Here is a 230686-nt window from a genome sequence, read left to right on the forward strand (position 1 = left end):
AAACCCAGCACCCGTCATGGGGTGTTACCGGCAGCTGAATACATAGGCTGTCGGAGGGAACGTGGGGAAGTGAAACATCTCAGTACCCACAGGAAGAGAAAACAACCGTGATTCCGTGAGTAGTGGCGAGCGAAAGCGGATGAGGCTAAACCTATGCTGTGTCAAGCCGGCAGGCGTTGCAGTGTGGGTGTTGTGGGACGTGGTCGTGTGGATCCTGCCGGGTCTGCGAGGTCGTGGTGTGGTGTTAGCGGAAGACTTCTGGAAAGGGTCGCCGGAGTGGGTGAGAGCCCCGTACGTGAAAACACTGCATGCGGTTTGGACTGTGCTCCCGAGTAGCAGCGAGCTCGTGGAATTTGCTGTGAATCTGCCGGGACCACCCGGTAAGCCTAAATACTCCCTGATGACCGATAGCGGACTAGTACCGTGAGGGAAAGATGAAAAGTACCCCGGGAGGGGAGTGAAATAGTACCTGAAACCGTGTGCCTACAAGCCGTCAGAGCTCTTCGTGGGTGATGGCGTGCCTTTTGAAGAATGAGCCTGCGAGTTATGCTTCGTGGCGAGGTTAACCCGTGTGGGGTAGCCGTAGCGAAAGCGAGTCCGAATAGGGCGTTTGAGTCGCGGGGTATAGACCCGAAGCGGAGTGATCTACCCATGGCCAGGGTGAAGCGACGGTAAGACGTCGTGGAGGCCCGAACCCACCAGGGTTGAAAACCTGGGGGATGAGCTGTGGGTAGGGGTGAAAGGCCAATCAAACTCCGTGATAGCTGGTTCTCCCCGAAATGCATTTAGGTGCAGCGTCGTGTGGTGGATGCCGGAGGTAGAGCACTGGATGGGCTAGGGGGACCAAAATCTTACTGAACTCAACCAAACTCCGAATGCCGGTATTTCTAGCGCGGCAGTGAGACTGCGGGGGATAAGCTTCGTAGTCGAGAGGGAAACAGCCCAGATCACCGGCTAAGGCCCCTAAGCGTGCGCTAAGTGGGAAAGGATGTGGGATCGCCCAGACAACCAGGAGGTTGGCTTAGAAGCAGCCACCCTTTAAAGAGTGCGTAATAGCTCACTGGTCAAGTGGTCCTGCGCCGACAATGTAGCGGGGCTCAAGCGCACCGCCGAAGCCGTGGCAATGCCACATGAGATCCGCCTTGTTCTTCGGGATGGGGTGTAGTCGTGGTGTTGGGTAGGGGAGCGTCGTGCATCCGGTGAAGCGGCCGAGTGATCGAGTCGTGGAGGGTGTGCGAGTGAGAATGCAGGCATGAGTAGCGAATGCAGAGTGAGAACCTCTGCCGCCGAATGACCAAGGGTTCCTGGGCCAGGTTAATCCGCCCAGGGTGAGCCGGGACCTAAGGCGAGGCCGACAGGCGTAGTCGATGGACAACGGGTTGATATTCCCGTGCCCGTGACAGTGCGTCCGTGCTGAGGCCGGTGATGCTAACCATCCGAACCCGCTTACTGGCCTTCGGGTTGGTTTGTTGGGGGAGCGTGGGGCCCGATCCGGTAGTAGGCAAGCGATGGGGTGACGCAGGAGGGTAGTCCCGCCAGTGAATGGTAGTACTGGTGTAAGCCTGTAGCCCGACATCTAGGCAAATCCGGATGTCGTGAAGGGTGAGAGGTGACGCGTAGCCGATTGAGGCGAAGTAGGATGATCCCATGCTGCCGAGAAAAGCCTCTAGCGAGTGCTGTTGTGGCCCGTACCCTAAACCGACACAGGTGGTCAGGTAGAGAATACCAAGGCGATCGAGTGAACTGTGGTTAAGGAACTCGGCAAAATACCTCCGTAACTTCGGGAGAAGGAGGGCCGTCTGGTTTGAAGCCCTTCGCGGGCTAGGGCTGGGCGGCCGCAGAGACCAGGCCCAAGCGACTGTTTACTAAAAACACAGGTCCGTGCGAAGTCGCAAGACGATGTATACGGACTGACGCCTGCCCGGTGCTGGAACGTTAAGAGGACCTGTTAGTCCCTTTGGGGGCGAAGCGGAGAATTTAAGCGCCAGTAAACGGCGGTGGTAACTATAACCATCCTAAGGTAGCGAAATTCCTTGTCGGGTAAGTTCCGACCTGCACGAATGGCGTAACGACTTGGGCGCTGTCTCGACCACAGACTCGGCGAAATTGCACTACGAGTAAAGATGCTCGTTACGCGCGGCAGGACGGAAAGACCCCGGGACCTTTACTATAGCTTGGTATTGGTGCTCGGTTCGGCTTGTGTAGGATAGGTGGGAGACTGTGAAGCGGCCACGCCAGTGGTTGTGGAGTCGTTGTTGAAATACCACTCTGGTCGAATTGGGTGTCTCAACCTCGGGCCATGATCTGGTTCAGGGACAGTGCCTGGTGGGTAGTTTAACTGGGGCGGTTGCCTCCCAAAATGTAACGGAGGCGCCCAAAGGTTCCCTCAGCCTGGTTGGCAATCAGGTGTTGAGTGTAAGTGCACAAGGGAGCTTGACTGCGAGACTGACAGGTCGAGCAGGGACGAAAGTCGGGACTAGTGATCCGGCACCACCTGGTGGAAGGGGTGTCGCTCAACGGATAAAAGGTACCCCGGGGATAACAGGCTGATCTTGCCCAAGAGTCCATATCGACGGCATGGTTTGGCACCTCGATGTCGGCTCGTCGCATCCTGGGGCTGGAGTAGGTCCCAAGGGTTGGGCTGTTCGCCCATTAAAGCGGTACGCGAGCTGGGTTTAGAACGTCGTGAGACAGTTCGGTCCCTATCCGCCGCGCGCGCAGGAGACTTGAGGAAGGCTGTCCCTAGTACGAGAGGACCGGGACGGACGAACCTCTGGTGTGCCAGTTGTCCCGCCAGGGGCACGGCTGGTTGGCTATGTTCGGAAGGGATAACCGCTGAAGGCATCTAAGCGGGAAGCTCGTTCCAAGATGAGGTCTCCCACCACCTTGCGTGGTTAAGGCCCCCAGCAGACCACTGGGTTGATAGGCCAGAGATGGAAGCCCTGTGAGGGGTGGAGTTGACTGGTACTAATAGGCCGAGGGCTTGTTCATGACGAGTTGTTTGCATCCACTGTGCGACCCTGAACACACAAACACATTGTGTGGTCGGGGTGCGTGATTGTCGCATCCACTATGTTTGGCCATAATTTGATAGTGTTGTCGGTGGTTTTGGCGGAGGGGAAACGCCCGGTCCCATCCCGAACCCGGAAGCTAAGCCCTCCAGCGCCGATGGTACTGCACTCGTTAGGGTGTGGGAGAGTAGGTCGCCGCCGACATCAAACTGTTTGTGGGCCCCCGCCGTCTGGCGGGGGCCCACTTTTTTGTGCATTTCCGGGTGGCCTACATGCCACTGCACTCCGACAGTCTCCGCGTATCGGTGCGGCTGGACACGAACTTGTCCACCTCGCACCGGGGTTGTCCACACATCCGCCGGCCATCTGGTCCGGTGCCGCGCATCGGCGCACGCTCGTTCTCGCGAGGATCACCGGCGAGCGAGGAGAGCGCGATGCACGAGACCTACACCACCGTCGTGGGCAACGTGGCCACCCGGGTCGATCTCCGGAGCCTTCCCGACGGGACGCCGCTGGCCAGCTTCAGAGTGGCGACCAATGAGCGCCGGCGTGATCGCGCCACGGGGTCCTGGCGCGACGGCGACTCGCTCTTCGTGAACGTCACCTGCTGGCGGGCGCTGGGGGAGAACGTGCACGCGTCGCTCGGGGTCGGTGATCCGATCATCGTCCGCGGGAGGCTGTTCACCAGCAGCTGGGAGAAGGACGGCAGGCGCCAGAGCGCGGTCGAGATGGAGGGCTACGCCGTGGGGCCGGACCTGGCCCGCTCCACGGCCGCCGTCCGGCGTACCCACCGTCCCGAGCGCCCCGAAGCGGGTGCCGAGGAGGTTCCTCCCGAGGATCTGCCCGCCTGCGAGTCCGACGACGACGGTGCAGTGGGCGTCTCATGGAACGACCAGGTGGTTCAGGATCAGCAGGCCGGGGCGCCGCACAGCGGTGATTTTCCGGCCTCCGCCGGTGACGTGGGCGCGGGAAAGACGAGGCCTGCAGAGGCGGGCGTCGGTGCGTGAGCCGGACGGAACTACCATCGTTGTCGTGGCGGAGTTCATCTACAGCATGCAGAAGGTCCGGAAGGCCCACGGCGACAAGGTCATCCTCGACAACGTGACGTTGAACTTCCTGCCGGGAGCGAAGATCGGTGTCGTGGGGCCGAACGGTGCGGGCAAGTCGACCGTACTGAAAATCATGGCCGGCCTCGAACAGGCCAACAACGGCGACGCCATGCTGGCGCCCGGTGCCACGGTCGGCATCCTCCAGCAGGAGCCGCCGCTGAACGAGGAGAAGACGGTCCTCGGCAACGTCGAGGAAGGGCTCGGTGAGATCAAGCAGCAGCTCGATCGCTACAACGAGATCGCCGAGCTGATGGCCACCGACTACTCCGACGAGCTCATGGAGGAGATGGGCACGCTCCAGGAGATCCTCGACCACAACGACGCCTGGGAGCTCGACTCCCAGCTCGAGCAGGCGATGGACGCCCTGCGGTGCCCGCCGCCGGACGCGTCGGTCAGCCAACTGTCCGGTGGTGAGCGGCGGCGGGTCGCGCTGTGCAAGCTGCTGCTCAGCAAGCCCGACCTGCTGCTGCTCGACGAGCCCACCAACCACCTCGACGCGGAGAGCGTCCTGTGGCTGGAGCAGCACCTCGCCGGCTACGCCGGTGCCGTCCTGGCGGTCACCCACGACCGGTACTTCCTCGACAACGTCGCGGAGTGGATCCTGGAGATCGACCGAGGGCGGACCTACCCGTACGAGGGCAACTACTCCACCTACCTGGAGAAGAAGGCCGAACGCCTCGCGGTCCAGGGCCGCAAGGACGTGAAGCTGCAGAAGCGCCTCGTGGAGGAGCTCGCGTGGGTGCGCTCCGGGGCGAAGGCCCGGCAGGCGAAGAGCCGAGCGCGTCTGCAGCGCTACGAGGAGATGGCGGCCGAGGCCGAGCAGCACCGCAAGCTCGACTTCGAGGAGATCCAGATCCCGGCGGGCCCGCGCCTGGGCAACATCGTGGTCGAGGTCAACAACCTCGACAAGGGCTTCGACGGCCGGGTGCTGATCAAGGATCTCTCCTTCTCCTTGCCGCGCAACGGCATCGTCGGCGTGATCGGGCCCAACGGCGTCGGCAAGACCACGCTGTTCAAGACGATCGTCGGACTGGAGGAGCCCGACTCCGGCACCGTCCGGGTCGGCGACACCGTGCGGCTGTCGTACGTCGACCAGAACCGCGCAGGCATCGACCCGAAGAAGAACGTCTGGGAGGTGGTCTCCGACGGGCTCGACCACATCAAGGTCGGGCAGTCCGAGATGCCCTCACGCGCCTACGTCGCCGCGTTCGGTTTCAAGGGTCCCGACCAGCAGAAGCCCGCGGGTGTCCTGTCCGGTGGTGAGCGCAACCGGCTGAACCTGGCCATGACCCTCAAGCAGGGGGGTAACACGATCCTCCTGGACGAGCCCACCAACGACCTCGATGTGGAGACGTTGTCGTCGCTGGAGAACGCGCTCGAGCAGTTCCCCGGCTGTGCCGTGGTCATCTCCCACGACCGGTGGTTCCTGGACAGGGTCGTCACCCACATCCTCGCGTGGGAGGGCACGGACGAGAACCCGGCGTCCTGGTTCTGGTTCGAGGGCAACTTCGAGGCCTACGAGAAGAACAAGATCGAACGACTCGGGGCCGATGCCGCGCGTCCTCATCGGGTGACCCACCGTAAGCTCACACGCGACTGAGCGCTCACGCTCACCCGGCTGGCGGATCACGATCGGCTGAGGTGGTACGTCAGGAGGTCACGTGGGGTTGACGGGCGGAATCGAGAAATCCGGAAAGCCCGACCTCCTCGCGGCGGCCGCATCGCTGCGATGGGTGCGGCCGGATCTCACCTCGGCGCTCGCCGATCACGTCCTCGAGTGGGCCTTGTCGGCCGGTGAGCAAGACATCTGGCTCGCGGCTGCAGGCTGGGCCCTGCACGGACGGCAGGCCATCGGGGACGGGCGCGACACGGCTTCCGACATCGTCGAGGCGCTGCCCCGGTGGGGGGCAGCGCCGTTGGCCGACCCCGTGGCCCACCGGCTACGGGTGGAGTTGGCGCTCGTCGCCGGTCGGGTGGGCGAACGGGGCACCGCCCGGGCCATTGTCGCCCCGGTCACCGGGGACGGCGTAGCGCCGGAGCTTCGGGCCGAGGCGTTCTGCGTGCTCGCGCGGTGCGCCGTCGACGACGCCCCGGACCAGGTGGTCGACGCGTTGCGCGATGCCGATGCCGCGTGGTCGAAGGTGGACGCGCCGTGCCGTGAGATCGGTGCGGCGTCCGTGGCGCTCGTGCGGGCGGCAGCGGAGCGGCAGGCAGGTCGGCCCGGTGCCGCGGTCGACCACGCCGCCGAGGGGCTCACCCGGCTGGAACGCGGTCGGGAGTCGGGGACGTCCGGCACCCCGTCGGCACATCTTGCGGCGGCCCTCGCCGCGGAGTGGATCTCGGCCCTGCTCGACGCGGGTCGCGTTGCCGAGGCCCGCGAGGGGTGCGTCCCGCTGATGCCCCGCCTCACGGCGCCGAGTCGGGCGAGCCGGCACCTCGCCCGCCTGCGGCTGACGGTCGCCAGGACTGTCGCCACCGTCGAGGCCGCGGCCACCACGGTGGAGACGCTGGAGCAGGCCGCGAGCGATGCCTCGGCCAGCGACGTCCCCGACCTCGAGGCCGTGTGCCATGCGGCGTTGGGTGCGGTCCACGAGAAGGCCGGCAGGTCGGATCGGATGCGTGAGTCGATGCGCGCCGCCGACGCCGCCGAGCGCCGTGACGACAACCGGTCCCGCAGGCTCCGGGCTGCGCTCGCCACACTTGAGCTGGAGGCGCCGGCAGGCCTCCCGGCCCTGCGGGAGCGCCGCCCCGCGGCAGGGCCGACGGCGCCGCCCGAGACGCGCGATGTTTCGACGGCCCCGCCGGGCGATGAGCCTGCCGGCGAGTGGGCCGTCCCGTGGGACGAGCTCTCCGGCGAATCACCCATCGGTGACCTGCTGGTCAGGAGCCTGCGACCCGGGGGCCGCAGTCACGAGCGGTCGGGTGACGACCTGGGGGACGGTTCCGTCGACGAGGACCGGCTCGGAGTTGCCGGGGGGCTGTCGGGGAGCGAGCCGGCGGGCGCCGCCTCGAGCCGGCTGGATGACAGCTGGCTGGGCGACGACTGGCTGAAGGGGGGTGCGCGGGACCCCTTGCGTGATGACTTCTTCAAGGGTGGCCGTCTGGACGACGACCTGATGAGCAGCCTGCGCGACGACGTGCTGGGCGGCCGCCGTCGGCGCAGCAGCGAGCAGCCGGACGCCGGCCGTCCGAGCGCCGCCGGCTGGCTTCCCGGCCTGAACGCCGACGCGGTGGGCGCCAGGCGCACCGGCCGTAGCCGGGCGAGTGACCGGCGGACGGACGACGGCGGGCTGAGTGCCGCGGACTGGCTTGCCGGAGGCGTCGGCGGCGAGGTGGTGAGCATCGGCGGTCGTGGCCGGCGGGATGACAAGCACCAGGACGACACCGCGGCGGGCGCTACGACGGCGAACCGCTTCGATGAGGACGCGGCGGGCGGCGGACTTCGGACCGACGACGCCGGGTCGGACCGCCGCCGGTTGAGCGCCGCGGACTGGCTGGCCGGCGGCGTCGGGTCCGGGCGGGACGGAGCACCGCGTCGTCCCGTCGGGAAGGACGGGGCGGACCGTGACGACGAGCGCTCCCGCCGGCAGGGGAGAGCACAGGCGCCGCGCCGTGCGTCGCGACGTGAGGGCGGCCGGTCAGGCGCTCACCGGCCATTGCGGGCGCTCGAGGATCTGTCCGGCGACGGCGAGGGTGGTGGCCGGCGCGGCGAGGACCGCGCGGCGCCGGCCGGACGTCGTGACGAGCCGGGCCGTGGACACACCGACCCGCCCCCGAACGGACGCCGCAAGCACCGGCTCGACGATCCCTGGGCCACGGGGCAGTGGTCGGTGGTGCCCCGCGCAGACCGGCCCACGGAGCGTGTCCGGGATGCGGCGGCGCTCCCGGTGCGGGAGCCCGCCGTCTCGACTGCCGAGGCCTGGCTGAACGCCGCACTCATCGATCTGGACCGCGTGCGTAAGCGCTCGAAGCCCACCGGCTCGGCACCGGTTGCGGAGGCCGCCGGAACCGATGTCGAGGGGACCGCGGTCGCGATCGACCTCGTGAGGGAGGGACAGCGCTTCACCGGTGGGAGCGCGGGCCCCGTGGTGCGGGCGCTGGCCGAGCGGCTGACCGATCGGCTGCCGCCGGGTGCCCGTCTCCGGTTCGACGATGCGGACGCGCTCTCCGTGGTGATGCCGGGCCGGGAGCGTGCCGAGGCCGCGGAGTGGATGCACCGCACGCTGCCCGGTCTCCTCGAGGGCTTCGAGGTGGACGGCGATCTGCCGGGCACGCACCTGCGGGCCGCGGTGCACGGCGCCGAAGGTCCGGTCGGGGCACAGATCCTGCAGCGGCTCGACAGTGGTGACAGCAGGCGCGGGAAGGCCATGACGACCACCGGGAAGCGGGACGAGGAAGCTCGCGCCGACAACGGGCGCGTCCCCCGCGAGCGCTGGGGTGATCTCGGAGCCGCCATCCGCTCTGCCGGGAAGCCCGATGCGGCCCCCTCCGGCTCGCGCCGGCGCCGTGCCCGGGAGGGCGGCATCGACCCGGACCAGGGCAGTGAGTGGGACGCGATGCGGAACGCCGGGCCGTTCGGCAGCGCATCGTCGGACAGCGATCCCGACGTGTTGTGGGGCGGGGCCGACCCCCTGACACCGTCGCGTCGGGCCGGCTCGCGCTGGGACCGGTGGCGGGCCGCGGCCGCTGCGCAACCGGACGGTGCTGGGGGTACTGCCGCGCACGGCCGGGATGCAGATCGGGACACGGACACGGACGAGGACCGCGTGCGCGGTGCCGGTGGTGGGAAGGCGGAGGGTCGAGCCGCAACGGGTGACACGACCGGCTACTCCCTGGGCAACGGTTCTGCCGGCAACGGTTCCGCGGCCAGTGGCTCGGCAGGAAACGGCTCCGCGCGCCACGGGTCGGCAGGCAACGGCTCTGTGGGGAACGGTTCCGCCGGGAACGGTTCCGCCGGGAATGGTTCAGCGCGGCACGGGTCAGTGGGGAACGGGTCGGCAGGCAACGGGCCGGCGGGCGGCGGCTCGGCGGTGCACCGCTCGACGGGGAACGGGTCGGCTCGGCACGGTTCGGCCGGGAGCGGGTCCGCGGAAAGCGGGTCGGCGCGGCACGGTTCGGCCGGCAACGGCAACGGTTCGGCACGGCACGGTTCGGCCGGGAATGGTTCGGCTGGGAACGAGTCGGCTGGGGAGGGATCGGCCCGGAACGGGTCCGCGGCAAGCGGTTCGGCGTGGCAGGGGTCCGCGGGGAACGGGTCGGCGGGCCGTGATTCGGCAGGCAGCGGGTCTGTGAGCAACGGTTCTGCCGGGAACGGTTCTGCAGGCAGCGGGTCCGCGGGCAACGGTTCTGCAGAGCACGGTTCTGCAAGCAACACGTCGGCGACCAACGGGCGTGGTGACGGCGGGTCGACACGGAGCACCGGTACTGCCGGCAACGGCACCGTGAGGGACGGCGACACAACGGCCGGCGTCATGAAGAGCAGCCCGTCGGCGAACGGCACCCCCGCGAAGGGAACCGCCACGAACGGCACCGCCACGAACGGCACCGGGAGCACCGCCACCGTCCCTTCCGCGAGGGAGGGGTCGGTTCAGGCAGGTGCGGCCGGGGAGGACCCAGAGGGTGGGCGTTCCGCGATCGAGGGCACAGCAGGCGGTGCTTCTCGCGGGGCAGGCGATGACGACGCCGCGGGCGGGCGTTCCGTGACCGCTCGTTCGGCGGGCTCGGCGGGCGAAGGTTCCCCGGGCGACAGCTCCGGAACGGGGAGTGGGAGCACCGCGGAGAACGGCACCGGGACGGGCGGGCGGCACGACGCGGCGGGCCGGGCGCCGTTCCAGGTCGCGGGCGACGAGGACGGGTCGGGCAACGGCGGCAGGCGCAACCGGCACAGCACGGAGAGCGCGGCGAAGCCCGAGTCGACCGAAGGGCTCGGGATCGCCGACCTCCTCGCCGGCGCGCTCGCCGCGTACCGGGGCATCTGAGCAGGGCGTCCGGAGGGCATCCGAGGGGCACCGACCTGGCAGATGGCCAGGGCTAGGGTGGCCGGGTCGCCGACGAGAACCGTCCATGGTGACCGGCCCGAATGACCTGGCCGCCGTCTATCCCCGGAGTTGCACTGTGACGAGCCGGACCCGTGAGCGGGATGAGACTCCCGCGCCGGACCCCGAGCTGACCGACCTGGGCGCGCTCTACGCCCGCCACGCCCCCGACCTCGAGAGGGTCACGGGCGACCACCTCCCGATGCTGAAGGCCGCAGCCCGCGACCACCTGAAGCTCGCTCACCTGCGAGCCAGGGGGGAGCCGCTGATCCAGGTGCGCGACCCAGAACCCGCCTCGGCGGAGGGCGACGCCGGCGGCCAGCTGGGGCCGGTGGTGGAGATCGTCACCGACGACATGCCCTTCCTCGTGGAGTCGCTGCTCGCCGGAGTGGGCCGGGCGGGGGGTGACGTCGCGCGGCTCATCCACCCCATCGTCGTCGTGCGCCGGTCCGACACGGGCGAGCTGACGGAGGTCCTCACCTCGGCCGACCCGGCCGGCCCGCCTCCGGACGCGCTCGTGGAGTCGTGGATCCGGCTCGACCTCACCCCGGCCCCCGTCGACGTCGCCGAACTGGAGCGCGAGCTCGGCCGGGTGCTGCGCGACGTGCGCGAGGTCGTGGAGGACGCCGAGCCGATGGTCGCCAAGGCGAGGGAGGTGGCCGACACCCTCCCCTCGCAGCCCGTCGTGCCCGGCAGCACCCGGCCCGCGGACGTCGCGGAGCTCCTGCGCTGGCTCGCGGAGGACCACTTCACGTTCCTCGGCTACCGCTGCTACACGGCGCCGGAGGAGGGCGGCGAACTGCGCGCCGAGTCCGGCTCGGGGCTGGGTGTGCTGCGTGGCAAGAACGGCGTCACCGCCGCGTTCGCGCCGCAGGTCGACGCGGCGGATCGGCCGTCGGACCTGCTGGTCCTCACCCGCGCCAACGCGCTCAGCCCGCTGCGTCCCGTGCACCCGTACTACCTGGCCGTGCGGACCGTCGACGCCGAGGGGCGGCTCGTCGGCGAGCACCGGTTCCTCGGCACGCTGACGGTGGCCGCGCTGCACGAGAACGTCCTCGACATCCCGGTGATCGAACGGCGGGTGCGCAACGCGATCCGCCGGGCCGGCTTCCCGCTGGATTCCTACTCCGGCCAGCAGATGCTCGAGGTGATCTCCGAGCTGCCGCGGGAAGAGCTGTTCAGCGCGAGCGAACAGCGCCTGCACGACACGGCGGTGGGTGTGCTCGCCGTCGCCGGCCGGCGAGCGGTGCGGCTGTTCCTGCGCCCCGACCCCTACCGCCGGTTCATCTCCTGCCTGGTCTACCTGCCCCGCGACCGCTACACCACCGCATCGCGCCTGCGGATGGCCGACGTGCTGCAGCGCGGGCTGGGCGGGCGGAGCGTCGACCACACCGCGCGCGTCTCGGAGTCGAACCTCGCCCTCGTGCACTTCACGGTGCACACCGATGCGGCCGCGTCCGGGTTCGGTGACGTCGACGTGGTCGCGCTGCAGGACGAGCTGACCGAGGCCGCCCGCACCTGGGACGACCGGTTGCTGACCCAGCCCGACCGCGCCGGGTTCACGACGTTGCTGCCCGGCGTGCCCGAGGCGTACAAGGCGGCCGTTGCGCCCCAGCATGCCGTCGAGGACCTGCGCCGGATCGCGGCACTGGCCGGTCCGGGTGCGTTCGACGTGCGGCTCTACCCGGCGGTGATCCCGGGGGCGGGGCCCGACGAGCGGCGGTTCAGCCTCTATCTCGCGGGGGCGCCCGCGACGCTGACCTCGGTGCTGCCGCTGCTGCAGCAGCTCGGTGTGGAGGTGCTCGACGAGCGGCCCTCGGAGTTCGTCCGCGGTGACGGGCTGCGCTGCTGGCTCTACGACTTCGGCATCCGGGTGGACGACGCCACACTGGCCGAGCGCAGCGACGATGCCGTCGAGCGGGGTTTCTGCGCGGCGTTCAGCGCCGCCTGGCGCGGGGACGTCGAGACCGACCGGTTCTCCGCGCTCGTGCTGCGGGCCGGGCTGCCCTGGCGGGAGGTCGCGGTGCTGCGCGCGTACGCCCGCTACGCCCGCCAGCTCGGCGCGCCGTACGGGGCGCAGTACATGGCCAACACGCTGCTCGCGCACCCCGCGGCCGCGCGCGCTCTCGTCGCGTTGTTCCGGGCCCGGTTCGACCCGGCCGTCGAGGACCGCGAGCAGGAGATGCAGGCGGCGCTGGTGGCGGTGCGGCAGCTGATCGACGCGGTCACGGGCCTGGACGCCGACCGCATCCTCCGCGCGTACCTGGGGATGATCACCGCCACCCTGCGCACCAACTGGTTCCGCGAGCGTCCCTTCTTGTCCTTCAAGATCGACCCGGCCGTGGTGCCCGACATGCCGGCGCCACGTCCGAAGTTCGAGATCTTCGTGTACTCGCCCCGGGTGGAGGGCGTGCACCTCCGGTTCGGGCCCGTCGCGCGGGGTGGCCTGCGTTTCTCCGACCGGCCGCAGGACTACCGCACCGAGATCCTCGGGCTGGTCAAGGCGCAGGCGGTCAAGAACGCGGTGATCGTGCCGGTCGGGGCCAAGGGCGGCTTCATCGTGCGCCGCGACGACGCCGGTCCCGACGAGGTCGAGTACTGCTACCGGACGTTCATCTCGGGCCTGCTCGACCTCACCGACAACCTGGTCGCCCAGGAGGGCGGCCCGAGCGTCACGGTGCCGCCGCCAGGAGTGGTCCGCCACGACGGGGACGACTCCTACCTGGTGGTGGCGGCGGACAAGGGCACAGCGCGGTTCTCCGACACCGCCAACGAGGTGGCCGCGTCCTACGACTTCTGGCTGGGCGACGCGTTCGCATCCGGCGGCTCCGTCGGCTACGACCACAAGGCGATGGGCATTACGGCGAAGGGAGCGTGGGAGAGCGTCAAGCGCCACTTCCGTGAGCTGGGGATCGACACGCAGAGCCAGGAGTTCACGGTCGTCGGCATCGGCGACATGTCCGGCGACGTGTTCGGCAACGGGATGTTGCTGTCGCCCCACATCCGGCTGCTCGCGGCGTTCGACCACCGGCACGTCTTCGTCGACCCGGCGCCCGACGCCGCGCGCAGCTTCGCCGAGCGGGAGCGGATGTTCGCGCTGCCGCGCTCGTCGTGGGACGACTACGACCGTTCGGTGATCAGCCCGGGCGGCGGCGTGTGGCCCCGCACGGCGAAGTCCGTGCCGGTCGGGCCGGAGATCCGGGCCGCTCTGGGGATCGACGGCGACGTCACGAAGCTCAGCCCGCCGGAGCTGATCGCGGCGATCCTGCGCGCCCCGGCCGACCTCCTGTGGAACGGCGGGATCGGCACCTACGTCAAGGCGTCGGACGAGTCCCAGGCCGACGCGGGGGACAAGGCGAACGACGTGGTGCGGGCGGACGGCTCCGAGCTGCGGGTGAAGGTGGTGGGTGAGGGCGGCAACCTCGGCCTGACCCAGCGTGGGCGTATCGAGTTCGCCCGCCGCGGCGGGAAGATCAACACCGACGCGATCGACAACTCGGCGGGTGTCGACTGCTCCGACCACGAGGTCAACATCAAGATCCTGCTCGACCGGCTCGTGGCTGCCGGCGAGCTGGACCGCACCGGACGCAACGCGCTGCTCGTCGAGATGACCGACGAGGTGTCCGACCTCGTGCTGGACGACAACCGCGACCAGAACGTGGTGCTGGGCATCGCCCGGGCGCACGCGGCGTCGATGGTGAACGTGCACGGCAGGCTCACCACCGACCTCGTCGCGCGCCACGGGCTGGACCGGAAGCTCGAGGTGCTGCCCGACAAGAAGGGCTTCGCCGCCCTCGAGGCCGCGGGGGCGGGCCTGACCAGCCCGGAGCTCGCCACGCTCCTGGCGCACACCAAGCTCGACCTCACCACCCAGGTGCTGGCCACCGACCTGCCCGACAGCTCCACCTTCACCGCTCGGTTGCCGGAGTACTTCCCCCGGCCGCTGCGCGAACGCTTCCCCGCGGCGATCGCCGGGCACCCGCTGCGCCGGGAGATCGTCACCACCCAGCTGGTCAACGAGATGGTGGACGGCGCCGGGATGACGTACGCGTTCCGGTTGGGGGAGGAGCTCTCCGCGGGGCCGGCCGACGCGGCGCGGGCCTACGCCGTGACCACCGCGGTGTTCGACCTGCCCCAGCTGTGGGAGGACGTGCGCGACCCGCGGATCCCCACGGCGGTGTCCGACCAGATCGTGCTGGAGACGCGGCGGCTGCTCGACCGCGTGTCACGCTGGTTCCTCACCAACCGGCCGCAGCCACTGGCCGTCGGCGCCGAGACCGCGCGCTTCGCCGCCACGGTCCGCGAGCTGCGTGCCGAGCTGCCGACGCTGCTGCGCGGCCGCGAGCTCGCCACCGTCGAGAAGCTGTCGGCGGAGCTGCGGTCCTCCGGGGTGGACGAGGGCTGCGCCATGCGGGCCGGGGCGCTGATGTACGGGTTCGGGCTGCTGGACGTCGTCGAGCTGACCGAGCTGTCCGAGCGCGACCGCGAGCCGCGTGAGCCACGCGAGGTGGCGGCGCTGTACTACGGCCTGTCCGAGCACCTGGGCATCGACGTGGCCCTGACGTCGGTCAGTGCGCTGGAACGCGGCGACCGCTGGCACGCGCTGGCCCGCCTGGCGCTGCGCGACGACCTGTACGGGTCGCTGCGGGCGATCACCCTCGACGCCCTGCGGGAGGCCGCGCCGGGCACCCCGGTGGACGCGGCCATCGTGCAGTGGGAGAAGGCGAACGCCTCCCGGCTGGTGCGGGCCCGGGCCGCACTGCACGAGGTGGGTACGGCGGGCCAGCTCGACCTCGCCACCCTGTCGGTGATCTCGCGGCAGCTCCGGGGGCTCGCGCGCTGACGTGCCGGATGGCCGGGCACCCTCGGTGCCCGGCCACCGGCCCGGTGCTGAGAGGGTGGGCGATGTGGCTCGCTTCGTCACGCAGGTGCCCCTGCGCTGGACCGATCAGGACTCCTACCGGCATCTCAACCACGCCCGCGCGGTGACGTTGCTGGAGGAGGCCCGGATCGACCTGTTCTTCGACACCGCCGCGGCCGAGGGGCTCCACGGCTTCACCCACGGGCTGCTCGTCGCGGGGCTGAACGTCGACTACCGGCGGCAGATCCCGTACCGGCCGCACCCGTTGCGCGTGGGGATGTGGGTGGACGAGGTGCGCGCGGCGTCGTTCCGGATCTGCTACGAGATGCACGACGGGCCGGCGGAGGACGACCCGGTGGCCGTCGTGGCCTGGACGCGCATGGCCACCTACGACCTCGACGCGCAGCGGCCGCGACGGCTGGGCGACGACGAGCGTGGCTTCCTGGAGAGGTGGTCGGCATGACCGCGCTCACGGTGCCCGACGCCGACGAGCGGGGCGACCTCGGCGCCTTCGTGGCGCGGGTGGTGCGGCTCGACCAGATGGCCACGGTGCGGCTGCGCGCGAGCCGGGGCACCGTCACGGCCTGGGCGTCCACCCCGTTCGACGTGCTGGCCTCGCGGACGGTGCACGGCGTGCTCGAACCAGCCGACGTCACGGTGCCCGCCGCCGGGTTGCTCACGGCGCTGACGGTGGAACGCGCCGAGACGGTCGACCCGGGCGCGGGTGGGCTCTGGCAGGGCGAGCTGCCCCCGGACGAGGGCTGGACCACCGTCGACGACGTTCCGGCCGCTGAGCTCGAAGGCCTCACCGAGCGCGGGCTCGTGCTGGCGAGGGAGAACGCCGGGCCGCTGGGGCCGCCGGCGTCGCTGCTGGACCAGACCGTCCTCACCGTCACCGCCGGGTCGGGGCCGCCGGTCCGCATCCCGTTGCGCTGCCTGTTCGCGCTCTCCGGGATGGGGTTCCTCGGCGACACGGGTGGGGACGAGGCGGGTAGCGCGGTGCGGGTGTCGGCGACCGGCAGCTGGATGCGGCTCGACGCCCGCTACGGCGCCGTGGTCCGCCGCCGCGTCACGGCCCTCCCGCTGCTGCTCGCCTGACCACGGTCACTGGCTGTCGAGGGCGAGCCGCAGGCCGAGCCCGATGAGCACGACGCCCGACAGCTGGGTCAGGCGCCGCCGTACCGACGAGCGCGCGAAGATCTCCTTCGACCGGCCGATGAACCAGATGACCAGCGTGAACCAGATGGCGTCGACCACCCCCCACAGCACGGCCAGCAGGGGGAGGGTGGCGGGCACCGAGAAGCCGGCGGGAACGAACTGGGGGAGGAAGGACAGGGCGAAGACCGCCGCCTTCGGGTTGGTGAGGTTGGCGATCACACCGGTGCGGTAGGACTGCCACCCCGACGGTCCGGTGCCGGCGGTGGCCTCGGGCTGCTCGAACGTGGACCCACCGCGCCACGACGTGCGCAGCGCCTGGGCCCCGAGCACGATCAGCACCACGGCGCCGACCACCCGCAGCACGCTGTACGCGACCTCGGACGCCGTGATCAGCGCGGTGAGGCCGGCGGTGGCGGCCAGGCCCCAGAGCACGAGCGCCGTCTCGTTGCCCAGCATCGTCATGAACGCGGACCGGCGGCCGTCGCGCATCGCCTGGCGCAGGATCACCGCTGCTCCCGGACCGGGAACCATCGCGAGGAGCAGGCAGGTGCCGAGGAACACCGCCAGTTCGTGGAGCACGTCCGGATGGTAGGTCGGTGCCGGCGCCGGAATGCGACAGCTGTCGCGGGCATCACGCCGATCAGGACCCGGTCAGGTCAGCCAGGCCGCCGTGTCCGGCGGCAGCAGGTTGCCCTGGAGCTGCCCGCTGGCCAGCAGCACGTCGCCCGGCGGGAGCGGCACGGCCTCGGCGGAGGCGTTGAGCGCGCACACGAGGGTGGAACCGGCGCGCCGGAACGCGAGGCAGCCCGCGGGCGCCCCGAACCACTCGACACTGCTGCCGCGGAAGCCGGGGTGGGTCTTGCGCAGCTCCACCGCCCGCCGGATCAGGGACAGCGTGGACGCGGTGTCCTCCAGCTGGTCGGCGGCGGTGAGCTCGCCGTACTCGGGCGGCATCGGCAGCCACGGCTCGCCGCTGGTGAACCCGAAACCGGGCGCGCCACCCTCCCAGGGCATCGGCACCCGGCAGGCGTCGCGCCCGCGCTCGGTGCGGCCCGAGTGTTCCCAGACCGGGTCCTGCAGCACGGCGTCGGGCAGCTCCACGTCGGGCAGGCCGAGCTCCTCGCCGTTGTACAGGCACACCGCGCCCGGCAGCGCGAGCTCGACCAGCGCCATCGCCCGCGCCCTCGCACATCCGACCGGACCACCTCCGTAGCGGGTGACCGGGCGGGGCACGTCATGGGTGGACAGCGTCCACGTCGGCGGTGCGCCCACCTTCTCGACGGCGGCCAGCGAGCTCTCGATCGCCACCCGCACGGCGTCGGCGTCGAACGGGGCGTGCATGAGCCGGACGTCGACGCCGAGGTGCAGCTCATCGGGGCGCAGGTAGTGGGCGAACCGCTCGACGTCGCGCAGGCGGACCTCGCCGGCCACCACCCGCCCCGGGTAGTGGTCGAGCACCGCACGGATCATGCGGTGGACGTCGTGCACGCCGTCGTGGTCGAACCGGGGGTCGTCGTCGAGGGCCGCCGGCGACACGTCGGCGCCGGGCAGGTCCTCGGTGCTGTCCGGCAGCCCGTCCGGCTTGCTCATGCCGAGCGCGGTGTCGATGTGGAAGCCGTCGACACCGCGGTCCAGCCAGAAGCGCAGCGTCTTCTCCGTGTCGGCCCACACCTCGGGGTTGGTCCAGTTGAGATCGGGCTGGTCGGGGGCGCGGAGATGCAGGTACCACTCCCCGGGACCCCACTCGCCGTCGTCGTCGATGTCCTGCACCCGCGTCCACGCGGGGGCGCCGAAGACGCTGGTCCAGTTGTTCGGCGGCTCTTCGCCGTGCGGTCCGCGGCCGGGCCGGAAGTGGTAGCGCGCCCGCTCGGGACTGCCCGGGGCGGAGTCGAGCGCCGCGCGGAACCACTCGTGCTCGCTGGACGTGTGGTTGGGCACCAGGTCGATCGTGACGCGCAGCCCGTGCTCGTGGGCGTCGGTGACGAGCCCGTCGAAGGTGTCCAGGCCGCCGAAGACGTGATCGACGTTCCTGGGGTCGGCCACGTCGTAGCCGTGGTCGACCATGGGCGAGGTGTAGAACGGCGTGAGCCGGAGGGCGTCGACCCCGAGCAGCTCCAGATAGCCCAGCCGCGACCGGACGCCCTCGAGGTCGCCCACGCCATCGCCGTCCGAGTCGGAGAACGACCGGACGTAGATCTGGTACACCACGGCGTCCCGCCACCACTGCACGGGGAGATCTTGCCAAACCCCGGACGACAAGGGGACGAATCGCCGCCTGTCCTTCGATCAGAAGTCGCTGTTCACCATGCTCGCGGCGGCGTATGTCAGGTACTGCCACAGCTGCGCGCGGTGCGCGTCGTCCAGTCCCGCCTCGTCGACGGCCACCCGCATGCAGCGCAGCCACGCGTCCCGCTCGATCGGCCCGACCTTGAACGGCGCGTGCCGCATCCGCAGCCGCGGATGCCCGCGCTGGTCGGAGTAGGTGCGCGGCCCGCCCCAGTACTGCTCGAGGAACATCCGCAGCCGGACCTCGGCCGGGCCGAGGTCCTCCTCCGGGTAGAGCGGGCGGAGCACCTCGTCCTCGCGGACCTGCTCGTAGAAGCGAGACACGATCTTGTCGAAGACCGGTGCTCCGCCGACTTCGGCGTAGAAGTTCTGGGGATCGGTCACAGTGCCCATCATTCCCTGCCGCGCGGGCAACGGCTCAGGGCACCGTCGGGCGCGGGATCGGCGCGGGCAGCAGACCGGGGCGGGGTACGCCGGCGTCGTCGAGCGCATCGGCGATGGCCGCGTTGAGGGCGCGCTGCACGGCGAACTGCTGGCCCGGCTTGACCTTCACCGTCATACGCAGCGTGACGCCCTCCGGCCCCACCCGCTCGATGCCCAGCACCTCCGGTGCCTCCAGCACGGCGTCGGCCACGTCCGTGCTCGCCACCCGTTCCCTGGCGGTGTCGGCGACGACCTCGGTGGCCTCGGCGATGTCGGCGCTGTGGGCGAGCGGGAGGTCGATGACGGCGACCGCGTAGCCCTGGCTCTTGTTCCCGACCCGCAGGATCTCGCCGTTGCGCACGTACCAGACCGTGCCGTTGACGTCGCGGACCGTCGTGATGCGCAGCCCCACCGACTCGACCACACCGCTGGCCTCGCCCAGGTCGACGATGTCGCCGACGCCGTACTGGTCCTCCAGCAGCATGAACACTCCCGACAGGAAGTCGCGGACCAGGTTCTGCGCGCCGAAGCCGACCGCCACGCCCACGATGCCGGCCGAGGCCAGGATCGGTCCCAGCGCCACCCCGAACTCGGCCAGCACCATGATCGAGCCGATCAGCAGCACCACCGCGGAGCTGAGCGAGCGCAGCACCGACCCGATCGTGCGGGCGCGCTGCGCCCGCCGCTGCGACACCGGGCCGCCGTTGTCGCCCGTCCGCAGCCGCCGCGGCGCCCTCCCGACGAGCCGGGTGATCCGGGAGTTGGTGGCGCCGTCGACGACCTGGTTGATGGCCCGGTGGAGCAGGAACCGGGCGGTGCACGCCAGCACGATGATCAGCGCGACGTGCAGCGTCGCGGTGACCACCGTGTCGGCGGACCGGGAGAGGAAGTCGTTGTTGGTGAGCCGGTAGATCGCCGCGCACCAGGAGCCGGCGTCGTCGGCGCAGGCCGGGCGCACGGGCAGCAGGTTCTCCCCGAAGATGCCGTCGGGGATCGTCGCGAGCACGGTCACGAAAGCTCCAGTCCGGTGTGCGCGGCAAGGAAGGCGAGTTGGTCGGTGGCGAGCGCCACGGTGCGCGAGACGGACCGCGCGCCGTGCCCGACGTCGGTCTCCCGGCGGATCAGGACCGGGCGGGTCTGCGGGTCGCCCACGGTGTCGTGCTGCAGCGCGGCACACATCTTCCGCGCATGCAGCGGGTCGACCCGGGTGTCGGACTCGAACACCGTGAACAGCACCGCCGGGTAGTCGACGCCCGGCCGCACGTGGTGGTAGGGCGAGTAGGACAGCAGCCAGCCCAGCTCCTGCGGGTCGGCGGCGGTGCCGTACTCGTCGTTCCAGGTGCGGCCGAGCGAGAACTCCTCGTACCGCACCATGTCGAGCAGCGGGGCGGAGCAGACCACGGCCCGGTAGAGCTCGGGACGCTGGGTGAGGGCGGCCCCGACGAGCAGACCGCCGTTCGAGCCACCCATGATCGCCAGCGAGGCGGCCGTGGTGTCGCCCGCGTCGACCAGTGCGGAGGCGGCGGCGTGCAGGTCGTCGAACACGTTCTGCTTGTTCGCCCGGTTGCCGGCGAGGTGCCAGTCCTCGCCCTCCTCGCCGCCCCCGCGCAACGAGACGAGCGCGTACACCCCACCGGCCGCCACCCAGGCCAGCGCCTGTGCGCTGTAGGCGGGCTCGCGGCTGATCCCGAACCCGCCGTAGCCCGTGACCAGCGCGGGCCGGGAGCGGGCGGGTCCCTCCGGGGTGATCACGAACATCCGCACGGTCTGGCCGTCCGCCGAGGTGAACGTGCGGTGCTCGGTGCGCACCGCAGGCACGGTGACCGCACCGGGGGCGGCGGTCTCGAGGACGCTCTCGCCGGTGGCGAGGTCGAAGCGGTGCACCTGCGGCGGGGTGACCAGGTCCGTCCAGCCGAACCAGATGCGTCCCGCCTGCTCGGGCGTGTCGCGGTCGGCGACGGAGAGGCCGGTGAGCGAACCGGTGCCGGGCAGCGGCACGGTGCTCAGCGGTGCTCCGTCGGCGGTGTGCAGCGCCAGTTCGGCCACGGCGTGCCGGGCCCGGGCCAGCACCAGCAGCGGATCGCCCCCAGCAAGGCCCGGCTCCAGCCGCCGCACCGCCTGCAGTACGGACTGCGAGTCCTCACCGACCAGCTCGCGCCAATGCTCCCGGCCGGGCGTGCGCGGGTCGGTGACGGCCAGCCGCCAGCGTGGCGCCCCGTCGGTGGTGTGCACGTACAGCAGCCCGTCGCGGTCGACCCAGGCGTGGCACTGCACGTCGTCGTGCTGCGTCAGCACCGGCGTCAGGGGGCCGGTCTTCTCGCCGAGCTCCGCGATCCAGACGCTGTCGCGCCGCGCCGTCCCGACGTTGCCGGTGACGACGAGCCACGTCCCGTCCCGGGAGACGCGCACGCCGTAGTAGGTGTGCTCCTCGTAGAGCCCGGGACCGTCGACGAGCTCGTCGGACTCCGTGGGCGTGCCCACCCGGTGGCGCCATACGCGCCGGTGGAAGGCCTGCTCACCGTCGGGCGCCTCGTCCTCGTCGACCATCCGGACGAAGACGAACTCGTCGCCCCCGGGCAGCCACGCCACGTCGGAGTAGCGGCAGCGGTCGATCGGCGGCTCGACGTCCTCGCCGGTGTCGACGTCGAGCACGTGCAGCACCGAGTGCTCGTCACCACCGCTGGAGAGCTGGTAGGCCAGCTGCCTGCCCTCGAGGTCGGGCACCCAGCTGTCGAGGGTGGTGAGGCCGGTCGGGTCGAGCGCCGTCGGGTCGAGCAGCACCCGCTCGGTGCCGTCCGCCTCCCGGACGTGGAGCACCGCGTGCTCCTGACCGGGCTCGCGGCGGGTGGAGAACGACCGGCCGGCCCGCCACAGCGGCGCCGACACGGATCCTGCGGAGAGGAGGTCGGTCAGGGTCGAGGCGAGGGCGTCGCGGCCGGGGAGGGCCTCGAGATGGTGCTCGGTCAGGGCGTCCTGGGCGGCTGACCAGGTCTGCGTCCGGGGGTCCTCGGGGTCTTCCAGCCAGCGGTACGGGTCGGCGACTCGGTGCCCGTGCAGGTCCTCGACGAGGTCCAGCCGCTCGGCGTCGGGATAGGGGCGGGGAGCGTCCACGCGGGCCGAGGTTACGTCACCGGGATCAGTGTCCCCCGCCCCCTCCGGACCGCAGCCGGGCGCCGATCGAACGACCGGCGTCAGGGGCGCCGCGGGAGTCGGGCGACTCGCGCACGGGAACCGGGCGACTCGCGCACCGGAACCGGGCGACTCGCGGGGCCCCCCGCGAGTCGCCCGTTGTGCGAGGGCGAGTCGCCCGCCTTCTCAATTGCCTCGGGGCCCTCGGCGGGCCCCGACGTGCTCCGGTGCCGGTGCGCCGACCGGGAGCGTCGGGCACGGTTCGGGTGCTCCGAAGACCGTGCGCACCGGCAGCACGCCCGCCCACCGGCCGCCCGTGGCGATGTCCTCCTCGTCGTCGCCGGGCGGCCCGGTGCGCACCTTGACGCTGGCTTCGGTGAGGTCGATGCCGAACACCGCGGTGGCGGCCAGCTCGCGGGGCGTCGGCTGCCGGGCGTGCTCCCAGGAACCAGGGGAGAGCTGCTCGACGATCGCGCGCAGCGCGGCGAGCCGTTCGGCGGGATCGGTGACGGCCCGGGCGGTGCCGTGCACCACCGCGCTGCGGTAGTTCATCGAGTGGTGGAACACTGAACGGGCGTAGACGACGCCGTCGAGATGGGTCACCGTCAGGCAGATCGGGGCGCCGTCGGCGATGCGCAGGTAGCCGGCCCCGGTCGATCCGTGCACGTAGACCGTGTCGTCGATCCGCCCGTAGCCGGTGGGCAGCACCACCGGTGCGCCGTCGCGGACCAGACCGAGGTGGCACACCAGCCCGGCGTCGAGCACCGCGTACAGGTCGCCCTGCGCGCTGCGTGCCCGCTCACGAAGTCGTGTGATGGTGCTGCGGGGGGTGGGGGAGAGGCTCACATCCCCTATCGTGGGACGGCCAGTGGCATCGTGGCAGGGCCAATCCCGCCCGAGTTCGGAAGGCCACTCATGGAGCTGCCGCCGCTTCACCTCGACCGGAACGCCGACCGGCCGCTCGCGGTGCAGCTCGCCGACGCGTTGCGGGCCGTCACCGCCGGGGGCACCCTGCGGGCGGGGGACCGCCTGCCCTCCACCCGCGAGCTGGCCGCCACCCTCGGCGTGAGCCGCACGGTCACCGCGGCGGCCTACGACCAACTGCTCGCCGAGGGCTGGGCGGTCGGACGGCGCGGGGCCGGCACGTTCGTCGTCGGCGCACCTGCCGGACCTCCGGCCCACCCGCGCCCGGCCACGCCGCCTCCCCCGGCCGGGAGACGCCGGTCCGGGGTGGTCTCGCTGCGGCCGGGCACCCCGTGTCTCGAAGCTCTCGACCGGGCTGCGTGGCGCCGGGCCTGGCGGGCCGCCGCCGACCCGGCGCCGGACGTGGGGCCCGACCCCATCGGGCTTCCGGCGTTCCGGGCGGCCGTGGTGGAGCACCTGCTCCGGCACCGCGGACTGGCCGCCGATCCCGCGCAGGTGCTCGCCACCGGGGGCAGCACCGCCGCCGTCGCCGAACTGGCGCGCACCCTGCCCGCCGGAGCGCGCGTGGCCGTGGAGGAGCCGGGGTACCAGCGGGCGGTCGCCGCGTTGCAGGCCGCCGGGCTCACCGTGCTGCCCGTCCCGGTGGACGCGGCCGGCCTCGTGGTGGAGGCCCTCCCGCCCGAGCTCGCGGCGGTGTACTGCACCCCGGCGCACCAGTACCCGCTGGGCGCCCGGCTCTCGGCGGCACGCCGACTGGCGCTGGTGGAGCGCGCCCGCGCGGACGGGTTCCTCGTGATCGAGGACGACTACGACGGCGAGCTGCGCTACGACGTCGCCCCGCTGCCCCTGCTCGCCGCGCTGGGCCCGGACGTCGTGGCGCACCTGGGGACCACGAGCAAGCTGCTCACGCCGACCCTCGGGGCGGGGTGGCTGGTGGCTCCCCCTGCTGTGCGTGCCGCGGTACTCGGCCTGCGCGACCGCACCGGCATGCGCCCCGTCCGGGCCGGTCAGCGGGTGTTCGTGGCCTTCGCCGCGCACGGTGACCTGGCCCGGCACCTGCGCCGGCTGCGTCGTGAGCTGGCCGAGCGACGGGCGGCGGTGGCCGCTGCGGTGCACGCAGCAGGCCACCTCCTGGAGGGTGACGCCGCGGGGGCCCACGTGCTCGTCCCGCTGCCGGACGCCGCTGCCGAGCGGACCGTCATCGACGCCGCGGCGGCCCGTGGCGTCGACCTGGACGGTCTGGCCCGTCACCATGCAGGCCGGCCCGGACGGTCGGGGCTGGTCCTCGGATACGCGAAGCCACCGCGGGCCGAGCTGGAGCGCGGCCTCGCGGTGGCCCGTGACGTCCTGGCGCTAGGAGCGCGCTGAGCCGGCGCCCACCTCGGGCGCGGCGGCGGTGTCGCCGAGGTGCAGATCGACCCTCGACCGCTCTCCCGCGGGCAGCTGCACCCGCATCGCGCTCTGCATCGTGGCCACCACCGTGTAATGGCCGGGCTCCAGACCGGAGATCTCGAACGTCCCGTCCGGTCCGGTCGTGGCGGCGGCCACCGCCTCGCCGTCGGCTCCGCTCACGGCGACCGTGGCGGACGCCTGCGGCGCGCCGTCGGCTCCGGTCACCCTGCCGGTGACACCCGCGATCGTGGACTGCAGCAGGACCTCGACCATCGTGGGCACGTCCGCGGCGACCTGCACCGCCGCCGCGCCGGGGAGGTGCCCGGGAAGGTTCGCCGTCACGGTGGTGCGGCCGGCGGGCACTCCGGCGAGCGTGAACGTGCCGTCCTCGCCGGTGCGAGTGCTCCCGACGACGCGGCCGGACCCGTCGGTGGCCAGCGCCATGGCGCCGGCGAGCGGGACGCCGGTGCGGGCCGCTCGCACGGTGCCGGTGACGGTGCCGTCGCCGCGCAGGGCGAAGTGGTGCACGGTGCCCGCCCCGTTGAGGACGATCGACGTCACGTCCGGACGGAAGCCGGGGGAGGTGGCCACGGCCATGTACGAGCCGGGCGGCAGCCCCCGCAGGGAGAACCGGCCGTCCTGGTCGACGGCGGCGCGCGCCACCTGGCGCCCGTTCGCGTCGGTCACGGTGACGACCCCGTCGGGGACCGCGCTGCCCGCGGCTGTGCGGACCTCACCGAGGATCTCGCCTGCGGCCGGCGCCGGTACCCGCGGTGCCGGGGCCCCCGTCGGCGCCGATGTGACGGGCTCGGGCTCGAAGGAAATGTCCTCGACGAGCTCGCTCGGGCCGGACCCCGCCTCGCCCCCGACCGCGGCGAGCTCCGCGCCCACCGAGGACGCCCGGTCCGTCGCGTTGCGCCCTCCGGTGAGCCATGAGGCGAGTGCGGCGAGGAGGCTCGCGCCGACCGCGAACCAGAAGGCGACAGCAAGACCTTCCGCGAACGGCCCGGAGATGAGATCCGGGAAGAAGCTGCGACCGGTCAGGAAGGCGGCCTGGTCGGGCGGCAACGTGGTCAGCACCCCGCCGAGCAGCTGCTGAACCGGGTTGTAGCCGAGGAAGGCGGCGAACAGCACGGCCACCGGCGGCAGCGCGGCGATCCGGCTCGCGTCGGCCGCGGGCACCCCGTGCTGCAGCAGCCCCGCCTGCAGCACGGACGGGAGGTGCTCCGAGAGCCCCAGGATCATCAGGCCGAAGAACAGGCCGATGGACAGCACGATGGCCGAGTTCTGGAAGGTCGCGGTCATCCCGGCGCCCGCGCCCCGCGATCCGGCGGGGAGGCTGTTCATGACGTCGGCCCGGTTGGGCGAGGTGAACAGGCCCATGCCCACCCCGTTGACCAGCAGGATCGCGGCGAAGGCGGGGTAGGGGAAGTTGATCGGCAGGATCAGCAGCAGCACGAAGCTCAGCGCTGAGATGACCATGCCGACGGTGGCCAGCCCGCGCCCGCCCCACCGGTCGGCCAGCACTCCCGACACCGGCGCGGAGAGGAGGAAGCCGACCGTCAGGGGCAGCATGTAGATGCCTGCCCACAGCGGCGTCTGCTCGAAGCTGTAGCCGTGCTGCGGCAGCCAGATGCCCTGCAGCCAGATGATCAGGACGAACTGCAGCCCACCCCGGCCCAGCGACGCCAGGAGGTTGGCGGCGTTGCCGTACGTGAAGCGCCGGATCCTGAACAGCGACAGGGTGAACAGCGGGCTCGCCACCCGCTTCTCGATGATCCCGAACAGCACCAGCACGACGATCCCGCCGATGATGCAGGTGAGCACGAGGGGGCTGGTCCAGCCCATGACGTGGGTGCCGTAGGGCTGGATGCCGTACGTGATGCCCACCAGCAGCGCGACCAGGCCGACCGCGAAGGTGATGTTGCCCCACCAGTCCATCTTCGCCGGCGTGCGGACGCTGGTGTCGCGGAGCTTGGCGTAGGCCCAGAACGTGCCGAAGACGCCGAACGGCACCGACACGAGGAACACCAGGTGCCAGTTCACCGGTGCGAGCACGCCGCCGAGGACCAGGCCGATGAACGAGCCGGCGATGGCCGCGACACCGTTGATGCCGAGCGCGAGGCCGCGCTGGTGCACGGGGAACGCATCGGTGAGGATCGCGCTCGAGTTGGCGAACAGGAACGCGCCGCCGATGCCCTGCACGACGCGCCAGCCGATGAGCCAGAGCGCGCCCGCGCCGCCGCTCTGCCACGTGATCGCGAGGAACACCGAGGCGATCGTGAAGATCGCGAACCCGATGTTGTACATCCGCACGCGGCCGTACATGTCCCCGAGCCGGCCGAAGCCCACGACCAGCACCGCCGTGACGACCAGGAAGCCCATGATCATCCACAGCAGGTAGCTGGTGTTGCCGGGGGCCAGCGGGTCGAGGCCGATGCCGCGGAAGATGTCGGGCAGTGCGATCAGCACGATCGACGAGTTGATCGTGGCCATGAGCAGGCCGAGGGTCGTGTTGGACATGGCGATCCACTTGTAGCCGGAGTCCGGCTCCGCGTCCGACGGCCTTCCCGCCGGTCCGCGCTCCTCGACTGCCGCTTCCACGTCACCACTCCCGCCAGGGCACATGAGCAATTACTTGTCCCATGCTAAACACATTGGCGGGCGGCCATGTTCCAGCGGGGTAAAACGGGTGTCAGCCCTGGTGCGGGTACCCCGTGGTCGTCGGCGGGACGAACGTCTCCTTGATGGTGCGCGGGCTCACCCAGCGCAACAGGTTGTAGATCGACCCCGCCTTGTCGTTCGTGCCCGACGCGCGCCCGCCGCCGAAGGGCTGCTGGCCGACGACGGCACCGGTCGGTTTGTCGTTGACGTAGAAGTTGCCCGCCGCGAACCGGAGTGCCTCTGTGGCGCGCACGACTGCGGCGCGGTCCCGGGCGATCACCGAGCCGGTGAGGCCGTACGGCGCCCCGTTGTCGACGTGGGTCAGCACCTGCTCGAAGTCGCCGTCGTCATAGACGTGCACCGCGAGCAGCGGGCCGAAGTACTCGGTGCGGAACACCTCGTGGTCGTGGTCGGAGCCGACCACGACCGTCGGCCGGACGAAGTACCCGGTCGAGTCGTCGGCCGTGCCCCCGGCGACGACCTCGAGCGACGGGTCGGAGTGTGCCGCCTGCAGCGCCGCCGACACCTTGTCGAAGGCCCGCCGGTCGATCACGGCCCCGAGGAAGTTGCGGAAGTCGGTGACGTCACCCATCGGCAGCGCCTCCACCTCGTCGACGAGGTCGTCGCGCAGCCGGGCCCAGACCGAGCGCGGGACGAATGCGCGCGACGCCGCGGAGCACTTCTGCCCCTGGTACTCGAACGCCCCGCGGACGAGGGCGGTGCGCAGCACGTCGACGTCGGCCGACGGGTGGGCGACGACGAAGTCCTTGCCGCCGGTCTCACCGACCAGTCGCGGGTAGGTGGCGTAGGCGCCGATGTTGGCGCCGACCTGCTGCCACAGGTGCTGGAACGTGGCGGACGAGCCGGTGAAGTGGATGCCGGCGAGCGCGCGGTCGGCGAGCAGCACCTCGGAGATGTCGCGCCCGTCCCCGGTGAGGAGGTTGATCACACCCGGTGGCATCCCGGCCTCCTCCAGCAGCCGCATCGTCAGGTGCGCGGCGAGACCCTGGGTCGGCGAGGGCTTCCAGATCACCGTGTTGCCCATCAGCGCGGGCGCGGTGGGCAGGTTGCCGGCGATCGCGGTGAAGTTGAACGGGGTGATCGCGTAGACGAAGCCCTCCAGCGGGCGGTAGTCCATGCGGTTCCACGCGCCCGCCCCGCTGTTCGGCTGGTTCTCGTGGATCTGGCGTGCGAAGTGGACGTTGAAGCGCCAGAAGTCGGCCAGCTCGCAGGCGGAGTCGACCTCCGCCTGGATCGCGGTCTTCGACTGGCCGAGCATCGTGGCGGCGTTGAGCCGGTCGCGCCACGGGCCCGAGAGCAGGTCGGCGGCCCGCAGCAGCACCGCGGCACGGTCGTCGAACGGCATCGCGCGCCACGCGGGAGCGGCCCGGAGCGCGGCCTCGGCGGCCGCCTTGGCGTCCTCGTGGCCCGCGTTGGCGTACGCGCCGAGGACGTGGCCGTGGTCGTGCGGGGCGACCACGTCGACGCGTGGACCGCCCGGCATGTGCTGCCGGCCGTCGATCGTGACCGTCAGGTCGTGGTGCTGTGCGCCCAGCTCGGCCAGCGCCGCCTGCAGGCTCGCCCGCTCCGGCGAGCCCGGGGCGTAGTCGCGCACGGTCTCGTTGCGCGGCGGCGGCGTGCTGGTGATCGCGTCCATGGCGGAGCCTCCCCGGGTCAGGTGCCCAGAACCCTAGGAAGGTGCACGCCCGCGCGGGTCGTTCAACCGGATGACGATGGCGCCCGGCTCTTGTCCGATCCGACAGGGTCGGGCCGCTGGACGACGTCGGAGCGGACGGCGGCGAGCAAGTGCAGGTGGTGCATGAGCCGCGCGCGGGGGTCGTCCAGGCGCAGCGCACCCACGGCGACCGCGCGCCGTACCCGGTACCGCAGCGTGTTCGGGTGCACGGTGAGCCGGTGCGCCGCCAGCCGCACGTCCCCCATCGCGTCGAGCCAGGCGAGCACGGATCCGACGAGGTCGGTGCCGTGGTCGCGGTCGTAGCCGACCAGCAGCGCGACCGCGGGATCATGGAGGTCCGGGCTCGCCTGCAGCAGATCGAGCGCCTGGTTGAGCAGCACCTCGGCCCGCAGGTCGGAGAACGCGGCCACCGTCGGGTCGTCGGGACCGTCCGGCATCGCGTCGAGCACCCGGTCGGCCTCCCGCCGCGACGCCGCCGCTCCGGCGAGCCCCGCCACCGCCGACCCGACCCCGGCCTGCACGCGCACGCCGGTGCGCCGCAGCGTCATCGCCGCCACCTCGGTGCACATGGCGAGCAGTGCCGGCTCCGTCACGTCCAGCGGGACGTCGGGCAGCACGGCGTAGACCCGGGCGCCGTGCGAGGCGGTGAGCGCGGCCCGGCGGTAGGTGGCGGCATGCACCGAGACCACGTCGGTGAGCTCGGCGAGGCTCAGCTCGTGCGTCGCCCGGTCGACGGCCCGGTCACCTGCCGGCAGCGGACCGCGATCGCGGACGGCGAAGGCCGCCACGAGCGCGGGCCGCTGCTCGTCGAGGCCGAACACGCCGGCGACCAGGCCCGCGTTGGTGCGCCCGTCGAGCAGTCCGGCGACCAGGTCCCGGCTCCAGCGCGCGCCCGGCGCCTCCCGGCTGCGCCGCCGGACCAGGTGACCCGCTGCCACGCGCGCCGCCCCGAGCAGGACGTCGGCCGCCCGTTCGGCGAACGGCGACGCGCCCTCCTGCACCCAGATCGTCCCGAGCTGGCGTTGCCCGGCGTGGATGCCGACGGCGAGCCTGCGGCGCACGCCCAGGTCGGCGTGCTCGTCGACCTCCACGACCTCCTCGCCCCCGCGCAACCGGTCGAACACCCCCCAGTCGCGCAGCATGCGCAGGTAGTCCGGCGGCCCCTGCCAGCCCAGGATGGACAGCCGCCGCAGCTCGTCGACCTGTGCCGCGTCGCTGTCGGAGCGGGAGTAGGCGAGCACCCGGCTCGCCGTGTCCTCGATGCTGACGATGCCGTTGGTGAGCAGCGAGACCGTCTGCGCCAGGGAGAACAGGTCGCCCGGGCCGTCCTCCGTGGTGCCTCCGCCCCCGTCGAGCACGTCCCTGGCCAGCGACTCCAGCCGTTCCCACCGGACGTCGTGGCGCACCACCAGCAGCGGGACCCCCGCGGCGGCCGCCGCGGCCCGGAGCTCGTCGACGGCGTCACCGGCCTTCACGGCTACGGCGGCGGCCCGGCCCCGGGCCAGGCTGCGGACGATCGGCACCGCGTCGCGTCCGCGCGCCCCGATCACCAGGACGAGCTGCCCCGCGTACTGGTCGGGCCCGTCGTCCGGGTCGACGATCGTGAGACCCGTGACGGGCACGTCGAGCCCCGCGGGTGACTCCACCACGTCGACCAGGGGCTCGCCGACCGCGGCCAGGACCTGCCGGAGGGTGGTCTCCACGGGCGCCTCATCGTCGGCTCGGACGAGCGGAGTGGCAGAACCTTAGCTGATCGGACAAGACTCGGGGGTGGAAACGCCACCTACCGTCCTGCGCATGATTCGGAACGTCCTGCTCGCCGCAGCCCGGTCCCGGGCCGTCCGCGCCGCTGTGGAAGCCGGACCGTTCGACCCGCTGGTCAACCGCTTCGTGGCCGGTACGACCGTGGACGACGCCCTCGCGGCGATCCGCGCGATCACCACCGACCGGCTCGTGACGGTGGACCACCTCGGTGAGGACACCACCGACCGCGCCAGGGCCGAGGCGACGGTGGACGCCTACCGCTTGCTGCTGCAGCGCTTGGCCGACGGCGGTCTCGCCGACCGGGTGGAGGTGTCGGTCAAGCTCTCCGCGCTGGGCCAGGCACTGCCGGTGGACGCCGACAAGATCGCGCTCGAGTCGGCGCGCCAGATCTGCGAGGCCGCAGCCGCGGCCGGCACGACCGTCACCGTCGACATGGAGGACCACACCACCACCGACTCCACCCTGGGCATCGTGCGTGACCTGCGCGTCGACCACCCGTGGGTCGGCGCCGTGCTCCAGGCCCAGCTGCGCCGGACCGAGGCGGACTGCCGCGACCTCGCCGGACCGGGCTCCCGGGTGCGGCTGTGCAAGGGCGCCTACGACGAGCCCGCCGCGGTCGCGTTCACGAGCCGTTCCGAGGTGGACCGTTCGTACGTGCGGTGCCTGAAGGTGCTGATGGCGGGGGAGGGCCTGCCGATGGTGGCCACCCACGACCCGCGTCTGATCGACATCGCCCGCTTCCTGGCCGGCCACCACGGCCGCTCGGCGGCGCGCTACGAGCTCCAGATGCTGTACGGGGTGCGCCCGCGCGCGCAGTCGGAGCTCGCGGCCGAGGGGCTGCGGGTGCGCGTCTACCTGCCCTACGGCACCGAGTGGTTCGGTTACTTCATGCGCAGGCTCGGCGAGCGCCCGGCGAACCTGGCGTTCTTCGCGCGTTCACTGCTGACCCGCGGCTGAACGCCCCGCACCCTTGGGGTGCGCGTGGCTCGCCAGAGGGCCGGCCAGGTTCCAGTTGGGCGCGACCATCTCCCGGGTGATGTGGCTCTCGTCGGCCGGCTCGCCGCAGGTCTCGCAGACCATCGCGATCGCCAGTGGGTGGTCGCCGTGGATCTTGCGCATGGCGGGCTCGGTGACGACCCACTTGTCGCCCCAGTCCATCAGGGCCAGTATCGCCGGGCCCAGCGCCCGGCCGGCCTCGGTCAGGTGATAGCCGTGGTGACGGGAGCCGTCGGCGCCGGGGCGCTGTTCGAGGATCCCCGCCTCGACGAGGGACTTCAGGCGTGCGGCGATGCGGTCGCGAGGGGCGCCGGTGTTGCGGGCGATCTGGTTGAACTGGTGGTTGCCGAAGAACACCTCGCGCATCGCCAGCAGGGCCCACCGGTCGCCGACCAGTTCCAGCGCTGCCGCGAGCGCGCAGGGACGGCCGGGCAGGGAGGTCGGATCGATGTGCTCAGCGGCCATGCACCGAGCGTACGGGGAGAGTGGTTTGTAAATCAAACCGTGCGGTGATAGCGTTCCGCGCTGCCGGCGATGGTTTGAAATTCAAACCGATTGCCCCGCGTCGGCCTCAGAAGCTCGGAAGCGAAACGGGATCGGGATCATGACCACGAATGCAGTGAAGACCGCCGTCGTCACGGGAGCCTCCTCGCCGTTCGGCGGCGCCTACGCCCTCAGGCTCGCCGAGCGGGGGTACGTCCCCGTCCTCGTCGGCCGCGCCGAGGGCAGGCTCGAGGACATCGCCGCCAGCATCGCGCGGCAGACCGGTGTGACCGCCGAGGTCCTGGTCGCGGACCTGACGTCCTCGCAGGACGTGGAGCGTCTCGAAGGGTGGCTCCGTACGGACGAGTCGGTCGAGTTCCTCGTCAACGCGGCCGGTGCGGCGATGTTCGCGCCGAGCCCGGGCTTCGACACAGCCGCCACCGAGCAGATGATCGCGCTCAACGTCATCGCCGCGACCAGGCTGACCACCGCCGCGCTGGCCGGTCTCACCGCTCGCGGGCGCGGCACGGTCGTGAACGTCTCCTCCGCGATGGCGTTCTGGCACCAGCCCGTCAGCTCGGTCTACAGCGCCACCAAGAGCTACGTGCTGACCTTCAGCCAGGCGCTCCAGCAGGAGCTGGCCGGCAGCGGCGTCACGGTCCAGGTCGTGGTTCCCGGCGCCATGCGCACCGAGTTCTGGGACGGCTCCGGGATCGACATCTCCGTGTTCTCCGACGAGTACCTCATGTCTCCCGAGGTGGCCGTGGATGCCGCACTGGCCGGGCTCGACGCCGGCGAGGTCGTGACCATCCCCTCGCTCGCCGACATCGGCAGCTGGGAGGACTACGAGAAGGCTCGCGGCGTCCTCGCGCCCATCCTCTCGCGCGACGTCCCCGCGGAGCGCTACCGCCGCTGACAGCCCGCCCCGCCCCGCCCCGCGAGTCGCCCGTTTACCGTCCGCGAGTCGCCCGTCTCCCGTCGGCGAGTCGCCCGGTCCGCGGGATGGCGGGTCAGGGGCGTGCGGACGCGTCGCGGACCTCGAAGACGGCTACGCGCTCGGCCGCCGCGGCGAACTGGTCGGGGTCGGCCCGTTCGACCAGCCCGATGCGGACGAAGAAGTCCACGCCGTGCGGCACCTCGGTGGGGAAGGCGCGCATGACCGCGCGGCGGAGGTCGGGGTCGGCCACCTCCCGCAGCGTGACGTCGCGGCGCCGTCTGCCGCGCACGAGCTCGCCGCGGCCGGCTGTCCGCGCGTTGCGCGCCCAGTCGGACTGCGGCAGTCCGGCCACGACGTACCGGTGCCCGTCCACGGTGAGCGGCGAGACGGGCGTGGTCCGGGGCTGTCCCGTGCGGCGGCCGGGGACGGTCAGGAGGTGGATGGTGCCGAGTGGCAGCCCGATCCGGTGCAACGTCCGCACGATGCGGTTGGCCACCGGGAGCCACGACGGCAGCTGCTGTGCCTGCACGGAAATCCCTTCGATCGTCGAAGTAATGGGGTCAGGGTAAACTCCTTCGAGTGCCGAAGCAATCTGCTGTCGAGCGGGCTGCCCGTGCCGCCGAGCAGTTCGGCAGCGCGGCCGACGCCGTGGACGCGGCCGCGGCCGACCTGTTCGGCGTCAACCGCACCGACCTGCGCATCCTCGGCGCGGTGGTGGAGCGTCCGCTCACCGCCGGGCAGGTGGCCGAGGCCGTCGGGCTGAGCCCGGCCGCAGCCACCACGGCGATCCAGCGGCTCGTGGCCCGGGGCCACCTCACCCGGGATCCCGACCCCGACGACCGCCGGCGCGCCGTCGTGGAGCTGACGCCGTCGGCGCGGGAGCAGGCGATGCGGATCTACGAGCCCGTCGGTGCCGCGGGCGTGCGTGAGCTGCAGCGCCGGACGGTGGCCGAGCTGGAGGTGATCGCCGACTTCCTCGAGCGCGGCCGGGCGCTGCAGCTCGAGCAGGCCGAGCGGATCCGGGGGATGGCCCGGGAGTCGGGTCAGGCGTTGCCGTAGACGCGCTGCGGCTCGATCAGCACCGCCACCCGGCGCTCCTCGCGCATCACACGGTCGTAGGCGTCCCAGTCGTCATGGGTGCCGCCCGCGCCGGCGAACACGGCCCGCAGCAGCAGCCGCAGGCCCTCGGCGTCGATTCCGTCGGCGGGGTCGTCGGGACCGATCAGCTCGCTGGTGCCGTCGACGCCCGCCCACTGCCAGCCGGCCCGCCACAACACGGACGTCGCCGGCCGTGCGCGCAGGTTGCGCAGCTTCACCGGGCCGTAGGTGACGTAGCCGACGACGGGGCGTCCCGTGATCGGATGGTCGAGCACCCCCGCGTTGACCAGCGAGGAGTGTGGTGTGCCATCGGCCCGCACGACGCTCACGCTCGCGAGCCCGCTCTCCCGGGGCACGATGCGGTGGACGGGGGCGAGGTCGGGTGCGGCGTCGGGTCCAGCCATGGGCCCAGTCTGGCACCCCGCGGGCTCCCTCACCCGAGCCTGCGCACGCCTCCGCTGGTGCTGAGGAACACGCCGCGCAGTGCCATCCCGGCCTGCTCGCAGGTGAGCGCCAGTGCCGTAGCCCACTCGCGGTCGGCCGGGAGCACCGTGTCGACGCCGACACGTTCGAGCGTGAGGATCACCGAGCCCGGGCCCAGATCGGTGTCCAGCTCCCCGCGCAGCCCGGCCAGGATCCGGGAGAGACCCTCGAGCGGGCCGTCCTGCGGGCGTCGGGGCATGTCGGCGATGGGCACGACGACCGGCGCCTGCCGGCCGTCCCCGTCGACGAACATCAGCCAGAGCTGCCGGACGGCGGCGGCCGCCCCGACGAGGTCGGTGACGCGCTGCAGCACGTCGGCGTCGGTGAGCAGGAGCGGGGCGTCCGCGGCGTTCGGGATCGACATGCCCATGAGGGTGGGCGACCGGCTCCCTCCGGCGGGGCCGTCTCGTCGAACCTGTGGACAACTCCGCCGGGGGGACGCTGCGTGGGCGACTCGCTGACGCGGAACGGGCGACTCGCGGGCACGGAACGGGCGACTCGCGGGCACGGAACGGGCGACTCGCGGGTATGTCTGGGTACGACTCGGCGGAAGGATCGACGGTGAGCAGGTTGTTGCGGGGGCCGAGTGCGCCCCGGGCCCGGCTGCGGGAGCTGCTGGAGGACGGCTCGGGCCCGGTGCTCGCGCCGGGCGCGTACGACGGTCTCTCGGCCCGGCTCGTCGAGCAGGCCGGGTTCGACGTCGTGTACATGACCGGTTTCGGCACCACGGCCTCCCTCATCGGACGGCCCGACGTGGGGTTGCTCTCCGGGGCCGAGATGGTCGACAACGCCCGGCGGATCGTCGCCGCGGTGGACCTCCCGGTCATCGCGGACGCCGACACCGGCTACGGCAACGCGATCAACGTGGTGCGCACGGTGCAGGCCTACGAGCAGGCCGGGGTGGCCGGCATCCACCTCGAGGACCAGGTGACGCCGAAGAAGTGCGGCCACATGAGCGGCAAGGCGGTGATCCCCGCCGGGGAGATGGCCGGGAAGATCCGCGCCGCCGTCGCCGCCCGTCGCGACCCCGATCTGGTGCTCATCGCCCGCACCGACGCCGCGGCCGTCGAGGGCCTGGACGCTGCGATCGCCCGGGCCGGGGCGTACGCCGAAGCGGGGGCCGATCTGCTGTTCGTCGAGGCTCCGACCAGCGAGGACGACATCGCGCGGGTCGCGCGCGAGCTCGCGGGCGTGGCTCCGCTGGTGTTCAACTGGGCCGAGGGCGGCAGGACCCCGCCGCTGCCGCTGCAGCAGATCGGCGAGCTCGGGTTCGCGCTCGTGCTGTACCCGATCGGGACCCTGCTGGCCGCCACGGCCGGGATCCGATCCCTGCTGGCGACGCTCAAGGCGGACGGCACCCCGGCGGCGGCGCTGCCGGGGCTGCCGGCGTTCGGCGAGTTCACCGACCTCATCGGCCTGCCCGAGATCGGCGATCTCGAGCAGCGCTTCGGCTCCTGACCGCGGCGGGGCGGATCGGGCCGGCAGCCCGCCGGCACGGGACCCCCGGACGGCGGGTGAACCTGCCCCGCGGCTCGCGGGAGCCCCCGTCTGCCCGGTGGAGCCGCTCCGCCTACTCTCGGGCGCCATGAGCCGGGACAAGGTGCGGGTGGCCGTGGTGTTCGGTGGCCGCAGCAGCGAGCACGCGATCTCCTGCATCTCCGCTGGGTCGGTGCTCTCCCACCTCGACCGGGAGCGCTTCGAGGTCGTGCCGGTGGGCATCACCACCACCGGGGCCTGGGTGCTCGGCACCGACGACCCCCGTGAGCTGGCGTTGTCCGGCCGCGCGCTGCCCTCGGTCGACGAGTCGCGCACGGCGCTGGCCCTGCCCGGCGACCCGACGCGCGGCGGCCTCGTGGTCCTCGACCCCGACCGGGCGGGGGAGGTCTTCTCCGGCATCGACGTGGTGTTCCCGGTGCTGCACGGGCCGTTCGGGGAGGACGGCACCATCCAGGGGCTGCTGGAGATGGCGGGCGTCCCCTACGTCGGGGCCGGGGTGCTCGCGAGCGCGGCCGCGATGGACAAGGAGTTCGCCAAGAAGCTGCTGGCGGCCGACGGGCTGCCCGTCGGCGACCTCGTGGTGCTCCGTCCGGGCACCGCCACGCTCACCTCCGAGCAGCGCGACCGGCTGGGGCTCCCGGTGTTCGTGAAGCCCGCGCGGGCGGGGTCGTCCGTGGGCATCACCCGGGTCACCGACTGGGCCGCACTCGACGACGCGATCGCGCTGGCGCGCGAGCACGACCCGAAGGTGCTCGTGGAGGCCGCGGTGGTGGGCCGCGAGGTGGAGGTCGCCGTCCTGGAGTTCCCGGACGGGACGGTGCGGGCGAGCGTGCCCGCCGAGATCCGCATCGTGGGCACGGGCGCCGACGGCAGCGCGCCGGAGTTCTACGACTTCGAGGCCAAGTACCTCGACGACGTCTGCGAGTTCGACATCCCCGCCAAGCTGGGCGACGCGGAGTCCGAACGGCTCCGCGAGATGGCGGTGGCCGCGTTCCGGGCACTCGACGGCCAGGGCCTGGCCCGCGTCGACTTCTTCGTGGGCCCGAGCGGGGAGCTGACCGTCAACGAGGTCAACACGATGCCCGGCTTCACCCCGATCTCGATGTTCCCGCGCGCCTGGTCGGTGACGGGGATCGACTACCCGACGCTGCTCACCACCCTCGTGGAGACGGCCGTCGCCCGAGGCACCGGCCTGCGCTGACCCCTCAGCCCCCGGCCACCGTCCGGTAGATCAGGAAGGCGTTGAGCCCGATGATCACCGCCGCGGCCAGGCCGGCCACCACGGTGGTGATCCGCCGGTTGACCAGCTCGGCCATCACGTCCCGGCGGCGGGTGAGCAGCACCAGCGGTACCAGCGCGAACGGGATGCCGAACGACAGCACCACCTGGGAGAGCACGAGCGCCCGGGTGGGGTCCCAGCCGACACCCAGCACGACGAGCGCCGGGGTGATGGTGAGGAGCCTGCGCAGCAGCAGCGGGATCCGGCGGCGGATGAACCCCTGCATCACCACCTGCCCCGCGTAGGTGCCGACCCCGGACGACGCGAAGCCCGACGCGAGCAGGGCCAGCGCGAACGCGAACGCCGCCGGCTGGTCGAGCACCCGGGCCAGGCCGGCGTGGACGCCTTCCAGGGTGTCGGTGGCGGGCACGTCGGAGCCGAAGAACAGCGCCGCGGAGATCAGCAGCATGGACGCGTTGATCAGCCCGGCCAGCCCCATCCCGACGAGGACGTCGAGCTGCTGGTAGCGCAGCAGGAACCGGCGGTCGCTCACGGAGGTGGCGGGGATACGGGTGTTCGTGAGCGCGGAGTGCAGGTAGATGACGTGGGGCATCACGGTGGCGCCGAGGATGCCGGTGGCCAGCAGGAGGCTGTCGGTGCCCTCGAAGCGGGGGACGAGCCCGGCGACGGCGTCGCCCGTGTCGATGCCGATGCGCAGCACGGTGCTGAGGAACCCGAGCAGGATCACGGCGAACAACCCGGCGATGGCCAGCTCGAACGGGCGGTAGCCCTTGCCCTGCAGGGCCAGCAGAGCGAACGCGACGATCCCGGTGATCACCCCGCCGGTGAGCAGCGGGATGCCGAACAGCAGGTGCAGCGCGATCGCCCCGCCGATCACCTCGGCAAGGTCGGTGGCGATGGCCACGAGCTCGGCCTGCACCCACATCACGCGGGTGACCGGGCGGGGGAACCGTTCCCGGCACATCTCCGGCAGGTTGCGCCCGGTGGCCAGCCCGAGCTTGGCCGAGAGCGTCTGGATGAGCATCGCCAGCAGGTTCGCGCCGACGATCACCCACAGCAGCAGGTAGCCGAACTCGGCGCCGGCCGAGAAGTTGGTGGCGAAGTTGCCGGGGTCGACGTAGGCGATGGCGGCGACGATGGCCGGGCCGAAGAACGCGAGCCTGCCCCGTAGGCCGCCCCGGGCCCTGAGCTCGTCGACGGTGGGCGCGGCGCCCTTCGTGGCCGTCACGAGGCGTCCCCGTCGACGACGTGGCCGTGCACCAGGTGCGTGAGCGGCTCGCCGAGGGGGTGGCGGTCGTCGCCGACCCGCACCCAGCGCGGGCCGCCGAAGGGGGCCTGCTCCTCGACCGTGACCACGACGCCGGGGAGCACCCCGAGGTCGCCGAGGTACCGCAGCGCTGCGCTGTCGCGGTCCGAGACGCGCTCCACGCGGAACCGGCGGCCGGGCGGCACGGCGGCCAGCGCCTCGCCCCAGTCCTCCTCGTGCGGCCCGTCGCGCGGCGGGATGGGGTCGCCGTGCGGGTCGTGGGTGGGATGGCCCAGCGCGGCGTCGATGCGCTCCTCGAGCCGCTCGGACAGCGCGTGCTCCAACAGTTCGGCCTCGGCGTGCACCTCGTCCCACGGCACGTCGAGTATGCGCGCGAGGAAGGTCTCCAGCAGCCGGTGGCGGCGCACCACGCGCAGCGCGGCGCGTTCCCCGGTGGGGGTGAGCTGCAGCAACCGGTGGTCCGGTCGCGTGAGGAGCTCGCCGTCCTCCAGCCGTTTGACCATGGCGGAGACCGACGGGGAGGACACGCCCAGCTCGTGGGCCAGCAGGCTGGCGGTGACCGGTTCCGCGCGGTGGGCGAGGTTGAAGATCGTCTTCAGGTAGTCCTCGGTGGCGCGCGACATAGTCACCATGACGACTGATGTTAGACGCGGCTAACAGCTCCGGCTAGCGCACTTTGACAGGTACCGCCGGCAAGGCTCCCCGGACCACGTCGGAGACCTGCTGCAGCGGTCCGCTGCCGGAGTCGACCGGCTCGGTGACCACCACGTACACCGGGCGGTCCACGGTGACGTAGCTGACCACCTGCGGGTTGGGCGCATCGTCGGAGAGCTGGAGCCACTGCACCCCGTTGATCTCCAGGAGGGCCGAGGTGGGGGTCAGCTCGACGGGACGCGGAAGCCCGCAGCGGAGCACGACCGGCTGAGGGGCGGCCACCCAGGCCCGCACCCCCGGCGGGGCGGGCTCGGCCAGCGGACGCGTCGGCAGGGCGTCACCCGGGTCGCCCAGCTCGGCGGGGAGCGCGGCGAGAACCTTGCCGCAGTCCGGGCCGGTGGCGTCCGGGGCGTCCACGGGGACGACCGCCAGCGGGCCGGTCGCCGGCGGGGGCGGCGCGGGCTCGCCGAGCCCGCGGGCCCGCGCTGTGATGGATATCGCGGCCACCACCACGGCGAGCAGCAGCGGCAACGCGATCGCGATGACGACCGGGGTGGAGGGCCGGGAGCGAACTGACGGAGGCATGGTCAGGAGGAGAGGTGGACCACCGGACAGGTGAGGGTCCGCGTGATGCCTCCGACGCCCTGGACCTGGGCAACTACGAGTTGACCAAGTAGGTCGACGTCCTCGGCTTCCGCGCGGACGATGACGTCGTAGGGGCCCGTCACGTCCTCCGCGGAGACCACGCCGGTGATGCCGGAGATCTCCGCAGCCACGGCTGCGGCCTTGCCGACCTCCGTCTGCACCAGGATGTAAGCCTGCACCACGGCGTGCCCCTTCCACATCGGTCGAGCTCTCCGGGGTAGGAAAGTCGGAAGCCGAACGTACCGGAGGTGGCCACTGTGCCGACATCGTTCCCGCCCCCCATCGGCGACGCCGAGGCGGAGAACACACTCGCGGGCATCGGCGAGTTCGGTCTGATCAGCCGGATGACCACCGGACGCGTGCAGCCCGCGGGCACGCTGCTCGGGCCGGGCGACGACGCGGCGGTGGTGGCCGCACCCGACGGGCGGGTGGTCGCGTGCACCGACGTCCTGGTCGAGGGCGTGCACTTCCGGCTCGACTGGTCGGCTCCCGACCAGGTCGGACGCAAGGCCGCGGCGGCGAACCTGGCGGACGTCGCGGCGATGGGCGCGGTGCCGACGGCGCTGCTCGTCGGGCTCGCGTGCCGCAAGGACACGGCCGTCGAGACGCTGACGGGCCTGGTCGACGGGTTGTGGGCGGAGGCCGAGCTCGCGGGCGTCGGGGTGGTCGGCGGTGACGTGGCGTCGTCTCCGACGCTGGTGCTCTCCGTCACAGCGCTCGGATCGCTGGAGGGCCGGGAGCCGGTGACGCGCGCGGGAGCGCGTCCGGGTGAGGTGCTGGCGCTGTGCGGGCGGGTCGGCTGGTCGGCGGCGGGTCTCGCCGTGCTGGCGCGCGGGTTCCGGTCGCCCGCGGCCGTGGTGGGCGCGCATCGGGTGCCCGAGCCGCCGTATGCGGCCGGACCGCAGGCGGCGCTGGCCGGCGCCACCTCCATGATCGACATCTCGGACGGCCTGATCGCCGACCTCGGGCACGTCGCGCGGGCGTCCGGGGTGCTGCTCGATGTGCGCAGCCGCGCCTTCGACATGCCCGCCCGGCTGGTCGATGTCGGTGCCGCACTCGGTGTCGACCCGCTGCACTGGCTGCTCACCGGGGGTGAGGACCACGCGCTCGCGGCCACGTTCCCCGGTCCGGAGGTCCCCGACGGCTGGACCACCATCGGTGCGGTCCGGCGGGGCGAGCCCGCGGTGCTGGTGGACGGCAGGCTCTACGACGGCGGCCCCGGCGGCTGGGACCACTTCGCCCGCTGAGGCCGCCCGCTCCGGGTGATCGTCGGCACGTTCCCGGCACATCTCCGGCCGTCCGGTGCTAGTTTTTCACCGTCAGCACTGACGGTGAAAGGTGGCAAACGCTCATGACGTCGCGGGACGACCAGCGCGCCGCCACCTACCGTCGGATCGTCGACGTGGCGGTCGAGTCGCTCATCGAGGAGGGTTTCGCCGCCACGACCACGGTGGAGGTGCAGCGTCGTGCCGGCCTGAGCCGGGGCGCGCTCCTGCACCACTTCCCGACGAGGGAGCAGCTCTTCACCGCGGCGGTCCACCGGCTGGTGCAGGTCAACCTCGAAGCCATGTGGGCGGAGCTGGCGGCGGCCCCGGCCGGGGCCGACCCGGTCACCCGCGGCATGTGGGTGCTCCGCCGCGCGAGCAGGCGCCCGTCCTTCGGCGCGGAGCTCGAGCTGTGGGGCGCCGCGCGCACCGACCACCGCCTGCGGGAGGCCCTGCGGGCCGCCGAACGCGGAGCCCGCAAGGAGCTCTACGCCGTGATCGACGGGGTGTTCGGCCCGGAGATCGTCGCCGCCCCCTCCTACCCCCTCGTGGTGGAGCTGACCGTCCAGCTGATGCGCGGCCTGACGATCAGCGCCGCGCTGCACGAGCGCGTCAAGGAGGACGAGCCGCTGATCGACCGGTGGGCGCAGGTCGTCCGGTCGGTGCTGGCTGCCGCCTCCCCGCCGTCCTGACTCCAGGAGATGCCGAATGTCCGCTACACACGACGTGTTCAACCAGGTTCCCCCGCTGGGTGACGTCGACACCGCGGCCGATCCCGCGCTGCTCGAGGCGCTGCACCGGGAGGGCGCGGGCTGGGCGGAGGCCGACGTGCACGCGGCGGGCCTGCTGGCCGGCAGCGAGCAGGCTCGCGAGTGGGCCCGGCTGGCCGACGGGCACTCGCCCGTGCTGCGCACCCACGACCGTGTCGGGCACCGGATCGACGAGGTCGAGTTCCACCCGGCGTGGCACGAGCTCATCGGCACCGCGGTCCGGCTGGGCCTGACCGCCGCACCGTGGCGGGACGACCGGCCCGGCGCGCACGTCGCGCACGCCGCCGCCACCTATGCCTGGAGCCAGGTGGAGGCCGGGCACATGTGCCCGATCGGGATGACCTACGCGGTGGTGCCGAGCCTGCGCCAGGCTCCCGAGCTGGCAGCCGCCTACGAGCCGTTGCTGGCCGCCCGGGAGTACGAACCGGGGTCGCGGCCCCCGCTGGGCAAGCCGGGGCTGCTCGCCGGGATGTCGATGACCGAGAAGCAGGGCGGCTCGGACGTGCGGGCCAACACCACCCGCGCGGTCCGCTCCGCGGACGGCAGCTACCGGTTGACCGGCCACAAGTGGTTCACCTCGGCGCCCATGTGCGACGTGTTCCTGGTGCTCGCCCAGGCGCCCGGTGGCCTGTCCTGCTTCCTGCTGCCCCGGGTCCTGCCCGACGGCACCCACAACCGGATGCATCTGCAGCGGCTCAAGGACAAGCTCGGGAACCGGTCGAACGCCTCGGCCGAGCTCGAGTACGACGACGCCGCGGCGTGGCTGATCGCCGAGGAGGGCGACGGCCTGCGGGTGATCATGGAGATGGTCAACCTCTCGCGCCTGGCCGTCACCATCTGGAGCGCTGCCGGGATGCGGGCGGCCACGGTGGCGGCGGTCCACCACGCCACGCACCGCCAGGCGTTCGGCGCCTACCTGCGCGACCAGCCGCTGATGCGCAACGTGCTGGCCGATCTGGCACTGGAGAGCGAGGCCGCCGTCGCGCTGGCGATGCGCCTCGCGGGCGCCACCGACCGCGCCGTCCGCGGGGACCGCACCGAAGCGGCGTTCCGGCGCCTGGCCGGCGCCGTCGGCAAGTACTGGATCTGCAAGCGGACGTCCATCCACGCCGCCGAGGCGCTCGAGTGCCTCGGCGGCAACGGGTACGTCGAGGACTCCGGCATGCCACGCCTGTACCGCGAGGCGCCGCTCAACTCCGTGTGGGAGGGCTCGGGCAACGTCGCCGCGCTCGACGTACTGAGGGTGCTGCGGCGGGAGCCGGAGGCGGCAGTGGCGTTCCTCGGTGAGCTCGACGACGCGGTGGGCGCCGACCGCCGCTACGACTCGGCCGTCGCCCGCCTGCGCACCGACCTGGCCGCGGTGGCGTCGGCCGACCCGCGGGACCCGGGCGTCCAGTTCGGGGCCCGGCGCCTGGTCGAGCAGATGGCACTCGCGGTTCAGGCGTCGCTGCTCATCCGGCACGGGCACCCCGCGGTCGCCGACGGCTTCTGCGCCTCCCGCCTCGACGCCGACCGGGGTCAGGTGCTCGGCACCCTCCCGGCCGGCCTCGACGTCGGAACCGTCATCGAACGCGCTCAGCTCAAGACCGCGTAGCGGCGGCTACGGCAGCATCCAGCCCAGTACCGGGGTGGCCTGCAGCGCGATGAGCACCGACAGCACCACGAGCATCCCGAGGCTCCAGCCGATCACCTTGCGCAGCAGCACGCCTTCCTGGCCCTCGAGCTTCACGGCGGCCGCGGCGATCGTGAGGTTCTGCGGCGAGAGCATCTTGCCGAGCACGCCTCCCGAGGAGTTGGCCCCGGCCAGCAGCTCGGGAGGCAGCCCGGCGCCCTGGGCCGCGGTGACCTGCAGGGCCCCGAACAGCGCGTTGGCCGAGGTGTCGGACCCCGTCACGGCCACGCCGAGCCAGCCGAGCACCGGCGACAGGAACACCAGCGCTCCACCGGCACCGGCCACGAACAGGCCGATCGAGGTGGTCTGCGCCGAGGCGTTCATGACGTAGGCCAGCGCCAGCACCGAGGCCACCGTGAGGATGGCCCACTTCAGGTCGACCACGGTGCGTCCCCAGGTGGCGATCGCACGCCGGGCCCCCACCCCCAGGACCGCGGCCACGATGACCCCGGCGATCACCATCAGGGTGCCGGCCGAGGACAGCCAGGTCAGCGAGAACATCGTGGTGCTGTGCGGCTTGCCGTCGATACCGACCACGTCGAGGAACGGCCACGTGAACGCGATCTTCAGCGAGTCGATCAGCGGCTTGAGCCCGGGGAGCTGGGCCAGCGCGAAGACCACCACGATGATCACGTAGGGCGCGTAGGCCTTGCGCACCTCGGTGGGGGAGTCCGGCTTCGCCGACGTGCCCGGACCGCCCGCCGCGGCCAGCGTCGACTGCCGGGCCGCCCACACCGCCTGCGGGCGGATCCGCGCCAGCGCGAACACGACGATCGCACCCAGCAACGACGCGACGATGTCGGTGAGCTCGACGGAGAAGAAGTTCGACGTCAGGAACTGTCCGATGGCGAACACCACGCCACACGCCACGGCCGGCACCCAGGCCTCCCGCACGCCGCGCCTGCCGTCGACGATGAACACCAGCACCAGCGGGACGAACAGCGCGAGCAGCGGCGTCTGCCGTCCGACCATGGACGCCACCTGGTCCAGCGGCAGGCCGGTGACGCGGGCGAGCGTGATCACCGGCACGCCCATCGCCCCGAACGCGACGGGAGCGGTGTTGGCCACCAGCGCGACCACGGCGGCCTTGAGCGGCTTGAACCCGAGCGCCACGAGCATCACCGACGTGATCGCGACCGGCGCCCCGAACCCGGCGAGGGCCTCCAGCAGCCCGCCGAAGCAGAACGCCACCAGGATCGCCTGCGTGCGCTGGTCGATCGACAACGCCCCGAAGCTGCGACGCAGCACGTCGAAGTGCCCGGTGGCCACGGTCATGTTGAACACCCAGAGGGCGTTGACCACGATCCACAGGATGGGGAAGAGCCCGTACACGGCCCCGTGTGCGGCGGCCGACAGGGCCATGCCCACCGGCATCGCGAAGCCGATGATCGCCACCACCAGCGCCGCGGCCAGGCCGGCCAACGCAGCCCACTGCGCCTTGACCCGCAGCACACCCAGCAGCACCAGCACGACGGCCAGCGGCACCACGGAGACGAGCGCGGAGAGCCCGAGCGAACCGCCGACGGCCTCGGGATCTTGTTGGTAGAAGGCCAGCACGGCGTCCGGTGGTCGGGGTGCAGCGGAGGGAATCAGCAGATCAACGGTGGCCCACATGGTCGCGCAGTGTGGGGTGTCGTTCCTGGTCCGGCACGGTGAGCTAGCCCATTCGGCGTAACCGCGTTGGTCTAACTGTCCGTTACATCCTTTTGGCCCGGAAAAGGTCGCGCAGCAGCAGGATCTCCGCCCCGTGGTGGATCGCCTCGCGGTGGATGTGCAGTACGAGCGCCGCCATCGGGTGCTCGGCGAACGGACCCTCCGCCGGCCCGACGGCCCGGGCGAGCCCGTCGGCGTCCAGCCCGCGCACACCCGTGACCCACGCGTCGTGCGTCTCGTCGAGCTGGCGCAGCGCCTCCTCGGCGGTGCCCGCGTAGGCGAAGTCGTCGTAGCCGACCGCCGGGCCACCGAAGTGGGACGCGGCGCGGGCCCCGAACACTCCGACGATGAGGTGCCCCAGCCGCCACGCGATGGTGGTGAACGGGGGCGGCTCGGGCGGGGGGAACGCGAAGTCGATGGTGAACTCCCCGCTCCCGGCCTGCACCGGCGCGCCGGAGGTGCCTCGCGGGCGCACACTCCACGACGACGAGCTCTCCTGGGACCCCGCAGCGGGCTCCCAGAAGTACTCCTCGTCGGTGAGACCGTCGAGCTTGGGCCGTACGAGGCCCTGCCAGTGCCACTCGAGCTGGTCGACGAGCTGCGTGGTCCAGTCGATGCCCATGGCGCAGACCGTAGGGCCCCACCCCGACGAATCCGGCAGGACGGTCAGCTGCGCGGCACCGGGACCCCTCGGATCGACGCGTCCAGCAGCTGCATCGGGTGTAGCAGCGGGATCGGGCCGCCGCCGTCCGCCGCGCCGTCGGTGGTCCCGAGGTGCTTGCCGATCTGCAGCAGGCAGCCGGGGTTCGCGGTGACGATCACGTCGGGTGCCACGGAGCGGACGTTGGCCGCCTTGCGGGCCCCGAGCTCGGCCGCGGCGTCCGGCATCACCATGTTGTAGATCCCGGCGGAGCCGCAGCACAGCTCCGCCTCCGGCAGGTCCACCAGCTGCAGGTCCGGGATCGACCGCAGCACCGCACGCGGCTGGGCGCGCACCTTCTGGGCGTGCCCGAGGTGGCAGGCGTCGTGGTAGGCCACCCGGCCACGGAACGGGTGGCGCGGCGCCCGTGGCCCGAGGTCGGCGAGCACCTCGTGCACGTCGCGCACGCGGGCGCTGAACGCCGCGGCCCGCTCGGCCCACTCCGGGTCGTCGGAGAGCAGGTGGCCGTACTCCTTCATCGACGAACCGCAGCCCGCGACGTTGGTGACCACGTGGTCCACGTCGAGCTTCTCGAAGACCGCGATCTCCCGCCTGGCCCGGAGGAGCGCGCTCTCCTCCCGGCCGGAGTGCAGCTCCAGCGCGCCGCAGCACTGCTGCTCGGCGGGGACCAGCACGTCACAGCCCTCGGCCGCGAGCACGCGGACGGTGGCCTCGTTGACGCGGTGGAAGAACACGTCCTGCACGCAGCCCGAGAGCAGCGCGACCCGCGCCCGCCGCTCGCCGACGGCAGGGGTGTAGGTGGGCAGCCGGGCGAACGCCTCGCGCACCGACACCGGCGGCAGCAGCGACTCCATCGCGGCGAGCCTGCCGGGGAGCTTCTCCGCGAGCTTCGCGATGGCCGGCACCCGCCGCAGCCGCTGGTAGAACGCCCCGGGCAGGGCTGCTGCGCGCAGGCGCCGCTTGTACGGGAACAACGCGAAGATCGCGTTGCGGAACAGCCGGTCCGAGGGCGTCCGCTCGACGTTGCGCTCGATCTGCGGTCGCACCGACTCCAGGAGCCGGTCGTACTGCACGCCCGAGGGGCAGGCGGTCACGCACGCCATGCAGCCGAGGCACTGGTCGATGTGCTCGGTGAACGGCCCCTCCAGCCCGATCTCGCCCTTCTGCGCGAGGTCCATCAGGTAGATCCGGCCGCGCGGAGAGTCCATCTCCTCGCCCCAGAGCTGGTAGGTGGGGCAGGTGGGCAGGCAGAAGCCGCAGTGAACGCAGTCGTCGAGCAGTTCGCGCTCCGGCGGGCGGCGGTCGTCGTAGGCGGACGGCCCGGTCTGCGGGAGATTGGTGTCGGCGGAGCCGGCGGGGGTCGTCATCGGGAACCTTCCGCATCGTGTGGGGTCACGAGCCACGGGGCGAAGCGGCCGGGGCCGAACCGTCCCAACGGGTCGAACTCGTTCTTCACGGCCTTCAGTACGGCGAGCGCGGACGGCGGGGGTCCCCACGCCGGGACGTCCGACCCGGGCGGGCGGGTCCGCAGCACGGACGTGCCTCCCGCCGCGTGGACGAGAGCGTGGGCGTCGGCGACGGCCTCCGGAGCCAGTGCGACGGTGGCGACCCCGGTGCCGAGGCCCGCGGTGACGGTGTCGGCCCGCAGGTCGGTGAGCAGCCCGGGCAGCAGGCTCGGCTTGGCCCCGATCCGCAGGACCGCGAGCCCGGGCGCGCCCCGCACCAGCGCGGCGTGCCGCGCCCACGGGTCGGCCCCCGAGTCCGGCCCCCCGTCCGGTCCGGTGTCCGAGGCGTCCCTGGCGCCGGACCCGAGCACCTCCCGCAGCCGCTGCAGCCTGCCCGACACGGCGTCCGCGGTGCCGTCGATGCGCACGATCAGCTGCCCGTGGCCGTCGTCGGAGATCCACTCCAGCGCTGCGGGTTCGTACTGCCCGCCGAGCAGGCTCGCCGCGTGCTCGCGCGCCTCGTCGAGCGAGCAGTCGACCACCAGCGTGGCCGAGCGCTTCGGGACGGGGTGCAGCCGCAGCACCACCTCGACGAGCACGCCGAGCGTGCCGTAGGAACCGTGCAGCAGCTTCGCCAGGTCGTACCCGGCCACGTTCTTGATCACGTGCCCGCCGCTGCGGGACACCGTGCCGTCGGCGAGCACCACGGTGACCCCGATCACCAGGTCGCGCAGCGAGCCGAAGACCAGCGCGGCCGGGCCGGCGTCCGCCGTGGCGACCAGACCGCCGACCGTGGCCCCGTCGGCGACGCGTGCGGCGTCGAACGACACGTGCTGGCCGTGGGACGCCAGCTCCTCGGCGAGCGTGCGCAACGGGGTGCCCGCGAGCACGGACACCGTCATGTCCCCGGGGTTGTGGGTGAGCACGCCGGTCAGCGCGGTGGTGTCGAGGACCGCGTCCACGGGGCCGAGCGGGCCGGCCCAGTCCGCGGCCGTGCCGCTGCCGGTGATCGACACGGTGCCTGCCGTGTCCAGCAGTGCATCGCGGACGGACCGCAGGTCATCCGGCCGCAGCGTCGTCGACGTCGTCACGGTCCCTCCTCGTGGGTGGTGGCTGGTGGTGGTGGTTGCGCGGTCACAGGCGCTCGATCACGCCCGCCTCCTCCAGCGGGTGCGGCTTGTACTTCCCGGGGCGTTCCCCGCACAGCCGGGGCGTGGGCAGCACCTTGCCCGGGTTGCAGATGCCCTGCGGGTCGAAGGCCGAACGCACCCGCGCCATGACGGCGAGGTCGTCGCGGGAGAACATCTTCGGCATCGAGCACGCCTTGTCGGTGCCGATGCCGTGCTCGCCCGACAGCGAGCCGCCCAGCTCCACGCACAGCTCGGCGATCTGCCCCGACAGCTTCTCGGCGCGCTCGGTCTCCCCGGCGGCGGCGCTGTAGAGCACCAGCGGGTGCAGGTTGCCGTCACCGGCGTGGAACACGTTGGCCACCCGGATCCCGGCGTCGGCGCCCATGTCGGCGATCCGGCCGAGCACCTCGGCGAGCCGCGTGCGCGGCACCACCCCGTCCTGGACGAAGTAGTCGGGGGAGATCCGGCCGACGGCGGCGAACGCCGCCTTGCGCCCGCGCCAGATCGCGGCCCGCTCCTCCGGAGAGCCCGCGATGTGCAGCCGGGTGCAGCCGTGGCGGTCGCAGATCTCCTTGACCTGCTCGAACTGGACGTCGCACTCCTCGACCGGGCCGTCCAGCTCGACGACGAGCGCGGCGGGCACGCCGACCGTGTAGCCGGCGTGGACGGCCTCCTCCGCTGCCTCGATGGCGAGCGTGTCCATCATCTCGACGGCGGCGGGCACGATCCCCGCGGCCACGATGTCGGAGACGACGTCGCCCGCGGCGGCGACGGACGGGAAGTCGGCGAGCAGCGTGCGCACCGACTCCGGTGTGCGCAGCAGCCGTACCACGATCTTCGTGGTGATCCCGAGCGTGCCCTCCGAGCCGAGGAACACCCCGCGCAGGTCGGGCCCGGCCTGCTCGCCGGTGTCGGTGCCCAGCGTGACGACCGAGCCGTCGGGGAGCACGACCTCGAAGGACAGCACGTGGTTGGTGGTGAACCCGTACTTCAGGCAGTGGGCGCCGCCGGAGTTCTCCGCGACGTTGCCGCCGATCGTGCAGACCTGCTGGCTGGACGGGTCGGGGGCGTAGTACAGCCCGTGCGGCGCGGCGGCCGCGGTGATCTCCAGGTTTGTGACGCCCGGCTCGACGACGGCGCGCCGGTTCACCGGGTCGACCTCGAGCACCCGCTTGAGTCGGGCGAGGCTGATCACCACGCCGTCGGCTACCGGGAGCGCGCCGCCTGAGAGCCCGGTGCCCGCGCCGCGGGCGACGAAGGGCACCCGGTGCTCCGCGCAGACCCGCACCGCCGCAGCCACCTGGGCCGCATCACGGGGCAGCAGCACCAGTTCGGGCACCACCCGGTAGCCGGTGAGGCCGTCGCACTCGTATGCCCGGCACTTCACCGGATTGCTGATCACGTCGGCCGGGTCGAGCACCCGCTCGAACGCCTGCCGCACTCCGCCGTCCAGAGCCACTGGTCGCCCTTTCGGTCACATGCGTCGATGCCCGGACGAGACTACGACGACCTGGGGAAGATCGTCGGTCTTGCGACCGGGATCTCCCTGCTCACGGCGCCGGGGGTAGGGGCCGTTCGGGTGATCTGGGTGGCCGCGTACGGTACGACCCGGTTCTGCGCGGGGTGCGCACGCGATCACCGCGCGGCGTCGTCATCCTGGCAAGACCGTCCGTCACTCGAGCGGTGTCTAGGCCTCAGGAGGCTGGAAGCGTTGGGTCCACGTCGGCAGTTGCAGCTGGGTCTCGTCGTTGCCGCGGCACTGGCACTGCTGCTCGCACTGACCGGCGCGGTCGGTCCCGCTGCTGCCGCTCCCGTTCCCCCGGCAGTCGTGGTGTCTCCCTGATACTTCCGCAATGCGGAATCCGCAGTCCGTCTGGTAGAAGAATGTTCCAGGACGGGGCGAGCCGGGGTATGCCTGTCGTGACCCCGGGCCCGACGACGAGCGGATGGTGGAGACGTGACGGATCTGCAGGTGGACCCCGCGCTGCGGGCGTTCGTGGCCGACGAGCTGCTGCCCGGCCTGGACCTCGAGCCCGAGTGGTTCTGGTCCACCTGCGCGGCACTCCACGAGCGGTTCGCCGGCCGGACCGAGGAGCTGCTCGCTCGGCGTGACGAGCTGCAGGAGCAGATCGACGGCTGGCACCGGGAGCACGGTGCAGGCGACGTCGAGGCCCTGGAGACGTTCCTCACCGAGATCGGCTACCTGGTCCCGTCGGAGTCGCCGCAGGTGCAGGTGTCCCGGGTCGACGCCGAGATCGCCGAGATCGCCGGCCCGCAGCTGGTGGTCCCCTCCACCGTCCCGCGGTACGCGCTGAACGCCGCCAACGCCCGGTGGGGCTCGCTCTTCGACGCCCTGTACGGCACCGACGTCCTCCCGCTGGACCACGAGCTCGAGCCCGGCTACGACGAGCGCCGCGGCGCCCAGGTGATCGCCGAGGCCGACACGCTGCTCGACGAGTTCTTCCCGTTGGCCACCGGCAGCCACGCCGACGCCACCGCGTACCGGGTGCGCGACGGCGCGCTCGTCGTCGAGACGAAGGACGGCGACGTCGGCCTCGCCGATCCCGGCCAGTTCGCCGGGCACCGGGCCGGCTCCGACGGCGGAGGGGACGACGACGGGCACCCGGACGCCGTGCATGCGGTCCTGCTGCAGCGCAACGGATTGCACGTCGAGCTCACGATCGACGCCGAGCACCGCGTCGGCCGCCAGCACCACGCCGATGTGGCCGATGTCGCGCTCGAGTCGGCCGTCACCACGATCGTCGACTTCGAGGACTCGGTGGCCACCGTCGACGGCCCGGACAAGGCCGCCGCGTACCGCACCTGGCTCGGCCTGATGACCGGCGCGCTGACCGCGACGTTCGAGAAGGGCGGCCAGACCGTCGAGCGCAAGGTCAACGGCGACCGCCACTACACCGCCCCCGATGGCTCCCAGCTCGCGGTGCCCGGCCGTTCGCTGCTGCTCGTGCGCAACGTCGGGCACCACATGCGCACCGACGCCGTCCGCACCGCCGGCGGCGACCCGATCGGCGAGGGCGTGCTCGACGCGCTGGTCTCCGCCACGGCGGCGCTGCACGACCTGCGCGGTCTCGGGCGGTTCTCCAACTCCCGCGCCGGAAGCGTCTACATCGTGAAGCCGAAGCAGCACGGGCCCGACGAGGTGGCGCTCACGGTGGAGCTGTTCGCCGCGATCGAGGAGGCGCTCGGCCTGGAGCCGGCCACCCTCAAGATCGGGATCATGGACGAGGAGAAGCGCGCGTCGCTCAACCTCGAGGCCTGCATCGCGCAGGCACCCGACCGCACGATCTTCGTGAACACCGGGTTCCTCGACCGCACCGGCGACGAGATCCACACCGACTTCGAGGCCGGCCCGGTGGTGCGCAAGAACGACATGAAGAGCACCCCGTGGCTGATCGCCTACGAGGACCGCAACGTCGACGTCGCGCTGCGTGCGGGGTTCCGGGGCCAGGCGCAGGTCGGCAAGGGCATGTGGGCCAAGCCGGCCGCGATGCGGGAGATGCTCGACACGAAGGGCGCGCAGCCGGAGGCCGGCGCGAACACCGCGTGGGTGCCGTCGCCGACGGCCGCCACGCTGCACGCGCTGCACTACCTGCGCACCGACGTCGCCGCCCGCCAGCGCGAGCTCGCCGGGCGGGAGACCGACCGGCGCGAGCTGCTGAAGGTGCCGCTGCTGACCGACGAGCTCACCGACGAGGAGAAGCGTCACGAGCTGGAGACCAACGCGCAGTCCATCCTCGGCTACGTCGTGCGCTGGGTGGGGCTGGGCATCGGCTGCTCGACCGTGCCCGACCTCGAGGGAGTCGGGCTCATGGAGGACCGGGCCACGCTGCGGATCTCCAGCCAGCTCATCGCCAACTGGCTGCACCACGGCCTGACCGACGAGGCGCAGGTGCGCGAGACGTTCGCCCGCATGGCCGCACTGGTCGACGAGCAGAACGCCAACGAGCCCGGCTACGAGCCGATGGCCAAGGACCTGGACAACAGCCCGTCGTTCCAGGCGGCCCTCGACCTCGTGTTCACCGGCCGCTCGGAGCCCAACGGCTACACCGAGCGGGCGCTCACCACCTGGCGGCAGAAGGCCAAGGCCGGCTGATCCGCGTCCCGGCACGGGTAGGAGTACGGGAGTACTCCCACCCGCGCACGAGCACGACCGAAGGGACGCAGCGTGCTGCGGGCATGGGTGCGGGTGGCGGCTGCGCTGTTCGTGATCGGCTACGGGGCCAACCAGTTCAGCCCGCTGATGGTGCTGTACCGCGAACAGGGCCACTACTCGGCCGTCACGGTCGCGGCGTTCTTCGCCGTCTACGCCGCGGGCCTCGCCCCCGGGCTGCTGCTCGGCGGTCCCGCCTCGGACATGTGGGGACGCCGCAAGCTCCTGCTGCCCGCGCTGGTCGTGTCGGTGCCGGCGAGCGCCGTGCTCGCCCTCGGCGGCGTGCCCGTGGTGTCGGAGGGAGCGCTCTACGTCGGACGGTTCCTGTTCGGGGTGGTCACCGGCGTGGCCATGGCCGTCGGCACGTCGTGGGTGAAGGAGCTCTCGCAGGCGCCGTGGGACCCGGCCGCCGACGCCGGGGCGGGTGCGCGCCGGGCGGCGCTGGCCCTCTCGGCGGGCTTCGGCGGAGGGCCGCTCGTGGCCGGGGTGCTGGCCCAGTGGGCGCCGCTGCCGATGGAGCTGCCGTACGTGGTCCACATCGTGATCACGGTGGTGGTGATCGGCGCGCTGCTGCGCGTCCCCGAGACGCGCGTCGTGGCCGCAGCGCGGCACGGCCTCCGTGGGGCGCTCCGGGTGCCCCTGCCCGCCCGGTTCCGACGGGTCGTGGCGCCCATGGCGCCGTGGGTGTTCGGCGGCCCGGCCATCTCCTTCGCCGTGCAGCCGGCCGCGCTGGAGCACGAGGTCGCGGGACTCGGCCTGATCTACGCCACCGTGCTCACCTCCCTCACCCTGGCGACCGGGGTGGCGGTGCAGCCGTGGGCGCGCCGGCTCGACCGGCGTTCCCCCGTGCTCGCCGCCAGGGCGGGGCTCGCCGCGACGGTCGTCGGCATCATGGTCGCCGCGGGCGCCGTGGCGCTCAACTCCCCGTGGCTCGCCGTCCCGGCCGCAGCGGTACTGGGAGCGGCCTACGGCCTGTGCCTGGTGGCGGGCCTGCTCGAGGTACAGCGCATGGCCGCCCCCGAGCACCTCGGCGGGCTCACCGCCGTCTACTACACGCTCACCTACGTGGGGTTCCTGATCCCGGTGGTGCTGGCGGCCCTGACCCCGCTGGCGGGCTACCCCGTGCTGCTGCTCGGGCCCGCCGCGCTCGCGCTGCTCAGCCTGGCCGTGGTGGCGCGCAGGGGACGGCAGCCCGTGCCGCAGCCCGGCCCCGTCTAGCTGTACTCGGCCGTCAGGTTGGTGACAGCCGGCTGATCGGTGGGAGTCCTGCGAGTGCGCTGTGGCGGCGTCGAGTGTTGTAGTGCTCGATCCAGGGTGCAAGAGCGGCGGTGCGGTCGTGGTTGCTGGTGAACACCTGCCGGTAGGCCCACTCGGTCTGCAGGGTGCGGTTGAGTCGTTCGACCTTGCCGTTCTGCCAGGGGCAGTGCGGTTTGATGAACACCTGCCGGGCGCCGAGTGCGGCGATGACCTCGCGTAATGAGTACTTGTAGGCCCAGGCGTTGTCGGTCATGACCCGCTCGATACGACCGATCCCGTGGTGGGCGAAGTAGCCCGCGGCGCGGTGCAGGAATCCGGCGCAGGTGGGGCCCTTCTCATCGGGGAGGACCTCGGAGTAGGCCAGCCGGGAGTGGTCATCGACGAGGGAATGGACGAAGTCGAACCCGATCGTGCGGGTGCGGTCCCGGTCGCGGGCGGCGCGTCCGTGGGCGCGCCAGCCGCCGCCCTCGGGGATCCGGCCGATCTTCTTCACGTCCATGTGCACCAGCTCGCCGGGTCGGTCGCGTTCGTAGCGGACCGCGGTGGTCTTGCTGGCCCGGATCGGGGCGCCGGTCAGCGGGTCGAGTTCGCGCAGGTAGGGCATCTGGTGGCGGCGCAGGATCCGTGACACAGTCCGGGCCGGGATGCCGAGCTCGGGGCCGATCCAGTCCTGCCCGCGCCGCTGGCGTTCCCGCAGGGCCACAACCTGGGCTTCGGTCCGGGTGGGAGTACGGGCCGGTGAGGTGTGGGGTCGCGAAGAACGGTCGTGCAGCCCGTGCTCGCCTTCGCTGCGGTAGCGGGCGATCCAGCGGCTCACGCACTGGCGGGAGACCCCCATCTCGGCGGCCACGTGGGAGCGCGGACGCCGCTGGTGCAGGACTCGCTCGACGATCGTGCGTCGGCCGTGGAAGGTCAGGCGGGCATTACCGTGTGACACGAGAGCCTCCGGGCGGAGTGGGTCCTAGACAAGCCACACCCCAACCGGAGGCTCTCCCTCGTTCAACAACCCCGTCCGCGTGTCACGACAACCGATCTGCCACCAACGTCCTGGCCGAGTACATCTAGCTCGCGGGGGCGCGACGTAACCTCTGGCCGTGCTCCGGCTGCGCCACCTGCCCATCGACCACCCCGACGCCCTCTCGCTGGTTGCCGGGCTGCAGCAGGAGTACCGAGTGCGGTACGGCGACGAGGACTCCACCCCGCTCGATCCCCGGGAGTTCGACGCCCCGGACGGCTGGTTCGTGGTCGGTTACGTGGCCGGGGAGCCGGTCGCCTGCGGTGGCTGGCGCGCCCGTGACGACCGGGACGACCCGGCACTGCGGGCGGGCGACGCCGAGATCAAGCGGATGTTCGTCGCCACGGAGCATCGGGGGCGGGGGTACGCCCGTGCCGTGCTCGCCGAGCTGGAGCGCACGGCCGCCGCGGCCGGGCGGCGCCGGGCGGTGCTGGAGAGCGGCACCGCGCAGCCCGAGGCGATGGCCCTCTACCCCAGCGCGGGGTACGAGCCGGTGCCGGCGTTCGGGCACTACCGCGACTCCCCGAACAGCCGGTTCTTCGCCAAGCCCCTTCTCGAGCCAGGCGGACCTACGGCGGCCTCCGCCGCCCAGTGAGACGGCACGCCCCGACCGACCGCGCACCGAGGATGGGCGACTCGCGGGCGAAAATCGGGCGACTCGCGCGCTCGGACCGGGCGACTCGGGGGCGGATTCGGGGCGACTCGCGGGGTGGTGGTGGGGGGCCGGGCGACAAGAGGGTGTCGATCGGATGGTTACCCACCGCCAGCGATGGCGGGATCGGGCCGCAGGGCGAATGATCCGCTCACCACGGGTTCGATGAGCGGTGGAGGGAACAACGGTGGAGGTGCTCGCGCAGACCGATCTGCGGCTCGACACGACCGCGATCGACTACGTGTTCGTCGTCTTCTACTTCGTGCTGGTGCTGGGGATCGGGGTGATGGCCCGCCGGTCGATCGCCTCCAGCCTGGACTTCCTGCTGTCCGGGCGGTCACTGCCGGCCTGGGTCACGGGGCTGGCATTCGTCTCGGCGAACCTCGGGGCGATCGAGCTCATCGGGATGATGGCCAACGGCGCGCAGTACGGCGTGGCCACGTTCCACTACTACTGGATCGGCGCCATCCCCGCGATGGTGTTCCTCGGCATCGTGATGATGCCCTTCTACTACGGCAGCAAGGCGCGCAGCGTCCCGGAGTTCCTCCGGATGCGGTTCAACAAGACGACCCAGCGGGTCAACGCGGTGACGTTCGCGCTGGCGTCGGTGCTGATCGCCGGGGTGAACCTGTACGCGCTCGGGCTGATCCTCGAGGCGCTGCTCGGCTGGCCGCCACAGGTCGCCATCCCGGTCGCGGCGCTGGTCGTCCTGAGCTACACGTTCCTGGGCGGGCTCTCGGCGGCGATCTACAACGAGGTACTGCAGTTCTTCGTGATCCTGGCCCTGCTCATCCCGCTCACCGTCGCCGGGCTGGCCCGCGTCGGTGGCTGGGACGGGTTGAAGCAGCAGGTGAGCGGGCTCCCGCCGGGCCCCGAGCAGGTGTCCACGTGGCCGGGCACCGCTCTCACCGAGATCGCCAACCCGTTCTGGTCGGTGCTCGGGATCGTGTTCGGGCTGGGCTTCGTGCTCTCGTTCGGCTACTGGACCACCAACTTCGCCGAGGTGCAGCGGGCCCTGTCGGCCCGCAGCATGTCGGCCGCCCGCCGCACGCCGATCATCGCGGCGTTCCCGAAGGCGCTGATCCCGCTGGTCGTGGTGATCCCCGGCATGATCGCCGGGGTGCTGGTGCCGCAGCTCACCACGCTGAAGCAGGGCGGCGCCACCGACGTCACCTACAACAACGCGCTGACGCTCCTGATGAACGAGGTGCTGCCCAACGGCATCCTCGGGGTGGCGCTGGCCGGCCTGCTCGCGTCGTTCATGGCCGGCATGGCGGCCAACGTCAGCTCGCTGAACACCGTGTTCACCTACGACATCTGGCAGGACTGGGTCCGCCCCGGCCGGCCGGACGGGTACTACCTGCGGGTCGGCCGCGCGGTCACCGTGATCGGCTGCGTGCTGGCCATCGGCACGGCGTTCATCGCGGGCAGCTTCGAGAACCTGATGGACTACATCCAGGCCCTGTTCAGCTTCTTCAACGCCCCGTTGTTCGCGGTCTTCATCCTCGGCCTGTTCTGGAAGCGGATGAGCGGGACGGCCGGCTGGACCGGGCTGATCGGCGGCACCATCGCGGCCGTGATCGTCGACTCGCTCGTGCGCGGCGGGGTGATCGCCGTCTCGTCGCAGGCGGGATCGTTCCTGGCCGCGAGTGCCGCGTTCGTCGTCGGGATCGGGGTGGGGGTGGTCGTCACGATGTTCACCGCGCCGCGGCCGGAGGCCGAACTGGTCGGCCTGACCTGGTCGCTCACTCCCCGGGAGCGGGGTCGGACCGGTGAGGACGAGGGCAGCTGGTGGCAGTCACCGGTGGTGCTCGGCGCGATCGTGATCGCGCTGACCATCGTGCTCTACCTGCTCTTCGCCTGACCCAGACACAGACCGGCAGTGAGTCCCGACAGGAGGCATCCGTGACCGAGCCGAAGGAGACCGCCGTCGACCAGGGCGGCACCGAGGCCCCGCCCAGCGCCGCATCGCAGCTGTTCGACCTGCGTTCGATCATCGCACTGCTGTTCGGGGTCTACGGGATCGTGCTGACGATCCAGGGCCTGTTCTTCGAGAGCGAGGAGCAGCTGCAGAAGGCGGGCGGGATCGACATCAACCTGTGGTCCGGGATCATCATGATCATCATGGCCGCGCTGTTCGCGCTGTGGGCGTGGCTGCGGCCGCTGGTACCACCGGGCGGGAGCCGCTGAGAAGCGGCCCGCGCCCGGCAGGTCGACGCTCAGTCGCGCCCCGGGGTGGGGTAGCGCGGGTTGAACGCGAACAAGGTCCAGTCGTCGAGGCGACGCAGAGCCTGCCGAAGCCCGGCACTGATACGCCTGGTGGTGCTGGTCATGCTGTCCTCCTCGGGTTGTCTTCCACTCCGCTTCGCTGCGGGCGGCGGGCGCGCTGTGCGCCTGCATCCTGTACATCGCATCGATCTTCTGGATCGTTCCAGATCGAGACGTGAGGCCACTCACGCCGCCCGTCGATCCAGGACGGAGGGGACGGATCGGGAGGCCCGGTAGGGTCGTCCCCGCGCTCGGTCGCCCGGAATCTCCGGTGCTCGGTCCCCGTGGGCCGCACGAGGCCGGGCAATGATCGCGCTGTTCCGGGTAGCTCTCCGTGCGGAGAGCTCGGCCGCCGGCGCCGCACTCCGCGATCGGGAGGAGTCGCCGTTGCTCGCGCTCGTCGTCGCACACCTCGTGGTGGCGGCCCTGCTCCCGCTGGTCTCGGCACGCAACAGGCGGGCGGCGTTCGCGGTGGCGGCCGTCCTCCCTGCCGCGACGCTGCTGTGGGCGCTCGCCGAGGCCGGTCCCGCGCTCGCCGGCGGTGTCACGGCCACCACGGCCTGGGCGCCCACGCTCGGTCTGATGCTGAGCTTCCGCCTCGACGCGCTGGCCCTGGCGATGATCGTGCTGGTGTCGGGGCTCGGCGCCGCGATCCTCGTGTACTGCGTCGGCTACTTCGGCAGCGACTCCAGCGAGGCCCCGCGCAGTGCCGCCCTGCTGCTCGCCTTCGCCGGCGCGATGCTGGGCCTGGTGCTGGCTGATGACCTGCTCACGCTCTACGTGTTCTGGGAGCTGACCTCGATCGCGTCGTTCCTCCTGGTCGGGCAGGGCGGCGAGCAGGGTGAGGAGCGGCGCGCCGCGGTGCAGGCCCTGCTGGTCACCGTGTTCGGCGGGCTGGCGATGCTGCTCGGGTTCGTGCTCCTCGGTGAGGCGGCGGGCACCTACCGGATCTCGGAGATCGTGGCCGCCGGTCAGGCGGGCAGCCTGCACGGCGGTGCTGTGACCGCCGCGCTCCTGCTGATCCTGCTCGGGGCGTTCACGAAGTCGGCCCAGCTGCCGTTCCACCCGTGGCTGCCCGCCGCGATGGTCGCCCCCACGCCCGTGAGCGCCTACCTGCACGCGGCGTCCATGGTGAAGGCCGGGGTCTACCTGGTGGCGCGGCTCGCTCCCGGCTTCTCCGACCAGGCCGTCTGGTGGGTGCCGGTGGTCGTCGTCGGGCTCGGCACGATGATCGTGGGCGGGTGGCGGGCGCTGTCGGCCACCGACCTGAAACAGCTGCTCGCCTTCGGCACGGTCAGCCAGCTCGGGTTCCTGACGGTGCTGCTCGGGAGCGGCGGACCGCTGGGGGAGATCTCCGCGCTCGCCGGCATCGCGCTGCTGCTCGCGCACGGACTGTTCAAGGCGCCGCTGTTCATGGTCGTCGGCACGATCGACCACGCGACAGGCACCCGCGACCTGCGCAGGCTCTCCGGCCTGCGTACCGCTCTGCCGGGCACGGCCGTCGCGGCGGCGCTGGCCGCGGCGTCGATGGCCGGGATCCCGCCGCTGCTGGGGTTCGTCGGCAAGGAGGCCGCGTTCGAGGGCTTCCTCGACGAGGGCGGCCTGCGTGGGTGGATCGTCGCGCTCGGGCTGCTGCTCGGGTCGGTGCTCACCGCGGCGTACAGCGCCCGATTCCTGTGGGGCGCGTTCGCCCGCAAACCCGGCGTCGAGCCGACATCGGTGCACCGCCCGGGCGCGCTGCTGACCGTGCCCGTCTGGATCTGCTCCATCGCCGGCCTGGCGCTCGGCATCGCCTACCCCGTGGTCGACGCGCTCGGTGCGAGCTACGCCGCCGAGTACCCCGACGAGTCCGGCTACCACCTCGCGATCTGGCACGGCCTCGGCCTCCCGCTGCTGTTCACCGCGGTGGCGATCGCCGGCGGCCTGCTCCTGCACGCGCAGCGGGCCCGGGTGCTCGCCCTGTCCTCCCGCAGCCCGCTCGACGCGCAGCGCGGCTACGAGCTGACCATCGCCGCCATCGCGCGTCTCGCGCTGACCGTGACGGGACGCCTGCAGGTCGGTTCCCTCCCCGCCTACCTGGCCACGATCCTCGTGGCGTTCGTCCTGCTGCCCGGCGTGGCCACGATCCTGGGGGGCGCATGGCCCGGCGGGCAGCCGACCTACCACTCGCTCACGCAGGTGCCGCTCGCGATCGTCGTGGTGATCGCGGCGCTGGCCGCGGTCCGGGCCCGGCGCCGCCTGACCGCCGTGCTCCTGGTCGGCGTGATCGGGTACGGGGTGGGTGGGCTCTTCATCGTCGACGGGGCGCCGGACCTCGCGCTCGCGCAGTTCCTGGTCGAGACGCTGTCGCTGGTGGCGTTCGTGTTCGTGCTGCGCAGGCTGCCCGCCGACTTCACCGAGGAGCCCTCACCCCGCCGGGTGCGGCTGCCCAAGGCGTTGCTCGGGGCGGTGGGCGGGGCCGCCGTCGCGGTGTTCGCGATCGTGATGTCCGGAGCGCGCACCACGCCGTCGGCGACCGCCGCGGAGTTCGTCCGGCTGGCGCCCGCCGAGGCCGGGGCGACCAACGTGGTCAGCGCCATCATCGTCGACTTCCGCGCGCTGGACACCGTCGGGGAGATCGGTGTCCTGGCCGTCGCGGCGGTCGGGGTGGCGAGCCTCGTGCTCGCCACCCGCTACGACCGGCGCGGCCGCCGGGGGCCGGTCGAGAGCGGGCAGAACACCCCGCAGCACGAGGAGGACCTCCTCGGGTGACGAGCAGCGGGCGATGGCACCAGGCGGAGGGCAGGCGATGACGGACGGGCCGGGCTTGACGAGCAGGCTGAACGACGGCCGCGACCCGGTGCCCTTCGAGGAGTGGGACCGGCCGCGGGGGGAGTGGCTGCTGTCGGGCGAGTGCCGCCGCCCCGGTGACCGGAGCCTGCTGCTGGAGATGACCACGCGGGCGGTCTTCCCGACGGTGCTCGTCTTCTCCCTCTACCTGCTGCTGGTGGGCCACTACGGGCCCGGCGGCGGGTTCTCCGCCGGGCTGGTGGCTGGGCTCGCGTTCGTCCTGCGCTACATCGCGGGCGGGAACGCCGACTTCGGGGCCGTGGTCAGTCCCCGGGCACCGGTCGTCATCGGAAGCGGCCTCGCGGTCGCGCTGGTCACCGGGCTGGTCCCCGCGGCGTTCGGGGCTCCGGTGCTCTCCACCACCAAGCTCGCCGCGGACGTGCCGCTGTTCGGCCCGGTGGAGCTGCAGACCAGCCTGTTCCTCGACGTCGGGGTGTACCTGCTGATCGTCGGCGTGGTGCTGGACCTGCTGCGGGCCCTCGGCGACGGCATCGAACGCGACATGGACGACGCAGGGGAGGCGCTGTGATCACCATCAACGTGGTCATGGCGCTGACCGTCGGCGTCCTCTACGGGGTCGGTTTCACCCTGCTGCTGTCGCGGTCGCTGATGCGCGTGCTGATCGGCGTGGTCGTGCTGGGCCACGGCACCAACCTGCTGCTGCAGCTCGCGGGAGGGCCCCCGGGCCGGCCGCCGATCGTCGGCACCGCGCCGCCGGAGTCGTTCGCCGACCCGCTGCCGCAGGCCCTCGCCCTCACGGCCATCGTGATCACCTTCGCGCTCACCACCTTCCTGCTCGCGCTCGGCTACCGCGCCTTCGTGCTGGTCGGGCACGACGAGGTGCAGGACGACGTGGAGGACCGGCGGATCGCGCGCCAGAAGGTGCCGTCCGCCCCGCTGGAGTCGGGCGACGGCTCCGATGATGCGGAGCAGGATCTCGAACGTGCGGACGACGAGGTGGAGGCGGAAGCCGCCCGGGGCCGGGACCGCTCGTGACCACGGTACTGACGCTGCCGGTGCTGCTCCCGATGCTCGGGGCCGCCGTCACGGTGATCGGCAGCCGGTCGGCGGCGCTGCAGCGCGTGGTCGGGATCGTCGTCCTCACGGCCGTGGCGGTGCTCGCCGCGGTGCTCCTCGTCGCGGCCGACGAGCGCGGCCCGGTCGTGGCCGAGCTCGGCGGCTGGGCCGCCCCGGTCGGCATCGCGCTGGTGGCCGACCGGCTCTCGGCCCTGCTGCTGCTGGTCTCGACGCTCGTCACCCTCGCCGTGCTGGTGTACGCGATCGACCAGCGGATCGCCGACTACGGCCGCGGCACCGCGAGCACGACGTTCCACCCGATGTACCTGATGCTCTGCGCCGGCGTCTCGCTCGCCTACCTCACCGGGGACCTGTTCACGCTGTTCGTGGCGTTCGAGCTGATGCTGACCGCGTCCTACGTCCTGATCACGCGCCGGACCGGCGCGTCCCGGATCCCGGCGGGCATGACGTACGTGACGGTCAGCCTGCTGTCGTCGCTGCTGTTCCTCACCGCGATCGCCCTGGTGTACGCGGCCACGGGCACGGTGAACCTGGCCGACCTCGCCGAGCGGATCGGGACGTTGCCGGGAGGCGTCCGGTCGGTGCTCGGCCTGATGCTGCTGGTCGTCTTCGGGATCAAGGCGGCGATCGTGCCGCTGCACTTCTGGCTCCCCGACAGCTATCCCAACGCGCCGGGCCCGGTGGCCGCGCTGTTCGCCGGCCTGCTCACCAAGGTGAGCTTCTACGCGCTGCTGCGCACCGAGACGCTCCTGTTCAGCCGGGACAAGCCGTGGACGCTGCTGCTCGTGCTGGCGGTGGCCACGATGCTGGTCGGGGCGCTGGGTGCGCTGGTCCAGAACGACCTCAACCGGCTACTGTCGTTCCTGCTGGTCAGCCACATCGGGTTCATGCTGTTCGGCCTGGCCGTGTTCGACGCGGCCGCACTGTCCGGGGCTGCTCTGTACGCCGCCCACCACATCACCGTGCTCGCCACGCTGTTCCTCGTGAGCGGCCTGATCACGCGCCGCACCGGCACGGTGTCGCTGGACGAGATGGGTGGGCTCGCCCGCAGTTCCCCTGGCCTCGCCGTCCTCTTCGCGATCCCGGCGATGACGCTGGCCGGCATCCCCCCGACCGCCGGGTTCGTCGCGAAGCTCGCTCTCCTGCAGGCCGGGGCGGCCGCCGGCCTGGGGCCCCAGGTGGTGGCGGGCGTGGTGGTCCTCGCCAGCCTCCTGACGCTCTACGCGCTGGTCCGGGTATGGGTACGGGTGTTCTGGGGCAAGCCCAGGCCGCCGCGTCCCGACGAGGACCCCACCGACGAGGTACTCGTGGGCACGGCACGGACGTCCATGCCGATGTACGCGGCGACCGCCGGCCTGGTGGCGGTCAGCCTGGCGATCGCGGTGTTCGCGGGCCCGCTCACCGTGCTCACCGGCCGCGCGGGAGTGGACCTGATCGACCGGACGCCCTACGTCGACGCGGTGCTGGGCGCACAGGAGGGCCGATGACCGGGACGGGGAGCGACGACCACCGGCGCACCGGGAGGCGCGGGGTGCACGCCGTGCGGGCCCGGCTGCCCGCTGTGGTGTGGCTGACGCTGGTGTGGGTGCTGCTGTGGGGCACGTTCACCCTGCTGAGCATCGTCGGCGGGGTGCTGGTGGCGGTGCTCGTCAGCGCCCTGTTCCGGATGCCGCCGCTGCCGGACCGGCTGTCGGTGCGGCCGCTGCCGCTGCTCGGCCTGGTCGCGTTCCTCCTCTACGACCTCGTGGCCTCGGGGGTGGAGGTGAGCTGGCAGATCCTGCGCCACGGGCCGCGGGCGCAGGGCACGATCGTGGCCGTGCCGCTGCTCTCCGGGTCGGACCGGGTCGTCACGGTCATGGCCAACGCGCTGTCGCTGTCGCCGGGCGCGATGGTGCTGCAGATCGATCACGAGCGCGAGATCTGGTACATCTACGCCCTCGGACCGCGCGACCGGGACGGCGCCGAACGCGCCCGGCTCCGCGCGATGGACATGCAGCGGCGGGTGCTCGCGGCGCTCGGCCGTCCGGAGGAGCTGGCGGAGGCACACCGGCGGATCGCCGAGGCGGGAGCGCGGCGATGAACATCGTGTTCGCGGTCGTCCTGGGCATGCTGGGTCTCGCCGGTGCCCTCACGCTCGTACGGCTGCTGCTGGGGCCGGACACCCTCGACCGCATCGCCGCCCTCGACGCGTTCGTCGTGCTCCTCGTCGCCACCACCGCGGTGTACGTGGCCTTCTACGAGGACGGCTCCAACATCCCGCTGCTCGCCGCGGTCGCCCTGCTCGGGTTCGTCGGCTCGGCGGCCGCGATGCGGCTGGCGGAGCGCAGGGAGCGGCACCGGTGACCCCCGTACCCGACACCGCGCTCGACGTCGCCTCCGCGGTGCTGCTGCTCCTCGGCGCATTGTCGTGCCTGCTCGGCGCGATCGGCATGGTCCGGCTACCGGACCTGCTCGCACGGCTGCAGGCGGCCACCAAGCCACAGACGCTCGGCCTGCTGCTGGTGCTCGCGGGTACGGCGCTGCGCGTGGAGCTGGAGAGCGCCGTCACCCTCGCGCTCGTCGCACTGTTCCAGGTGATCACCGCGCCGGTGATCTCGCAGCTCGCCGGCCGGTCGGCCTACCGCAGTGGCGGCGTGCAGCGCGACCTGCTGGTGGTGGACGAGCTGGCCAAGGAGCTCCCGCCGGAGTGACCCCGGAGTGATCGTTGGGAGACGTACGACATCGCCCTGCCGAGGGCGGACAGGTGCGGCTCGCGGCGATCAGCGGCCGCTGTTTACGCTCGCCCGCGTGCCCCTCTACGCGCTCGGCGAGGTCGAACCCGCCATCCATCCGGACGCCTACGTCCATCCCGACGCCGTGGTGATCGGCAACGTGACGATCGGTGCCGAGGCGTCGGTCTGGCCCTCCGCGGTGCTCCGCGGGGATGACGGCCGCATCGAGATCGGGCCGCGTACCTCCGTGCAGGACGGGTCGATCATCCACTGCACCCCGCAGGAGCCGACGATCATCGGCGCCGAGGTGACCGTCGGGCACAACGTGCACATCGAGGGCGCGACCATCGGTGACCGCGCGCTCATCTCGTCGGGGTCGGTGGTGCTCAACGGGGCCACGATCGGGGCGGGGGCCGTGGTCGGGGCGGGCGCGGTGGTCTCGCCGAACGCGGAGGTCCCGCCGCGCCGGATGGCGCTGGGCGTCCCGGCGCGCGTGCGTGAAGGCCACGAGGTGCCCGAGGGCTACTTCGACCATGCCGTGCAGAGCTACATCCAGCGGGGCAAGCGGTTCCGCGCCGAACTGCGGAGGATCTGATGGCCAAGCCGCTCGAGGAGGTCGTGGAGGCCGGCTGGGCGCGGGCGCTGGCCCCGGTGGCTCCGGTCGTGGCCGACATGGGGGAGTTCCTGCGCGCCGAGCTGGCCGCGGGGCGCCGCTACCTGCCGGCCGGGCCGAACGTGCTGCGCGCGTTCACCCAGCCGTTCGACGACGTACGGGTGCTGATCGTCGGGCAGGACCCGTACCCGACGCCGGGACACGCGATCGGGCTGTCGTTCTCCGTGGCGCCGCAGACCCGTCCCGTTCCCCGCTCGCTGGCCAACATCTTCCGCGAGTACAGCGAGGACCTCGGGTACCCCACCCCGTCCACCGGCGATCTCACGCCGTGGGCCGACCAGGGTGTGCTGCTGCTCAACAGGGTGCTCACGGTGGAGCCGGGCAACCCGGGCTCGCACCGCGACAAGGGCTGGGAGAAGGTCACCGAGCAGGCGATCCGGGCCCTCGTCGACCGGGACGGCGAACCGCTCGTCGCGATCCTCTGGGGCCGGGACGCGCGCAACCTGGTGCCGCTGCTCGTGGACGTGCCGTGCGTCGAGTCGGCCCACCCCAGCCCGATGTCCGCCGACCGCGGGTTCTTCGGGTCCCGCCCGTTCAGCCGGGCGAACGCCCTGCTCGAGGAGCTGGGCGGGGAGCCGGTCGACTGGAAGCTGCCCTGATCCGGTCGACCTCCGTCAGGAGGCCGGCGCCGGCCGGGTGGTGACCTGGAGCGCGGAGAGGGCGTTGATCAGCACGGCGTCGCCGACGGGCAGGTCGTCCGTGGGGGTGGCCAGCCGCAGGTCGGGGAAGCGTGTGATCAGGGAGCTCAGTGCGATGCGGGCCTCGAGCCGGGCGAGCGGCGCGCCGAGGCAGTGGTGGATGCCGTGTCCGAACGCCAGGTGCGGGGTGGGCGTGCGGGTGACGTCGAGGACGTCGGCGCCCGGCAGGTGCGACGTGTCGCGGTTGGCGGCCAGCAGCCCGGTGAGCACGACGTCTCCTGCGGAGATCGTGACGCCGCCGAGCTCGAACGTCTCGGTGGCGACGCGCTGCGTGGCGATCTGCAACGGGCCGTCGAACCGCAGCAGCTCCTCGACGGCAGCGGGGATCCGGGCGGGCTCCGCACGCAGCAGCGCCAGCTGCTCGGGGTGGGTGAGCAGGGCGAACGTGGCGTTGGCGATGAAGTTGACGGTGGTCTCGTGGCCCGCGACCAGCAGCAGGATCACCAGCGACGTGAGCTCGTCCTCGGAGAGCTGGTCGCTGCCGTCACGGACGGCGATCACGGCCGAGAGCAGGTCGTCGGCCGGTTGTGCGCGTTTGGTCGCGATCAGCTCGCGCACGTACCCGACCAGGTCGGTGGCCGCTTCGGCGAAGACCTCGAAGCCGACGACGGCCGGGTCGATGATCTGTGCCGACCAGGTGCGGAAGTCGGCCCGGCGCTCCTCCGGGATGCCGAGCAGGTCGCAGATCACCGTCATCGGCAACGGGTAGGCGAACGTGGTGACGAGATCGGCCGACTCGACGTCGACGAGCGCGTCCAGCAGTCCGTCGACCACCTGTTGGATGCGTGGGGCCAGCAGGTCGATGCGGCGCATCGTGAACGCCCCCGACACGAGCTTCCGGAGCCGGGTGTGGTCGGGCGGGTCACTGCTCAGCATCTCCGTGCGGGTGGCGGCGAGCAGTGCCGGATCGAGCCGGTGGCCGAAGATGTTGGCGCCCCCGCCGCCCTTGACCAGCCGGGGGTCGGTCAGGCTGGCGCGCGCTTCGTCGTAGCCGGTGATCAGCCAGGTCGACCGCGAGCGGGTCCGGTGCATGAGGTGCACGGGACCACGGTCGTTCAGAACGGTGTACGCGCTGTGGCGCTTCCCGTGGGTGGCCGACCGGAACGGGTCGGGGGCGAGGGTCATCACGATCTCCTGGAGCCGTATGGGACGTCGGGAGACCTGATCTCGGAGCCCCCGGGCCAGATACTGACACGATCATGAAGCGGGGCAGCTCACACCGCGAGCGCGGTCACATGCTGGTCCGGAACGGCAGAACGCCGCCGTCCGCTGGTGCGGAGGGCGGCGTTCTGCGAACAGCTGGTGGTGGTCGGCCGCTCAGGCGCGAGCGACCTTGCCCGCCTTCAGGCAGGACGTGCACACGTTGAGGCGCTGGCGGTTGCCACCACCCAGGCGGGCACGGACGGTCTGGATGTTCGGGTTCCAGCGGCGGTGGGTGCGGCGGTGCGAGTGCGAGACGGACATGCCGAAGCCCGGACCCTTGCCGCAGACGTCGCAGACGGCAGCCACGTCGGACACTCCTCGGGTAGACGATAGGGGGAAGCCGGGTTCACCCCGGTCGCAATGAGCGAGAGTACCCGCGCCACCGGACGGGGTGCACACCACCCGGTCGCTACCCTGTTCCGGGTGCCCCCCATCCTCGACTCCGCCCTGCTCACCGGATGGACGCGGGCCGCCACGCAGGCGCTCGAACGGCACCGCGCCGAGATCGACCGCATCAACGTCTTCCCGGTGCCCGACGGCGACACCGGCACGAACCTGCTGCTGACGATGCGCGCCGCCACGGAGGCGGTGCTCCGGGTGCTGCGGGACAACGCGGACGGCCCGGCCCGAGGGGTGGCTGTGGTGGCCGGCGCTCTCGCGCGGGGCGCACTCGTGGGGGCGAGGGGCAACTCCGGGGTGATCCTGTCCCAGGTGCTGCGCGGTGTGGCCGACGCGGTGGCGGCGGTCGTGGGTCCCACGCCGGCCGGTGCCGTACTGGCCGACGCGCTCGGCCGGGCGCACCGGCTCGCCACGGCGGCCGTCACCCGGCCACGGGAGGGCACCGTGCTGTCGGTGCTCGGGGCGGCGGCGCGCGCCGCGGCAGCCGCGGGCTCCGACCGGCTCGACGACGTGGCGTGCGCCGCGGCCGAGGCGGCGGCGGGCGCGGTGCAGGCCACCACGGGGCAGCTGCCCGAGCTGGCCAGGGCGGGCGTCGTCGACGCGGGTGGGCTCGGTCTCTACCTCGTGCTCGACGCGCTGGCGGGGCTGGTGAGCGGGCGGACCGGCACGGCCCGGCTCCCGGCCACGGGCGCGCCCGCCCGGCAGCCCGCACGCGGGCGGGACGTCCTCGTCGCGGAGCGGGAGGGCGGGTCGCCCGGTTACGACTACGAGGTGATGTACCTGCTCGAGAGCCCCGCCGACGACCGGGTGGACGAGCGGATGGGCGCGCTGCGCGGCGAGCTCGACGCGCTGGGGGACTGCGTCTCCGTCGTCGGCGACGGGGACGGCCTCTGGAACGTCCACGTGCACTGCTCCGACGTGGGAGCGGCCATCGAGGCGGGGCTCGCCGTGGGCAGGCCGCACCGGATCACGGTGATCCGGTTCGCCGACCAGGCCCGGGACGCCCTCGCGGCCGGGGCCGGGGAGACCGGGCGGTTCGTCCGCGACCGTGCCGTGCTGATGGTCGTCGCCGGTGCGGAGCTCGCGGAGCTGGCCCGGTCGGCGGGCGCCGCCGTGCTGGAACGGCCGCGTGACCGTGAGGTGGAGGCGTGCGACCTGGTGGCCGCGCTGGCCGGCACGCGGGCCCGGCACGTCGTGCTGCTTCCCGGTGACGGCGAGCTCACCGCCGTGGCCGAGCAGGCCGCGGCGGTGGCCCGGCGCGACGGGCAGGAGGTGCTCGTGGTGCCCACGGCGTCGGTGCTGCAGGGGCTCGCGGCGCTCGCCGTGCACGACCCGCAGCGGCGCGCGGGCGACGACGTCGTCGCGATGGCCGAGGCCGCGGCGGGCACCCGCACCGGCGGCCTGGTGGTGGCCGAGTCCGAGGCGCTCACCTGGGTGGGGCCGTGCGAGCCCGGCGACGTCCTCGGCATCAGCGACGGCGAGGTCGTCGTGATCGCCCCGGATCTTGCTGTCGGTGGGTTGTGGTTGGCTCACCGCATGCTCACCGCTGGTGGCGAGCTCGTCACCGTCCTGCTGGGGGAGGGCGCCGACGACGCACTCGCCGACGGGCTCGCGGCCGACCTGCGCCGCACCCATCCCGAGGTCGACGTCGTCGTGCACCGCGGCGGGCAGACCGGCTTCGCGATCGTGCTGGGGGTGGAGTGAGCGACGTCGACATGTTGAGCCCGCTCCTGCCGCTGGTCGGCAAGCGGGCGGCCGAGCTGCTCGCAGCCCAGCTCGAGATCCACACCGTCGGCGACCTGGTGCGCCACTACCCCCGCCGCTACGTCGACCGGGGCAAGCTCACCGACATCGCCGGGCTGGAGATCGGGGAGCACGCCACCCTGGTCGCGCAGGTGGAGAAGACCACGCTGCGCGACATGCGCGCCCGCCGGGGCAAGCTGCTGAGCGTCGTCATCCGCGACGAGAAGGGCGCCACCCTCGACTGCACGTTCTTCAACGGCCACAAGGTGCAGCACGTCATCCACCCCGGGGTGCGTGCGGTGTTCTCGGGCAAGGTCGGGGTGTTCAACAAGAAGCTGCAGCTCACCCACCCGCAGTTCGAGCCGCTCGACGAGGCCGACGAGATCCGCCCCTTCCTGTCGGTCTACCCGGCCACCGGCAAGATCAACTCGCAGGAGATCGCCCGCTGCGTGCGCCAGGTGCTCGACCTGCTCGACGACCCCACCGACCCGCTGCCCGCCTCGCTGCGGCAGCGCGAGGGCCTGGCCGAGCTGGGCCGGGCCCTGCGGCGCATCCACGTGCCCGAGTCCGAGGCCGACTTCCACGCCGCCCGCAACCGCCTGGTCTGGGACGAGGCGATGGGCGTCCAGCTCGCGCTGGCCCTGCGCAGGCAGGCCACCGTCTCGCGGCCGGCCGCCGCGTGCCCGCCGAAGCCCGGTGGCCTGCTCGACGCCTTCGACGCCGCGCTGCCCTTCACGCTCACCGCGGGCCAGCACGCCGTCGGCGCGGAGATCGCCGCCGACCTCGCGCGTGAGCACCCGATGAACCGCCTCGTGCAGGGCGACGTCGGGGCGGGCAAGACGGTGATCGCGCTGCGGGCGATGCTGCAGGTCGTCGACGGTGGCCGGCAGGCGGCCCTGCTGGCGCCCACCGAGGTGCTCGCCGCCCAGCACGCCCGGTCGTTGCGTACGCTGCTGGGCCCGCTCGGGCGCTCCGGCGAGCTCGGCGGGGCCGACCAGGCCACCGCCGTCACGCTGCTCACCGGATCGCTGGGCACGAAGGCCCGCCGTCAGGCGCTGCTCGACGCGCAGTCCGGAGCGGCCGGGATCGTCGTCGGCACCCACGCGCTGATCCAGGACCACGTCGGGTTCGCCGACCTCGGCCTGGTCGTGGTCGACGAGCAGCACCGCTTCGGCGTCGAGCAGCGCGACGCACTGCGCGGGCGCGGCGAGCTCGCGCCCCACATGCTGGTCATGACGGCCACGCCGATCCCCCGCACCGTCGCGATGACGGTGTACGGCGACCTGGAGGTCTCCGCGCTGCGCGAGCTGCCCGGCGGCCGCTCGCCCATCGCCACCACCGTGGTCCCGCTGGCGGAGAAGCCCACGTGGCTGCAGCGGGTCTGGCGGCGCGTGCACGAGGAGGTCGCGGCGGGCCACCAGGTCTACATCGTGTGCCCGCGGGTCGGGGGCGACAACGGGAAGGGCGATCCCGACGCCGACCTGGTGGATCTCGACGATCCGGACGAGGGCGCCGACTCCGACGACGGCGCCGCCCGCCGTCCTCCGCTCGCGGTGCTGGAGGTGGCGCCCCGGCTGGAGGAGGGAGCGCTGCACGGGCTGCGGATCGGGATCCTGCACGGCAAGCTCCCGCCCGACGAGAAGGACACCGTGATGCGGGCCTTCGAGCGCGGTGAGCTCGACGTCCTGGTCGCCACCACGGTCATCGAGGTGGGCGTCGACGTCCCCAACGCCACCGGCATGGTCATCCTCGACGCCGACCGCTTCGGTCTCTCCCAGCTCCACCAGCTCCGCGGTCGGGTGGGCCGGGGCTCCGCGGCCGGCGTCTGCCTCCTCGTCACCGAGGCGCCGGAGGCGAGCACGGCGCGGGAACGGCTCGACGCGATCGCCGGCACCACCGACGGCTTCGAGCTCGCCCGGCTCGACCTCGAACTGCGCCGGGAGGGCGACGTGCTGGGCGCCCTGCAGTCCGGGCGCCGTTCCGGGCTGCGGCTGCTGTCGCTGCTGCGCCACGAGGAGATCATCGCCAAGGCGCGGGTCTACGCGGCCGACATCGTGGCCGAGGACCCTGGCCTGCGCGGCCGTCCCGGGCTCGCCGCACTCGTCGGCGAGACCGTGGGCGACGAGGAGCGCGCGGCCTACCTCGACAAGGTCTGACGCCGGCTCCGCGGCCGGGACAAGGTCTGACGCCGGCGCGTCAGGCGGGGAGCGCACCCCGGGCGGCGGCGTCGAGAGCGGCCCCGGCCGACACCGGCAGGTGGATCACCCCGGCGCGGTCGAGCTTGCCGAGCTCCGCGCGGGCACGGGCGTACGCGGCGAGGCGCTCCGGGTCGCTGTCGGAGTCGCGGGCCGTGGTGAGCAGCTTGATCACGCGCTCCACCGTGCCGCGCTCGGCGGCGGACAGCCCGGAGAGGCGGATGCGCTGGGCTGCCTCGCGGGCGGCCTGCCACGCGCGCTCGGCGCGGTCGACGGCGGCGACGAACGCGGCGGCGTGCTGCGGCGGCGGGAACCGGTCGGTGTCGAGGGCCTGCGCCTCGGCGAACGCATCGACGAACCGCGCGGTGCTGGGCACGGACACGTCCGCGAGAGCGGGGAGGCGCAGCACCTCCATGGGATCGCACTCGAAGGCGGCGTACTGGCTGCGCAGGCCGTGGAACCGCGCGCGGGCCTGTCCCCAGACCACGTCGTGCCGGGGCGCCGGACGCACCGGCTGCGGGGCGGGGGCCGCGCTGTGGCGCCGGAGCGCCGCGTGGCGGCGGTTGCGGTGCACGGCCACGAACGCGAGCGTGCCCGCCACCAGCATCGGTGCCGAGCCGGCCACGATCGCCACGCCGAGCAGGACGAGGCTGATGATCGCCATCGTCATCACCAGCGCGCCGGCTCCGCCTGCCACCACCGGTACGGCGATCAGGAACAGCCACGGCGACCGCGAGTGCGGCCCGCGCCGGCCGTGGCCCGACCCGTGCCTCCGGCGGCCGCGCCGCGTCTCGGCCGCCTCCCGCAGGCGGCGCCCCTCCGCGAAAGCGGCGGACTGCCCCGGCCGGACTCGTGGCATCACGTCGCACCCTTCGTCGTCACGAAGCCGGCCGGTGAACGAGGCCGGGACGGCGGCCCGGCCGGCCCGTGGGCCGAACGTGTCGCACCTCTCCATTCGTACCGAAGCGCGGTGTGCTTCGCAGGGTCCGATCGAGTGCCCGCAGGTACCGTTCGCCTTCCACGCTGATCAGCAGGGAGGGTTGCCGTGTTCCGCAAGGTGCTCGTCGCGAACCGGGGAGAGATCGCCATCAGGGCGTTCCGCGCAGCCTACGAGCTCGGCGTCTCGACCGTCGCGATCTTCCCCTACGAGGACCGCAACTCGCTACACCGCGCGAAGGCCGACGAGTCGTACCAGATCGGGGAGCCGGGCCATCCCGTCCGGGCCTACCTGTCGGTCGCCGAGGTGATCGCCGCCGCGCGGCGCGCGGGTGCCGACGCGATCTACCCCGGCTACGGCTTCCTGTCGGAGAACCCCGACCTCGCCGAGGCGTGCGAGCAGGCAGGCATCACGTTCGTCGGGCCACCGCCGCGCGTGCTGCACCTGACGGGCAACAAGGCCCGCGCCATCGCCGCCGCCCGGGAGGCGGGCGTGGCGGTGCTCGACTCGTCCGAGCCGTCCGACGACGTCGACACGCTGCTCGCCGCGGCCGACGACGTCGGGTTCCCGATCTTCGTCAAGGCCGTGGCGGGCGGCGGCGGCCGCGGGATGCGGCGCGTCACCGAGCCCGGCGACCTGCGCGAGTCGATCGAGGCCGCGATGCGGGAGGCCGAGTCGGCGTTCGGGGACGCCACGGTGTTCCTGGAGCAGGCGGTGGTGAACCCGCGCCACATCGAGGTGCAGATCCTCGCCGACGCCACGGGCGAGGTCGTGCACCTCTACGAGCGCGACTGTTCGGTGCAGCGCCGCCACCAGAAGGTCATCGAGATCGCGCCGGCACCCAACCTCGACCCGGAGCTGCGCGACCGGATCTGCGCCGACGCCGTGGCGTTCGCCCGCCACATCGGCTACGTCAACGCCGGCACCGTCGAGTTCCTGCTCGACGAGCGGGGCCACCACGTCTTCATCGAGATGAACCCGCGCATCCAGGTCGAGCACACGGTCACCGAGGAGGTCACCGACCGCGACCTGGTGATCGCGCAGCTGCGCATCGCGTCGGGGGAGACGCTCGCGGACCTGCAGATGGCCCAGGAGGACATCGTCCTGCGCGGAGCGGCGCTCCAGTGCCGGATCACCACCGAGGACCCCTCCAACGGCTTCCGCCCGGACACGGGGGTGATCGGCGCCTACCGCTCACCGGGCGGCGCCGGGGTGCGCCTGGACGGCGGCACCACGCACGTGGGCGCCGAGGTCAGCGCCCACTTCGACTCGATGCTGGTGAAGCTCACCTGCCGCGGCCGCACGTTCCGCACCGCCGTGCGCCGGGCGAAGCGTGCGGTCGCGGAGTTCCGCATCCGGGGCGTCTCCACGAACATCCCGTTCCTCGCGGCGGTGCTCAACGACCCGGACTTCCAGGCGGGACGGGTCACCACGAGCTTCATCGAGGAGCGCCCCGAGCTGCTCACGGCCCGCCAGCCCGCCGACCGGGGCACCCGGCTGCTCACCTACCTCGCCGAGACCACGGTCAACCGGCCCAACGGGTCGCGGCCCAAGGGCGTCGAGCCGGTGGACAAGCTGCCGGCCTGCGACCTGGACGCGCCGGCCCCCGACGGGTCGCGGCAGCAGCTGCTGGAGCTGGGCCCGGAAGGGTTCGCGGCGCGGCTGCGCGCGCAGCGGGCCGTGGCCGTCACCGACACGACGTTCCGCGACGCCCACCAGTCGCTGCTCGCCACGCGCGTCCGCAGCCGCGACCTGCTGGCCGTCGCCCCGTACGTGGCCCGGACCACGCCGGAGCTGTTCAGCGTGGAGTGCTGGGGCGGGGCCACCTACGACGTGGCGCTGCGGTTCCTCGCCGAGGACCCCTGGGAGCGGCTGGCGGCGATCCGGGCGGCCGTGCCCAACATCTGCACGCAGATGCTGCTGCGCGGGCGCAACACCGTGGGCTACACGCCCTACCCGGTCGAGGTGACCGACGCCTTCGTCGACGAGGCGGCGCGCACCGGCATGGACATCTTCCGGATCTTCGACGCGCTCAACGACGTCGAGCAGATGCGCCCGGCGATCGAGGCCGTCCGCGCCACCGGCACGGCGGTGGCCGAGGTGGCGCTCTGCTACACGGCCGACCTCTCCGACCCGGCGGAGAAGCTGTACACGCTGGACTACTACCTGCGCCTGGCCGAGCAGGCCGTCGAGGCCGGCGCGCACGTGCTCTCCATCAAGGACATGGCCGGGCTGCTGCGCCCGCCGGCCGCGCGGACCCTGGTGACGGCGCTGCGGAGCCGGTTCGACCTGCCCGTCCACCTGCACACCCACGACACCGCAGGCGGCCAGCTCGCGACGCTGGTGGCGGCGATCGAGGCCGGGGTGGACGCCGTGGACGCCGCGGTGGCGAGCATGGCCGGCACGACGAGCCAGCCTTCGCTCTCGGCGCTCGTGGCCGCCACCGACCACACCGACCGCGCCACCGGCCTCTCGCTCACCGCGGTGGGCGACCTCGAGCCGTACTGGGAGGCGGTGCGCAAGGTCTACGCGCCGTTCGAGGCGGCGCTCCCGTCGCCCACCGGGCGCGTCTACCACCACGAGATCCCCGGTGGGCAGCTGTCGAACCTGCGCCAGCAGGCGATCGCGCTGGGGCTCGGCGACCGGTTCGAGCTGATCGAGGACTGCTACGCCGCGGCCGACCGGATGCTCGGACGGCTGGTCAAGGTGACGCCGTCGTCCAAGGTGGTGGGGGACCTCGCGCTGCACCTCGTCGGAGCCGGGGTGACGCCGAAGGACTTCGAGGCCGAGCCGGGGGAGTTCGACGTGCCTGACTCGGTCATCGGGTTCCTGCGCGGGGAGCTGGGCGACCCGCCCGGCGGCTGGCCGGAGCCGTTCCGCACGCGGGCACTGGAGGGGCGCAGCGCGGAGAAGCACCAGCCGGAGCTGACGATCGAGGACCGGCGCGGGCTGCGCGACGACCGCCGGGCCACGCTCAACCGGCTGCTGTTCCCGGGCCCCGCGAAGGAGTACGTGGCCCACCAGGAGGCCTACGGCGCCACCTCCGTGCTCTCCACGAAGGACTTCCTCTACGGTCTCGAACCCGAGGTCGAGCACACCGTCGAGCTGGAGCCCGGGGTGACGCTGCTGATCGAGCTGGAGGCGATCTCCGAGGCCGACGAGCGCGGCTTCCGTACGGTCCTGGCCACCCTGAACGGTCAGCTGCGGCCGGTGTCGGTGCGCGACCACTCGGTGGACAGTGCCGTCAAGGCGGCGGAGAAGGCCGACCGGTCCGACCCGCAGCACGTCGCCGCCCCGTTCTCCGGTGTCGTGACGCTGTCGGTGGCCGAGGGCGACTCCGTCGAGTCCGGCCAGACGGTGGCCACGATCGAGGCCATGAAGATGGAGGCGTCGATCACCAGCCACAAGGCGGGCCGGGTCGCCCGCCTCGCCATCGGGCCGGTCCAGCAGGTCGAGGGCGGCGACCTGTTGCTGGAGCTGGGGTAGCCCGAATTCCTGGCAGCCCGATCCCGGGTGCCACACTCGCGCGGTGACGCGGATCATCGCGGGCACCGCGGGCGGGCGACGGCTCACGGTGCCGCCCAAGGGCACCCGCCCGACGTCCGACCGGGTGCGGGAGGCGCTGTTCAGTGCCCTGGAGAACGACCCGGGGCTCGACGGCGCCGCCGTGCTCGACCTGTGCGCCGGGTCGGGCGCACTCGGCCTGGAGGCGCTCTCGCGCGGCGCGGAGCACGCGCTGTTCGTGGAGTCGGACAAGCGGGCGGCCGCGGTGCTGCGGCGCAACGTCGACACGGTCGGGCTGGCGGGCGCGGTCGTGCGCGCGGCGCCCGCAGCCGCGGTGCTGGGAGCTGCCGCCGACCGCGCCTACGACGTGGTGCTCGTCGACCCGCCCTACGACGTGCCCGACGCAGAGGTGGCGGGCTGGCTGAGCGCGGCGGCCGCGCACGGGTGGCTGGCCGAGGACGTCACGGTCGTGGTGGAGCGGTCGACGCGCGGGGGCTCCTTCCCCTGGCCGGAGCCGCTGCACGGGGTGCGTGAGCGTCATTACGGCGATACGGCGCTGCACGTCGCACTCCGGTAGCGTCCGGACCTGTGAGGCTTCCGGGATGAGGCGCGCCGTGTGCCCCGGCTCGTTCGACCCCCCGACCAACGGCCACCTGGACGTCATCGGCCGGGCGTCGGCGCTGTTCGACGAGATCGTCGTGGCGGTGCTGGTCAACAAGAACAAGAAGAGCCTGTTCACCGTCGAGGAGCGGATGGCGATGCTGCGCGAGATCGTCGCGCCGTACCCCAACGTCCGCGTCGACTCGTTCCACGGGCTCCTCGTGGACTACTGCCGGGACAACGACATCCGGGCCATCGTCAAGGGCCTGCGGGTGGTCAGCGACTTCGAGTACGAGCTGCAGATGGCGCAGATGAACCAGCGGCTCTCCGGCGTGGACACCCTGTTCATGTCCACCAGCCCCGACTACAGCTTCGTGTCCAGCTCGTTGGTGAAAGAGGTGGCCACGTACGGGGGCGACGTCGCCCACCTGCTGCCGGAGTCGGTACACCGGCACCTCCTGGAGCGCATCGCCGAGCGTTCCTGATCACCCGTTCGGAACTTGACACGCGGACGGTCGCAATACCCGCCGTGACGGCCTCACGGTGAGAGGATGCCGGGGTGTACCGGGTCTTCGAATCGCTCGACGCGCTGGTCACGCTCGTCGAGGAGGCTCGGGGCGTCCCGATGACCTCCAACTGTGTCGTCCCCCGCGGCGATGTGCTCGAGCTTCTCGACGACGTCCGGGAGGCGTTGCCCGGCGAGCTGGACGACGCCCAGGACGTCCTCGACCGCCGCGACGAGCTGGTGGACGACGCGGCGCAGGAGGCCGAGCAGACGCGGTCGGGTGCCCAGGCCGACGCCGAGGAGATGGTCGCCGAGGCACGCGCGGAGGCCGAGCGCACGGTCGCGGAGGCGCGCGCCGAGGCGGAGCAGATCCTCGCGAAGGCCCGGCACGAGGCCGAGCGGGCCGTCACCGAGGGCCGTCGCCAGTACACGGAGCTGACCGACCGGGCCCAGGCGGAGGCCGACCGGCTGGCCCACGCCGGGCGCGCCGCCCACGACCGCTACGTCGCCGACGGGCAGGCCGAGCAGGCCCGGCTGGTGTCGCAGACCGAGGTGGTGCGCGCCGCGAGCGCCGAGGCGGCCCGGATCGTCGACGCCGCCGACATCGAGGTGGACCAGCTGCGCCGGGAGTGCGACGGCTACGTCGACGCGAAGCTGTCCGAGTTCGAGGACGCCCTCACCAAGGCGCTGCGCACGGTGTCCCGCGGCCGGACCCAGCTGTGGCGGGGCAGCTCCCCGAGCGGTTCCCCTGATGCGGTTCCCCACGGTCGTTCTGGCACCGGGATGGATCTCATCGACTAGAGCGACGACGACTGGACCGTTCGGAGCACAGCTCGATCACTATCGGGTGGTCGGTGGTCATCGTCGCGTTACCCTCTGCCGGTGGCGAGCCGCCGGGCCGAACCGGACCCTTCCCTCTGGTGGGAGCGGTACGGCCACCGGCTCGAACCGCGCTCGGGCGCCACGACGACGGGCCTTTGGCCAGGGGGTGCAGTGAGTTCGACGGGAGATGCTTCCTCGATCGCTCCGCAGGAAGGCAAGGGAGGCCCGGCGTCGGCGTCGGAGCTGAGCTCCGAGACGATCCTGCGGGCCAGGCCCGACGAACCCTCCTCCGGCTGGCGCCGCGCCGTGCTCCGGGCCACCGGCGGCCTGCTGAACCCCGGTCCGAGCCCGGCCGACGTGCAGTGGCGCGATCAGCTCCACCGCATCCGCCACCCGCTCCTGAAGTCCCACAAGATCGCGGTCACCTCGATCAAGGGTGGGGTCGGCAAGACCACCGTGGCGACGCTGCTGGGCCTCGTGATGGCCGAGAACCGCGGGGACCGCGTGATCGTGCTCGACGCGAACCCCGACGCGGGCACGCTGGCCGACCGCCTCACCGGCGAGTCGTCGGTGACCGTGCGGGAACTGCTGCGCGACATCGACCGCATCCACTCCTGGACCGAGGTGTCGCGCTACACGAGCCTCGCCGGCAGGCTGCAGGTGCTGGCCTCCGAGCAGGACCCCGCGTCCAGCGACGCGTTCAACCGCGAGGAGTACGAGCAGATCTGCCGGCTGCTCGACCGCTTCTTCAACATCATCATCACCGACTCGGGCACCGGTCTGGTGCACTCCGCCATGGAGGGCACGCTCCAGCTCGCCGACAGCCTGGTGATCGTCGGGGCACCCACGGTGGACGGCGCGGGGCGCGCGAGCAAGACCCTCGACTGGCTGCACGCCCACGGGCACTCGGCACTCGCGTCCGATGCGGTGGTGGTGCTGTCCTGCGACCGGGTCAGCGCCGAGGTCGACCGCGACCGCATCCGCGAGCACTTCACCTCCCGCTGCCGCGCGGTCATCGAGATGCCGCACGACCCGCACCTCGCCACGGGTGGCCGGGTGGAGGTCGCCCGGCTGCGGCCCGCCACGCGTGACGCGGCCTACCGGCTCGCCGCGCTGATGGCCGACCGCTTCGTGACGTGAGCGCCGCGCGAGAACGACGTACCGGGGCTCCGTCACGACGGCGGAGCCGAGCATCGGCAGCAGCAGGGGGAGAGATGGCCGTGAGCGGCGGGGAACGGGCATGACGCAGCCGAACGAGATGGCACCAGGGGGCACCCGCGCGGACGCCTCACCCGACGACCGAGCACCGGCCGACGGCAGCGCCGTGCCGGTGTCCCGCGGCTCCCGGCCCGACGCCGCCAGCGCCGCGGAGCTCACCGAGGACTCGATCGTGCGCTTCCGCAGCGATCGACCCCAGCGGGGCTGGCGCGGCGCGCTCTACAAGCTCACCGGTGGGCTGGTGAACCCGGGCGTGGGCGCGGCCGAGCGGGCGCGGCAGGACCAGCTACGACGGATCCGGCGGCCGCTGCCCGGCTCGCACCAGATCGCGGTCAGCTCCCTCAAGGGTGGGGTCGGCAAAACCACGGTGTCGGCGTGCCTGGGGCTCGTGCTGGCCGAGAACCGCGGCGACCGGGTGATCGCGCTCGACGCCAACCCCGACGCCGGCACGCTGGCCGACCGGCTCACCGCCGAGACCTCGGTGACCGTGCGGAACCTGCTCGACAACATCGCGGCCACCCACTCGCTCACCGACGTGGCGCGCTACACGAGCCTCGCGGGCCGGCTGCAGGTGCTCGCCTCCGAGCAGGATCCCGCGATGAGCGAGGCGTTCAACCGGCAGGAGTACGAGCAGGTCTGCGAGGTGCTCACCCGGTTCTACAACATCGTGATCACCGACTCGGGCACCGGTCTGGTGCACTCCGCGATGGAGGGCACGCTGGCGCTGGCCGACAGCCTGGTGATCGTCGGTGCCCCCACGGTCGACGGCGCGAGCCGGGCCAGCAAGACCCTCGACTGGCTGGTCGCGCACGGCCACGAGGCGCAGGTGGCCGACGCTGTCGTCGTACTCAGCTGCGACCGCATGAGCAAGGAGGTCGACCTGGCGCGGGTGCGGGGGCACTTCGACGCCCGGTGCCGCGCCGTGGTCGAGATCCCGCACGATCCGCACCTCGCCACCGGTGGGCGGATCGAGCTCCCCCGGTTGCGGCAGGCCACCCACGATGCCTTCCTCGGCCTCGCCGCGTTGCTCGCCGACGGCTTCGTACCCCGGGCCGCCGCCGTGCAGCCGGCACCGGAACGGGTACCGAGCTGAGCTGACGACGCCGGGCCGCCCCGCGGTGTGCGGGGCGGCCCGGCGCCCGCCAGGTGGCTCAGCCCTTGCCGGACGCCCCGCCACCGGCGGAAGCGCCGGACTTCGACGATCCGCTCTTCCCGCTCTTCCCGCTGTCGCCCTTGCCGGCGCCGCCGGTGCTCCGGGTGGCGGTGTTGCCGCTGCCGCCCGGACCGGTCCTGGCCTTCTTGGACTGCGGGGTCTTCTTCTGACCCGGCTTGCTCTGCGCCGTGTCGTGGCCTGCGCTGTTCTCCGAGGACTTCCCCTGCGAGGACTTCCCCTGCGAGGACTTCCCCTGGGTCGCCCGGTCCTGGCCTGCCTTCTGCTGCCCCGCTTTGTTCTGGGCTGCCTTGCCGAGGGGCGTCCTGCCCTGCTCCGACTTCCCTGGGGCCGACTTCCCCGGGGTCGACCTGCCGTGGGCTGCGTTGTCGTTCCGGGCCGCCTCGTTCCGGGTGGCCCGGCCCTGCGCGGTGTCGGTCGGGGCCGTCCTGCCGGTACCCCGGACGGTGCCGGCCTTGCGGCTGCCCGGCGACCCGGCCCGGCTGGTGCCGGCGGTGCGGTCCGGCTTCCCGGCCGTGGCCCCGGCACCCGGTCGGGTGCTGCCCCGGCCGGTGGTCGTGCCGGCGTCCGGCGTCCGGTCGCGGACGTTCAGGACGGGGTCGAGCAGCCTCGCCCCGGCGCCCACGGCCTGCGCCGCGGTGTCCCGGACGCGCTCCGCCTTGCCCCGGGGGGTGGCGGCCGCGCCTGCCGTCCGGCCGGTGCGGGCCCGGGACCGATCGTCGTGAGCCGCCGCCGCGGGGGACCTGTCCGCGCGCGCCGAACGGGAGCCGGCATCGCCGGACCCGTTGCGTTCGGCGTTGCCGGAGGACCGGTTCGCCGAGTCGTTCCCCGCCGAGCCGGAGTCGTGGCGCTCACCGGACCCACCCAGCACCGCGCCGGTGACGGTGCTGACCAGCCTGCTGACCGGCCGGCTGCGCTCCTCCGACCGCTCCGACCGCTCCGACCGCTCCTCGGAGCTCGACTGCCGCCCGGTGACGGCCTGCTGGGCCGTGTCGACGACGTGGCCCGCGGTGCGGAGGACGGCGCCGCTCGTGCGGACGACGTCGGTCGTGCCCCCGCCGGAGACGACCCGGCCGGCCACGGCGTTGCTCGTCACGCCGCTGGTGCCGCGTCCGAGCATCGCGAGCTCGGTGGCGGAGCGGCCGGCGGCGCCCGGGCGGGACGGGTCGGGCGGCGCGGTCGAGCTGACGGTCTGGCGTTCCTCGCGGGTGTTCTCCCGGCGGGGAACGACCGCCTGGGCCTGCTCGGGTGCCTTCACCCGCGGCTTCGGGTCGGGCCGGCGCTCGATCAGCGCGAGGACCTGCTGCGCGATCGGGGTGGTGCGGTCGCTCTCGTCGGGAAGCGGGGCGGTGACCGCCTCCTCCACCCCGCTGCGGAGGGTGGCGAGCTCCTGCACGTTGTAGTTCCGTTGCTGCAGGTGCATGTCGCGCTGGGCGGCCAGCGTGCGGAGGGTCTCGGCCTGGTCCGGTGAGGTGGGTGCCTGGGGGGCGGTGCGCAGGGCCCGTTCCACGGCGTCGAGCTGTTCCTGGGCCGCGGTGAGGTCGGTGCTGACCTCCGACATCGTGCGGAACGCGCTGATCTGCGACTGCAGCGTGACGCGCTGCTGTTCGAGGAGCGCCTTGCGCTCCTGGAGAGCGCGCAGCGCGGCCGGCTGGCCCGCCCGGGCCGCTTCGGGGAGCCGGGCCCAGCTCGCCTCGGTGAGCGCGACCGTGTCGAGCTGCTTGGTGATCGAGGCGAGCACGACCTCGGCACGGGCCGCCCACTGGCCGGCGTCGACGGCCGGTGGAGGCGTGGCGGGTGGCTGCGCCTGCGGCACGACCGGGATCGGCGTGCTCGTGACGAGGTATCCGCTGCCGCCGGCGATGAGGCTCGCGACCGCGATGCCGGCCACCGCCCGCCGGCGCATCAGCACGGCCCCGCGCTTGCGTTCCCCCGCGCTGCGCGCTGCGCGGCGGTTCTCGCCGGACGGCCGCTCGGGACGAGGGGGTGGCGGGGGAGTCTGGGTGATCAGCCACGTGGCGGCGGCGCTCCACGGCCGCGGCCGGCCCTGGCGCGGCGCAAGCGGCTCCGGCTCCGGCGCGGGCGGCTGCTCCGGCGCGGCCGGCTGCTTCGGCGCGGGGGCCGCGAAGGCGACCGGGACCGGCTGCTCGGCCTGCGCGTCGGTGTCGGTGTGGGCGGCCAGGTGGCGCTGCTTGCGTGCGGCCGCACGGTGGGCCGGTGTGCAGTACCGACGCGGCGGCCCGCCGTCCGTAGGCTGTTCGATCGAGGCGTCGCACCCCGGTAGAGCACACGTGGTCGGCTCGTCGGTCATGTCGTCCCCCCTGGCGAGGTCACGCCCGCGTGATGCCCGTGCGCCCCGCCGTACCGCAGCGGGTGGTGGGAGCGCCGCCCGATACAGCTCGGCAGCGCACCTGCCCCCCGTGCATCTCCACCACTGCCCCCGCAGGCCTCGTCGAGGCCCTTCCCAGCCGGCGGCACCGCACGCACGCGAGTGTGGCCGACCGCACTGCCGCGCCGATGCCAGCACGATGCCGGAGCGCGGAGCCCGAGGCATCCGCCGGCGGATCTGCTGGGGTGAGCGCGTACTGCCGTGAAGATCCCGCACCGTACCCGATCACTCATCGCCCGACTCCACCTTTCCCGTTACACATCGGACATCACGCCCGCCGGGCCGTGGGCCGGCGGAGAGCGGTGCGGGGGAGGCCGCCCCGCGGGTGTTCCCCGGCCTCCGGCAGGCGCCGCCGCGCGGCGTGGATCTCGGCCGGGTCGTCCTCCTGTGCCTGGCGCAGCAGGGCGAAGGCCCGGGTCAGGCCGTGCAGCCGGTAGCCGCCGCCGGGCCGCCGCTGCAGGAGACCGGCCTCGGCGAGCTGGTCCAGACCCGCTGCTGCGACCGCGACCGGTTGCTCCACCAGCACGGCCCCGGCCTCCGGGGTGATCCGATCGTCCGGCACGAGACCGAGGAGGCGCAGCAGGTGCCGCTGCTCGACGGTGAGCTGCACGTACGACGCCTCGAGCGCGGCGGCCACCCCCAGCTGCCGGTCGCCCGGGATCCGCAGGGTCGCGACCGGGCCGTCGCTGCGCAGCTGCTCGACGTAGGCGGCGACCGGGAGGTGGGGCCGCGTCACGAGGTGGGCGGCCGCCACCCGCAGCGCCAGCGGGAGCCCACCGCACAGCGCGATCAGCTCGGCGGCGGCCTCGGGCTCGCGCGCCATCCGCTCGTCGCCGACGATGCCGTGCAGCAGCAGGCGCGCGTCGCCCGGATCGAGCAGGTCGAGGGAGATCCGGTGGCCACCGGGGGAGACCAGCAGGCCCGCCAGCTCGTGGCGGCTGGTGACCACCACGCCGCAGGTGGAGGCCCCGGGCAGCAGGGTGCGGACCTGTGCCGGGCTGTTCGCGTTGTCCAGCACGACGAGCAGCCGGCGCCCGGCGGTCACCGAGCGGTACGCGGCCACCGCGTCGTCGAGCCTCGGCGGCACCCCCTCCGGCGGCATGCCGAGCGCCCGCAGGAAACGGGCGAGGGTCTCCTCCGGCGGCTGCGGCGGTGTGTCGCCGTGGCCCCCGAGGTCGGCGAACAGCTGCCCGTCGGGGAAGCGGTCGGCCAGCCGGTGGGCCGCATGCACCGCGACCGCCGACTTCCCCACTCCCGGCGGGCCCGCCACCACCACCAGCCGCGCCGCCGAGGCGTCCTCCGCGGCGCCCAGCAGATCGGTGAGCTGCCGGATCGCGTGCTGCCTCCCGACGAGGCCGGTGGGTGCCACGGGCAGCTGTCGGATGTCGTGGAGTACGGCCGCCGGCGGGGGAGCGTCGGGCGGCCCGGTGCCCCGGAGGATCTGCTCGTGCGCGGCGCGCAGTTCGGGCCCGGGATCGATGCCCAGCTCGTCGGCCAGCAGCCGCGTCACCTCCCGGTAGGCCTCGAGGGCCTCGCCCTGGCGTCCCGTGGCGTAGAGCGCCCGCATCCACTGCGCCCAGAAGCGTTCGCGCAGCGGGTGGCTCCGCACCAGCCCGATCAGCTCCTCCGCCAGCTCGGCGTGGCGGCCGAGCCGGAGGTCCACGTCGATGCGCAGCTCCAGCGCCTGCAGGTACCGCTCGACGAGCGGGGGCACCTCGTTGCGGTGCAGTGCGGGGGACGCCACGTCGGTGAGCGGCGGCACGGCCCGCCACAGCTGCAGCGCCCCGGCGAGCGCGGCGGACGCGCCGAGGTCGTCGCCCAGCTGGGCGGCCCGCCTGCCCTGGTGGACCAGGGCGTCGGAGCGGTCGAGGTCCAGCTGTCCCGGGCCGAGCTCGATCCGGTAGCCGTCGGGCTCGGTGCGGATGTGCACCCCGGTGCCGGCGAGGGCCTGCCGCAGCCGCATCACGTGCTTCTGGACGGTGCCCCTGCTGTCGTGCGGGGCGTCGGGCGGGGCGCCGTGGTGGGTGGGGCCGTCCCACAGCTGCTCGGTCAGCTCGGCGATGGAGACCGTCCGGTTCGCCCGCAGGAGCAGTGCCGCGAGCACGACGCGTTGCTTGCCCTGGGGGACCGGTACCGGTCGTCCGCCGTCCACGACCTCGAGCGGGCCCAGAATGCGGAAGGACACCTCCGTGGACGTCACCGGCGCCCACCCGGCTCCGCGATGCACACGCGGGGGATGCGCGTCATGTGATCGACACCTCGCCCCCGTGGTCGACGTCGGCGTCCCGTCCGCTGCCGGGGGTTCGCCCTGACGTGATCGTTTCTAGCGTAGAGGATTGTTCTACAATTCACACCATGCTTCTGGGAACGACCCGCATCGTCGTACGATCCTGGTGTCGCACGGCCCTGCGTCCCCGCGGCGACGGATCGTGCCCGACATCCACGGCTGGAGGCCCGCAGTGACGACCGAAGGCCTGGCGGCCGACCGGCTGCTGCTCAACCGCACGAGCACCGCCGAGCGCGTGGCCGCGATCCTGCGCAGCCGCATCAGCGAGGGGTACTTCCTGCCCGGCGCCCGCCTGGCGGAGGACACCATCGGCACCGCGCTCGGGGTCTCCCGCAACACGCTGCGGGAAGCGTTCCGGCTGCTCTCGCACGAGCGGCTGCTCGTCCACGAGCTCAACCGGGGCGTGTTCGTCCGGACGTTGAGCATCGAGGACGTCATCGACCTCTACCGCGTGCGCGTTCTCGTCGAGTGCGGCGTCGTCCGGGCCATCACGGAGGTCCCGCGCGGGATCGACCAGCTCGTCGCCGCCGTCTCGGACGGCGAGGAGGCCCTGCGCCGGCAGGGCTGGCAGGCACTGGGCACGGCCAACCTCAAGTTCCACGAGGCGCTCGTCGCGCTCGCCGAGAGCCCGCGCACTGACGAGCTCATGGGCGGAGTGCTCGCGGAGCTCCGGCTGGTCTTCCACGTGATGGCGGATCCCAAGCGCTTCCACGAGCCCTACCTGGCGCGCAACAAGGAGATCCTCGCCCTCCTGCAACAGGGCGACGGGCCCGCCGCCGCCGAGGCGCTCGCGGTGTACCTGCGCGACGCCGAGGAGCAGCTGGTGAAGGCCTACCGGGACGCGCAGCCCTCGACGTTCGCCTGACGGTCCTCGAGCCCCGGACGTGCTGGTCGTAAGATCCGGTTGGCGGTGATCATGCGGGATCTCCTCGATCTCGCCTTCGTCCGGCAGCGCGGCCCGGATCCAGCAGCGACGTCGCCGCGCGGTGGGGGGAACATGCCGAAGAGAGCTTTTGCGTCGTCCACTGGTTCTGCATCGGACGCCCCGCCCGGCCCGGAGGAGCAGCCGGCCGGGGCTGCGGGCGAGCCGCCCGCCGAGGTCGCGGACCGGCCTCCCGCCGGGACGGCTGCCGAGCTGACCGACCACATGATCGTCCGGCCCCGCTCCGACGCGCCGACCGTGGGCTGGCGCCGCGCCGTCCACGCCGCGACCGGTGGCGTGATCAACCTCGGCGCCGGGCCCGTCGAGCGCCGCCGTCACGACCTGGCGGCGCGCATCCGGCGGGAGCTTCCCGGCCCGCACCAGATCGCGGTGACGTCCATCAAGGGTGGCGTGGGCAAGACGACCGTGACGGCGCTCCTGGGACTGGCACTGGCCGAGCACCGCGGCGACCGCGTCGTCGCGCTCGATGCCGATCCCGACGCGGGCACCCTCGCCGACCGGCTGACCGGTGAGCCGGGCACGACGGTGCGGGACCTGCTCGACCACATCGAGGACGTCCAGGCACTTCCCGACGTCGCACGTTTCACGAGCCTCGCCGGCCGGTTGCAGGTGCTGGCCTCCGAGCAGGACGCGGCCCGCAGCGTGGCCATCAACCGCGCCGAGTACGAGCAGGTGTGCACCGTGCTCAGCCGGTTCTACAACATCGTCGTCACCGACTCGGGCACCGGGATGATGCACTCGGCGATGCACGGCACCCTTGCCACGACCGACAGCCTCGTGGTGGTGGGCGCGCTGACGCTCGACAGCGCCAGCCGGGCCAGCAAGACGCTCGACTGGCTACTCGCCCACGGCCATCGCGACCTGGTCGCCCGGGCCGTCGTGGTGCTGTCCGGCGACCGCACGAGCAGGGAGGTCGACACCACGCGGCTGCGCGCGCACTTCTCGACCCGGTGCCGGGCGGTGGTGGACATCCCGCACGACCCGCATCTCGCCGTCGGAGGCACCATCGAGATGGCCGCGCTCCGCCCTGCCACCGCGGATGCGGTGCTCGAGCTGGCGGCACTCGTGGCCGACGAGTTCGGTCAGCCGGGCGGCCCGAACTCGGTGTAGGACAACAGGCCGTCCTGGCTCAGGTTGTCGGCGTTCCCGTCGGCCGCGAACACGAGCAGCGTCTCGGAGTCGAGCACCTCGAGTCCCGCCCCGAACCGGAAGTGGATCAGGAACCGCCTCTCGGGCGCGCGCGTCCGTAGCCGGTCGCGGCTCCAGATCGTCAGCCGCCCGGCCGTCCGGTCGATCCGGTAGAGCGTGATCCAGTCGTCGAAGCCGGCCGACTCCTCCGACTCCTGGGACCCGAGACCGACCAGCCACACGTCGCCGCGGGCGTCGGTGAGCAGGGCCATGGCGTCCGGACGCGGTCGCACCGTCGCCGGGCACGAGAACCGGAACGTGAAGCGGCAGCGCGGATCGTTGAGGGGCACCGGGTTCGACTCGTACATCGACACCACGCCGTCGGTGTACACCGCGAGCAGGTAGCGCTGGTCCTCCCCGGCGCCGATGTCGGTGATCCCGACGGCGTCCACCGCCATCCCGAGGTCGACGCGCAGGTCCAGCAGCAGGGGGCCCGCGGTGTCGGACATGACGCTCAGATCGTAGAAGCGCACGCAGCCGTCGTGCGTGTGCTCGCTGCGGACGGGCACGGCGAGGAAGTCGCCGATCGACTGGCAGCCGCCCGGGTGGTCGAGCCCGTCCTCCGGCAGGGCGACGGCCCGGGCCTCCCGGTGCTGTTCCCGGTCGACGATGTCCACCACGCCGAGCGTCTCCGGTCCGCGGTCGCGCAGCACCAGGAACCAGTCGCGGTAGGGAACCATCGACCTGATGCTGTCGTCGGTGCCCCGCGGGAGATCGCCGACGACGCACTGCTTCACCACACCGCTCGTGGTCGACACGGCGTCCACCGCGTCCGGCACGTCGGAGAGCCGGATCGACCACGGCTGTGGTCCGGTGGCGTGGAACGCGGCCAGCCCGTTGCCGTCGTACGCCGTGGAGCGGTAGCCGACGTCGATGCCGAACTCGTCGGCGACCACCTGCAACGCGCCGTTCGCGTCGGCGTGGTTGCGGGCCGAGATCGACGTGTACCGGTGCCAGCTGTCGTGGTCGTTCTTCGTGCACACGTTCACGTGGCCCGGTTCGGCCTCGTCACGGAAGAACAGGAGCAGCCGGTCGTCCCACACGGCCGGGACCGGTGTCTCGCGGCTGCGGTTGTGACCGTTGATGGACCGCCATCCGTACCAGGAGAGGCCGTCGGCGCTGTGGCTGACCAGCAGCGCACCTTCGTCCACGTAGTCGACGTAGAACGCGTAGAGCAGGCCCCAGTGGCTGATCATTGCGGGCCGCGTCGCGGTGTCGAAGGAGGTCGTGGTGATCGTGCCGCCGTAGCGCCACGCGGTGCCGTCGTCGCTGGCCAGGGTGAGGACGGCGGACGGGGACTGGGCCGGTCGGAAGGCCACGACCATCCGGTCGCCGTGCACGACCGGCACCGGCTCGTCCACGATCGTTCCGGTCATGTGCTCGAGGTTCACCAGCGTGTCCCAGTCCGCGCCGGTCCCGCTCACACAGGCCACCAGGCCCCTGGTTCCGCTGTCGGCCCGGTAGAACACGAAGAGTGACCCGCGGTACTCCATCGGCAGCGGCCGGCTCGAACACCGTGCGCCCTCCAGCGCGAACGGGGTGACCGGGGACCACTCCTGCCCGTCCCGGGTGTGACACACCTTGATCAGCGCGGGATCGACGGCGTCCCGGAAGAACAGGTACAGCTCGTCGCGGAAGACGACCGGGGCCACCTCGGCGGCGGCGCGGACCGCATGGCTGCGCAGGGTGAGGTTGACCCGCTGGGACCAGTGCGAACCGTCCTGCGAGACGCAGTAGTGCACGGTCCCCCGGTCCGACACGTCCTGGTGGAACAGGTACAGCAGTCCCCGGAAGCGGACCAGCGCCGGCGCGATCCCCGTCCGCGCCCGGTTCTGAGCGGTGATGTCGCTGACCGCGGACCAGCTGTGGGCGCCGCTCAGCACATCAACGAACAGTCCGGACGGTGTCGTCGTGTCGGTCATCGCGTCTCCCGGGGTGGCCCGGGTAAGTGTGCAAAGGACCACGCCCACCCGACAGACCCTGATGAGGCGTCCCCCGACGTGATGGCGGAAGCGACGGATGGCTGCTCAGCGTGGGGAAGGATCACCGGAACGCGCGCAGTTCGCCGTCGCGTTCCGTGCCGGGCGTACGGGCGGGGTCCGATGCCGCACCCAGCGCGACAATTCCGGCGGAATTCGGGACTCGCCCTCGCCACCGGCCCGGATCGACGGCACGATCCCGGGCGTGCTGATCACCACGATGCGGGTGCGTCTCGTCCTGTCCGCCGCCCTCGCGGCACCGGCACTGCTCGTCGCCGGGTGCAGCGCGGGCGCCGGCACACCGGCGCCGCAGGCCGGCGGCACCCCGGTACCACCCGTGCCGGCCCCCGCGCCCCAGGGGCAGACGCCGGCGTCTCCGGCTGACGACTGCAGCGTGACGGTGCAGGGGCCCGGCCGGATCAGCATGACGGGCAGTGGCCGCGTGTCGACCCGCAACGGCGCCAGTTCCGTGTCGTGCGGCACCGGACCGCTCGTGGGTATCACGACGATCGGCGACGACGGGGTGTCCTTCTCCGCCGCCGACGGAGCCGCGACGACGGTGGCGGAGGGCGCGACCACCCCGGTCGGGCAGTACCAGATCTCCGTGCTCGAGTCGGGCGCGGGCGCGGCGCGGATCCGGATCGTTCCGCAGGGTTGAGCGCGCACGGACGCGCCCCCGGCGCGGGCCGGGCGGACAGGCCTACCCTGGGTGTGTGAGCACGCACCACCCCACCCCCGGCCACCCCGATCCGACCAGCCCGTGGGTCTTCAGCACCCACGAGCTGGGCAGGCGTCCCGGCCACATGCGCACCTACCGGCGCACCATCCCGGCGCCCGCCGAGCCCACCCGGCTCGGCCTGGAGACGATCGCCGTGCCGGTGGGCGAGCCCATCGAGCTGGACGTCCGCCTCGAGTCGGTCACCGAGGGCGTCTACGTCTCCGGCAGCGTCCACGCGTCGCTCGCCGGCGAGTGCGCCCGCTGCCTCGACGCGCTCACCGACGAGATCGACGTCGAGATCGCGGAGCTCTTCGCCTATCCCGACAGCGTCACCGACGAGACCACCGACGAGGACGAGCTGCCGAGGGTCCTCGACGACATGGTCGACGTCGAGCAGATCGTGCGCGACGCCGTCGTCCTGACCCTGCCGCTGGCCCCGCTCTGCCGCCCCGACTGCCCGGGCCTGTGCCCCGACTGCGGGGACAAGTGGGCCGACCTCACGCCCGACCACGGGCATGAGACACTGGATCCCCGGTGGGCCGCTCTGCGTGAGCGCCTGTCCGCCGACTGACACCCTCGAGTACCGCTAGGAGATCTACCGTGGCTGTTCCGAAGCGCCGGATGTCGCGGTCGAACACGCGCTCGCGCCGGTCGCAGTGGAAGGCCACTGCACCTACGCTCGTCGCCTGCTCGAACCGCGCCTGCCGGGCCACCAAGCCCCCGCACGTCGCCTGCCCCACCTGTGGCACCTACGACGGCCGCCAGGTCGTCAGCCCGGCCTGATCACCGGGAGCGCGGAATCGGCAAGGACGTAGTGGTAGGGCGAGGCCTGCAGGGGCCCGTGGAGGACCGCGGGCCCCTTCTCGCGTCCCTCGGGGTCGAGATCGCCCACGACCTGCTCACCCTCGCGCTCACCCACCGTTCGTACGCGTACGAGAACGGTGGTCTCCCCACCAACGAGCGGCTGGAGTTCCTCGGCGACTCGGTGCTCAGCATCGTCGTCACCGAGCGGCTCTACCGCGACCATCCGGACCTGCCCGAGGGTCAGCTCGCCAAGCTGCGCGCGAGCGTGGTGAACATGCACGCCCTCGCCGGGGTGGCCGCCACCCTCGGCAACGGAGGGCTCGGATCGCATCTCTATCTGGGCCGTGGTGAGGAGCTGACGGGCGGGCGCACGAAGGCGAGCATTCTCGCCGACGCCACCGAGGCCCTCATCGGAGCGGTGTACCTGGAGCACGGGCTGGAGACGGCCCGCGGTCTGGTCCACCGCCTCTTCGACGGGCTGCTGCGCAGCGCGCCGTTGCTCGGAGCCGGCCTCGACTGGAAGACGAGCCTGCAGGAGCTCACCGCGGCGGCCGACCTCGGCGTCCCGGAGTACCGGATCACCGAGGACGGGCCGGACCACCTCAAGCTGTTCACCGCCACGGCCGTGGTGGCCGGCCGGGAGCTGGGAACCGGTGAGGGGCGCACGAAGAAGGAAGCCGAGCAGAAGGCGGCCGAGCTCGCCTGGCGCACGTTGACGGCCGAGGCGGCCGCGGGCAGCGAGCCCGCCGCGTCCGGCCCCGCCTGAGCGCGCACCGTGCCGGAGCTCCCGGAGGTCGAGGTCGTCCGTCGCGGCCTCGCCGACCACGTCCTCGAACGGAAGATCGCCGCGGTCACGGTCGCCCACCCCCGCGCGGTGCGCAGGCACGTGGCAGGCGGTGACGACTTCGCCGCCCGCCTCACCGGGCGCACCATCACCGGTGCCCGGCGGCGCGGGAAGTACCTCTGGCTCGACCTGGACGGGGGCGCTCCGGGGGAGGATGCCGTGCTCGCCCACCTCGGCATGAGCGGCCAGATGCTCGTGGTCGGCGACGACCGTCCCGACGAGAAGCACCTGCGGATCCGGTTCCGCTTCGCCGACGGCGGCACGGAGCTGCGGTTCGTCGACCAGCGGACCTTCGGCGGCCTCTCGGTGCACCCGCTGGTGCCGGCCACCGGGGGTGGGCTGCTGCCCGAGCCGGTCGCGCACATCGCCCGTGACCCGATGGACCCGGCGTTCGACCTCGACGCGGCCGTCGCCGCGATCCGGCGCAGGCGCACGGGGCTCAAGCGGGCCCTGCTGGACCAGACGGTGGTGTCGGGCATCGGCAACATCTACGCCGACGAGGCGCTCTGGCGGGCGCGGCTGCACGGCACCCGCCCCACCGAGACGCTCACCCGCAAGCAGGGGCGCGAGGTGCTCACCGCCGCCACCGAGGTGATGGCGGCGGCGCTCGCGGCCGGCGGCACGTCGTTCGACGCGCTCTACGTGAACGTGAACGGGGCGTCGGGCTACTTCGACCGCTCGCTCGACGTGTACGGCCAGGAGGACCGGGCGTGCCGCCGCTGCGGCACCCCGATCCGGCGCGACCCGTTCATGAACCGCAGCTCGTACAGCTGCCCGCGTTGCCAGCCCCGCCCGCGGCACCCGCACCCCTAGTTCAGGAAAGCCACTTTCCGGAACTCCCAGGGCAGGAAAGTGGCTTTCCTGAACCTCGGTACACCCGCCGGGCGGCTCCTCAACCCGCGTCACGGTGCAGCAGGTCCTCCACCGTCTCCCGGCGCAGCATCGGCACGGCCGCTCCGCTCGCCACCGCCACGACCGGCGGGCGTCCGACCTGGTTGTAGGTCGACGAGAGGGACGCGTGGTAGGCCCCGCTGCAGGGCACGGCCAGCAGGTCGCCAGCCGCGATGTCCTCGGGGAGCAGCGTCTCCTCGGCCAGCACGTCCGACGACTCGCAGTGCCGGCCGACCACCGTGACGGGCACGGAGCGCACGCGCTCGGGGCGGCCGAAGCGCCGCACCGGGTAGCGCGCGCCGTAGAGCGCGGGCCGCGGGTTGTCGCTCATCCCGCCGTCCACGGCCACGAACGTGCGGTGCACCCCGTGCTTGACGGCGGCCACCCGGTACACGGTGACCCCGGCGCGGGCGACCAGGGCACGGCCCGGTTCCACCGTCAGCCGGGGCACCTGCAGGCCGTGCCAGCGACAGGCCCCGGCGACCGCGGCGGGCACGGTCCGCCCGAAGCCGGCGAGGTCCAGGGACTGCTCGTCGGGGCCGTACGCCACCGCGTGACCCCCACCGATGTCGAGCTGGGGCAGCTCCACGCCGTGCTCGCGGGAGATCTCGGCGAGGAAGGCGACCATCCGCTCGGCGGCGTCGACGTACCGGCGGACCGAGCGCACCTGCGAGCCGATGTGGCAGTGCAGCCCGACCAGCTCCAGCTCGGGACGGGCCAGCACCCGCCGCACGGCCTCCGCCGCCGCGCCGGTGGTGATCGACAGGCCGAACTTCTGGTCCTCCGTGCCGGTGGTGAGCCCGGCGTGGGTGCCGGCGTCGACGCCGGGGACGACCCGCAGCAGCACCTGCTGGCGGGTGGGGACGACGGCCGCGAGCGTGGGGATCTCCTCGAGGGAGTCGAGCACGATCCGGCCGACGCCCACGGCGAGGGCGGTCTTCAGGTCCTCGTCGGTCTTCACGTTGCCGTGCAGCACCATCCGCTCTCCGGGGAAGCCCGCGGCGGCGGCGACGGCGACCTCGCCGCCCGAGCACACGTCCATGGCCAGACCCTCCTGGTCGACCAGCCGGGCCATGGCCCGGCACAGGAACGCCTTGGCGGCGTAGGCGATCTCGACGCCGGGCAACGCCTCCCGGTAGGCCCGGCAGCGGGAGCGCACGTCCGCGGCGTCGACGGCCAGCACCGGCGTGCCGAACCGTCCCGCCAGCTCGGCGAGGTCGACACCGCCCACGAGAAGCTGCCCGTCACAGGTCGCCCGTGCGGTCTCCGGCCACAGGCCGGGGGCGAGCCGGGACGACAGCGTCGTGCGCAACGACGGGATGAGATCGGCGAGGGACACCTGTTCTCCTTGGTCCGGGGGTCTCCGGAGGCGACGGCGGCCGGTGACCGCCGAGGTGTCCGTTGTCCCGCGAACCGTCCCGTCGTGGGAGGACTTCACCGCGGCGTTGACGGCCGCCGCCTGCGTCCTGACGCCGCCATAGCGCCGAGTGGTGCGCACCACCCGGGGGAGTCACGGGGCTTCAGAGCCAGCCGCGGCGCTTGAAGATCGTGTACAGGATCAGCCCGAGCAGCAGCATCAGCCCCACCGCGAAGGGGTAGCCGTAGGTCCACATGAGCTCGGGCATGTGGGTGAAGTTCATCCCGTAGATCGAGGCGACCAGAGTGGGGGCGAACAGGATGGCCGCCCACGAGGAGATGCGCTTGACCTGCTCGTTCTGTTCGTAGCCCGCCTCGGTCAGCCGGGCCATCTCCTCGTTCTGGCGCTGCCCGACGAGTGCGGCGTTGGCCTGGAGGATGTTGCTGAGCAGCTCTCGGAACGCCTCGATCCGGTCCATCACCCTGGCGGCATGGTCGGCCACGTCGCGCAGGGCCCGGCGCAGCTCCAGATCGGACTCGCCCGCCAGCTCCTTCAGCCGGTCGCGCAGCTCGACGAAGATGTCCCGCAGCGGTTCCACGGCGCGCTGGAACTCGATCACTTCCCGGCTGAGCTGGTAGATCCGCTTCGAGACCGCGGGGTCCCCGCCGAAGACCTGCACCTCAATCTGGTCGATGTCGTCCTGCAGACCGTTGAGCACCGGGAAGTAGTCGTCGACCACCTTGTCCAGCACCGCGTAGAGCACCGAGTACGGCCCGTTGTCGAGGAGTGCGGGGTCGGCCTCGAGACGCTTGCGCACCGCACCGAGGTCGGGTTCCTCGGCGTGCCGGACGGTGATCACGAAGTCCGGGCCGAGGAACAGGTGCACCTCGCCGAGCTCCACGACCTCGACGGGGTCGACGTAGCGTGCCGGTCGCAGCACCACGAACAGGACGTCGCCGTAGCGCTCCAGCTTCGGTCGCTGGTGGGCGTTGACGGTGTCCTCGACGGCCAGGCCGTGCAGGCCGAACTCCTCGGCGACGGCCTCGATCTCCTGCTTGCTCGGGCGCAGGAGGCCGATCCAGCAGAAGCTGCGCCCCCCGTCGGGGCACCGGCGGAGCTCCTCGAAGGTGTGGTCGAGTGACGAGGGGACGGCGGCACGCTTGCCGTCGATGTAGATCGCGTTGTCGACCACGGACATGCGGGCTCCTGCAGACGTGCGGACTACCGGGCAGTGCTCCGGGTGTGCCGCTGTACATCCGGAAGCTCATCCGCAGCGTAGTGGCGCCGACCTCCGGTTGCCCGGGCGTGCCGATCGTCAGGACCTCCGTGAGCCGCGCGGCAGCGCCCCGGGAAGGGCGCCCGGGTGCGACTCGCGCTGATCGCGGTGCCGCGTCACGGTGCCGATCAGCTGGGCGGCGGCGGCGGCCACCACCACGACGGCGAGCGCGACGAGGTCGGCGTGACCGGCCTCGATCGTGCCGAGGCTGTGAACCACGAAGCCGTCGTAGCAGGCCCAGGAGAGGACCGCGGCGACGATCGCGCCGGGGGTGGTGGCCATCGCGCCGAGCGTGACGGCGGCTGCGGTGGCGAGCACGAGCCCGGTCGTCGGGCTCCCGCCGAACACCCACGTCACCATGACGGCGACGGCTCCGGCGGGCAGGCCGAGGACACCGCCGACCGCTCCGGGCAGGACGGGCCGGGCGGGGACGGCGGTGCCGTGGGTGGGCCGAGGTGCGAGCACACATCGACCCTGCGCCGGTCGCAGGGGACCGGCGGGGGCGTTGACGCCATCCTGGCGGCGCCGATCCGACCCCTGACACGCCCGTCATATGGTTGTCGTACTACTGTGTCTTGCGCAGTACCGTGCGGTACGCAGGACGACCGGAGAGAGGGGGCGGTGTGGACACGAGCCAGCTGCTCAAGGGGGTGCTCGACCTGGCTGTGCTCGCGGTGCTCGACCGCGCGGACGGCTACGGCTACGAGGTGGTGCGGGGGCTGCGCGCAGCCGGCCTGGAGGAGGTGGGGGACGCCTCCGTCTACGGCACGCTGCGCCGGCTCTACAACGCGGGGCTGCTGACCTCCTACGTCGTACCCAGCGAGGAGGGGCCCCACCGCAAGTACTACAGCGTCAACGCCCCGGGCCGGGAGCGGCTGCGCGAGTTGGTCAAGACCTGGCGGGCGTTCGCGGTGACAATGGAAGGGCTGGTGGGGGCGGCATGAACGAGGACACCGAGCGCATGAGCCACGGCACGGCTGCCGGCGGAACGGACGGCGGGCGCACCGTGCGGCTGCTCCCCGGTCCGGCCGAGGAGTACCTGGCGGGGATCCGGTCGGCGCTGGCCGACCTGCCGGCGCCGGAGCTGGCCGAGATCCTCGACGACGTCCGCGCGCACCTGGCCGACCTCACCGCCGAACTCGGCGCCGACGCGAGCCACGCGGCGCTCGTCGCGCGGCTGGGCAGCCCGGCGGTGTACGCGGGGGAGTTGCGAGCCGCCGCCGGCTACCCGCCCGCACCCGTGCAGGCGGCCGGGCCGGGGCGCTCCCGATCGACGGCGGCGACGTTCGCGGTCGCCGGGCTCGTCGGGTCGGTCCTGCTGGTGGCACTCGGTCTCCCCGCGGACGCGCCGGGGCTCGTCCTGCTCGGGCTGCTCGTCGCACTGCTGGGGGTCCCGCTGCTCACCCGCGACGGTCCGGGCCTGCCCACGGTCGCTGCGATGCCGCTCGTGCGCCGGCTCGCCGAGAGCCGGCCGGCGGCGGGAACCCCGGCGCGCGGCGTCGCGGACTTCCTGGCGAGCCTGCAGCCCGGGTGGTGGGTGGTCCGGGGAGTCATCGCGGCCGCGCTGATGCTGGCTGTGCTCGCGCGGGCCGACCCGCCCCTCGTCGTGCTGCTGTCGCTGGTGACGGTGCCGGTGTCGGTCTGGCTCGGTCACCGCACGCGCCGGGACCGGCGTCTGCTCTGGGCGGTGGTGCCGCTCAACACCCTCGCGGCGGTGCTGGCACTGGGTGTGCTGCTCTCGACCGGGGCCGGCCTGCTGGGCGGCCCCCGGCCGGCCGACAACTACTCGAGCCAGTCCTACCAGCCGGGACTGTGGCAGGACGGGGACCGCCCGATCCGCGACATCCGCCCGGTCGACGCGGCGGGGAACCCGCTCACCGGGGTGTACCTGTTCGACCAGGACGGGCGGCCGATCGACACCACCGGCGGCTCGGTCTGCACGGCCGACTACCGGACGGGCGGGACGACATCGAACGCGGCCCGGCCCTATCCGCGCGGCACGACCGACTACGACCGGCGCACCGGCGAGTGCGTCGTCGTCCCGCCCGGGCCGTTGCTCGTGGCGGTGCCGTCGGCCACCCCGCAGGCGAGCGCCACCGCCACGGGGTCCCCACCCCCGACGACTGCTCTCGCGCCCACCGGCTCCGCGACCACCGGTACGGCGCCTCCCTCGGTGACCGTCCCGCCGGCCCCGCCCGTCCCGTCCACTGCGCCCGTCCCGCCGACTGCACCCACCGGCTGACGAACCTGGTCCGCCCACCTGGTGCCGCGAGGCCGCGGTGACAGGGGGCAGGACCCGCCTCGGTCCGTGCCGGCGTGTCGGGGGCCGCCGGCACGGACCGCCTTCTCCGGTCGGGCGCCGCATCGGATCGGGGCCGATGTCGCTGCGCGCGTGAGGGGCGCCACGGCAGCGTCAGGATCGCGTCAACGTCGCAGGCCCGGCGCGTCAACGGGGCGTTCGCAGGCCCCCGCACCTCCCAGGATCCGACGATGCTCGCGCACCGGTCCGCCACCTGGTGGGCCGGTGTGTCCTGGTGGAGGAGAAACGATGGCCGACCTGGCCTACGTGGTGCTGACGATCGCCGGTTTCGCGGTCCTCGCCCTGATGGTGAGAGGGCTCGAGTCGCTGTGAGCGCCGCTGCGTACATCGTCGGCGGGCTCATCGCTCTTGGCCTGCTGATCTACCTGTTCGTCGCCCTGCTGCGCCCGGAGCGCTTCTGATGCGCGCCGACGTGAACTGTCCCGCGGAGGCGCAGTCATGAGCGACACTCTCGCCGGCATCCTCCAGATCGTCGCCATGGTCGGGCTCCTCGCGCTCGTGTACAAGCCGCTCGGCGACTACATGGCGCGCATCTTCACCACCGAGAAGCACTGGCGGGTGGAGAAGGCCCTCTACAAGCTGATCCGCGTCGACCCCGACGCCGAGCAGCGCTGGACCACCTACGCGACCGGGGTGCTCGGCTTCTCGTTCGTCGGGGTCGTCCTGCTGTACCTGCTCCAGCGGCTGCAGGCGTTCCTCCCCATGGCCTTCGGGCACGGCGCGGTGACGCCCTCGGTGGCGTTCAACACCGCGATCTCGTTCGTGACCAACACGAACTGGCAGTCCTACGTGCCGGAGAGCACGCTCGGCAACACCGTGCAGATGGCCGGTCTCACCGTGCAGAACGTCGTGTCCGCGACGGTCGGCATCGCGGTGGCGATCGCGCTGATCCGGGGCTTCGTCCGCTCGAACACCGACCGGCTCGGCAACTTCTGGGTCGACCTGACCCGCGGCGTGATCCGGCTGATGCTGCCGATCTCCTTCGTCGCCGCGATCGTGCTCATCGCCACCGGCGTGGTGATGTCCTTCCACTCCGGCGTCACGATCACCGGGGTCGACGGCATGCAGCACACGCTGCCGCTGGCGCCCGCCGGGTCGCAGGAGTCGATCAAGGAGCTCGGCACCAACGGTGGCGGCATCTTCAACGCCAACTCCGCGCACCCGTTCGAGAACCCGAACGCGCTGAGCAACTTCATCGAGATCTTCCTGCTGCTGGTGATCCCGGTGTGCCTCACCCGCACCTTCGGCACGATGGTGCGCAGCACGCGTCAGGGCACCGTGCTCGCCGCCGTCATGGGCGTCATCTGGCTGGCGTTCATCGCCGTCGCCTGGGTCTCCGAGACCCACCCGAACGGGCCGGCTGCGCAGGCGGCCGGTGCGGCGCTGGAGGGCAAGGAGGTCCGGTTCGGGATCCCGAGCTCGATCCTCTTCGGCGTCTCGACCACGGGCACCTCGACCGGTGCGGTCAACTCGCTGCACGACAGCTACACCGGCGGCGCGGGCGGGATCACGATCCTCAACATGCTGCTCGGCGAGGTCGCGCCCGGTGGTACCGGGACCGGGCTGTACGGGATCCTCGTGATCGCGATCATCGGCGTGTTCCTCGCCGGTCTGATGGTCGGGCGCACCCCGGAGTACCTGGGCAAGAAGCTCGGCCGCGTGCAGGTGACGGCGGCGTCGATCTCGATCCTCACGATGCCCGCGCTGGTGCTCATCGGTGCCGGGCTGGCCATCGCACTGCCGAGCACGCTCGGGGCGCTGGGCAACAGCGGGGAGCACGGCTTCTCCGAGGTGCTCTACGCCTACGCCTCGGCGGCCAACAACAACGGCAGTGCGTTCGGTGGCCTCACGGTCACCAGTGACTTCTTCCAGGTGACGCTGGGGCTGGCGATGCTCTTCGGCCGCTTCGTGCCGATCCTCGCCGTGCTCGCGCTCGCCGGCTCGCTCGCCAAGCAGCGGCGGGTCGACGCCGGCGCGGGCACGCTGCCCACGGACGGAACCATGTTCGGCGTGCTGGTCGGCGGCACCTTGATCCTCGTCGCGGCCCTCACCTTCTTCCCGGCCCTCGCGCTCGGGCCCATCGCGGAGGCTCTGTCATGACCCTCGATCTCCAGGAACGTCCCACCGCAACCCCCGAGGCTCCGCAGGCCGTCAAGGCGGGGGCGTTCAGCCCCCGGCAGCTGCTCGCGTCCCTGCCCGAGGCGCTGCGCAAGCTCGATCCCCGCACCCAGCTGCGCAACCCGGTCATGTTCGTGGTCTGGGTCGGCTCGGTCGTGGTCACCGTCATGGCGATCATCCAGCCCAGCGTGTTCGCGTGGTGGATCGCGGTGTGGCTGTGGTTCACGGTGCTGTTCGCCAACCTGGCCGAGGCCGTGGCCGAGGGCCGGGGCAAGGCGCAGGCGGAGTCGCTGCGGCGCACCAAGAAGGAGACGGTCGCCCGCCGCCTCACCTCCTCCGGTGCGGAGGAGCAGGTGCCCGGCACCGAACTGCGCATCGGCGACCTGGTGGTGGTCGAGGCGGGCGGGACGATCCCGGGCGACGGCGACGTCGTCGAGGGCATCGCGACCGTGGACGAGTCGGCGATCACCGGGGAGTCCGCGCCGGTCATCCGGGAGGCGGGCGGTGACCGCAGCTCCGTGACCGGTGGCACCACCGTGCTCTCGGACCGGGTCGTCGTGAAGATCATGACGAAGCCGGGGGAGTCGTTCGTCGACCGGATGATCGCGCTGGTCGAGGGCGCCTCCCGGCAGAAGACGCCCAACGAGATCGCGCTGACGATCCTGCTGGCCGTCCTGACGATCATCTTCCTGCTGGCCGTGGTCGCGGTGGCGCCGATGAGCACCTACGCCGGGGTGAACCAGTCGCTGATCGTCCTGACCGCCCTGCTCGTGTGCCTCATCCCAACCACGATCGGCGCCCTGCTCTCCGCGATCGGCATCGCGGGCATGGACCGGCTGGTGCAGCGCAACGTGCTCGCCACCTCCGGTCGCGCGGTCGAGGCCGCAGGCGACATCGACACGCTGCTGCTCGACAAGACCGGCACGATCACCTTCGGCAACCGGCAGGCCACCGCGCTGATCCCGGTGTCAGGGGTCTCCGGCGCCGCCCTCGCCGTGGCGGCCCGGCTCTCCAGCCTCGCCGACCAGACACCCGAGGGCCGCAGCATCGTCGATCTCTGCGCTCGCGAGTACGGCCTGCCCGGCGAGGCCACGGCGGCCGAGGCCGTCGCCGAGTTCGTGCCGTTCACCGCGCAGACCCGCATGTCGGGTGTCGACGTCGACGGCCGGTCGGTGCGCAAGGGCGCCGCGTCGGCGGTGCAGAGGTGGACGGCCACGCAGTCCGCCGAGATCGACGCCATCGTCGACGAGATCTCCGACGGCGGCGGCACCCCGCTCGTCGTCGCCGAAGCGGCCTCCGCGGAGGGAGCGGCGGCTCGGCTGCTGGGCGTGGTGCGGCTGTCCGACGTGGTGAAGCCCGGGATGGCCGCACGCTTCGCCGAGCTGCGGGCGATGGGCATCCGCACGGTGATGATCACCGGCGACAACCCGCGGACCGCGCGGGCGATCGCCGCCGAGGCGGGCGTGGACGACCACCTCGCGGAGGCGACGCCCGAGGACAAGATGGCCCTGATCAAGAAGGAGCAGGAGGGTGGCCGCCTCGTCGCGATGACCGGCGACGGCACCAACGACGCTCCCGCGCTCGCGCAGGCCGACGTCGGCGTCGCGATGAACACGGGGACGGCCGCGGCCAAGGAGGCCGGCAACATGGTCGACCTCGACTCGGACCCGACCAAGCTCATCGAGATCGTCGAGATCGGCAAGCAGCTGCTCATCACGCGCGGTGCGCTCACCACGTTCAGCATCGCCAACGACCTCGCGAAGTACTTCGCGATCCTGCCGGCGATGTTCGTCGCCATCTACCCCGCGCTGGGTGCGCTGAACGTCATGCACCTGGCCACACCGCAGTCGGCGATCCTGTCGGCGGTCATCTTCAACGCGCTGATCATCGTGGCGCTGATCCCGCTCGCCCTGCGCGGCGTGCGCTACCGGCCCACGAGCGCGGCGAACCTGCTGCGCCGCAACCTGCTGATCTACGGCCTCGGCGGCGTGATCGTGCCGTTCGCCGGGATCTTCGTCATCGACCTGCTCGTCCGCCTGATTCCAGGGATCTGAGAGATGCTCACCATGCTGTGGCGCCAGACCGCCACCGGGCTGCGCGTGCTGATCGCGTTCACCGTCCTCTGCGGGATCGTGTACCCGCTCGTCGTGTTCGGCGTGGCTCAGCTCCCCGGGCTCTCCGGCCCGGCGGGGGGCTCGATCATCCACGCCGCCAACGGGACCGCCGTCGGCTCGTCGTTGATCGGGGTCGACCCGGTCCCGGCGGATCCCGCGGCCGACCCGTACTTCCACACCAGGCCGTCCGCCTCGTCGTCCGGGCCGCTCGGCCCGACCGACACCACCACGTCGGGTGGCTCCAACAAGAGCGGGTTCAACCAGGACCTGCTCGACACCGTCAACCAGCGGCGGGAGCTCATCGCGAAGCGGGAGGGCGTGAACCCGGCGCTCGTGCCGCCCGACGCGGTGACGGCGTCGGCGTCCGGGCTCGACCCGGACATCAGCCCCGCCTACGCGGCACTGCAGGTGGCCCGCGTCGCGCGGGTGACCGGACTGTCCGAGGACACGGTCCGCGGCCTCGTCGCGCAGTCGTCGTCGGGGCGCGTGCTGGGCTTCCTCGGCGAGCCGACCGTCAACGTCACCACGCTGAACCTCGCTGTGCAGGAGGCCCGGCACTGACCGCTGTGCCCGCTCCCCCCACCCGGGGACCGTCGACGCCCCGACGGTCCCCGCGGGGCGGCTCAGTCCAGGTCGGCCGAGGGGGCGCTGAGCCGCACCTCCTCGGCGTCGAGACGGGACTGCAGCCGGCGCAGCACGATGTCGTCGATCTTCCGGGAGTCCCGCAGCCCTACCACCGCGGCGCGCTTCTCGGCGATCAGCGCCGCCCGCAACCGCTGGTCGTCGGCGTGCTGGCCACGTTCGGCGGCGAGCGCGGGGTCCTCCACCGGCATCGTGGGGTCGGCCAGCACGTGCAGGTGCTCCTCGTAGTCGGCGCGCACCCGCTCCACGACCAGCGGTCCGACGCCGAGGCGCTCCGCGACGGCCGGCAGCGCGGACAGCCCCGCCTCGGTGGCGGCCCGTTCGGCGAGGGCGTGCTCCCTGGCCTCGCTCCCGTCGTCGGTCAGGCGCGCCCAGCGGAGCACCGCGGGCAGGGTGAGGCCCTGGACGACCAGCGTCACCAGGATGACGCCGAAGGTGACCAGCACGATCAGGTCGCGGCCGGGCACGTCCTGCGGCACGGCGAGCGCCGCGGCGAGCGACACCCCGCCGCGGAACCCGGCCCACGCCATCGGCTGCCGCTGCCGGAAGCCCACGCGGCGCAGCCGCTGCTGGGGGCGCCGGTCGATCGCGCGGATGACGTAGGGCGTGACGTTCATCCAGAGCAGCCGCGTGCCGATCACCACGGCCGCGACGAGCAGCGCCTGCGCGGCCGCACCCGGGACCGAGGTCGAGGACAGTCCCTCGACCGCACCGCGCAGCTGCAGCCCGACCAGCACGAAGAGCGTGCCGTTCAGCACGAACGTGGTGACGCGCCAGAACGCCTCGGTCTGGATGCGGGTGCGGGCACCGATCACGCGGGGCCCGGACTGGCTCAGCGTCAGCCCGCACACGACGACGGCCAGCACCCCGGACGCGTGCAGCTCCTCGGCCAGCAGGAACGCGCCGAACGGCGTGAGCAGGCTGATGGCCGCCTCCGAGAGGGGAGCGTGCACCAGCTTGCGGGCCCGCACCGCCAGCCACGCGACCACCAGCCCGGCGACCGCGCCACCGACGTAGGAGAGCGCGAAGGCGCCGATCGCCGAGGCCCAGCTGAACACCTGCTCGCCGGTGGCCACGGAGACCGCCAGCGCGAAGACCACGAGCGCTGTGCCGTCGTTGATGAGGCTCTCGGCCCGCAGGGTGGTGAGGGTGCGCCGCGGCATCCGGCCCGCCACCGCCGCCATCGCGGTGGCGTCCGTGGGGGCGACCACCGCGCCGAGCACCCAGGCCAGCGGCCAGCTCAGCCCCAGCAGGGCATGCGCCGTGACGGCCACCAGGCCGGCGGTGGCCAGCACCAGCAGCACCGACGACAGCACGACCACCCGCAGGTTGGACCGGATCTCACGCAGCGACGTGGTGAGCGACTCCCAGTAGAGCAGCGCCGGCAGGAACACCAGCAGCACCACCGTGGGCTCCAGCACGACGTCGGAGGTCCACGGGATGAAGGCCAGCGGGACGCCGCCGAGCAGCAGCACGATCGGCGGGGTGATCCGCAGCCGTCCCGCCAGCCAGGTGAACCCGATCACGGCGCACCCGACGACGACCACCACCTGCAGCACGTGTGGGTCCTGCACCCCGGTCCGTCCTTCCGATGTCCGTCCCCGATGTCCGACGCGGCCTCGTCGGTCCAGTGTTCCAGGCGCACCCGCCGTCCCGGCTGCTCTCGGCGGCCGAGGACGGTCGCGGGTGCGCGCGTGAGAGCACAATCGACGCTGTGAGCAGGCGTGGAGAACTGCGGATCCACCTCGGGGCGGCGCCCGGGGTGGGCAAGACGTACGCCATGCTCGGGGAGGCCCGCCGCCGCGTGGAGCGGGGCACCGACGTGGTCGTCGGCATCGTCGAGACCCACGGCCGGTCGAAGACGGCCGACCTGCTCGACGGCCTCGAGATCGTCCCCCGGCGCTGCGTCGGCGGACATCCCGGCCTCGACGAGCTCGACCTCGACGCCGTGCTCGCGCGCCGGCCCGAGGTCGCGCTGATCGACGAGCTGGCCCACACCAACGCCCCCGGCTCGCGCAACCGCAAACGCTGGCAGGACGTCGAGGAGCTGCTCGAGGCCGGCATCGACGTCCTGACCACCGTCAACGTCCAGCACCTCGAGTCGCTCAACGACGTGGTCGAGCGCATCACCGGCGTCCGGCAGCAGGAGACCGTGCCGGACGAGGTGGTGCGCAAGGCCGCGCAGATCGAGCTGATCGACATCACGCCGGAGGCCCTGCGCAGGCGCATGGCGCACGGGAACATCTACGCCGCGGAGAAGGTCGACGCGGCGCTGGCCAACTACTTCCGGCCGGGCAACCTCATCGCGCTGCGCGAGCTGGCGCTGCTCTGGGTGGCCGACGAGGTGGACGTGGCGCTGCAGCGGTACCGCAGCGAGAAGGAGATCAGCGAGACCTGGGAGACGCGCGAGCGCGTGGTCGTCGCGCTGACCGGTGACAAGGAGAGCGAGACGGTGCTGCGCCGTGCGGCCCGGATCGCCAAGCGCGCAGGCGCCGCCGACCTGCTCGCCGTGCACGTGCTGCGCGGCGACGGGCTCGCCGGGCCGCCGGTCGGGGCGGTGGCCCGGCTGCGGACGCTGGCCGAGGACGTCGGCGCGAGCTTCCACACGGTGGTCGGCGGCGAGGACGTCCCCGCCGCCCTCCTCGACTTCGCCCGCGGGGCCAACGCCACCCAGCTCGTGCTCGGCACCTCCCGCAGGTCGCGGCTGGCGCGCGTGTTCGTGGAGGGCATCGGAGCCCGCGTGGTCCAGGACTCCGGGTCGATCGACGTGCACATGGTCACCCACGACGGGGCCGGCCGTGGGCTGCGGCTCCCCGCGTTCCACAGCGGGCTGCCGGCGTCGCGCAAGGTGCTGGGCTGGGTGCTCGCGGCCCTGATGCCGCTGGTGGCCACCGGGCTGGGCATCGGGCTGCGCGGCGTCATCGGGATGTCCACCGACGTGGTGCTGTACTTCCTCGCCACGGTCGTCGTGGCGATGGTGGGTGGTCTCGGGCCCGCGGTGCTGACCGCGGTGGTCGGCGGCCTGCTGCTGAACTTCTTCCTGACCCCACCGCTCTACTCCTTCAGCATCGCCACCGCGGAGAACCTCATGGCGATCGCGGCGATGGTGGTGGTGGCCGTCCTCGTCGCCCTTGTCGTGGACCGCGCCGCGCGGCGCGCCCAGCAGGCCGCGCGGGCCCGGGCCGAGGGTGCCCTGCTGGCGTCGTTCGCCCGCACGGTGCTCACCCGCAGCGACCCGCTCCCGCGGCTGCTCGAGAAGGTCCGCGAGGCGTTCGGGCTGCACTCGGTGGCGCTGCTGGAGCGCACCGGCGGGTCGGCGTCGGACGAGTGGACGTGTGTGACGTCGTCCGGGCCCGTGGGGTGCATGGCGCCCGAGGAGGCGGAGGTCGACGTCGAGATCGAGGACGACCTGCACCTCGTCGGCAGCGGCCGGTCGCTGGCCGCGGCGGACCGCAGGCTGCTCGAGGTGGTCGGCGGGCAGGCGCTGCTCGCGCTGCGCAGCCAGCGGGCGGCGGCCGAGGCCGACGACTCGCGACGCCGCGCCCACGCCACGGAGACCCGCAGCGCGCTGCTGTCCACCGTCGGCCACGACCTGCGCAGCCCGCTGACCTCGATCAAGGCCGCCGCCGGAAGCCTGCGGGACACCAGCCTCCGGCTGCCGCCGCAGGACCGCCTCGAGCTGATGGCCACCATCGAGGAGTCGGCCGACCGGCTCACCGGTCTGGTGGACAACCTGCTCGACTCCGCCCGGCTCGCCTCCGGCACGGTCACGCCGCTCCTGGCGCCGATCGGGTACGACGAGGTCGCCGGCCGCGCGCTCGTCGGGCTGCCCGGCGCCGAGCGGGTCACCGTCGACATCGACGAGAGCCTGCCCGACGTCCTCGCGGACTCCGGCCTGCTGGAGCGCGTCGTCGCCAACGCCGTCGACAACGCGCTGCGCTACGCGGGCGGCGCACCGATCGTGCTGCGCGCGAGCGCGCACGCCAGCCGCGTCGAGCTGCGGATCGTCGACTCCGGACCGGGGGTGCCCCGCCACCAGCGGGACGCCCTGTTCGCCCCGTTCCGGCGGCTCGGTTCCGCGCTGCCCAGCGACCGGGACGGCGCATCGGGCGTGGGGCTGGGACTGTCGGTCGCCCGCGGGCTCACCGAGACCATGGACGGCACGCTCTCCGCGGAGGACACGCCCGGCGGCGGTCTGACCGTGGTGGTCTCGCTGCCCGCCGTGCCCGGCGCCGCTGTACCCGACCCGGCCCCGGCGGAGACCGGGCAAGTACCCGGCCCCCCGGCGCCGAGCCCCGCGGGCTCGCCCTCCGTCCCGTTGCGGGGTGGCGCCCGATGACCGAGCACCGCGTGCTCGTGGTCGACGACGACCCGCAGATCCTGCGGGCGCTGCGGATCAACCTCACCGCGCACGGCTACCACGTCCTGCTCGCCCCCGACGGTGGCGCCGCGCTCCGCGCCGCCGCCGACGGGCACCCCGACGTCGTCGTCCTCGACCTGGGCCTGCCCGACATCGACGGTGTCGAGGTCATCGAGGGCCTGCGCGGCTGGAGCACCGTCCCGATCATCGTGCTCTCGGCCCGGACCGGCGCCCCGGAGACCGTCCGCGCCCTCGACGCCGGCGCCGACGACTACGTCACCAAGCCCTTCGGCATGGCCGAGCTGCTGGCGCGGCTGCGCGCGGCGGTCCGCCGGGCCGCGGTCTCCACCGTGGACGGCGAGCCGATCGTCGACGCGGGGGACTTCCGCGTCGACCTCGCGGCCAAGAAGGTGGTGCGCGCCGACGGCACCGAGCTGCACCTCACCCCCACGGAGTGGGGCGTGCTGGAGCTGCTCGTGCGCCACCGCGGCAAGCTCGTGGGGCAGCGCGAGCTGCTCCGGGCCGTGTGGGGCCCCACCTACGGCACGGAGACCAACTACCTGCGGGTCTACCTCGCGCAGCTGCGCCGCAAGCTCGAACCCGAGCCGTCCCGGCCCCGGCACCTGATCACGGAGCCGGGGATGGGCTACCGGTTCGAGGCCTGACGTGGGGTCAGCGCCCGAAGTCCTGCACCCAGTAGTCGCCGGCGTAGCCCACACCGATCGTCCGGAACGAGCAGTCCTCGATGTTGCGCCGGTGCCCGGCGGACTCCATCCAGTCCTGCACGACCTCGGCCGCGGTCCGCTGGCCCCGCGCGATGTTCTCGCCGCCGGGGGAGCTGTAGCCCGCGTCGCGGATCCGCTCGTCGAAGGTGTCGCCGTCCTTGTCGGTGTGGGACAGGTAGCGGCGGGAGGCCATGTCGGAGGCGTGCTCCTGGGCGGCGGTGGTGAGCCGCGCGTCGCGGACCAGCGCGCCGCAGCCAGCCGACTTCCGCTCCGCGTTGGTGGCCGCGATGACGGCCTCGGCGGGACCGGGTGCCCGCAGAACCTCGCGCCGGGTGGTCGGTGCCGCCACGGTGGCCGGTGCCGGGGGCTTCGGCGGGGCGGGGGCGACGGTCGTGGTCGGGAGGGGAGCGGTGGAGGCCGGTGCCGGTGCCGGTGCGGCGACGGGGGCCGTGGGGGCGGCCGCGGGTGCGACGTCCTTACGGATCGCCGGGGGCGCGGCGAGCGCGGCGTCGTCGTCGACCCGGGCGGCGGTGGGAACGGCCTCAGGAACAGCCAGAGCGAGACTTCCAGCCAGTACTACTCCGATCGTCAGGCCGAGGAGAAGGGTTCCCGCGCGATGCCCGAAGCTGAACACGGTGCGTAAAGTAGCAGGATTGTGACAACAAGCAACGATTCGGCTGTTCGGCTCAACATGTGGGTCGCCGGTCACGTTCAGTCAGTGGGTTTCCGGTGGTGGACGAGGTGCCGCGCGCTGGAACTGGGACTGGTCGGCTCGGCCCGCAACCTGCCGGACGGTCGCGTCGCCGTGGTCGCGGAAGGCGACCGCCGGGCGTGCGAGGGGCTGCGCGACGCCGTCCGGGGCGGCGGCACGCCGGGGCGCGTCGACGAGGTCGTCGAGCAGTGGAGCCACGCCCGCGGTGGCCTGCGGGGATTCGTCGAAGCCTGACGGTAATGTTCGTCGACCGCCCCCCGGAGAACGCCGTCCCCTGGAGAACGCAGCCGTGCACCTCAAGAGCCTGACGCTGAAGGGCTTCAAGTCCTTCGCCTCGGCCACGACGCTGCGCCTGGAACCCGGGATCACCTGCGTGGTCGGGCCCAACGGCTCGGGCAAGTCCAACGTGGTCGACGCGATCAGCTGGGTGCTCGGCGAGCAGGGCGCGAAGGCACTGCGCGGCGGGAAGATGGAGGACGTCATCTTCGCCGGTACCTCGGGAAGAGCGGCCCTCGGCCGCGCCGAGGTGACGCTCACCATCGACAACTCCGACGGTGCCCTGCCCATCGACTACTCCGAGGTGTCGATCACCCGCCGGATGTTCCGGGACGGTGCCGGCGAGTACGAGATCAACGGATCGCACTGCCGCCTCCTGGACATCCAGGAGCTGCTGTCGGACTCCGGCATCGGCCGCGAGATGCACGTGATCGTCGGGCAGGGGCAGCTCGACTCGGTGCTGCAGTCCAAGCCCGAGGACCGCCGGGCCTACATCGAGGAGGCCGCAGGCGTCCTCAAGCACCGCAAGCGCAAGGAGAAGGCGCTCCGCAAGCTCGACGCGATGCAGGCCAACCTCACCCGGCTCACCGACCTCACCGCGGAGCTGCGCCGCCAGCTCAAACCGCTGGGCCGGCAGGCGGAGATCGCGCGCCGGGCGCAGTCCGTCCAGTCGGAGCTTCGTGACGCGCGGTTACGGCTCGCCGCCGACGACCTCGTCACCCTGCGCGACAGCCTCGCGCGTGAGGAGGCCGACGAGTCGACGGCCCGCGCCCGCCGCGCCGAGGTCGAGGAGCAGCTGTCGGTCGCCCGCGTCGAGCAGGAACGGCTGGAGCTCGCGCTGGCCCAGGACGCCCCGCGGCTCGCCGCCGCGCAGGACACCTGGTACCGGCTCTCCGCGCTGGCGGAGCGCCTGTCCGGCACCGTCCGGCTCGCCCAGGAACGCACCCGCCACCTCGCCGACCCGCAGGAACGCACCCCGGGGCGCGACCCCGACGAGCTGGACGCCGAGGCCGACGCCGTCTCCGAACAGGAGGACGAGCTGGTCGAGGCCGTCGCCGAGGCCCGCAGACGGCTGTCGGACGTGCTGGAGGAACGCGCCGACCACGAGCGGACCCTCGCCGCGGCCGAACGCGCCCACATGGCCGCCGTCCGCGCGCTCGCCGACCGCAAGGCGGGCCTCGCCACCCTCGCCGGGCGCGCCGAGGCGCTGCGCAGCGGCGCCGCCGCCACCGCCGACGAGATCGACCGGCTCTCCGAGGCGCTGGCCGAGGCCGAGGAGCGCACCGAGACCGCGGCGGGCGAGCTGGAGCTCGCCCGCGACGAGCTCGGCGGCCTCGGCGGCGACGACCCCGCCGACGGCTCGCTCGCGAGCTCGCTGCGGGAGCTCGAGCAGCGCTGCGCCGAGGCCGTCGAGGCACACGACGGCGCGCGCAGGCGGGTGGCCGAGCTGGTGGCCCGCGAGCGCGAGCTGGAACAGCAGCGCGCGCACTGGCGGGCCCGGGTCGACGCCCTCTCGGTCGGGCTGGCGCGCCGCGACGGGTCGGGCGCGTTGCTCGACACCGACGGCGTGCTCGGCGCGGTGTCCGGCCTGCTCACCGTCGAACCGTGGGCACGGGTGGCGGTCGCGGCGGCGCTGGGCGAGCTCGCCGACGCACTGGCGGTGGCGAGTCCCGACGCCGCGGTGGACGCGCTCCGCCTCCTGCGCACCCGCGACGCGGGCCGGGCGTCCCTGGTGGTGGGCTCCGCCGAAGTTCAGGAAAGCCACTTTCAGGCCCTCTCCGGGCAGGAAAGTGGCTTTCCTGAACCTCCGGTGGGGCGCTGGGCATCCGGGCTCGTCTCCGCCGAGCCCGCGGTGCGGGGCGCCGTTGCCCGGCTGCTGCACGGTGTCGTCGTCGTCGACGATCTCGGCGCCGCCCGTACCGTCGTCGCCGGGCACCCGGAGCTCACGGCCGTCACCACCGACGGCGACGTGCTCGGGGCGGCCAGGGCGTCCGGTGGTTCCGGCGCGGCCTCCAGCGCGCTGGACGTCCAGGCCGCTGTGCAGGAGGCCGTCGAGCAGCGGGAGGCGGTCGAGGAGGAGCTGGCGGGCCTGCGTCCGGCGCTCGACGGGGCCCGCGCCGAGGAAGCCGCCCGGCTGAGCGAGGTCGAGGCCGCGCGGCGGCAGCAGACGGCGGCCGAGCAGCGCCGGGCCGCGGCGTCGGCCCAGCTCGGGCGCTACGAGCAGGCCGTCCGGTCGGCCACTGCGGAGGCCCAGCGGCTGCGGGAGCGCCGCGACGCCGTCGAGGCCCGTCGCTCCGACGCGTTGCTCGCGCTGGAGGCCGCCGAGCAGCAGCTCGCCGTGGCCGAGGACGAGCCGGTCGACGACGAGCCCGACACCGAGATCCGCGACGCGGCCGCCGAGTCGCTCGCCGCTGCGCGCGCCGAGGAGGTGGAGGCGCGGTTGACGCTGCGCACCGTGGAGGAGCGGGCGCGGGCGATCGCGGGCCGCGCCGACTCGCTGCGCCGCCAGGCGTCCTCGGAGCGGCAGGCCAGGGCCAGGGCTGCCGCGGCCCGGGAGGCGCGCGAACGCGGCGCCCGGATCGCGAATATCGTCGTGGCCGCCGGCCGGACCGCCTCGGAGCAGATCGCCGTCTCGCTGGCCGCGGCGGCCACCGAGCGGGACGCCGCGGCGGCGGCCCGCGACTCCCGGGAGCGGGCACTCGGCGAGGCCAGGGCCAGCACCCAGCGGCTCACGGGGCTGATGGAGAAGCTCACCGACGCCGTGCACCGCGACGAGGTGCTGCGCGCGCAGTCCCGGCTGCGGCTGGAACAGCTCACGGAGAAGATCCTCGCCGACCACGGTCTCGGCATCGACGACCTCGTCGCGGAGTACGGCCCGGACACACCCGTGCCCGCCTCGGCCGCGGAGATGGCCGAGTACGAGGCGGCGAAGGAGCGCGGCGAGGACGTCGTGCCACCACCGCCGATGCCCTTCGACCGCGCCACCCAGCAGCGCCGCGCGCAGCGAGCCGAGAAGGACCTCGGCCTGCTGGGCAAGGTCAACCCGCTGGCGCTCGAGGAGTTCGCGGCGCTCGAGGAGCGCTACCGGTTCCTGTCCACCCAGCTGGAAGACCTCAAGAACACCCGCCGCGACCTGCTCACCGTCGTCCGCGAGGTGGACGACAAGATCCTCGAGGTCTTCACCATCGCCTACACCGACGTGGCGCGGGAGTTCGAGACCGTCTTCGCCACCCTGTTCCCCGGTGGTGACGGCAGGCTGGTCCTCACCGACCCCGACGACATGCTCACCACCGGCATCGAGGTGGAGGCCCGGCCGCCCGGCAAGAAGGTCAAGCGGCTGTCGCTGCTGTCCGGTGGGGAGCGGTCGCTGACGGCGATGGCCCTGCTCGTGGCGATCTTCCGCGCGCGGCCGTCGCCGTTCTACGTGCTCGACGAGATCGAGGCCGCCCTCGACGACGTGAACCTGCGCCGGCTCATCTCCCTCATGGAGGAGCTGCGGGAGACGAGCCAGCTCATCGTCATCACCCACCAGAAGCCGACGATGGAGGTGGCCGACGCGCTCTACGGCGTCTCCATGCGCGGCGACGGGATCACCACGGTCATCAGCCAGCGCCTGCGCGCGGCGAGCTGACCGGGCGGGGGCTCAGGCCAGGTTCTGCTCGACGAAGCCGGTGACGGCGGCGGCGAACGTCTCGGGCTCCTCCAGGTGCCCCATGTGCCCGCTGTTCTCGAACACCACGAGCTGCGAGCCGGGGATCGTCTCGTGCAGCTCCTGGCCCCACCGCGGGCCGCAGATGAACCCCCACCGGCCGGTCAGCACGAGGGTGGGCAGGTGCAGCGCCGCGAGCGCGTCGTGGTGGCGCCACGGTCCCTCGTCCGACGTGACCGCCCACGCCTGCAGGCTCGTGCGCATGACGTCGTACGCCTCGACCGTGCGGGAGTCGGCGAAGTAGGCCGGGAGCAGGCCGCGCATCGACGCCGTGTACTCCTCGTCCGTGCCGGTGGCGAGCGCCTTCCAGGTGGCCATCGCCTCCTGCGCCTCCGGCCGGTCGGCGTAGCGCTCCAGGAACCTCTCCAGGTTCTGTGCCGCGTCGACCATGATCTCCGGGCCGGCGAGCGGCGCGGTGTCGAAGAGGATCAGCCCGGCGAGCCGGTCGGGGTGCCGGATCGCGTACCGCTGGGCCACGAAACCGCCGTGCGAGTGGCCGAGCAGGTGCACGTCGGGCACGCCGAGGTGGGCGAGCAGCGCCTCGACGAACTCCACGTAGCGGTCCACCGAGTACCCGCCGGGGTGCTCGGGCAGCCGTCCCGACTCGCCGGTGCCGATCGGCTCCACGTAGACGCAGGTCAGCTTCTTCTCGAGCAGTGGCATGCGCAGGTAGTCCCACCCGATGCCCGGACCTCCCGGGTGGAGCACGCAGACCGGGCCACGTCCGGCGACGTGGTAGCGCATGGGGACGCCGTTCAGCTCGAGGGTGTGGGTGCCCTCCTGGAGGGCGGGTGTCGTCGGCACGGACGGTTCTCCTGTGGGTCGGCGGGGACGCACCGGCGGGCGCGCCCTCCACCTGGAGGCGCGAGTTTCCGGCTCGCGGGCCGCGAGATCCGATCGGTCCGGTGGGGACGAGAATGGGGGAGTGGATCAGGACCGCAGGCTCGTCGGCCGCGAGGCCACGCTCGCCGCGGCCCGGGTGGCGCTCGACGAGGTCCTCGGCGGGGCCGGGCAGCTGCTGCTGGTGTCGGGGGAGCCGGGCATCGGGAAGTCCGCGCTGCTCGGAGAGGTCGTGCGGACGGCCGCGGCGCAGGGGGCCCGGGTGCTGCGGGGCACCTGCTGGGAGGCGGCCGTCGCGCCGCCCTACTGGCCGTGGACGCAGGTCCTGCGCTCCGTCGACCGGTCCACGGTGCAGCTCGGCGAGGCCGCCCGCCTGATCGAGCGGTCCGCGCCCGACGGCCCGTCGGCGGCACTGCCGTTCGAGATGTTCGACGCGGTGGCCCGGGTGCTGGCCGAGCTGGCTGCGCACTCGCCACTGGCTGTGGTCCTCGACGACCTGCAGTGGGCCGACGAGGCGTCCGTCCGGCTGCTGTCCTTCCTCCGCACGCAGCTCGCCGCCGATCGCGTCCTCCTGCTCGGCGCCTTCCGTGACACCGAGTCGGGCGCCGAGCTGCGCCGGCTCACCGAGACGGCACAGCTGCTCCAGCTGGGCGGGCTGACGGCCGACGACGTCGCCGCGCTCATGCGGCGCACGGGCGGGCCGCACGCGCCCATCGAACGGGCGGAGGAGATCCGGAGCCGGTGCGGCGGGAACCCGTTCTTCGTGCGCGAGGTGTGCCGGCTCGGCGTCGCCGACGGCTGGGACGCGACGGCGGCCGGGCGGATCCCCGACGGCGTGCTCGGCGTCCTGCGGCGGCGGCTCGGGCGCCTCTCCGCGCCGTGCGCCGCGATGCTCACCGCCGCCGCGGTGGCCGGCCGCGTCGTCGAGCCCGAGGTGCTGGGCCGCGCGCTCCCGACCGGCGACGCCGCCGGGACCACGGCTCTCATCGACGAGGCCGTCGCCGCGCGGGTCCTCGCGCCGGACGGGGCGAGGACCTCCTTCGTCCACGACCTCTACCGGGAGACGCTGCTCGCGGACTGCCCGTCGGCCCGGCTCGCCGAGCTCCACGCGGCCGTCGGCGCGGCACTGCGGGACGTCACCCCGCCGGATGCGCTCACGGGGGACCGGCTGTCCCGGCTCGCCGCCCACTTCGTCGCGGCCGGACCGCCCGCGGCCGGGGAGGCGGTGCGGTTCTCCGTGCTCGCCGCCCGGGACGCCACCTCCCGGCTCGGTCACGAGGACGCCTGCCGGCACTACGAGCTCGCGCTGGGTGTGATCGACGCGGTGGCCCCGCCCGCGGGGTCGGCGCAGCGCACCCGCCTGCTCGTGGAGCTCGGAGCGGCGCAGGCGCGGGCCGGGAGCGCCGACGCGGCGCGGACCGCCTACGACGAGGCCGTCCGGCTGGGGCGGGCCGGGGGCGAGTGGGAGGCGGTGGCGCGGGCGGCGATGGGCCGCTACGGCTTGGGCAGCCGCGACCCGGTGGAGTACGCCACGGTGATCTCCGTGCTGGAGGAGGCGGACAAGGCACTGGCCGCGTCGGGTACGGCTGACGTCGCGCTGCGCTGCAGCCTGCTCGCCACCCTGGCGCGGGCCCGGCGGCACGCGGACCCGCGCCGCGTCGACCCGGAGGCCGTCGAGGCCGCGGAGCAGGCCGTGGCGCTGGCGGCAGGCGACCCGCGCTCACGGGCGGAGTCCCTGCTGGCCCTGCACGACGTCCTGTGGGTGCCGGGGCGCGCGTCCGAGCGGCTCCCGGTGCTGGACGAGATGCTGGCCGCCGCCGTTGCGGCGGACGACCCGGAGCTCGTCGCGGTGGCCCACCAGCTGACGGCCACCGCGCTCATCGAGACGGGCGACCCGGCAGGTCGGCTCGCGCTCGAACGGTACGTGCACCTCGCGGCCGGGCTCGGACACGCGCGCGGCCGCTGGGGCGCGCTCAGCCGCCGGGCGACTCTCGCCGAGCTCGCCGGGCGCGTCGAGGAGGCCACCGACCTCGCGGGCGCCGCGCTGGAGCTGGGCTCCGCGATCGGCGAGCCCGACGCCCCCGGCTGCTTCGCCACGCTGCGGTCCTCGCTCATGGCGATCGGCGGCCCTGAGCTGACGCTCGACCTGGGTGGCCTGGACGAGAACGACCAGCTGTGGCCGGTGTTCCCGCTGATCCGCGCGCTCGCCCCGGCGTTCCGCGGCCGGTACGAGGAGGCCGCCGAGCGTCTCGGGGACTTCGCGGTACAGGACGTGCTGCAGAAGTACGACCTCGAACTGGTCGCCGTGGCCGCCACCGTCTTCGCGGCCGTCGGCTCGGACGCGCAGCGCACGTGGACCTACGAGCGGCTCGTCCCGGTCGCGGGGCTGCACGTCGTGGTCGGCGGGTGCGCGGCCTACTACGGGCCGGTGGACCATCTCCTCGGAGAGCTGGCCGCAGGCCTCGGACGGCGGGACGCGGCCGTGGCCCACCTCACCGCGGCGGCGCGGCAGTGCGACCGGCTGGGGGTCGCGGCCTGGTCGCGGCGCAGTCTCGACGCGCTCGCCCGCATGGGCGCCGGGCCGGACGAGCCGGTGGTGGAGCGCGACGGCGGCACCTGGCGCCTGGCGTTCCGGGGCCGCGTGGAGCACCTGCCCGACGCGAAGGGCCTGCGCGACCTCGCCGTCCTCCTCGGCTCTCCCGGGCGGGACGTGCACGTGCTCACGCTGCTGGGCCGGGACGTGCCGCCGACGGGGTCCGATCCCGTGCTCGACGACCGGGCGAGGGCCCGCTACCGCCACCGCCTGGGCGAGCTCGACGGCGACATCGACGAGGCGGTCGAGTTCCAGGACCTGCACCGGGCCGAGCGGCTCCAGGCGGAGCGGGACGCGTTGCTGGCCGAGCTCGCCGCCGCCACAGGGCTCGGCGGGCGACCCCGGCGCCTCGGGGACGAGACCGAGCGCGCCCGCAAGACCGTGGGAGCGCGGATCCGGGACGCGCTGCGCCGGGTGGACGCCGTGCACCCCGAGCTCGCCGAGCACCTCCGCGCCACCGTCGGCGTCGGCACGGTCTGCCGCTACACACCGCAACCGGTGCCGACGAGGGAGTGACCGGCGACATGATCTTCCCGAGGTCCTGAGGATCGCCCTGGCCAGGGCCATCTCGTCGATCTGACAACGATCACGGTGAACGCCAGGTGCTTGGCGCCCCTGCCGCTGCTTCGCATGACAGGGTGGACAGGTGACCACGGAGACCTTCTGGATCATCATCGCGATCGCGGCGGTGGTCCTGCTCGTCGCCGTCGCGCTGGGGCTGGTGCTGCTGCGGCGACGGCGGATAAGCCTGCGTGAGCCGGGGGAGGTCGAGGGCGGCACGAGCCCCGGCACCGCCCCGCCACGCGGCGGCACCTACAAGGCCGAGAGCGGCTTCTCCTTCACGGCGGGCTCCGATACGGCTGCCCCCCCGGCCGCACCACCGGAGCAGCGGGCCGAACCCGCGGCACCGCCGACGAACCGCGCGCCCACGGCGGACCTGCTGCCGCCGGTGGACACCGCGCCCCCCGCGCCGCCGGCCGAGACGGCGCCTCCGGCCCAGACCCCACCGCCCGCCCGGACGGCCCCGCCGGCCGACACCGCGCCGCCGGCCGACACATCCCCGGCGCCCGACACGACCCCGTCCCGGGCAACGCCGCCGGCGGAGACCGCTCCGCCCGCCGAGCGGGCACCCGCGGCCGGGACCGCCTCGGCGGTCCCTGAGACCGCCTCTCCCGCGCCCACGGCACCACCGGAGACGACCGCGGTCCCCGGCCCGGTGGCCGAGACCGCGCCGCCTGCCGAGGCCCCGCCCGCCCGTCCCGCGGTGCCGGAGACGCCCCCGGCCGCCGAGACCGCACCCTCCGCCGCCGCCCCGCCGGCCGAGACCACGCCCACCAGGACCACGCCGGGCCCGGACACAGCGCCCGCCCCCGAGGCGGCCCGGACCGTGACGCCTCCGGCCGCTGCGCCCTCCACCAACGGCGCCGCGCCGCCCGCCCCGCCCACCGCGCCGCCGGAGATCGCCCCCGCCGAGGGCCGGCTCGAGCGGCTGCGCGGCCGGCTGGCCCGGTCGCGTTCCGGCTTCGGCCAGGGGCTGCTCGGCCTGCTGGGGGCCGGGGAGCTGGACGAGGAGTCGTGGGAGGACGTGGAGGCCATGCTGCTGCAGGCCGACCTCGGCCCCGAGATGACCTCCGAACTGGTGGAGACCCTGCGTACCGAGCTGGCCCGCCGCGCCGTGCGTACGTCGGAGCAGGCGAGGCAGCTGCTGCGCGAGGTCCTCACCGCCGCCCTGCGCACCGATCTCGACCGCTCGCTGCGCGCGCTCCCGCACGACGGCAGGCCCGCCGTGCTGCTGATCGTCGGGGTCAACGGCACCGGGAAGACCACCACCACCGGCAAGCTGGCCAGGGTGCTGGTGGCCGGTGGGCGCCACGTGGTGCTCGGTGCGGCCGACACCTTCCGCGCCGCCGCCGCCGAGCAGCTGGGCACCTGGGGCGAGCGGGCGGGAGCCACCGTGGTGCGCGGCCCGGAGGGCGCCGATCCGGCCAGCGTGGCGTTCGACGCCGTGAAGCAGGGCACCGACGAGGGCGCCGACGCCGTACTGCTCGACACCGCGGGCCGGCTGCACACCAAGACCGGCCTGATGGACGAGCTGGGCAAGGTCAAGCGGGTCGTCTCGCGGCAGGCCGCCGTGGACGAGGTGCTGCTCGTGCTCGACGCCACCACCGGCCAGAACGGGCTCACCCAGGCCCGGGTGTTCGGCGAGGTCGTCGACGTCACCGGCATCGTGCTCACCAAGCTCGACGGCACCGCGAAGGGCGGCATCGTGTTCCGCGTGCAGCGCGAGCTGGGGGTGCCGGTCAAGCTCGTCGGGCTCGGTGAGGGGCCCGACGACCTCGCCCCGTTCGAGCCCGCGGCATTCGTCGATGCACTGTTGGCCTGAGAATCCGGCTGTGTAATCCGGATGTAACTCCACGGGCCGGCGCGTTCACCGCTACGAAACAGCGGCGGACGATGCGCGAAACATGCCGGCCAGATAGTTCCCGTCATCTGCCGCTCCACTCGCCACCTCCAGGCAAAGCGGCGACTGACGGGAAGGAGTTGACGTGCTCGATACCGGCGATACCGCCTGGATGCTGGCAAGCTCAGCGCTGGTGCTGCTGATGACACCCGGGTTGGCACTGTTCTACGGCGGCATGGTCCGCTCGAAGAGCGTGCTGAACATGATGATGATGAGCATCTCGTCGCTCGGGCTGGTCGGCGTGCTGTGGGTGCTCTACGGCTACTCCGTCGCGTTCGGCAACGACGTGGGCGGCGGGCTGCTCGGCAACCCGGCGGAGTTCGCCGGGCTCAAGGGCCTGTTCGGCGGCACCTACCTCGCGACCGAGGGTGGGCCGCCCGTCGACATCCCGCTGGTCGGCACCATTCCCGCCACGGTCTTCGTCGCCTTCCAGGCGATGTTCGCGATCATCACCGTCGCCCTGATCTCCGGTGCCGTCGCCGACCGCCTGCGGTTCGGCCCGTGGCTGCTGTTCGCCGGACTGTGGGCCACCATCGTCTACTTCCCGGTCGCGCACTGGGTCTTCTCGTTCAACGGCGTCACCGCCGAGAACGGTGGCTGGATCGCCAACGACCTCAAGGCGATCGACTTCGCCGGTGGCACCGCGGTGCACATCAACGCCGGTGCCGCCGCTCTCGCACTCGCGCTGGTGCTCGGCAAGCGCCGCGGCTGGCCGCGCGAGCCCATGCGCCCGCACAACCTCACGCTGGTCATGCTCGGCGCCGGCCTCCTGTGGTTCGGCTGGTTCGGCTTCAACGCCGGTTCGGCCGTCGCGGCCAACGGCGTCGCGGGCCTCACGTTCGTCAACACGCTGGTGGCCACCTCGGCCGCGATGCTGGCCTGGTTGCTGGTCGAGCGCATCCGCGACGGCAAGCCCACCAGCCTCGGCGCGGCGTCCGGCCTCGTCGCCGGCCTCGTCGCCATCACGCCGTCGTGTTCGTCGGTCTCGCCGATCGGCGCCATCGCGATCGGGGTCATCACCGGCATCCTGTGCGCGCTGGCCGTCGGTCTCAAGTTCCGCTTCGGCTATGACGACTCACTCGACGTGGTCGGTGTCCACCTCGTCGGCGGTCTGGCCGGCACCCTGCTGGTCGGTTTCTTCGCCACCTCCAGCGCGCCGGCCGGGGTGGACGGCCTCTTCTACGGCGGCGGTGTCGACCAGCTCTGGCGGCAGGCGGTCGGGGCGGTCGCGGTGCTGGCGTTCTCCTTCGTCGTGAGCCTGATCCTGGCCTACATCGTCAAGGCGGTCATGGGCCTGCGGGTCAGCCCGGAGGAGGAGGCCACCGGCATCGACGAGACCGAGCACGCCGAGACCGGCTACGACTTCTCCACTCTCCACGGCATCGGCGGTCTCGGGACGCCTCGGCCGTCCGCAGCCACGAACGCGGCCGCGGAGCACGTTCCGGCAAACGCAGGCAAGGAGAGCTGAGCGATGAAGCTGGTCACGGCGATCGTCAAGCCGTTCGTCCTCGAGGACGTCAAGGGGGCGCTGGAGCAGATCGGCGTCCTGGGCATGACGGTCAGCGAGGTGCAGGGGTACGGGCGCCAGAAGGGCCACACCGAGGTCTACCGCGGCGCGGAGTACTCCGTGGACTTCGTGCCGAAGGTCCGGGTGGAGGTCGTCGCCGACGACACACTCGCCGACAAGGTGGTGGACGCCGTGGTCGAGGCGGCCCGTACGGGCAAGATCGGTGACGGCAAGGTGTGGGTCACTCCGGTCGAGAGCGTGATCCGGGTCCGTACCGGTGAGCGCGGCACCGACGCCATCTGATCACTTCATCTGACGTCGGATCCGAGGGCCCGCTGCACAGCATGATCGTGCGGCGGGCTCCGGCGCGTTTTCCGGAACTGTCTGGTTCGTCACCGATCGGAGGATCGTGATGATGCTGGTGACCGCCATCATCAAGCCGTTCGCACTGGAGAACGTCCGTGCCGGACTCGAGCGTCTGGACATCGCCGGGATGACCGTCAGCGAGTCGTCGGGGTACGGCAGGCAGCGCGGCCATACCGAGGTCTACCGGGGTGCGGACTACCACGTCGATCTCGTGCCCAAGGTGCGCGTCGAGGTGGTCGTCGACGACGGCGCCGTGGAGCAGGTGATCGAGGCCGTGTCGGGCGCCGCCCGCACGGGCAAGATCGGTGACGGCAAGGTGTGGGTCACACCTGTCGACACCGTCGTGCGGGTCCGCACCGGCGAGCGGGGTGCCGACGCGCTGTGAGTGCCCTGGCTGTGGCGTCGGGAGACGCGGGGGACCTGGTCCGGGCGAAAGCCGTGCTGCTGGACCCGGGGGTGGGCAAGCGCAGGCTCGGGCCCGAGGCGCTGCGCACGGCGCTGGTGGACCTGCACGACTTCTGGCTGTCGTCGCGGGCGGCGTCCATCGGGCTGACCGACCGCGCGGCGCTCATCGCCGTCGGAGCGCTGGGCCGCCGTGAGCTGGCCCCGTGGTCGGACCTCGACCTGGTGCTGCTGCACGACGGCCGCAAGGACGTCGAGCGGCTGGCCGAGCAGCTGTGGTACCCGCTGTGGGACGCGGGGATCGGCCTCGACCACTCGGTGCGCACCCCGGGTCAGGCCGTCCAGGTGGCGGCCACCGACCTGCGTGCCGCGTTCGGGCTGCTGGAGGCCCGGCACATCGCGGGCGACACCGCGCTCTCGGACAAGGTGCGCGCCGCGGTGCGGCAGGCGTGGCGGGCCGGCATCCGCGGCCGCTTCGACGAGCTCGCCGACTCCGCCCAGGAGCGCTGGCGGAAGGTCGGTGACGTCGCGCACCGGGTGGAGCCGGACCTGAAGAGCGGGCACGGCGGGCTGCGCGACATCCAACTGCTCGACGCGCTGGCCGCCGCCCAGCTCGTCGACCGTCCGGGCGCCGAGGTGGGGGAGGCCCGCAGGCTGCTGCTGGACGTCCGCACCGAACTGCACCGGCTCGCCGGGCGGCCCCGAGACGTGCTGCGGGCGCAGGACGCCGACGAGGTGGCGGCCGCGCTGGAGATCTCCGACCGGTTCGAGCTCGCGCGGGCCCTGTCCGGCGCGGCCCGGTCGGTGGCGTTCGCCGCCGAGGTGGGGCTGCGTTCCGCGCGCAGCGCCCTGCCGCGGCGCGGTCTGGCCGCGTTGCGGCGCGCTCCCGTGCGGCGTCCGCTGGACAGCGGCGTCGTCGAGCACGGCGGCGAGGTGGCGCTCGCCCGCGACGCCGTGGCTCCCCGTGATCCCGGGCTGGTGCTGCGGGTGGCGGCCACCGCGGCCCGCACCGGCCTGCCGATCGCCGCCGGCACGCTGCACCGGCTCGCCGACACCGCCCCCGAGCTGCGCGAGCCGTGGCCACCGTCGGCGCTGGGCGAGCTGCTCTCGCTACTGGGCACCGGGCGTCAGCTCGTGGACGTGGTGGAGGCGCTGGACCGCACCGGGCTGTGGGGGCGGCTGTTCCCCGAGTGGGGCGCGGTGCGCGACCTGCCGCCGCGCGACCGTGCGCACGTGTGGACCGTCGACCGGCACCTCGTCGAGGCCTGCGCCCAGGCTGCCCGGCTCACCACCCGCGTGGCGCGCCCGGACCTGTTGCTCGTCGGCGCGCTGATCCACGACATCGGCAAGGGGCGCAACGGCGACCACTCGGTCGTCGGGGAGTCGCTGGCCCTGCAGGTGGGCAGGCGACTCGGCTTCCCCGACACGGACGTGGCCGTGCTGGGTCAGGTGGTGCGACACCACCTGCTGCTGCCGCACACGGCCACCCGGCGCGACCTCGACGACCCGGCCACGATCACCCGCGTCGTCGAGACGCTGGAGGGCAGCGGGCTCGTCCTCGACCTGCTGGAGTCCCTCGCCGAGGCCGACGCGCTCGCCACCGGCCCGGGGGTCTGGAGCCCGTGGAAGCAGACCCTGATCCAGGACCTGGTACGCCGCTGCCGGGCCCTGCTGGCCGGGGAGCCGCTGCCGGCGCCCGCCGCACTGAGCGCCGACGCCGCGGAGCTCGCCGGTGCCGTCGCCGACGACGGGCAGCCGCAGATCCGGCTCGACGACCGCGCCGACCCGGCCACCGTCATCGTGGCGGTGCCGGACGGCCCGAGGGCCCTGTCGGCCGCTGCCGGTGTGCTGGCGCTGCACTCCCTGGAGGTGCACGCGGCCGAGCTGCCGTCCGCCGAGCAGGCGGCCGTCGTCACCTTCACCGTCTCCCCGCGCTTCGGCGGGCTGCCCGACCCGGCGCTCCTGCGGTCGGACCTGATCCGGGTGCTCGACGGCGGTCTCGCGCTGGCCGACGCGCTGGCGCGCAAGGAGCGCGACTACGCCCCGATCAGCCCGAGCGGGGAACCGCCGGCCCCGCCCCGGGTGCTGTGGTTCGACGACGAGGCCACCGGGGCCGTGGTGCTGGAGCTGCGTGGCACCGACCGGATCGGCCTCCTGCACCACGTGGCCGCCGCGCTGGAGGAATGCAGCGCCGACCTGAGATGGGCCAGGGTGGCCACGTTGGGTGCGTCCGTCGTCGACTCGTTCTGCCTCGCCGGGCCGGGCACCGGGGGAGCGCTGAGCACGGCGGAGCGCCGCAAGATCGAGCGGGCGGTGCTCGCGGCGGCGGGGTAGCGCCCCCGAATTGCGGCAAAGCCACGTTGCCGCAACGTGGTTGCATGAACGTGGCTTTGCTGCAACGGGACGGCCGCCGGGCCCACGGGGGGCGGGCGATCGGAACGAACCACCCGGAACGGACGTTGACCTCTCGTGACGAGAGCGAGCTCGACCGCCGCACCGGCCGCCGCAGCCCCCACACCGGCCGCCCCGCCCGTGCGCCTCGCCCTGCCCGGTCGCACGCTGCTGCTCGTGGCAGGCATCCCGGGAGCGGGGAAGTCAACCCTGCTCGCCGGGCTGCCCGCCGACCGGGGCCGCGCCGTGCTCGACTCCGAGACCCAGCGCGTGGCGCTGCGGCGCCTCCTGGGCGTGCTGCCCTACGCCTGGTACCGGCCACTGGTGCACCTGCTGCACCGGTTGGCCGTGCTCACCGCGGCCGTCTCGGCCACGCCCACGGTGGTCGTCCACCTGCCCGCCACCGACCAGCGCACCCGCGCGGTACTCGCCCGGCTCGCGGCAGCCACCGGGCGCAGCGCGCACCTGCTCTGGATGCACGTCGACCCGGACGAGGCCCGGCGGGGGCAGTGCGAACGGGGCCGGATGGTGCCCGAGCGCTCCTTCGCCGGGCACGCGCACCGGGCCTCGTCCGCCACTGCCGAGCTCCTCGCGGGCGTGCCCGCGGGCTGGGAGAGCGTCACGGTGCTCGACCGGGCAGCGGCCGCCGGCGGCCTGCGGCTGGACACCGGGCGAGCCCAACAGAGTTAGGCCGTGTTGAGGAAGTACTGATCGATGGGCTTCGTGATCCAGATCGTTCCTGGCAAGGCGCCGCCCCGAGCCGTCGTACCTGGCGTACCCGGTCGGGGCGGCAACGCCGCCAGGGACGATCTGGGCGCGAAGACCGCGATCAGGGGCTTTCTCAACACGGCCTGGTGCCGGGCCGCTGGGTCCGGCCCGGCACCGGGTCAGGCGGTGAGAGCGCTGCGCACCGACGTCCAACCGGCGAGCGCCGCGCGGACGTCCGCGTGGGTCTCCTCGCGCAGCGCCTGTTCGTGGGCCTGGTCGAGCACGTCGTCGATCAGCACCCGCCTGCCGCTCTCGGCCGACCGCACGGCCGCCTCCACCATGGCGAGGCTCAGCACGTTCTCGTGCACCTCGCCCATCGGGGTGCTGCCGGTGCGCAGTGCCTCGGCGAACACCTGGAGCGCCCCCGCGATGCCCGAGTACGGCGACGGTGACCGTTCCGCGGGCAGCACGTCGGCGTCGAGCACCGGTCCGGTGTCGCCGTCCCACCGGGCCGAGCCCTTCTCACCGCTCACCCGCCACACGCCGTTCCAGGAGGTCTCGGCGCCGGGGCTGCACCAGCTTCCGGTGTAGACGTAGCGGATGCCGCCCTCCATCTCGAACACGGCCGTGGCGGCGGCCGCCCCGTCGTACCAGCTCCACGACGGGTTGTACGCCTCGCAGTAGGCCGCGACCGGCTCGGCGCCGAGGACGAACCGGGCCGAGTCGAAGGGGTGGATCGCCATGTCGACGAGCAGCGGATGCGCCATCTCCTCGCGGAACCCGCCGAACCGTGGCGCCCGGAAGAACTCGGTGGTGAGCGTCCCGAGCGCGCCGAGGTCCGCCGCCATGGCCCGCAGCGCGAACAGCTGCGGGTTCCACCGCCGCGACTGGCTCACCATGAACAGCTCGCCGGTCACCTCGGCCGCCGCGGCCAGCGACAGCGCCTGCGCCAGCGTCGCGGCCACGGGCTTCTCCCCGAGCACGGCCAGGCCGGCGAAGAGCGCCGCGGTGGTGACGGGGTGGTGGGCCTCCGGGACCGTCGCGTCGACCACGGCGTGGGCGCCCGTGGCGGCGGCGAGGGCGACCGCGTCGGCGCCGACCGGGAGGTCGGGCCACCCCGCGGCGGCGGTGGCCGACCGGGCGGCATCGAGGTCGATGTCGGCGACGGCCACCAGCTCGACGTCGGGCGCGGCGACGATGGTCGAGAGCCACGCCCGGCCCATGCTGCCCGCCCCGGCCAGCACCACCCGCAGCGGCTCGTCGCCCGGGATCGTGCGGTGGGTCATTCGATCGGCCCCGCGTAGGACCGGCCGGTGAAGAACTCGCCGGTCTCGTAGCGCAGCAGCTCCGGCTGGGCCCGCTCGGCCCGGTCGGTGCGCGCCCACTGCACGCCGTTGGCGATCACCCGGCGGACGTCGCGGTGGTGGTAGGTGGGGAAGTCCTGGTCGCCGGGGCGGAAGTAGAAGATCTTCCCGTGGCCGCGGCGGAACGTGCAGCCGCTGCGGAACACCTCGCCACCGCTGAACGAGCTGACGAAGACCAGCTCGTCGGGGGCCGGGATGTCGAAGAACTCCCCGTACATCTCGTCCTCGTCGATGATCAACGGGTGGGGCACGCCCTGGGCGATCGGGTGCGTGGGGTCGACCGTCCAGATCAGCTCGCGGTCGTGCTCGCTGCGCCACCGCAGGGTGCAGCTGGTGCCCATCAGCTTCATGAAGATCTTCGACCAGTGCCCGGAGTGCAGCACCACGAGACCCATGCCCGACAGGACGTGCCGGTGCACGCGCTCCACCACCTCGTCGGCCACCTCGGAGTGGGCGGCGTGCCCCCACCAGGTGAGCACGTCGGTCTCCGCCAGCACCTCCTCGGTGAGGCCGTGCTCGGGGTCGTCGAGGGTGGCGGTGCGGACGGCGCAGCCGTCTCCCAGGTTCTCGGTGATGCCCTCGGCGATCGTCGTGTGCATCCCCTGCGGGTAGATCTTCGCGACGTGCTCCTCGATCTGCTCGTGGCGGTTCTCCCCCCACACGGTCACGCGGATGGGGGCGGAGGACGGGTCGGTCACAGCCGGTTCTGCCTTTCGTCGTCGGGACACTCGGGCATGCGGGTCATTTGACGGCGCCGCTGGTCACGCCGGCGGCGACGAAGCGCTGCGCCACCACCAGCAGCACCACGGCGGGGAGGGACGCGAGGACGGCGGTGGCCATCACCGCGCTCCAGTCGTTCACGTAGGTCCCGATGTACTGGTAGAGCCCCAGCGTCACGGGCCGGACGTCCTCGGTGGTGGTGAGCGTCAGTGCGAACAGGAAGTCGCTCCAGGTGAACAGGAAGGTGAAGAGCGCGGCCGTGATCAGGGCGTTGCGGCTCATCGGCAGCACCACCGAGACGAACGCGCGGATCTGACCTGCGCCGTCCACCCGCGCGGCCTCGATCACCTCGGCCGGGATGCTGCCGAGGAACGCCCGCATGATCAGGATCGCGAACGGGATGCCGAGCGTGGAGTCGGCGAGGATCAGCCCGGGGATCGAGTTCAGCAGGCCGAGGTCGTTGTAGGCGCTGTAGAGGGCGTTCGCCACGACGATCCCCGGGATCATCTGGCTGATCAGGATCGCGAACAGCACCACGCCTGCCCCGCGCACCTTGAACTGCGCGAGTGCGTAGGCCGCCGGGGTGGCGACGAGCAGGCTGAACACCACGCTGCCCACCGCGACGACGAGGCTGGTCGCCAGGTGGCCACCCTGCTCGCGCACCGCGGTGGCGTACCCGTCGAAGCTCAGGTGGAGGGGCAGCCACGGGGTGCCGACCGCGGAGCCGCTGGGCTGCAGCGAGACGTTGACCATCCAGTAGACGGGGAACAGCATCACGGCGAGGATCAGGATCCCGACCACCGTGTTCCCCCACGAGCGCCGGGCGCGCCGGCCTGCGATCACTGCCATGACGGCCTCACCCCTGTCCGGCGCGCCGGTTGGCACGCAGGTAGAAGAGCGCGAACACCAGCGAGATGACGATCAGGACGTTGCCGAGCGCGGCGCCCTGGCCGAACCGGAACTCCTGGAAGGACAGGTGGTAGGACTGCGTGGCGATCGTCTGGGTGGCGTTGGCGGGGCCGCCGCCGGTGAGCCCGAGGATGATGTCGAGCACCTTGATCGTGTAGACGACGCCGAGCACCAGCACGACGTTCACCACCGGCCGCAGCAGCGGCCAGGTGACGTGCCGGAAGGCCCGCCAGCCGGTGGCTCCGTCCAGGGCCGCCGCCTCGTAGAGCTCCTGGGGGACGTCCTGCAGACCCCCGTAGAGGATCGTGGTGTTGAACGGGATCCCCACCCAGATGTTCACGACGATCACCGCGATCAGCGCCAGCGACGTGCTCGTGAGCCAGCCCGGGTTCTCCCCGATGAGGCCCACCCCGCCGAGGAACCGGTTGAGCGCGCCGTTGTCCTGGTCGAGGATCCAGCGCCAGACGGCGCCGGACACGATCAGCGGCATCAGCCACGGCAGGAGCAGCAGGGAGCGCAGCACCCCGCTGAGCGGGAAGCGGCGCTGGAAGAACACCGCGATCGCCAGTCCGATCACGAACTGCCCCGCGATCGACCCGACGGTGAACAGCACCGTGTTGACCAGCGCCTGGTTGAACACCGCGGACGTCAGCACCGCCACGTAGTTGTCGAACCCCACCCAGGGCGCCTCGCCCGTGTAGAAGGTGGCCGTCGTGTACTCCTGGAACGCCATCACGGCGTTCTGCACCACGGGGTAGCCGAAGAAGAGCAGCAGGTAGGCCACGGCGGGGAGCAGGAACCCCAGCTGGAGCAACCGCTCCCGCCCCCGCGGCGACCACCACCCCGCGCGACCGGGCCGGTCGGTGCCGGCCGCGGCGCCCGGTGCCGGCGGATCCGGGGCCACCACCGTCAGGAGCGGCGGGCGGGCGGTCGTGCCGCCCGCCCGGCCCTCCTCAGCCATTCTGGGCCTGTCGCAGAGCGGCGTCCGGGGTGGCGCCGCCGGTGATGGCGCTCTGGACGGCCGTGTAGATCTTGGTGGCGGCGGCGGGCCAGTCCGCCCCGAGCTTGCCGGTGCGCGCCCGCGCGGTCTTCACCTGCTCGGTGAACGCGGCCATCGTCGGGGCCTGCGCGACGAAGCCGTCGAGCAGCGCGGTCTTCGTCGGCACGGAGCTGCGCTCCGTGGCGAGGTCCATCTGCGTGGCGTCCGAGTTCAGGCACGCGACGATCTCCGCGGCCTTCTTCTGGCGTGCCTCGTCGCCGGTGCGGGGGAGGGTCCAGGTCTCGCCGCCGAGCGGGGCGACCTCGGTGGCGCCGGCGTGGGGGACCGGGATCGGCACAACGCCGTACTTCAGGTCGGGGGCCTTCTGGGCCAGCGCGGGGAACTGCCACGGACCGTTGATCATCATGGCCGCCTTGCCCGCGCCGAACTGCTCGTTGACGTCGGCCTGCGTCCAGTTGACCACCGACCTCGACGCGGACCCCGACGTCACGAGGTCGACCCACAGCTGCAGGGCCTGGGCCACCTGCGGGCTCGCGATGTTCGTCTCGTCCCCGCCGTTGGACCACATGAACGGCAGGAACTGCCAGGTGCCCTCGTAGTTGGCCGGCGCGCTGAACGCGAGCCCGTACCGGTCGCCGGAGGTGAGCTTCGCGGCTGCCGCCTTCAGCTCGTCCCAGGTCTTCGGGGGTGTCACACCGGCCGCGGCCAGCATGTCCTCGTTGTAGAAGAGGCCGATGGTGTTGGTCACCGGCTGCATCCCGTAGACCTTGCCCTCGTAGGTCGAGGCGCTGACGATGCCGTCGGCGTAGCCGTCCGTGGAGAGGCCGAAGTCGGTGATCGGGGAGAGCGCTCCGGTCGCCGCGATCTGCTGGAGGTCGGGGTTGTCGAGCATCAGGACGTCGGGGAGCGTCCGGGACGACGCCTGCTGCAGGACCTTGGCGATCAGCGAGGCGCCGGGCACGGCCTCGCGCTGAATCGTCACGCCCGCCTGCTGCCCGCAGGCGTTGAGGAGATCGGCGTACACCGTGTTCTCCGGCTCGTTGTTGTAGTAGTCGAGAACGCGGAGGCTGGTCACGGGGCCACCGGAGTCGCCGGCCCCGCCTCCGCCGCAGGCGGCGAGGGTCGCCGCGGTCGCCAGTGCGGTGGCGGTCGCCAGCGCGGTCCTGCCCAGTCGTGCTCCTCGTCGAGCCATGTCTGGTCCTCTCGTCGATGCCGTCCGCGGGGGCGGCGTACATCCTTCGGTTCAGTTGTCGACCTGCGGTGCTGCTGTCGATACGTATCGATTGCGCCCATCGGAACCGGTGTGGCCGCGGTGGGTGGTCAGGAAGGGGGCAGGGTGGTTCTTCGGCGGGTCAGGCGCGGGGAGATGAGCTGCACGAGCTCGGACGGCGGTTCCTGATCCGGGTCGAGGAGCTGGAACAGGGTCTGCATGGCCCGGCGCGACACGTCCCGTGGTTCGAGCGACACGTTGGTGACGGCGGGCGTGACGGCCTCGGCGGCGACGTCGGGCCACAGCGCGACGAGGGACAGGTCGCGACCCGGGACGAGCCCGCGGTCGAGCAGGGCCTGCAGCACCGGTTGGACCGCCTGCGAGTTCGGCACGACCACGCCCGGCCGGTCGCCGCCCGCGGCGAGCACCTGCTCCACGACCGCTTCGATGCCGGCCCGGTCCGACGGCACCGGTGCCACGACGTGCAGCGCCACCCGGCGGGCATCGGCGGCGGCGGCCGCTCCGCGGTGGAACCGCCGGACGAAGTTGACGTCGCGCTTCACCACCTCGGCCGGATGGCCGACGACCACGATCCGGTCGTGCCCGATCCCGGCCAGCTCGTCCACCGCCATGCGCCCGGCCAGCGGGAAATCCAGGTCGACGCAGTGCAGCCCGGCACTGTCGTCGGGAACGCCGATGAGGATCACCGGCACGCGCAGCGCCGCGGCCACCGGGATCCGGGCGTCGTCGGCCTCGATGTCCATCATCACGATGGCGTCGCACAGCGACCGTCCGGCCAGCCGTTCGAGGCCTGCCGACCCCTCGTCCGCGGTGACGAGGAGGACGTCGTGGTCGGCCGCCCGCGCGCAGGAGGCGATCGTCTCGATGAAGGGCAGCAGCCCCGTGGTGTCGACACCCGGGGCGAACGGCACGACGAGGCCGATCACCTGGGTGCGCTGGCTCGCGAGCGCCCTGGCGCCCGCGTTCGGCTGGTAGGTGAGCTGTTCGATCGCCGCCTCGACCCGCCGGCGCGTCTCGGCCGAGATCGGCCGCCGGCCGCTCATCACGTAGGAGACCGTGCTCTGGGAGACCCCGGCGGCCCGGGCGACGTCCCTGCTGGTCACCATCGCGGCGTCGCCCCCCAGTGGTGTCGATACGCATCGACAGCAGCGTGACGGTAGCGAGAGATCACGGGGGAGGGCAAGACCCGCATCGTCGTCGAAACCGATCGCCCCGGCCGCGGGCGTCCACCACCATTCGGGCTCGTGGACCACGCGTTCGTTCCCGGCCTGCACCTGTCGCGGCGGTACTACGACGACGCGGTGGAGCCGTTGCTCCGCAGGTACGTCGGCCACATCGCGCACACCGCCGCCCGCATCGGGAGCGGCTCGGAGGTGCTCGGCTTCGACACCCCGCGCTCTGCCGACCACGAGTGGGGGCCGCGGCTACAGGTGTTCCTGCATCCGGCCGACGCGGACCGGTACGCGGAGAAGATCGTCGAGATGTTGGCCGACCGCCTGCCCGCGACCTTCCTCGGCTACCCCACCCACTTCGTGCCGACGGAGAACGAGCAGGTCCGGCGCATGGCGGCCACCGAAGGGCCGGTCCACCACCGGGTCGAGGTCACCGATCTCGGCACCTGGTTCTCCCGGCACCTGGGGTTCGACCCACGTCGTGCCGTCACCGTGGCCGACTGGCTGGCCACCCCCACGCAGGCACTGGCCGAGGCGAGCGCAGGAGTGGTGTTCCACGACGGACTCGCCCAGCTCGTCGCGGCCCGCTCCCGGCTGGCGTGGTACCCGCCGGACGTGTGGCGCCACGTCCTGGCCTGCCAGTGGCAGCGCATCTCCCAGGAGGAGGCCTTCGTCGGGCGGTGCGGCGAGGTCGGCGACGAGCTCGGCTCGGCCGTCGTCGGCGCTCGCCTGGTCCGTGACCTGATGCGCCTGTGTCTCCTGATGGGTCGCAGCTACCCGCCCTACAGCAAATGGCTGGGCAGCGCCTTCGCCCGGCTCGGCTGTGCGCCGGGCCTCACGCCCACGCTCACCGCGGCACTGGCCGCCACCGGATGGCGGGACCGGGAGCAGCACCTCGCCCGCGCCTACGAGGACATCGCCGGCATGCACAACCGGCTGGGGCTCACCGAACCGGTGGACCCGGCCACCCGGCCCTATCACGAACGGCCGTTCCGGGTGCTGCGCGCCGAGCGCTTCGCCGCCGCTCTCGTCGCCGGCATCAGCGCTGCGGAGATCCGGTCCCTGCCCGTGGTGGGTGCGATCGACCAGTACGTCGACAGCACCGACGTGCTGTCCGACCGCCGCCGGTGCCGGGCCGCGGCTCGGGCCGTGCTCACCACGCCCGAGGCATCCGAGGCCCGCTGACGCGGCGGCGGCCGTCCGCAGTCAGGCCGCCCGGGCCACCCGGCGCAGCTGGGCCGCGAGGTAGGGGCGGGCGCGGCGCTGACCACCGCGCTCGACGATGGCTCGGTCCAGGGAGCGCAGGGCCCGGGCGACGGCGTCGGCGTCGGGCCGCCAGCCGCGACGCTCGCACTCCGCGACCCAGTCGGTGGGGCTGCGGTGCCCGCGTTCCCGGTTGCAGCGCGCGCACGCGACCACCTCGTTCTCGAGCCAGGACGGGCCGCCCTTGACCTTCGGGACGAGGTGGTCGGTGGTGGCGCGGACGAGGCCGGTGCACTCGCGGCGGCACCACACGCAGCGGGGGCCGTCGCGCTCCACGGCGCTGCGCAGCCGCTCCTGGCGTCCGGTTCGAGCGGTCATCACCTCGAGTGTCCGCCGCCGCGGCGCGCGGCGCACGGGACGGGCGAGGCGCCCCGACCCACCGAGGGGTCTCCACGGCGCTCCGGTGCAGCGCGGGTGACCATCGCCCCAGTAGGCTGGGCCGGGTGTTCGACACCCTCTCCGAGCGCCTCAGCGGCACCCTGGCCAACCTGCGTGGCAAGGGGCGGCTCTCCGACGCCGACATCGATGCCACCGCGCGCGAGATCCGCATCGCGCTGCTGGAGGCCGACGTCGCGCTGCCGGTGGTCCGCGGCTTCATCGCGCGGGTCAAGGAGCGGGCCAAGGGTGCGGAGGTCTCCGGCGCGCTGAACCCCGCCCAGCAGGTCGTCAAGATCGTCAACGACGAGCTCGTGACGATCCTCGGCGGCGAGACCCGGCGTCTGCGGCTGGCCAAGGAGCCGCCGAGCGTGATCATGCTGGCCGGTCTCCAGGGCTCCGGCAAGACCACGCTGGCCGGGAAGCTGGCCCACTGGCTCAAGGGGCAGGGGCACACCCCCCTCCTCGTCGCGTGTGACCTCCAGCGGCCCAACGCGGTCACCCAGCTGCAGATCGTCGGCGAGCGGGCCGGCGTCACCACGTTCGCCCCCGAACCGGGCAACGGCGTCGGCGACCCGGTGGACGTCGCCCGCCGCGGCGTCGCCCACGCCCGCGAGAAGATGTTCGACGTCGTCATCGTCGACACCGCGGGCCGCCTCGGCGTCGACGAGGAGCTGATGCGGCAGGCCGCCGACATCCGCGACGCCACCCGGCCCGACGAGACGCTGTTCGTCGTCGACGCCATGATCGGTCAGGACGCCGTGGCCACCGCGGAGGCGTTCCGCGACGGCGTGGGCTTCAGCGGCGTGGTGCTCACCAAGCTCGACGGCGACGCCCGCGGTGGCGCGGCGCTGTCGGTGCGCGAGGTCACCGGCGAGCCCATCCTCTTCGCGTCCAGCGGTGAGAAGCTCGCCGACTTCGACGTCTTCCACCCCGACCGGATGGCCAGCCGCATCCTGGGGATGGGCGACCTGCTCACGCTGATCGAGCAGGCCGAGTCGGCGTTCGACGAGGAGCAGACGGCCAAGGCCGCCGCCAAGATCAGCACGGGGGAGCTCACCCTCGAGGACTTCCTCGAGCAGATGCTCGCCGTGCGCAAGATGGGGCCGATCGGCAACATCCTCGGCATGCTCCCCGGGGCCAACGCCGGGCAGATGAAAGACGCGCTCGCCCAGGTCGACGACAAGCACCTCGACAAGCTGCAGGCCATCATCCGCGGCATGACCCCGGGGGAGCGGGCTGACCCGAAGATCATCAACGGGTCGCGCCGGCTGCGCATCGCCAACGGGTCCGGGGTGTCCGTCACCGACGTGAACGAGCTGGTCAACCGGTTCTTCGAAGCACGCAAGATGATGAAGCAGATGGCCGGGCAGTTCGGTTTCGGCGGTGGCCGCAGCGCCACCCGCAAGCAGGCCAAGGGGCGCAAGGGCAAGAAGGGCAAGGGGCGCGGTCCCTCCTCGCCCCGTCCGGCCCTGCCCGCCGGCTTCGGCGGCGCCGCTCCCGACCTCTCGGGTCTGCCGCCGTCGTTGCGCCAGCTCCCGCCGGGGCTCGACCAGCTCCCGCCCGGCTTCGACCCGAGCAAGCTGAAGTTCCCGAAGGGGAAGTAGCCCGTGTACCGGCTGCGGGGGGTGCTCCTGGGTCCGGGAGGGGCCGGCGACGAGCAGTCCGTCGAGCTGTTCGTCGACGCGGCGGGTGTGCTCGTGGAGCACATCCCCGGCGCGGAGACGCTGATCGACGGCGGGTACATCGTGCCGGGGCTCGTCGATGCGCACTGCCACATCGGGCTCGGCTCGGCAGGCGCCGTCGGGCTCGAGGAGGCCGACGCCCAGGCCCGCACCGACCGCGACGCCGGCACGCTGCTGATCCGCGACTGCGGCTCACCGCTCGACACCACCCCGTTGCAGGTCCGCGACGACCTGCCGGAGATCATCCGCGCCGGGGTGCACATCGCCCGTCCGAAGCGCTACATCCCCGGTGTCGCCGCCGAGCTCGACGACCCGGCGCTGCTGCCGGACGTGGTCGCCGAGCAGGCTGCGGCCGGGGACGGCTGGGTGAAGCTGGTGGGCGACTGGATCGACCGGTCCGTCGGCGACCTCGCGCCGGTGTGGCCCGACGACGTGCTGGTCGCCGCGGTCGAGGCGGCTCACGCCGCGGGGGCCAGGGTCACGGCCCACGTGTTCGGGGCCGACGCCCTCCCGGGCCTGATCCGGTCCGGTATCGACTGCATCGAGCACGGTCCCGGGCTCACCGACGACCTCATCGCGGAGATGGCGGCACGCGGCACTGCACTGGTCCCCACCATGATCAACATCGACACGTTCCCCGGCATCGCCGACATGGCCGGCAGGTACCCGACCTACGCGGCGCACATGCGGAAGCTGCACGCCGGAGCCGTGGGGGTCGTGCAGCGGGCCGTCGAGGCCGGGGTGCCCGTCTACGCCGGCACGGACGCGGGTGGCGGGATCGAGCACGGACGCCTCGCCGACGAGATCGTCGCCCTGCACGGAGCGGGGATGTCCGCCGTCGACGCGCTCGGCGCGGCGAGCTGGTCGGCCCGGCGCTGGCTCGGCCGCTCGGCTGTGCAACCGGGGGCGCGCGCCGACCTCGTCGTCTACCGGTCCGACCCGCGCGCCGACCTCGCGGTCCTGCGCGAACCCGCCCTCGTGATGCTGCGCGGCCGCCCGGTGCACGCCGGCGGCTGAACCCGGTGCGCGCCGGTGCGGCGCAACCGTGTCCACCACCCACAGCTTTGGGGCGACGCCCCCTGCCCAGGGCCGGTAGCGTCGGGTGGGTGGGAGCAGCGGAGGGGAACGAGCCGTCAGAGGAGCGTCCGAGAGATCCGGACGCCGTCGGCTCGAGCGATACCGGCCCGGCACGCGCGGGGTCGGCCGACGACGGCCCGAGCGACATCGGCTCGCCGAGCAGCGCGGCCGGCACTCCGCCCACCAGCGACCCGCCCACCAGCGACCCGGACGGCGCGAGTCCGACCGACAGCGGGGCCGGCCCCGGCCCTGTCGACGGCGGCCCGGCAGGCGGCGGCAACGGCAGCGGTCCCCACAGCAGCGGCTCGAACGGCAGCGGCCCGAACGGCAGCAACGGTGCCGGTTCGAACGGCCATGGCACGGCGGTGGGCTCCCCCTGGAGCGCGCCGGAGTGGTCCCCGCGGCCTCCGGAGCCGGCCCCGGGCGCGGCGGCACCTGCTGCGCCGGGTGCCGCGCTCACGTATCCGGCCCCACCGGCCGAACCTGTCGCCCGTCCTGAGGGCCCCGGCGCCTACGCCCCGGGCGGCCCCGGCCCGTACCCGCCCGGTCCGCCTCCGCCGGGCCCGCACCCGTGGGAGCTGTACCCCCCGGGCGGCTACCCCCAGGGCGGCTACCCGGCGAACGCCTTCCCTCCGGGGCCCTACCCCGGTGCCCTGCCGCCGGGTCCTCCGCCGGCGGGGCCGGCGGCCACGCACCCCGCGGGCCGGGCGCGCGGCCCCTTCCCGGTCCGCACCCACCGGTGGGGCCTCGGCGCCTACGTGCTCGTCGAAGCCGTGTTCCTGCTCACCTCCGTGCTGGTCGGCTGGGCCGTGCTCGGGGACGTGCCGATGGTCGGCAGCCTCATCATCGCGCTGGCGGTGCCCACCGTGCTCGCGGCCGGCACGGCGGTGCTGATCACCGTGCTGAGGGGCAACGGCCCGCGGGTCGACCTGCACCTGCAGTGGTCGTGGCGCGATGTCGGACTGGGCCTCGCGTTCGGGCTGGGCGGCCTCGCCGTGACGATCCCGGCGTCGCTCGTGTACGTCTCGATCGTCGGGCAGGACGCCAGCTCGGCGGTCGGTGACGTCTTCGGCTCGATCAGGACCGGCCCGGTGCTCGCCGTGGTCGTGCTGGTCATCGTGGTGTTCCTCGCGCCGCTGTGCGAGGAGATCGTCTACCGCGGGCTGCTGTGGGGCGGGGTCGAGCGGCTGGCGAACCGCTGGGTGGCCTTCGCCGTGACCACCCTGCTGTTCGCGATGGCCCACTTCGAGTTCACGCGGACGCCGCTGCTGCTCGTGGTCGCGATCCCGATCGCGGTGGCGCGCCTCTACTCGGACAGGCTGCTCCCCAGCATCGTCGCCCACCAGGTCAACAACCTGCTGCCCGGCGTCGTGCTGATGCTCGGGCTGCTGGGGGTCATGCCGACCGGGTGACGGCCGTACGGGCGGATCGGACGGCTCCCTGCGTCGCGGCGCCAGTGCGTCTGGCAGAATGGTGGATCGGCTCTGCGGCTGGCCCTCTACCGTGCCGCGGCCACCACACGTCGACGAAGCGCAGCCCGTAACCCCACGCGAGCCGCGCGGACTCACCCGAAGCACCATGATCCGCGAGGAGCACCCACCAGCGTGGCCGTCAAGATCAAGCTGATGCGACTGGGCAAGATCCGTCAGCCGTACTACCGCATCGTCGTGGCCGACGCCCGCAACCGCCGCAGCGGCCGGGCCATCGAGACCATCGGCAAGTACCACCCGAAGAACGAGCCGAGCCTGATCGAGGTCGACTCCGAGCGGGCGCAGTACTGGCTCGGTGTGGGTGCGCAGCCCACCGACCCGGTGCAGCACCTGCTGGAGATCACCGGCGACTGGCAGAAGTTCAAGGGCCTGCCCGGCACCGAGGGCACCCTGAAGCCGCAGAAGGAGAAGGTCGACCGGCTCGCGCGCTTCCAGGCGGCCCTCGCCGCGGCGGGCGAGGAGCCCACCACCGAGGCCACCACGCCGCGCAAGCGCGGGGACCGCCGGCCGAAGGCCGACTCCGCCGAGGGTGAGGCCACCTCGGCCACTGAGGCCACCGAGTCGTGAGTGTCCTCGCGGACGCGCTCGACCACCTCGTCCGGGGCATCGTCGACCACCCGGACGACGTGCAGGTGGAGCTCGTCACCACACGCCGGGGACGCACCCTCGAGGTTCGGGTGCACCCGGAGGACCTCGGCAAGGTGATCGGCCGGGGCGGCCGCACGGCCACCGCGCTCCGCACCGTCGTCGGGGGTATCGGAGGCCGGGGCGTGCGGGTCGATGTCGTCGACACCGACCGGTAACGGCACCCGGCACGACTCCGGCACCACCGAGCTGCTCGTGGGTGTCGTCGCCCGGGCCCACGGCCTGCGCGGCGAGCTCGTCGTCGACGTGCACACCGACTCACCGGACGAACGGTTCGCCCCCGGCGCCGTGCTCACCGCACGACGCGCCGGGGTTCCGGACGGCCCGCTCACCGTCGAGTCCGCCCGGCCGCACTCGGGGAGGCTCCTCGTGCGCTTCGTCGAGGTGCCGGACCGCAACGCGGCCGAGGCGATGCGTGGTGCCCGGCTGCTGATCAGCACCGACGCCGTGGCACCGCCCACGGATCCGGACGAGTTCCACGTCCACCAGCTCGAGGGTCTGCGGGCCGAGCTGGAGGACGGCTCCGTCGTGGGGACGGTCCGTGAGGTGATCTACGGCCCGGGTGGGGAGCTGCTCGTGCTGGCCCGTCCCGACCTGCCGGACGCGCTCGTGCCGTTCGTGCGCCCGATCGTGCCCACCGTCGACCTGGACGGCGGGCGCGTGGTGCTCACCCCACCCGAGGGCCTGCTCGACGTGACCTGACCTCCTCATCGCTTTCTGCTTCCTCCCAGCGGGGTGGCACCGCCGACGTTCGACGTCCGCGGTGCCACCCCGCTGTCGTTTCCAAACTGTCAACCAGGGTTGACAACGCCGCCACTGTCAACGTAGGTTGACACTCATGACGGATGCGACACAGGTCGCGGCGGCGGCGTCCAGCAGGGACCCGGCCGTCGGGTTGGCGGCGGTGGCGTCCCTGCGTGGGCTGCTGGAGTCGTTGGAGGAGCTGCAGGTCACCAACGCCCGGGCGCAGGGCTGGTCCTGGCAGCAGATAGCGGACGTGCTGCGGGTGAGCAGGCAGGCCGTCCACAAGAAGTACCGCCGGTTCGGGTTCTGAGGGGAGCGGAGATGTTCGAACGTTTCACGGAGAAGGCGCGCCTGGTGGTGGTCGGCGCGCAGGAGCAGGCGAGAGAGCGCGGGGCGGACGCCATCCGCAGCGAGCACCTGTTGGCTGCATTGTTCGCCGTACCGGACAACCTGGCCATCACCGTCCTCGGAGCGCTCGGCGTCGACCGCGACGTCGTGGAGGCCGAGGTCGGGAAGCTGCGACCGGACGGCACCCCGGTCCCCGACGCCGAGGCACTGGCCACGCTCGGCATCGACCTCGACGAGGTGCGCCGCCAGGTGGAGGAGGCCTTCGGCCCCGGGGCGCTGGACCGGACCCGGGCTGCGGCGGGCCGTCGCCCGAGGGGGCACATCCCGTTCGACCGCACGGCGAAGAAGGTGATGGAGCTCGCCCTGCGCGAGGCGTTGCGCCTCAAGCACAACTACATCGGCACCGAGCACATCCTGCTCGGCATGCTGCATTCCGCCACCGGGGCCGCGCACGACATCCTCGTCTCGCGGGGAGTGCGGCAGGACGCCACGCGGATCATCGTCGAGGAGCTTGTCCGCGGCCGCCGGGCGGGCTGACCCGCCGCGTACGGTGCCCGGGTGCGGATCGACGTCGTCACCATCTTCCCGGCCTACCTCGCGCCCCTGCGGGAGGCGTTGCTGGGCCGGGCGATCGGGGCCGGGCTCGTCGACCTGGCGGTGCACGACCTGCGGAGCTGGACCCGCGACGTCCACCAGGCCGTGGACGACTCCCCGTACGGCGGCGGTCCCGGGATGGTGATGCGCCCCCAGGTGTGGGGGCAGGCGCTCGACGACGTGCTGGCGCAGAACGGTCCGGCGCGGCTGGTGGTGCCCACCCCGGCCGGCCGGCCGTTCACCCAGGCCACCGCGGAGGCCTGGGCCACCGAGCCGCGCCTGGTGTTCGCCTGCGGCCGCTACGAGGGGATCGACCAGCGGGTGATGGACGACGCCGCCACCCGGATGCCCGTCGACGAGGTGAGCATCGGGGACTACGTCCTCGTCGGCGGCGAGGCGGCCGTGCTGGTGATGGTCGAGGCGATCGTGCGCCTGCTGCCCGGGGTGCTCGGCAACCCGGAGTCCGCGCAGCAGGACTCCTTCTCCGACGGCCTCCTGGAGGGACCCTCCTACACCCGGCCCGTGAGCTGGCGCGGGCTCGACGTCCCCGAGGTGCTGCGCAGCGGCAACCACGCCCTGATCGCGCGCTGGCGCCGTGACCGCGCCCTCGAACGCACGGCGGCGCGACGCCCCGATCTGCTCGCCGCCCTGCCCGAGGATGCGCTCGACGACGCCGACCGAGCGTTCCTCGCCCGCATCTCGGACGGGTGATTTCACCGTGCCGGATCGCGTCTGGCACTATGGACGGGTTGCCAGCGCTCGACGACTCGTCGAGCCCGTCGGCGCCACCAGACCTGACAGTGGGAACGGCGCCCCCGCACGACCGCTATCACGGACCGAGGACGGATCTTCGCGATGAACACCCTGGACGCCCTGGACGCACAGCAGCTGCGCTCCGACATCCCCGCCTTCCGGCCGGGGGACACGCTCAAGGTGCACGTGAAGGTCGTCGAGGGCACTCGCTCGCGCATCCAGGTGTTCCAGGGCGTCGTCATCCGACGCCAGGGTGCCGGGGTGCGGGAGACCTTCACGGTCCGCAAGGTGTCGTTCGGCGTGGGCGTGGAGCGCACTTTCCCGGTGCACTCGCCGAACCTCGACAAGATCGAGCTGTTCACCCGCGGTGACGTCCGCCGGGCGAAGCTCTACTACCTCCGTGAGCTCCGCGGCAAGGCCGCGAAGATCAAGGAGAAGCGCGAGACACCGTCCGCGTCCTGACCACACCGGTCAGGTTGACGTAGCCTCGTGGGCGTGGCCCTACCCGAGCTTCCCGACGACCGGCGGGCCCCGCCCCGGCGTTACTCGCCGGCGGACCAGCCGGCGTCAGCGCGGCCCGAGGGGCAGTACCCCGGGGCACGCGTCGGGCCGCAGGCTCCTGGTGGCTCGTCGCCCGGCATGCCGCCGGTGCGGCCCGGGGCTGCGTCGCCGTACGGCGGGCAGCAGACCGTCAGAGGGCCGCAGAACGGCGTTCCCGGCCGCGGTGGCCCTGGTGCGCCGCTCCCGTCTCCGCCGCGCCGTCCGGCCGGGCCGCCTGCCAACGGGCGCCGTCCCGTCGACCGGCCGGTGCCCCCGCGGCGCCACGACCCGGCCGACGACGAGCCGACGGTCGTCCACCACGACCTGATCTCCGCGGACGACGACTCCTACTCGGAGATCCCCGGCCGGCACCGGCGCCGGGCAGGCGCTGCTCCGTCCACGCGTTCCGGAGGCGACGACGGCGATCCGCCGAGCAGCGGCAAGCTCCGCAGCGGGCGTCGCAGGCGACCGACCTTCTGGAAGGAACTGCCGCTGCTCATCGTGGTGGCGCTGGTCCTGACGTTCCTCATCCAGACCTTCCTCGCCAAGGTCTACGTGATCCCGTCGGGCTCGATGGAGACCACGCTCCACGGCTGCACCGGATGCAACAACGACCGCGTGCTCGTCGACAAGATCACCTACCGCTTCACCGACCCGGCACCGGGCGACGTCGTGGTGTTCCGCGGCCCGGACAGCTGGAGCAGCGAGATCAGCGTCCAGGAGCCCACCAACGCGGTGACCAGGGCGCTGCAGGGGCTGGGATCGCTGATCGGTCTCGCCCCACCCGACGAGAAGGACTTCGTCAAGCGCGTGATCGCGGTCGGCGGCCAGACCGTGTCGTGCTGCGACTCCCGGGGCCGCGTGATGGTCGACGGTGAACCGCTCGACGAGCCCTACATCTACTACCTGCCCGCCGCCGGGCCGCCGAAGCAGACCTACTTCGGGCCGATCACGGTGCCCGAGGGCGAGCTGTGGATGATGGGCGACAGCCGCAACAACTCCGCCGACTCGCGGGTCCCCGACCACGGGCCCGTCCCGGTGGCGAACGTGATCGGGAAGGCACGGGTGATCGTGTTGCCGCTCTCCCGCTTCGGGTGGATCGCGTCGATCGACCCACAGTCCACCGCGGTCGGCATGCCCGCACCGGGCGTGCCGGCCGGAGCACCGCTCGGGCTCGGGCTGGTGGGCACGCTGCCGCTGGCCCTGTGGCGGCGCAGGCTGCACCGGCCCGATGCGGAGCTATGGGGCTTCCTTCCCGGCCGGTCCCGCGTCTGAGCGGGGTCCCGCCCGTCCGGCGTCCGACCGCCGGGCCCCTGTCGCCCGCCCCTGTCCGCCCGGTGGAGACTGCTCAACTGATGCCCGCACGCCCTGCCCCACGCCGTTCTCCGGCCCGCCGCTTCGCTCGGCCGGCCCTGCCCCCCGAGCTCCGTCCCGCGCGTGCCGTCGTGCGTCGCTCCGCGGGTAGCTGGACCTTGCAGTCCACCCTGCAGCGGCACGGTCTCGGACCGGTGGCGGGCGTCGACGAGGCGGGTCGCGGCGCCTGTGCCGGCCCGCTGGTCGTCGCGGCGTGTGTCCTGCGGCCCGGGGACGCCAAACGGCTCGACGGCCTCACCGACTCCAAGCTGCTCACCCCGGCGGCCCGCGAGCAGTACTTCACGCTGATCACGCGGTGGGCGCAGGACCACTGCGTGGTCGTCATCCCGCCGGAGGAGGTGGACCGCCGCGGCGTGCACGTGGCCAACATCGAGGGCATGCGCCGGGCCGTGGCCGGTCTGACCGCCCGGCCGGGGTACGTCCTCACCGACGGGTTCCCGGTTCGAGGCTTCGGCAGCCCAGCGCTCGCGGTGCCCAAGGGCGACCAGGTGGCGGCGTGCGTCGCGGCGGCGTCGGTGCTCGCCAAGGTCACCCGGGACCGCATCATGGTCGCCCTGCACGGCGAGTTCCCGCAGTACGGGTTCGCCGAGCACAAGGGCTACTGCACGTCGGTGCACGACGCCGCGCTCGTGGAGCACGGGCCGAGCCGGGTGCACCGCTACTCGTTCGTCAACGTGCGGGCCGCCCGCGGCGACGACGTCGCTGCGGACGTCGCGGCCCTCGAGGCCGCTGCCGCCGTCGGCCTCCCCACTGCCCTGGTCCACAATGGGTCGCTCGCCGTCGGGTTGTCCGAGGTGGGTGCCGAAGGAGGGATGGAACCGTGAGCGCCGAGGATCTCGAGAAGTACGAGACCGAGATGGAGCTCACGCTCTACAAGGAGTACCGGGACATCGTCGCCCAGTTCTCCTACGTCGTGGAGACGGAGCGGCGGTTCTACCTGGCCAACTCCGTGGACGTGGCCGCCCGGAACGCGGACGGGGAGATCTACTTCGAGGTCCGGATGTCCGACGCCTGGGTGTGGGACATGTACCGGCCTGCGCGGTTCGTCAAGCACGTCCGGGTCCTCACCTTCAAGGACGTCAACGTGGAGGAGCTGGACAAGCCGGACCTGCGGTTGCCAGAGGGTGACCAGTTCGGTTCCTGAATCCTTTTCCGGCAGGTCGGCACATTTGTTCGAGCGATCCGGTCGTGCCTTTCCGATACCCGCTGAATAGCATGCGCAGCGGACTGCACGAGGAAAGGTGAGAAACTTCGTGGACACTCGTCGAGACCGCCCCGCCGACATGATCGTGCGGGGCGCCGTCGTCTACACCCTCGATCACCGCCGCCCCTGGGCGAACGCCCTCGCCGTCCGCGACGGGAGGATCGTCGCCGTCGGCGACGACGCCGACGTCGAGGCCCTCGCCGGTGCCGGCACCACGTCCGTCGACGTCGGGGGAGCCATGGTCATGCCGGGGCTCGTCGACGTCCACACCCACGTCGGGTTCGCGGGCCAGCAGGCGGCGTGGGAGCTGGCGCTGTCCCCGATGGCCGGCCCGGAGGAGATCCTGGCGGCGGTCGCGGCCCGGGCGCAGGAGGTCGGGCCGGACGAGTGGGTGGTCGGCGGCGTCGTCGGCAGCCACGTGCTGGAGGCGGCCGGGACCTCGGAGATGCTGGCGGCGATCGACGCGGCGGGCCACGGCAGGCCGGTGCTGCTGCGGGAGGCCTCCCTGCACCACCGGTGGGTCAACTCCCGCGCACTGGAGATCATGGGCGTCGACGACAGCACCCCGGACCCGAAGGACGGGCGGTACGGGCGCGATGCCGACGGCCGGCTCGTCGGGCTGCTCTTCGAGCACGCGTCCACCGTGGGGGAGCTCGCCGTCCGCAGGAGCACGGCGGACGTGCACGCCCGTGATCTGCGGTCGGCCCGCACGGCGGTGTCGATCCTCAACGCGTGCGGGGTCACCGCCACGCAGGACGCCGCCACGATGGGATGGTGGCTCGACGTGTTCACCGAGCTCGACAATGCGGGTGAGCTCGATGCGTGGATCGTCGGTTCGATGCCGGCGCGGGAATTCATCGAATCCGGTCCGGTCGGCCCCGAACTGTTCGATTCCGCGGATTCGCGCCGTTCCGTCCATGTTCGTCCGAACTTCGTCAAGGCGGTGCTCGACGGGGTGCCGATGACGCGCACGTCGAAGTTCCTGGAGCCCTACAAGCCGGATCCGCAGCGGACCTGTGCCTGCGCCGAGACGTTCAGCGGCGAGTCGTGGTTCACCGACGAGGATCTCCTCGACCTGATGGAGCAGGCGGTCGGGCGGGGGCTGCACGTCAAGCTGCACGCCACCGCCGACGGCACGGTGCGTCAGGTCCTCGACGCCGTCGAGATCATGCGCGTCCGGCACGGCGACGCACCCGTCTTCCACATCGCCCACACCGAGTTCGTGCACCCCGACGACGTGGCCCGGTTCGCCGAACTGGGCGTCGTGGCCGACGCGTCACCCGTGCTGTGGTTCCCCAGCCCGATGACCGAGATCATCGGACAGCAGGTGCCGGACCACGTGATGGACCGCATGTGGCCGCTGCGTGAGCTCACGGAGTCGGGCGCCCTCCTGGCAGCGGGCTCCGACTGGCCTGCCGCCATGCCCATGCCGAACCCCTGGCTCAGCATCGAGACGATGGTGACGCGCCGCAGCCCGGACCCGTCCTTCCCCGGCGCGCTCAACCCCGACCAGGCTCTGGACCTCGCCACCGCCGTCGAGGCGCACACGGCGAACCCGGCGCGGGCCATGGGGCTCGGCGAGGAGGTCGGGCGGCTCGCGGTCGGGCTGTCGGCCGACTTCATCGTGCTGGACCGGAACCTCTTCGAGATCCCCGTGCAGGACATCCACGACACGCGCGTGCTGCAGACCTGGTTCGCCGGCCGCCTCGTGCACGACTCCACCACCTGACGCGCCCGCCCTACACCGTCACTCCGACATCGCGGTCGCGTCCGCGCTCCCCGGGACGACGTTGTCCCCCTCACCCCCGGACTGTCCACAGTTGCGGGAACGGGCTGTCCCGGGCCACCCCGGACGTCGATCGTTGTCGGCATGGCAGCGAAGGACGTGCTCGGGCGCCACGGGGAGGACCTCGCGGCGCGATACCTGGAGCAACGGGGTCTCGTGGTCCTGTCCCGCAACTGGCGGTGCCGGCACGGCGAGCTCGATCTGGTCGCCACCGATGCCGACCGGCTGGTGGTGTGCGAGGTCAAGACGCGCTCCAGCGTCCGGTTCGGTGAGCCGGCCGAGGCCGTCGACCGGCGCAAGGCCGCCCGCATCCGGCGGATCACCCAGGCCTGGCTGGCCGCCCACCAGGTCCGGTGGTGCGAGATCCGGTTCGACGTGCTCGCGGTCGTCGCCGAGCCGGGCAGGCCGGTCACGGTGCAGCACTACGAGGCGGCGTTCTGATGGGCCTCGCGCGGGCGTGGTCGGTCGCCCTGCTCGGGGTGGAGGGCCGCGTCGTCGAGATCGAGGCCGACGTCGGTGGCGGGCTGCCGGGGGTCCACCTGCTGGGCCTGCCGGACGCGGCACTGCACGAGTCGAAGGACCGGGTGCGGGCCGCCATCGTCAACTCCGGGCGGGTGTGGCCCAACGAGCGCATCGTGCTGGCGCTGTCACCCGCCACGCTCCGCAAGACCGGCAGCGGGTTCGACCTGGCCCTCGCCTGCTGCATCCTCCGCACCACCGAGGTGGTGGAGCAGTCGGCGCTCGACGGCACGGTGCTGCTCGGCGAGCTCGCGCTGGACGGCAGGCTGCGCCCGGTGCGCGGCGTTCTGCCGTGCCTTCTGGCTGCCCGCGCCGCCGGGATGAGGCGGGTGGTGGTGCCCGAGGCCGCTCTGCCGGAGGCAGCGCTGGTGGACGGCATCGACGTCCGCGGGGCGCGCAGCCTCACCGAGGTGCTGGCGTTCCTGCGGGGCAACCACAGCCTGCGCGCCCCGGTCCCGGCCCAGGAGCACGACGGTCCCGAGCCGCCCGATCTCGCCGATGTCGTCGGGCAGGACGACGCCCGGCACGCCCTGGAGATCGCGGCGGCCGGTGGCCATCACGTCCTGCTCGTCGGGCCGCCGGGCACCGGCAAGACCATGCTCGCCCAGCGGTTCGTCGGGCTGCTGCCCCGGCTGGCCGACGACGAGGCGCTCGCGCTCGCCGCCGTGCGGTCGGTGGCGGGGAAGCTCCCGCCGGGGAGCGGGCTCAGCACCGTGCCGCCGCTGGTGGCGCCCCACCACTCCAGCTCGATGGCGGCGCTCATCGGAGGCGGCAGCGGGCCGGCGCGCCCGGGAGCGGTCTCGCTCGCGCACCGGGGTGTCCTGTTCATGGACGAGGCGCCGGAATGGGGAGCCACCCTGCTCGACGCCCTGCGCACCCCGCTCGAGGAGGGTGAGGTCCGGCTCGCCCGCGCCGACGGCACCGTGCAGTACCCGGCGCGCTTCCAGCTCGTCCTCGCCGCCAACCCGTGCCCCTGCGCCCCCGCCCACGACCGCGACTGCATCTGCTCGTCGCTGGTGCGCCGGCGTTACCTCGGCCGGTTGTCCGGCCCGTTGCTCGACCGCGTCGATCTGCGGGCCCGGATGTTCCCGGTCACCGCGCTCTCCGACGCCTCGGGCCTCGCCGAGAGCACGGCCACGGTGCGGGCCCGGGTACTTGCGGCCCGGGCGGCCGCGGCCGAGCGCTGGGCCGGGCAGGGATGGCGCACCAACGCCGAGGTTCCCGGCCCCGTACTGCGCACCCGGTTCGCGCTCCCGCGCAGCGCGGTGCGGCCGCTCGACGCCGGGTTGCGCGCCGGCGAGCTCACCGCGCGCGGCGCGGACCGTGCGCTGCGGGTCGCGTGGACTCTCGCCGACCTGGCCGGCCGAGAGCGGCCCGACCAGGAGCTCGTCGAGACCGCGTTGTTCTTCCGCGACCGGAGGGCGGCATGAGCGAGCAGAGCCCGACGGGTGTGCCCCCCGTGGCGCAGGACGTGCTGCTCGCGCGGGCCTATCTCTCCCGGGTGGCCGAGCCACCCGCACCCGCACTGGCCCGGCTGGTGGCCGAGATCGGGCCGGTCGAGGCCGCCCGGAGGGTCCTCGAGGGGCGGGTGAGCGAGCCGGTGGCGGAGGAGACGAGTGCCCGCCGGGCTGTCCAGCGGGCCGAGGCCGACCTCGCCGCCGCTGCAGCGGCGGGTGCGCGGCTGCTCACCCCCGAGCACGCCGAGTGGCCGCACTGGCCGTTCGCCGCGTTCGAGGTCAGCGGCCGGCGGGAGCTCGCGCCGCCGCTGGCGCTGTGGGTCCGAGGGCCGGGCCGGCTCGCCGCTCTCTGTGAACAGTCCGTCGCCGTCGTCGGTGCCCGCGCGGCCACCGGCTACGGCAGCCATGTGGCGGGGGATGTCTCCGCGGGCCTGGCCGACCGCGGGTTCACCGTGGTGTCCGGCGCCGCGATCGGGATCGACGGCGCGGCCCACCGCGGCGCTCTCGGCGTCGAGGGCCCCACCGTCGCGGTCCTCGCCTGCGGGGTCGACCGGGCCTACCCGGCGGGCCATCAGATGCTGCTCGAGCGGATCGCGGGGAGCGGCCTGGTCGTCAGTGAGTACCCGCCCGGATCCGTTCCCGGGCGCCACCGGTTCCTCGTCCGCAACCGGCTGATCGCGGGCATGGCGGCAGGCACGCTCGTGGTGGAGGCGGGACTGCGCAGCGGCGCGCAACGCACGGCGGCCGACGCCACAGCGCTCGGCAGGCTCGTGATGGCGGTGCCGGGGGCCGTCACGTCGGGGCTCTCGGCGGGCTGCCACCGGCTGATTCGTGAGGGAGCGCTCCTGGTCACCCGCACCGAGGAGGTGCTGGAAGCCGTCGGCCGGCTCGGGCTCGACCTGGCCGAGACACCCGGTTCCGGGATCGAGCGGCCCACCGACGGGCTCGATCCCGTCGCGGCCGTGGTGCACGACGCGCTCCCCGCCCGCGCCCACCGGGAGACCCGGTGGCTCGCCATGGAGGCCGGGGTGCCGATCGGCGCGGTCCGCGTCGCCCTCGTCGATCTGGAGCGGCGCGGCCTCGTGGAGCACTGCGACGGCCGCTGGCGGCGCCCGCGGGGTGACGAGCAGTGAACTACGCGACACCTGCGTCGAGGATTGCTCACCGCTGCCGGTGGGAACGTCCACCTGTGCGGCCGATCATGAGTGCGCAGTCGGAGGTGGCTCAGCCCTCAGCGGCCGGCCCCCTCGAGAGCGAGCTGCGGGCGCTGCTCGCAGCCGGAGCGCTCGAGCTCCCCCTTCCCCGAGCGGGCCGCACGGCACAGCGATGGAGCCGGCTCGCGGAGTGGGGCCGTCGCGATCTGGGGTTGGCCCGGCTCGCGGAAGGTCACACCGACGCCGTCGCGATCCTGGCCGAGGCCGGACATGATCGGCGCCCCGGCGCCCTCTACGGCGTGTGGGCCGCCCGGTCAGCCGGCACCGGCGCCCGGCTCGTCGCCTCCGGCGACGAACTGCGGTTGCACGGCACGGTCCGCTTCTGTTCGGGGGCGCGCACCATCGACCGTGCGCTGGTCGTCGCCGACGCGCCCGTACCCGCCCGGGGCGACGGCCCGGTGCTGGTCGACATCGCGTTGGACCAGCCGGGTGTCGTTCCCGATCCCAGCACCTGGGCGACCGCGGCGATGGCCGGCGCCGACACCGTCGACGTCCGGTTCGACGACGTCCTGGTCCCGGCCGCCTCGCTGGTCGCCCAGGACGGCTGGTACACCGCCCGGCCGGGCTTCCTCGCGGGCGGAGGGGGCGTCGCGGCGGTGTGGTGGGGCGGTGCGGCAGGCGTGCTCGACCGTGCCGTCGGCCATCTCCCGCCGGCGCCCGATCCCCACCAACTCGCTCACGTCGGTGAGCTGCAGGCCCTCATGGAGGCCGCGTCCGCCCTGCTCACCCGCATAGCGCGAGCCCTCGACCCACCAGCAGCGAACGGAGCGACACCCGCCCCAGCGGTGTCGGACTCACCAGCGCCCGCCACAGCAGCACCCGCAACAGCCACACCCGCAACAGCGGAGCCCGGCGTGGGAGCACTCGGCGCCTCGCTGGGTGCTGCCCAGGCGCGGGAACTCGCGGAGGTCCGGTGCGCGGTCGAGCGGATCGCCCGTGAGGTGGTCGAACGGGTGCCGCGGATGATCGGCGCCGCCCCGCTCAGCCGCGACGGCCGTCTCGCGCAGGCACTGGCGGACCTGTCGCTCTACATCCGCCAACACCACGGCGAGCGCGACTACGCGGCTCTGGGAGCTGCCGTCGTCGCCATGAGGAACGGCCGGTGAGCGACACGACGGCTGCCGGGCGAGCCATCACCTCGCCGGGCTCCTGGAGCGATGCGATCCGGGCGCACCGGCTGCCACCGTTCGACGTGGACGCGCACGACCGCGTCGTCGTCGTGGCCGCCCATCCGGACGACGAGACCCTCGGCGCCGCAGGCGTCCTCCGGGCTCTGCATGCGGCAGGGGCGGTGATCACGCTGGTGGTCGCCACCGACGGCGAGGCCGCCTATCCGGGGCTGGGGGAGACGGCGCGCCGGGAGCTCGGGGCCGCGCGGCGCGCCGAGCTGGCCGCGGCGCTGGAGGTGCAGGGACTGGCCGAGGTGCCGGTCCACTGGCTCGGCCTTCCCGACTCGGCACTGCAGGAGCATGCCGACGCGCTGCAGCACGCGCTGGAACCGCTGCTCGCCGACGCCGACGCGTATCTCGCGCCGTGGCCCGGCGACCCGCATCCCGACCACCAGGCGGCCGGTGCCGCCGCGGCCGCGGCGGCACCGGTCACGGCCCACGGCTGGTCCTACCCCATCTGGACGTGGGCATGGACCGAGCCTGGCGACCCCGCGGTGCCGTGGGAGCGGGCTCGGGTGGTGGCGCTCGACGAGCCGGCCAGGGCGATCCGCCGCCGTGCCGTCGCCTGCTTCGCATCGCAGGTGGGGCCCGGCCCCGACGGGTCCCCTCCGGTCCTCGCCGCGGGCCTGCTGGAGCACGTCGACCGCGACGTCGACCTGCTGTTCCGGGAACCCCGCGTGCACTCGGCGCCGGTCGAGCGGTTCGCCACGCTCTACGACGGAGGGCACGACCCGTGGGACACGGACTCCTGGTACGAGCGCCGCAAACGCGGTGTCGTGCTGGCGAGCCTGCCCCGGGAGCGCTACCGCACAACCTTCGAGCCCGGCTGTGGCACCGGTGAGCTCACTCTCGAGCTCGCCGGTCGCTGCCGGCGCGTGCTCGCGTCCGACCCGGTACCGGCGGCCGTCGAACGTGCCCGCCGCCTCTGCCGCGACGCGCCGACCGCCCACGTCACGGTCGCGGCACTCCCGGACGCCGTGCCGGGCGAAGCGGTGGACCTCGTCGTGTTCAGCGAGATCCTCTACTACCTGGGCGCCCCAGCGCTCGAGGCCACGCTCGACCGCACCCTCGCCGTCCTGGAACAGGGCGGCGACGTCGTCGTGGTGCACTGGCGCAGCTGGCCGGCCGAGGCGCCCCGGGATGCGGCCGCCACCCACCGGGTGCTGTGTGCGCGCCCCGAGCTCGACGTGCTCGTGGAGCACACCGACGAGGAGTTCCTCCTGCATGTCCTCCGGCGCCGGTGAGCGTCCGCCCGATCACCGCGGTCGGCGTGGTCGTCCCCGCCCACAACGAGCAGGAACACATCGGCGCGTGCCTGCAGAGCGTCCGGACGGCATTGGCCCGGCTGCCGGTGGGGATCGCGAGCGCGGTCACCGTCGTGCTCGACCGCTGCACCGACGACACGCCCACGCTCGTCGAGGAGTGGGAACGGAGCTGGCCGGAGCTGGCGGCTCTGCGCATCGCGGCGCTCGGGGGCAGGTGCGTGGGTGGAGCGGCGGGTCCCGAACCGGCATACATCGTGGCCGGCTCGGGCGTCGGTGCGGTCCGTGACCTGGGGGTCCGCCTGACACTGGAGCGTCTGCGCGCGTATCCCACCGGGGCCACGTGGCTCCTGCACACCGACGCCGACACGACGGTGCCGCCCGACTGGGCTCTCGACCACCTGCGGCACGCCGCGGCCGGGGTGTCCGGCGTGGCCGGTCTGACCGAGCTCTCCGGCGCGCACCACCTCTCGGTCATGGCGCAGCAGCGCTACCGCGCGCTGGTCCGTGCCGGTCTCGACGGCGACCGGCACGCCCACGTCTACGGCGCGAACCTCGGTGTGCGCGCCGACGCCTACCTCGCCGTCGGCGGCTTCCCGCCGGACGGTTCCGGCGAGGACCACGGCCTCTGGCGGCGGCTCCGCGCTGCTGGCCACGTGCTGGCAAGGCCCACCGCGGTGCGGGTGCGCACCAGCGCACGTCTTCGCGGCCGGGCGGCAGGGGGACTGGCCGACCTGCTGTGCTCGCTGGAGGCCGGATCGGCGGGAGAGATCGCCGCGCCCGCAGCGGAACGGGGGCCGTAGCCATCTGCCCGCGCGGCCGTCCGCGGTCATGGTTGCCCGCGGGGGAAGCCCGGCCGCCCATGCCTACTGTATGCAGCGCGAGAAGATCTCCGCAGGCTCTTGACCAGGAGCGTTCGGCCGCCCACCGTCGACCTGTGACCATGCCGCCGCAGCTCGCGCCCGGTGTCGCGGAGGCTCTGGAGGAGTTCCTCCGGCACCTGGAGTTGGAGCGCGGCCGCTCGCCCCACACCGTGCGGGCCTACCGGGCCGACCTGACAGGGCTGCTGGCCGACGTCACCGATCTGCCGGAGCTCGACCTTCCGGTGCTGCGTCGCTGGCTGGCCGCCGGGCACGGGGCGGGCGCGGCCCGGTCCACCCTTGCCCGCCGGGCGGCGGCCGCCCGCACCTTCACCGCGTGGGCCCGGCGCACCGGCCGGATCACCACCGACCCCGGAGCCCGGCTGGTGTCCCCGCGCCCGCGCCCGGCGCTGCCGGACGTGCCCACGGCGGCGGAAGCGGCGGCGGTGCTCGACGCCGCCGGCTCGGGTGCGGCGGAGGGGGAGCCCGTCGCCCTGCGCGACCTGCTGGTCCTCGAACTGCTCTACGCCACGGGCGTCCGTGTCGCGGAGCTGTGCAGCCTCGACCTCGATGACGTCGACGGCGACCGGCGGGCCCTGCGGGTGATCGGCAAGGGCGACCGGGAGCGCACGGTCGTCTACGGGGTGCCCGCCGAAGCCGCGCTGCGCCGATGGCTCGACACGGGCCGCCCGGCGCTGGTGCGCAGCGAGTCGCCGCCCGCCCTGCTGCTCGGTGCCCGCGGAGGCCGGTTGGACCCTCGAGTGGCCCGTGACGTGGTGCATCGGGCCCTCACCGCGGTGCCGGGCGCGCCGGACGTCGGGCCGCACGGCCTGCGGCACGCGGCCGCCACGCACATGTTGGAGGGCGGCGCGGACCTCCGTTACGTACAGGAGTTGCTCGGTCACGCTAAGCTAGCGACCACTCAGCTCTACACACACGTGACAGTCGAGCGGCTGAAGGTGGTACATGAGCAGGCGCACCCCAGGGCGTGATGGCGTCCTGGTCCAATCGGTGCAGCTCAGAGCCGTGGCGGGCCCGGTGGTCACCGCCCCGGTCGCGCCTGCGGACGAGCATCCGGAGCCCGTCGAGCCCGAGAACGGCGCGATCGAGCAGTCCCCGGTCGACGACGTGTGGACCGCTTACTTGGCGCAGCGGACGCGTGCGCTCCGCGACCGCCTGGTGGTGCACTACACGCCGTTGGTCCGGTCGGTGGCCCATCGGGTGGCCGCCGGGCTGCCGTCCTACGTCGAACACGCCGACCTGGTGCAGTGCGGTGTCTTCGGGCTCATCGACGCGATCGAGCGGTTCGACCCGCAGCGCTGCCCGCGGTTCGAGAGCTACGCCACCCAACGGATCCGCGGCGCGATCTTCGACGAGCTGAGGGCGCAGGACTGGGTGCCGCGCAGCGTGCGTGGGCGGGCCCGTGAGCTGGAGCGCGCGCAGGAACGGTTGGAGGGTCGCCTGCTGCGCGCGGCCACGGATCGGGAGCTGGCCACCGAGCTGGGCGTGCCGGTGCACGAGCTGCGTTCGCTGACCCGCCAGGTGCAGCTGATCAGCGTCGAGGCGCTGGAGGAGAACAGCGGGGGCGTGTCGGAGCTGCTCACCGACGAGAGCGCCCCCGACCCCATGACGATCGTGCAGGCCCACGAGACGCTGCGGCAGCTCTCGGTGGCCGTGGAGCAGCTCGGTGAGCGGGACCGCACCGTGGTCCGGCTCTACTACCTGGAGAACCGGACCCTGGCCGAGATCGGCTCGCTGCTCGGGGTGACCGAGTCGCGGGTCTGCCAGCTCCACTCGCGGCTGGTGGGACGGCTGCGCGGACGCCTGGAGGAGCTCGCCGTCGGTTGACGGCGACCCGTCTCGTGGTCACGTCAGCCGTCCGGCCACGGGACGGGCACGGGAAGCAGGCGGACCCGCGGTGGGCGCAGCAGCACGAGTGGGTCGAGGTAGTCGGTGCGGTCCCGGCGCAGGCCCCAGTGCAGGCACGCCTGCGCCGGGCAACCGGCGTGGCCGGGCCTCAGCAGGCCGATCACCTCCCCTGCGCGGACGACGGCCCCGGCGGCGACCACCGGACCCACCGGCTCGTAGGTGGTGCGCAGGCCGTCGTCGTGCTGGACCGACACGATCTCGCGGCCGGCGACGGGCCCTGCGAACACGACCGTGCCCGCCCGTGCGGCGAGGACGGGCTGTCCGGGGGCCCCGGCGAGATCGACGCCCCGATGCCCGGGTGCGTACGGGTGCGCCGGTGCGCGGTACGGGGTGACCACCGCCGGTGCGGGCAGCAGCGGCCACGCGTACCGGGCCCCGGGAGCGGCGACACCGGCGCCGGGTGGGGGAGCCGGGGCCGCGGCGTCGGCGGCGGGGAAGCCGGCCCCGGCCGACCCCATGACCAGGGTGGCCGCCAGCACGGCCGTCACCAGTACCCGCACCGGGCGCACGGCGGGCGCGGGTCCACCGGGCCGCGTGCTGGGTCGGTACCGGGCCACACCTCACCCTGCACCGGCGATCGGCCCGCGGTGCCGGTTCCCTCGTCGCTGTGGACGGCCGGGAGTGCATGTGGACAACCCGGGGACGCGAGGAGAGGTGCTGTGCCGCCCCGGCGTACACTTCTCTTGCACCCCGACTGCTGTCAGGGGTGACTTCGCGCGCTCGCGTTCTTGCCCGGTTCGGCAGTGTCCGACCCACAGGCAGAAACGGTGGACGGGCGGTCCCGCATCGAGCGTCACGTGGGTCCGGACACCGGCGCGACGCCAGGGCGGTGCCGCCATCCGGCGCTCCGCGTAACCGCGCGCGTGGTCGCCGAGCGGCCACGCCCGACCGAGAGGTGAGCACCGGCCGTGGCCGTCGTCACCATGAAGCAGTTGCTGGACTCAGGTGTGCACTTCGGGCACCAGACCCGGCGCTGGAACCCGAAGATGAAGCGCTACATCCTCACCGAGCGCAACGGCATCTACATCATCGACCTGCAGCAGACCCTGTCGTACATCGACCGGGCCTACGAGTTCGTCCGCGAGACCGTGGCGCACGGCGGCACGATCATGTTCGTCGGCACGAAGAAGCAGGCGCAGGAGGCCATCGCCGACGAGGCGGGCCGCGTCAACATGCCGTACGTCAACCAGCGCTGGTTGGGTGGGATGCTCACCAACTTCCAGACCGTGCACAAGCGCCTTCAGCGGATGAAGGAGCTCGAGTCGATGGAGCAGACGGGGGGGTTCGAGGGTCGCACCAAGAAGGAGATCCTCATGCTCACCCGCGAGAAGACCAAGCTCGAGAAGACGCTCGGCGGCATCCGGGACATGACCAAGGTCCCCAGTGCGGTCTGGATCGTGGACACCAAGAAGGAGCACATCGCCGTCGGTGAGGCCCGCAAGCTGGGCATCCCGGTGGTCTCCATCCTGGACACCAACTGCGACCCCGACGAGGTCGACTTCCCGATCCCGGGCAACGACGACGCCATCCGCTCGGCCGCGCTGCTCACCAAGGTGATCGCGCGTGCCGCCGCCGACGGGCTCATGGCCCGCGCGGCCCGCACCCGTGGTGACGGCGACGAGAAGCCGGACGCGGGCGTCGGCAGCGACGAGCCGCTGGCCGAGTGGGAGCAGAACCTGCTCACCAACGGTGCCGGTTCCGACGGTGCCAGCCTCACGGCCGCGGCTCCCGCAGCCGAGGCGCCGAACCCGGCCTCCGAGCCGGCTCCGGCCACCACCAGCAACGGCACGCAGCAGACCGCGGGCTGATCCAGCTCTCCGTCCGGGGCCGGCCGTACCGGCCGGCCCCGGACGTTGCTCGTCCGAACCCGCCTGAACAGAAACGGACCAGAGGCAGCACCATGGCGAACTACACCGCCGCCGACGTCAAGAAGCTCAGGGACCTCACCGGTTCCGGGATGATGGACTGCAAGAAGGCGCTCGAGGAGTCCGAGGGCGAATTCGACAAGGCCGTCGAGCTGCTGCGCATCAAGGGCGCAAAGGACGTCGGCAAGCGCGCAGGGCGCGACACCGCCAACGGCCTCGTCGCCGCCGAGGGCGGCACGATGGTCGAGCTCAACTGCGAGACCGACTTCGTCGCGAAGAGCGCCGACTTCCAGGCTCTCGCCGACAAGGTCCTCCGGGTTGCCGTCGACCAGCACCCGGCCGACCTCGACGCCCTCAAGGCGGCGCCGCTCGACGGCGGCACCGTCGAGGACGCCGTGCTGGCGCTGTCGGCCCGCATCGGCGAGAAGCTCGAGCTCAAGCGCTACATCCACGTCGACGGGCCGGTCGCGCTGTACCTGCACCGGCGCGCCTCCGACCTCCCGCCCGCCATCGGCGCGCTGGTGGCCTACGAGGGCCCCGACGACGACGCCGCACGGGGTGTCGCGATGCACATCGCCGCCGCCCGGCCGCAGTACACCACCCGCGACCAGGTGCCTGGCGACGTTATCGAGAACGAGCGGCGCATCGCCGAGGCCACCGCGCGCGAGGAGGGCAAGCCCGAGCAGGTCCTTCCCCGGATCGTCGAGGGCCGCATCAACGGCTTCTACAAGGACGTCGTCCTGCTGGAGCAGCCGTCGGTGCAGGAGCCCAAGAAGACCGTGAAGGCGCTGCTGGACGCGGCGGGCGTCACCGTCAAGGACTTCGCCCGCTTCGAGGTCGGCCAGGCCTGATCGGGCCGCCCTCTCCGCGATGAGTGACGGGACGTTCATGACCGACCTTCGGACCGGCCCCGCCGGCGCCCACCCCGGATTCCGCCGCGTGCTGCTCAAGCTCGGCGGCGAGATGTTCGGCGGTGGGGCCGTCGGCGTGGACCCGGGGGTCGTCGAGACCGTCGCCCGCCAGATCGCCGAGGTCGTCGCCACCGGGGCGCAGGTCGCGGTGGTGATCGGCGGCGGCAACTTCTTCCGCGGCTCCGAGCTGCAGCAGCGCGGCATGGACCGCGCCCGGGCCGACTACATCGGCATGCTCGGCACCGTCATGAACTGCCTCGCGCTGCAGGACTTCCTGGAACGCGAGCACCACATCGACACGCGGGTGCAGACCGCCATCACGATGGGCCAGGTCGCGGAGGCCTACATCCCGCGGCGCGCGATCCGGCACCTGGAGAAGGGCCGCGTCGTGATCTTCGGCGCCGGTGTGGGCATGCCCTACTTCTCCACCGACACGGCGGGTGCGCAGCGCGCGCTGGAGATCGGGGCGGAGGCGCTGTTGCTCGCCAAGGGCGTCGACGGCGTCTACACCGCCGACCCCAAGCTCGACCCCAGCGCGAAGCTGTTCGACGAGATCACCCATCGTGAGGTGCTGGAGCAGGGGCTCAAGGTCGCCGACGCCACCGCGTTCAGCCTCTGCATGGACAACAGGATGCCGATCATCGTGTTCAACCTGCTGGTGGAGGGCAACATTGCCCGCGCGGTGCGGGGTGAGAGGATCGGCACGCTGGTGAGCACGCCCGACTACCCGCAGGAGCCTAGGGAGCAGCCGTGATCGACGAGACGCTCTTCGACGCCGAGGAGAAGATGGAGAGGGCCGTCTCGGTGGCCAAGGACGATCTTGCGAGCGTCCGCACCGGCCGGGCCACCCCGAACATGTTCTCCCGAGTCGCCGTCGACTACTACGGCGCGATGACACCGATCAACCAGCTCGCCTCGATCAACGTGCCCGAGGCCCGCATGGCGGTCATCAAGCCCTACGACTCCGGCCAGCTCAAGGCGCTGGAGAAGGCGATCCGCGACTCCGACCTGGGGCTCAACCCGAGCAACGACGGCCAGATCATCCGCGTGGTCATTCCTCAGCTGTCCGAGGAGCGCCGCCGCGAGATGGTGAAGGTCGCGCGGGGCAAGGGCGAGGACGCGCGGGTCACCATCCGCAGCATCCGCCGCAAAGCCATGGACGAGTTGCATCGGATAGTCCGTGACGGCGACGCGGGCGAGGACGAGGTCGGGCGGGCGGAGAAGGAGTTGCAGGCCACCACCGACCGGTACGTCCACCAGGTCGACGACCTGGTGAAGCACAAGGAAGCCGAACTCCTCGAAGTCTGACTCGGTGACGGCCTCCTCCCCCCAAGCCGCGGCCATGGTCCCTCCGGCCAGCCGGCCCTCCCGCGCGGGACGCGACCTCGCGGCGGCCATCGCCGTGGGCGTCGCCCTCGGCGTGGTGATCCTCTCGTCCCTGCTGATCCAACGGCATTTCTTCATCGGCGTCCTCGCCATGGCCACGGCCGTCGGCACCTGGGAGCTCGCGGGTGCGTTGCGCCGCGGCGCCGGGATCGAGGTGCCGTTCGTGGTGCTGCTGCTCGGTGGCCAGGCGATGGTGTGGCTGTCGTGGCCGTTCGGCCTACGTGGCCTCGCCGTCGCGTTCGCGCTCACGGCGCTGGCGATCATGCTGTGGCGGATGCGCGCCGGGGCGCTGCACTACGTCCGGGACGTCACGGCGGGGCTGTTCACCGCCGCGTACGTGCCGCTGTTCTGCTCCTTCGCCGTCCTGATGCTGGTGGCCGACGACGGCCTCGGACGGGTGCTCACGTTCCTGATCTGCGGGGTGGCGTCCGACATCGGGGGCTACGCAGCAGGGGTCTTCCTGGGCCGGCACCCGATGGCCCCCATGATCAGCCCGAAGAAGTCGTGGGAGGGCTTCGCCGGGTCGCAGATCGCCGGCATGCTCGCCGGCGCGCTGTGCGTCCACTTCCTGCTCGGCGGTGCCTGGTGGGCCGGCGCGCTCACCGGCGCGGCGCTGGTGATCAGCGCAACCCTGGGCGACCTCGTGGAGTCGATGGTCAAGCGCGACCTCGGGATCAAGGACATGGGCACCCTGTTGCCCGGTCACGGCGGGCTGATGGACCGGTTGGACTCGTTGCTGCCCACCGCCGTCGTGGCCTGGTCGCTGCTCAGCATCGTCGTCCCCGTCCGCTGATGCGGGCGCTGCGTGCTGCCCTGGCAGCCGCGGGGGACGTCGCCATCCCGAGCCCCAACATCTGGAACTGGCCCGAGGTCTACGAGCAGGAGAACGCCGCACAGGACTCCGACGGCGCCGTGTGGACGGTGCTGCGTGAGCTCGTGCCGTGGGCCGGTGCGGACGTCCTCGACGTGGGCTGCGGTGACGGGTTCCACCTCCCGGTGTTCGCGGCGGAGGCGGCCTCGGTCACGGGCGTTGAACCCCATCCGCCGCTGGTCGAGCGGGCACGGCGGCGGGTCGGGGACCGCGCGCGGGTGCTGCGGGCCGGCGCCGCGGCGCTCCCGCTCCCGGATGCGAGCGTCGACCTCGTGCACGCGCGCACCGCGTACTTCTTCGGTCCGGGGTGCGAGCCCGGCCTCGCCGAGGCGCAGCGGGTGTTGCGGCCGGGCGGGGCGATCGCGATCGTCGATCTGGACGCGACCGTCCCGCCCTACGGCCGGTGGATGCGTGCCGACATCCCGCGCTACGACCCGGCGCGCGTCGAGCGCTTCTTCGAGCAGCAGGGCTTCTCGATGCGGCGGGTCGCGACCCAGTGGCGGTTCCCCGACCGCGCGGCGTGCGAGGCGGTGCTGCGGATCGAGTTCTCCCGCGCGGTGGCCGAGCGGGCTGTCGCGGAGACCGTGGGCGTCACCGTCCCGGTCGGCTACCGCGTGCACGTGCGGCGCAAGGAAACCTTCCGCTCGGCGTGACGATGCCGCCGCCACCCCGTGTCGTCCGCTGGATACCGTGGGGAGCATGCGTGGACCCGTGGAGCCCCACCTGCCCTACCTCGAGCCGATCGTCGGCGGAGCGTGGTGGACGGTCGGTGCGGCAGCGCTCGACTCAGGTGCCGGCACCGTCATCCTGGCGGCCGGACTCGGCGTCACCGGCGGGCTGATCGTCGCCCTCCGGAGCAGGTACGGCACGGGATCCCCGCTACCCCCGGGCGGGCGCGGGCGCTTCCTGCGGCTGCTGGGCATCACCGTGGCCCTCGTGGCGGTGGCCGGCACCGTGCTCGGCTCCACCGGCCTCGGCGAGCTGGCGGTCCCGGCGGCGTGCGCGATGGTCGGGGTGGCGCTGGTGCCCCTCTCGTCGCAGCTGGACGAGCGTTCGCTGCTGGCCGTCGGTGGTGCGCTGATGGTGCTCGGGGCGGCCGGGGCGTTGTTCGCCCTCGACTCCGTGGGCAACACGTACTCGCAGGGTCTGGTCGGGATGGTGGCCGGCGCCCTGCTGTGGGTGGCGGCCGCGCACCGCACGGGCCTGCTCACGGAGGCCCGCGGCCGGGTGCGCCGCTGACCGCCGCCGCGACTCCCCTCTGAGGGGGACCCGGTTCCCTCGCTGCCGGGATGGCGTAGCACCGCGCTGAGCGGATCGTTCTCCCATGGTCATCACGCACGAACGCAGACGTGCCTCGGTCCCGTCCACAGCCGCCCTGACCTGGTCGGCACTCGCCTCTTGTCTCGGCCTGTGGTGGTGGTGGCAGCCGCAGCGCTACCCGTTCGGCCCGGGCGAGGGGAAGACCTTCGGCACCGTGCTGGGCGTGGTGCCCGAGGCCGCCGTGCCGCCTGCACTCGTCGTTGCGGGCGGGTGGGGGCTGGTGGCTTCGGGACTCGCCGCGCTGCGGGCCCCGAGCCGGGCTGTGACCGCCGTCGTGGTGGCCACGGCGGTCGGGTACGCGGCGGTCTTCGGGTTGGTCCTGCCGGGCATACAGCCGCTCTCCCTGGTCGGTTACGCGATGGCGATGCTCGGGCCGGTCGTGCTGTTCGGGACGGTGGTCGCCGGGGCGTGGCGGTGGCGCGGCGGGCCCTGGGCAGTGGGTGCGTTCGTCCTGACTGGAGTGCTGGCGTGGGCCACGGGGCTGGCCGATGCCGCAGTGCTGCGTCGCTACCTCGACGTCATCATCGGGACCGCCGACAAAGCAGTCCCACCTGCTGTCCTGCTGTTCTTCCTCGTCGGGGGCCTCCTGTGGGGTGTGCTCGGAGCGCGAACGGTGCTGCGGGCCACGACGGGGCGACCGGTCCCGGGCTGGATGCAGCCGGAGGCCGCGGCTCGCTGGGGCAGGGTGGCCGTGGCGATCGCCGCGGCCTGTGCGTTGCCGTACGGCCTGGTCCGGCTCACCTGGCTGACACCGTGGCCGGTGGGCGGCAGCGCGGACCTTCTGACCGCAGAGCCGGAGATTCGGCTGCACGGCCTGCTTCTCGGCCTCGCCGCGCTGGCCGGGGCGGTGCTCACCACGGGGCTGGTCGCCCGCTGGGGCGAGGTCTGGCCCCGCTGGGTTCCGGTGGTGCGGGGACGGCCGGTCCCGGTCGCGGCGGCGGTCGTCCCCGGCACTCTCGTGGCCGGGCTGTTCACGGTCGCGGCGGTCCCGCTCTCCGTCATGGTGGTCGCGAGCGGCTCTCCGGTGCTGCTGCTGGTGTTCCCGTTCCCCGTATGGGGGCCCGCGCTCGGCGCTGCCGTGCTGGCCTACGCACTCCGCCGCCGGGGAGAGGCCGGGCGAACTGGCACAATGGGAACGTCATGACTGCCCTGCCTCTGGTGTTCGACGCGCCCCGGCGCTCCACCCCGCCGCGCCACCTCGCCGACCTCGACCCGGGCGACCGCCGGGCCGTGGCCGGTGAGCTCGGCCTGCCCGCCTTCCGCGCCGACCAGCTGGCCCGCCACTACTTCGGCCGCCTCACCGCCGACCTCGACGCGATGACCGACCTCCCGGCCGGTGTGCGCGACACCCTGCGGACGCTCCTGCCACCGCTCGTCACGCCCGTGCTGGAGCAGTCCTGTGACGACGGGGCCACCCGCAAGACGCTGTGGAAGGGCCACGACGGCACCCGCGCCGAGTCGGTGCTGATGGGCTACCCGGACCGCGCCACCGTGTGTGTCTCGAGCCAGGCCGGCTGCGGCATGGCCTGCCCGTTCTGCGCCACCGGCCAGGGCGGGCTGGAGCGCAACCTGTCCACCGGCGAGATCGTCGAGCAGGTCCGCCAGGCCGCCGCGGCCGCCCGCGACGGCGCCCTGGGTTCTCCCGCGCGCCTGTCCAACGTGGTGTTCATGGGCATGGGGGAGCCGCTGGCCAACTACAAGCGGGTCGTCGCGGCCGTCCGGCGGATCACCGAGCCGGCTCCCAACGGCCTGGGCATCTCGGCGCGCGGGGTCACCGTGTCCACGGTCGGACTGGTGCCGGCGATCGACAAGCTCGCTGCGGAGGGGCTGCCCGTCACGCTCGCGGTATCGCTGCACACGCCCGACGACGAGCTGCGCGACACCCTCGTGCCCGTGAACAACCGCTGGAAGGTCAGCGAGGTGCTCGACGCGGCGCGCCGCTACGCACAGGCCACCGGACGCCGCGTGTCGATCGAGTACGCGCTGATCCGCGACGTCAACGACCAGCCGTGGCGGGCGGACCTGCTCGGCAAGCTCCTGCGCCAGCAGATCGGCACCAAGCGTGTGCACGTCAACCTCATCCCGCTGAACCCGACGCCGGGCAGCGAGTGGGACGCCTCGCCCCGACGCGTGCAGGACGAGTTCGTCGCACGGGTCCAGGCCGCCGGGGTGGCGTGCACCGTGCGCGACACCCGGGGCCGCGAGATCGCCGCCGCGTGCGGGCAGCTCGCCGCCTCACAGGCCTAGGCGCTCGTCCTCGGGGACGTCCGTTCCGCCCAGTGGTCCGGTCGCCCGGAGTACCGGACGAAACGATCATCGCCCTTGACCTGTCCACCGAGCCGCTGGTTCGCTCGACCTGGGTAGTTGAGAGGTCAAACAAGACGCAGCGGTGATCGGCGAGGAGATGGGCATGAAGCTCGGTCTTGTTCTTCCCCAGCGGTACGGGGTGAACCTGCAGCGCGACGTGGTGAACGTCGCGAAGCTCGCCGAGGATCAGGGCTTCGACAGCCTCTGGGTGGGGGAGCGGCCGACCCATGCCGCGCCGGGCACCGAAGGGCTCTACGGCATCCCCGGCCTGCCCTGGCCGGAGGCGTACCAGGGGGTGTCCGAACCGCTGACCACCATGGCGGCCGCCGCCGCGGTGACCGAGCGGGTGCGGATCGGCAGCAGCGTCCTCGTGCCGGCCCTGCACCATCCCGTCCAGCTCGCACTGGCACTGGCTACCATCGACCAGATCAGCGGGGGCCGGGTCGTCGCCGGCATCGGATCGGGCTGGGCCCACTCCGACTTCGCCGCGGTGGGCGTGCCCTTCTCCGAGCGCAACAGCCTGCTCGACGAGACGTTCGACGTGTTCGAGGCGGTCTGGGGCCCCGACCCCGTCGAGTACGAGGGACCGCGGATCACGATCGACAAGGCGCTGGTCGGGCCGAAGCCGGTGGGGAAGCTCCCGGTGATCGCGTCCGGGCACGGCGAGAAGGCGCTGGACAAGGTCGCTCGCCGCGCCGACGGCTGGACCCCCGCCGCCATCCCCGTGGCGTCGACCGCCCGGATCTGGGACCGGATCCGGGAGAAGGCGGCCGGTTACGGCCGTGACGCCTCCGCGATGGAGTGCATCGTCAGGGCGAACATCGTGCTGCGCGACCAGCCGGTCGACGGCGAGCGCCAGCCGATGGTCGGCAGCCTCGACCAGGTGGTCGACGACATCGTCGAGACGGCGCGGCTCGGAGCCGACGAGCTGATCATCGAGCTCTCCCAGAACGAGCCCTTCCCGGGCACCCCCTGGCTGGTCGACACCGCCCTGGAGATCAAGGAGCGGGTGCTCAGCCGCTGCTGAGGACGTCGGCGAGATCGAAGCGCACGGGCCGTTCCAACTGCTCGTAGGTGCACGACTCCGGATCACGGTCCGGGCGCCAGCGCACGAACTGGGCGGTGTGGCGGAACCGCTCGCCCTCCATGTAGTCGTAGCGGACCTCCACCACCCGCTCCGGGCGCAGGGGGACGAACGACAGGTCCTTGCCGGCGTTCCAGCGGCTGGTCTCGTTCTTGCGGGGCGTCCGCTCGCCCTGCTCGTGTGCGGCCCAGTTCCACGGGTGGGCGTCGAACGTCGTGACCAGCGGCTGCAGCTCGGTGAACAGCGACCGCCGGGTGGCCATCGGGAACGCGCCGACCACACCGACCGAGTTGAGCACGCCGCGGTCGTCGAAGAGACCGAGCAGCAGCGACCCGAGGGCGTCCGGCCCGGACTTGTGGACCCGGTAGCCGGCAACGACGCAGTCGGCCGTGCGCTCGTGCTTGATCTTGCTCATCACGCGCTTGTCGGGCTGGTAGGGCAGGTCGAGCTTCTTGGCGATGAGCCCGTCCAGGCCGGCGCCCTCGAACTGCTGGAACCACGTCCGCGCCGTGTCCAGGTCGCGCGTGAGCGGCGTGAGGTGGATCGGCGGTGCCGCGCCGGCGAAGGCGCGTTCGAGCGCGGCGCGGCGTTCCTCGAACGGCTGCTCGGTGAGGTCGTCGTCGCCCAGCGCGAGCAGGTCGAAGGCGATGAAGCTCGCCGGCGTCTCCTCCGACAGGAGCTTCACCCGGCTCGCCGCCGGATGGATCCGCTGCTGGAGAGCCTCGAAGTCGAGTGTGTTGCGCGCGGTGTCGGCGACGACGATCTCCCCGTCGACGACGGCCCGCTCGGGGAAGTGGGTGAGTACGGCCTCGACCACCTCGGGGAAGTACCGGGTCATCGGCCGTTCGTTGCGGCTGCCGATCTCCACCTCGTCGCCGTCCCGGAAGATGATCGACCGGAAGCCGTCCCACTTCGGCTCGTAGAGCTGGCCTGCGGGGATGTCGCCGATCGGCTTGGCCAGCATCGGCGAGACGGGCGGCATGACGGGGAGGCGCACCGGGCCAGTCTGGCGACTACCCGCCCACGGGTCGAGGGGATACGCCCGTCAGCAGCCATCAGTGGGCCGGTGCCGTTCCACGACCGCCGCGTCGCCGGCGCCGTCCGGGACCGCTGCTGCTCCCGCTGTCCGCAGGCAGGGGATCATCGAGGACGTGACTGCTTCGGTGAACGCATCCCCATGCCGCGGCTGACCCGGGCCGAGCTGGAGGCGGCGCGGGACCGCACGATCGAGGACGTGCTACCCGGCCCCGGCGACCCGGCCCTGCGCGTGCTCTTCTGCGGCATCAACCCGGGCCTCGTGTCGGCCGCCACCGGGCACCACTTCGCCCGCCCCGGAAACCGGTTCTGGCCTGCCCTGCACGGGGCGGGCTTCACCCCGCGGCTGCTGCTGCCCGCGGAGCAGGGCGAGCTGCGTGGCCTCGGGCTGGGCATCACCAACATGGCGCCCCGGGCCACGGCACGCGCGGACGAGCTGACGGTGGACGAGATGGTGGCGGGCGGGGTGCGGCTGCGGGAGCTGGTGCGGGACCAGCGTCCCCGCTGGCTCGCGGTGGTCGGGGTGACCGCCTACCGGGCCGCGTTCGACGCGCCGCGCGCCGCGGTCGGGCCGCAGGACGAGCGCCTGGGCTCCACCCGGATCTGGGTCCTGCCCAACCCGAGCGGCCTCAACGCCCACTGGTCGCTGCCGGCGATGGCGGAGGAGTTCGGCCGCCTCCGCGCGGCCGCCGACGACTGACCGGGTGGAGTGCGGCTGTCAGGAGTCGAGGTCCTGGACGTCATCGGGAGGCGGTTCCTCGGCGCCGTCGCGGGCGTCGCGGTCGGCCCACTCCAGCAGCTCGTCGATCAGGAAGACGGCGTCGTCGATGCCGGCGTGGAGGTCGCCCAGCTCGGCGTACCGGGGTGGGACCGTGGCGATGGTGAAGTCCTGGGGGTCGGCGTCGTCCACCTCGTCCCACCTGATCGGCGTGGAGACCACGGCCTCCGGCACCCCGCGCACCGAGTAGGCGCTGCGGATCGTGTGGTCGCGGGCGTTCTGGTTGTAGTCGACGAAGATCGACCGGGGGTCGCGGTCCTTGCGCCACCACGTCAGATCGACGAGATCGCAGCGGCGGCCGACCTCGCGGGCGAAGGCGTGCGCGGCCCGGCGCACGTCGGAGAAGCCGTGGTCGGGGGCGATCCGCACGTAGACGTGCATGCCCTTGCCGCCCGACGTCTTCGGCCACCCGGTCGCGCCGAGCTCGTCGAGCACCTCGTGGGCGACGTGCGCGACCCGGCGCACGTCGGCGTAGGACGCCTCGGGCATCGGGTCGAGGTCGATCCGCCACTCGTCGGGGCGCTCGACGTCCGCGCTGCGCGAGTTCCACGGGTGGAACTCCACCGTGGACATCTGCACCGCCCACACGACGTCGGCCGGGTGCTGCACGCACAGCTCGTCGGCGTGCCGGTTCCAGCGGGGGAAGTGCACGCGGACGGTCCGCACCCAGTCCGGGGCGCCCTTCGGCAGCCGCTTCTGGTGCACCTTCTCGCCGGTGACGCCCGTGGGGAAGCGGTGCAGCATGCACGGGCGGTCGCGCAGCGCACGCACGATCCCGTCGGAGACGGAGAGGTAGTAGCGGGCCAGGTCGAGCTTGGTCTCGCCCCGGGCCGGGAAGTAGACGCGGTCCGGGTTGCTCAGCCGGACGACGCGGTCACCGACCTCCAGCTCGACGGCGGGACCGGCCATCGTGGCTCAGCGGCGCCAGGCGTGGCGACGCCGGATCGAGTGCATGATCAGGCTGAACGCGATCAGGACGGCGATGCCGACGAGCCAGATGTCCTCGGTGCTGCCCTCGTGGTTGCCGATCGTGAACAGCAGCAGGATCACGACGGTGGCCCAGCCGGCGATCATGGAGCCGCGGGGGAAGCCGCCGTGCCAGCCCCACTCCACCGACGGTTCGTCCAGCGGGTCCACCGCAGGTCGCCGCGCCAGCTCTCGGGAGTTCCTCGCCACGCCGTCCTCCAGGTCCACGGATGTGGGCCTCATCGTCGCACAACGGCGCAGCAGGGATGATGGGCGGTGATGAGTGTGAGTAGACGTTCCGTTCTCGTGCTGGGGTCGACGGGTTCCGTCGGCACCCAGGCGCTCGAGGTGCTCGCGGCCCACCCGGACCGGTTCGAGGTGGCGGGCCTCGCCGCGGGCGGCGGTGACCTCGACCTGCTCGCCCGGCAGGTCAGGGAGCACGGCGTGCCCCGGGTGGCGGTGGCCCGCGCCGACGCCGCCTCGGCGCTGCGCGACCTGGTGCCGGGTGTCGACGTCCTGAGCGGTCCCGACGCGGCCACCGAGCTCACGGCCACCGCGGGTGCCGACACCGTGCTCAACGGGATCACCGGATCGGTGGGCCTCGGCCCGACGCTGGCGGCCCTCGCGTCCGGGGCCACGCTGGCGCTGGCCAACAAGGAGTCGCTGGTGGCCGGGGGAGCGCTGGTCACCGGGGCTGCCGCCCCGGGCCAGATCGTGCCGGTCGACTCCGAGCACTCCGCGCTCGCCCAGTGCCTGCGCGGTGGCCGTGCCGACGAGGTGGAGCGGCTGGTGCTCACCGCGTCGGGCGGCCCGTTCCGCGGGAGGCAGCGGGCCGACCTGGCCGATGTCACCGTGGGCGAGGCGATGGCGCACCCGACGTGGGACATGGGCCCCGTCATCACGATCAACTCGGCGACCCTGGTGAACAAGGGCCTCGAGCTGATCGAGGCGCACCTGCTGTTCGACGTGCCCTACGAGCGGGTCGACGTGGTGGTGCACCCGCAGTCGATCGTGCACTCGATGGTCACCTTCACCGACGGCTCGACGCTCGCGCAGGCCAGCCCGCCCGACATGAAGCTGCCCATCGCGCTGGCGCTCGGCTGGCCCGAGCGGCTGTCGGGGGCCGCGTCGCCGTGCCGCTGGGACGCTGCCCAGAGCTGGACGTTCGAGCCCCTCGACGAAGACGCCTTCGCCGGCGTGCGGCTGGCGCGCGCGGCGGGCGTGGTGGGCGGGTGCCTGCCGGCCGTGCTCAACGCCGCCAACGAGGAACTGGTGGGCGCGTTCGTCGCCGGTGCGCTGCCGTTCCTCGGGATCACCGACGTGCTGGAACGCGTTCTCGACACCGCCGACGGCTGGCACGCCGATCCCGCTACCGTGGCCGACGTGCTGGCGGCGGAGGAGTGGGCGCGGGCCCACGCCCGCGAAGCCGTCTCGCGCAGCGCCGGTGGAGCGAGCATCGGTACCGGAGGACCTGGAGTGACCACATGATGACCGTGATCGGAATCGTGATCTTCTTCGTGGGGATCCTCTTCTCGGTCGCCTGGCACGAGCTCGGTCACTTCACCACGGCCAAGTGGTTCGGCATCAAGGTGCCCGAGTTCATGGTCGGTTTCGGGAAGACGATCTGGTCGCGCCAGGTCGGCGAGACGGAGTTCGGGCTCAAGGCCGTGCCGCTCGGCGGCTACATCCGCATGATCGGGATGATCCCGCCCGCCAGGGGCGAGACGCTCGGGCGGAGCCGGCGCACCGGCCCGTTCCAGGGCCTGATCGACGACGCGCGCCAGCAGTCGGCGATGGACGTCCGGCCAGAGGACGCCGACCGGCAGTTCTACCTGCGGGCACCGTGGAAGCGCATCATCGTGATGTTCGCGGGCCCGTTCATGAACCTCATCTTCGCGGTGGTGCTGTTCGCGATCGTGCTCATGGGGATCGGCGTGCCGACGTCCACCACGTCGGTCGGCGCGGTGAGCGCGTGCGTCGTCTCGGCCACAGCGCCCACCGAGCAGTGCCCGGCCGGGGCGCCCCCCACGCCCGCCGCGGCCGCGGGGTTCCGCCCCGGCGACCGGATCATCGCCTTCAACGGCCGCCCGTTCACGGAGTTCGACGGCCGCGACCTGCAGGAGGCCATCCGGGCGTCCTCGGGCACGGTGACGGTCACCGTCGAACGTGACGGGCAGCGTCTCGACCTGCGCCCGACGCCCATCCGCACCGAGCTGGCCGCCTTCGACGGCGGGCAGCAGACCGTCCAGGGCAGCTTCCTCGGGGTCAGCCTCGTGTCGGCGTACGAGCGGAAGGACGTCGGCGCGGTCTTCGGCCAGATCGGGGACATCGTCGCCCGCACGGGCCACGCGATCGTGCAGCTCCCGGCCCGGGTGCCCGGCCTGTTCGGAGCGGTGTTCCTCGGCGAGCAGCGCGACGTGAACGGCCCGATCGGCATCGTCGGGGCCTCCCGGATCGGGGGCGAGATCCTCGCCTCCGACGCCCCGCCGGTCGCCGAGCTCTCGGTCTTCCTGCAGCTGCTGGCCGGGCTGAACATCTCGCTGTTCCTGTTCAACCTGCTGCCGATCCCGCCGCTGGACGGCGGGCAGATCTTCCCGGCGATCTGGGAGGCCATCAAGCGGCGGATCGCGCGGCTGCGTGGCCGTCCCGACCCCGGTCCGGTCGACGTCGCGAAGCTGATGCCCGTGGCCTACGTCGTGGCGCTGGTGTTCATCGGGTGGAGTGCCCTGCTGTTCGTCGCCGACATCATCAACCCGGTACAGCTGTTCTGATCACGTCCTCGCAGGTCGGGGGCCCGGGACGTGGCCCCCGACACGACCTGCAGCGACATCGGTGGCCGCGTGGATACTTGAGAGTCGTGAGTATTTCCGCGGGTCTGCCCGCTCCCCCTCCGGGCCTGCGCGACCCGTACGCCGAGAAGGCCCCTCTCGCCGTGTTCGACATCGACGGGGTGCTGGCCGACGTCCGGCACCGGCTGCACCACCTGGAGGCCAGGCCGCAACGCTGGGAGCGCTTCTTCCACGCCGCCGACCGCGACCCGCTCCTCGTCGAGGGTGCGGAGCGGCTGCGTGCGGCGCTCGCCGAGTACGACGTCCTGTACCTGACCGGTCGGCCCGAGCGCACCCGGGCGCTCACGGAGCAGTGGCTGGCACGTCACGACCTCCCGGTCGGCCCGCTCGTGATGCGCGCCGACGACGACCGTCGGCCGGCCCGCTGGGTCAAGCGGGACGTGCTGCGCAGGCTCGCCACCGTCCGGGAGGTGGTGTCGATGCTCGACGACGACCCCGCCGTCGTCTCCCTGCTGGAGGCCGACGGGTGGCCGGTCGAGCTCGCCACCTGGCTGCCGCACTCCTCGACGCTGCGCAGCGCGCAGGAGGACAAGGGCCGAACCTAGGAGGGCGTCCGAACAGGAGAATCCGCCCGTGCGGGTGCTTCCGGCCACGCAGGGAGCGGTGCCGAACGGCGACGGGGGATACTGGGGGTCGTGAGCGTCTCCCTCGGCATGCCCGCACCGCCCGCGCCGACCCTGGCCCCTCGCCGGCCCACCCGGCAGCTGCAGGTCGGCTCCGTCGGTGTCGGGTCCGAGCACCCGATCTCCGTGCAGTCGATGACCACCACCCTCACCTCCGACGTCAACGCCACGTTGCAGCAGATCGCCGAGCTCACCGCGGCGGGCTGCGACATCGTGCGGGTCGCCTGCCCGAGCCAGGACGACGCCGACGCGCTGCCCGCGATCGCGCGGAAGTCGCAGATCCCGGTGATCGCCGACATCCACTTCCAGCCGAAGTACGTCTTCGCGGCGATCGAGGCCGGGTGCGCCGCGGTGCGGGTCAACCCGGGCAACATCCGCAAGTTCGACGACCAGGTCAAGCAGATCGCGGCGGCCGCCAAGGACCACGGCACCCCGATCCGGATCGGCGTCAACGCCGGCTCGCTGGACAAGCGCCTGCTGCAGAAGTACGGCAAGGCGACGCCGGAGGCGCTCGCCGAGTCGGCGATGTGGGAGGCGAGCCTGTTCGCCGAGCACGACTTCCACGACATCAAGATCTCGGTCAAGCACAACGACCCCGTGGTCATGGTGCGGGCCTACGAGCTGCTGGCGCAGCAGTGCGACTACCCGCTGCACCTCGGCGTCACCGAGGCCGGTCCGGCGTTCCAGGGCACCATCAAGTCGGCCGTCGCCTTCGGGGCGCTGCTGCGCCAGGGCATCGGCGACACGATCCGCGTCTCGCTCTCGGCGCCGCCGGTCGAGGAGATCAAGGTCGGCACGCAGATCCTGCAGTCGCTAAACCTGCGTCCCCGCAAGCTGGAGATCGTCTCCTGCCCGTCCTGCGGGCGCGCGCAGGTGGACGTCTACAAGCTCGCCGACGAGGTCACGGCGGGGCTCACCGGCATGGAGGTGCCGCTGCGCGTCGCCGTCATGGGCTGTGTCGTCAACGGTCCGGGCGAGGCCCGCGAGGCCGACCTGGGAGTGGCCTCCGGCAACGGCAAGGGCCAGATCTTCGTCCGGGGCGAGGTCATCAAGACCGTCCCGGAGCACGCCATCGTCGAGACCCTGATCGAGGAGGCGATGAAGATCGCCGAGACGATGGAGGCCGAGGGCGAGCCGCAGGTGACCGTCGGCTGAGCAGCCGGCAGGCCCGCCTCGCGGGGTCGCCGGTGGTTTCGGTGGAACTTTCGGTGAACCGAGACCCATCCCGTCGTGGGCACGGCGCCTGCCGTCTGGCATCGTGAGGGGGTGCTTCGTGTCGCCGGAGCGCGGCTCCTCGACGACCGGGACCGCGCGGGAGTATGCGCGGTCCTGGAGAGTGATCCGGTCGCCGCCTGCATGGTCGCCGCCCGTGTCGAGGTGGCAGGGCTCGATCCGTGGCGCCTCGGGGGCGAGCTCTGGGGTGTCGGGTCCCGTTTCGACGGTCTCTGCTTCTCCGGTGCCAACCTCGTGCCGCTGCGGGGCGAGCGGTCGGCCCTGCGCAGCTTCGCCGACCGCGCGCGCCGTTACGGGCGCACGTGTTCGTCGGTCGTCGGGCGCGCCGAGCTGGTGATGCCGCTGTGGGACGACCTGGCGGCGCACTGGGCGCCGGCCCGTGAGGTGCGGGCCGACCAGCCGCTGATGGCGCTGGCCGGGCTGCCGACCGTCGCGGCCGACCCGCTCGTGCGGCCGGTCCGTCCCGACGAGCTGGACCGGTACCTGCCTGCAGCCATCGCCATGTTCACCGAGGAGGTGGGCATCGACCCGCGCATCGGTGACGGTGGGGTCGGCTACCGGTCGCGGGTGGCCGAGCTCGTGGCCGCGGGGCGGGCGTTCGCCCGTTTCGAGGGTGGCGAGGTCGTGTTCAAGGCGGAGATCGGGGCCCTCTCGCGCCAGGTCGGGCAGATCCAGGGCGTCTGGGTGCACCCGAGCCGCCGCGGTCAGGGCCTGGGCACCGCCGGCACCGCCGCGGTGGCCGAGCGCCTCGCCGCACTGGGCCGGGTGTCGAGCCTGTACGTCAACGGCTTCAACCACGTCGCGCGGTCGGCCTACACCCGGATCGGGTTCACCCAGGTCGGCAGCTTCGCCACCATTCTCTTCTGAAGGTCACACGGCGCACCCGCTCCATCACCCCGGCGATAGGCTGGGCACGACGGAGTCCCGTGTCGAGTGGAGGTCACGTTCGTGGCGGAGGAAGAGTCCGGCGTCCAGCAGGTGCCGACGATCGACACGGACGTCGCGCACTCCCCGCGCATCTGGAACTACTGGCTCGGGGGCAAGGACAACTACGAGGTCGACCGGCGCGTCGGCGACGAGTTCCGGGAGCTCTTCCCGCCGATCGTCGACATCGCCCGTTCCTCGCGGGCTTTCCTCAAGCGGGCCGTGCAGCACCTGGCGGGCGAGGCGGGGGTGCGGCAGTTCCTCGACATCGGCACGGGCCTGCCCACGGTGGACAACACCCACGAGGTCGCCCAGCGGGTGGCTCCGGAGTCGCGCATCGTCTACGTCGACAACGACCCGATCGTGCTGGCGCACGCCCGTGCGCTGCTGCTCAGCTCGGCCGAGGGCGCCACCACCTACATCGACGCCGACCTGTACGACACCTCCCGGATCCTGGAGGTCGCCGCGCGGAGCCTCGACTTCGACGAGCCGATCGCGCTCATGCTCATGAACATCCTCGGGCACGTCCCCGAGCTCGGGCAGGCCCGGGAGATCGTCACGCGGCTGGTGGGCGCCCTGCCGTCGGGCAGCTACCTGGTGGTGGCCGACGGCACCACCGACGGCGGCCCGTTCGACGCCGCCATCGAGATGTGGAACAACGCAGGGTCGCTGCCCTACATCCTGCGCACCCCCGAGCAGATCGCCCAGTACTTCGAGGGTCTGGAGCTGCTGGAGCCCGGGGTCGTCGCCTGCTCGTTGTGGCGCCCCGAGAACGGCCACGTCGGTGCCCCCGCTCCCGTCGACGAGTTCGGCGCCGTCGGCCTCAAGAGGTAGGGGCCGCCGGCGCCGAACCGCACGGTCAGCGCGCCGCCGAGTGGTACCGGCGCACGGCCAGGGGCAGGAAGATCGCCACGATCAGCACGGGCCACACCACCGCGAGCAGCAGCGCGTTCTGCGCGGGCCACGAGGTGCCCACCAGTTCGGGAACGCTGTTGCCGAACAGCTCGCGGGTGGCGGCCACCGTGGCGGAGAGCGGGTTCCACTCGGCGACGGTGCCCAGCCAGGCGGGCATCAGCGACGGGTCGACGAACGTGTTGGAGATCATCGTGAGCGGGAACAGCAGCGCCCAGGTACTGGCCGCCGCCTCCTGGCTGACGACGAGCCCGAGGTAGATGCCCACCCAGATCATCGCGAACCGCAGCAGGAGCAGCAGGCCGAACGCGGTGAGCGTGGGCAGCGGACCGGTGTTCGAGCTCCACCCGACGAGCAGCCCGCACGCGACGAGGACGGCGAGGTCGAGTACCGAGTTGACCATGTCGGCCGCGCTGCGGCCCACGACGACCGCGGGCTGGGCCATCGGCATCGAGCGGAACCGGTCGGTGACGCCGCGGGCCTTGTCGGCGGCGACCGCGGAGATGGTGGCGGCCGCCCCGAACATCATCGTCTGGGCGAACATGCCGGGCATCAGGAACTCGCGGTAGTCCCCGCCGCCGGGCACGATCATCGCGCTGCCGAACACGTACCCGTAGAGCAGCACGAACATGATCGGGAAGGCCAGCCCCGCGACGATCACCGTCGGGTTGCGGGTCCAGTGGATGAGGTCGCGGCGGGCGACGGTCCAGGAGTCGGAGAGCACCCAGCGCAGCGGGCTCGCCGCGTGAGGGGCCGGTGCGGGAGCGGTCGCGGCGGTCATGCGGCCACCCCGGTCTTCTCCGCCTCGGGCTCCCCGTCGGTGGACGGCTCCGCCGGGCGGCCCGTCAGCCGCAGGAACACCTCGTCCAGGGTGGGGCGGCGCACCCCGATGTCCTCGGCGACGAGACCGCCATGGTCGAGTGCCCTCACCACCTCGGTGAGCGCGGCCACCCGGTCCTGTACCGGCGCACTCAGCCGGCGCAGCGGCGCGTCGACCTCGGGTTCTGCTCCCGTGATGCGGGCGAGCAGCGCGGTGGCGGCCGGCACGTCGGCCTCGTCGCGGAGCAGGATGTCGATCCGGTCGCCGCCGATCGCCGACTTCAGCTGGGACGGGGTGCCCTCGGCGACGGTGCGGCCCCCGTCGAGCACGACGATCTGGTCGGCGAGCTGGTCGGCCTCGTCGAGGTACTGGGTGGTCATCAGCACCGTGGTGCCGCCCGCGACGAGCTTGCGCAGCGCGTTCCACACCTCGCCCCGGTTACGGGGGTCGAGCCCGGTGGTGGGCTCGTCGAGGAAGAACACGCGCGGTGCCAGCACCAGGCTGCTGGCGATGTCGAGGCGGCGCCGCATGCCGCCGGAGTAGAGCTTCGCGCGGCGGTCGGCCGCGTCGGTGAGCCCGAACTGTTCGAGCAGCTCGTCGGCCCGCCGGGCGGCCGCGCGGCTGCCGAGGTGGAAGAGCCGGGCCCACATGATCAGGTTCTCCCGGCCGGTGAGGATGTCGTCGACCGTGGCCTGCTGGCCGGTGAGGCCGATCTGCCTGCGCACCATCCCCGGTTCGCGTGCCACGTCGAACCCGGCCACCTCGGCCCGGCCCGTGTCGGCGCGCAGCAGGGTGGCCAGCACCCGTACCGCCGTGGTCTTGCCGGCGCCGTTGGGGCCCAGCAGCCCGCACACCGAGCCTTCGGCGACCGTCAGGTCGAAGTCCGCGAGTGCCACCTTGCTCCCGAATCGTTTCCCGAGTCCGTGGGTCACCACGGCGTCCCGTCCTGCTGCCACGAGAGCCTCCAAACTGGGTACGCTGTACGTGTTACTTCGTACAAAGTACCCAGTTCTAGGATCGTCGGCAAATGACTTCTGTGCAGAGTGGTGGCGGCGACCTCCGGCGCAGCCTCGAGCTGTTGTGGGGCACGCCGGAGGAGCCCACCCGCGGGCCGCGCCCAGGGCTGTCCGTACAGCGGATCGTGCGCGCCGCCATCGAGGTGGCCGACGCCGAGGGGCTGGCGGCGCTGTCGATGCGGCGGATCGCCACGGCGCTGGGCGTCGGGGCGATGTCGCTGTACCGCTACGTGCCGGGCAAGGCCGAGCTGATCGACCTGATGGTCGACGAGGTGTACGGCGAGGACGTGGCCGCCGCGAAGGCGGTCGCGGGCGACTGGCGGGAGCGCCTCGAGGCGTTCGGCCGTCAGGAGTGGGCGCTGTACATGCGCCACCCGTGGATGCTGCAGATCACCCAGGGGCGCCCGATGCTCGGGCCCAACGCGATGGCGTCCACCGATGTCACCGTGAGCGCCGTTGACGGCATCGGTCTCGACGAGCACGAGATGCTGGCGGCGGTGGTGCTGCTCACCTCGTTCGTCGCAGGATTCGCCAGGACCACGATCGAGGCGATGCAGGCGGCCGACCGCACCGGGATCAGCGACGACGAGTGGTGGGAGATCCAGGGCGAGTACGTCGGGCCCGTCGTCGCCGCGGGGAAGCTGCCCATGCTGACCAAGGTGGGCGAGGCGGGGGCCTTCCACTCGATGTTCGACAGCTTCGAGTTCGGCCTGCAGCGGGTGCTCGACGGGTTGGCGGTGCTGGTCGCATCTCGTGGCGGGAACGCCCCGCCGACGCGGCCCGAGCCGCCCGCGTCCGGGTGTGACTAGCTTGTAGTGCCCCAGGCGGGTTGTTGACGCGGCTGTTGGGTGATTGGCCGCGGTGGGCTTTCTCGTCGGGGTGGACCTCGGCGTAGACCAGGCGGATGTGGTCGTCGATGGCGGCGTGGACGGAGCTGAACCCGACCAGTGGGCTGGTGCGGGTCTGGCGGGACTGGTCGCTGTCGCGGCCGTGCACCCGCCGGCGCCTGCCGTCGCGCAGCCGAGCTTCTTCACCTCCACGTGCACCAGCTCGCCCGGGGCGGGCGCGTTCGCAGCGGCGGATCACCGTGTCGGTGGGACGATCGAGCCAGGCCGGCCGGGCAAGTCCGTGGCGGACGGCGTGGGGCGATCGGCGAGCCCGGCAGGCCACCGCCACGAGCGCTGAATGGCCGTTGACCTGCGACGACGAACATCGATTCGAACATCTGTTCGAGTATGATGAGGAGGTGTCGGACAGCCCGCTCACCACCGCCCATCGCCTCCTGGTCGAGGCGATCGACGCGCTGTCCGCGGTCACCGACGCCGCCACCGACGACGACCTGCTGTCTGTCCTCACCGTGTGCGAAGGCACCAGCAGGCGGTTGGACCGGCTTGTCGTTGCCGCTGTGGCCATTTTGGAGCGGCGGGGGACGTTCGCCGAGCGCGGCTACACGTCGACCCCGGCCGCATTGGGGGATCTGCTCGGGTGGGAGCGGTTCGAGGCCCGCCAGCGGGTGGTCGCCGCCGAGCAGGTGTGCCCGCGGGTGGGGCTCGACGGCACGGTGCTGCCTGCGCGGCTGGCCGCCACCGCGGAGGTGTTCGCCGCCGGTGCCACCGGGCTGCGCCACGTCGCGGTCATCGCCCGGGTGTTGGCGAGCCCGGCCGCAGAAAGGCTTACACCCGAGGTGTGGGCCGGTGCGGAAGCCCAACTCGCCGACAAAGCGGCGGTCTACACGCCGTCGGAGCTGCAGACCTGGGGCACCGCGCTGGTCGAGGCCCTCGACCAGGACGGACCCGAGCCCGACGACCGCCCACCCGCCCCGGTCAACGAACTGCACCTGGCCCGGCACCGCGGCAAGCCGGGCGGCACGGTGAAGGGCCGGTTCGACGACGCGGCGATGTTCGACGCCATCGCCACCGTGATCGACGCCCACGCCCGACCCGCCACCGGTGATGAGCACCGCGGCATCGCGCAACGTCAGGCCGACGCCCTCGCCGACGTGTGCGGCTACGTGCTCGACCACGGCGACGTCCCCGAGTGCGGCGGGCGCCGCCCACACCTCACCGTGCTGATCCGGCTGGAAGACCTGGAGAACCGGGCCCGCGCCGCGTGCTTGGACTTCGGGGGCACCCTGAGCCCGGAGTCACTGCGGATGCTGGCCTGTGACGCCGCGGTCGTGCCGGTCGTGTTGAACGGGAAGGGGCAGCCCCTTGATGTCGGGCGGGTCACCCGCACGATTCCTAACGGGCTGCGCCGTGCCATCGCCGCCCGCGACCGCGGGTGCGCCGGGTGCGGGCGGCCGCCGTCGTGGTGCGAAGTCCACCACATCACAGCCTGGCAGGACGGTGGTGACACCGCCCTGCACAACTGCGTGATGCTCTGCCGGGCGTGTCACCGGCTGCAGCACCACTCCGAGTGGGAAGTCCGTATCCGCGACGGGCTACCCGAGCTGATCCCCCCGGCCTGGATCGACCCGCAGCGAAGACCACGCCGACAACCACTCCTGCACCTCGCCGCGTAGTGCCCGCCTGACCGTTCACGGACGCATGCTGCTGATCGAGCGCGGGTCGGCCGGTCGCCCGGTCGCTCACGTCGCGCGGAACTCGGGATGTCCCGTGCAACCGGCTACAAATGGTGGGCCCGCTGGCGCGCCGAAGGCCCACCCGGACTCCTCGACCGTTCCAGCTGCGCCCCCACCACATCCCCCACGAACGCGTCCAGCAGCGGCCGGCTCCGCGACGGCGGCGGCTGGCGCGTCCGCGGCCGCGACAGCCACGAACGCCGCCGCTCCCGCTACAGGCCCCGGGTCGGCTACGACTACATCCACGCCGCGATCGACGACCACACCCGCCTCGCCTACGCCGAGATCCACCCCGACGAGAAAACCGACACCTGCGCCGGGTTCCTCCGCCGCGCCGCCACCGCCCTCGCCGACCACGGCATCGACCAGATCGAACGCGTCATGACCGACAACGCACTGGCCTACCGCCGCTCCCACGCATGGCGCGACACCCTGGCCGACCTCGGCGCCACCGCCCGGTTCACCCGCCGCTACCGACCACAGACCAACGGCAAAGCCGAACGGTTCAACCGCACCCTGCTCGAAGAATGGGCCTACCAACGCCCCTTCACCAGCAACACCGACCGCGCCGCAGCCCTACCCGGCTGGCTACACACCTACAACCACCACCGCGGCCACACCGCCCTCGGCGGCCAACCACCCATCAGCCGCGTCAACAACCCACCTGGGCATTACAACTAGCCGGCCGACTCCCGGGCGAGCAGGCCGTCCAGTGCGGCGTCGGCGATCTGCGCGGCCTGCTCCTCGGTGAGCGGGGCGTGCCCGGTCAGCAGCCGGAAGATCAGCGGTCCGAACAGGATGTCCTGGGCGACCTCCACGTCGACGTCGGGGCGCACCTCGCCGCGGGCCAGCGCGCGGTTCCACAGCTCCCCGATGGCGCGCCTGCGGCCGGCGAGGAAGAACGTGCGGAAGAACTGCCCGGCCTCTCCGTCGGTGACCGACGCCGCGAGCAGCTGGGCGAAGACCGTGCCCGCCTGGCTCGCGTAGAACTCGCTGACCAGCCGGACCTGGACGCCGAAGTCGCCGCGGGCCGAGCCGGTGTCGGGCAGCTGCAGCGCGCTCGACATCCGCAGCCCGAACGCCTCGGCCGCCACGGCCGTGCGGCTGGGCCAGTGCTTGTAGATCGTGGCCTTGCTGACCCCGGACCGGCTGCTGATCGCGTCGATCGTGGCCGCGGGCAGGCCGCCGGCAGCGAGCAGCTCGTTCGTCGCGTCGAGCACGGCCTTCCGTGCTCGCACGCTGCGCGGCCGCTGTGGACGGGCCGCCTCGGTGGCGGCGCGGTCGGGATCCTCGGTCACGGGGTCATCCTGCCGGAACTGAACGGATGGTTCAGTTCAGCGCCGCAGAGTGAGTTTCCGGGCTTTCAGCACCAGATCCGAGGCGTTGTTCCGGACCCGCCGCTTGATCGCCTCGCTCCGGGTGTCCTGGCGGACGGCGGGAGCCGGCTCGACGTCGGGCTCCGGCACCACCACCTCGGCGGGTGCGCCTGCGGCCGTGATGGCCGCCTCGACCGCGCCGTAGACGCCGTCGGCAGTGGCGACCCAACCGCCGGCACCGGGCATGACTCCTGTCGTCTGACGCACCTCGACGATCACCGCCGGTACGACTCGGTCCCGGTTCGAGCCGCCGTCCCGGTAGGTGGCCCGGTCGGTCCGGCTGCCGAGCCCTCCCAGCCCCTGCATGAGCTGGCGCAGGTCCTCCAGCGACTCGTTGACGGCCGGTTCCCATCGGGAGCCGTTCTGCACCTCCACGTCCCAGCCGAGCTGGTCGTGTTCGGTGTGGCCCCGGCTCGGGTCCGACCCCCGGCCGTGCGTGCTGAGCAGGTCGTGCCCGTGCACCATGCCCCGCAGCCAGTCCTCGCGGGAGGTGTTGACCCGGCCGGCCCGCACGTCGTCGCCCGCCCCGAACGCGTTCTCGATGCGGGCGCCGAGCACCCGGTCGGCGGGAGTGCCCTGCGCCCCGGCCGCCGCGTTGTAGGCGAAGCTGCTCACCATCAGGCCGACCCACTCGGTGAGGTTCGCGGCGATCGCAGCCCGCTCCTCCGCGTCGAGGAGACGGAAGGATGCGGCGAAGTCGGTGCGGGCCATGACCGCGTAGACGGCCTTGGCGAACTGCGCACGCTGCCTGTTCGCGCCCTCGTACAGGTAGTGGTTCAGCAGCTCGGTGAAACCGAGGAGCTCCCGGCTCGGCGCCCGGTACTCGGGCCGGGGAGCGTCGCCGCCGCCGGAGGCGCCCGTCGTGGCACCTACGGGGGTGGGCGCGGTGGCCGGCGCGGGCAGGCGGAGCAGGTCCTTCAGCCTGCCCTCGACATCCTCGGCTTTGCGAGTCTGCACGTTGACGCTCTCGCCCTTGAGCTGCTGGAAGAACGTCGGGATCCCGGCGAGCGGAACACCCGCGGTGACCTGCAGGTGGGGAGCCCATCTGGGCCCGGGCTCCAGGTAGGCGTCGGAGACGCCGCCTTCCAGCCGGTTGGCGCGGAACCGCGCCGCCCTGCCCGCCATGCCAGCCCGGTACTGCTGGGAGAGCAGCTCGCCCTCCAGCCGGAGCATCGAGGTCTTCATCCGGCTGTAGTCGCCGCGGTCGGCCATCCCCGGAGGATCGGTGACCATCTCGACGTGGTTCGGGTCCTCGGCCTGCAGCTGGAAGTAGTTGCGGTGGACGACGGGCCTGCCCTTCGGCAGGAGTCGGCCGTCCTCGCCGAACGTGTGCCAGTTGCTGTCCTCGATCTCGAGGCCGACGTTGCGCTGCACGGGGACGGCGGTGCCGGGGACGTCACGGGCACCGTCGGGAGTGGCCGGCGCGGGTTCCTCGCGCTCCTCCAACATCCGGGTGAGCGCCGCGTTGCCCGCCCGGCGTTGCAACGCCATGGCCGGCGCCCACTTCCCGCCCGCCGCGGGCGCCGCCTTCCCCGCACCGGAAGACCGTGCGCCCCGTGCCTGCTCCGCGCGTCGTGGGCCCGGGCGATGGGCAGGGTAGGAGGCCATGGTTCACCTTCCGCGCCGGTCACCTGACCGGCGATCGCCGAGTCGGCCGCCGCGCCGTTCCTGCGGCGACCGTTCAACTCTGAGCGTCACGGTGGCCCGGATCAAGCCCCGGGCGTCAGGCGAACAGCTTCTCCTGCTCCTCGCGCAGCTGGTCGACCAGCCGGCCGGGGGGCAGGGTCACGTCCGCGTAGGTGAGCACGGCGTCCTTCGGCACGTCCCTCCGGAGCACGCACCCCTCGGCCACGCCCATCGGCAGCAGCCCCTCGGCGCGGGTGACCGCCGTGGACTCGGCCACCCCGTAGGTGTCGTAGCCGCCGAGGCCGTCGATGGTCCGGCCGGCGGTGAGGTGCTGCTTCGCGGTGGTGACGACGTCGACGTGCGGGCCTGCCGGGGCGGCGAGGGTGGCGTCGCCGAAGTCGACGGCCCGCACCACCGAGTTGGGCACCTCGAAGTGGCACAGGTGGTAGGGGGCGTAGAAGCTGTACAACGGGCCCGTGCCCAGCTTGTAGAGCTCCAGGTAGTGGCGCTGCTTCGGGTCGTCGTGGGTGCCGAGCACGAAGATCCCGGGGCCGGGCTTCGCCTTCACGACGTAGTCGACGATGCCGCCGAGCTCGCGCAGCTCGTCCACGTCGTAGCGGCCGGTGAGCTCGTCGACGTGCCCGTCGTGGTCCCAGCCGTTCATGCCCCGCTTCGGCACGGTGAGGCCGAACGCGTTGGCCACGATCGCCTGTTCGAAGGAGACCTTCGTCCCGTCGGCGAAGCTCGTGACCATGTACGGGTCCTGGCCCCAGCGCTCGGCGAACGCCTTCTGCGTCGTCGGGGTGCGGTACTCGTCCTGCAGCCCCTTGATGTTGCCCGCGACCAGCGGCGTGACGCCCAGGCCCCGGACGAACCGCAGCAGGTTGCCCTGCACGCCGGGCTGGTCACCGTCGGCCCCGGTGAGCACGACGCCCGCCTCGCGGGCGCGATGGGCGAGCAGTGGCCCGACGGTGCCGTCGAGCTCGGCGTTCATCGTGACCATCGGCAGGCCGCGCTCGATCGCCGCGACGGTGACCCGTGCGCCGAACTCCACGGCGCCGGTGACGTCGACGACGCAGTCCAGGTGGACGGCCTTGAGCAGCTCGAACGCGTCCTCGAGCACGGCCGGGGTGCCGTTGCTGATCGCGGCGTCGAGCTGGGAGGCGTCCTCCACCCGCACCGGTTCGACGCCCGCCTCCGTGTAGGCGCGCTCGGCGTTCGCGAGCGTCCGGTTCGCGATGGCGACCAGTGCCATGCCCGGCACCGAGTTGATGATCTGGTTGGCCAGGCCGCGGCCCATGAAGCCGGCGCCGATCATGCCGACGCGGATCGGGCGGCCCTCGGCCTCGCGCTTCCGCAGCGCGGTGTCGACGATGATCATCGTGCCTCCACCGCGCTGTCGCTGAGCAGCGGCCAGTTCGCGTCCTTCTCCGAGACGCTGACCGGGGGGATCGGCCAGTCGATCCCGAGCGCCGGGTCGTCCCAGCGCAGGCCGCGCTCCGCGCCCGGGGTGTAGGCCGTGCTGACCTGGTAGATCACCTCGGCCTTGTCGGTGAGGGTGAGGTAGGCGTGCGCGAAGTTGCGCGGCACGTACATCGCCGTGCGGTTGTCCTCGGTGAGCTCGGCCCCGAACCACTGCAGGTAGGTGGGCGACTCCGGGCGCAGGTCGACGATGACGTCGTAGATCGCGCCGCGGTAGCAGCGGATCAGCTTGGTCTCGGCGTTCGGCTCCAGCTGGTAGTGCAGCCCGCGCAGCGTGCCCGCCTTGTGGTTGAACGAGATGTTGGCCTGCTCGACCAGTGGTTCGAGACCGGCGTCGATGAACTCCTGGCGGCAGAAGGCGCGCGCGAAGAAGCCGCGGTCGTCCTCCAGGAGTGTCAGGTCGACCAGTGCCGACCCGGGGAGCGGGGTGGGGGAGATCTGCATGGGGGGAGGCTCGTCCTCTACGCGTCGTTCGGGGTTGCCGTCACGTCCTGTCTCCGGGGGGATGGTAATGGCGGCCCGGAGGGTGCCAGGTCACGGCCGTGCTCCGCCAGGGTTGCCGCGACGGAGGGCAAGGCGGGTGGGCTCGGCATACTGACCAAGTGCTCCCTGATCGTCCGGTTCGGCCGGCCCGGCGCTTCGCCGTGTTGCTCGCCGCGCTGCCGGTGCTGCTCGCCTCCGCGGGATGCGGGCTGTACGGCGACGACGGCCCGCAGCGGACGGTCACCGCGTTCCTCACGGCGTGGTCGGCGGGCGACGACGCGCGAGCGGCCGCTCTCACCGACGCGCCTGCGGCGGCGGGCCAGCTGCTGGTCGCCACCCGCGATGCGCTCGAGCCGTCCGCGATCGTGGCCGAGCTCGCGCAGGTGCGCACGGCCACCGAGCGGGCCACCGCGTCCGTGCAGCTGACCTGGCAGCTGGGGCCCGACCGCATCTGGAGCTACCTCAACGAGCTCGAACTGCTGCCCGCTCCCGACGCCGAGGAGGGCTGGCTGGTGCACTGGGCGCCCACCGTGGTGCATCCCGAGCTGGCCGCCCGGCAGCGGCTCGCGCTGCGCACCGAGCAGCCCCAGCCTGCCCCCGTCGTCGACCGCAACGGGGCGCCCGTGCTGACGGGTACGCAGGTCGTCACGGTGGTGCTGGACCGGAGGGCCACGGGCGACCTGCCCGCGGTCGCCGGTGCGCTCGCCACCGCGCTGGGCCCGCTCGACCCCGCGATCACGCAGGCCTCGATCACCGACGGGGCCGCGCGCACCCCGGACGGCCAGGGCTACCCCGTAGCGGTGCTGCGCGACACCGACTACCAGGTCGTGAAGGAGTCCATCCACGATCTGCCCGGCGTCCGCTTCACCAGCTCGCAGCGGCTGCTGGCACCCGATGCCCGCTTCGGGCGCCAGGTGCTGCCGGCTGTCCGCACCGCGACGGCCGAGCAGCTCGAGGGGGTACCGGGCTGGTCGGTGGTGCTCACCGACGCGAGCGGCATCACGATCCGCACGCTGGTGGAGGAGCTGCCCCGCACCGGCACCACGGTCGCCACCGGCCTGGACCGCGCCGTGCAGGCCGCCGCCGAGGACGCCGTCGAGCTGGTGCCGCAGCAGGCGATGCTCGTCGCGGTGTCGGCGTCCACCGGCGACCTGCTGGCCGTGGCGCAGAACGACGCAGCCGACACCGGTGGTGCGCTCGCCCTGACCGGGCGCTATCCGCCCGGCTCCACCTTCAAGATCGTCACGGCGGGTGCGCTGGTCGCCGAGAACGGGCTCACCGTGGAGTCGCCCGTGGCCTGTCCCGGCGCCACCGTCATCGGCGGCCGCGCGGTGCCCAACGTCGACCGGTTCGACCTCGGCACCGTGCCGCTGCGCATCGCGTTCGCCCGGTCCTGCAACACCACGTTCGCGCGCCTCGCGTCCCAGCTCGGCGCGGACGCGCTGCCCGCGGCGGCGCTGCGGTTCGGCCTCGGGGCCGACTACGAGGTCGCCGCGCTCACCACCATCACGGGCGAGGTGCCCCCCACGGCCGACGCCGTGCAGCGGGCCGAGGACGGGTTCGGCCAGGGCCACGTGCTGGCCACCCCGCTGGGGATGGCGCTGGTGGCCGCCACCGTGGCCCACGGCTCGCCGGTGGTGCCGCAGCTGCTGCGCGACCGGCCCACACAGGTGTTGCGGCCGGCCACCGGGCCGAGCGCCGCCGAGCTGGACCAGCTGCGCCCCATGATGCGTGCCGTGGTCACCGAGGGCACGGCCAACCGGCTGGCCGGGCTGGGAGAGGTGTACGGCAAGACCGGCACCGCGGAGTTCACCGGCGGTGGCCGCGCGCACGGCTGGTTCGTCGGTTACCGGGGGGACGTCGCGTTCGCGGTGCTGGTGGTCGACTCCGGCTCCTCGGCGCCTGCCGTCGAGCTCGCGGGTCGGTTCCTCGCCACGATCGGCTGAGGGGAACGTGCCGGCCCGGGCCGGATCGCCGTCCGGGCGCTTACGCTGGAGGCCATGTCCTCGCGCCGGGTCCCCGCGCTTGCGTTAGCGGCTGATGTGATCGCGGTGGTCGTCTTCGCCGCCATCGGCCGGATCAGCCACGGCGAGTCCGACGGCCTGTGGGGCCTGCTCGGCACCGCAGCCCCGTTCCTCGTCGGCCTCGCCGCCTCCTGGGCCACGCCACTCGTGCGTGCCCACCCGGTCGGCCTGCGCGCGGGCGCCGTGGCGCTGGGCGGCACGGCCGTGCTCGGTCTGCTGGTGCGGGCCGCCTTCACCGGCCGGCTCCCGCTCAGCTTCGCGGTGGTCACGGTCGTCTCCCTCGCGGTGCTGCTGCTCGGGTGGCGGGCACTGTCGTTGCTGGTGTCCCACCGGGCCGAGCAGCGCGCGGTCCGCTAGGCCGCTGCGCTGCGTGCCTAGACTGGTTCCATGCCCGCCCGCACGCTGCTGACCCCTGGCACCGTCTCGCCCATCCGTCCCGTTCCCAGCCAGATCCCGCGCCCGGAGTATGTGGGCAAGGACCGGCCGTCGCGCAGCAACGACCCGTGGGTGCAGACCCCCGAGGTGATCGAGGCCATGCGTGTGGCCAGCAGGATCGCGGCGCAGGCACTGCAGGCGGGCGGGGACGCGGTGGCGCCGGGCGTCACCACCGACGAGGTCGACCGCGTGGTGCACGAGTTCCTCGTCGACCACGGCGCGTACCCGTCCACGCTGGGCTACAAGGGCTTCCCCAAGTCGTGCTGCACGAGCCTCAACGAGGTGATCTGCCACGGCATCCCGGACTCCACGGTGATCGAGGACGGCGACATCGTCAACATCGACGTCACCGCGTTCATCGGTGGCGTCCACGGCGACACCAACGCCACGTTCCTCGCAGGCGACGTCGCCGAGGACGACCGGCTCCTCGTCGAGCGCACCCGCGAGGCCACCATGCGGGCGATCAAGGCCGTGCGCCCGGGGCGTGAGCTCAACGTCGTGGGCCGCGTGATCGAGTCCTACGCCAAGCGCTTCGGCTACGGCGTGGTGCGCGACTTTACCGGTCACGGCATCGGCCGCTCGTTCCACAGCGGGCTCGTGGTGCTGCACTACGACGAGCCGAGCGTGCACACCGTCCTCGAGCCCGGCATGACGTTCACGATCGAGCCGATGATCACCCTCGGCACGATCGACTACGACATCTGGCCCGACGAGTGGACCGTCGTCACCAAGGACCGCGCCCGCACCGCGCAGTTCGAGCACACCGTGCTGGTCACGGCCGACAGTGCGGAGATCCTCACGCTGCCCTGAGCGGGCCTGCTCGCCACAGGTGGTCCGTCCGGGAGCCGAGCAGCAGATGTCAGGGCTGCTGGAGAACGGGCTCGTCGAGCCGGGCGAGCGCCCGATCCGGATCCGGCAGGGCGGCGCGATGGGCAGGCCGTCGGAGATGACGGTCCCGGCGCCCGCGAGCTTCAGGTCGGGCCGTGACCGCCGTAGGGTCGAGAGCATGGCGAAGGTTTTCGAGCATGTCGATGCCGCGATGGCGGCCTGGATCGAGAAGCAGCCCGTGTTCTTCGTGGCCACCGCACCGCTGGCAGGCGACGGCCTCGTCAACCTCTCGCCCAAGGGGACCATGGGCACCTTCCGCATGGTCGACGAGCACACGTTCGCCTACCTGGACATGACCGGCAGCGGCGTGGAGACCATCGCGCACCTGCGGGAGAACGGCCGCATCTGCGTGATGTTCTGCGCGTTCGACGGCCGCCCGAACATCGTGCGCCTGCACGGCACCGGGCGGACGGTGACCCCGGGAGATCCCGCGTTCGAGGAGATGCTGGCAGGCTTCGGCGAGGCGGGTGACGAGCGCAGGCGGTACCTGCGCGGGGTGATCGTCGTCGACGTCACGCGGGTGTCCGACTCGTGCGGCTACGCCGTGCCGAGAATGGACCTGGTGGAGGAGCGCGAGACGCTCGACGCCGTGTGGCAGAGCCGGGACGACGAGCGGATCGCGCGCTATCACGTGCAGAGGAACGCGAACAGCCTGGACGGCCTGCCGGCTCTGCCGGTGGCAGTGCCGGCGGGCGGGGCCCCGGCCTGAGCCCGCTAAGGCGCGCGGGCGCCCCACACCGCCTCCGCGAGAGCGCGGCAGTCGCCTGGGATGATCACCCGTGGCATCCGGGACGGACGCCGGATCCACGCGAGGAGGACGAATGACGGCGGACCGGCCGCTCACGGTATGGCAGAAGCTCGTGCTGACCTGGTCCCGGCGCTGGCGCGACTCGGGGTTCTGGTTCGGGCTCGCGATCGCGGTGATCTGGCCGTTCGCGATGTTCGGCACCAGGATCGGCTGGCGGGGCGGCGAGTACATCCCCCGCACCGGCGGGGCCCTACTGGCGATCAACCACGTGTCCTTCTCGGACCCGATCTTCAACGTCGCCTTCACCATCTCGCACGGCCGGATGCCGCGCTTCCTCGCGAAGTCGGAGCTGTGGGGCATCCCGGTGGTCCGCTCGGTGCTGGGCCGCGGCGGCCACATCCCGGTCTACCGGGCCTCCGCGCGCGCGGGTGACGCCTACCGCGACGCCATCGCCGCCATCCAGCGCGGCGAGATCGTGGCGTTCTACCCGGAGGCCACCTACACCGCCGACCCCGACGGCTGGCCCATGAAGGGCAAGAACGGGATCGGGCGGATCGCGCTGGTCACCGGCGCGCCGGTGATCCCGGTGGCCAACTGGGGTACGCAGGACGTCCTGCCTCCCGGCAGTGGACGCCCCCGGCTGCTGCCCCGCCGGAAGGTGACGGTGGTGGCCGGACCCCCCGTCGACCTCTCCGCATGGCTGGGCGGCCCGCGCACCCGCACCGCTCTGGACGGCGCCACCGCGGCGATCATGGCCGACGTCACGCGGCTGGTGGCCGAGATCCGGGGCGAGACGCCGCCCGCCGTCCCGTTCGACCCGGCCACGGCCGGAGCGAACGGGACGAAGGTGATCGAGCAGGAGCGCCCCGCGAGCTGACCCGCTCGCGGGGCGGCCGCCGGTCAGCGGACGCGGGCCAGCTTCTCCAGCCGCCGCTGCGTGGGCCAGCGCACCGAGTGGGCCCAGCCGAGCTTCTCGAAGATCCGGATCACGCGGGCGGAGATGTCGACCTGCCCGCGCTGCACACCGTGGCGGGCGCAGGTGGGGTCGGCGTGGTGCAGGTTGTGCCACGACTCGCCGAAGCTCAGCACGGCCAGCGGCCACACGTTGCGCGAGTGGTCACGAGCCGCGAACGGCTGGTCGCCGATCATGTGGCAGATCGAGTTGATCGACCAGGTGACGTGGTGCAGCAACGCCACCCGCACCAGGCCCGCCCAGAAGAACGCGGTGAGGGCGCCCCACCACGACCAGGTCAGCAGGCCACCGAGCAGGGCCGGCACGAGCAGCGTGGCCACCGACCACAGGACGAACAGCCGGTCGACCCGCGTGATGTCGCGGTCGGCGAGCAGGTCGGGGGTGAAGCGCTCCTCGTTGGTCTGGTCGCGCTCGAACAACCACCCCATGTGCGAGTGCCAGAAGCCGCGGGCCAGCGCGCCAGGGCCGGTGCCGAACAGCCACGGCGAGTGCGGGTCGCCCTCCTTGTCGGAGAAGGCGTGGTGGCGGCGATGGTCGGCCACCCAGTCGATCACCGGCCCCTGCATCGCGAGGCTGCCGGCCACGGCGAGCGCGATCCGCAGCGGACGGCTGGCCTTGAACGAACCGTGCGTGAAGTACCGGTGGTACCCGACGGTGATGCCGAGGCCGCTGATCACGTAGAACACCAGCGCGAGCACGACGTCCGTCCAGCCCAGCCCCCAGCCCCAGGCGAACGGGACTGCGGCGAGCAGCGCCAGCAGTGGGACGATCACGAACACGTAGACGGAGATCTGCGCGGCGACGCCGCGCGTGCCGTCCAGGATCGGTCTGGCCGTTCCGGCCGCTCGGCTCGGGCTCTCGGCAAGGGTCATGCGCATGCACCTCGTGACTAGTAGGAAGGGTCACCTTACTAGTCCGATGTCTACCAGGCTTTTGTCGCCCGGCGGCACCCCGGATCGTGTGGGACGTCCTACAGATCGAGCCCGAGAAGCGCGTTCTCCACCACCTCGGGCAGAGCCGGGTGGATCCAGTACTGGCCGGTGGCCATCTCCCGCGCGCCGAGGCCGAACGACATCGCCTGGATCAGCGGCTGGATCAGCGTGGCCGCGTACGGACCCATGATGTGGGCGCCCAGCAGCCGGCCGGTGGCGCGGTCGGCGATCAGCTTGCAGAAGCCGGTGGTGTCCTCCATGGCCCAGCCGAAGGCGACGTCGCCGAAGGCCTGGATCTTCACGGCCACGTCGTGGCCCGCCGCCCGGCACTCGGCCTCGGTGAGGCCGACGGAGGCGATCTGCGGGTCGGTGAAGACGGCCGACGGTACGAAGCGGTGGTCGGTGGTGCGCGGTGTCTCGGGGTGCAGCAGGTTGTGGGCCACGACCTTCGACTCGTGGTTCGCGACGTGCTTGAGCTGGAACGGGGAGCTGACGTCGCCCAGGGCGAAGATCCCGTCCACCGGCGTGCGCTGCTGCTCGTCGACCACGATCCGCCCGTCGGGATGGGTGGGCAGACCGGTCCGGTCGAGGTCGAGCCGATCCCCGTTGGGCGTCCGGCCGGTGGCCACGAGCAGTACGTCGCCCCGCAACGCCGTGCCGTCGGTGAGCTCCAGCAGCACGGCGCCCTTGCTGCCGCTCGCGCGCACCACCTGCTGACCGAGGTGGAGGTCCCAGCGCTCGGCGGCGACGTCGGTGAAGCGCTCGGCGACGGTCTCGTCCTGGCTGCGCAGCAGGCGCCTGGTGCGCCCGACGATCGAGACGCGGGCCCCGAGCGCGGAGAACACGTGCGCGAACTCGGCGGCGATGTAGCCGCTGCCGACGATCAGGACGTGCTCGGGCAGGTCGTCGAGCCGCATGATGGTGTCGGAGGTGTGGAACGGGACGCCGGAGGACGCGATCGGTTCCGGGATGACCGGACGGCTGCCCGCGGCGACGACGATCCGGTCGGCGCGCACGGCGTCCGTTCCCGAACCGTCGGTGCGCTCGACGAGCAGTTCCTTGTGCCCGGTGAACCGGGCGTGGCCCTCGTAGACGGTGACGTTGGGGGAGCGGCTCACGCGGTACTCCCGGCCGCCGGCCGAGATCGGGTCGATCCGGCCGAACACGCGGTCGCGGATGTCGCTCCAACGCACCTTGTCGATGCTCGCGTCGATGCCGTAGCGCCCCGCGTGCCGCACCGCCTCCGCGACATCGGCGGGGTAGACGTACATCTTCGTGGGGATGCACCCCACGTTCAGGCACGTGCCGCCGAAGACCCCGTGCTCGATGAGCGCGACATCCAGACCATCGAACCTGCTGTCGATGATCGAGTTGCCGGACCCGCTGCCGATGACGACGAGATCGTGTTGACGCACCATTTCACGGTAGCCGCGGCCGGCCCGGGTCGCCCGGGGCTGTAAGGAGTCCGTTCGTTTGTGGAGTGCATACCCCACACGTCTGGCCCAGCGTGGCCCTCGTGCATCTGGTATGCAGTCGTCATGACCAGCGAGGCTATTGCGGCCACCGTGCACCGTTCCTGGGCGGCCGATCTCGAGCCCCGCACCATGTACGAGATCCTCCGGCTCCGCGTCGAGGTGTTCGTCGTGGAGCAGGCCTGTCCGTACGCGGAGCTCGACGGCCGGGACCTCGAGAGCGAAGCCAGGCACTACTGGCTCGGGGGGGCCGGGCACCCGGAACCGGTGCTCGGATGCGTGCGGCTGCTGAAGGAACCCGACGGCGACTTCCGCATCGGCCGGCTGTGCACCGCCCGGTCCGCGCGCGGGCGGGGCCTCGGCAAGCAGCTGATGGAGGCGGCGCTGGCCGAGGTCGGCGACGACGGCTGCGTGCTCGACTCACAGGAGCACCTCGCCGACTTCTACCGCGCCTTCGGCTTCCGTCCCACCGGCTCCGCCTACGACTGGGACGGCGTCCCGCACGTGCCGATGCGCCGCGACGGCCGCTGACCCGCCCCGCAGCGGCGTTCCGACGGCGTTGACGCACCGTGTTCCACCTCGTACCCCCGGTTGCGGAATACTCCGTCCGAACGGGCACGGAGCACGTTGTGAGCGGAGCGAGGTAGGCAGATGACGGAGGACCCGACGCGGGCGACCGCACGTCCGGGCTCACCCCTGCACGGCAGCGTGGGTCCGGCCGACCCGCACGCCGACCCGGCCACCGATCCGGCGATGCGGCCCGTCCGTATGCCGGAGCCGGAAGGCCCCACGGTGCCGACCCCGACCGGTGGATCGGGCCCTGCCGACAACCAGGCACAGCGCCCGGTGGTCACGCGCACCCGCACCGGCGGGCTGTGGACCGGCCTGATCCTGTCCTCGGTGGTCCTGCTGTTCCTGCTGATCTTCATCCTGCAGAACAACGCCCCGGTGCAGATCAAGTTCCTGGTCTGGACGGGCACGCTGCCCACGGGCGTGGCACTGCTCCTCGCCGCGATCGCCGGCCTCCTGCTCGTGGCGATCCCGGGCGGACTGCGCATCCTGCAGCTGCGCCGGGCGGCGCAGCGCGGCGGCCGCCGCACCGTCTGACCCACCCCGCGAGTCGCCCGTTCCGGGTGCGCGAGTCGCCCGGTCCGGTCTCGGCATGACAAAGGCGCGGCACCCCCTCGGGGATGCCGCGCCTTCGACGTGGTGGAGCGGGTCAGGCGGCCGCGTCGCGCCTGCGTCCGCGCGAACCGGAGCGGCCGGCCGCCGGGCGTCCGCCCTGGCCTCCCGCACGGACCGCGCCGCCACGCGAGCGCCTGCCGCTGCCGCGCGGGTTCTGCGCGGGCTTGGGCGCCTCGACGATCGGCACCCCGGACGGCGTGCGCGCCCCGGTGATCCGGCCCAGCGCGTCGTCGCCCGGGTAGACCTCGGTGTGGGTGGCGCGGACGCCCGCGAGGCGGGTGAGCCGCTCGACGTCACGCCGCTCGGGCGGGGTGACCATCGTGACGACCGTGCCGGAGTCACCGGCGCGAGCGGTACGGCCTGCGCGGTGCAGGTAGTCCTTCGGGTCGGTGGGCGGGTCCACGTGGACGACCAGGCTCACGTCGTCGATGTGGATGCCGCGCGCCGCCACGTCGGTGGCCACGAGGACCGGCGTGTTGCCGTCCTTGAAGTCGGAGATCGCGCGGTTACGCGCGTTCTGCGCCTTGCCGCCGTGCAGCGCGCCGGCGTTGATGCCGTCGCGTCGCAGCGTCTTGACCAGCCGGTCGACGCCGTGCTTGGTGCGCACGAAGAGGATCGTGCGGCCGTCGCGGGCGGCGATCTCGGTGACGATCCGCGGCTTGTCGGGCGTGTCGACGATCAGCACGTGGTGCTCCATCGTCGACACCTGCGCGGTGGCCGAGGCGACCGACTGGGTGACCGGGTCGGTCAGGTACTGGCGCACCAGCGCGCCGACGGCGCCGTCGAGCGTGGCCGAGAACAGCAGCCGCTGCCCGCCTGCCGGGGTGAGGTCGAGGATCTTGCGGACCTGGGGCAGGAACCCCATGTCGGCCATCCGGTCGGCCTCGTCGATAGCGGTGACCGTGACCTCGGAGAGGTCGCAGGTCCGCTGCGTGGTGTGGTCGGTGAGCCGGCCCGGTGTCGCGACGAGCAGGTCGACGCCGCGCTGGAGCTCGGCGGCCTGTCGGTTGAACGACATGCCGCCGACCACCGAGGTGGTGGAGAGGCCGAGTGCCTTCGCGAACGGGGTCAGCGCGTCGACGACCTGCTGAGCCAGCTCACGGGTGGGAACGAGCACGAGGCCGCGGGGACGCCGGGACTGTGCGCGGCCACCGGCGAGCCGGGACAGCAGCGCGAGACCGAAGGCCAGCGTCTTGCCGGAGCCGGTCTGGCCGCGGCCGAGCAGGTCGCGACCGGCGATCGTGTCGGGCAGCGTCGCCGCCTGGATCGGGAACGGCTCGGTGAAGCCGTTGGCGGCCAGCGCACGGACGATCGGCTCGGGCAGCCCGAGCTCGGCGAACGTGGGCATGCCCGCCTCGGGGACGGTCCACAGCACCTCGGGGGGTGCGGCGGCGAGAACGGGGCGGTCCTGCGAGCCGCGGGAGCGGTCGCGGTTGGAGCGGGGGCGACCACCGTCGGAACGACGGGGGCGCGGGTTCGCCGAGAACTGGGCACGGCGAGGGGACGGGGATGTCAAACGAACCTCCGGGACGTGGCACGTCGCACGGAGAAGCAGCGCCGAGATGACGGCGGCTGAGATCTCAGAGACGAGCCCGGGCGCAGCCATGCGCCCTGGTGGGTGAAGCGGGTGCGCCCGATTAGGGGCCAGGTCGGCCGGGCGCTCGCGGTGAAGCGTAGCGGAGTACCGGCCGACCCGGATCTGCCCGGGCCTACTCTTCCGACGCTCGTGCGTCGGGTGGCATTCCCAGCTCGACGTGCAGCTCGTCGAGGAGTCCGGCGGGGCCGACGTGCGGCGGCAGGCCGCGCGCGACGAACCAGTCGGCGATCCGCTGCACGTCGCGGGCCAGGAAGGTGGGCCCCTGCGGGTTCCCGATCACGTCCACGACCTGCGGAAGGTCGATGAGAACGAGCCGCCCGTCGTGCACCAGGAGGTTGTAGGCGGACAGGTCGCCGTGGGTGAGGCCGTGGCGGGCCAGCCCCAGCAGTGCGTCGACCAGCTGGTGCCACAGATCACACAGCTGGTCGACATCCGGCCGCAGCTGGGCGAGCCGGGGGGCGGCCGCGCCGTCGGTCCCGACGAGCTCGAGCAGCAGTTCCGTGCCGCTCAGCTGCACGGGGTAGGGCACCGCCACCCCGTCGGACCACAGCCGGCCGAGCGCGGCGAACTCGGCCATCGCCCACTGGCCGGCCAGCACGTCACGGCCGAAGGTCGTCCGGTTCGCCATCGCCCTCGTCTCGCGGGAGCGGCGCACCCGCCTGCCCTCCAGATAGCCGGAGTCGCGGTGGAACAGGCGGTGCTCGGCACTGCGGTACCGCTTCGCCGCCATGAGGACCCGGCGGTCGGTGCCGGGCACGAAGCGCTCGACCAGGTGCACGTCGGCCTCCTTGCCGGTCTTGAGCACGCCGAGCTCCGCGTCGACCGCGGCGTGCTCGGTGACCACCCAGGACGGCCGCGGCTCCGGGCCGTGGTCGGCGCCGTCCCACGTGGACCAGCGGTCGCCATCGGGCGGCCCGTCGGGATCGGCGCCGGCCCGCTCGTCGAGGGAGGTGATGTCGATGTGGCCGCCGCGGTGGCGGATGCGGCCGGAAGGGATGTCGTCGTCGAAGCGGCGGCGCCGCCTACGGGACGGTTCGGGCAGGTACTCGGGGTACTCGGGGTCGCGCAACGCGAGGTCTCCTGTGGACAGGCACCCCGCGGCAGGTGTCAGCGCGGGGCGGGGATCGGACGGGGGCGGGCCACGTCCCGGGCGGCGATCGACATGACGCACCTCCTCCTGTCCTTCAGGCCGGTAGTCCGGCTGCTCGGCGGTCAGCGTGCTGCACGCGCGCCCGGCGGCGCAACGGATTTACCTGGGCCGCCAGGCGTTCAGGCGGGAAGGATGATCTCCAGGGCCATGGGGCCCGCGCGCTCGACCTGCATGCCGGCGCGCCGGGCGATCGCGGCCACGCCGGCGGCGTCCGTCGGCTCCGCCCGGGTGCCGGCCAGCAGCCGGGCGAGCCTGCCCTTGTGCGCCTTGTTGAAGTGGCTCACCACGCCGCGGGTGCCGTCCGGGCGCTCGGCGAGCACGGTGACCGTCACCGCCCCGGGCACTCGGCCCAGCGCGGCGTACGACCCGGACCGCAGGTCGACGACCAGCTCCCCGGCGGCGATCCGGGTGAGCACCGGCTCCAGCACCGGCTTCCAGCGGGCGGCGAGCGTGGGACGTCCGGGCAGCGCCGAGCCCGCCGAGAGGCGGTAGGCCGGCACCGGGTCGTCCGCGTGGAGCAGGCCGAACAGCGCCGACCCGACGGCCAGGCGGCCCCTGGCCCGGGCGGCTGCGGCCCCGCGCAGCGAACCGGCGTCGAGCGCGTCGTAGAGCACGCCGGTGTAGCGGCGCAGTGCGGGCATCGTCGGGGAGTCGAACAGCGCGGCGTTGCGGGCCACCTCGGCGTCCTGCTTCGCCGAGAGGCCCAGTGCGGTGCGGCAGGCCGCCACGTCCCCGGCCAGCTCGACGAGCTCGTGCGCGAGCTCCTTGCGCACCTGGCCGAGCTCCGGGTGGGGCAGCACGTCCAGCCGCAGGGGCGGACCGTCGCCGCCGTCGACCTTCGTCTCCGACGGGGGCAGCAGGACGAGCACCAGCCGAGGCTATCCCCATGTGCCGGCGAGGCCGCCCGAGCGGGTCCGCGCGGGTCCGGGCACCCGAAGATCCACATGTGGGTGATTGCTCCGCGGTTGTGTACAGATGACGGCCGCATTACGGTCCAGCGCGTGATCTGCCTCGTGGCGCGCCGGCATGTGGACTTCATGCGGGTCACGAGCGCGGCCTGTACCGGCCGCTGACTCGGCCCCCCGGCGACCTTCGGTCGCACTCTCGACACCACCCGAACTCCAGGGAGAGAACTGTGTCCGACACCCCCGACCCGACCGCCGCCTGGTCCTTCGAGACGAAGCAGGTGCACGCGGGCGCCCACGCGGACCCGACCACCGGTGCGCGCGCCACCCCGATCTACCAGACCACGTCCTACACGTTCCGCGACACCGAGCACGCCGCCGCGCTGTTCGGGCTCACCGAGCTGGGCAACATCTACACGCGGATCATGAACCCCACCCAGGACGTCCTCGAGCAGCGCGTCGCCGCGCTCGAGGGCGGCATCGCGGCCGTCGCGTTCGCCTCCGGCCAGGCGGCCCAGACGCTCGCCATCCTCAACATCGCCGAGGCGGGCGACCACCTCGTCTCCAGCGCCTCGCTGTACGGCGGCACGTACAACCTCTTCCACTACACGTTCCCGAAGCTCGGCATCGAGGTCTCGTTCGTCGACGACCCCGACGACCTCGACGCGTGGCGCGCCGCCGTCCGCCCGAACACGAAGCTGTTCTACGCCGAGACGCTCGGCAACCCGCGCGGCAACGTGCTCGACGTCCGCGCGGTCGCCGACACGGCGCACGAGCTGGGACTCCCGCTGGTCGTCGACAACACGGTGCCGACGCCGTACCTGCTGCGCCCCATCGAGCACGGCGCCGACATCGTCGTCCACTCGGCCACGAAGTTCCTCGGCGGGCACGGCACCGCGATCGGCGGCGTCGTGGTCGACTCCGGCAACTTCCCGTGGGGTGAGCACGCCGACCGCTTCCCCGGCCTGACCACTCCGGACCCGAGCTACCACGGCCTCAACTACTGGGAGGCGCTCGGCCCGCAGTCCTACATCATCAAGCTGCGCGTCCAGCTGCTGCGTGACCTCGGCCCGGCGATCTCCCCGCAGAACAGCTTCCTGCTCATCCAGGGCATCGAGACGCTGTCGCTGCGCATCGAGCGCCATGTGCAGAACGCCCAGACGCTCGCCGAGTGGCTGGAGCAGCGCGACGAGGTCGAGAAGGTGCATTACGCCGGGCTACCGTCCAGCCCGTGGTACGAGCTGGGGCAGAAGTACCTGCCGCGTGGAGCCGGGGCAGTGGTCGCGTTCGACATCCGCGGTGGTGTCGAGGCGGGGCGGAGGTTCGTCGACGCCCTGGAGCTGCACAGCCACCTCGCCAACATCGGCGACGTGCGCAGCCTGGTGATCCACCCGGCCAGCACCACGCACAGCCAGCTCTCCGGCGAGGAGCAGCTGGCCACCGGCGTGAGCCCGGGGCTGGTGCGGCTCTCCGTCGGGCTGGAGGGCATCGAGGACCTCAAGGCCGACCTCGAGGCGGGATTCCGGGCGGCCAAGGGAGCGTGAGCACGTCCGTTCTCGACGCACGAGTGTCACGGAGCGAGCACAGGGGCGCCCCGTGAGTGTGGTGACGACCGATCTCCCTCCCGCCAGCGGTGCCTGGCGGGAGGGGGACGCCCCGGGCCGGCGGCGGTGGGTGACGCTCCCCGCCCCGCTGCGGCTGGAGTCGGGCGGTGAGCTGCCCGGCGTCCGGCTGGCCTACGAGACCTGGGGGACGCTGAACGCCGACGCGTCCAACGCCGTACTCGTGCTGCACGCCCTCACGGGCGACAGCCACGTGGCCGGCCCCGCCGGTGAGGGGCATGCCACCGCGGGCTGGTGGGACGAGCTGATCGGGCCGGGCCGCGCGCTCGACCCCGCTCACTGGTTCGTCGTGGCGCCCAACGTCGTGGGTGGCTGCCAGGGGAGCACCGGACCGTCGTCACCGGCGCCCGACGGCAGGACGTGGGGCAGCCGCTTCCCGCTCGTCACCACCCGCGACGCCGTGGCCGCGGAGACCGTGCTGGCCGACGAGCTGGGCATCAGGCGGTGGGCCTGCGTGGTGGGCGGCTCGATGGGCGGCATGCGTGCCGTGGAGTGGGCGGTCGCCGAGCCCGACCGGGTCGAACGGCTGTTCCTGCTGGCCTGCCCGGCCGCCACGTCCGCCGACCAGATCGGGTGGGCCGCGCCGCAGCTGGCCGCGATCCGCAGCGACCCGGGCTGGCGCGGCGGCGACTACCACTCCGCACCGCCCGGGCACGGGCCCCATCTCGGACTGGGCATCGCGCGGCGGATGGCGCACCTGAGCTACCGCAGCCCCTTCGAGCTGTCGGAACGGTTCGGCCGCGACCCCCAGGACGGTGAGGACCCGTGGCACGGCGGCCGCTACGCCGTGGAGTCCTACCTCGACCACCACGCCGAGAAGCTCGTGCGCCGCTTCGACGCGGCGTCCTACGTCCGGCTCACCGAGATGATGAACGCCTTCGACGTGGGCCGCGGCCGGGGCGGTGTCGCCGCCGCGCTGGGCCGGGTCACCGCGAGGACGCTCGTGGCCGGGATCAGCTCCGACCGGCTGTACCCCACCCACCAACAGGCCGAGCTGGCCGCGGGGATCCCCGGGAGTGGTCCACTGCGGATGATCGAGTCCCCCTACGGGCACGACGGTTTCCTCATCGAGGCCGCCACCGTGAGCTCGCTGCTCACGGAACTGCTGGTGAGCTGAGTCGCCCCTGCCGGTGTCCCGCTGCTCTCAGGGGGATGATCGGGCCGTGAGCTCTCGGCCCTACGTGCTGCTGTCCGTCGCGACCTCGGTGGACGGCTGCATCGACGACCGGTCCGACCAGCGGCTCATCCTGTCCGGCGCGGCCGACCTCGACCGCGTCGACGCCGAGCGGGCCGGGGTGGACGCGATCCTCGTCGGAGCCACCACGGTCCGCCGGGACGACCCGCGCCTGCTCATCCGGTCCCCGGAGCGGGTCGCCGCGCGCGTCGCCGCGGGACGCAGCGCCCATCCGCTCCGGCTGACGATCAGCAGCAGCGGTGACCTGGACCCGGCCGCTCACCTGTTCACGACGGGCCCGCAGGAGCGGGTCGTCTACGTGCCCTCGGCCGCGGTCGGCGCGGCGCAGGCCCGGCTCGGGGCCGTGGCCACCGTGGTCGGCGCGGGCGACCCCGTCGACCCGCGGAGCATCCTCGCCGACCTCGACGGCCGCGGCGTACGGCGGCTGATGGTCGAGGGCGGGACAGCGGTGCACACTCTGTTCCTCACCGCTGGCCTGGTGGACGAGATCCACCTCGTCGTGGCGCCGTTCTTCGTCGGCGACTCCGACGCACCGCGGTTCGTCGGCGCGGGGACGTTCCCGCACGACGTCCGGCATCGGATGCGGCTGGCCGAGGTGCGGACCGTGGACGACGTGGTGCTGCTGCGGTACCTGCTGGGAGACACCGATGACGACAACGGTTGACCGGGCGATGCTCCGAGCCGCGATCGACCTGTCGCGGTGCTGCCCGCCGTCCGACACGGCGTTCTCGGTGGGCGCGTTCGTCACCGCGGCGGACGGGCGGGTCCTCGCCGAGGGGTACTCCCGCCAGCGCGACCCGCACGACCACGCCGAGGAGACCGCGCTCGCCACGCTCGGCGAGGGGTGGCGGGCCGAGCCGGGGACCACCGTCTACACCACGCTCGAACCGTGCAGCGTGCGGGCGTCGCATCCGCGGACCTGCACCGAGCTGATCCTGGCTGCCGGGGTCGACCGGGTGGTGTTCGCCTGGCGGGAGCCGTCGATCTTCGTGGACTGCGAGGGGGCGGAGCTGCTGCGCGCGGCGGGGTTGGAGGTCATCGAGATGTCCGATCTCGCGGCCGAGGTGCGTGCGGTCAACCGGCATCTGCTGCAGGGATGAGGGAGCCCGCCGTCCCCGCGGGGGGCGCCGGGCTGCTGTGCAGGGGGAACCGGCAGGACCCGGGCGGGGGGACGTCGCTACCCTTTCCCAGGTGCTGACCCGGATGTCGTCGCTGTTCCTGAGGACCCTGCGCGAGGACCCGGCCGACGCGGATGTGCCGAGCCACAAGCTGCTCGTCCGTGCCGGCTACGTCCGACGCGTCGCGCCGGGGATCTACTCCTGGCTGCCGCTCGGGCTGAAGGTGCTGCGTGCGGTCGAGCAGGTGGTGCGCGAGGAGATGGACGCCATCGGCGCCCAGGAGATCCACTTCCCGGCGCTCCTGCCGCGCGAGCCCTACGAGGCGACGGGTCGCTGGACCGAGTACGGCCCCAACCTGTTCCGGCTCAAGGACCGCAAGGGCGCCGACTACCTGCTGGGCCCCACCCACGAGGAGCTGTTCACGCAGCTGGTCAAGGGTGAGTACTCGTCCTACAAGGACTACCCGGTGATGCTCTACCAGATCCAGACGAAGTACCGGGACGAGGCGCGACCCCGGGCCGGCATCCTGCGCGGCCGGGAGTTCCTCATGAAGGACTCCTACTCCTTCGACCTGAGCGACGAGGGACTGTCCGAGTCCTACCGGCGCCACCGCGAGGCCTACGTCAAGATCTTCGACCGGCTCGGGCTGGAGTACGTGATCGTCGCGGCCACCTCCGGGGCGATGGGCGGCTCGGCGTCGGAGGAGTTCCTGGCCGTCGCGCCCACCGGCGAGGACACGTTCGTGCGCAGCCCCGGCGGCTACGCCGCGAACGTCGAGGCCGTCACCACGCCCGCGCCGCCGGAGCAGCCGATCGATGGCCTGCCCGCTGCGCAGGCGCACCACACGCCCGCCACCCCCACGATCGCCACGCTCGTCGACTTCCTCAACCGTGCTGACCTCGGCCGCACGTTCACCGCGGCCGACACGCTGAAGAACGTGCTCGTGAAGACGCGCAGGCCGGGCCAGTCGGAGTGGACGCTGCTCGGGGTCGGGGTGCCCGGCGACCGCGACGTGGACATGAAGCGGCTGGAGGCGGCGCTCGACCCCGCCGAGGTCGAGCTGCTCGACGAGTCCGACTTCGCGAAGGCGCCGTTCCTGGTCAAGGGCTACATCGGGCCGGGGGCACTCGCCGCCAACGGCGTGCGCTACCTGGTCGACCCCCGGGTCGTGCGGGGCACGGCCTGGGTCACCGGGGCCGACAAGCCCGACCACCACGTCGTCGACCTGGTGTGCGGCCGGGACTTCACCCCGGACGGCACGATCGAGGCGGCCGAGGTGCGCGAGGGCGACCCGGCCCCCGACGGCAGCGGCGACCTCGAGGCGGCCCGTGGCATCGAGATCGGCCACGTCTTCCAGCTCGGCCGCAAGTACGCCGACGCGGCCTCGCTCGACGCCCTCGGTCCGGACAGCAAGCCCGTCCGGATCACGATGGGCTCCTACGGCATCGGCGTGTCGCGGCTCGTCGCCGTGATCGCCGAACAGAGCCACGACGACTCCGGCCTGATCTGGCCGCGGGCCGTCGCCCCGGCCGACGTGCACGTCGTCGTCGCGGGGAAGTCGGAGGAGCTGCTGGCGGGCGGGGAGGCGCTGGCCGCCGACCTGGAGGCCGCGGGCCTGCGGGTGCTGCTCGACGACCGCAAGGCATCACCCGGCGTCAAGTTCGCCGACGCCGAGCTGATCGGCGTCCCGACGATCGTCGTGGTGGGCCGCGGTCTGGCCAACGGGGTGATCGAGGTGAAGGATCGGCGAAGCGGTGAGCGTGTCGAGATACCGCTGAACGGCGCAACAGCGCACCTCGCCGATCTGGTGCAGAAGCAGTAGCAATCGCCCCTAGCGGCACTGCGCTCCGCATGATCGACTGTCCGCGTGTGACGTCGGGCGGTGCGGAGGGCGCGCATGCACGAGCATGCCGTCCTCCGTATCGCCCTGAACGCGGTCTGCCGGTGCTCGACGCAGCGGACGCGAGGCTGCGGCACGAGGATCGAGCGGCGCTCCCCACGCGTGACGCTCCGGTCCGGACCCGTGCCGCCTCCCTCGGCGTCGGCAGATCGCGCCCCGGCGGTTCCGCGGGAGGAGGTTGACCCGAATGGACTTCGACGCGTTACGGGCCGCCGTCGTGCCCGGCGACGGGGTCGTCGGACGCTGGCCCGGCCTGGTCTGCGTGGCCGACTGTGCGGACCGCGCGGTCCTGCGCCGTCTGCTGGACGTGTGCGCAGGCACCGCAGGCCCCGACCCGGGCCGCACCCTGGCCCGGCGTCTGGCGATGTGGCTCGGTGGCCCGGACGCCCCCAAGGCGGACCTGCGGTTCGGCACCGTCGCGATCACCGGTGACCAGTGGGCCGTGTTCCTGTTCGGCTCGGTCGGGCTGGTCGTCCCCGAGAGCGGCATCGAGCTGTCCGGTGCCCACGCCGCCACGTGGACCGACCGGCTGCTGCCCCGGCAGGCCGCCCCCGGGGTGCTCGTGCTCGAGGGCAGCCGGGTCCCGTCCGACCTGGTGGACGGCGTGCACGACCTACGGTCCGGTGTGGTGCCGGGAGCGGGCGCCGTGCTCGTCCACTCGCGCCGCCCCGCCGGGGGCGACCCCGCGGAGGAGGTGGCGTCGCGGTCGCCTGCCGACTCGGCGTGGCCGGACCTCAACGACGTTCCGGTCGAGCTCGAACGCTCCCCGTGGAACCTGACCGACGCCGGCCCGACGGCAGGCGGCCGGGCGGCGAACCGGCGGTCCGCCGACCTGAGCGCGGACGACAGTCCCGCCTGGCACGGGATGCTCGGCGGCAGCGAGGCGCTGGACAGCGAGGTGCTGGGCGCAGAGCTGCTGGGCAGCGACATCGGGGACACCCGGGGTGGTTCCGCTGCCGGCCGGGCGGGGTCCGGGTCGGTCAACGGTGCGTGGCCCGGGCTACCGGCGGGAGCCCGCCGGGCCGGTGCCGAGCGGCCGGGTGGCACCCCGCCTGGTGCCCGCCGCGGGCGAGCCGGGCGCGTCGGTGCCGGCCGGGGTGGCCTCGGAGCCAACGGCTCGGTGCTGCGGGCGGTGGGGAGCCACGACTTCGCGCTCCCCGAGTCCGGCGGCAGCGCCGACGGGGAGCGTGACGACGAGTCCGACGGACGAGCGGGGAACGACGCGCCACCGGGCGCGGGTTCCGCCGACTCCGCGGCGGCCGGTGCGCCCGTCCGCGAGGCCGCCGATGACGACGCCGGTGCCGACGCCCGCGGTTCCGCTGCGCCGGAGGTCGTCGGGCTGGCCGGCGCCGAGCGGAATGGTGCTGACCGGAGCGGTGGAGACCGCCGGAACGGGGCCGAGGCCGGGAAGGCCGGCGCAGGTGGGGCCGCCACCCGCTCGTCCACCGCGGCTGCGGGCCGGGGATCAGCCGACGCCGGTCGTGCCGAGCCCGAGGGCGCCCGATCCCGCAGCGACAGGTCCAGCAGCGAGCGGTCCTCCTCGGACAGCTCCGCCGGGGACAGGTCCGGCGACGACGCCCGGTCGGGCAGCGGACCCTCGGACACCGGGCAGTCGGGTACCGGGCAGGCGGGCCGGGCTGCGACGGCCTCCACCGCGTCCCGCGCGGCCGAGCCGCAGCGCCCACCGGCGCGCGCCGAGTCCGACGGTGCCGACGCGACCCGCCCGGCCACCGGTGCCGCCGGTGCGCGTGGCGCTGGGGCCGGGTCCGCTGCTCCGGGTGGCGGCGGGCCGGGTCGTGCTCCGGCTGCCGGTGCGGCCGAACCGGACCGTGCCGGGCAGGTCGGCGCCGAGCGGGCCGGCCAGGGCCGGGCCGCGGCGGGTGGCAGCGCTGACCGCGCCGCTACCGGCCGCACCGACTCGGGTCGGGCCGCCGCCGGGGGCACGGGAGCGGGCGGAGCCGACAAGGGCCGCGCGGGATCGGAGCGTCCTGAGGCGGGTGGCGCTGACCGGGCCGCTCCGGGTCGCGGCACCGCCGACCGCACCCAGCCTGGCGACCGACGGACCGGCGGTGCCACACCGGGTGGCCCGAACGGGGCCGGTACGGGGAGAGCCGGGTCCGGCACCACCGGGGCGGGCAGTGCCGGGTCGAGCGGCGCAGTTGTCAACGGAGCCGGGTCGATCGGGGCCGGCCAGAACGGTGCCGGTCAGAACGGGGCCGGCTCCCATGGGGCCGGCCCGAACGGTTCTCGGTCGAACGGGGCCGGGTCGAACGGGGCCGGGTCGGTCAGCTCGTCCTCGGGCGGTGCCGCGACGGGCCGGGCGTCGGACCGCAAGGACGCCGGCCGGGGTGCACCGGACCGCGATGCGGCCGGTCGGGGCAGCACCGGCCAGCACGATCCTCGCCGCACCGCATCGGCCGGCGCATCCGCCGGCAGGGCCGCCAAGAACGGCGCCGCCCGGAACGAACCCGGCAAGAACAGCGCCGGCCAGAACGGTCCCGTCCAGAACGGTCCCGTCCAGAACGGTGCAGCCACGAACGGGGCCGCCACCAAGGGTGCCGGCCAGAACGGTGCCGCCGGAGATCCCGGAGGCACGCGCGACCCGGGGTCCGACGATGCCGCACCGGGTGGCCTCGCGCCCGTCGCCCAGTTGGTGCCCCGCAACCAGGGCCGCGACGATGCCACCGGGGCCGAGTCCGGTGGGTCGGGCGTTGCGTCGGTGCACCCGCTCGCCCCGGAGTCCTCGCGGCGTCGGGCCAACGGCGGTTCCGCGACGGCGATCCAGTCGGACGCGTGGTTCGCCGCCGCCTCCGACGTCGCGGAGGCCGACGCTCCCCCGCGAGGGGGCGGCCCCCGCCACGGCCGGCCGGAGGAGGACAAGTCGGCAGGCCGCGCCGCGGCCGCCGCCGGAACCTCGAAGCCCGCCGCGGCCCGGGTGCAGCCGGAGAGTCCTGCGGAGCAGACGCAGCTGCAGGTCGAGCGGGTCCCCGGCGTCGTGCCGTCGGAGCCGTCGAAGCAACCGGCCCGGCCAACCGGCGAGGCCGCAGCAGGCGACGCCCACCCGAGCGGGGCCGAGGCACCCCAGGTACGCGGCCACCTCTGCCCGCGCGGCCATCTCAACGACCCGCGCTCGCAGTCCTGCCTGACGTGCGGGACGCGGGTGGAGGACCGCGGCGGCGCGCTCGTCTCCGGTCCGCGGCCGTCGCTGGGCACGCTGATCTTCGACGACGGCGCCACCCACAGCGTCGACGGCGACTATCTCGTGGGCCGGATGCCGGAGGCCGACCCCCGGGTCCGGGCCGGTTCGCTGCGCTCGCTCCTCGTCGAGGACCCGTCCGGGGCGGTGTCGCGGGCCCATGCCGAGATCCGCGTCAACGGCTGGGACGTGCTGCTCGTCGACTCCGGGTCGCGCAACGGCACGTTCGTGGCGGGCCCGGGAGAGTCGGCCTGGACGGCACTGCCACCACGGCAGTCACGCTGGCTGGTGGCGGGCACCCGCGTGCGGCTCGGCGGACGGACGTTCCTGTTCGAGGCACCCCCCGGGGTGCGCTGACCCGTCGCCTCCCCGGCGGCAGCCGAGCCCGCCCGCGTCAGATCGTGACCGGCCGGGCGCTGGCCACGATCGCGTCGAGCGTGGCCCGGGACGGTGACGGGGGAGCTTCCGGCGGGCCGCCGGCGTCGTCCCCGTTCACCAGGAGCACCGCCATGGCCGGTTTCCCGTCCGTCCCCGTGGTCGGCACGGCGAGCACGAGGACGGTGCCCGCGGTGGCCAGGCACCCGTCGTCGGTCGCGGTCCGCGCCGTCGCCTCCACCAGGGTGCCCTGGACACCGCCGACGTCGATCGGGCGCGCTGCTCCTGCCGTGACGTCCGGCCTGCTGCCGTCGGGCGGGGTGTAGAGGGCCTGGGCGAGACCTTGCGTCAGCGCCGGCACGGAGGTCAGCGCGACCGTCCCCGGCAGCACCGCGCTCGCCACGATCCCGCGGACGAAGGACCGGCCGCCGCACGAGTACTCGGGGCCGCGCGCCACACCCGTGAAGTCGAGCCCGAAGGGGTTGGTCAGAGGGTCCCCGCCCTGCGTCCAGTCGGCCGGGACGTCATAGCTGAGGACGGGGGTCTGGATCACGGCCACCGGCCCGGCCCCAGCTGCGTCCGTGCGCGACCCGATCAGCAGATAGCTGCCGACGCCGAGACCGGCGAGCACCACGGCTCCCACGGCCACGAGCGCGATGAGCGTCCGCCGGCTGCGCCGGGGCGGGCCGGTGGGCGCAACCGCCGGGCCGCTCCCGGGCCACCCCTGGGGGCCCGGAGGTGGTGGCCACGACCCTCCGGCCTGCCCTGCATACGGCGACGGCCCGGGCCCGGCCCATGGTGCGCCCGCGGCAGGCGGTGGTGGCGGAGCGGCCCACGGCGCAGGCGGGGTGGGCGGCCCCCAGGCCCCGGCCTCCGTCGGCCCCGGCGGGGGTGGAGCGTCCACCACCGGCAGGCCCCACGGCGCGGTCTCGGGGGCCGTGGCGGGTGGCGCGGTCCAGGCGGTGGCAGCGGTGGGGGCTTCGGTGGTGGGGCCCGGATCCGTCGTCGGCGGCGTGCTCCACGGGTTGGTGTCCGGTGCGTTCGGCGGTGCCGGTGGCGGTGTCCACGGGGAGGCCTCCGTGGCGGGCTCCGCCGCGGGTGGCGGCGTCCAGGGCGAGGTCTCCGGCATCGTCCGCGGCGACGACGGTGGCGTGGACGGTGGGGGCGGGGTCCACGGGGACGCCTCCGGCGCAGGATCCGGGCCCGGCTCCGTGGTCGGCGCACTCCACGGGTTGGTGTCCGGTGCGGACCCCGGTGCAGCGTCCGCACGAGGGTCCGGTGGCAGCTTGCGGGTGACGGGTTCCGACGGGGCCGTCCGGTCGGACTGCCGGTCGTCGGGCCCGGGCTGCGGCGGCTGCGCTCCACCGTTCGTCGTCACGGATCAAGGGTAGAGGGCGGACGCTGCGCTCAACCCGCCAGGAACGACAGCCGCACCGACCGGACGGGATTGTCGCCGTTGGTGTCCACGAGACAGACCGACTGCCACGTGCCGAGCGCGGGGCGCCCGTCGAGAACCGGCACGGACATCGACGGCGCGATGATCGCCGGCAGGACGTGGTCGCGGCCGTGCCCCGGGCTACCGTGCCGGTGCCCCCAGCGGTCGTCGGCGGGGAGCAGGTCACGCAGCGCGGCGAGCAGGTCGGTGTCGCTGCCTGCGCCCGTCTCGATCACGGCGAGGCCCGCCGTGGCGTGCGGAACCCACACGTGCAGCAGGCCGTCACGGGCACCGGTCGAACGCAGGAAGGCGGCGATCTCGTCGGTCAGGTCCACCACGGTCTCCCGGGAACCGGTGCGGATCTCGATCAGCTGGCTGTCCATCCTCGTAGTGTCCCGCCTCATGCGCAGCGCATTCGGTCAGGAGTTCGACGTCCCCGACGGTTACCTCAACACGGCAGGTATCGGCATCCCCTCCGCGGCGGCCGCCGATGCCGTCGAGTCGGCGGTGCGGGACTGGCGCACGGGCGCCGGACGACCCGGCGACTTCGAGCAGCCGGTCCAGCTCGCCCGGGCCGCCTTCGCCGGGCTCGTGGGGGTCGATGTGGAGCGGGTGGCGATCGGCTCGGCGGTGTCCGAGCTCGTCGGGTTGGTGGCAGCGAGCGTGCCCGACGGGACGCGGGTGCTCGTGGCGTCAGGGGAGTTCACCAGCGTGAGCTGGCCCTTCGCGGCCCAGTCCGCCCGTGGCGTGACGGTCACGGTGGCCGAGCCCGCGGAGCTGGGGGAGCGGGCCGCCGACCACGACCTCGTCGCGGTCAGCGTCGTCCAGTCCGCCGACGGCCGGGTCGCCGACCTCGACGCCCTGCGGGCCGCCCGGGCGAGCGGCACCCGCGTGCTGCTCGACGCTAGCCAGTCACTCGGCTGGTTCGACGCCGACCTCAGCTGGGCCGACGTCGTCGTGGCCGCCGCCTACAAGTGGCTGCTGAGCCCACGCGGGGCGGCGTGGATGGCGGTGCGGCCCGAGATGGAGCTCGTGCCGACGTCGGCGGGGTGGTACGCCTCCGCGGACCGCTGGGCCGACATCTACCGCATGCCGATGCGGCTCGCTCCCGATGCGCGGTCCCTCGACACGTCGCCCGCCTGGTACAGCCACGTGGGTGCCGCCGCCGCCCTGCCCTGGCTCGCCGGGCTCGACCGCGCGGCGGTGCACGCACACTGCGTCGGGCTGGCCGACCGGTTCCGCGCGGCGCTGGGGATGGAGCCTGCCGGGTCGGCGATCGTCGCCGTCCGCACGCCGGAGGCGATGGAACGGCTGACCGCGGCCGGGGTCGTGGCCAGCGGCCGTGCCGGGGCCGCCCGGCTGGCGTTCCACCTCTACAACACCGAGGCCGACAGCGCCCGCGCACTGGCGGCCCTCACCTGACGAGCGCCGGGTCAGGGCCGGCCCGGGAAGATCGGGATCGCGGGGGGTGTCCTGACGACCACCCGCCACCGGGCGCAGCGGAGCGTGCCCGACGTGAGGGCGGACAGCGACGCCTGGCGCACCTGGCGGTCGGTGGTGTGCTCCACCACCGACAGCCAGGCGGTGAGCGCGTCGGTCTCCGCTACGACGGCCAGCGCGGCCGCGGACGGACCGTCCACCACCGGCTGGGGCGTGTGGTACGCGGGCTGGGCCGACACCGGTTGCGCCCCGTACAGGCTGAGGGTCTGCTCGACCGCACCACGCAGCTTCCGGTGCGCGTCGGCGTCGGCGTCGGCCTGCTTGATCTGGTCGGGCGGCAGGAACGCGGGGATGAGGGTGTAGCACCACACGGCGGCGTGCTCGGCCGCGAGTGCGTTCTGCAGCGCGGCCATGGCCGTCTTGTCGATCGTGGGCCCACCGGGCGGAGGCGGTTCGGTCATCCGAGCACCTCGGCGTACGCGCCGCAGCACGCCGCCACCGAGGCGACGAGCCCGACGCGGTCGACGGGCAGGGTGAGCACGGCGGCGGCCGCCGCCTGGCCGGAAGCGACCGTGGCGGCGCGCACCTGGGCCAGGGTGACGGTCGAGGCCGGGCGGGCGGGCGGCGTGGTGGGCTGCACCGGGGCCCGGTCGGGGTCGGCGCGGGCCACCTCGGCCTCGAGTGCGACCGCGTGCGCGGTGCGGGCGTCGGCCAGCGGGCGCACCCGGTCGGCGAGAGCGGGCGATGCGGCCACGGCCGCGGCGGCCAGTGCGGCGTCGCTGCGGGCGGCCTCGGCCAGCGCGATCAGCGGATCGGGGCCGTCGCCCGCGCCGGCGCCGATCGAGCAGCCGGCCAGCGCGGGCGGTAGCAGGAGAAGCCCGGCGAGCACCCGGCGACGGCTGATCCCGGGCACGGACGCCGGCCCGGACGGTCCTCTCACGACTTCTCCTCACCCTGCTCGCCGCTCGCCCATCCTGCCAGGCCGCTGCCATGGTGTGGCGCGATACCCTGGCAAACCCACCGCACCCGGGAAGCGGCATCCGCCGCAGTGCCGCGTAGGCGGAGAACCGAACGAGCAGGAGTCACGATGCCCTCCCCCCGCCCCGCGCAGGATGCCGGGCAGCCGCCCGAGCAGCTGCGCGGCGTGCTGGAACCGATCGTCCGCGACGCCGGGTTCGAGCTGGACCAGCTCGACGTGCGTGCCGCGGGCCGTCGTCACACCATCAAGGTCGTGGTGGATTCCGACTCCGGCATCGGGCTCGACGACATCGCGCATCTGTCCCGGCTCGTCTCGGCCGAGCTGGACCAGCACGAGCACCTCATCGGCGGCTCCTACACGCTCGAGGTCACCTCGCCGGGCGTGGATCGCCCGCTGACCGGCCCCCGCCACTGGCGGCGCGCCCATCTGCGCCAGGTCGCCGTCCGCACCCGCGAGGGCGTGACGTTCACCGGCCGGGTCGGCCGGGCAGGCGAGGACGCGGTCACGCTCCTCGTCGACGGCGAGCTGCGCGAGCTGCGTTACGCCGACGTGGACCACGCCGGCGTGCAGGTGGAGTTCCGGCCAGCACCCGAGGCCGAGCTGCAGCTGCTGCAGGGGGCGTCCGAGCCACCTCAGGAGGACACGGCATGAACGTCGACATCGCGGCGTTGCGCACCATCGAACGTGAGAAGGACATTCCGTTCGAGACGGTCATCGAGGCCATCGAGACCGCGTTGCTCACCGCCTACAAGCACACCGACGGGCACCAGGCGCACGCCCGCATCGACATCGACCGCAAGACCGGCGCGGTGCGGGTCATGGCGCAGGAGATGGGCCCGGACGGGGCCGTCGACTCCGAGTGGGACGACACCCCCGAGGGCTTCGGCCGGATCGCCGCCACCACGGCCCGCCAGGTGATCGTGCAGCGGCTGCGCGACGCCGAGCACGAGCGCACCTACGGCGAGTTCGCCGCGAAGGAGGGCGAGATCGTCGCGGGCGTCATCCAGCGCGACGCCCGCGCCAACGCCCGCGGTGTGGTGATCGTGCAGCTGAGCGGCCAGACCGAGGGTGTGCTGCCGCAGGCGGAGCAGGTCCCCGGCGAGCGGTACGAGCACGGGTCGCGCATCCGGTGCTACGTGGTCGGCGTGACCCGGGGAATGCGTGGGACGCAGATCACGTTGAGCCGGACGCATCCCAACCTCGTGCGCAAGCTGTTCGCCCTCGAGGTCCCGGAGATCGTCGACGGCTCGGTGGAGATCGTCGCGGTGGCGCGGGAGGCCGGTCACCGGTCCAAGATCGCCGTCCGCTCGACCGTGCCGGGCGTCAACCCCAAGGGCGCCTGCATCGGGCCCGTCGGGGCCCGGGTGCGGGGCGTGATGAGCGAGCTGGCCGGAGAGAAGATCGACATCATCGACTGGTCCGAGGACCCCGCGACGTTCGTGGGCAACGCCCTGTCGCCCTCGAAAGTGGTGTCGGTCACGGTCCTGGACGCCCGCACCAAGACCGCCCGGGTCGTGGTGCCCGACTTCCAGCTCTCGCTGGCCATCGGCAAGGAGGGCCAGAACGCCCGGTTGGCGGCCCGGCTCACCGGGTGGCGCATCGACATCCGCAGCGACGCCGACCCCCGCGGGGCCGTGGACGCCCCCGAGTCGGAGTCGGTCGGCTGAGCCGCGGCGTACCCGGCGAGGGCGAAACGCACAACGGTGCTGCGCTACACTCCACCACGGCCCACACTTCGGGTTTGGCTCCCGCTCGTCCGATCCCCGCTCCGGATCTCCGATCCGTGGCGGGACCTGTTCGGACCTGCATAGGATGCCGGAGCCGATCAACGGCCGACGATCTGTTGCGGGTCGTCGTGGTGGACGGGGTACTCACCCCGGACCCACGGCGACGGCTCCCCGGACGGGGTGCATGGCTGCACCCGGTTCCGGAGTGCCTGGACCGTGCCGAGCGGCGCTCGGCGTTCCCGCGGGCGTTACGCGTCCCGGGTCCGCTGGACACCGGTCCGGTGCGGGCCGGAATCGAAGGTGGGGGTCTGAGCGAGCACGCGAACGATGCAGTGCGGATGGGCAGTACCGCGAGCGGGGCCCGGGAGAGACCCGGGTCCGTCACACGAGGAAGCAAGGTCGACCCGTCATGAGCCAGTCGTGAAGATCGCACCATGAACGTGCTTCGACACTAGGTTCGAGGTCGAGCGGAAACCGCCGCCGGCCTCCGATAAACAAGGAGTGCAGTGGCAGGCAAGGCCCGCGTGCACGAGCTCGCCAAAGAGCTCGGCGTCAGCAGCAAGCAAGTCCTGAGCAAGTTGCAGGATCTCGGCGAGTACGTGAAGTCCCCGTCCTCGACCGTCGAGGCCCCCGTGGCCCGGAAACTTCGCGAATCCATGTCCAACGGCGACTCCGGTGGCCGACGCTCCGGTGGCAGGCCCCGGCCCGGGGGTTCCGCCCCCAGCCCGTCGGCGGTCCCGCCGCGCCCGGCGCAGCCCTCCGCCGGTGGTCCGGTGCCCGGCCCGCGTCCGCAGCCCGCCGCCCCGGCGGCGTCCGCACCGGCGCCCGCCTCGACCGGGTCGCAGGACCGTCCGCGGCCCAGCGGCCCGCGTCCCGGGCCCCGGCCCGGACCGTCGGCCGTGCCGTCCCGGCAGGAGCCCGAGCGCAGCCAGCCACAGCAGCCCGCCGCCCCGGCCCCGGCCGCACAGGCTCCGGCCGCCGAGGCTCCCGCCGCGCAGGCCCCGGCCGCTTCGGCGCCGGCTCAGCCGGCCACCCGGCCCGCGCCCGGTCCCGCGCCGCAGCGGCCCGCGCCCGGCCAGTCCGGGCGTCCGCAGCCCGGCTCGCAGAGCCCGGCCACGCCCGGTCAGCAGCGGCCCGCCGCCGCCGACCCGAGCACCGTCGTGCCGCCGCGGCCGAGTGGCCCGCGTCCCGGCCCGCGCACGCCGCGGGTGGGCAACAACCCGTTCGGCGTCGGTTCCGGCGCCCCGCCGCGTCCGGCCCCGCCGCGTCCCGGCCCGCCCTCTCCGGGGCAGCCCCCGGCTCAGGGCGGTCAGGGTCAGGGTCCGGCGCAGGGCGGCCCCGCCCCCCAGGGCGGTCCCCGGCCCGGTGGGCCTCGTCCCTCGGCTCCGCGTCCGGGTGAGCCCGGCCGCGCCGGCCCGCGTCCCCCGTCGCCCGGCAACATGCCTCCGCGGCCGAACCCCGGCATGATGCCGGCGCGTCCGGCTGCAGGGCGTGGTGGTCCTGGCGGTCCCGGTGGCCGTGGTGGTCCCGGTGGCCCCGGTGGGCGCCCCGGTGGTCCGGGCGGACGTCCGGGCGGTCCCGGTGGTCGTCCCGGTGGCGGTGGCTTCCGCCCCGGTGGCGGTGGCCCGGGTGGTCCCGGTGGCGGCGGTGCCCCGGCCGGTGGCGGTTTCCGTCCCGGTGGCGGCGGTGGCGGTCGTCCCGGTGGTGCCGGCGGCCGTGGCCGCGGTGGAGCCGCGGGTGCGTTCGGTCGTCCCGGTGGCCCGGCCCGCAAGGGTCGCAAGTCGAAGCGGCAGAAGCGCCAGGAGTTCGACTCGATGCAGGCCCCCTCGGTCGGCGGCGTCCGCCTGCCGAAGGGCCACGGCGAGACGATCAAGCTCCCGCGTGGTGCCTCGCTCACCGACTTCGCCGACAAGATCAACGCCAACCCGGCGTCGCTGGTGCAGGTGCTGTTCCACCTCGGTGAGATGGTCACCTCCACGCAGTCGGTGTCCGACGAGATCCTCGAGCTGCTCGGCACCGAGATGAACTACCAGGTGCAGGTCGTCAGCCCCGAGGAGGAGGACCGCGAGCTGCTCGACAGCTTCTCCATCTCCTACGGCGAGGACGCCGGTGGCGAGGAGGACCTGGTCATCCGGCCGCCGGTCGTCACCGTCATGGGTCACGTCGACCACGGCAAGACGCGCCTTCTCGACACGATCCGCAAGGCCAACGTCATGGAGGGCGAAGCCGGCGGCATCACCCAGCACATCGGTGCCTACCAGGTGGTCACCGAGCTGGAGGGCTACGAACGGCCCATCACGTTCATCGACACCCCGGGCCACGAGGCGTTCACCGCCATGCGTGCCCGCGGTGCCAAGTCGACGGACATCGCGGTCATCGTGGTCGCGGCCGACGACGGCGTGATGCCGCAGACGGTGGAGGCGATCAACCACGCCCAGGCGGCCGACGTGCCGATCGTGGTCGCGGTCAACAAGATCGACAAGGAGGGGGCCAACCCCGCCAAGATCCGTCAGCAGCTCACCGAGTACGGGCTGGTGGCCGAGGAGTACGGCGGCGACACGATGTTCGTCGACATCTCGGCGCGCGAGAACATCAACATCGACCAGCTGCTCGAGGCGATCCTGCTCACCGCCGACGCCTCCCTCGACCTCCGGGCCAACCCCAACATGGAGGCGCAGGGCGTCGCGATCGAGGCCCACCTGGACCGCGGTCGCGGCCCGGTGGCCACGGTGCTGGTGCAGCGCGGCACGCTCCGGGTCGGCGACTCGGTGGTCGCGGGCGACGCCTCCGGGCGCGTCCGGCGGATGTTCGACGAGCACGGCGAGGACGTCATCGAGGCGTTCCCGTCGCGTCCGGTGCAGGTCATCGGGTTCACCTCGGTGCCAGGCGCAGGCGACACGTTCCTCGTCGTCGACGAGGACCGGGTGGCTCGCCAGATCGCCGACCGGCGCCGGGCCCGCGAGCGCAACGCCGAGCTGGCGTCGCGTCGCAAGCGGGTCAGCCTGGAGGACCTGGACGCCGCGCTCAAGGAGACCAACCAGCTCAACCTGATCATCAAGGGCGACAACTCGGGAACGGTCGAGGCCCTCGAGGACGCGTTGCTGCAGCTGGAGGTCGGCGAGGACGTGGAGCTGCGGGTGATCCACCGCGGTGTCGGTGGCATCACCGAGGGCGACATCAACCTCGCCATCGCCGACAACGTCATCGTCCTGGGCTTCAACGTCCGGGCCGAGGGCAAGGCCACGGAGCTGGCCAACCGCGAGGGCGTGGAGATCCGGTACTACTCGGTGATCTACCAGGCCATCGAGGACATCGAAAAGGCGCTCAAGGGCATGCTCAAGCCCGAGTTCGAGGAGGTCGAGCTGGGCCGGGCCGAGGTCCGCGAGGTCTTCAAGTCCTCGCGCGTCGGCACGATCGCCGGTTGCCTCGTGATGTCCGGCACGATCCGGCGTAACGCGCGGGGCCGGCTGCTGCGCGACAGCGTGGTGATCGCGGACAACCTGCCGATCAGCTCGCTGCGGCGGTTCAAGGACGACGTGGTCGAGGTCCGCGAGGGTTTCGAGTGCGGTTTCACCCTCGGCAACTACAGCGATATCAAGGTCGGCGACGTCGTCGAGACCTTCGAGATGCGCGAGAAGCCGAGGAGCTGACGCGACGCGGGGGGAGCGGTTCCGCCGCTCCCCCCGCGGCGTTCACCGGATGGCCGTGGAGACCCCCATGTTCGTCGGAGCGCTGGAACTGGACGTCCTCCTGGGGGACGTCCAGTCCCTCAAGGAGAAGCGGTCGGTGGTCCGGCCCGTCCTGGCTGAGCTGCGTCGCAAGTTCGAGGTGGCTGTCGCCGAGGCGGGCCACCTCGACCTGCATCGCCGTGCACTGCTCGGCGTCAGCTGTGTGGCGGCCGACCACGGGCATGTCACCGAGGTGCTCGACCGGTGCGAGCGGCTCGTGGCCGCCCGCCCCGAGCTCGAGCTGCTGTCGGCCCGGCAGCGCATGCTGGGCCCCGACGACGACGAGTCGTAAGACCTAGAGGAGCACGTGATGGTGGACCAGGCCCGCGCCCGCCGGCTGGCCAAGCGGATCTCGCAGATCGTGGCTGCCGCCCTGGAACACGAGGTCAAGGACCCGCGCCTGAAGATGGTGACGATCACCGACACGCGCGTCACCGGTGACCTCCGGGAGGCCACGCTCTACTACACGGTGCTGGGTGAGACGGTCGACGCCGATCCCGACACCGCAGGTGCTGCCGCCGCCCTGGCGAGCGCCACCGGCGTCCTGCGCTCCCTGGTGGGGGCGGGCACCGGTATCCGCCACACGCCGTCGCTCGCGTTCGTGCCCGACCAGGTGCCCGACGAGGCTCGCCGTATGGAGGAGCTACTGGCTCGCACGCGGGAGTCCGATGCCGAGGTGGCCCGGCTCGCGGCAGGGGCCCGTCCGGCAGGTGATCCCGACCCCTACCGCACCCCGCGCGAGCGAGCCGAGGAGGAGTGATCGCACGCGGTGCCCCCTGTGACGACGGGGAGGCGGTGGCCGGCTCCCTCGACGCGTGCGTCGCGGCTGCCGCCGCGGTGCTGACGGAGGCGCAGGACGTCACCCTGCTGGCCCACGTCAACCCGGACGCCGACTCGCTCGGGAGCGCGCTGGCTCTGGGCATCGCGATGCGGCGCCGCGGCGCCGCGGTCCGGGTGTCGTTCGCGACGCCGGAGCAGGTGCCCGAGACGCTTCTCCCGCTGGACGTGCTGGGGCTGGTGGTCCCCCCGGACCAGGTGCCGATCGCCCCCCAGGTGCTGGTGGCCTGCGACGCCGCCGAGCCGTCCCGGCTCGGGAGCCTGGCGAACCGGTTGGACGCCGCCGGTTCGTCGGTCATGATCGACCACCACGCGTCCAACCCGGGGTTCGGCGACGTCCAGGTGCTGGACGCCCGGGCGGAGGCCACGGTCGTGCTGGCCCACCGCGTGCTGGTTGCGATGGGGGAGCCGCTCGACGCCGACATCGCCCGGTGCCTGTACGCGGGGCTGGTCACCGACACCCGCGGGTTCCGCACTGCGGGTGCGGCGGCGCACCGCATGGCGGCCGACCTCCTGTCCGCAGGGGTGGATGCCGAGGCGGTGGTGGGGCCGCTCATGGACACCCACCCCTACGGATGGCTGGACGCGTTGGGCAAGCTCCTGCAGAGCGCTGTGCTGGAGCCGGACGCGGCCGGTGGTCTCGGCCTGGTGCACGCGTGTGTGTCGTCGGCCGACACCACCCGCTTCCGCGTCGAGGAGATCGACAGCGTCGTGGACGTGCTCCGCACCACCGCCGAGGCCGAGGTCGCCGCGGTGCTGAAGGAGGTCGGCCCCGGGCGCTGGACCGCCTCGCTGCGGTCGAAGGGACGCGTCGACGTCGCCGCGGCGGCGGGGCTGCTCGGTGGAGGTGGCCACCGCGCGGCGGCGGGTTTCAGCCGGGACGGCTCGAGGGGCGAGGTGCTCGCGGCTCTCCGGCACGCGCTGGGGACGTTCGACGCAGTGGAACGCCCGGCCTGACCGCCTGTCTCCGGACCAGAGGCTCTTTTCCTCAACTTGTATTCGCCGCATTTCGCCTGTTATCGGCGCGTGTATCGGATGTGGTGGCAAGTTTATTTGCGAAGGGGTTACCGGCCGCCGGATAGTATTGTTTCGTGCGGGCGAATTTCTTTATTCAGACCTTTTCGGCGTCGCGGGAGAAACAGTCGGAGTCCGCCGGGTCCGCCACGATGCAGGGCCTCCCGGTCGGCACGCTGGTCGTCGCGTGCATCGCGGTGATGGTGGCCCAGATCAGCCTGGCCACCCCGGCGACGCTGAACGGGCTGTTCCAGCAGGACCTGCACCCCGTCGGATCGCAGCTGACCTGGATCTCGGATGCGTTCCTGCTCCCCGTCGCTGCGTTGGAACTGAGCTTCGGCGTCCTGGGCGACCTGTTCGGACGCAAGCTGCTGCTCGTCATCGGCGGCGTCCTGCTGACGGCCGGCGAGTTCGTCGCGGCGGCGGCACCCGTCGTGCAGGTGGTCTGGGTGGGACAGGCGCTGGCCGGCCTCGGCGCCGGAGCGGTGTTCCCGACGTCGCTGGCGATGCTGGTGGCGGGCACCCACACCACGAGGGACCGGTCGAGGAGCATCGCGCTGTGGGCGGGCTTCCTGTCCGCCGGGGGCGTCATCGCTCCGGTGCTGGGTGGCATCACCGGCAGCTACGGCTCGTGGCGGTGGTCGCTGATCGTCGTCGGCATCCTCGGCGTGGTGTCGATCGTGCTCGGTCTCGCGTTCGCGACCGACTCCCGGGCACCCGAGGGGCGGTCGCTGGACTGGGGTGGCCAGGTGACGCTGGCCGTCGGCCTGATCGCGTTGCTCTACTCCGTCATCCAGGGCCCCACGGACGGCTGGACGGACACCGCGGTGATCGCCGGGTTCGTCGTGGCGGCCGTCTTCCTCGCGCTGTTCGTCGTGGCGGAGTCCCGGGCCGCATCGCCGATGCTGCGGCTGGATCTGTTCAGCAACCGGGCATTCGCGGTGGCCTCTGCCGTCGCCGTGATCGGCATGTTCAGTTTCCTCGGCACCGCCTACGCCACGAGCATCCGGCTGGGCCCCGTCCAGTTCCAGAGCCCGTTGCGGACCGCGGTGCCGTTCCTGCTCCTGCAGGGGCCGGCGTTCGTGCTGATCCCGCTCACCTCGTGGCTGCTCCAACGCGTCAACCCGCGCTGGCTGCTCGGATCCGGCTTCCTGTTCATGGCCGCAGGCCAGTTCGCCGCGGCGACAGTGCCCATCGCCGACACCACACTCACCTCGCTGGTCGTCCCGATCGGGTTGGTGGGGATCGGGTTCGCGCTGGCCGTCACGTCGATCACCGCCACGGCCGTCAACACCGTTCCGATCCACTACGCGGGCATGGCCAGCGCCGCCACGAGCCTGCTGCGCGACTTCGGCTTCACACTCGGCCCGGCGGTGATCGGCGCCGTCGCACTCGGCGAGGCGGGCGCACGGTTCACCTCGACCGTCGCCGGTGCCGGCCTTCCCGCGGGCGAGGTGGACGCTGCCCGCTCCGTGGCGGGGGAGGGCGGCCCGCTCGCCGTGAACGCGATCATGCCGGGCCAACCGGGTGCGGCCGCCCACCAGGTCGCCTACGACGCGCTGGGCCACGGCTTCGCGGTCGGCTTCGCCGTCTGCCGTGCCGCTGCCCTGTTCGCCGCGGTGCTGACGGTGGCCGCCATGCGCGGCGGCCGGTCGGACAACATCGTCCGGCGGGAAGCCCTCATCGAGTAGATCGAGTGTCCGAAGGGGCAGATGATCTGCGGGTCGGTCGATCATCGGCCACCATGGGTCGATGACTCGACCTGACGGGGCACCCACGGCCTCCACCACGGGGCGCTTCCTGCTCGTGCTCAACGACGACGTCTTCGGGGACGACGAGGCCTCACGTGCAGTGGTGCGCGACGTGAGCGGCACCGAGGACGTCGTCTCCACCCGTGACGGTGACATCGGGGTGCGTGACCTCGGGGGGACGGGCGCGCTGCTGTTCGCCGAGCTCGGGATCGCGGTCGTCACCGTGGCACCCGAGCGGGTGGGTGCGGCGGGGCTGTTCGAACCGGCCGACGACCGGTTGCTGGCCGTGGAGCCGGAGCGCGTGGTGCATGCCCTGCAGGACGTGGCTCCGATCGACTCCACGCAGGAGGAGGAGTTCACCGACACCGCGGAGTCGACCTGGGGCCTGCAGGCCACGGGTGTGCTCGCGTCGGCGGAGTCCGGAGCCGGCATCACCATCGCAGTGCTCGACACCGGCTTCGACCTGCAGCATCCCGACTTCGCCGGCCGCGACATCACCGCGCGCTCGTTCGTCGACGGGGAGACGGCCCAGGACGTCCAGGGGCACGGCACGCACTGCGCGGGCACCATGGCAGGGCCGCTCGACCCGCCGCAGGGCCCGCGCTACGGGGTGGCGTACGGGGCACGGCTGCTGGTGGGCAAGGTGCTGAACGACCAGGGGAGCGGTACCGACGCCGACATCCTCGCCGGGATGAGCTGGGCCATCAGCGCGGGCGCGCAGATCATCTCGATGTCCCTCGGCGCCGACCAGCGCCAGATCTCCACCGCCTACGAGACGGTGGGGCGCCGCGCCCTCGCGGCCGGCACGCTGATCGTGGCGGCGGCGGGCAACAACGCGCACCGCTCCCAGGGGGATCCCGGTTTCGTCGGGGTACCGGCGAACAGCCCGTCGATTCTGGCGGTGGCGGCGGTGGACGCCGCACTGGCCGTGGCCGACTTCTCGGCCGCGGCAGGCGACGTCGACGGTGGCGAGATCGACATCGCGGCGCCGGGGGTGGCGGTCTACTCCAGCTGGCCGGTCCCGAGGCGGTACAACACGATCTCGGGCACCAGCATGGCCACCCCCCACGTCGCCGGGATCGCCGCGTTGTGGGCGCAGCGCAGCGGGGCGGACGGCCGGGAGCTGTGGGACGCGCTGGTCGGCGCGGCCCGGCCGCTCGGACTGCCCGCCCAGGACGTCGGCGCCGGGCTGGCGCAGGCCCCGTCGTGACGACGCCCGCAGGCCCCGAGCAGACGCCGGTCACGGTCACCGTCGACGACGCCCACCTCGACGAGCTCGACCGCCTGGCCGACCGGCTGCGCGCGGCCGGGATGGAGGTCGAGCAGGTGCTGGAGCCGGTCGGCGTGATCACCGGCTCGGCCCCGCCCGGCTGGGAGTCCCTCGCCGACCTCGACGGCGTGGCGGCGGTGGAGCCGGGGCGCACCGTGCGACTCCCGCCACCCGATGCGCCCCAGTAGGCGGCGCATCGCCGGTTGATCCGCCCCCCTGCCGTCCCGGCTACGGTGGGCGCGATCGAACGAAGGAGCCCAGCCCGATGACGTCCGACACCGGACCCGCCCGTACCGAGCCCCCCGCGAGGTCGGCCCGCCGTGCCTTCCTCGCGGCCGCCCTGCGCAGGCCGGCGACGATGGGCGCGATCGCGCCCAGCTCGCCGCGGCTCGGGGCGGTGCTGGCGTCGGTCGTGCCGGGCGCGGGTTCCCCGGTGGTGGTGGAGCTCGGGCCGGGCACCGGTGCGGTGAGTGCCGTGATCGCGGAGAAGCTGCCGCCCGGTGCCCGGCACCTCGCCGTCGAGCTGGACCCCGACATGGTCGCTTTCCTGCGGCGCACCCGGCCGGGGCTCGAGGTGGTGCCGGGCAACGCGGCGAACCTCGGCGCCCTGCTCGGCGAGCGGGGGATCACCTCCGTCGACGCCGTGATCTGCGGCCTGCCGTGGGCCTTGTTCGACGACTCCACGCAGACCGCGCTGCTGGGCGAGATCAGCAGCGCGATCGGCTCGACCGGGGCCTTCACCACGTTCGCGTACCTGCACGGGATGACGCTCGGCGCGGCGCGGCGCTTCCGGCGCACGCTGCGGGAGACGTTCGACGAGGTGCTCGTCACCGCCACGGTATGGCGCAACGTGCCGCCTGCGTTCGTCTACGTGTGCCGACGTCCGCGCGGGGGGCCCTCCATCGGTGGCTGAACCCTCGATGAGCCCGCTTCGATGACCCTGACCAGCGACCGCCTCCCGGCCCGGGAGGTGCTGCGGCTGGCGGCTCCCGCGCTGCCGGTGCTGGCGGCCGAGCCGCTGTACCTGCTCGTCGACACCGCGGTCGTCGGCAGGCTCGGCGCGGTGCCGCTCGCCGGTCTCGCCGTCGCCGCCGTCCTGTTCGCCCAGGTCACCAGCCAGCTGAACTTCCTGTCCTACGGCACCACGGCCCGCGCGGCGCGGCTGTACGGGGCGGGCAGGCGCGGCGACGCCGTCGGCGAGGGGGTGCAGGCCACCTGGCTCGCGCTCGCGGTCGGGCTGGTGGTGATCGTGGTCGGCCAGCTCGTCGCCCGTCCGGTGGCCACGGCGCTCGGTGACGGCGGTGCCATCGCCGATGCCGCCGTGTCCTGGCTGCGGGTCGCGCTGTTCGGGGCCCCGCTGGTGCTGGTGACGCTGGCGGGCAACGGCTGGATGCGCGGGGTCCAGGACACCGCGAGGCCGTTGCGCTACGTGCTCGCCGGCAACGGGCTGTCCGCGGTGAGCTGCTTCGTGCTGGTGCACGGCCTGGGTGGGTGGGCAGGCCTGGGCCTGGTCGGCTCCGCGATCGCCAACGTCGCGGGTCAGACGGTCGGCGCCGGCCTGTTCCTCGGGGCACTCGTCCGGGCCGCGCGGGCCGAGGGGGTGCCGCTGCGGCTCCGGCCTGCCGTGCTGAGGATGCAGCTCGCGCTCGGGCGGGACCTCATCGCCCGCAGCCTCGCCTTCCAGGCGTGCTTCCTGTCCGCCGCGGCGGTCGCCACCCGGTTCGGTGCGGCGAGCGCCGCTGCCCACCAGATCGTGCTGCAGCTGTGGTTCTTCCAGGCACTGGTGCTCGACGCGGTGGCGATCGCGGCGCAGTCGCTCGTGGGCGCGGCGCTGGGGTCGCCCGAGCGGGGAGCCGAGCGGGCGAAGGCACTCGCCCGGCAGGTCACCCGCTACGGGCTCGTGCTCGGCGTCGGGTTCGGCGCGCTGTTCGCCGCGCTCTCCGGGGTGCTGCCACCGGTGTTCACGCCGGACCCCGCGGTGCTCGCGGTGGTGCCCGTCGCCTGGTGGTTCTTCGCGGCCATGCAGCCCGTGGCCGGGGTGGTGTTCGCCCTGGACGGCGTGCTGCTCGGCGCCGGGGACGCCGCCTACCTGCGCACCACCACGCTGGCCGCCGCGGTGCTCGGGTTCCTCCCGCTGATCTGGGCCTCGCTGGCGTTCGGCTGGGGCCTGGCCGGCATCTGGGCCGGGCTGACCCTGTTCATGCTGTTCCGCCTGCTGGCGGTGGGGCTGCGGGCCCGCTCGGACCGGTGGGTGGTGACCGGCGCCGTCCGCCCGGCGGGATGACGGTCGCGCTCACCCCGCCGACCACACCGGCTCGTTGGTCTCCCGCACCTCCCCGTCGCCCGCGAACAGCACGAAGCGGTCGAAGCCGCGGGTGAACCAGCGGTCGTGGGTCACCGCCAGCACCGTGCCCTCGAACGCGCCGAGCGCCTGCTCCAGCGCCTCCGCGGAGGCGAGGTCGAGGTTGTCGGTCGGTTCGTCGAGCAGCAGCATCGTGGCGCCGCACAGCTCCAGCAGCAGGATCAGCAGCCGCGCCTGCTGACCGCCCGACAGCGTCTCGAACCGCTGCTCGGCCTGCGCGGCCAGCTCGTAGCGGTCCAGCGCCTTCATGGCGGCGCCGCGGGTGCGGCCGGACCGGTCGGCGTCCCCGCTGACGAGGACGTCCAGCAGCGTGCGTCCGGTCAGCTCCGGCCGGTCGTGGGTCTGCGAGAAGTGCCCGGGACGCACGCGGGCACCGAGCCGCGCCACGCCGGCGTGCCGCACGGCCGAGAGCGCCGCACCGCTCGCCGGGACGGCTCCCGGTTCCGGGTCGCTGCCCCCGCGCGCGAGCAGCCGCAGGAAGTGGGACTTGCCCGAGCCGTTGGCCCCGAGCACCGCCACCCGGTCGCCGAACCACACCTCCAGGTCGAACGGGTAGGTCAGCCCGTCCAGCTCCAGCTGCTCGCAGACGAGAGCCCGCTTCCCGGTGCGCCCGCCGCCCAGCTGCATCCGGACGTTCTGGTCGCGGGGCTTGTCCGGAGGCTTGCCCTTCCCGTCCCGCCCGCTCTCCAGGAACCGGGCCAGCCGCGTGCGCGCGGCCTGCAGGCGCGACGCCATGTCGTCGTTGGACGCGGCCTTCGCCCGGTAGAACGCCACCAGCCGCTCCAGCTTGGCGCGTTCCTCCTCCCACCGGCGGCGGTCCTCGTCGATCCGCTCGTGGCGCGCCACCCGCGCGTCGTGCCAGGACGCGAACCCCGCCGGATGCACCCACGCCGACCCCGCCTCGACGGTGACCACGCGCTGGGCGGTCCTGGCGAGCAGCTCGCGGTCGTGGCTGACGAACAGCACGCTCTTGGCCGACTCCTGGATCCGGCCCTCCAACCAGCGCTTGCCGGGGACGTCGAGGAAGTTGTCGGGCTCGTCGAGCAGCAGCACCTCGTCGGGGCCCCGGAGCAGCAGCTCCAGCGCGAACCGCTTCTGCTCGCCTCCGGAGAGGGTGGCGACGGGGCGCCCGCTCACCTGGGCCCACGGCAGGCCCAGCACCGCGACGGCGGCCGTGTCGAACTCCACCTCGGCGGCGTACCCGCCGGCCTCACCCCAGTCGGCGAGCGCATCGGCGTAGCGCAGCTGCGAACGCTCGCCGTCGTCGAGTGCCCGCTCGGCGGCACCGAGCCGCAGCCCGGCCGCGCGCACGGCGGGCGGGGCGAGGGACAGCGCGAGGTCGGCGAGGGTGCGGTCGTCGGCGATGGACCCGATGAACTGGTGCATCACCCCGAGGCCACCGCTGCGGGCGATGCTGCCCGCCGCAGGCGACAGGTCGCCGGCGATCATGCGCAGGAGCGTGGTCTTCCCGGCGCCGTTCGGTCCGACGAGCGCGATCTTCGCGCCGTCACCGACGCGGAAGCTGACGTCGGAGAACAGCGTCCGGCCGTCGGGGAGCCGGTGGCCGACCGACATCGCCTCGATGTGTCCCACGAAGCGGAGATGGTGCAGCGTGGCGGCCCGGCGGTCGAGCCGATATCGGCGGGGCCCCGGCCTACACCGGGAGGACCGGGACCCGCAGCAGGCCCTGCCCGACGAGGGAGGCGATCGCGTCGAGCTTCTCCTCCGAGGCCCGCAGCACCTTGTCATCGGCACCGCGCTCCCACACCCGCTTCGCCTCGTCCCACGCGAGATCGCGGGTGAACCGGATGACGAGGTCGGCCATCCAGTTGGCCGTGCGGTCCCAGATGGCGTCGTCCGGCCCGCGGCTGAGCAGGGAGCCCAGTTCCTCGCGCAGGGGGTCCATCTCCTTCTCGAAGACGTCGTTGATCAGGCAGTAGTCGTGGAACTGGTCGCTCTCCCGCCCGTCGCCGTCCGGGGCGATGTGCTTCCACGTGGCCACGAGCGCGCACGAGAGGTCGAAGTTGATGTGCGCGTTGACGCCCGCCACGGCGAAGTTCACCGGCGCGATGCGGGGGTTGCTGCGGTTGTCGAAGAGCAGCCGCCAGACCCCCGGCGTCTCGTGCATGTTCTCGGCGTAGGTGCGCAGGGCCCGCAGGTAGCGCTCCGCGAACTCGATGTCGAGCCGGATCAGGAACTCCGGTGAGCGGAAGTCGCCGCTGTCGGCCATCTGCCCGATCCGGGCGGTGATCACGTGGTAGAGCTGGGTGAACGCCGCGATCCCGTCGTTGTTCCCGCGCATCGACGTGCTCGCCGCGTGCTGGTGGATGGCAGCGAGCCGCTCCACCACCTCGGGGATCGACGTCGGCGCTGCGCCCCCGGCGAGCACGGCGAGCTGCTGCGTGGAACCCGGCCCCCGTACCGCTCGCGCCGCATCTCCGATGTCCTCGATGTCCACTGCGAACTCCTCTCGTGTAGGTCCACGTTCGGGTGACGGCCCCAGGTGAGGAGGGGCCACCCGCCGTCCTGATACGGCAGGTGCCAGGTGGTGCGATGATCTCCCCCGTCATGGAAGGCGGTGTGGGCCCTCTGGATTCCGATCGTCCGCATGGCCTAACGTCGCCTCACGTGACCGAGCGCCTGGCTTCGCCTCCGCTCGTCGGCAGGGACGATGACCTCGCTCTGCTCACAGCGACGCTCGACGGGGTGCAGCAGGGCCGGATGGCCACGGTCTTCCTGGTCGGGGACGCGGGCGTCGGCAAGACACGGCTCGTTCAGCACCTCGTCGGCCGCGCCGACGGGGCGGACGCCACCGTGCTCCTCGGCGGCGCCACCGACATCGCGGAGAGCCCGCCGTTCTGGCCGGTCGCCTCGGCCCTGCGCTCCCTCCTGCGGTCGGCGCGGGGCGAGGAGGTGCAGCGGCTGCTGGCGCCGTGGGCCGACCAGCTCGACGAGCTCGTGGCGCTGAGCCCGGCCGTTCCCGCGCTCGCGGCCCAGCAGGCGCGCGTGCAGACCCTGGAGCTGCTGCATCGCGTGGTGCTGCGCCTCGCGGCGCGCTCGGTAGTCGTGCTCGTCGTGGAGGACCTGCAGTGGGCCGACCGGTCCACTCTCGACCTGCTCGCCTACCTCGTCGCGAACCTCGCCGACGAGCGGGTGCTGGTCGTCGGGACCTACCGCACGGATGAGGCCTCGGACTCGTCCCCGGCGCGCACGATGATCAACGAGCTCCGGCGCCACCGCCAGGTGCGGTGCATGGAGGTGGAGCCGCTCGGGCGCAAGGCGGTGGCGGAGCTGGTGCACGCCCTCGCCCCGGGCCGGACGGACCTGGTCGAGCTCGTGTGGAAACGCTCGGCAGGCAACGCGTTCATCGCCGAGGAGACCGTGCGAGCCGCCCTCGAGGGCGACCCGACGGGCCTGCCGACGACGCTGCGCGAGCTCGTGCTGTCGCGCGTCAACCGGCTGTCCGAACCGGCGTTGCGCGCCGTGCGTGCCATCGCGCTGTGCGACGGGCCGCTGCCGCACCGGCTCCTCGACACCGTGCTGGACGGCGGCGGGCCGGACCTGTTCGGTGCCCTGCGGGAGGCGGTGAACGCGGGCGTCGTCGTGGTCGACGACGGCGTGGACGGCTACCGGCTCCGGCACGGGCTCATGACCGCCGTCGTCATCCGGGAGCTCCTGCCGGGCGAGCGGATGCACCTGCACCAGCGCTACGCCACGGCGCTCGAGGCCCCCTGGGCGCGCGAGCTGCCCGGCGTGGACGCCCGGCTCGCCCACCACTGGCAGTCGGCGGGCGACACGCAGCGCGCGGCCGCCGCCACCGTGGCGGCGGCCGAGTCGGCCTACCGGGTTCGGGGCTACGCCGAGGCGCACCGCCACTGGCTACGGGCCGCGCGGCTGGCCGGTGGGCTGTCCGCGGCCCCCGTCCCGCGCACCATCTGCCTGGAGCGGGCCGCCGAGGCGGCCCACCTCGCCGGCGACGCCGACCAGGCCGTCGCGCTGCTCGCCGAGCGGCTCGACCTGATGGAGACGCCGCACCGGCCCGGTGACCTCGACGAGGCGCTGCTGCACGCCCGCACCGGCCAGTACCTCGTGGCGGCCGGCCGCGGCGCGGAGGCCGCCCTCGCGTTCGGCCGGGCCACCGCGGCGCTGCCCGCGTCCGGTTCGGACCGGGAACGGGCCGAGGTGCTCGGCGGCCACGCGTCGGCGCTGTGGACGGCGGGGGACTTCGCTGGCGCGCAGGTGGCCGCCGAGCGGGCGCTCGAGCCCGCCCGGCGGATGGGGCTCGCGGTGGAGGAGGCCAGAGCCCTCGCGACGCTCGGCTTCAGCCTGGCCTACCGGGAGGACCCGGAGGCGGGGGAGGCGGCCCTGCGCGAGTCGCTCGCCGTGGCCGAGCGGGCCGGTGAGCCCCGGGAGATCGCGCGGGCCTACCGCAGCCTCGCGGAGCTGCTGTCCGGGCCGCTCAACGAGCTGGACCGCGGCGTCGAGATCGCCCGGGCCGGGATCGACCGCGTCCACGCGCTGGGACTGGACCGCAGCGCGGGGGTCGGACTGATCTCCGTGGCGGCCAACGGCCTCTTCCGCCTCGGGCGCTGGGACGAGGCGGACGCGGCGATCGCCGAGGCGTGGGAGGTGGCACCCAGCGGCGCGGAGGCTCTGGAGCTGCGGCTGTCCCGGGCCCGGCTCGACATCGGGCGGGGGCGCTTCGCCGCTGCGGAGGACGACCTCGAGGCCGTCGAGGTGCTCTCGGCGAGCACCATCGGCCCGCGCTACCGCATTCCGCTGCTCACCCTCCGCGCCGGGCTCACGATGTGGCAGGACCGCCCGGACGTGGCGCTCGACCACGTCGCCGCGGGCCTGGACGTCGTGGAGCAGGGGTCGGACGACGTGTGGCTCGTCGCCCCGCTGGTCTGGCACGGAGCCAGGGCGCGCGCCGAGCTCGCGCGGCTGGGGCTGCGCCGGGCCGACGACGGCATCGACGCCCGCCTGCGCCGGCACGCCGCTGAGCTGATCCGCAACTCGGCGGCGTCGGTGCCCGCGGTCCGCGACATGGTGCTGGGCTTCGTCCAGATGTGCGAGGCCGAGGACGGGCGGGCGCGCAAGCGCTCCGACCCGCAGGCGTGGGAGCGCGTGGCCGAGTTCTGGGAGTCGCGCAACCAGCCCTACCCCCGCGCGTATGCCCACCTGCGCAGGGCCGAGGCGCTGCTCGCGGTCCGGGCCCAGTCGGTGGCGGCCACGGAGGCCCTGCGCCATGCCGGGCACCTCGCCCGCGAGCTCGGGGCAGAGCCCTTCATGGCGGAGGTCGTCGACCTCGCGGAACGGGCCCGCGTACGGATCGACGCCCCGGCGCCGCAGACCGTCCCGGCCCCCGCACCGGCGGTCGCCGTCGCCTCGGCCGAACAGGAGGACGAGCTGGCCGCGTTGACGGCCCGCGAGCTCGAGGTCCTCGCGGAGCTGGCCGGCGGCCACACCAACCGGGAGATCGCCCAGCGGCTGTTCATCAGCGAGAAGACCGTCGGGGTCCACGTCAGCCACATCTACGCGAAGCTCGGCGTGCGCAGCCGCGTGCAGGCCAGCGCGATCTGGCTCCGGTCGGCGCCCGCGCACCGGGGGAAGCGGGCTGGTGCCCCGTAGCCGTCACTCTGCCGCCGTCACTGGGCCGCCGTCACTGGGCCGCCGTCGCGAACGCGCCGTCGTCGAAGGTGCGCCGCACGCGGTCGATGAGGCGGGCCCGGCTCGGCCCGAGGCTCCCGATCGGGATCCCCGTGTCCCGCGCCACCTCCGCGTAGGGCCGCGGCTCGTCCGCGAACAGCGCGGTCATGATCGTCCGGCCGCGCGGGGGAAGCGTGCCCACGATCCGCCAGAGCCGGGCCGCGGTGTCGGCGTCCACCACCTGCTCCTCCACCCCCGGGTCGGAGGTGGGCACCGCGTCCATCTCGAGGGCCACCATGCCCTGGCCCTCGCGCAGGATCCGCAGGCACTCCCGGGACGCGGTCGTGGACAGCCAGCCGCCGAGCCGGTCGGGGTCGCGCAGCGAACCCAGGTGCTCCACCAGGCGGAGCCAGGTGCGCTGCTCCGCGTCGCGGGCGTCGGCGTCCTGCAGCCGGTAGTTGCGCACGACCGCCGTGACGAGACCGCGGTACCGGGCCACGATCTCGGCCCACGCCCGGTTGTCGCCCTGTGCGGCCAGCGCGACCAGCTCGGTGTTGCGGAGGTCCTGGGTCGTCGGTGCGGTGGACGCGGTCATCGCCGGCTCCTTCGTCACTGGGTTCGTGATCAGCGTCGAGGGATCCGGCTCGGATGTCGTCAGGACAACGCCCTAGGTGTACTCCGTAGGACCCCCTAGATCGGTGACAGTTGCGGCAGCCGCCGTATCACCGGCTCCCACCCGTGACTCATCCCGCGGTCCGACACCGCTCGCCGTTCGATCCGGGGAGCAGGAGCAGGACGACACAGCCGGGGGGCGACGACGGGAGCGATGGGAATGAGCGTGATGACGGCCGAGGCGAACGGGACGAGACTGGTCACGACGGGCCGGACCGGGACAGGACCGGCCCTGCCGGGACCTGCCGCGGCGGGCCGGGCGGCGTCGAGATCGGCGGCCCGGGACGACGCGCCGGCCGGAACGGACCCGCCGGCCCAGCGCGCGGCGGGCGCGATCGAACCGGTCACCCCGGAGGCGATCGTCCACGTGCTGTCCCGGCTGCAACCGGGAGCCGACGCCGGGCGGGCCGGAGAGGGCGCCGGCCCGGTCAACCGGCTGCTCGCCGAGGTGGTGGAGGCGGCGGGCATCGACGGCGACCTGGCTCCCGACGGCGAGTACGTCACGGTGCTGGTCACGGAGCTCGCGAAGCGCTACCTGCGGGCCGTCAGCTGTCACGCGCGCGGGCTGGCCGTGCCGCAGGCATGGCAGGAGATCCTCGACCGGTGGGACCCGGCCGCGGCCGACCCCGCGCGGATCACCCTGGCGGCCGGCCTCACCATCGTCGGCCACGATCTCCCGCCGGCCGTCGTGAGCGCCTGCACGCTGCTCGGGCGCACGCCCGGCCCCGCAGAGCGCGCGGCCGTGCAGCTGATCGTCGCACTGATCGCCGACGTGCTGAGGGAGACGGCCCCGGCGCTCCCCGGCGCCACCGACGCCGGTGGCGGTCCGCGCCTCCTGCTGTCCCGCACCGACGCCTGGCGGCAGGCCGAGGTCCTGTGGGCCGTCCGCGGGCGCCCGTCCGAGGCCGAGAAGGAGCGGGCGGCGATGGACTGGCGCGCCGGCCTCGTCGTCCGGGGGCTGCTCGCCACCCCCGGCTGCTGACCCGGCCCCGGCCCGCTGCTGCCGGGTCGGCAGAGGGCAGGAAGAATCGCCCCGTGTGAACGCCGTCCCCTCCGGCCTGGTCGTGGTCGACAAGCCTCCCGGTATGACCTCGCACGACGTCGTCGCCCGGCTGCGCCGGATCCTCGGCACCCGCAAGATCGGGCACGCCGGGACGCTCGACCCGATGGCCACCGGCGTGCTCGTCTGCGGTGTCGGCCGCGGTACGAAGCTGCTCGGGCACCTCGCGCTCGACACGAAGGCGTACACGGCGACGGTGCGCCTCGGCGCGACGACCAGCACGGACGACGCCGAGGGCGAGGTCATCGCCACGGCCGACGCCACCGCCGTCGACGATGCGGCGATCGCCGCCGGCATGGCCGCGCTGACCGGGGCGATCGAGCAGGTGCCCAGCTCGGTCAGCGCGATCAAGGTCGACGGCAAGCGGGCCTACGCCCGCGTGCGTGCCGGCGAGGAGGTCGTGCTGCCGGCCCGTCCCGTGACCGTCTCGCAGTTCCGGCTCCTCGCGCGGCGCGGCGACGACCTCGACGTGCTGGTGGAGTGCTCGTCGGGCACCTACGTCCGGGCGCTGGCCCGCGACCTCGGCTCCGGGCTGGGCGTCGGTGGGCACCTGACGGCGCTGCGCCGCACCCGTGTCGGCCCGTTCCCGCTGGAGCACGCGCGCACGCTGGAGGAGCTCGAACAGGGCTCCGCGCTGACGCTGTCGCTCGACGAGGCCGTCGGCGTGGCGTTCCCGCGCCGCGACCTCGACGCCGCGCTCGCCGGGGACATCACGCACGGCCGCCCGCTCCCCGCCGCGGGGGTGAGCGGCACCTACGGCGTCTTCGCCCCGGACGGCCGGGCGCTGGCCCTGGTCAGCGAGCGGGGCGAGCTGGCCCGCCCGGTGGTCGTGCTCGCGCCCGCGTAGGGCGGGTGGGAGTCGCCGAGGGGGCCCGCAGCGCGTTCCGTAGGCTCGTCCCGTGCAGCGCTGGCGGGGGCTCGAGGCCGTGCCGAGTGGCTGGGGACGCAGCGTCGTCACCGTCGGCGTCTTCGACGGGGTCCACCGCGGCCACCAGCAGCTCATCGGGCGAGCGGTGGAGCGGGGACGGCAGCGGGGGCTCCCCACCGTGCTCATGACGTTCGACCCCCACCCCGCCGAGCTGATCCGCCCGGGCAGCCACCCGGCCCGCCTCACCAGCCTCCGGCGCCGGGCCGAGCTGGTGGCGGGGCTGGGCGTCGACGCGTTCTGCGTGCTGCCCTTCACCGCCGAGCTGGCCCGCACGGCCCCTGCCGAGTTCGCCCACGAGGTGCTCGTGGAGCGCCTGCACGCGGCGGACGTCGTGGTCGGGCGCAACTTCACCTTCGGGCACCGGGCCGCGGGCGACGTGGCGTTGCTCGCCGAGCTGGGGCAACGGTTCGGGTTCGGGGTGGAGGGCCTGGACCTGATCACCGACGACGGCATCACGTTCTCCTCCACCTACATCCGGGCCTGCATCGACGCGGGCGACGTGGAGGCGGCCGCCGCCGCGCTGGGCAGGCCGCACCGCATCGAGGGCGTGGTCGTGCACGGCGACCAGCGCGGTCGCGAGCTGGGCTTCCCCACGGCCAACCTGTCGACGCCACCCTTCACCGCACTGCCTGCCGACGGTGTCTACGCGGGCCGGTTCGGGATCGACACCGTCGACGGGGGGAGCCGCCTGCTCCCGGCGGCGATCTCGGTGGGCACCAACCCGACGTTCTCCGGACGCGTGCGGTCCGTCGAGGCCTACGTGCTCGACGTCGAGGAGGACTTCTACGGGTTCGAGGTGGCACTCGACTTCGAGCACCGGCTGCGCGGGCAGGAGCGCTTCGACGACGTGGAGGCGCTCATCGTCCAGATGAACCTCGACGTCGAGCGCACGCGTGAGCTCCTGGGCGGTTGACGCCGCCGGCCGGGTGCCGTGGCGGGGTGCGGGAGTTTCCGCGTTCGGCCACGGGGGCGGTGCTCGAGGTGTCAGCATCCTCCGCATGGCTGAGCCAGGTGCAGACGCGCTGCGGTCCCGGATCGCGGGCAACCGCGAGCGGCAGCGGGAGCTCTACGGGGCGCCGCTGGGCGACCACGTCCGCAGGCTCACCTCCGCGCTGGGCATCTCGCAGTCCCGGCTCGCCCGCACCCTGGGGATCAGCCCGGCGATGCTGAGCCAGCTGGTGAGCGCGCGGCGGGTGAAGATCGGCGACCCTGCGGTGCTCGCCCGGCTGCTGCTGCTCGACCAGCGGTGCCACGCCGTCCGCGTCCCACCCGAGCCACGCGCGGTCGACGCCCTGCTGGCCGACGTCGCGCGGGCGCGGTGGCAGTGGCACGCGCCGCGCGTCCCGGCGCAGCGAGCTCACCGGGAGCCCCACTCCGGCACCGCGGCCGCCGCTCTGCGCGGGATCGCCGAGCCGGCCCGGCTGGCTGCCGCGGCCGTCGCGCTCGGCCCGGGCTTCCCGGAGCTGGCAGAGGTGCTGCGGCAGGCCGCGAGCCGGCCGGGAGCCTGACGGGTGCGCCTGTTCACCGCGCTGTGGCCCCCCGCCGAAGCCGTCGCCGCACTCGCGGCCGCCACGGCACCGGCGGGGGAGCCGCCCGGATGGCGCGCGGTCGACCCGGCGACCTGGCACGTCACGCTGGTGTTCCACGGAGAGGCCGATGCGGGGGTGCTCGCCCGCAGGCTCGACGGCGCGGCAGGCGGCGCACCCGCGCCGCGGCTGCGGATCGCCGGTGCCGGGGCGTTCCCCGGCGTCCGCTGGGCGGGGGTGGAGGCCGACGACCCCGAGGCGCTGGCCCGGCTCGTCGCCGCGGCAGGCGGCGAGGAGGAGGCGTTCGTCCCGCATGTCACGGTCCTGCGCAGGCGGCGTCGGCCGGGCCCGGGTGCCGATCCCCACCCGCCGGCCCCGTGGGCGTCGCACCGCGGCCCCTGGTGGCGTCCCGCGGAGGTGCTGCTGGTGGCGAGCGAACCGGCCAGGGGCGGCTCCCGTTACCGGCCCGTCCACCGCGTGTCCCTTGCCGAACCGGGCAGCTGACCGGCACCCCGGGCGCGCCGGGAGGCGGCGCCGACGACGGGACCGTCCTGCCTGGTAACGTGGAGTGCTGGGTCCGGCTGCAGTCCGTGGCGGCCGGCACCGTCTTCCGGTGTTCAACATCATGCACCGGCCTCACGGCACACAGCAACGAAAGAGGAGCACGTGGCACTCGACGCCGCACAGAAGAAGACGATTCTGGACACCTACGGTGTCCACGAGGGTGACACCGGTTCCCCCGAGGCGCAGGTCGCGCTGTTGACCAAGCGGATCAGCGACCTGACCGAGCACCTCAAGCTGCACAAGCACGACCACCACTCCCGCCGGGGGCTCCTGCTGCTGGTCGGCCGTCGCCGCCGGCTGCTGAAGTACCTGGCCTCGGTCGACGTCGCGCGCTACCGGTCCCTGATCGAGCGCCTCGGCCTTCGCCGCTGACCTCCCGTCGGCCCGGGCCACCAGGTTCTCCGAGCCCGGTGGCCCGGGCCGGCACCACAACTCCACGACGCCACGCCTCCGGTAGCAGATCCGCCGGTCCTCGGTAGTGGCTCCCGGGCCGATGTGCCCCGGGGGCTTCGATCGAAGACCGGCTCGGCCGAGGATCCTCCCGGTGCAGGCGTGGGGTCTCCCTCCGAAAGAGGAGATGTCCACTTCATGACCGATGCCCAGACCGATACGGCGGACAACGTCCACGAGACCACCGCCGTCATCGACAACGGGAGCTTCGGCTCCCGCACGATCCGGTTCGAGACCGGGCGTCTCGCGCGCCAGGCCGCCGGGTCCGTCGTCGCCTACCTCGACGACGAGACGATGCTGCTGTCCGCCACCACGGCGTCCAAGCAGCCCAAGGAGCACTTCGACTTCTTCCCCCTCACGGTGGACGTCGAGGAGCGGATGTACGCGATCGGCAAGATCCCCGGCTCGTTCTTCCGCCGCGAGGGTCGGCCCGGCACCGACGCGATCCTGACCTGCCGGCTGATCGACCGGCCGCTGCGCCCGTCGTTCGTCGACGGCCTGCGCAACGAGATCCAGATCGTGGTCACGGTGCTGTCGCTCGACCCGCAGGACCCCTACGACGCACTGGCGATCAACGCCGCGTCGGCGTCCACGCAGCTCGCCGGGCTGCCGTTCTCCGGTCCGATCGGCGGCGTCCGCGTCGCGCTGATCGACGGCCAGTGGGTGGCCTTCCCGCAGTACGAGGACCTGCAGCGCGCCGTGTTCGACATGGTCGTGGCCGGTCGGGTCGTCGGTGACGACGTCGCAATCATGATGGTGGAGGCCGAGGCCACCACCGAGACGATCGAGCTCGTCGCCGGGGGCGCCCAGGCGCCCACCGAGGACGTCGTCGCAGCCGGCCTGGAGGCGGCCAAGCCGTTCATCCGCAGCCTGTGCGTGGCCCAGCAGCAGCTGGCCGACGTCGCCGCCAAGCCCACGGGCAACTTCCCGACCTACCCGGCCTACCAGGACGACGTGTTCGAGGCCGTGGCCTCGCACGCGTCGGACGACCTGGCGCAGGCGCTCGCCATCGGTGGCAAGCAGGAGCGCGAGTCGCGCCTCGACGAGGTCAAGGCCGCCGTGCTCGACAAGGTCGGCCCGCAGTTCGAAGGCCGCGAGAAGGAGATCGGCGCGGCGTTCCGCTCGCTCAACAAGAAGCTGGTCCGCCAGCGCATCCTGCGCGACCAGGTCCGTATCGACGGCCGGGGCATCACCGACATCCGGCCGCTGTCGGCCGAGGTCGAGGTCGTCCCGCGGGCCCACGGTTCGGCGCTGTTCGAGCGCGGTGAGACCCAGATCATGGGTGTCACCACGCTCAACATGCTCCGCATGGAGCAGCAGATCGACTCGCTCGGCCCGGAGACGCACAAGCGCTACCTGCACCACTACAACTTCCCGCCGTACTCGACCGGTGAGACCGGTCGGGTGGGCTCGCCGAAGCGCCGCGAGATCGGCCACGGCGCGCTGGCCGAGCGGGCGCTGCTGCCCGTGCTGCCCACGCGCGAGGAGTTCCCCTACGCCATCCGGCAGGTGTCGGAGGCGCTGGGCTCCAACGGCTCCACGTCGATGGGCTCGGTCTGCGCGTCCACGA

At 73.1% G+C, this 230686-nt stretch carries 202 protein-coding genes, 2 rRNA genes and 1 pseudogene (2 of these 205 cut by a window edge); 141 read left to right on the forward strand and 64 right to left on the reverse strand.

The features are described from left to right. From ACQPZA_RS08165 to ACQPZA_RS08200, 8 genes are all read left to right on the forward strand, one after another. Nucleotides 1-2991: ribosomal RNA gene (locus ACQPZA_RS08165) — 23S ribosomal RNA — on the forward strand; it begins 124 nt to the left of the window's first position. 107 nt (nucleotides 2992-3098) lie between these two features. Continuing rightward, nucleotides 3099-3215: ribosomal RNA gene (gene rrf, locus ACQPZA_RS08170) — 5S ribosomal RNA — on the forward strand. 230 nt (nucleotides 3216-3445) lie between these two features. After that, on the forward strand, nucleotides 3446-4018 hold the full coding sequence (locus tag ACQPZA_RS08175) for a single-stranded DNA-binding protein (RefSeq protein ID WP_433279677.1): 573 nt from the start codon (nucleotides 3446-3448) through the stop codon (nucleotides 4016-4018). 25 nt (nucleotides 4019-4043) lie between these two features. After that, nucleotides 4044-5720, forward strand: coding sequence for an energy-dependent translational throttle protein EttA (gene ettA / locus ACQPZA_RS08180; protein ID WP_169398254.1), 1677 nt, complete (start codon nucleotides 4044-4046; stop codon nucleotides 5718-5720). 61 nt (nucleotides 5721-5781) lie between these two features. Further along, nucleotides 5782-10098 (forward strand): hypothetical protein, encoded by a 4317-nt coding sequence (locus ACQPZA_RS08185; RefSeq protein ID WP_433279678.1) that lies wholly within the window; start codon nucleotides 5782-5784, stop codon nucleotides 10096-10098. 85 nt (nucleotides 10099-10183) lie between these two features. Continuing rightward, nucleotides 10184-14998 (forward strand): NAD-glutamate dehydrogenase, encoded by a 4815-nt coding sequence (locus ACQPZA_RS08190; protein ID WP_433279679.1) that lies wholly within the window; start codon nucleotides 10184-10186, stop codon nucleotides 14996-14998. A 64-nt stretch (nucleotides 14999-15062) separates the two neighbouring features. Next, a complete protein-coding gene (locus tag ACQPZA_RS08195; RefSeq protein ID WP_169398251.1) occupies nucleotides 15063-15479 on the forward strand; it encodes an acyl-CoA thioesterase in 417 nt (138 codons plus the stop codon). After that, the gene (locus ACQPZA_RS08200; RefSeq protein WP_169398250.1) at nucleotides 15476-16114 is read left to right on the forward strand and encodes a hypothetical protein; all 639 of its coding nucleotides are present in this window, start codon (nucleotides 15476-15478) and stop codon (nucleotides 16112-16114) included. The genes ACQPZA_RS08195 and ACQPZA_RS08200 overlap by 4 nt, the downstream gene beginning before the upstream one ends. A gap of 6 nt (nucleotides 16115-16120) precedes the next feature. On the opposite strand, the gene ACQPZA_RS08205 is transcribed toward ACQPZA_RS08200, so the two are convergent. The 6 genes from ACQPZA_RS08205 to ACQPZA_RS08230 form a co-directional block, all read right to left on the reverse strand. Continuing rightward, nucleotides 16121-16753 (reverse strand): LysE family translocator, encoded by a 633-nt coding sequence (locus ACQPZA_RS08205; RefSeq protein WP_211174761.1) that lies wholly within the window; start codon nucleotides 16751-16753, stop codon nucleotides 16121-16123. Nucleotides 16754-16825: 72 nt separating this feature from the next. After that, nucleotides 16826-18403 (reverse strand): glycoside hydrolase family 13 protein, encoded by a 1578-nt coding sequence (locus ACQPZA_RS08210; protein ID WP_433279680.1) that lies wholly within the window; start codon nucleotides 18401-18403, stop codon nucleotides 16826-16828. A 57-nt stretch (nucleotides 18404-18460) separates the two neighbouring features. Beyond that, on the reverse strand, nucleotides 18461-18853 hold the full coding sequence (locus ACQPZA_RS08215) for a globin (RefSeq protein WP_211174759.1): 393 nt from the start codon (nucleotides 18851-18853) through the stop codon (nucleotides 18461-18463). Between the two features lie 25 nt (nucleotides 18854-18878). After that, nucleotides 18879-19895, reverse strand: coding sequence for a mechanosensitive ion channel family protein (locus ACQPZA_RS08220; protein ID WP_312859346.1), 1017 nt, complete (start codon nucleotides 19893-19895; stop codon nucleotides 18879-18881). Continuing rightward, a complete protein-coding gene (locus tag ACQPZA_RS08225; protein ID WP_433279681.1) occupies nucleotides 19892-21994 on the reverse strand; it encodes a prolyl oligopeptidase family serine peptidase in 2103 nt (700 codons plus the stop codon). Before ACQPZA_RS08225 ends, ACQPZA_RS08220 begins: the two co-directional genes overlap by 4 nt. 204 nt (nucleotides 21995-22198) lie before the next feature. Next, nucleotides 22199-22858 carry a pyridoxamine 5'-phosphate oxidase family protein gene (locus ACQPZA_RS08230; protein WP_433279682.1) on the reverse strand — a complete coding sequence of 220 codons (660 nt, stop codon included), beginning with the start codon at nucleotides 22856-22858 and terminating at the stop codon, nucleotides 22199-22201. Between the two features lie 69 nt (nucleotides 22859-22927). Between ACQPZA_RS08230 and ACQPZA_RS08235 the strand changes: the two genes are divergently transcribed. Next, nucleotides 22928-24304, forward strand: coding sequence for a PLP-dependent aminotransferase family protein (locus ACQPZA_RS08235; RefSeq protein ID WP_433279683.1), 1377 nt, complete (start codon nucleotides 22928-22930; stop codon nucleotides 24302-24304). On the opposite strand, the gene ACQPZA_RS08240 is transcribed toward ACQPZA_RS08235, so the two are convergent. From ACQPZA_RS08240 to ACQPZA_RS08250, 3 genes are all read right to left on the reverse strand, one after another. Beyond that, complete coding sequence (locus ACQPZA_RS08240; RefSeq protein ID WP_433282717.1) at nucleotides 24290-26851, reverse strand: MFS transporter; 2562 nt, start codon at nucleotides 26849-26851, stop codon at nucleotides 24290-24292. The two genes, ACQPZA_RS08235 and ACQPZA_RS08240, sit on opposite strands and share 15 nt — an antisense overlap. Before the next feature lie 172 nt (nucleotides 26852-27023). After that, on the reverse strand, nucleotides 27024-28649 hold the full coding sequence (pruA, locus tag ACQPZA_RS08245) for an L-glutamate gamma-semialdehyde dehydrogenase (protein ID WP_433279684.1): 1626 nt from the start codon (nucleotides 28647-28649) through the stop codon (nucleotides 27024-27026). A gap of 62 nt (nucleotides 28650-28711) precedes the next feature. Then, nucleotides 28712-30391 (reverse strand): PucR family transcriptional regulator, encoded by a 1680-nt coding sequence (locus tag ACQPZA_RS08250; protein ID WP_433279685.1) that lies wholly within the window; start codon nucleotides 30389-30391, stop codon nucleotides 28712-28714. 94 nt (nucleotides 30392-30485) lie between these two features. Between ACQPZA_RS08250 and ACQPZA_RS08255 the strand changes: the two genes are divergently transcribed. Beyond that, nucleotides 30486-31409 carry a proline dehydrogenase family protein gene (locus ACQPZA_RS08255; protein ID WP_169398242.1) on the forward strand — a complete coding sequence of 308 codons (924 nt, stop codon included), beginning with the start codon at nucleotides 30486-30488 and terminating at the stop codon, nucleotides 31407-31409. On the opposite strand, the gene ACQPZA_RS08260 is transcribed toward ACQPZA_RS08255, so the two are convergent. Next, entirely contained in the window at nucleotides 31389-31913 is a 525-nt protein-coding gene (locus ACQPZA_RS08260) for a winged helix-turn-helix transcriptional regulator (RefSeq protein ID WP_433279686.1), read from the reverse strand. The genes ACQPZA_RS08255 and ACQPZA_RS08260 overlap by 21 nt on opposite strands. Before the next feature lie 139 nt (nucleotides 31914-32052). Between ACQPZA_RS08260 and ACQPZA_RS08265 the strand changes: the two genes are divergently transcribed. After that, a complete protein-coding gene (locus ACQPZA_RS08265; RefSeq protein ID WP_433279687.1) occupies nucleotides 32053-32847 on the forward strand; it encodes an SDR family NAD(P)-dependent oxidoreductase in 795 nt (264 codons plus the stop codon). A 94-nt stretch (nucleotides 32848-32941) separates the two neighbouring features. On the opposite strand, the gene ACQPZA_RS08270 is transcribed toward ACQPZA_RS08265, so the two are convergent. Next, nucleotides 32942-33397 (reverse strand): nitroreductase family deazaflavin-dependent oxidoreductase, encoded by a 456-nt coding sequence (locus ACQPZA_RS08270; RefSeq protein WP_433279688.1) that lies wholly within the window; start codon nucleotides 33395-33397, stop codon nucleotides 32942-32944. 50 nt (nucleotides 33398-33447) lie between these two features. Between ACQPZA_RS08270 and ACQPZA_RS08275 the strand changes: the two genes are divergently transcribed. Beyond that, complete coding sequence (locus ACQPZA_RS08275; protein WP_433279689.1) at nucleotides 33448-33927, forward strand: MarR family winged helix-turn-helix transcriptional regulator; 480 nt, start codon at nucleotides 33448-33450, stop codon at nucleotides 33925-33927. On the opposite strand, the gene ACQPZA_RS08280 is transcribed toward ACQPZA_RS08275, so the two are convergent. Both ACQPZA_RS08280 and ACQPZA_RS08285 read right to left on the reverse strand, forming a co-directional pair. Then, nucleotides 33912-34370 (reverse strand): TIGR03618 family F420-dependent PPOX class oxidoreductase, encoded by a 459-nt coding sequence (locus tag ACQPZA_RS08280; protein WP_433279690.1) that lies wholly within the window; start codon nucleotides 34368-34370, stop codon nucleotides 33912-33914. The genes ACQPZA_RS08275 and ACQPZA_RS08280 overlap by 16 nt on opposite strands. Before the next feature lie 29 nt (nucleotides 34371-34399). Next, nucleotides 34400-34813 carry a hypothetical protein gene (locus ACQPZA_RS08285; protein WP_433279691.1) on the reverse strand — a complete coding sequence of 138 codons (414 nt, stop codon included), beginning with the start codon at nucleotides 34811-34813 and terminating at the stop codon, nucleotides 34400-34402. Nucleotides 34814-35010: 197 nt separating this feature from the next. Between ACQPZA_RS08285 and ACQPZA_RS08290 the strand changes: the two genes are divergently transcribed. Both ACQPZA_RS08290 and ACQPZA_RS08295 read left to right on the forward strand, forming a co-directional pair. Further along, on the forward strand, nucleotides 35011-35907 hold the full coding sequence (locus ACQPZA_RS08290) for an isocitrate lyase/PEP mutase family protein (protein WP_433279692.1): 897 nt from the start codon (nucleotides 35011-35013) through the stop codon (nucleotides 35905-35907). A gap of 127 nt (nucleotides 35908-36034) precedes the next feature. Beyond that, nucleotides 36035-37147: a D-alanine--D-alanine ligase family protein gene (locus tag ACQPZA_RS08295; RefSeq protein WP_433279693.1), complete on the forward strand. Its 1113-nt coding sequence runs from the start codon at nucleotides 36035-36037 to the stop codon at nucleotides 37145-37147. Nucleotides 37148-37151: 4 nt separating this feature from the next. Here ACQPZA_RS08295 and ACQPZA_RS08300 read toward each other — a convergent pair whose 3' ends face one another. From ACQPZA_RS08300 to ACQPZA_RS08315, 4 genes are read right to left on the reverse strand one after another with little or no spacing between them, the layout of a single operon-like run. Then, entirely contained in the window at nucleotides 37152-38414 is a 1263-nt protein-coding gene (locus tag ACQPZA_RS08300) for an Nramp family divalent metal transporter (RefSeq protein WP_433279694.1), read from the reverse strand. Continuing rightward, nucleotides 38411-39085 (reverse strand): metal-dependent transcriptional regulator, encoded by a 675-nt coding sequence (locus tag ACQPZA_RS08305; protein WP_433279695.1) that lies wholly within the window; start codon nucleotides 39083-39085, stop codon nucleotides 38411-38413. Before ACQPZA_RS08305 ends, ACQPZA_RS08300 begins: the two co-directional genes overlap by 4 nt. 34 nt (nucleotides 39086-39119) lie before the next feature. Then, nucleotides 39120-39692 carry a DUF3515 domain-containing protein gene (locus tag ACQPZA_RS08310; protein ID WP_433279696.1) on the reverse strand — a complete coding sequence of 191 codons (573 nt, stop codon included), beginning with the start codon at nucleotides 39690-39692 and terminating at the stop codon, nucleotides 39120-39122. A gap of 2 nt (nucleotides 39693-39694) precedes the next feature. Continuing rightward, nucleotides 39695-39934, reverse strand: a complete 240-nt coding sequence (locus tag ACQPZA_RS08315) for an Lrp/AsnC ligand binding domain-containing protein (protein WP_169399193.1) — start codon at nucleotides 39932-39934, stop codon at nucleotides 39695-39697. A 75-nt stretch (nucleotides 39935-40009) separates the two neighbouring features. Between ACQPZA_RS08315 and ACQPZA_RS08320 the strand changes: the two genes are divergently transcribed. The 3 genes from ACQPZA_RS08320 (at nucleotide 40010) to ACQPZA_RS08330 (ending at nucleotide 43381) form a co-directional block, all read left to right on the forward strand. Continuing rightward, complete coding sequence (locus ACQPZA_RS08320) at nucleotides 40010-40999, forward strand: thiamine-phosphate kinase (RefSeq protein WP_312859444.1); 990 nt, start codon at nucleotides 40010-40012, stop codon at nucleotides 40997-40999. Between the two features lie 104 nt (nucleotides 41000-41103). Beyond that, entirely contained in the window at nucleotides 41104-41709 is a 606-nt protein-coding gene (locus ACQPZA_RS08325) for a TetR/AcrR family transcriptional regulator (RefSeq protein WP_169399194.1), read from the forward strand. Nucleotides 41710-41725: 16 nt separating this feature from the next. Next, the gene (locus tag ACQPZA_RS08330) at nucleotides 41726-43381 is read left to right on the forward strand and encodes an acyl-CoA dehydrogenase family protein (RefSeq protein ID WP_433279697.1); all 1656 of its coding nucleotides are present in this window, start codon (nucleotides 41726-41728) and stop codon (nucleotides 43379-43381) included. A 6-nt stretch (nucleotides 43382-43387) separates the two neighbouring features. On the opposite strand, the gene ACQPZA_RS08335 is transcribed toward ACQPZA_RS08330, so the two are convergent. The 5 genes from ACQPZA_RS08335 to ACQPZA_RS08355 all read right to left on the reverse strand — a co-directional run bounded on the left by ACQPZA_RS08335 (nucleotide 43388) and on the right by ACQPZA_RS08355 (nucleotide 49807). Then, entirely contained in the window at nucleotides 43388-45073 is a 1686-nt protein-coding gene (locus tag ACQPZA_RS08335; protein WP_433279698.1) for an L-lactate permease, read from the reverse strand. A gap of 82 nt (nucleotides 45074-45155) precedes the next feature. Beyond that, nucleotides 45156-45734 carry a DinB family protein gene (locus ACQPZA_RS08340; RefSeq protein ID WP_433279699.1) on the reverse strand — a complete coding sequence of 193 codons (579 nt, stop codon included), beginning with the start codon at nucleotides 45732-45734 and terminating at the stop codon, nucleotides 45156-45158. Between the two features lie 44 nt (nucleotides 45735-45778). Continuing rightward, nucleotides 45779-47140, reverse strand: coding sequence for a (Fe-S)-binding protein (locus ACQPZA_RS08345; RefSeq protein ID WP_433279700.1), 1362 nt, complete (start codon nucleotides 47138-47140; stop codon nucleotides 45779-45781). Continuing rightward, nucleotides 47137-48309, reverse strand: a complete 1173-nt coding sequence (locus tag ACQPZA_RS08350; RefSeq protein WP_433279701.1) for an FAD-binding oxidoreductase — start codon at nucleotides 48307-48309, stop codon at nucleotides 47137-47139. Before ACQPZA_RS08350 ends, ACQPZA_RS08345 begins: the two co-directional genes overlap by 4 nt. A gap of 43 nt (nucleotides 48310-48352) precedes the next feature. Then, entirely contained in the window at nucleotides 48353-49807 is a 1455-nt protein-coding gene (locus ACQPZA_RS08355; protein WP_312859445.1) for an FAD-linked oxidase C-terminal domain-containing protein, read from the reverse strand. Between the two features lie 498 nt (nucleotides 49808-50305). Between ACQPZA_RS08355 and ACQPZA_RS08360 the strand changes: the two genes are divergently transcribed. After that, nucleotides 50306-52462 carry a malate synthase G gene (locus tag ACQPZA_RS08360; RefSeq protein WP_433279702.1) on the forward strand — a complete coding sequence of 719 codons (2157 nt, stop codon included), beginning with the start codon at nucleotides 50306-50308 and terminating at the stop codon, nucleotides 52460-52462. Nucleotides 52463-52534: 72 nt separating this feature from the next. Continuing rightward, complete coding sequence (locus tag ACQPZA_RS08365; protein ID WP_433279703.1) at nucleotides 52535-53737, forward strand: MFS transporter; 1203 nt, start codon at nucleotides 52535-52537, stop codon at nucleotides 53735-53737. 13 nt (nucleotides 53738-53750) lie between these two features. Here ACQPZA_RS08365 and ACQPZA_RS08370 read toward each other — a convergent pair whose 3' ends face one another. Beyond that, nucleotides 53751-54713: an IS481 family transposase gene (locus tag ACQPZA_RS08370; protein ID WP_433275352.1), complete on the reverse strand. Its 963-nt coding sequence runs from the start codon at nucleotides 54711-54713 to the stop codon at nucleotides 53751-53753. 151 nt (nucleotides 54714-54864) lie between these two features. Between ACQPZA_RS08370 and ACQPZA_RS08375 the strand changes: the two genes are divergently transcribed. The 12 genes from ACQPZA_RS08375 (at nucleotide 54865) to ACQPZA_RS08430 (ending at nucleotide 65561) form a co-directional block, all read left to right on the forward strand. Continuing rightward, nucleotides 54865-55386 carry a GNAT family N-acetyltransferase gene (locus tag ACQPZA_RS08375; protein ID WP_433282718.1) on the forward strand — a complete coding sequence of 174 codons (522 nt, stop codon included), beginning with the start codon at nucleotides 54865-54867 and terminating at the stop codon, nucleotides 55384-55386. 244 nt (nucleotides 55387-55630) lie between these two features. Then, entirely contained in the window at nucleotides 55631-57307 is a 1677-nt protein-coding gene (locus tag ACQPZA_RS08380; protein ID WP_433282720.1) for a sodium:solute symporter family protein, read from the forward strand. Nucleotides 57308-57348: 41 nt separating this feature from the next. Further along, nucleotides 57349-57633: a hypothetical protein gene (locus ACQPZA_RS08385; protein ID WP_433279704.1), complete on the forward strand. Its 285-nt coding sequence runs from the start codon at nucleotides 57349-57351 to the stop codon at nucleotides 57631-57633. Between the two features lie 384 nt (nucleotides 57634-58017). Beyond that, entirely contained in the window at nucleotides 58018-60462 is a 2445-nt protein-coding gene (gene mbhE, locus ACQPZA_RS08390) for a hydrogen gas-evolving membrane-bound hydrogenase subunit E (protein WP_433279705.1), read from the forward strand. A 37-nt stretch (nucleotides 60463-60499) separates the two neighbouring features. Then, entirely contained in the window at nucleotides 60500-61069 is a 570-nt protein-coding gene (locus ACQPZA_RS08395) for an MnhB domain-containing protein (RefSeq protein ID WP_433279706.1), read from the forward strand. Then, complete coding sequence (locus tag ACQPZA_RS08400) at nucleotides 61069-61536, forward strand: Na(+)/H(+) antiporter subunit C (protein ID WP_169400580.1); 468 nt, start codon at nucleotides 61069-61071, stop codon at nucleotides 61534-61536. Before ACQPZA_RS08395 ends, ACQPZA_RS08400 begins: the two co-directional genes overlap by 1 nt. Then, nucleotides 61533-63065, forward strand: coding sequence for a Na+/H+ antiporter subunit D (locus tag ACQPZA_RS08405; RefSeq protein WP_433279707.1), 1533 nt, complete (start codon nucleotides 61533-61535; stop codon nucleotides 63063-63065). Before ACQPZA_RS08400 ends, ACQPZA_RS08405 begins: the two co-directional genes overlap by 4 nt. Then, complete coding sequence (locus ACQPZA_RS08410; protein ID WP_433279708.1) at nucleotides 63062-63658, forward strand: Na+/H+ antiporter subunit E; 597 nt, start codon at nucleotides 63062-63064, stop codon at nucleotides 63656-63658. Before ACQPZA_RS08405 ends, ACQPZA_RS08410 begins: the two co-directional genes overlap by 4 nt. Then, a complete protein-coding gene (locus tag ACQPZA_RS08415) occupies nucleotides 63655-63921 on the forward strand; it encodes a monovalent cation/H+ antiporter complex subunit F (protein WP_433279709.1) in 267 nt (88 codons plus the stop codon). Before ACQPZA_RS08410 ends, ACQPZA_RS08415 begins: the two co-directional genes overlap by 4 nt. Continuing rightward, nucleotides 63918-64268, forward strand: coding sequence for a monovalent cation/H(+) antiporter subunit G (gene mnhG, locus ACQPZA_RS08420; RefSeq protein WP_433279710.1), 351 nt, complete (start codon nucleotides 63918-63920; stop codon nucleotides 64266-64268). The genes ACQPZA_RS08415 and mnhG overlap by 4 nt, the downstream gene beginning before the upstream one ends. Before the next feature lie 97 nt (nucleotides 64269-64365). Next, nucleotides 64366-64884, forward strand: coding sequence for a gamma carbonic anhydrase family protein (locus ACQPZA_RS08425; protein ID WP_344016865.1), 519 nt, complete (start codon nucleotides 64366-64368; stop codon nucleotides 64882-64884). Then, complete coding sequence (locus tag ACQPZA_RS08430) at nucleotides 64881-65561, forward strand: uracil-DNA glycosylase (protein WP_433282722.1); 681 nt, start codon at nucleotides 64881-64883, stop codon at nucleotides 65559-65561. Before ACQPZA_RS08425 ends, ACQPZA_RS08430 begins: the two co-directional genes overlap by 4 nt. A gap of 15 nt (nucleotides 65562-65576) precedes the next feature. Here ACQPZA_RS08430 and ACQPZA_RS08435 read toward each other — a convergent pair whose 3' ends face one another. Next, the gene (locus tag ACQPZA_RS08435) at nucleotides 65577-66785 is read right to left on the reverse strand and encodes a cytochrome P450 family protein (RefSeq protein WP_433279711.1); all 1209 of its coding nucleotides are present in this window, start codon (nucleotides 66783-66785) and stop codon (nucleotides 65577-65579) included. A gap of 192 nt (nucleotides 66786-66977) precedes the next feature. Beyond that, the gene (rpmB, locus tag ACQPZA_RS08440) at nucleotides 66978-67169 is read right to left on the reverse strand and encodes a 50S ribosomal protein L28 (protein WP_169398083.1); all 192 of its coding nucleotides are present in this window, start codon (nucleotides 67167-67169) and stop codon (nucleotides 66978-66980) included. Between the two features lie 117 nt (nucleotides 67170-67286). On the opposite strand from rpmB, the gene ACQPZA_RS08445 reads away from it, so the two are divergent. Together ACQPZA_RS08445 and recG are read left to right on the forward strand one after the other, a co-directional pair. Beyond that, the gene (locus ACQPZA_RS08445; RefSeq protein WP_433279712.1) at nucleotides 67287-68966 is read left to right on the forward strand and encodes a DAK2 domain-containing protein; all 1680 of its coding nucleotides are present in this window, start codon (nucleotides 67287-67289) and stop codon (nucleotides 68964-68966) included. A gap of 11 nt (nucleotides 68967-68977) precedes the next feature. Further along, the gene (gene recG / locus ACQPZA_RS08450; protein ID WP_169398105.1) at nucleotides 68978-71161 is read left to right on the forward strand and encodes an ATP-dependent DNA helicase RecG; all 2184 of its coding nucleotides are present in this window, start codon (nucleotides 68978-68980) and stop codon (nucleotides 71159-71161) included. A 40-nt stretch (nucleotides 71162-71201) separates the two neighbouring features. On the opposite strand, the gene ACQPZA_RS08455 is transcribed toward recG, so the two are convergent. Then, nucleotides 71202-72059, reverse strand: coding sequence for a hypothetical protein (locus ACQPZA_RS08455; protein WP_433279713.1), 858 nt, complete (start codon nucleotides 72057-72059; stop codon nucleotides 71202-71204). A 186-nt stretch (nucleotides 72060-72245) separates the two neighbouring features. Between ACQPZA_RS08455 and ACQPZA_RS08460 the strand changes: the two genes are divergently transcribed. From ACQPZA_RS08460 to ACQPZA_RS08485, 6 genes are all read left to right on the forward strand, one after another. After that, nucleotides 72246-75623 carry a pyruvate carboxylase gene (locus tag ACQPZA_RS08460; RefSeq protein WP_433279714.1) on the forward strand — a complete coding sequence of 1126 codons (3378 nt, stop codon included), beginning with the start codon at nucleotides 72246-72248 and terminating at the stop codon, nucleotides 75621-75623. Between the two features lie 43 nt (nucleotides 75624-75666). Continuing rightward, nucleotides 75667-76218: a 16S rRNA (guanine(966)-N(2))-methyltransferase RsmD gene (gene rsmD / locus ACQPZA_RS08465; protein ID WP_433279715.1), complete on the forward strand. Its 552-nt coding sequence runs from the start codon at nucleotides 75667-75669 to the stop codon at nucleotides 76216-76218. Between the two features lie 25 nt (nucleotides 76219-76243). Further along, nucleotides 76244-76726 (forward strand): pantetheine-phosphate adenylyltransferase, encoded by a 483-nt coding sequence (coaD, locus tag ACQPZA_RS08470; RefSeq protein WP_433279716.1) that lies wholly within the window; start codon nucleotides 76244-76246, stop codon nucleotides 76724-76726. Between the two features lie 74 nt (nucleotides 76727-76800). Then, nucleotides 76801-77547 carry a DivIVA domain-containing protein gene (locus ACQPZA_RS08475; protein WP_169398089.1) on the forward strand — a complete coding sequence of 249 codons (747 nt, stop codon included), beginning with the start codon at nucleotides 76801-76803 and terminating at the stop codon, nucleotides 77545-77547. Between the two features lie 192 nt (nucleotides 77548-77739). After that, nucleotides 77740-78708, forward strand: a complete 969-nt coding sequence (locus ACQPZA_RS08480) for an AAA family ATPase (protein WP_433279717.1) — start codon at nucleotides 77740-77742, stop codon at nucleotides 78706-78708. A 100-nt stretch (nucleotides 78709-78808) separates the two neighbouring features. After that, nucleotides 78809-79879, forward strand: a complete 1071-nt coding sequence (locus ACQPZA_RS08485; RefSeq protein WP_433279718.1) for an AAA family ATPase — start codon at nucleotides 78809-78811, stop codon at nucleotides 79877-79879. Nucleotides 79880-79937: 58 nt separating this feature from the next. Here ACQPZA_RS08485 and ACQPZA_RS08490 read toward each other — a convergent pair whose 3' ends face one another. Further along, complete coding sequence (locus ACQPZA_RS08490) at nucleotides 79938-82268, reverse strand: hypothetical protein (protein WP_433279719.1); 2331 nt, start codon at nucleotides 82266-82268, stop codon at nucleotides 79938-79940. 346 nt (nucleotides 82269-82614) lie between these two features. Then, nucleotides 82615-84546, reverse strand: a complete 1932-nt coding sequence (locus ACQPZA_RS08495) for a BTAD domain-containing putative transcriptional regulator (protein ID WP_433279720.1) — start codon at nucleotides 84544-84546, stop codon at nucleotides 82615-82617. 259 nt (nucleotides 84547-84805) lie between these two features. Between ACQPZA_RS08495 and ACQPZA_RS08500 the strand changes: the two genes are divergently transcribed. Then, nucleotides 84806-85498, forward strand: coding sequence for a GntR family transcriptional regulator (locus ACQPZA_RS08500; protein WP_433279721.1), 693 nt, complete (start codon nucleotides 84806-84808; stop codon nucleotides 85496-85498). Nucleotides 85499-85630: 132 nt separating this feature from the next. Next, nucleotides 85631-86686: a MinD/ParA family ATP-binding protein gene (locus ACQPZA_RS08505; protein ID WP_433279722.1), complete on the forward strand. Its 1056-nt coding sequence runs from the start codon at nucleotides 85631-85633 to the stop codon at nucleotides 86684-86686. Here ACQPZA_RS08505 and ACQPZA_RS08510 read toward each other — a convergent pair. Beyond that, entirely contained in the window at nucleotides 86659-88686 is a 2028-nt protein-coding gene (locus tag ACQPZA_RS08510; protein ID WP_433279723.1) for a hypothetical protein, read from the reverse strand. The genes ACQPZA_RS08505 and ACQPZA_RS08510 overlap by 28 nt on opposite strands. Nucleotides 88687-88948: 262 nt before the next feature. On the opposite strand from ACQPZA_RS08510, the gene ACQPZA_RS08515 reads away from it, so the two are divergent. The 5 genes from ACQPZA_RS08515 to mutM are packed head-to-tail and all read left to right on the forward strand — an operon-like array spanning nucleotide 88949 to nucleotide 91922. After that, a complete protein-coding gene (locus ACQPZA_RS08515; RefSeq protein WP_433279724.1) occupies nucleotides 88949-89401 on the forward strand; it encodes a hypothetical protein in 453 nt (150 codons plus the stop codon). 55 nt (nucleotides 89402-89456) lie between these two features. Continuing rightward, nucleotides 89457-90032 (forward strand): YceD family protein, encoded by a 576-nt coding sequence (locus tag ACQPZA_RS08520; RefSeq protein WP_407692234.1) that lies wholly within the window; start codon nucleotides 89457-89459, stop codon nucleotides 90030-90032. 29 nt (nucleotides 90033-90061) lie between these two features. Next, entirely contained in the window at nucleotides 90062-90244 is a 183-nt protein-coding gene (gene rpmF / locus ACQPZA_RS08525) for a 50S ribosomal protein L32 (RefSeq protein WP_169398096.1), read from the forward strand. Nucleotides 90245-90302: 58 nt separating this feature from the next. Further along, entirely contained in the window at nucleotides 90303-91031 is a 729-nt protein-coding gene (gene rnc / locus ACQPZA_RS08530; RefSeq protein WP_169398097.1) for a ribonuclease III, read from the forward strand. Nucleotides 91032-91040: 9 nt separating this feature from the next. Continuing rightward, nucleotides 91041-91922 carry a bifunctional DNA-formamidopyrimidine glycosylase/DNA-(apurinic or apyrimidinic site) lyase gene (mutM, locus tag ACQPZA_RS08535; protein ID WP_169398098.1) on the forward strand — a complete coding sequence of 294 codons (882 nt, stop codon included), beginning with the start codon at nucleotides 91041-91043 and terminating at the stop codon, nucleotides 91920-91922. 79 nt (nucleotides 91923-92001) lie between these two features. Here the strand turns inward: mutM and lysA are convergent, their stop codons facing one another. The 3 genes from lysA to ACQPZA_RS08550 all read right to left on the reverse strand — a co-directional run bounded on the left by lysA (nucleotide 92002) and on the right by ACQPZA_RS08550 (nucleotide 95098). Continuing rightward, on the reverse strand, nucleotides 92002-93339 hold the full coding sequence (gene lysA, locus ACQPZA_RS08540; RefSeq protein ID WP_433279725.1) for a diaminopimelate decarboxylase: 1338 nt from the start codon (nucleotides 93337-93339) through the stop codon (nucleotides 92002-92004). A gap of 181 nt (nucleotides 93340-93520) precedes the next feature. After that, complete coding sequence (corA, locus tag ACQPZA_RS08545) at nucleotides 93521-94555, reverse strand: magnesium/cobalt transporter CorA (RefSeq protein ID WP_169398100.1); 1035 nt, start codon at nucleotides 94553-94555, stop codon at nucleotides 93521-93523. A gap of 117 nt (nucleotides 94556-94672) precedes the next feature. Further along, nucleotides 94673-95098, reverse strand: a complete 426-nt coding sequence (locus ACQPZA_RS08550; RefSeq protein WP_433279726.1) for a hypothetical protein — start codon at nucleotides 95096-95098, stop codon at nucleotides 94673-94675. Between the two features lie 158 nt (nucleotides 95099-95256). Between ACQPZA_RS08550 and ACQPZA_RS08555 the strand changes: the two genes are divergently transcribed. From ACQPZA_RS08555 to ACQPZA_RS08580, 6 genes are all read left to right on the forward strand, one after another. Next, a complete protein-coding gene (locus tag ACQPZA_RS08555; RefSeq protein ID WP_169398102.1) occupies nucleotides 95257-95577 on the forward strand; it encodes a PadR family transcriptional regulator in 321 nt (106 codons plus the stop codon). Continuing rightward, complete coding sequence (locus ACQPZA_RS08560) at nucleotides 95574-96875, forward strand: DUF1700 domain-containing protein (protein ID WP_433279727.1); 1302 nt, start codon at nucleotides 95574-95576, stop codon at nucleotides 96873-96875. The genes ACQPZA_RS08555 and ACQPZA_RS08560 overlap by 4 nt, the downstream gene beginning before the upstream one ends. A 386-nt stretch (nucleotides 96876-97261) precedes the next feature. After that, the gene (gene kdpF, locus ACQPZA_RS08565) at nucleotides 97262-97354 is read left to right on the forward strand and encodes a K(+)-transporting ATPase subunit F (RefSeq protein ID WP_433279728.1); all 93 of its coding nucleotides are present in this window, start codon (nucleotides 97262-97264) and stop codon (nucleotides 97352-97354) included. A 37-nt stretch (nucleotides 97355-97391) separates the two neighbouring features. Then, nucleotides 97392-99053 carry a potassium-transporting ATPase subunit KdpA gene (gene kdpA, locus ACQPZA_RS08570; protein ID WP_433279729.1) on the forward strand — a complete coding sequence of 554 codons (1662 nt, stop codon included), beginning with the start codon at nucleotides 97392-97394 and terminating at the stop codon, nucleotides 99051-99053. Further along, nucleotides 99050-101125 (forward strand): potassium-transporting ATPase subunit KdpB, encoded by a 2076-nt coding sequence (kdpB, locus tag ACQPZA_RS08575; RefSeq protein ID WP_433279730.1) that lies wholly within the window; start codon nucleotides 99050-99052, stop codon nucleotides 101123-101125. The genes kdpA and kdpB overlap by 4 nt, the downstream gene beginning before the upstream one ends. A 3-nt stretch (nucleotides 101126-101128) precedes the next feature. Then, complete coding sequence (locus ACQPZA_RS08580) at nucleotides 101129-101746, forward strand: potassium-transporting ATPase subunit C (protein WP_433279731.1); 618 nt, start codon at nucleotides 101129-101131, stop codon at nucleotides 101744-101746. Nucleotides 101747-101808: 62 nt separating this feature from the next. On the opposite strand, the gene ACQPZA_RS08585 is transcribed toward ACQPZA_RS08580, so the two are convergent. Continuing rightward, nucleotides 101809-103401, reverse strand: coding sequence for a Na+/H+ antiporter (locus ACQPZA_RS08585; protein WP_433279732.1), 1593 nt, complete (start codon nucleotides 103399-103401; stop codon nucleotides 101809-101811). 140 nt (nucleotides 103402-103541) lie between these two features. On the opposite strand from ACQPZA_RS08585, the gene ACQPZA_RS08590 reads away from it, so the two are divergent. Together ACQPZA_RS08590 and ACQPZA_RS08595 are read left to right on the forward strand one after the other, a co-directional pair. After that, complete coding sequence (locus ACQPZA_RS08590; protein ID WP_433279733.1) at nucleotides 103542-106166, forward strand: DUF4118 domain-containing protein; 2625 nt, start codon at nucleotides 103542-103544, stop codon at nucleotides 106164-106166. Further along, the gene (locus ACQPZA_RS08595) at nucleotides 106163-106852 is read left to right on the forward strand and encodes a response regulator (RefSeq protein WP_169400230.1); all 690 of its coding nucleotides are present in this window, start codon (nucleotides 106163-106165) and stop codon (nucleotides 106850-106852) included. The genes ACQPZA_RS08590 and ACQPZA_RS08595 overlap by 4 nt, the downstream gene beginning before the upstream one ends. 7 nt (nucleotides 106853-106859) lie before the next feature. On the opposite strand, the gene ACQPZA_RS08600 is transcribed toward ACQPZA_RS08595, so the two are convergent. Further along, a complete protein-coding gene (locus tag ACQPZA_RS08600; protein WP_433279734.1) occupies nucleotides 106860-107546 on the reverse strand; it encodes a CAP domain-containing protein in 687 nt (228 codons plus the stop codon). A gap of 21 nt (nucleotides 107547-107567) precedes the next feature. On the opposite strand from ACQPZA_RS08600, the gene ACQPZA_RS08605 reads away from it, so the two are divergent. Beyond that, nucleotides 107568-107858 (forward strand): acylphosphatase, encoded by a 291-nt coding sequence (locus ACQPZA_RS08605; protein ID WP_169400345.1) that lies wholly within the window; start codon nucleotides 107568-107570, stop codon nucleotides 107856-107858. A 55-nt stretch (nucleotides 107859-107913) separates the two neighbouring features. Continuing rightward, entirely contained in the window at nucleotides 107914-111531 is a 3618-nt protein-coding gene (gene smc / locus ACQPZA_RS08610; protein ID WP_433279735.1) for a chromosome segregation protein SMC, read from the forward strand. A 12-nt stretch (nucleotides 111532-111543) separates the two neighbouring features. On the opposite strand, the gene ACQPZA_RS08615 is transcribed toward smc, so the two are convergent. Then, the gene (locus tag ACQPZA_RS08615) at nucleotides 111544-112413 is read right to left on the reverse strand and encodes an alpha/beta fold hydrolase (RefSeq protein WP_433279736.1); all 870 of its coding nucleotides are present in this window, start codon (nucleotides 112411-112413) and stop codon (nucleotides 111544-111546) included. 121 nt (nucleotides 112414-112534) lie between these two features. Here ACQPZA_RS08615 and ACQPZA_RS08620 point away from each other — a divergent pair, with 121 nt between their 5' ends. The 7 genes from ACQPZA_RS08620 (at nucleotide 112535) to ACQPZA_RS08650 (ending at nucleotide 122859) form a co-directional block, all read left to right on the forward strand. Further along, nucleotides 112535-115558 carry an ATP-binding protein gene (locus ACQPZA_RS08620; protein ID WP_433279737.1) on the forward strand — a complete coding sequence of 1008 codons (3024 nt, stop codon included), beginning with the start codon at nucleotides 112535-112537 and terminating at the stop codon, nucleotides 115556-115558. Between the two features lie 130 nt (nucleotides 115559-115688). Continuing rightward, nucleotides 115689-117425, forward strand: a complete 1737-nt coding sequence (ftsY, locus tag ACQPZA_RS08625; RefSeq protein ID WP_433279738.1) for a signal recognition particle-docking protein FtsY — start codon at nucleotides 115689-115691, stop codon at nucleotides 117423-117425. Nucleotides 117426-117588: 163 nt separating this feature from the next. Further along, a complete protein-coding gene (locus ACQPZA_RS08630; RefSeq protein ID WP_433279739.1) occupies nucleotides 117589-118971 on the forward strand; it encodes an ammonium transporter in 1383 nt (460 codons plus the stop codon). Between the two features lie 3 nt (nucleotides 118972-118974). Next, nucleotides 118975-119313: a P-II family nitrogen regulator gene (locus ACQPZA_RS08635; protein WP_169399558.1), complete on the forward strand. Its 339-nt coding sequence runs from the start codon at nucleotides 118975-118977 to the stop codon at nucleotides 119311-119313. 109 nt (nucleotides 119314-119422) lie between these two features. Then, the gene (locus ACQPZA_RS08640) at nucleotides 119423-119761 is read left to right on the forward strand and encodes a P-II family nitrogen regulator (protein ID WP_169399559.1); all 339 of its coding nucleotides are present in this window, start codon (nucleotides 119423-119425) and stop codon (nucleotides 119759-119761) included. Next, nucleotides 119758-122112, forward strand: coding sequence for a [protein-PII] uridylyltransferase (locus ACQPZA_RS08645; protein ID WP_433279740.1), 2355 nt, complete (start codon nucleotides 119758-119760; stop codon nucleotides 122110-122112). Before ACQPZA_RS08640 ends, ACQPZA_RS08645 begins: the two co-directional genes overlap by 4 nt. Nucleotides 122113-122247: 135 nt before the next feature. Then, a complete protein-coding gene (locus ACQPZA_RS08650) occupies nucleotides 122248-122859 on the forward strand; it encodes an AAA family ATPase (RefSeq protein WP_312859498.1) in 612 nt (203 codons plus the stop codon). A gap of 197 nt (nucleotides 122860-123056) precedes the next feature. Here ACQPZA_RS08650 and ACQPZA_RS08655 read toward each other — a convergent pair whose 3' ends face one another. The 6 genes from ACQPZA_RS08655 to ACQPZA_RS08680 all read right to left on the reverse strand — a co-directional run bounded on the left by ACQPZA_RS08655 (nucleotide 123057) and on the right by ACQPZA_RS08680 (nucleotide 129207). Continuing rightward, the gene (locus tag ACQPZA_RS08655; RefSeq protein ID WP_433279741.1) at nucleotides 123057-124163 is read right to left on the reverse strand and encodes a Gfo/Idh/MocA family protein; all 1107 of its coding nucleotides are present in this window, start codon (nucleotides 124161-124163) and stop codon (nucleotides 123057-123059) included. Beyond that, the gene (locus ACQPZA_RS08660; protein WP_169399562.1) at nucleotides 124160-124939 is read right to left on the reverse strand and encodes a ThuA domain-containing protein; all 780 of its coding nucleotides are present in this window, start codon (nucleotides 124937-124939) and stop codon (nucleotides 124160-124162) included. The genes ACQPZA_RS08655 and ACQPZA_RS08660 overlap by 4 nt, the downstream gene beginning before the upstream one ends. Nucleotides 124940-124982: 43 nt before the next feature. Further along, nucleotides 124983-125810, reverse strand: coding sequence for a carbohydrate ABC transporter permease (locus ACQPZA_RS08665; RefSeq protein ID WP_169399563.1), 828 nt, complete (start codon nucleotides 125808-125810; stop codon nucleotides 124983-124985). 7 nt (nucleotides 125811-125817) lie between these two features. After that, on the reverse strand, nucleotides 125818-126831 hold the full coding sequence (locus ACQPZA_RS08670; RefSeq protein ID WP_433279742.1) for a carbohydrate ABC transporter permease: 1014 nt from the start codon (nucleotides 126829-126831) through the stop codon (nucleotides 125818-125820). Beyond that, the gene (locus tag ACQPZA_RS08675; RefSeq protein ID WP_433279743.1) at nucleotides 126824-128062 is read right to left on the reverse strand and encodes an ABC transporter substrate-binding protein; all 1239 of its coding nucleotides are present in this window, start codon (nucleotides 128060-128062) and stop codon (nucleotides 126824-126826) included. The genes ACQPZA_RS08670 and ACQPZA_RS08675 overlap by 8 nt, the downstream gene beginning before the upstream one ends. Nucleotides 128063-128190: 128 nt before the next feature. After that, the gene (locus ACQPZA_RS08680; RefSeq protein WP_433279744.1) at nucleotides 128191-129207 is read right to left on the reverse strand and encodes a LacI family DNA-binding transcriptional regulator; all 1017 of its coding nucleotides are present in this window, start codon (nucleotides 129205-129207) and stop codon (nucleotides 128191-128193) included. 138 nt (nucleotides 129208-129345) lie between these two features. On the opposite strand from ACQPZA_RS08680, the gene ACQPZA_RS08685 reads away from it, so the two are divergent. Further along, nucleotides 129346-130458, forward strand: a complete 1113-nt coding sequence (locus tag ACQPZA_RS08685) for a DUF4037 domain-containing protein (RefSeq protein ID WP_433279745.1) — start codon at nucleotides 129346-129348, stop codon at nucleotides 130456-130458. 21 nt (nucleotides 130459-130479) lie between these two features. Here the strand turns inward: ACQPZA_RS08685 and ACQPZA_RS08690 are convergent, their stop codons facing one another. Beyond that, nucleotides 130480-130854, reverse strand: coding sequence for an HNH endonuclease (locus tag ACQPZA_RS08690; protein ID WP_433279746.1), 375 nt, complete (start codon nucleotides 130852-130854; stop codon nucleotides 130480-130482). Nucleotides 130855-130979: 125 nt separating this feature from the next. Between ACQPZA_RS08690 and ffh the strand changes: the two genes are divergently transcribed. From ffh to ACQPZA_RS08800, 22 genes are all read left to right on the forward strand, one after another. After that, nucleotides 130980-132518, forward strand: coding sequence for a signal recognition particle protein (gene ffh / locus ACQPZA_RS08695; protein WP_169399568.1), 1539 nt, complete (start codon nucleotides 130980-130982; stop codon nucleotides 132516-132518). A 3-nt stretch (nucleotides 132519-132521) separates the two neighbouring features. Continuing rightward, the gene (locus ACQPZA_RS08700; protein ID WP_433279747.1) at nucleotides 132522-133613 is read left to right on the forward strand and encodes an amidohydrolase family protein; all 1092 of its coding nucleotides are present in this window, start codon (nucleotides 132522-132524) and stop codon (nucleotides 133611-133613) included. An 89-nt stretch (nucleotides 133614-133702) separates the two neighbouring features. Continuing rightward, nucleotides 133703-135085 carry a lysostaphin resistance A-like protein gene (locus ACQPZA_RS08705; RefSeq protein ID WP_433279748.1) on the forward strand — a complete coding sequence of 461 codons (1383 nt, stop codon included), beginning with the start codon at nucleotides 133703-133705 and terminating at the stop codon, nucleotides 135083-135085. A gap of 192 nt (nucleotides 135086-135277) precedes the next feature. Further along, nucleotides 135278-135730, forward strand: coding sequence for a 30S ribosomal protein S16 (gene rpsP, locus ACQPZA_RS08710; protein WP_169396506.1), 453 nt, complete (start codon nucleotides 135278-135280; stop codon nucleotides 135728-135730). Beyond that, complete coding sequence (locus tag ACQPZA_RS08715) at nucleotides 135727-135966, forward strand: RNA-binding protein (RefSeq protein ID WP_169396507.1); 240 nt, start codon at nucleotides 135727-135729, stop codon at nucleotides 135964-135966. The genes rpsP and ACQPZA_RS08715 overlap by 4 nt, the downstream gene beginning before the upstream one ends. After that, entirely contained in the window at nucleotides 135944-136510 is a 567-nt protein-coding gene (rimM, locus tag ACQPZA_RS08720) for a ribosome maturation factor RimM (RefSeq protein WP_433279749.1), read from the forward strand. Before ACQPZA_RS08715 ends, rimM begins: the two co-directional genes overlap by 23 nt. A gap of 136 nt (nucleotides 136511-136646) precedes the next feature. After that, entirely contained in the window at nucleotides 136647-136862 is a 216-nt protein-coding gene (locus ACQPZA_RS08725) for a helix-turn-helix domain-containing protein (protein WP_169396509.1), read from the forward strand. 11 nt (nucleotides 136863-136873) lie between these two features. Continuing rightward, nucleotides 136874-137437: a Clp protease N-terminal domain-containing protein gene (locus ACQPZA_RS08730; protein WP_433279750.1), complete on the forward strand. Its 564-nt coding sequence runs from the start codon at nucleotides 136874-136876 to the stop codon at nucleotides 137435-137437. A gap of 21 nt (nucleotides 137438-137458) precedes the next feature. After that, nucleotides 137459-138205, forward strand: coding sequence for a tRNA (guanosine(37)-N1)-methyltransferase TrmD (gene trmD / locus ACQPZA_RS08735; RefSeq protein WP_433279751.1), 747 nt, complete (start codon nucleotides 137459-137461; stop codon nucleotides 138203-138205). Between the two features lie 144 nt (nucleotides 138206-138349). Then, nucleotides 138350-138709 (forward strand): 50S ribosomal protein L19, encoded by a 360-nt coding sequence (rplS, locus tag ACQPZA_RS08740; protein ID WP_433279752.1) that lies wholly within the window; start codon nucleotides 138350-138352, stop codon nucleotides 138707-138709. Between the two features lie 33 nt (nucleotides 138710-138742). After that, complete coding sequence (gene lepB, locus ACQPZA_RS08745) at nucleotides 138743-140062, forward strand: signal peptidase I (protein ID WP_433279753.1); 1320 nt, start codon at nucleotides 138743-138745, stop codon at nucleotides 140060-140062. A 170-nt stretch (nucleotides 140063-140232) separates the two neighbouring features. After that, nucleotides 140233-140985, forward strand: a complete 753-nt coding sequence (locus ACQPZA_RS08750; protein WP_433279754.1) for a ribonuclease HII — start codon at nucleotides 140233-140235, stop codon at nucleotides 140983-140985. Continuing rightward, a complete protein-coding gene (locus ACQPZA_RS08755; RefSeq protein WP_169396515.1) occupies nucleotides 140982-141305 on the forward strand; it encodes a DUF2469 domain-containing protein in 324 nt (107 codons plus the stop codon). Before ACQPZA_RS08750 ends, ACQPZA_RS08755 begins: the two co-directional genes overlap by 4 nt. 109 nt (nucleotides 141306-141414) lie before the next feature. Next, nucleotides 141415-143094, forward strand: a complete 1680-nt coding sequence (locus ACQPZA_RS08760; protein ID WP_433279755.1) for an amidohydrolase — start codon at nucleotides 141415-141417, stop codon at nucleotides 143092-143094. Nucleotides 143095-143235: 141 nt separating this feature from the next. Continuing rightward, a complete protein-coding gene (locus ACQPZA_RS08765) occupies nucleotides 143236-143592 on the forward strand; it encodes a YraN family protein (protein WP_169396516.1) in 357 nt (118 codons plus the stop codon). Beyond that, a complete protein-coding gene (locus tag ACQPZA_RS08770; protein WP_433279756.1) occupies nucleotides 143592-145100 on the forward strand; it encodes a YifB family Mg chelatase-like AAA ATPase in 1509 nt (502 codons plus the stop codon). Before ACQPZA_RS08765 ends, ACQPZA_RS08770 begins: the two co-directional genes overlap by 1 nt. Further along, nucleotides 145097-146260, forward strand: coding sequence for a DNA-processing protein DprA (dprA, locus tag ACQPZA_RS08775; protein WP_433279757.1), 1164 nt, complete (start codon nucleotides 145097-145099; stop codon nucleotides 146258-146260). The genes ACQPZA_RS08770 and dprA overlap by 4 nt, the downstream gene beginning before the upstream one ends. 86 nt (nucleotides 146261-146346) lie before the next feature. Further along, a complete protein-coding gene (locus tag ACQPZA_RS08780; protein WP_433279758.1) occupies nucleotides 146347-147447 on the forward strand; it encodes an acyl-CoA dehydrogenase family protein in 1101 nt (366 codons plus the stop codon). After that, nucleotides 147444-148754 carry a PIG-L family deacetylase gene (locus ACQPZA_RS08785; protein WP_433279759.1) on the forward strand — a complete coding sequence of 437 codons (1311 nt, stop codon included), beginning with the start codon at nucleotides 147444-147446 and terminating at the stop codon, nucleotides 148752-148754. Before ACQPZA_RS08780 ends, ACQPZA_RS08785 begins: the two co-directional genes overlap by 4 nt. Then, the gene (locus ACQPZA_RS08790; protein WP_433279760.1) at nucleotides 148751-149575 is read left to right on the forward strand and encodes a glycosyltransferase; all 825 of its coding nucleotides are present in this window, start codon (nucleotides 148751-148753) and stop codon (nucleotides 149573-149575) included. The genes ACQPZA_RS08785 and ACQPZA_RS08790 overlap by 4 nt, the downstream gene beginning before the upstream one ends. A gap of 140 nt (nucleotides 149576-149715) precedes the next feature. Next, nucleotides 149716-150624: a tyrosine-type recombinase/integrase gene (locus ACQPZA_RS08795; protein ID WP_433282725.1), complete on the forward strand. Its 909-nt coding sequence runs from the start codon at nucleotides 149716-149718 to the stop codon at nucleotides 150622-150624. A 19-nt stretch (nucleotides 150625-150643) separates the two neighbouring features. Further along, nucleotides 150644-151480, forward strand: coding sequence for a FliA/WhiG family RNA polymerase sigma factor (locus ACQPZA_RS08800; protein WP_312859151.1), 837 nt, complete (start codon nucleotides 150644-150646; stop codon nucleotides 151478-151480). Nucleotides 151481-151503: 23 nt separating this feature from the next. Here ACQPZA_RS08800 and ACQPZA_RS08805 read toward each other — a convergent pair whose 3' ends face one another. After that, nucleotides 151504-152118 carry a M23 family metallopeptidase gene (locus ACQPZA_RS08805; protein ID WP_433279761.1) on the reverse strand — a complete coding sequence of 205 codons (615 nt, stop codon included), beginning with the start codon at nucleotides 152116-152118 and terminating at the stop codon, nucleotides 151504-151506. Between the two features lie 351 nt (nucleotides 152119-152469). On the opposite strand from ACQPZA_RS08805, the gene rpsB reads away from it, so the two are divergent. The 10 genes from rpsB to ACQPZA_RS08855 all read left to right on the forward strand — a co-directional run bounded on the left by rpsB (nucleotide 152470) and on the right by ACQPZA_RS08855 (nucleotide 161248). Beyond that, nucleotides 152470-153369, forward strand: coding sequence for a 30S ribosomal protein S2 (gene rpsB, locus ACQPZA_RS08810; protein ID WP_169396522.1), 900 nt, complete (start codon nucleotides 152470-152472; stop codon nucleotides 153367-153369). A gap of 92 nt (nucleotides 153370-153461) precedes the next feature. Continuing rightward, nucleotides 153462-154277 (forward strand): translation elongation factor Ts, encoded by an 816-nt coding sequence (tsf, locus tag ACQPZA_RS08815; RefSeq protein WP_169396523.1) that lies wholly within the window; start codon nucleotides 153462-153464, stop codon nucleotides 154275-154277. Nucleotides 154278-154314: 37 nt separating this feature from the next. Beyond that, nucleotides 154315-155091, forward strand: a complete 777-nt coding sequence (pyrH, locus tag ACQPZA_RS08820) for a UMP kinase (RefSeq protein ID WP_169396524.1) — start codon at nucleotides 154315-154317, stop codon at nucleotides 155089-155091. Further along, nucleotides 155088-155645 carry a ribosome recycling factor gene (gene frr, locus ACQPZA_RS08825; RefSeq protein ID WP_169396525.1) on the forward strand — a complete coding sequence of 186 codons (558 nt, stop codon included), beginning with the start codon at nucleotides 155088-155090 and terminating at the stop codon, nucleotides 155643-155645. The genes pyrH and frr overlap by 4 nt, the downstream gene beginning before the upstream one ends. Before the next feature lie 34 nt (nucleotides 155646-155679). Next, nucleotides 155680-156516: a phosphatidate cytidylyltransferase gene (locus tag ACQPZA_RS08830; RefSeq protein WP_169396551.1), complete on the forward strand. Its 837-nt coding sequence runs from the start codon at nucleotides 155680-155682 to the stop codon at nucleotides 156514-156516. Then, entirely contained in the window at nucleotides 156516-157247 is a 732-nt protein-coding gene (locus ACQPZA_RS08835; RefSeq protein ID WP_433279762.1) for a class I SAM-dependent methyltransferase, read from the forward strand. Before ACQPZA_RS08830 ends, ACQPZA_RS08835 begins: the two co-directional genes overlap by 1 nt. 46 nt (nucleotides 157248-157293) lie before the next feature. Continuing rightward, entirely contained in the window at nucleotides 157294-157833 is a 540-nt protein-coding gene (locus ACQPZA_RS08840; RefSeq protein WP_169396527.1) for a hypothetical protein, read from the forward strand. An 85-nt stretch (nucleotides 157834-157918) separates the two neighbouring features. Next, nucleotides 157919-159058: a hypothetical protein gene (locus ACQPZA_RS08845; protein WP_433279763.1), complete on the forward strand. Its 1140-nt coding sequence runs from the start codon at nucleotides 157919-157921 to the stop codon at nucleotides 159056-159058. Next, nucleotides 159055-160161 (forward strand): 23S rRNA (adenine(2503)-C(2))-methyltransferase RlmN, encoded by a 1107-nt coding sequence (gene rlmN / locus ACQPZA_RS08850; protein WP_433279764.1) that lies wholly within the window; start codon nucleotides 159055-159057, stop codon nucleotides 160159-160161. Before ACQPZA_RS08845 ends, rlmN begins: the two co-directional genes overlap by 4 nt. Before the next feature lie 163 nt (nucleotides 160162-160324). Further along, complete coding sequence (locus tag ACQPZA_RS08855) at nucleotides 160325-161248, forward strand: TIGR03619 family F420-dependent LLM class oxidoreductase (protein ID WP_433279765.1); 924 nt, start codon at nucleotides 160325-160327, stop codon at nucleotides 161246-161248. On the opposite strand, the gene ACQPZA_RS08860 is transcribed toward ACQPZA_RS08855, so the two are convergent. After that, nucleotides 161235-162302 carry an ATP-dependent DNA ligase gene (locus ACQPZA_RS08860; protein WP_169396531.1) on the reverse strand — a complete coding sequence of 356 codons (1068 nt, stop codon included), beginning with the start codon at nucleotides 162300-162302 and terminating at the stop codon, nucleotides 161235-161237. The two genes, ACQPZA_RS08855 and ACQPZA_RS08860, sit on opposite strands and share 14 nt — an antisense overlap. 180 nt (nucleotides 162303-162482) lie before the next feature. Here ACQPZA_RS08860 and mug point away from each other — a divergent pair, with 180 nt between their 5' ends. Next, nucleotides 162483-163040 carry a G/U mismatch-specific DNA glycosylase gene (gene mug, locus ACQPZA_RS08865; RefSeq protein WP_433279766.1) on the forward strand — a complete coding sequence of 186 codons (558 nt, stop codon included), beginning with the start codon at nucleotides 162483-162485 and terminating at the stop codon, nucleotides 163038-163040. Between the two features lie 18 nt (nucleotides 163041-163058). Here the strand turns inward: mug and ligD are convergent, their stop codons facing one another. Next, on the reverse strand, nucleotides 163059-164027 hold the full coding sequence (gene ligD, locus ACQPZA_RS08870; RefSeq protein WP_433279767.1) for a non-homologous end-joining DNA ligase: 969 nt from the start codon (nucleotides 164025-164027) through the stop codon (nucleotides 163059-163061). 6 nt (nucleotides 164028-164033) lie between these two features. Beyond that, the gene (locus ACQPZA_RS08875; protein WP_433279768.1) at nucleotides 164034-164327 is read right to left on the reverse strand and encodes a DUF2631 domain-containing protein; all 294 of its coding nucleotides are present in this window, start codon (nucleotides 164325-164327) and stop codon (nucleotides 164034-164036) included. Nucleotides 164328-164363: 36 nt separating this feature from the next. Between ACQPZA_RS08875 and dxr the strand changes: the two genes are divergently transcribed. The 6 genes from dxr to ACQPZA_RS08905 all read left to right on the forward strand — a co-directional run bounded on the left by dxr (nucleotide 164364) and on the right by ACQPZA_RS08905 (nucleotide 170547). Continuing rightward, nucleotides 164364-165572, forward strand: coding sequence for a 1-deoxy-D-xylulose-5-phosphate reductoisomerase (gene dxr, locus ACQPZA_RS08880; protein WP_433279769.1), 1209 nt, complete (start codon nucleotides 164364-164366; stop codon nucleotides 165570-165572). Continuing rightward, nucleotides 165569-166855 carry a M50 family metallopeptidase gene (locus ACQPZA_RS08885; RefSeq protein ID WP_169396536.1) on the forward strand — a complete coding sequence of 429 codons (1287 nt, stop codon included), beginning with the start codon at nucleotides 165569-165571 and terminating at the stop codon, nucleotides 166853-166855. The genes dxr and ACQPZA_RS08885 overlap by 4 nt, the downstream gene beginning before the upstream one ends. Before the next feature lie 86 nt (nucleotides 166856-166941). Then, nucleotides 166942-167478, forward strand: a complete 537-nt coding sequence (locus tag ACQPZA_RS08890) for a hypothetical protein (protein ID WP_433279770.1) — start codon at nucleotides 166942-166944, stop codon at nucleotides 167476-167478. A 90-nt stretch (nucleotides 167479-167568) separates the two neighbouring features. Then, entirely contained in the window at nucleotides 167569-168711 is a 1143-nt protein-coding gene (gene ispG / locus ACQPZA_RS08895) for a flavodoxin-dependent (E)-4-hydroxy-3-methylbut-2-enyl-diphosphate synthase (protein WP_433279771.1), read from the forward strand. Nucleotides 168712-168822: 111 nt separating this feature from the next. Further along, on the forward strand, nucleotides 168823-169656 hold the full coding sequence (locus tag ACQPZA_RS08900; RefSeq protein WP_433279772.1) for a GNAT family N-acetyltransferase: 834 nt from the start codon (nucleotides 168823-168825) through the stop codon (nucleotides 169654-169656). Between the two features lie 81 nt (nucleotides 169657-169737). Then, nucleotides 169738-170547, forward strand: coding sequence for an SAM-dependent methyltransferase (locus ACQPZA_RS08905; protein WP_169396538.1), 810 nt, complete (start codon nucleotides 169738-169740; stop codon nucleotides 170545-170547). Nucleotides 170548-170572: 25 nt separating this feature from the next. Here the strand turns inward: ACQPZA_RS08905 and ACQPZA_RS08910 are convergent, their stop codons facing one another. Beyond that, on the reverse strand, nucleotides 170573-171406 hold the full coding sequence (locus ACQPZA_RS08910) for an ABC transporter permease (RefSeq protein ID WP_433279773.1): 834 nt from the start codon (nucleotides 171404-171406) through the stop codon (nucleotides 170573-170575). After that, nucleotides 171403-172401: an ATP-binding cassette domain-containing protein gene (locus ACQPZA_RS08915; protein WP_433279774.1), complete on the reverse strand. Its 999-nt coding sequence runs from the start codon at nucleotides 172399-172401 to the stop codon at nucleotides 171403-171405. Before ACQPZA_RS08915 ends, ACQPZA_RS08910 begins: the two co-directional genes overlap by 4 nt. Before the next feature lie 71 nt (nucleotides 172402-172472). On the opposite strand from ACQPZA_RS08915, the gene ACQPZA_RS08920 reads away from it, so the two are divergent. The 4 genes and pseudogenes from ACQPZA_RS08920 to ACQPZA_RS08935 all read left to right on the forward strand — a co-directional run bounded on the left by ACQPZA_RS08920 (nucleotide 172473) and on the right by ACQPZA_RS08935 (nucleotide 175723). Then, nucleotides 172473-173270, forward strand: a complete 798-nt coding sequence (locus tag ACQPZA_RS08920) for a TetR/AcrR family transcriptional regulator (RefSeq protein WP_433279775.1) — start codon at nucleotides 172473-172475, stop codon at nucleotides 173268-173270. A 52-nt stretch (nucleotides 173271-173322) separates the two neighbouring features. After that, complete coding sequence (locus ACQPZA_RS08925) at nucleotides 173323-173646, forward strand: hypothetical protein (RefSeq protein ID WP_433279776.1); 324 nt, start codon at nucleotides 173323-173325, stop codon at nucleotides 173644-173646. A gap of 61 nt (nucleotides 173647-173707) precedes the next feature. Then, complete coding sequence (locus ACQPZA_RS08930; protein ID WP_433279777.1) at nucleotides 173708-174982, forward strand: DUF222 domain-containing protein; 1275 nt, start codon at nucleotides 173708-173710, stop codon at nucleotides 174980-174982. 25 nt (nucleotides 174983-175007) lie between these two features. Then, nucleotides 175008-175723: pseudogene (locus ACQPZA_RS08935) on the forward strand (integrase core domain-containing protein). Here the strand turns inward: ACQPZA_RS08935 and ACQPZA_RS08940 are convergent. The 4 genes from ACQPZA_RS08940 to rfbC form a co-directional block, all read right to left on the reverse strand. Next, entirely contained in the window at nucleotides 175720-176340 is a 621-nt protein-coding gene (locus tag ACQPZA_RS08940) for a TetR/AcrR family transcriptional regulator (protein ID WP_433279778.1), read from the reverse strand. The pseudogene ACQPZA_RS08935 and the gene ACQPZA_RS08940 sit on opposite strands and share 4 nt — an antisense overlap. A 36-nt stretch (nucleotides 176341-176376) precedes the next feature. Continuing rightward, a complete protein-coding gene (locus ACQPZA_RS08945) occupies nucleotides 176377-178026 on the reverse strand; it encodes a hypothetical protein (protein WP_433279779.1) in 1650 nt (549 codons plus the stop codon). A 115-nt stretch (nucleotides 178027-178141) separates the two neighbouring features. Next, nucleotides 178142-179425, reverse strand: coding sequence for an NAD(P)H-dependent oxidoreductase (locus tag ACQPZA_RS08950; protein WP_433279780.1), 1284 nt, complete (start codon nucleotides 179423-179425; stop codon nucleotides 178142-178144). After that, nucleotides 179422-179970: a dTDP-4-dehydrorhamnose 3,5-epimerase gene (gene rfbC, locus ACQPZA_RS08955; RefSeq protein WP_433279781.1), complete on the reverse strand. Its 549-nt coding sequence runs from the start codon at nucleotides 179968-179970 to the stop codon at nucleotides 179422-179424. Before rfbC ends, ACQPZA_RS08950 begins: the two co-directional genes overlap by 4 nt. 158 nt (nucleotides 179971-180128) lie before the next feature. Here rfbC and ACQPZA_RS08960 point away from each other — a divergent pair, with 158 nt between their 5' ends. From ACQPZA_RS08960 to ACQPZA_RS08980, 5 genes are all read left to right on the forward strand, one after another. Next, complete coding sequence (locus tag ACQPZA_RS08960; protein ID WP_433279782.1) at nucleotides 180129-181955, forward strand: penicillin-binding transpeptidase domain-containing protein; 1827 nt, start codon at nucleotides 180129-180131, stop codon at nucleotides 181953-181955. Nucleotides 181956-182009: 54 nt separating this feature from the next. Continuing rightward, nucleotides 182010-182390 (forward strand): DUF3054 domain-containing protein, encoded by a 381-nt coding sequence (locus ACQPZA_RS08965; protein WP_433279783.1) that lies wholly within the window; start codon nucleotides 182010-182012, stop codon nucleotides 182388-182390. Between the two features lie 30 nt (nucleotides 182391-182420). Further along, complete coding sequence (gene map / locus ACQPZA_RS08970) at nucleotides 182421-183278, forward strand: type I methionyl aminopeptidase (protein ID WP_433279784.1); 858 nt, start codon at nucleotides 182421-182423, stop codon at nucleotides 183276-183278. 46 nt (nucleotides 183279-183324) lie between these two features. Beyond that, a complete protein-coding gene (locus ACQPZA_RS08975; RefSeq protein WP_433279785.1) occupies nucleotides 183325-184065 on the forward strand; it encodes a pyridoxamine 5'-phosphate oxidase family protein in 741 nt (246 codons plus the stop codon). A 112-nt stretch (nucleotides 184066-184177) separates the two neighbouring features. Then, on the forward strand, nucleotides 184178-184981 hold the full coding sequence (locus tag ACQPZA_RS08980; protein WP_433279786.1) for a lysophospholipid acyltransferase family protein: 804 nt from the start codon (nucleotides 184178-184180) through the stop codon (nucleotides 184979-184981). Nucleotides 184982-185004: 23 nt separating this feature from the next. Here the strand turns inward: ACQPZA_RS08980 and ACQPZA_RS08985 are convergent, their stop codons facing one another. Together ACQPZA_RS08985 and ACQPZA_RS08990 are read right to left on the reverse strand one after the other, a co-directional pair. Continuing rightward, nucleotides 185005-185949, reverse strand: coding sequence for an acyl-CoA desaturase (locus tag ACQPZA_RS08985; protein WP_433279787.1), 945 nt, complete (start codon nucleotides 185947-185949; stop codon nucleotides 185005-185007). Nucleotides 185950-186047: 98 nt separating this feature from the next. After that, the gene (locus tag ACQPZA_RS08990; protein ID WP_433282727.1) at nucleotides 186048-187424 is read right to left on the reverse strand and encodes a mycothione reductase; all 1377 of its coding nucleotides are present in this window, start codon (nucleotides 187422-187424) and stop codon (nucleotides 186048-186050) included. Between the two features lie 123 nt (nucleotides 187425-187547). On the opposite strand from ACQPZA_RS08990, the gene ACQPZA_RS08995 reads away from it, so the two are divergent. Beyond that, a complete protein-coding gene (locus ACQPZA_RS08995; RefSeq protein ID WP_433279788.1) occupies nucleotides 187548-188012 on the forward strand; it encodes a GNAT family N-acetyltransferase in 465 nt (154 codons plus the stop codon). A gap of 120 nt (nucleotides 188013-188132) precedes the next feature. After that, complete coding sequence (locus ACQPZA_RS09000) at nucleotides 188133-188588, forward strand: lipopolysaccharide assembly protein LapA domain-containing protein (RefSeq protein ID WP_433279789.1); 456 nt, start codon at nucleotides 188133-188135, stop codon at nucleotides 188586-188588. A 112-nt stretch (nucleotides 188589-188700) separates the two neighbouring features. Here the strand turns inward: ACQPZA_RS09000 and ACQPZA_RS09005 are convergent, their stop codons facing one another. From ACQPZA_RS09005 to yaaA, 3 genes are all read right to left on the reverse strand, one after another. Next, nucleotides 188701-190014 (reverse strand): DEAD/DEAH box helicase, encoded by a 1314-nt coding sequence (locus ACQPZA_RS09005; protein ID WP_433282729.1) that lies wholly within the window; start codon nucleotides 190012-190014, stop codon nucleotides 188701-188703. Between the two features lie 361 nt (nucleotides 190015-190375). After that, nucleotides 190376-191332 (reverse strand): serine protein kinase RIO, encoded by a 957-nt coding sequence (locus tag ACQPZA_RS09010; RefSeq protein WP_433282730.1) that lies wholly within the window; start codon nucleotides 191330-191332, stop codon nucleotides 190376-190378. A gap of 200 nt (nucleotides 191333-191532) precedes the next feature. Further along, a complete protein-coding gene (gene yaaA / locus ACQPZA_RS09015; protein WP_433279790.1) occupies nucleotides 191533-192282 on the reverse strand; it encodes a peroxide stress protein YaaA in 750 nt (249 codons plus the stop codon). A gap of 266 nt (nucleotides 192283-192548) precedes the next feature. Between yaaA and ACQPZA_RS09020 the strand changes: the two genes are divergently transcribed. From ACQPZA_RS09020 to ACQPZA_RS09045, 6 genes are all read left to right on the forward strand, one after another. Beyond that, complete coding sequence (locus ACQPZA_RS09020; protein ID WP_169396335.1) at nucleotides 192549-193862, forward strand: bifunctional o-acetylhomoserine/o-acetylserine sulfhydrylase; 1314 nt, start codon at nucleotides 192549-192551, stop codon at nucleotides 193860-193862. A gap of 58 nt (nucleotides 193863-193920) precedes the next feature. Continuing rightward, the gene (gene metX, locus ACQPZA_RS09025) at nucleotides 193921-195057 is read left to right on the forward strand and encodes a homoserine O-acetyltransferase MetX (RefSeq protein WP_433282732.1); all 1137 of its coding nucleotides are present in this window, start codon (nucleotides 193921-193923) and stop codon (nucleotides 195055-195057) included. Nucleotides 195058-195103: 46 nt separating this feature from the next. Further along, nucleotides 195104-195799, forward strand: coding sequence for a RibD family protein (locus ACQPZA_RS09030; RefSeq protein ID WP_433279791.1), 696 nt, complete (start codon nucleotides 195104-195106; stop codon nucleotides 195797-195799). Further along, on the forward strand, nucleotides 195783-196235 hold the full coding sequence (locus ACQPZA_RS09035; RefSeq protein ID WP_169396337.1) for a dCMP deaminase: 453 nt from the start codon (nucleotides 195783-195785) through the stop codon (nucleotides 196233-196235). The genes ACQPZA_RS09030 and ACQPZA_RS09035 overlap by 17 nt, the downstream gene beginning before the upstream one ends. A 91-nt stretch (nucleotides 196236-196326) precedes the next feature. Further along, nucleotides 196327-198075, forward strand: a complete 1749-nt coding sequence (locus ACQPZA_RS09040; RefSeq protein ID WP_433279792.1) for a proline--tRNA ligase — start codon at nucleotides 196327-196329, stop codon at nucleotides 198073-198075. Nucleotides 198076-198340: 265 nt separating this feature from the next. Then, nucleotides 198341-201706, forward strand: a complete 3366-nt coding sequence (locus tag ACQPZA_RS09045; RefSeq protein ID WP_433279793.1) for an FHA domain-containing protein — start codon at nucleotides 198341-198343, stop codon at nucleotides 201704-201706. Nucleotides 201707-201743: 37 nt separating this feature from the next. Here ACQPZA_RS09045 and ACQPZA_RS09050 read toward each other — a convergent pair whose 3' ends face one another. After that, nucleotides 201744-203102 (reverse strand): hypothetical protein, encoded by a 1359-nt coding sequence (locus ACQPZA_RS09050; RefSeq protein WP_433279794.1) that lies wholly within the window; start codon nucleotides 203100-203102, stop codon nucleotides 201744-201746. A 29-nt stretch (nucleotides 203103-203131) separates the two neighbouring features. Further along, the gene (locus ACQPZA_RS09055) at nucleotides 203132-203542 is read right to left on the reverse strand and encodes a secondary thiamine-phosphate synthase enzyme YjbQ (RefSeq protein ID WP_169396341.1); all 411 of its coding nucleotides are present in this window, start codon (nucleotides 203540-203542) and stop codon (nucleotides 203132-203134) included. A 19-nt stretch (nucleotides 203543-203561) separates the two neighbouring features. Here ACQPZA_RS09055 and ACQPZA_RS09060 point away from each other — a divergent pair, with 19 nt between their 5' ends. Further along, nucleotides 203562-204581, forward strand: a complete 1020-nt coding sequence (locus ACQPZA_RS09060) for an aminotransferase class V-fold PLP-dependent enzyme (RefSeq protein WP_433279795.1) — start codon at nucleotides 203562-203564, stop codon at nucleotides 204579-204581. An 11-nt stretch (nucleotides 204582-204592) separates the two neighbouring features. Here ACQPZA_RS09060 and ACQPZA_RS09065 read toward each other — a convergent pair whose 3' ends face one another. Beyond that, nucleotides 204593-205060 carry a ferritin-like domain-containing protein gene (locus ACQPZA_RS09065; RefSeq protein WP_433279796.1) on the reverse strand — a complete coding sequence of 156 codons (468 nt, stop codon included), beginning with the start codon at nucleotides 205058-205060 and terminating at the stop codon, nucleotides 204593-204595. Continuing rightward, complete coding sequence (locus ACQPZA_RS09070; protein WP_433279797.1) at nucleotides 205057-205539, reverse strand: hypothetical protein; 483 nt, start codon at nucleotides 205537-205539, stop codon at nucleotides 205057-205059. The genes ACQPZA_RS09065 and ACQPZA_RS09070 overlap by 4 nt, the downstream gene beginning before the upstream one ends. A gap of 147 nt (nucleotides 205540-205686) precedes the next feature. On the opposite strand from ACQPZA_RS09070, the gene rimP reads away from it, so the two are divergent. The 12 genes from rimP to ACQPZA_RS09130 all read left to right on the forward strand — a co-directional run bounded on the left by rimP (nucleotide 205687) and on the right by ACQPZA_RS09130 (nucleotide 218189). Continuing rightward, nucleotides 205687-206229, forward strand: a complete 543-nt coding sequence (gene rimP / locus ACQPZA_RS09075; protein ID WP_433279798.1) for a ribosome maturation factor RimP — start codon at nucleotides 205687-205689, stop codon at nucleotides 206227-206229. Next, entirely contained in the window at nucleotides 206226-207245 is a 1020-nt protein-coding gene (gene nusA / locus ACQPZA_RS09080; RefSeq protein WP_169396346.1) for a transcription termination factor NusA, read from the forward strand. Before rimP ends, nusA begins: the two co-directional genes overlap by 4 nt. Nucleotides 207246-207361: 116 nt before the next feature. Continuing rightward, complete coding sequence (locus tag ACQPZA_RS09085; protein ID WP_312859131.1) at nucleotides 207362-207718, forward strand: YlxR family protein; 357 nt, start codon at nucleotides 207362-207364, stop codon at nucleotides 207716-207718. Nucleotides 207719-207811: 93 nt separating this feature from the next. Further along, complete coding sequence (gene infB / locus ACQPZA_RS09090; protein ID WP_433279799.1) at nucleotides 207812-210955, forward strand: translation initiation factor IF-2; 3144 nt, start codon at nucleotides 207812-207814, stop codon at nucleotides 210953-210955. A gap of 67 nt (nucleotides 210956-211022) precedes the next feature. Further along, a complete protein-coding gene (locus tag ACQPZA_RS09095) occupies nucleotides 211023-211325 on the forward strand; it encodes a DUF503 domain-containing protein (RefSeq protein ID WP_433279800.1) in 303 nt (100 codons plus the stop codon). Nucleotides 211326-211343: 18 nt separating this feature from the next. Further along, a complete protein-coding gene (rbfA, locus tag ACQPZA_RS09100) occupies nucleotides 211344-211793 on the forward strand; it encodes a 30S ribosome-binding factor RbfA (RefSeq protein WP_169396349.1) in 450 nt (149 codons plus the stop codon). A 35-nt stretch (nucleotides 211794-211828) separates the two neighbouring features. Then, nucleotides 211829-212827, forward strand: a complete 999-nt coding sequence (locus tag ACQPZA_RS09105; protein ID WP_433282734.1) for a DHH family phosphoesterase — start codon at nucleotides 211829-211831, stop codon at nucleotides 212825-212827. A gap of 134 nt (nucleotides 212828-212961) precedes the next feature. Next, the gene (locus tag ACQPZA_RS09110; RefSeq protein WP_433279801.1) at nucleotides 212962-214575 is read left to right on the forward strand and encodes an MFS transporter; all 1614 of its coding nucleotides are present in this window, start codon (nucleotides 212962-212964) and stop codon (nucleotides 214573-214575) included. A 61-nt stretch (nucleotides 214576-214636) separates the two neighbouring features. After that, on the forward strand, nucleotides 214637-215845 hold the full coding sequence (locus ACQPZA_RS09115; RefSeq protein WP_433279802.1) for a S8 family serine peptidase: 1209 nt from the start codon (nucleotides 214637-214639) through the stop codon (nucleotides 215843-215845). After that, on the forward strand, nucleotides 215842-216093 hold the full coding sequence (locus tag ACQPZA_RS09120) for a hypothetical protein (protein WP_433279803.1): 252 nt from the start codon (nucleotides 215842-215844) through the stop codon (nucleotides 216091-216093). Before ACQPZA_RS09115 ends, ACQPZA_RS09120 begins: the two co-directional genes overlap by 4 nt. 77 nt (nucleotides 216094-216170) lie before the next feature. After that, the gene (locus tag ACQPZA_RS09125) at nucleotides 216171-216818 is read left to right on the forward strand and encodes a class I SAM-dependent methyltransferase (protein ID WP_433279804.1); all 648 of its coding nucleotides are present in this window, start codon (nucleotides 216171-216173) and stop codon (nucleotides 216816-216818) included. Nucleotides 216819-216839: 21 nt separating this feature from the next. Then, nucleotides 216840-218189, forward strand: coding sequence for an MATE family efflux transporter (locus ACQPZA_RS09130; RefSeq protein ID WP_433279805.1), 1350 nt, complete (start codon nucleotides 216840-216842; stop codon nucleotides 218187-218189). 9 nt (nucleotides 218190-218198) lie between these two features. Here ACQPZA_RS09130 and ACQPZA_RS09135 read toward each other — a convergent pair whose 3' ends face one another. Together ACQPZA_RS09135 and ACQPZA_RS09140 are read right to left on the reverse strand one after the other, a co-directional pair. Continuing rightward, the gene (locus ACQPZA_RS09135; RefSeq protein ID WP_433279806.1) at nucleotides 218199-219860 is read right to left on the reverse strand and encodes an ABC-F family ATP-binding cassette domain-containing protein; all 1662 of its coding nucleotides are present in this window, start codon (nucleotides 219858-219860) and stop codon (nucleotides 218199-218201) included. Between the two features lie 61 nt (nucleotides 219861-219921). Then, entirely contained in the window at nucleotides 219922-220725 is an 804-nt protein-coding gene (locus tag ACQPZA_RS09140) for a DUF5995 family protein (RefSeq protein ID WP_169396356.1), read from the reverse strand. A gap of 170 nt (nucleotides 220726-220895) precedes the next feature. On the opposite strand from ACQPZA_RS09140, the gene ACQPZA_RS09145 reads away from it, so the two are divergent. Further along, the gene (locus ACQPZA_RS09145; RefSeq protein WP_433279807.1) at nucleotides 220896-223898 is read left to right on the forward strand and encodes a helix-turn-helix transcriptional regulator; all 3003 of its coding nucleotides are present in this window, start codon (nucleotides 220896-220898) and stop codon (nucleotides 223896-223898) included. 31 nt (nucleotides 223899-223929) lie between these two features. On the opposite strand, the gene ACQPZA_RS09150 is transcribed toward ACQPZA_RS09145, so the two are convergent. Continuing rightward, nucleotides 223930-224511, reverse strand: coding sequence for an RNA polymerase sigma factor (locus ACQPZA_RS09150; RefSeq protein ID WP_433279808.1), 582 nt, complete (start codon nucleotides 224509-224511; stop codon nucleotides 223930-223932). Between the two features lie 237 nt (nucleotides 224512-224748). Between ACQPZA_RS09150 and ACQPZA_RS09155 the strand changes: the two genes are divergently transcribed. The 7 genes from ACQPZA_RS09155 to ACQPZA_RS09185 form a co-directional block, all read left to right on the forward strand. Beyond that, entirely contained in the window at nucleotides 224749-225570 is an 822-nt protein-coding gene (locus ACQPZA_RS09155) for a DUF5995 family protein (RefSeq protein ID WP_211174270.1), read from the forward strand. 55 nt (nucleotides 225571-225625) lie between these two features. Then, on the forward strand, nucleotides 225626-226495 hold the full coding sequence (gene truB / locus ACQPZA_RS09160) for a tRNA pseudouridine(55) synthase TruB (RefSeq protein WP_407692207.1): 870 nt from the start codon (nucleotides 225626-225628) through the stop codon (nucleotides 226493-226495). A gap of 52 nt (nucleotides 226496-226547) precedes the next feature. After that, nucleotides 226548-227489: a bifunctional riboflavin kinase/FAD synthetase gene (locus ACQPZA_RS09165; protein ID WP_169396360.1), complete on the forward strand. Its 942-nt coding sequence runs from the start codon at nucleotides 226548-226550 to the stop codon at nucleotides 227487-227489. Between the two features lie 85 nt (nucleotides 227490-227574). Next, entirely contained in the window at nucleotides 227575-228084 is a 510-nt protein-coding gene (locus tag ACQPZA_RS09170; protein WP_169396361.1) for a helix-turn-helix domain-containing protein, read from the forward strand. Nucleotides 228085-228087: 3 nt separating this feature from the next. Continuing rightward, nucleotides 228088-228606 (forward strand): RNA 2',3'-cyclic phosphodiesterase, encoded by a 519-nt coding sequence (thpR, locus tag ACQPZA_RS09175; RefSeq protein WP_433279809.1) that lies wholly within the window; start codon nucleotides 228088-228090, stop codon nucleotides 228604-228606. A 162-nt stretch (nucleotides 228607-228768) separates the two neighbouring features. After that, nucleotides 228769-229038, forward strand: a complete 270-nt coding sequence (rpsO, locus tag ACQPZA_RS09180) for a 30S ribosomal protein S15 (RefSeq protein ID WP_169396364.1) — start codon at nucleotides 228769-228771, stop codon at nucleotides 229036-229038. A gap of 216 nt (nucleotides 229039-229254) precedes the next feature. Beyond that, on the forward strand, nucleotides 229255-230686 hold the 5' portion of the coding sequence (locus tag ACQPZA_RS09185; protein ID WP_169396365.1) for a polyribonucleotide nucleotidyltransferase. Its footprint extends 848 nt past the window's final position; the window shows 1432 of its 2280 coding nt (coding positions 1-1432); its start codon is at nucleotides 229255-229257; the stop codon falls past the right edge of the window.

Origin of the sequence: Pseudonocardia xinjiangensis (genome assembly GCF_050948425.1) — a bacterium.
GTDB classification, from domain to species: domain Bacteria; phylum Actinomycetota; class Actinomycetes; order Mycobacteriales; family Pseudonocardiaceae; genus Pseudonocardia; species Pseudonocardia xinjiangensis.

Bases quoted from the DNA above. Each gene is read 5' to 3' on its own strand.
- ACQPZA_RS08410 (WP_433279708.1), top strand. From the start codon at position 63,062: ATGACCGGGACGGGGAGCGACGACCACCGGCGCACCGGGAGGCGCGGG.
- ACQPZA_RS08305 (WP_433279695.1), bottom strand. From the start codon at position 39,085: ATGGTGACTATGTCGCGCGCCACCGAGGACTACCTGAAGACGATCTTC.
- ACQPZA_RS08335 (WP_433279698.1), bottom strand. From the start codon at position 45,073: ATGTGGGCCACCGTTGATCTGCTGATTCCCTCCGCTGCACCCCGACCA.
- ACQPZA_RS08340 (WP_433279699.1), bottom strand. From the start codon at position 45,734: ATGGGCATCGACTGGACCACGCAGCTCGTCGACCAGCTCGAGTGGCAC.
- ACQPZA_RS08875 (WP_433279768.1), bottom strand. From the start codon at position 164,327: ATGAGGCCCACATCCGTGGACCTGGAGGACGGCGTGGCGAGGAACTCC.
- dprA (WP_433279757.1), top strand. From the start codon at position 145,097: ATGAGCGAGCAGAGCCCGACGGGTGTGCCCCCCGTGGCGCAGGACGTG.
- ACQPZA_RS08995 (WP_433279788.1), top strand. From the start codon at position 187,548: ATGACCAGCGAGGCTATTGCGGCCACCGTGCACCGTTCCTGGGCGGCC.
- ACQPZA_RS09005 (WP_433282729.1), bottom strand. From the start codon at position 190,014: ATGCCCACGTTCGCCGAGCTCGGGCTGCCCGAGCCGATCGTCCGTGCG.
- ACQPZA_RS09035 (WP_169396337.1), top strand. From the start codon at position 195,783: ATGACGACAACGGTTGACCGGGCGATGCTCCGAGCCGCGATCGACCTG.
- ACQPZA_RS08690 (WP_433279746.1), bottom strand. From the start codon at position 130,854: ATGACCGCTCGAACCGGACGCCAGGAGCGGCTGCGCAGCGCCGTGGAG.
- ACQPZA_RS08920 (WP_433279775.1), top strand. From the start codon at position 172,473: ATGACTTCTGTGCAGAGTGGTGGCGGCGACCTCCGGCGCAGCCTCGAG.
- ACQPZA_RS08280 (WP_433279690.1), bottom strand. From the start codon at position 34,370: ATGGCTGGACCCGACGCCGCACCCGACCTCGCCCCCGTCCACCGCATC.
- ACQPZA_RS08950 (WP_433279780.1), bottom strand. From the start codon at position 179,425: ATGATCATCGTCGACACCGCGCTGCGGAAGCGCGAGGCCGAGGGCCGC.
- ACQPZA_RS08945 (WP_433279779.1), bottom strand. From the start codon at position 178,026: ATGGCCTCCTACCCTGCCCATCGCCCGGGCCCACGACGCGCGGAGCAG.
- ACQPZA_RS08770 (WP_433279756.1), top strand. From the start codon at position 143,592: ATGGGCCTCGCGCGGGCGTGGTCGGTCGCCCTGCTCGGGGTGGAGGGC.
- ACQPZA_RS08975 (WP_433279785.1), top strand. From the start codon at position 183,325: ATGTCAGGGCTGCTGGAGAACGGGCTCGTCGAGCCGGGCGAGCGCCCG.
- mug (WP_433279766.1), top strand. From the start codon at position 162,483: ATGCCGCGGCTGACCCGGGCCGAGCTGGAGGCGGCGCGGGACCGCACG.
- ACQPZA_RS09065 (WP_433279796.1), bottom strand. From the start codon at position 205,060: ATGACCGAACCGCCTCCGCCCGGTGGGCCCACGATCGACAAGACGGCC.
- ACQPZA_RS08665 (WP_169399563.1), bottom strand. From the start codon at position 125,810: ATGGCAGTGATCGCAGGCCGGCGCGCCCGGCGCTCGTGGGGGAACACG.
- rbfA (WP_169396349.1), top strand. From the start codon at position 211,344: ATGGTGGACCAGGCCCGCGCCCGCCGGCTGGCCAAGCGGATCTCGCAG.
- ACQPZA_RS08965 (WP_433279783.1), top strand. From the start codon at position 182,010: ATGTCCTCGCGCCGGGTCCCCGCGCTTGCGTTAGCGGCTGATGTGATC.
- ACQPZA_RS08285 (WP_433279691.1), bottom strand. From the start codon at position 34,813: ATGTCGATCCCGAACGCCGCGGACGCCCCGCTCCTGCTCACCGACGCC.
- ACQPZA_RS08260 (WP_433279686.1), bottom strand. From the start codon at position 31,913: ATGGCCGCTGAGCACATCGATCCGACCTCCCTGCCCGGCCGTCCCTGC.
- tsf (WP_169396523.1), top strand. From the start codon at position 153,462: ATGGCGAACTACACCGCCGCCGACGTCAAGAAGCTCAGGGACCTCACC.
- ACQPZA_RS08680 (WP_433279744.1), bottom strand. From the start codon at position 129,207: ATGGTGACCAGCAGGGACGTCGCCCGGGCCGCCGGGGTCTCCCAGAGC.
- ACQPZA_RS09095 (WP_433279800.1), top strand. From the start codon at position 211,023: ATGTTCGTCGGAGCGCTGGAACTGGACGTCCTCCTGGGGGACGTCCAG.
- rlmN (WP_433279764.1), top strand. From the start codon at position 159,055: ATGACTGCCCTGCCTCTGGTGTTCGACGCGCCCCGGCGCTCCACCCCG.
- rplS (WP_433279752.1), top strand. From the start codon at position 138,350: ATGAACACCCTGGACGCCCTGGACGCACAGCAGCTGCGCTCCGACATC.
- corA (WP_169398100.1), bottom strand. From the start codon at position 94,555: ATGTCCGTGGTCGACAACGCGATCTACATCGACGGCAAGCGTGCCGCC.
- ACQPZA_RS08655 (WP_433279741.1), bottom strand. From the start codon at position 124,163: ATGACCCACCGCACGATCCCGGGCGACGAGCCGCTGCGGGTGGTGCTG.
- ACQPZA_RS08345 (WP_433279700.1), bottom strand. From the start codon at position 47,140: ATGACGACCCCCGCCGGCTCCGCCGACACCAATCTCCCGCAGACCGGG.
- recG (WP_169398105.1), top strand. From the start codon at position 68,978: ATGTTGAGCCCGCTCCTGCCGCTGGTCGGCAAGCGGGCGGCCGAGCTG.
- ACQPZA_RS08595 (WP_169400230.1), top strand. From the start codon at position 106,163: ATGACCGAGCACCGCGTGCTCGTGGTCGACGACGACCCGCAGATCCTG.
- mbhE (WP_433279705.1), top strand. From the start codon at position 58,018: ATGATCGCGCTGTTCCGGGTAGCTCTCCGTGCGGAGAGCTCGGCCGCC.
- ACQPZA_RS08835 (WP_433279762.1), top strand. From the start codon at position 156,516: ATGCGGGCGCTGCGTGCTGCCCTGGCAGCCGCGGGGGACGTCGCCATC.
- ACQPZA_RS08635 (WP_169399558.1), top strand. From the start codon at position 118,975: ATGAAGCTGGTCACGGCGATCGTCAAGCCGTTCGTCCTCGAGGACGTC.
- ACQPZA_RS08395 (WP_433279706.1), top strand. From the start codon at position 60,500: ATGACGGACGGGCCGGGCTTGACGAGCAGGCTGAACGACGGCCGCGAC.
- ACQPZA_RS08295 (WP_433279693.1), top strand. From the start codon at position 36,035: ATGAGCCGGGACAAGGTGCGGGTGGCCGTGGTGTTCGGTGGCCGCAGC.
- rimP (WP_433279798.1), top strand. From the start codon at position 205,687: ATGCCCTCCCCCCGCCCCGCGCAGGATGCCGGGCAGCCGCCCGAGCAG.
- ACQPZA_RS08505 (WP_433279722.1), top strand. From the start codon at position 85,631: ATGCCGAAGAGAGCTTTTGCGTCGTCCACTGGTTCTGCATCGGACGCC.
- ACQPZA_RS08675 (WP_433279743.1), bottom strand. From the start codon at position 128,062: ATGGCTCGACGAGGAGCACGACTGGGCAGGACCGCGCTGGCGACCGCC.
- ACQPZA_RS08830 (WP_169396551.1), top strand. From the start codon at position 155,680: ATGGTCCCTCCGGCCAGCCGGCCCTCCCGCGCGGGACGCGACCTCGCG.
- ACQPZA_RS08980 (WP_433279786.1), top strand. From the start codon at position 184,178: ATGACGGCGGACCGGCCGCTCACGGTATGGCAGAAGCTCGTGCTGACC.
- ACQPZA_RS08855 (WP_433279765.1), top strand. From the start codon at position 160,325: ATGAAGCTCGGTCTTGTTCTTCCCCAGCGGTACGGGGTGAACCTGCAG.
- rimM (WP_433279749.1), top strand. From the start codon at position 135,944: ATGTCGTCGACACCGACCGGTAACGGCACCCGGCACGACTCCGGCACC.
- ACQPZA_RS08265 (WP_433279687.1), top strand. From the start codon at position 32,053: ATGACCACGAATGCAGTGAAGACCGCCGTCGTCACGGGAGCCTCCTCG.
- ACQPZA_RS08200 (WP_169398250.1), top strand. From the start codon at position 15,476: ATGACCGCGCTCACGGTGCCCGACGCCGACGAGCGGGGCGACCTCGGC.
- ACQPZA_RS09000 (WP_433279789.1), top strand. From the start codon at position 188,133: ATGACGGAGGACCCGACGCGGGCGACCGCACGTCCGGGCTCACCCCTG.
- ACQPZA_RS08235 (WP_433279683.1), top strand. From the start codon at position 22,928: ATGGAGCTGCCGCCGCTTCACCTCGACCGGAACGCCGACCGGCCGCTC.
- ACQPZA_RS08885 (WP_169396536.1), top strand. From the start codon at position 165,569: ATGATGACCGTGATCGGAATCGTGATCTTCTTCGTGGGGATCCTCTTC.
- ACQPZA_RS08455 (WP_433279713.1), bottom strand. From the start codon at position 72,059: ATGCCACGAGTCCGGCCGGGGCAGTCCGCCGCTTTCGCGGAGGGGCGC.
- ACQPZA_RS08485 (WP_433279718.1), top strand. From the start codon at position 78,809: ATGACGCAGCCGAACGAGATGGCACCAGGGGGCACCCGCGCGGACGCC.
- ACQPZA_RS08325 (WP_169399194.1), top strand. From the start codon at position 41,104: ATGACGTCGCGGGACGACCAGCGCGCCGCCACCTACCGTCGGATCGTC.
- ACQPZA_RS08310 (WP_433279696.1), bottom strand. From the start codon at position 39,692: ATGCCTCCGTCAGTTCGCTCCCGGCCCTCCACCCCGGTCGTCATCGCG.
- ACQPZA_RS08795 (WP_433282725.1), top strand. From the start codon at position 149,716: ATGCCGCCGCAGCTCGCGCCCGGTGTCGCGGAGGCTCTGGAGGAGTTC.
- ACQPZA_RS09155 (WP_211174270.1), top strand. From the start codon at position 224,749: ATGAGCGTGATGACGGCCGAGGCGAACGGGACGAGACTGGTCACGACG.
- ACQPZA_RS08910 (WP_433279773.1), bottom strand. From the start codon at position 171,406: ATGACCGCCGCGACCGCTCCCGCACCGGCCCCTCACGCGGCGAGCCCG.
- ACQPZA_RS09115 (WP_433279802.1), top strand. From the start codon at position 214,637: ATGACTCGACCTGACGGGGCACCCACGGCCTCCACCACGGGGCGCTTC.
- pruA (WP_433279684.1), bottom strand. From the start codon at position 28,649: ATGGACGCGATCACCAGCACGCCGCCGCCGCGCAACGAGACCGTGCGC.
- ACQPZA_RS09125 (WP_433279804.1), top strand. From the start codon at position 216,171: ATGACGTCCGACACCGGACCCGCCCGTACCGAGCCCCCCGCGAGGTCG.
- ACQPZA_RS08215 (WP_211174759.1), bottom strand. From the start codon at position 18,853: ATGGGCACTGTGACCGATCCCCAGAACTTCTACGCCGAAGTCGGCGGA.
- kdpB (WP_433279730.1), top strand. From the start codon at position 99,050: ATGACCCTCGATCTCCAGGAACGTCCCACCGCAACCCCCGAGGCTCCG.
- coaD (WP_433279716.1), top strand. From the start codon at position 76,244: ATGAGGCGCGCCGTGTGCCCCGGCTCGTTCGACCCCCCGACCAACGGC.
- ACQPZA_RS09150 (WP_433279808.1), bottom strand. From the start codon at position 224,511: ATGACCGCGTCCACCGCACCGACGACCCAGGACCTCCGCAACACCGAG.
- nusA (WP_169396346.1), top strand. From the start codon at position 206,226: ATGAACGTCGACATCGCGGCGTTGCGCACCATCGAACGTGAGAAGGAC.
- ACQPZA_RS08845 (WP_433279763.1), top strand. From the start codon at position 157,919: ATGGTCATCACGCACGAACGCAGACGTGCCTCGGTCCCGTCCACAGCC.
- ACQPZA_RS08510 (WP_433279723.1), bottom strand. From the start codon at position 88,686: ATGACCGACACGACGACACCGTCCGGACTGTTCGTTGATGTGCTGAGC.
- ACQPZA_RS08330 (WP_433279697.1), top strand. From the start codon at position 41,726: ATGTCCGCTACACACGACGTGTTCAACCAGGTTCCCCCGCTGGGTGAC.
- dxr (WP_433279769.1), top strand. From the start codon at position 164,364: ATGAGTGTGAGTAGACGTTCCGTTCTCGTGCTGGGGTCGACGGGTTCC.
- ACQPZA_RS08190 (WP_433279679.1), top strand. From the start codon at position 10,184: ATGGTGACCGGCCCGAATGACCTGGCCGCCGTCTATCCCCGGAGTTGC.
- ACQPZA_RS08840 (WP_169396527.1), top strand. From the start codon at position 157,294: ATGCGTGGACCCGTGGAGCCCCACCTGCCCTACCTCGAGCCGATCGTC.
- ACQPZA_RS08415 (WP_433279709.1), top strand. From the start codon at position 63,655: ATGAACATCGTGTTCGCGGTCGTCCTGGGCATGCTGGGTCTCGCCGGT.
- ACQPZA_RS08765 (WP_169396516.1), top strand. From the start codon at position 143,236: ATGGCAGCGAAGGACGTGCTCGGGCGCCACGGGGAGGACCTCGCGGCG.
- ACQPZA_RS08985 (WP_433279787.1), bottom strand. From the start codon at position 185,949: ATGACCCTTGCCGAGAGCCCGAGCCGAGCGGCCGGAACGGCCAGACCG.
- ACQPZA_RS09045 (WP_433279793.1), top strand. From the start codon at position 198,341: ATGGACTTCGACGCGTTACGGGCCGCCGTCGTGCCCGGCGACGGGGTC.
- map (WP_433279784.1), top strand. From the start codon at position 182,421: ATGCCCGCCCGCACGCTGCTGACCCCTGGCACCGTCTCGCCCATCCGT.
- ACQPZA_RS08240 (WP_433282717.1), bottom strand. From the start codon at position 26,851: ATGTCCAACACGACCCTCGGCCTGCTCATGGCCACGATCAACTCGTCG.
- ACQPZA_RS08490 (WP_433279719.1), bottom strand. From the start codon at position 82,268: ATGACCGACGAGCCGACCACGTGTGCTCTACCGGGGTGCGACGCCTCG.
- ligD (WP_433279767.1), bottom strand. From the start codon at position 164,027: ATGGCCGGTCCCGCCGTCGAGCTGGAGGTCGGTGACCGCGTCGTCCGG.
- ACQPZA_RS09055 (WP_169396341.1), bottom strand. From the start codon at position 203,542: ATGGACAGCCAGCTGATCGAGATCCGCACCGGTTCCCGGGAGACCGTG.
- ACQPZA_RS08580 (WP_433279731.1), top strand. From the start codon at position 101,129: ATGCTCACCATGCTGTGGCGCCAGACCGCCACCGGGCTGCGCGTGCTG.
- ACQPZA_RS08730 (WP_433279750.1), top strand. From the start codon at position 136,874: ATGTTCGAACGTTTCACGGAGAAGGCGCGCCTGGTGGTGGTCGGCGCG.
- ACQPZA_RS09170 (WP_169396361.1), top strand. From the start codon at position 227,575: ATGGCTGAGCCAGGTGCAGACGCGCTGCGGTCCCGGATCGCGGGCAAC.
- ACQPZA_RS08640 (WP_169399559.1), top strand. From the start codon at position 119,423: ATGATGCTGGTGACCGCCATCATCAAGCCGTTCGCACTGGAGAACGTC.
- ACQPZA_RS08670 (WP_433279742.1), bottom strand. From the start codon at position 126,831: ATGGCTGAGGAGGGCCGGGCGGGCGGCACGACCGCCCGCCCGCCGCTC.
- kdpA (WP_433279729.1), top strand. From the start codon at position 97,392: ATGAGCGACACTCTCGCCGGCATCCTCCAGATCGTCGCCATGGTCGGG.
- ACQPZA_RS08725 (WP_169396509.1), top strand. From the start codon at position 136,647: ATGACGGATGCGACACAGGTCGCGGCGGCGGCGTCCAGCAGGGACCCG.
- ACQPZA_RS09130 (WP_433279805.1), top strand. From the start codon at position 216,840: ATGACCCTGACCAGCGACCGCCTCCCGGCCCGGGAGGTGCTGCGGCTG.
- rfbC (WP_433279781.1), bottom strand. From the start codon at position 179,970: ATGCAGATCTCCCCCACCCCGCTCCCCGGGTCGGCACTGGTCGACCTG.
- ACQPZA_RS08255 (WP_169398242.1), top strand. From the start codon at position 30,486: ATGATTCGGAACGTCCTGCTCGCCGCAGCCCGGTCCCGGGCCGTCCGC.
- ACQPZA_RS09060 (WP_433279795.1), top strand. From the start codon at position 203,562: ATGCGCAGCGCATTCGGTCAGGAGTTCGACGTCCCCGACGGTTACCTC.
- ACQPZA_RS08175 (WP_433279677.1), top strand. From the start codon at position 3,446: ATGCACGAGACCTACACCACCGTCGTGGGCAACGTGGCCACCCGGGTC.
- ACQPZA_RS08435 (WP_433279711.1), bottom strand. From the start codon at position 66,785: ATGACCCTCGCCCCCGACCCGTTCCGGTCGGCCACCCACGGGAAGCGC.
- pyrH (WP_169396524.1), top strand. From the start codon at position 154,315: ATGACCGACCTTCGGACCGGCCCCGCCGGCGCCCACCCCGGATTCCGC.
- ACQPZA_RS08560 (WP_433279727.1), top strand. From the start codon at position 95,574: ATGAACGAGGACACCGAGCGCATGAGCCACGGCACGGCTGCCGGCGGA.